Annotated in this window: 189 protein-coding genes and 1 pseudogene (2 of these 190 cut by a window edge); 133 read left to right on the forward strand and 57 right to left on the reverse strand. The window is 54.0% G+C overall.

The window, feature by feature from the left end; genetic code table 11:
* The 5 genes from IPH75_01800 to sthA form a co-directional block, all read left to right on the forward strand.
* A protein-coding gene (locus IPH75_01800) for a TonB-dependent receptor (GenBank protein ID MBK7140796.1) crosses the window boundary here: on the forward strand, positions 1 to 1,217 show its final stretch. The gene continues 1,456 nt to the left of window position 1, outside the view; the window shows 1,217 of its 2,673 coding nt (coding positions 1,457-2,673); its start codon lies beyond the left edge, outside the window; it ends in the stop codon at positions 1,215 to 1,217.
* Between the two features lie 15 nt (positions 1,218 to 1,232).
* The gene (locus IPH75_01805) at positions 1,233 to 3,980 is read left to right on the forward strand and encodes a hypothetical protein (GenBank protein ID MBK7140797.1); all 2,748 of its coding nucleotides are present in this window, start codon (positions 1,233 to 1,235) and stop codon (positions 3,978 to 3,980) included.
* A gap of 12 nt (positions 3,981 to 3,992) precedes the next feature.
* Entirely contained in the window at positions 3,993 to 4,991 is a 999-nt protein-coding gene (locus IPH75_01810) for a PorV/PorQ family protein (protein ID MBK7140798.1), read from the forward strand.
* Between the two features lie 120 nt (positions 4,992 to 5,111).
* A complete protein-coding gene (locus IPH75_01815; GenBank protein MBK7140799.1) occupies positions 5,112 to 6,701 on the forward strand; it encodes a hypothetical protein in 1,590 nt (529 codons plus the stop codon).
* A 77-nt stretch (positions 6,702 to 6,778) separates the two neighbouring features.
* Entirely contained in the window at positions 6,779 to 8,179 is a 1,401-nt protein-coding gene (sthA, locus tag IPH75_01820; protein ID MBK7140800.1) for a Si-specific NAD(P)(+) transhydrogenase, read from the forward strand.
* A 2-nt stretch (positions 8,180 to 8,181) separates the two neighbouring features.
* On the opposite strand, the gene IPH75_01825 is transcribed toward sthA, so the two are convergent.
* The 5 genes from IPH75_01825 to dnaX are packed head-to-tail and all read right to left on the reverse strand — an operon-like array spanning position 8,182 to position 12,891.
* The gene (locus tag IPH75_01825; GenBank protein MBK7140801.1) at positions 8,182 to 8,970 is read right to left on the reverse strand and encodes a hypothetical protein; all 789 of its coding nucleotides are present in this window, start codon (positions 8,968 to 8,970) and stop codon (positions 8,182 to 8,184) included.
* Positions 8,912 to 10,198, reverse strand: coding sequence for a hypothetical protein (locus IPH75_01830; protein ID MBK7140802.1), 1,287 nt, complete (start codon positions 10,196 to 10,198; stop codon positions 8,912 to 8,914). Before IPH75_01830 ends, IPH75_01825 begins: the two co-directional genes overlap by 59 nt.
* Before the next feature lie 18 nt (positions 10,199 to 10,216).
* Positions 10,217 to 10,816, reverse strand: a complete 600-nt coding sequence (gene recR / locus IPH75_01835; protein MBK7140803.1) for a recombination protein RecR — start codon at positions 10,814 to 10,816, stop codon at positions 10,217 to 10,219.
* Positions 10,817 to 10,829: 13 nt separating this feature from the next.
* Entirely contained in the window at positions 10,830 to 11,156 is a 327-nt protein-coding gene (locus IPH75_01840) for a YbaB/EbfC family nucleoid-associated protein (protein MBK7140804.1), read from the reverse strand.
* A 28-nt stretch (positions 11,157 to 11,184) separates the two neighbouring features.
* Positions 11,185 to 12,891, reverse strand: a complete 1,707-nt coding sequence (gene dnaX, locus IPH75_01845) for a DNA polymerase III subunit gamma/tau (GenBank protein ID MBK7140805.1) — start codon at positions 12,889 to 12,891, stop codon at positions 11,185 to 11,187.
* Between the two features lie 149 nt (positions 12,892 to 13,040).
* On the opposite strand from dnaX, the gene IPH75_01850 reads away from it, so the two are divergent.
* Complete coding sequence (locus IPH75_01850; protein MBK7140806.1) at positions 13,041 to 13,625, forward strand: hypothetical protein; 585 nt, start codon at positions 13,041 to 13,043, stop codon at positions 13,623 to 13,625.
* 186 nt (positions 13,626 to 13,811) lie between these two features.
* A complete protein-coding gene (locus tag IPH75_01855) occupies positions 13,812 to 15,497 on the forward strand; it encodes a T9SS type A sorting domain-containing protein (protein ID MBK7140807.1) in 1,686 nt (561 codons plus the stop codon).
* 78 nt (positions 15,498 to 15,575) lie between these two features.
* Here the strand turns inward: IPH75_01855 and IPH75_01860 are convergent, their stop codons facing one another.
* Positions 15,576 to 16,856 carry a S41 family peptidase gene (locus tag IPH75_01860; protein MBK7140808.1) on the reverse strand — a complete coding sequence of 427 codons (1,281 nt, stop codon included), beginning with the start codon at positions 16,854 to 16,856 and terminating at the stop codon, positions 15,576 to 15,578.
* Positions 16,857 to 18,475: 1,619 nt separating this feature from the next.
* Here IPH75_01860 and aspS point away from each other — a divergent pair.
* The 10 genes from aspS (at position 18,476) to IPH75_01910 (ending at position 36,775) form a co-directional block, all read left to right on the forward strand.
* Entirely contained in the window at positions 18,476 to 20,281 is a 1,806-nt protein-coding gene (gene aspS / locus IPH75_01865) for an aspartate--tRNA ligase (GenBank protein MBK7140809.1), read from the forward strand.
* 17 nt (positions 20,282 to 20,298) lie between these two features.
* Positions 20,299 to 21,288 carry a PhoH family protein gene (locus IPH75_01870; protein ID MBK7140810.1) on the forward strand — a complete coding sequence of 330 codons (990 nt, stop codon included), beginning with the start codon at positions 20,299 to 20,301 and terminating at the stop codon, positions 21,286 to 21,288.
* Positions 21,289 to 21,312: 24 nt separating this feature from the next.
* Positions 21,313 to 23,553 (forward strand): HDIG domain-containing protein, encoded by a 2,241-nt coding sequence (locus tag IPH75_01875; protein MBK7140811.1) that lies wholly within the window; start codon positions 21,313 to 21,315, stop codon positions 23,551 to 23,553.
* A gap of 10 nt (positions 23,554 to 23,563) precedes the next feature.
* The gene (gene ybeY / locus IPH75_01880; protein ID MBK7140812.1) at positions 23,564 to 24,001 is read left to right on the forward strand and encodes an rRNA maturation RNase YbeY; all 438 of its coding nucleotides are present in this window, start codon (positions 23,564 to 23,566) and stop codon (positions 23,999 to 24,001) included.
* Complete coding sequence (locus IPH75_01885; GenBank protein ID MBK7140813.1) at positions 24,001 to 25,284, forward strand: HlyC/CorC family transporter; 1,284 nt, start codon at positions 24,001 to 24,003, stop codon at positions 25,282 to 25,284. The genes ybeY and IPH75_01885 overlap by 1 nt, the downstream gene beginning before the upstream one ends.
* 737 nt (positions 25,285 to 26,021) lie before the next feature.
* Positions 26,022 to 28,976, forward strand: coding sequence for a sigma 54-interacting transcriptional regulator (locus IPH75_01890; protein ID MBK7140814.1), 2,955 nt, complete (start codon positions 26,022 to 26,024; stop codon positions 28,974 to 28,976).
* A 45-nt stretch (positions 28,977 to 29,021) separates the two neighbouring features.
* Positions 29,022 to 29,840 (forward strand): hypothetical protein, encoded by an 819-nt coding sequence (locus IPH75_01895; protein ID MBK7140815.1) that lies wholly within the window; start codon positions 29,022 to 29,024, stop codon positions 29,838 to 29,840.
* A 304-nt stretch (positions 29,841 to 30,144) separates the two neighbouring features.
* Positions 30,145 to 33,522 carry a TonB-dependent receptor gene (locus IPH75_01900; GenBank protein MBK7140816.1) on the forward strand — a complete coding sequence of 1,126 codons (3,378 nt, stop codon included), beginning with the start codon at positions 30,145 to 30,147 and terminating at the stop codon, positions 33,520 to 33,522.
* A gap of 27 nt (positions 33,523 to 33,549) precedes the next feature.
* A complete protein-coding gene (locus tag IPH75_01905) occupies positions 33,550 to 34,548 on the forward strand; it encodes a PorV/PorQ family protein (protein ID MBK7140817.1) in 999 nt (332 codons plus the stop codon).
* A gap of 19 nt (positions 34,549 to 34,567) precedes the next feature.
* Complete coding sequence (locus IPH75_01910) at positions 34,568 to 36,775, forward strand: hypothetical protein (GenBank protein MBK7140818.1); 2,208 nt, start codon at positions 34,568 to 34,570, stop codon at positions 36,773 to 36,775.
* An 80-nt stretch (positions 36,776 to 36,855) separates the two neighbouring features.
* Here IPH75_01910 and IPH75_01915 read toward each other — a convergent pair whose 3' ends face one another.
* Positions 36,856 to 39,033 carry a glycosyltransferase family 39 protein gene (locus IPH75_01915; GenBank protein MBK7140819.1) on the reverse strand — a complete coding sequence of 726 codons (2,178 nt, stop codon included), beginning with the start codon at positions 39,031 to 39,033 and terminating at the stop codon, positions 36,856 to 36,858.
* Positions 39,034 to 39,292: 259 nt separating this feature from the next.
* Here IPH75_01915 and IPH75_01920 point away from each other — a divergent pair, with 259 nt between their 5' ends.
* The 17 genes from IPH75_01920 (at position 39,293) to IPH75_02000 (ending at position 55,776) form a co-directional block, all read left to right on the forward strand.
* Complete coding sequence (locus tag IPH75_01920) at positions 39,293 to 42,193, forward strand: S8 family peptidase (protein ID MBK7140820.1); 2,901 nt, start codon at positions 39,293 to 39,295, stop codon at positions 42,191 to 42,193.
* 69 nt (positions 42,194 to 42,262) lie between these two features.
* Positions 42,263 to 45,058, forward strand: a complete 2,796-nt coding sequence (locus IPH75_01925; GenBank protein ID MBK7140821.1) for a M6 family metalloprotease domain-containing protein — start codon at positions 42,263 to 42,265, stop codon at positions 45,056 to 45,058.
* Positions 45,059 to 45,253: 195 nt separating this feature from the next.
* The gene (locus IPH75_01930) at positions 45,254 to 45,688 is read left to right on the forward strand and encodes a transcriptional repressor (GenBank protein ID MBK7140822.1); all 435 of its coding nucleotides are present in this window, start codon (positions 45,254 to 45,256) and stop codon (positions 45,686 to 45,688) included.
* Entirely contained in the window at positions 45,672 to 45,950 is a 279-nt protein-coding gene (locus IPH75_01935) for a hypothetical protein (GenBank protein MBK7140823.1), read from the forward strand. The genes IPH75_01930 and IPH75_01935 overlap by 17 nt, the downstream gene beginning before the upstream one ends.
* 12 nt (positions 45,951 to 45,962) lie before the next feature.
* Entirely contained in the window at positions 45,963 to 46,205 is a 243-nt protein-coding gene (locus IPH75_01940; GenBank protein ID MBK7140824.1) for a ferrous iron transport protein A, read from the forward strand.
* Between the two features lie 28 nt (positions 46,206 to 46,233).
* On the forward strand, positions 46,234 to 48,645 hold the full coding sequence (gene feoB, locus IPH75_01945) for a ferrous iron transport protein B (GenBank protein MBK7140825.1): 2,412 nt from the start codon (positions 46,234 to 46,236) through the stop codon (positions 48,643 to 48,645).
* A gap of 207 nt (positions 48,646 to 48,852) precedes the next feature.
* Positions 48,853 to 49,653: an energy-coupling factor transporter transmembrane protein EcfT gene (locus tag IPH75_01950; GenBank protein ID MBK7140826.1), complete on the forward strand. Its 801-nt coding sequence runs from the start codon at positions 48,853 to 48,855 to the stop codon at positions 49,651 to 49,653.
* Positions 49,650 to 50,420, forward strand: coding sequence for a tRNA pseudouridine(38-40) synthase TruA (gene truA, locus IPH75_01955; protein MBK7140827.1), 771 nt, complete (start codon positions 49,650 to 49,652; stop codon positions 50,418 to 50,420). Before IPH75_01950 ends, truA begins: the two co-directional genes overlap by 4 nt.
* A gap of 6 nt (positions 50,421 to 50,426) precedes the next feature.
* Positions 50,427 to 51,071 carry a fructose-6-phosphate aldolase gene (gene fsa / locus IPH75_01960; GenBank protein ID MBK7140828.1) on the forward strand — a complete coding sequence of 215 codons (645 nt, stop codon included), beginning with the start codon at positions 50,427 to 50,429 and terminating at the stop codon, positions 51,069 to 51,071.
* Positions 51,072 to 51,073: 2 nt separating this feature from the next.
* Positions 51,074 to 52,369, forward strand: a complete 1,296-nt coding sequence (locus tag IPH75_01965; GenBank protein ID MBK7140829.1) for an adenylosuccinate lyase — start codon at positions 51,074 to 51,076, stop codon at positions 52,367 to 52,369.
* The gene (locus IPH75_01970) at positions 52,366 to 53,061 is read left to right on the forward strand and encodes a phosphatidylserine decarboxylase family protein (protein MBK7140830.1); all 696 of its coding nucleotides are present in this window, start codon (positions 52,366 to 52,368) and stop codon (positions 53,059 to 53,061) included. The genes IPH75_01965 and IPH75_01970 overlap by 4 nt, the downstream gene beginning before the upstream one ends.
* Positions 53,048 to 53,815 carry a CDP-diacylglycerol--serine O-phosphatidyltransferase gene (gene pssA, locus IPH75_01975; protein MBK7140831.1) on the forward strand — a complete coding sequence of 256 codons (768 nt, stop codon included), beginning with the start codon at positions 53,048 to 53,050 and terminating at the stop codon, positions 53,813 to 53,815. The genes IPH75_01970 and pssA overlap by 14 nt, the downstream gene beginning before the upstream one ends.
* Positions 53,808 to 54,056, forward strand: coding sequence for a phosphoribosylformylglycinamidine synthase subunit PurS (gene purS / locus IPH75_01980; protein MBK7140832.1), 249 nt, complete (start codon positions 53,808 to 53,810; stop codon positions 54,054 to 54,056). The genes pssA and purS overlap by 8 nt, the downstream gene beginning before the upstream one ends.
* Positions 54,056 to 54,769: a phosphoribosylformylglycinamidine synthase subunit PurQ gene (gene purQ / locus IPH75_01985; GenBank protein MBK7140833.1), complete on the forward strand. Its 714-nt coding sequence runs from the start codon at positions 54,056 to 54,058 to the stop codon at positions 54,767 to 54,769. Before purS ends, purQ begins: the two co-directional genes overlap by 1 nt.
* On the forward strand, positions 54,766 to 55,032 hold the full coding sequence (locus IPH75_01990; protein ID MBK7140834.1) for a DUF4321 domain-containing protein: 267 nt from the start codon (positions 54,766 to 54,768) through the stop codon (positions 55,030 to 55,032). The genes purQ and IPH75_01990 overlap by 4 nt, the downstream gene beginning before the upstream one ends.
* Before the next feature lie 26 nt (positions 55,033 to 55,058).
* Positions 55,059 to 55,289 carry a twin-arginine translocase TatA/TatE family subunit gene (locus IPH75_01995; protein ID MBK7140835.1) on the forward strand — a complete coding sequence of 77 codons (231 nt, stop codon included), beginning with the start codon at positions 55,059 to 55,061 and terminating at the stop codon, positions 55,287 to 55,289.
* 31 nt (positions 55,290 to 55,320) lie between these two features.
* Positions 55,321 to 55,776 carry a hypothetical protein gene (locus tag IPH75_02000; protein MBK7140836.1) on the forward strand — a complete coding sequence of 152 codons (456 nt, stop codon included), beginning with the start codon at positions 55,321 to 55,323 and terminating at the stop codon, positions 55,774 to 55,776.
* A gap of 60 nt (positions 55,777 to 55,836) precedes the next feature.
* Here the strand turns inward: IPH75_02000 and IPH75_02005 are convergent, their stop codons facing one another.
* The 4 genes from IPH75_02005 to IPH75_02020 all read right to left on the reverse strand — a co-directional run bounded on the left by IPH75_02005 (position 55,837) and on the right by IPH75_02020 (position 59,649).
* Complete coding sequence (locus IPH75_02005; GenBank protein ID MBK7140837.1) at positions 55,837 to 56,220, reverse strand: VOC family protein; 384 nt, start codon at positions 56,218 to 56,220, stop codon at positions 55,837 to 55,839.
* 51 nt (positions 56,221 to 56,271) lie between these two features.
* Positions 56,272 to 57,348, reverse strand: coding sequence for a metallophosphoesterase (locus IPH75_02010; GenBank protein ID MBK7140838.1), 1,077 nt, complete (start codon positions 57,346 to 57,348; stop codon positions 56,272 to 56,274).
* Between the two features lie 127 nt (positions 57,349 to 57,475).
* Entirely contained in the window at positions 57,476 to 58,939 is a 1,464-nt protein-coding gene (locus IPH75_02015; protein ID MBK7140839.1) for an ABC transporter permease, read from the reverse strand.
* A complete protein-coding gene (locus IPH75_02020) occupies positions 58,936 to 59,649 on the reverse strand; it encodes an ABC transporter ATP-binding protein (GenBank protein MBK7140840.1) in 714 nt (237 codons plus the stop codon). Before IPH75_02020 ends, IPH75_02015 begins: the two co-directional genes overlap by 4 nt.
* Before the next feature lie 433 nt (positions 59,650 to 60,082).
* On the opposite strand from IPH75_02020, the gene IPH75_02025 reads away from it, so the two are divergent.
* Together IPH75_02025 and IPH75_02030 are read left to right on the forward strand one after the other, a co-directional pair.
* Positions 60,083 to 62,788 (forward strand): insulinase family protein, encoded by a 2,706-nt coding sequence (locus IPH75_02025; protein ID MBK7140841.1) that lies wholly within the window; start codon positions 60,083 to 60,085, stop codon positions 62,786 to 62,788.
* A 157-nt stretch (positions 62,789 to 62,945) separates the two neighbouring features.
* Entirely contained in the window at positions 62,946 to 63,794 is an 849-nt protein-coding gene (locus tag IPH75_02030; protein ID MBK7140842.1) for a DUF3298 domain-containing protein, read from the forward strand.
* Between the two features lie 94 nt (positions 63,795 to 63,888).
* Here the strand turns inward: IPH75_02030 and IPH75_02035 are convergent, their stop codons facing one another.
* From IPH75_02035 to IPH75_02045, 3 genes are read right to left on the reverse strand one after another with little or no spacing between them, the layout of a single operon-like run.
* Positions 63,889 to 66,315 (reverse strand): CHASE2 domain-containing protein, encoded by a 2,427-nt coding sequence (locus IPH75_02035; GenBank protein ID MBK7140843.1) that lies wholly within the window; start codon positions 66,313 to 66,315, stop codon positions 63,889 to 63,891.
* 12 nt (positions 66,316 to 66,327) lie between these two features.
* The gene (locus tag IPH75_02040) at positions 66,328 to 67,056 is read right to left on the reverse strand and encodes a metallophosphoesterase family protein (protein MBK7140844.1); all 729 of its coding nucleotides are present in this window, start codon (positions 67,054 to 67,056) and stop codon (positions 66,328 to 66,330) included.
* On the reverse strand, positions 67,053 to 67,748 hold the full coding sequence (locus IPH75_02045) for an FHA domain-containing protein (protein MBK7140845.1): 696 nt from the start codon (positions 67,746 to 67,748) through the stop codon (positions 67,053 to 67,055). The genes IPH75_02040 and IPH75_02045 overlap by 4 nt, the downstream gene beginning before the upstream one ends.
* A 261-nt stretch (positions 67,749 to 68,009) precedes the next feature.
* Here IPH75_02045 and IPH75_02050 point away from each other — a divergent pair, with 261 nt between their 5' ends.
* Entirely contained in the window at positions 68,010 to 68,966 is a 957-nt protein-coding gene (locus IPH75_02050; GenBank protein ID MBK7140846.1) for an electron transfer flavoprotein subunit alpha/FixB family protein, read from the forward strand.
* A gap of 77 nt (positions 68,967 to 69,043) precedes the next feature.
* Here IPH75_02050 and IPH75_02055 read toward each other — a convergent pair whose 3' ends face one another.
* On the reverse strand, positions 69,044 to 70,609 hold the full coding sequence (locus IPH75_02055) for a PKD domain-containing protein (GenBank protein MBK7140847.1): 1,566 nt from the start codon (positions 70,607 to 70,609) through the stop codon (positions 69,044 to 69,046).
* A gap of 314 nt (positions 70,610 to 70,923) precedes the next feature.
* Between IPH75_02055 and IPH75_02060 the strand changes: the two genes are divergently transcribed.
* The 40 genes from IPH75_02060 to IPH75_02255 all read left to right on the forward strand — a co-directional run bounded on the left by IPH75_02060 (position 70,924) and on the right by IPH75_02255 (position 115,245).
* Positions 70,924 to 73,545 (forward strand): hypothetical protein, encoded by a 2,622-nt coding sequence (locus IPH75_02060; GenBank protein MBK7140848.1) that lies wholly within the window; start codon positions 70,924 to 70,926, stop codon positions 73,543 to 73,545.
* 13 nt (positions 73,546 to 73,558) lie between these two features.
* Complete coding sequence (locus IPH75_02065) at positions 73,559 to 74,539, forward strand: PorV/PorQ family protein (protein ID MBK7140849.1); 981 nt, start codon at positions 73,559 to 73,561, stop codon at positions 74,537 to 74,539.
* A gap of 9 nt (positions 74,540 to 74,548) precedes the next feature.
* Positions 74,549 to 75,445: a PorV/PorQ family protein gene (locus IPH75_02070; protein MBK7140850.1), complete on the forward strand. Its 897-nt coding sequence runs from the start codon at positions 74,549 to 74,551 to the stop codon at positions 75,443 to 75,445.
* Between the two features lie 12 nt (positions 75,446 to 75,457).
* Positions 75,458 to 76,576, forward strand: a complete 1,119-nt coding sequence (locus tag IPH75_02075; GenBank protein ID MBK7140851.1) for an isocitrate/isopropylmalate dehydrogenase family protein — start codon at positions 75,458 to 75,460, stop codon at positions 76,574 to 76,576.
* Between the two features lie 200 nt (positions 76,577 to 76,776).
* Complete coding sequence (gene iorA / locus IPH75_02080) at positions 76,777 to 78,558, forward strand: indolepyruvate ferredoxin oxidoreductase subunit alpha (GenBank protein MBK7140852.1); 1,782 nt, start codon at positions 76,777 to 76,779, stop codon at positions 78,556 to 78,558.
* Positions 78,559 to 78,568: 10 nt separating this feature from the next.
* Positions 78,569 to 79,168 carry an indolepyruvate oxidoreductase subunit beta gene (locus IPH75_02085; protein ID MBK7140853.1) on the forward strand — a complete coding sequence of 200 codons (600 nt, stop codon included), beginning with the start codon at positions 78,569 to 78,571 and terminating at the stop codon, positions 79,166 to 79,168.
* Between the two features lie 10 nt (positions 79,169 to 79,178).
* Positions 79,179 to 80,246, forward strand: coding sequence for a butyrate kinase (gene buk, locus IPH75_02090; GenBank protein MBK7140854.1), 1,068 nt, complete (start codon positions 79,179 to 79,181; stop codon positions 80,244 to 80,246).
* A 40-nt stretch (positions 80,247 to 80,286) separates the two neighbouring features.
* Positions 80,287 to 80,784, forward strand: coding sequence for a DUF2059 domain-containing protein (locus tag IPH75_02095; GenBank protein MBK7140855.1), 498 nt, complete (start codon positions 80,287 to 80,289; stop codon positions 80,782 to 80,784).
* A gap of 76 nt (positions 80,785 to 80,860) precedes the next feature.
* Positions 80,861 to 81,820 (forward strand): phosphate butyryltransferase, encoded by a 960-nt coding sequence (locus IPH75_02100; protein MBK7140856.1) that lies wholly within the window; start codon positions 80,861 to 80,863, stop codon positions 81,818 to 81,820.
* A gap of 2 nt (positions 81,821 to 81,822) precedes the next feature.
* Positions 81,823 to 82,773 carry a phosphate butyryltransferase gene (locus tag IPH75_02105; GenBank protein MBK7140857.1) on the forward strand — a complete coding sequence of 317 codons (951 nt, stop codon included), beginning with the start codon at positions 81,823 to 81,825 and terminating at the stop codon, positions 82,771 to 82,773.
* A gap of 174 nt (positions 82,774 to 82,947) precedes the next feature.
* The gene (locus IPH75_02110; GenBank protein MBK7140858.1) at positions 82,948 to 84,009 is read left to right on the forward strand and encodes a mannose-1-phosphate guanylyltransferase; all 1,062 of its coding nucleotides are present in this window, start codon (positions 82,948 to 82,950) and stop codon (positions 84,007 to 84,009) included.
* Between the two features lie 43 nt (positions 84,010 to 84,052).
* Positions 84,053 to 84,571, forward strand: coding sequence for an SPOR domain-containing protein (locus IPH75_02115; GenBank protein ID MBK7140859.1), 519 nt, complete (start codon positions 84,053 to 84,055; stop codon positions 84,569 to 84,571).
* 5 nt (positions 84,572 to 84,576) lie between these two features.
* On the forward strand, positions 84,577 to 85,221 hold the full coding sequence (locus IPH75_02120; GenBank protein ID MBK7140860.1) for a threonylcarbamoyl-AMP synthase: 645 nt from the start codon (positions 84,577 to 84,579) through the stop codon (positions 85,219 to 85,221).
* Positions 85,218 to 85,709 (forward strand): low molecular weight protein arginine phosphatase, encoded by a 492-nt coding sequence (locus tag IPH75_02125; GenBank protein MBK7140861.1) that lies wholly within the window; start codon positions 85,218 to 85,220, stop codon positions 85,707 to 85,709. The genes IPH75_02120 and IPH75_02125 overlap by 4 nt, the downstream gene beginning before the upstream one ends.
* Positions 85,690 to 86,535 (forward strand): DUF3108 domain-containing protein, encoded by an 846-nt coding sequence (locus tag IPH75_02130; GenBank protein MBK7140862.1) that lies wholly within the window; start codon positions 85,690 to 85,692, stop codon positions 86,533 to 86,535. Before IPH75_02125 ends, IPH75_02130 begins: the two co-directional genes overlap by 20 nt.
* A 310-nt stretch (positions 86,536 to 86,845) precedes the next feature.
* Positions 86,846 to 88,387: a glutamate formimidoyltransferase gene (gene ftcD / locus IPH75_02135; GenBank protein ID MBK7140863.1), complete on the forward strand. Its 1,542-nt coding sequence runs from the start codon at positions 86,846 to 86,848 to the stop codon at positions 88,385 to 88,387.
* Positions 88,388 to 88,415: 28 nt separating this feature from the next.
* Positions 88,416 to 89,228 (forward strand): PHP domain-containing protein, encoded by an 813-nt coding sequence (locus IPH75_02140; GenBank protein ID MBK7140864.1) that lies wholly within the window; start codon positions 88,416 to 88,418, stop codon positions 89,226 to 89,228.
* Positions 89,229 to 89,236: 8 nt separating this feature from the next.
* Complete coding sequence (locus IPH75_02145) at positions 89,237 to 91,471, forward strand: hypothetical protein (protein ID MBK7140865.1); 2,235 nt, start codon at positions 89,237 to 89,239, stop codon at positions 91,469 to 91,471.
* On the forward strand, positions 91,468 to 91,986 hold the full coding sequence (locus IPH75_02150; GenBank protein ID MBK7140866.1) for a hypothetical protein: 519 nt from the start codon (positions 91,468 to 91,470) through the stop codon (positions 91,984 to 91,986). The genes IPH75_02145 and IPH75_02150 overlap by 4 nt, the downstream gene beginning before the upstream one ends.
* A complete protein-coding gene (locus IPH75_02155; GenBank protein ID MBK7140867.1) occupies positions 91,983 to 94,019 on the forward strand; it encodes a hypothetical protein in 2,037 nt (678 codons plus the stop codon). Before IPH75_02150 ends, IPH75_02155 begins: the two co-directional genes overlap by 4 nt.
* A gap of 164 nt (positions 94,020 to 94,183) precedes the next feature.
* Entirely contained in the window at positions 94,184 to 94,642 is a 459-nt protein-coding gene (locus IPH75_02160) for an HDIG domain-containing protein (protein ID MBK7140868.1), read from the forward strand.
* Positions 94,639 to 95,970 carry an MFS transporter gene (locus IPH75_02165; GenBank protein MBK7140869.1) on the forward strand — a complete coding sequence of 444 codons (1,332 nt, stop codon included), beginning with the start codon at positions 94,639 to 94,641 and terminating at the stop codon, positions 95,968 to 95,970. The genes IPH75_02160 and IPH75_02165 overlap by 4 nt, the downstream gene beginning before the upstream one ends.
* A complete protein-coding gene (locus tag IPH75_02170) occupies positions 95,963 to 97,012 on the forward strand; it encodes a histidinol-phosphatase (GenBank protein MBK7140870.1) in 1,050 nt (349 codons plus the stop codon). The genes IPH75_02165 and IPH75_02170 overlap by 8 nt, the downstream gene beginning before the upstream one ends.
* Positions 96,973 to 97,428 (forward strand): hypothetical protein, encoded by a 456-nt coding sequence (locus IPH75_02175; protein ID MBK7140871.1) that lies wholly within the window; start codon positions 96,973 to 96,975, stop codon positions 97,426 to 97,428. Before IPH75_02170 ends, IPH75_02175 begins: the two co-directional genes overlap by 40 nt.
* 244 nt (positions 97,429 to 97,672) lie before the next feature.
* Entirely contained in the window at positions 97,673 to 98,029 is a 357-nt protein-coding gene (locus IPH75_02180; protein MBK7140872.1) for an NADH-quinone oxidoreductase subunit A, read from the forward strand.
* Positions 98,020 to 98,520 carry an NADH-quinone oxidoreductase subunit B gene (locus tag IPH75_02185; protein ID MBK7140873.1) on the forward strand — a complete coding sequence of 167 codons (501 nt, stop codon included), beginning with the start codon at positions 98,020 to 98,022 and terminating at the stop codon, positions 98,518 to 98,520. The genes IPH75_02180 and IPH75_02185 overlap by 10 nt, the downstream gene beginning before the upstream one ends.
* Positions 98,521 to 98,587: 67 nt before the next feature.
* On the forward strand, positions 98,588 to 99,112 hold the full coding sequence (locus IPH75_02190) for an NADH-quinone oxidoreductase subunit C (GenBank protein ID MBK7140874.1): 525 nt from the start codon (positions 98,588 to 98,590) through the stop codon (positions 99,110 to 99,112).
* Positions 99,112 to 100,284 carry an NADH dehydrogenase (quinone) subunit D gene (gene nuoD / locus IPH75_02195; GenBank protein ID MBK7140875.1) on the forward strand — a complete coding sequence of 391 codons (1,173 nt, stop codon included), beginning with the start codon at positions 99,112 to 99,114 and terminating at the stop codon, positions 100,282 to 100,284. Before IPH75_02190 ends, nuoD begins: the two co-directional genes overlap by 1 nt.
* Entirely contained in the window at positions 100,281 to 100,757 is a 477-nt protein-coding gene (gene nuoE / locus IPH75_02200) for an NADH-quinone oxidoreductase subunit NuoE (GenBank protein MBK7140876.1), read from the forward strand. The genes nuoD and nuoE overlap by 4 nt, the downstream gene beginning before the upstream one ends.
* Positions 100,754 to 102,091 (forward strand): NADH-quinone oxidoreductase subunit NuoF, encoded by a 1,338-nt coding sequence (gene nuoF / locus IPH75_02205; protein ID MBK7140877.1) that lies wholly within the window; start codon positions 100,754 to 100,756, stop codon positions 102,089 to 102,091. The genes nuoE and nuoF overlap by 4 nt, the downstream gene beginning before the upstream one ends.
* A gap of 10 nt (positions 102,092 to 102,101) precedes the next feature.
* Positions 102,102 to 104,663, forward strand: a complete 2,562-nt coding sequence (nuoG, locus tag IPH75_02210; protein MBK7140878.1) for an NADH-quinone oxidoreductase subunit NuoG — start codon at positions 102,102 to 102,104, stop codon at positions 104,661 to 104,663.
* A 3-nt stretch (positions 104,664 to 104,666) separates the two neighbouring features.
* Complete coding sequence (gene nuoH, locus IPH75_02215) at positions 104,667 to 105,665, forward strand: NADH-quinone oxidoreductase subunit NuoH (protein MBK7140879.1); 999 nt, start codon at positions 104,667 to 104,669, stop codon at positions 105,663 to 105,665.
* A gap of 41 nt (positions 105,666 to 105,706) precedes the next feature.
* Complete coding sequence (nuoI, locus tag IPH75_02220; GenBank protein ID MBK7140880.1) at positions 105,707 to 106,213, forward strand: NADH-quinone oxidoreductase subunit NuoI; 507 nt, start codon at positions 105,707 to 105,709, stop codon at positions 106,211 to 106,213.
* Complete coding sequence (locus IPH75_02225; GenBank protein ID MBK7140881.1) at positions 106,210 to 106,806, forward strand: NADH-quinone oxidoreductase subunit J; 597 nt, start codon at positions 106,210 to 106,212, stop codon at positions 106,804 to 106,806. The genes nuoI and IPH75_02225 overlap by 4 nt, the downstream gene beginning before the upstream one ends.
* Entirely contained in the window at positions 106,803 to 107,108 is a 306-nt protein-coding gene (gene nuoK, locus IPH75_02230) for an NADH-quinone oxidoreductase subunit NuoK (GenBank protein ID MBK7140882.1), read from the forward strand. Before IPH75_02225 ends, nuoK begins: the two co-directional genes overlap by 4 nt.
* Positions 107,109 to 107,117: 9 nt before the next feature.
* On the forward strand, positions 107,118 to 109,064 hold the full coding sequence (nuoL, locus tag IPH75_02235) for an NADH-quinone oxidoreductase subunit L (GenBank protein ID MBK7140883.1): 1,947 nt from the start codon (positions 107,118 to 107,120) through the stop codon (positions 109,062 to 109,064).
* Positions 109,065 to 109,067: 3 nt separating this feature from the next.
* Positions 109,068 to 110,636, forward strand: coding sequence for an NADH-quinone oxidoreductase subunit M (locus IPH75_02240; protein MBK7140884.1), 1,569 nt, complete (start codon positions 109,068 to 109,070; stop codon positions 110,634 to 110,636).
* Complete coding sequence (locus IPH75_02245; protein MBK7140885.1) at positions 110,636 to 110,851, forward strand: glutaredoxin family protein; 216 nt, start codon at positions 110,636 to 110,638, stop codon at positions 110,849 to 110,851. Before IPH75_02240 ends, IPH75_02245 begins: the two co-directional genes overlap by 1 nt.
* Before the next feature lie 39 nt (positions 110,852 to 110,890).
* Positions 110,891 to 112,342, forward strand: coding sequence for an NADH-quinone oxidoreductase subunit N (locus IPH75_02250; GenBank protein MBK7140886.1), 1,452 nt, complete (start codon positions 110,891 to 110,893; stop codon positions 112,340 to 112,342).
* Between the two features lie 182 nt (positions 112,343 to 112,524).
* Positions 112,525 to 115,245: an insulinase family protein gene (locus IPH75_02255; protein ID MBK7140887.1), complete on the forward strand. Its 2,721-nt coding sequence runs from the start codon at positions 112,525 to 112,527 to the stop codon at positions 115,243 to 115,245.
* Positions 115,246 to 115,317: 72 nt separating this feature from the next.
* Here the strand turns inward: IPH75_02255 and IPH75_02260 are convergent, their stop codons facing one another.
* A complete protein-coding gene (locus IPH75_02260; GenBank protein ID MBK7140888.1) occupies positions 115,318 to 116,730 on the reverse strand; it encodes an amidophosphoribosyltransferase in 1,413 nt (470 codons plus the stop codon).
* A 291-nt stretch (positions 116,731 to 117,021) separates the two neighbouring features.
* On the opposite strand from IPH75_02260, the gene IPH75_02265 reads away from it, so the two are divergent.
* The gene (locus tag IPH75_02265) at positions 117,022 to 117,789 is read left to right on the forward strand and encodes a hypothetical protein (protein MBK7140889.1); all 768 of its coding nucleotides are present in this window, start codon (positions 117,022 to 117,024) and stop codon (positions 117,787 to 117,789) included.
* Position 117,790: 1 nt separating this feature from the next.
* Here the strand turns inward: IPH75_02265 and IPH75_02270 are convergent, their stop codons facing one another.
* From IPH75_02270 to IPH75_02285, 4 genes are all read right to left on the reverse strand, one after another.
* Positions 117,791 to 118,531, reverse strand: coding sequence for an alpha/beta hydrolase (locus IPH75_02270; GenBank protein ID MBK7140890.1), 741 nt, complete (start codon positions 118,529 to 118,531; stop codon positions 117,791 to 117,793).
* Between the two features lie 82 nt (positions 118,532 to 118,613).
* On the reverse strand, positions 118,614 to 119,207 hold the full coding sequence (locus tag IPH75_02275; protein ID MBK7140891.1) for a hypothetical protein: 594 nt from the start codon (positions 119,205 to 119,207) through the stop codon (positions 118,614 to 118,616).
* A 161-nt stretch (positions 119,208 to 119,368) separates the two neighbouring features.
* Positions 119,369 to 120,238, reverse strand: a complete 870-nt coding sequence (locus tag IPH75_02280) for an FAD-binding oxidoreductase (GenBank protein MBK7140892.1) — start codon at positions 120,236 to 120,238, stop codon at positions 119,369 to 119,371.
* Entirely contained in the window at positions 120,142 to 120,516 is a 375-nt protein-coding gene (locus tag IPH75_02285; GenBank protein MBK7140893.1) for an FAD-binding oxidoreductase, read from the reverse strand. The genes IPH75_02280 and IPH75_02285 overlap by 97 nt, the downstream gene beginning before the upstream one ends.
* A gap of 317 nt (positions 120,517 to 120,833) precedes the next feature.
* Between IPH75_02285 and IPH75_02290 the strand changes: the two genes are divergently transcribed.
* On the forward strand, positions 120,834 to 123,149 hold the full coding sequence (locus IPH75_02290) for an HlyD family efflux transporter periplasmic adaptor subunit (protein MBK7140894.1): 2,316 nt from the start codon (positions 120,834 to 120,836) through the stop codon (positions 123,147 to 123,149).
* Between the two features lie 421 nt (positions 123,150 to 123,570).
* Here IPH75_02290 and IPH75_02295 read toward each other — a convergent pair whose 3' ends face one another.
* The 17 genes and pseudogenes from IPH75_02295 to IPH75_02375 all read right to left on the reverse strand — a co-directional run bounded on the left by IPH75_02295 (position 123,571) and on the right by IPH75_02375 (position 142,398).
* A complete protein-coding gene (locus tag IPH75_02295) occupies positions 123,571 to 126,537 on the reverse strand; it encodes a tetratricopeptide repeat protein (protein MBK7140895.1) in 2,967 nt (988 codons plus the stop codon).
* A 6-nt stretch (positions 126,538 to 126,543) separates the two neighbouring features.
* Positions 126,544 to 128,376: a GAF domain-containing protein gene (locus IPH75_02300; GenBank protein MBK7140896.1), complete on the reverse strand. Its 1,833-nt coding sequence runs from the start codon at positions 128,374 to 128,376 to the stop codon at positions 126,544 to 126,546.
* Positions 128,377 to 128,637: 261 nt separating this feature from the next.
* Complete coding sequence (locus IPH75_02305) at positions 128,638 to 130,380, reverse strand: BamA/TamA family outer membrane protein (GenBank protein MBK7140897.1); 1,743 nt, start codon at positions 130,378 to 130,380, stop codon at positions 128,638 to 128,640.
* A 136-nt stretch (positions 130,381 to 130,516) separates the two neighbouring features.
* A complete protein-coding gene (locus IPH75_02310) occupies positions 130,517 to 131,083 on the reverse strand; it encodes an NUDIX hydrolase (protein ID MBK7140898.1) in 567 nt (188 codons plus the stop codon).
* A complete protein-coding gene (locus IPH75_02315) occupies positions 131,073 to 133,340 on the reverse strand; it encodes a SpoIIE family protein phosphatase (GenBank protein MBK7140899.1) in 2,268 nt (755 codons plus the stop codon). Before IPH75_02315 ends, IPH75_02310 begins: the two co-directional genes overlap by 11 nt.
* A 25-nt stretch (positions 133,341 to 133,365) precedes the next feature.
* Positions 133,366 to 133,785: an ATP-binding protein gene (locus tag IPH75_02320; protein ID MBK7140900.1), complete on the reverse strand. Its 420-nt coding sequence runs from the start codon at positions 133,783 to 133,785 to the stop codon at positions 133,366 to 133,368.
* An 84-nt stretch (positions 133,786 to 133,869) separates the two neighbouring features.
* Positions 133,870 to 134,208, reverse strand: coding sequence for an STAS domain-containing protein (locus IPH75_02325; GenBank protein MBK7140901.1), 339 nt, complete (start codon positions 134,206 to 134,208; stop codon positions 133,870 to 133,872).
* Between the two features lie 192 nt (positions 134,209 to 134,400).
* Positions 134,401 to 136,406: pseudogene (ligA, locus tag IPH75_02330) on the reverse strand (NAD-dependent DNA ligase LigA).
* A 63-nt stretch (positions 136,407 to 136,469) separates the two neighbouring features.
* The gene (locus IPH75_02335; protein MBK7140902.1) at positions 136,470 to 137,000 is read right to left on the reverse strand and encodes a hypothetical protein; all 531 of its coding nucleotides are present in this window, start codon (positions 136,998 to 137,000) and stop codon (positions 136,470 to 136,472) included.
* A 1-nt stretch (position 137,001) separates the two neighbouring features.
* A complete protein-coding gene (ybgF, locus tag IPH75_02340; protein ID MBK7140903.1) occupies positions 137,002 to 137,337 on the reverse strand; it encodes a tol-pal system protein YbgF in 336 nt (111 codons plus the stop codon).
* Positions 137,334 to 137,726, reverse strand: a complete 393-nt coding sequence (locus tag IPH75_02345) for a hypothetical protein (GenBank protein MBK7140904.1) — start codon at positions 137,724 to 137,726, stop codon at positions 137,334 to 137,336. The genes ybgF (IPH75_02340) and IPH75_02345 overlap by 4 nt, the downstream gene beginning before the upstream one ends.
* A 29-nt stretch (positions 137,727 to 137,755) precedes the next feature.
* The gene (gene ybgF / locus IPH75_02350; GenBank protein ID MBK7140905.1) at positions 137,756 to 138,502 is read right to left on the reverse strand and encodes a tol-pal system protein YbgF; all 747 of its coding nucleotides are present in this window, start codon (positions 138,500 to 138,502) and stop codon (positions 137,756 to 137,758) included.
* Between the two features lie 19 nt (positions 138,503 to 138,521).
* Positions 138,522 to 139,031, reverse strand: a complete 510-nt coding sequence (gene pal, locus IPH75_02355) for a peptidoglycan-associated lipoprotein Pal (protein MBK7140906.1) — start codon at positions 139,029 to 139,031, stop codon at positions 138,522 to 138,524.
* A gap of 212 nt (positions 139,032 to 139,243) precedes the next feature.
* Complete coding sequence (tolB, locus tag IPH75_02360) at positions 139,244 to 140,503, reverse strand: Tol-Pal system beta propeller repeat protein TolB (protein ID MBK7140907.1); 1,260 nt, start codon at positions 140,501 to 140,503, stop codon at positions 139,244 to 139,246.
* 61 nt (positions 140,504 to 140,564) lie between these two features.
* A complete protein-coding gene (locus IPH75_02365; protein ID MBK7140908.1) occupies positions 140,565 to 141,248 on the reverse strand; it encodes a TonB family protein in 684 nt (227 codons plus the stop codon).
* 2 nt (positions 141,249 to 141,250) lie between these two features.
* Complete coding sequence (locus IPH75_02370) at positions 141,251 to 141,685, reverse strand: biopolymer transporter ExbD (GenBank protein ID MBK7140909.1); 435 nt, start codon at positions 141,683 to 141,685, stop codon at positions 141,251 to 141,253.
* Complete coding sequence (locus IPH75_02375; GenBank protein MBK7140910.1) at positions 141,685 to 142,398, reverse strand: MotA/TolQ/ExbB proton channel family protein; 714 nt, start codon at positions 142,396 to 142,398, stop codon at positions 141,685 to 141,687. The genes IPH75_02370 and IPH75_02375 overlap by 1 nt, the downstream gene beginning before the upstream one ends.
* A 210-nt stretch (positions 142,399 to 142,608) precedes the next feature.
* Here IPH75_02375 and IPH75_02380 point away from each other — a divergent pair, with 210 nt between their 5' ends.
* A complete protein-coding gene (locus tag IPH75_02380) occupies positions 142,609 to 142,833 on the forward strand; it encodes a hypothetical protein (protein MBK7140911.1) in 225 nt (74 codons plus the stop codon).
* Between the two features lie 68 nt (positions 142,834 to 142,901).
* On the opposite strand, the gene IPH75_02385 is transcribed toward IPH75_02380, so the two are convergent.
* Genes IPH75_02385 through IPH75_02395 form a run of 3 tightly spaced genes read right to left on the reverse strand, consistent with a single transcriptional unit; the run spans position 142,902 to position 146,682 of the window.
* The gene (locus tag IPH75_02385) at positions 142,902 to 144,038 is read right to left on the reverse strand and encodes a hypothetical protein (GenBank protein MBK7140912.1); all 1,137 of its coding nucleotides are present in this window, start codon (positions 144,036 to 144,038) and stop codon (positions 142,902 to 142,904) included.
* Positions 144,039 to 144,053: 15 nt separating this feature from the next.
* Positions 144,054 to 144,809 (reverse strand): hypothetical protein, encoded by a 756-nt coding sequence (locus tag IPH75_02390; GenBank protein ID MBK7140913.1) that lies wholly within the window; start codon positions 144,807 to 144,809, stop codon positions 144,054 to 144,056.
* Between the two features lie 19 nt (positions 144,810 to 144,828).
* Positions 144,829 to 146,682 (reverse strand): glutamate mutase L, encoded by a 1,854-nt coding sequence (locus IPH75_02395; GenBank protein MBK7140914.1) that lies wholly within the window; start codon positions 146,680 to 146,682, stop codon positions 144,829 to 144,831.
* A gap of 557 nt (positions 146,683 to 147,239) precedes the next feature.
* Here IPH75_02395 and IPH75_02400 point away from each other — a divergent pair.
* The 27 genes from IPH75_02400 to IPH75_02530 all read left to right on the forward strand — a co-directional run bounded on the left by IPH75_02400 (position 147,240) and on the right by IPH75_02530 (position 175,681).
* Entirely contained in the window at positions 147,240 to 148,436 is a 1,197-nt protein-coding gene (locus IPH75_02400; protein ID MBK7140915.1) for a fibronectin type III domain-containing protein, read from the forward strand.
* Between the two features lie 2 nt (positions 148,437 to 148,438).
* Positions 148,439 to 149,086, forward strand: a complete 648-nt coding sequence (locus IPH75_02405) for a hypothetical protein (GenBank protein MBK7140916.1) — start codon at positions 148,439 to 148,441, stop codon at positions 149,084 to 149,086.
* 3 nt (positions 149,087 to 149,089) lie between these two features.
* Positions 149,090 to 150,091 (forward strand): hypothetical protein, encoded by a 1,002-nt coding sequence (locus IPH75_02410; GenBank protein ID MBK7140917.1) that lies wholly within the window; start codon positions 149,090 to 149,092, stop codon positions 150,089 to 150,091.
* Position 150,092: 1 nt separating this feature from the next.
* On the forward strand, positions 150,093 to 150,767 hold the full coding sequence (locus tag IPH75_02415; GenBank protein MBK7140918.1) for a hypothetical protein: 675 nt from the start codon (positions 150,093 to 150,095) through the stop codon (positions 150,765 to 150,767).
* Between the two features lie 11 nt (positions 150,768 to 150,778).
* Entirely contained in the window at positions 150,779 to 152,017 is a 1,239-nt protein-coding gene (locus IPH75_02420) for a fibronectin type III domain-containing protein (GenBank protein ID MBK7140919.1), read from the forward strand.
* Positions 152,018 to 152,024: 7 nt separating this feature from the next.
* Complete coding sequence (locus IPH75_02425; GenBank protein ID MBK7140920.1) at positions 152,025 to 152,702, forward strand: hypothetical protein; 678 nt, start codon at positions 152,025 to 152,027, stop codon at positions 152,700 to 152,702.
* Complete coding sequence (locus IPH75_02430; protein MBK7140921.1) at positions 152,699 to 153,643, forward strand: hypothetical protein; 945 nt, start codon at positions 152,699 to 152,701, stop codon at positions 153,641 to 153,643. The genes IPH75_02425 and IPH75_02430 overlap by 4 nt, the downstream gene beginning before the upstream one ends.
* A gap of 68 nt (positions 153,644 to 153,711) precedes the next feature.
* Positions 153,712 to 154,476, forward strand: a complete 765-nt coding sequence (locus tag IPH75_02435) for a hypothetical protein (protein MBK7140922.1) — start codon at positions 153,712 to 153,714, stop codon at positions 154,474 to 154,476.
* A 29-nt stretch (positions 154,477 to 154,505) separates the two neighbouring features.
* Complete coding sequence (locus IPH75_02440; GenBank protein ID MBK7140923.1) at positions 154,506 to 155,777, forward strand: hypothetical protein; 1,272 nt, start codon at positions 154,506 to 154,508, stop codon at positions 155,775 to 155,777.
* A gap of 16 nt (positions 155,778 to 155,793) precedes the next feature.
* The gene (locus tag IPH75_02445; GenBank protein MBK7140924.1) at positions 155,794 to 156,453 is read left to right on the forward strand and encodes a hypothetical protein; all 660 of its coding nucleotides are present in this window, start codon (positions 155,794 to 155,796) and stop codon (positions 156,451 to 156,453) included.
* Positions 156,454 to 156,465: 12 nt separating this feature from the next.
* Positions 156,466 to 157,341, forward strand: coding sequence for a hypothetical protein (locus IPH75_02450; GenBank protein MBK7140925.1), 876 nt, complete (start codon positions 156,466 to 156,468; stop codon positions 157,339 to 157,341).
* 1 nt (position 157,342) lies between these two features.
* A complete protein-coding gene (locus IPH75_02455) occupies positions 157,343 to 158,113 on the forward strand; it encodes a hypothetical protein (protein MBK7140926.1) in 771 nt (256 codons plus the stop codon).
* 445 nt (positions 158,114 to 158,558) lie between these two features.
* Positions 158,559 to 158,909, forward strand: coding sequence for a hypothetical protein (locus tag IPH75_02460; GenBank protein ID MBK7140927.1), 351 nt, complete (start codon positions 158,559 to 158,561; stop codon positions 158,907 to 158,909).
* A 135-nt stretch (positions 158,910 to 159,044) separates the two neighbouring features.
* Positions 159,045 to 161,831, forward strand: a complete 2,787-nt coding sequence (locus IPH75_02465; protein MBK7140928.1) for a pyruvate, phosphate dikinase — start codon at positions 159,045 to 159,047, stop codon at positions 161,829 to 161,831.
* Between the two features lie 282 nt (positions 161,832 to 162,113).
* On the forward strand, positions 162,114 to 164,717 hold the full coding sequence (locus tag IPH75_02470) for a response regulator (protein ID MBK7140929.1): 2,604 nt from the start codon (positions 162,114 to 162,116) through the stop codon (positions 164,715 to 164,717).
* Between the two features lie 177 nt (positions 164,718 to 164,894).
* Entirely contained in the window at positions 164,895 to 167,033 is a 2,139-nt protein-coding gene (locus IPH75_02475) for an acetate--CoA ligase family protein (GenBank protein MBK7140930.1), read from the forward strand.
* A 77-nt stretch (positions 167,034 to 167,110) separates the two neighbouring features.
* Entirely contained in the window at positions 167,111 to 167,725 is a 615-nt protein-coding gene (locus IPH75_02480; protein ID MBK7140931.1) for a DUF3566 domain-containing protein, read from the forward strand.
* Positions 167,726 to 167,929: 204 nt separating this feature from the next.
* Positions 167,930 to 168,649, forward strand: a complete 720-nt coding sequence (locus IPH75_02485; GenBank protein MBK7140932.1) for a hypothetical protein — start codon at positions 167,930 to 167,932, stop codon at positions 168,647 to 168,649.
* Between the two features lie 29 nt (positions 168,650 to 168,678).
* Positions 168,679 to 169,176, forward strand: coding sequence for a ferritin family protein (locus tag IPH75_02490; GenBank protein MBK7140933.1), 498 nt, complete (start codon positions 168,679 to 168,681; stop codon positions 169,174 to 169,176).
* A gap of 42 nt (positions 169,177 to 169,218) precedes the next feature.
* Positions 169,219 to 169,413, forward strand: coding sequence for a hypothetical protein (locus IPH75_02495; GenBank protein ID MBK7140934.1), 195 nt, complete (start codon positions 169,219 to 169,221; stop codon positions 169,411 to 169,413).
* Between the two features lie 42 nt (positions 169,414 to 169,455).
* Positions 169,456 to 169,929, forward strand: coding sequence for a redoxin domain-containing protein (locus IPH75_02500; GenBank protein MBK7140935.1), 474 nt, complete (start codon positions 169,456 to 169,458; stop codon positions 169,927 to 169,929).
* A gap of 114 nt (positions 169,930 to 170,043) precedes the next feature.
* Positions 170,044 to 171,129, forward strand: coding sequence for an NAD(P)/FAD-dependent oxidoreductase (locus tag IPH75_02505; protein ID MBK7140936.1), 1,086 nt, complete (start codon positions 170,044 to 170,046; stop codon positions 171,127 to 171,129).
* Positions 171,130 to 171,131: 2 nt separating this feature from the next.
* Entirely contained in the window at positions 171,132 to 172,211 is a 1,080-nt protein-coding gene (gene nadA, locus IPH75_02510; GenBank protein ID MBK7140937.1) for a quinolinate synthase NadA, read from the forward strand.
* Positions 172,212 to 172,307: 96 nt separating this feature from the next.
* Positions 172,308 to 173,663 (forward strand): 2-oxo acid dehydrogenase subunit E2, encoded by a 1,356-nt coding sequence (locus tag IPH75_02515; protein MBK7140938.1) that lies wholly within the window; start codon positions 172,308 to 172,310, stop codon positions 173,661 to 173,663.
* Complete coding sequence (gene lipB, locus IPH75_02520) at positions 173,663 to 174,367, forward strand: lipoyl(octanoyl) transferase LipB (protein ID MBK7140939.1); 705 nt, start codon at positions 173,663 to 173,665, stop codon at positions 174,365 to 174,367. Before IPH75_02515 ends, lipB begins: the two co-directional genes overlap by 1 nt.
* Positions 174,368 to 174,406: 39 nt before the next feature.
* On the forward strand, positions 174,407 to 175,153 hold the full coding sequence (locus IPH75_02525) for an SDR family oxidoreductase (protein MBK7140940.1): 747 nt from the start codon (positions 174,407 to 174,409) through the stop codon (positions 175,151 to 175,153).
* A gap of 18 nt (positions 175,154 to 175,171) precedes the next feature.
* Positions 175,172 to 175,681, forward strand: coding sequence for a CvpA family protein (locus IPH75_02530; GenBank protein ID MBK7140941.1), 510 nt, complete (start codon positions 175,172 to 175,174; stop codon positions 175,679 to 175,681).
* On the opposite strand, the gene IPH75_02535 is transcribed toward IPH75_02530, so the two are convergent.
* Together IPH75_02535 and uvrB are read right to left on the reverse strand one after the other, a co-directional pair.
* On the reverse strand, positions 175,682 to 176,560 hold the full coding sequence (locus IPH75_02535) for a hypothetical protein (protein ID MBK7140942.1): 879 nt from the start codon (positions 176,558 to 176,560) through the stop codon (positions 175,682 to 175,684). It abuts the gene before it with no gap.
* A gap of 3 nt (positions 176,561 to 176,563) precedes the next feature.
* On the reverse strand, positions 176,564 to 178,609 hold the full coding sequence (uvrB, locus tag IPH75_02540; protein ID MBK7140943.1) for an excinuclease ABC subunit UvrB: 2,046 nt from the start codon (positions 178,607 to 178,609) through the stop codon (positions 176,564 to 176,566).
* A gap of 253 nt (positions 178,610 to 178,862) precedes the next feature.
* Between uvrB and rplU the strand changes: the two genes are divergently transcribed.
* The 4 genes from rplU to lpxD are packed head-to-tail and all read left to right on the forward strand — an operon-like array spanning position 178,863 to position 183,287.
* A complete protein-coding gene (gene rplU / locus IPH75_02545) occupies positions 178,863 to 179,183 on the forward strand; it encodes a 50S ribosomal protein L21 (GenBank protein MBK7140944.1) in 321 nt (106 codons plus the stop codon).
* Positions 179,184 to 179,197: 14 nt separating this feature from the next.
* Entirely contained in the window at positions 179,198 to 181,687 is a 2,490-nt protein-coding gene (gene bamA, locus IPH75_02550) for an outer membrane protein assembly factor BamA (GenBank protein MBK7140945.1), read from the forward strand.
* Between the two features lie 33 nt (positions 181,688 to 181,720).
* Positions 181,721 to 182,260, forward strand: coding sequence for an OmpH family outer membrane protein (locus IPH75_02555; protein ID MBK7140946.1), 540 nt, complete (start codon positions 181,721 to 181,723; stop codon positions 182,258 to 182,260).
* Positions 182,241 to 183,287: a UDP-3-O-(3-hydroxymyristoyl)glucosamine N-acyltransferase gene (lpxD, locus tag IPH75_02560; protein ID MBK7140947.1), complete on the forward strand. Its 1,047-nt coding sequence runs from the start codon at positions 182,241 to 182,243 to the stop codon at positions 183,285 to 183,287. Before IPH75_02555 ends, lpxD begins: the two co-directional genes overlap by 20 nt.
* On the opposite strand, the gene IPH75_02565 is transcribed toward lpxD, so the two are convergent.
* Together IPH75_02565 and IPH75_02570 are read right to left on the reverse strand one after the other, a co-directional pair.
* Positions 183,276 to 183,854 carry a hypothetical protein gene (locus IPH75_02565; protein MBK7140948.1) on the reverse strand — a complete coding sequence of 193 codons (579 nt, stop codon included), beginning with the start codon at positions 183,852 to 183,854 and terminating at the stop codon, positions 183,276 to 183,278. The two genes, lpxD and IPH75_02565, sit on opposite strands and share 12 nt — an antisense overlap.
* 187 nt (positions 183,855 to 184,041) lie before the next feature.
* Complete coding sequence (locus IPH75_02570; protein MBK7140949.1) at positions 184,042 to 184,464, reverse strand: single-stranded DNA-binding protein; 423 nt, start codon at positions 184,462 to 184,464, stop codon at positions 184,042 to 184,044.
* Positions 184,465 to 184,850: 386 nt separating this feature from the next.
* On the opposite strand from IPH75_02570, the gene nadE reads away from it, so the two are divergent.
* From nadE to IPH75_02610, 8 genes are all read left to right on the forward strand, one after another.
* Positions 184,851 to 185,399, forward strand: coding sequence for an NAD(+) synthase (nadE, locus tag IPH75_02575; GenBank protein MBK7140950.1), 549 nt, complete (start codon positions 184,851 to 184,853; stop codon positions 185,397 to 185,399).
* Entirely contained in the window at positions 185,396 to 186,124 is a 729-nt protein-coding gene (gene rsmI / locus IPH75_02580; protein MBK7140951.1) for a 16S rRNA (cytidine(1402)-2'-O)-methyltransferase, read from the forward strand. Before nadE ends, rsmI begins: the two co-directional genes overlap by 4 nt.
* Complete coding sequence (locus tag IPH75_02585) at positions 186,117 to 187,037, forward strand: phosphatase PAP2 family protein (GenBank protein MBK7140952.1); 921 nt, start codon at positions 186,117 to 186,119, stop codon at positions 187,035 to 187,037. The genes rsmI and IPH75_02585 overlap by 8 nt, the downstream gene beginning before the upstream one ends.
* Positions 187,027 to 187,833 carry a prolipoprotein diacylglyceryl transferase gene (lgt, locus tag IPH75_02590; GenBank protein ID MBK7140953.1) on the forward strand — a complete coding sequence of 269 codons (807 nt, stop codon included), beginning with the start codon at positions 187,027 to 187,029 and terminating at the stop codon, positions 187,831 to 187,833. Before IPH75_02585 ends, lgt begins: the two co-directional genes overlap by 11 nt.
* 106 nt (positions 187,834 to 187,939) lie before the next feature.
* Entirely contained in the window at positions 187,940 to 189,100 is a 1,161-nt protein-coding gene (locus IPH75_02595; protein ID MBK7140954.1) for an acyl-CoA dehydrogenase family protein, read from the forward strand.
* Positions 189,101 to 189,112: 12 nt separating this feature from the next.
* Entirely contained in the window at positions 189,113 to 189,481 is a 369-nt protein-coding gene (locus tag IPH75_02600; GenBank protein MBK7140955.1) for a cupin domain-containing protein, read from the forward strand.
* 89 nt (positions 189,482 to 189,570) lie between these two features.
* Positions 189,571 to 190,029 carry a GNAT family N-acetyltransferase gene (locus tag IPH75_02605; protein MBK7140956.1) on the forward strand — a complete coding sequence of 153 codons (459 nt, stop codon included), beginning with the start codon at positions 189,571 to 189,573 and terminating at the stop codon, positions 190,027 to 190,029.
* A gap of 24 nt (positions 190,030 to 190,053) precedes the next feature.
* Complete coding sequence (locus tag IPH75_02610) at positions 190,054 to 190,308, forward strand: DUF4342 domain-containing protein (GenBank protein MBK7140957.1); 255 nt, start codon at positions 190,054 to 190,056, stop codon at positions 190,306 to 190,308.
* Positions 190,309 to 190,310: 2 nt separating this feature from the next.
* On the opposite strand, the gene IPH75_02615 is transcribed toward IPH75_02610, so the two are convergent.
* Together IPH75_02615 and acs are read right to left on the reverse strand one after the other, a co-directional pair.
* Positions 190,311 to 192,611, reverse strand: coding sequence for a protein kinase (locus IPH75_02615; protein ID MBK7140958.1), 2,301 nt, complete (start codon positions 192,609 to 192,611; stop codon positions 190,311 to 190,313).
* Between the two features lie 141 nt (positions 192,612 to 192,752).
* Positions 192,753 to 194,732 carry an acetate--CoA ligase gene (gene acs, locus IPH75_02620; GenBank protein ID MBK7140959.1) on the reverse strand — a complete coding sequence of 660 codons (1,980 nt, stop codon included), beginning with the start codon at positions 194,730 to 194,732 and terminating at the stop codon, positions 192,753 to 192,755.
* A gap of 668 nt (positions 194,733 to 195,400) precedes the next feature.
* Here acs and IPH75_02625 point away from each other — a divergent pair.
* Complete coding sequence (locus IPH75_02625; GenBank protein MBK7140960.1) at positions 195,401 to 203,980, forward strand: T9SS type A sorting domain-containing protein; 8,580 nt, start codon at positions 195,401 to 195,403, stop codon at positions 203,978 to 203,980.
* Between the two features lie 71 nt (positions 203,981 to 204,051).
* On the opposite strand, the gene IPH75_02630 is transcribed toward IPH75_02625, so the two are convergent.
* The 8 genes from IPH75_02630 to IPH75_02665 are packed head-to-tail and all read right to left on the reverse strand — an operon-like array spanning position 204,052 to position 212,235.
* Positions 204,052 to 204,522: a 23S rRNA (pseudouridine(1915)-N(3))-methyltransferase RlmH gene (locus tag IPH75_02630; GenBank protein ID MBK7140961.1), complete on the reverse strand. Its 471-nt coding sequence runs from the start codon at positions 204,520 to 204,522 to the stop codon at positions 204,052 to 204,054.
* Positions 204,515 to 204,916 (reverse strand): YjbQ family protein, encoded by a 402-nt coding sequence (locus IPH75_02635; protein ID MBK7140962.1) that lies wholly within the window; start codon positions 204,914 to 204,916, stop codon positions 204,515 to 204,517. The genes IPH75_02630 and IPH75_02635 overlap by 8 nt, the downstream gene beginning before the upstream one ends.
* The gene (ftsY, locus tag IPH75_02640) at positions 204,913 to 205,836 is read right to left on the reverse strand and encodes a signal recognition particle-docking protein FtsY (GenBank protein ID MBK7140963.1); all 924 of its coding nucleotides are present in this window, start codon (positions 205,834 to 205,836) and stop codon (positions 204,913 to 204,915) included. Before ftsY ends, IPH75_02635 begins: the two co-directional genes overlap by 4 nt.
* A 5-nt stretch (positions 205,837 to 205,841) precedes the next feature.
* Positions 205,842 to 209,639 carry a chromosome segregation protein SMC gene (smc, locus tag IPH75_02645; protein ID MBK7140964.1) on the reverse strand — a complete coding sequence of 1,266 codons (3,798 nt, stop codon included), beginning with the start codon at positions 209,637 to 209,639 and terminating at the stop codon, positions 205,842 to 205,844.
* Positions 209,639 to 210,232, reverse strand: coding sequence for a hypothetical protein (locus IPH75_02650; GenBank protein MBK7140965.1), 594 nt, complete (start codon positions 210,230 to 210,232; stop codon positions 209,639 to 209,641). Before IPH75_02650 ends, smc begins: the two co-directional genes overlap by 1 nt.
* Entirely contained in the window at positions 210,222 to 211,175 is a 954-nt protein-coding gene (locus IPH75_02655; protein MBK7140966.1) for a helix-turn-helix domain-containing protein, read from the reverse strand. The genes IPH75_02650 and IPH75_02655 overlap by 11 nt, the downstream gene beginning before the upstream one ends.
* Before the next feature lie 21 nt (positions 211,176 to 211,196).
* Positions 211,197 to 211,802, reverse strand: coding sequence for a septum formation protein Maf (gene maf, locus IPH75_02660; GenBank protein MBK7140967.1), 606 nt, complete (start codon positions 211,800 to 211,802; stop codon positions 211,197 to 211,199).
* A complete protein-coding gene (locus IPH75_02665; protein ID MBK7140968.1) occupies positions 211,789 to 212,235 on the reverse strand; it encodes a D-tyrosyl-tRNA(Tyr) deacylase in 447 nt (148 codons plus the stop codon). Before IPH75_02665 ends, maf begins: the two co-directional genes overlap by 14 nt.
* Before the next feature lie 117 nt (positions 212,236 to 212,352).
* Here IPH75_02665 and IPH75_02670 point away from each other — a divergent pair, with 117 nt between their 5' ends.
* From IPH75_02670 to IPH75_02700, 7 genes are all read left to right on the forward strand, one after another.
* Positions 212,353 to 216,552, forward strand: a complete 4,200-nt coding sequence (locus IPH75_02670; protein ID MBK7140969.1) for a CoA activase — start codon at positions 212,353 to 212,355, stop codon at positions 216,550 to 216,552.
* A gap of 175 nt (positions 216,553 to 216,727) precedes the next feature.
* On the forward strand, positions 216,728 to 217,057 hold the full coding sequence (gene trxA, locus IPH75_02675; protein ID MBK7140970.1) for a thioredoxin: 330 nt from the start codon (positions 216,728 to 216,730) through the stop codon (positions 217,055 to 217,057).
* A 409-nt stretch (positions 217,058 to 217,466) separates the two neighbouring features.
* Positions 217,467 to 218,324 (forward strand): rhomboid family intramembrane serine protease, encoded by an 858-nt coding sequence (locus IPH75_02680; GenBank protein MBK7140971.1) that lies wholly within the window; start codon positions 217,467 to 217,469, stop codon positions 218,322 to 218,324.
* An 8-nt stretch (positions 218,325 to 218,332) separates the two neighbouring features.
* Positions 218,333 to 219,559 carry a hypothetical protein gene (locus IPH75_02685; protein MBK7140972.1) on the forward strand — a complete coding sequence of 409 codons (1,227 nt, stop codon included), beginning with the start codon at positions 218,333 to 218,335 and terminating at the stop codon, positions 219,557 to 219,559.
* Positions 219,560 to 219,605: 46 nt separating this feature from the next.
* Complete coding sequence (locus tag IPH75_02690; protein MBK7140973.1) at positions 219,606 to 220,346, forward strand: cytochrome c biogenesis protein CcdA; 741 nt, start codon at positions 219,606 to 219,608, stop codon at positions 220,344 to 220,346.
* Positions 220,347 to 220,442: 96 nt separating this feature from the next.
* Positions 220,443 to 221,192 carry a DUF2064 domain-containing protein gene (locus IPH75_02695; GenBank protein MBK7140974.1) on the forward strand — a complete coding sequence of 250 codons (750 nt, stop codon included), beginning with the start codon at positions 220,443 to 220,445 and terminating at the stop codon, positions 221,190 to 221,192.
* Positions 221,192 to 221,926: a creatininase family protein gene (locus IPH75_02700; protein MBK7140975.1), complete on the forward strand. Its 735-nt coding sequence runs from the start codon at positions 221,192 to 221,194 to the stop codon at positions 221,924 to 221,926. The genes IPH75_02695 and IPH75_02700 overlap by 1 nt, the downstream gene beginning before the upstream one ends.
* 67 nt (positions 221,927 to 221,993) lie before the next feature.
* Here IPH75_02700 and IPH75_02705 read toward each other — a convergent pair whose 3' ends face one another.
* From IPH75_02705 to pabB, 3 genes are all read right to left on the reverse strand, one after another.
* A complete protein-coding gene (locus tag IPH75_02705; GenBank protein ID MBK7140976.1) occupies positions 221,994 to 222,827 on the reverse strand; it encodes a hypothetical protein in 834 nt (277 codons plus the stop codon).
* Positions 222,828 to 222,933: 106 nt separating this feature from the next.
* Positions 222,934 to 223,776: an aminotransferase class IV gene (locus tag IPH75_02710; GenBank protein MBK7140977.1), complete on the reverse strand. Its 843-nt coding sequence runs from the start codon at positions 223,774 to 223,776 to the stop codon at positions 222,934 to 222,936.
* Positions 223,761 to 225,104, reverse strand: a complete 1,344-nt coding sequence (gene pabB, locus IPH75_02715) for an aminodeoxychorismate synthase component I (GenBank protein ID MBK7140978.1) — start codon at positions 225,102 to 225,104, stop codon at positions 223,761 to 223,763. Before pabB ends, IPH75_02710 begins: the two co-directional genes overlap by 16 nt.
* Positions 225,105 to 225,151: 47 nt before the next feature.
* Between pabB and IPH75_02720 the strand changes: the two genes are divergently transcribed.
* The 6 genes from IPH75_02720 to IPH75_02745 form a co-directional block, all read left to right on the forward strand.
* Positions 225,152 to 226,414 carry a DUF401 family protein gene (locus IPH75_02720; protein MBK7140979.1) on the forward strand — a complete coding sequence of 421 codons (1,263 nt, stop codon included), beginning with the start codon at positions 225,152 to 225,154 and terminating at the stop codon, positions 226,412 to 226,414.
* 212 nt (positions 226,415 to 226,626) lie between these two features.
* Positions 226,627 to 227,229 carry a sigma-70 family RNA polymerase sigma factor gene (locus tag IPH75_02725; GenBank protein MBK7140980.1) on the forward strand — a complete coding sequence of 201 codons (603 nt, stop codon included), beginning with the start codon at positions 226,627 to 226,629 and terminating at the stop codon, positions 227,227 to 227,229.
* A complete protein-coding gene (locus tag IPH75_02730; protein MBK7140981.1) occupies positions 227,186 to 227,860 on the forward strand; it encodes a zf-HC2 domain-containing protein in 675 nt (224 codons plus the stop codon). Before IPH75_02725 ends, IPH75_02730 begins: the two co-directional genes overlap by 44 nt.
* A 1-nt stretch (position 227,861) precedes the next feature.
* Positions 227,862 to 229,031, forward strand: coding sequence for a PDZ domain-containing protein (locus tag IPH75_02735; GenBank protein MBK7140982.1), 1,170 nt, complete (start codon positions 227,862 to 227,864; stop codon positions 229,029 to 229,031).
* A 44-nt stretch (positions 229,032 to 229,075) separates the two neighbouring features.
* Positions 229,076 to 229,741 (forward strand): carboxymuconolactone decarboxylase family protein, encoded by a 666-nt coding sequence (locus tag IPH75_02740; GenBank protein MBK7140983.1) that lies wholly within the window; start codon positions 229,076 to 229,078, stop codon positions 229,739 to 229,741.
* Positions 229,741 to 230,686: the 5' portion of a translocation/assembly module TamB domain-containing protein gene (locus tag IPH75_02745; GenBank protein ID MBK7140984.1), read on the forward strand. The gene runs 2,588 nt beyond the window's last position; only the first 946 of its 3,534 coding nucleotides appear in the window; the start codon lies at positions 229,741 to 229,743; its stop codon lies beyond the right edge, outside the window. Before IPH75_02740 ends, IPH75_02745 begins: the two co-directional genes overlap by 1 nt.

Below are 230,686 nucleotides of genomic sequence, written 5' to 3' on the forward strand. Positions count from 1 at the left end.
AGTACGATATCGATTGGGATCAGAAGCAGTTCTACAATTCCAACCCATACGGCGAAACATACGCCTCCAAGCCGACTTATCTTTCGGCGTATTTCCAGGATAAACTGGAGTACGAGGACTTTGTCGTGAATATGGGTATTCGCTACGACTACCATAACGCGGACATTTCCTACAATTATACGCCTGATGAGCTGACGGCGAGTTATCGCGAAGCGAAGTCGGTCAGCCGGGTTTCTCCGCGACTGGGCGTTTCGTTCCCGATCAGCGATCGATCGGTGATGCACTTCAACTACGGAACCTATTTCCAGACGCCTCGCTATACCTATCTCTACACGAATTTGCAGGGTGATCTGTCGACCGGCTACCCGTTGTTGGGGAATCCTGACCTGGCTCCGGAACAGACCACAGCTTATGAATTGGGTCTGGATCATATGATCAATGACGGTCTCCGTGTTGACCTGACCGCCTATTATAAGGACATTAAGGATCTGGTGACGACGCGGGAAGCGCTGCAGTATGCGGGACGGACTGTCACCAAGTTCGACAACGATGACTATGGATCGGTGAAGGGGTTTGATGTCGCTCTGGAGAAGCTCTCGATGGGCGGCTATGTCAGCGGTTCGATCTCCTATTCCTACATGATCGCCATGGGGAATGGTTCGAGCGCGATGGACCCCTACTATACCTATCTGACCTCCAATGAAGATACGCTGGCGCCGATCAGCGAATATCGTCTCGATTTCGATCAGCGTCATACGCTGACAACGGTACTCGATTTCCGGGTGCCTGCTGATTGGAAAGGGAAGGTCTTCGGGTTGAGTATACCGGGGAATTGGGGAATCAATATGGTCGGCTACTATGGTTCCGGACTCCCTTATACCAAGACCGACTCGCTGGGTAACCGCTTTGGTGAGCGGAACGAGGGAAGTCTGCCGTCGAATTATAGTGTCGACATGCGTTTCAACAAGGACTTCGAAATCGGGTCCAAGAAGAACCTGTTGTCGTTCTTCATTGAGGTGGACAACCTGTTCAATAAGAAGAATATCCTCAATGTCTACGCGCATACGGGCCTGCCGGATGACGACAATCGCCGCTATACCGGCGGTTTGTCGACCAACCAGCAGGAACTGGCGCGTCTTGATCGCCTCTATGATAATGATCCACAGAATTACGGACCACCCCGGACTGTCCGTACCGGATTGGAGTTCGGCTTCTAGGCCGGAGAGTGAAGCATGAAAAAGCATGAAATGAACAGCCCCGTATTTCTGCTGACCGTTGCTCTGGTCCTGGTCTCCGTGAGCATCGCGAATGCGATCTCACCAGGTGCGGAACGCAAGTTAACCACCGGCCAGACGAACGCGCCGGTGGTCCTTTCGCCGGCACCGGCCACGATCGACCAGATACTCCATAATATGGGGAACATTGTTACGACCATTGACAACGCCGGCTATGTCGGCGGCTACAGTCATTATGGTCTCGCGTCGGGCGAATGGCCGCGCAATTCGGGCCATGACTACCTGGCGGAGATCAAGTACTGGATGGGCGGGATCGCCCCGAATGGGGATACCCTCGTCGCCAACACCTGGGATGAATTCCAGGCAGTGCAGATGATCGCTTCCGGCGCGGAAGATTATCGCATCCTGCTGTCGACCGATACCACGCGCTACTATCAGTATGACCCATCTGACACTGTTGGTCTGGGGAAGGGGAATCCGGCGTTTGGCTGGAGAGTGTTCGATCCGGAATCGGAGACGTACGAATACACCGACAATTTCAATCCGCTCGATTCGACATTTTATCCCGGCGGACCGCTCGCCTTGCAGCAGTCTCATTACGTCTTCAATGATGCCGCGGGCGGTACATCCCTGATGGGACTGAGCGTTACGCACACCATGTTGCAGTGGAACTACTGCTACAATGAAGATATCTCGTTCGTTATTCTCGAGATCACCAACAACTCGGCCATCGACTACAGCAATTTCACTTTCGGCCTTTATGCCGATTTTGATATTGGCGGTCCGGATGGTACGGGAGAAAATGGGCGTCTCGGAGATGTCGTCGAATATGACGTCGCCGAAAACCTCGCCTGGACATATGACCTGGACGGATTTGATCCGGGCTGGGGTCCGACCGTTACCACCGGTATGATGGGGACGAAGTTGCTGGAAACGCCGGACAATATCGGCATGACCGGACTTCGCACCGGCGAGTGGGAACAGATACCCAGTGATTTCCCGACCGACGACATTCCAAGATTCGAATTGATGAACGCAGCGGTCTTCGATGACCCGTTGCCGCCGACCGACCAGTACTATATCCAGTGCACACGAGGGATCGACCTGACAGCCGGCAAGACGGTGCGAGTTGTATACGCGCTGGTGGCTGGTCAGGATGAGGAAGCTCTGCGGGCCAATTCCGACCGTGCACAGGCACTGTACGACAAACATTTTGTCGGTCCGCAGCCGCCGGTCTCGCCGACCCTGATGGTTCGCGCCGGAGATCGCAAAGTATACCTCTCCTGGAATGATACTGCCGAGGTCAGCATTGACCCATTGTCGGGCGTGCAGGATTTCAGTGGCTACAAGTTGTATCGATCAGACAACCAGGGAAAAACCTGGGGACAGACGATCTATTCGACCGGCAACAGCTGTCTGACGACAGACTTCCGGGCGCTCACAACCTATCGTGTCGAGGAAGCCGGAGACCCGATCCCACACAGCTATGTGGATACCGGGCTTTATAATGGCATAGAATATTGGTATTGCCTGAGCGCATTCGATCTGGGTGACTCAACTGTCCCCGTCGATGTACTGCAGACCGGATTTGGTTCACCGGAAGTGGCTCCCAATGTTATTCGGGCGGTTCCTTCGAAAGATCCCGCCGGATATTATGAAGCCGCCGGCACGGTCGTACGAAACTATACGGGGACCGATGAGCCATCGGCAGGATCAGTCTATCCTCTGTTGTTCAACCGCGACTCGCTGAATGGTCCAGATTATCAGGTGGTGTTTGAGGATACGCCGCAGCGGACATATTGGCATTTGATCAATGTGACCACCGGCGACACGTTGTTAGGGCACCAGACGCGCGTTGACGATGATCCGGGTTACTACGAAGTGATCGAAGGTCTGCGCGTGGTGGTTCGTGACGGCGATCGTGAGCCGGAAGCAACGAGTCAAACCAGTTTTGCCGGCAGCGATACCACGCTGGCGATTCATCAGTTCTATGGGCCCTCGATCCCGAACTTCACCGGCAACCCGGCCAACGCCTATGGCGGGCAGCATTTCCGCTCGAACTATGAATTGCGTTACACCGGCAACAATACGGTGGCGCCATCGGTGATCGAGTACTGGACCGGCGACCCGCGCCGATATGATATCCCGTTCGAGGTTTGGAATACCTCCACCAATGAGCGGGTCTCGCTGGCGATCTATGACAATGATGATGACGGTGCGTATCAGCCGTACGATCTGCTGACAATCGTCAATTATCCGTACGATGAGTCCGGCGATCTGACCGGGGAAGCGTTCCCGTACTACTATAGCTGGATGTTTGACTTCGACGAGGGAAGCTATGCACCTTCAGTCGGGGATGTTTACACGATCGAAGGGGCACCGTTGAACAGCCCGCAGGACGTATTTGCATTCAAGATCGACGGGATCAGCAGCTCGAAAGCAACCCGCGATCTGGCCAAGATCAAGGTTGTCCCTGATCCGTATTTCGCCCAATACTCCGCTCGGGTGGAGACCGGGGAAGGGGAGTCGATCATCGAATTCCAGAATGTTCCGAGCAAGTGTACGATCCGGATCTATACGCTGTCGGGCGATCTGGTGCAAACGCTCGAACATGATTCAGAAACCGGCACGGCGCGATGGAACCTTCAGTCGACAAATCAGCAACTGATCGCGTCAGGCATATACATATTCCACGTTGATTCTCCGTATGGCGAGCGGCTTGGTCGATTCGCCATCATTAAGTAGAGGAGGCGGCACGTGAAAAGGATAGTTACCATTCTTCTCGTTGCGTCGCTGGTCAGCAGCGCCTCCGCCGAATTCTCGAAAGTCGGGTCAGCAGGTGCGCAGTTCCTGAAGATCGGGGTCGGCTCGCGGTATCAGGCGATGGGTGAAGCATCGGTGGCGACAGCCAATGATGTTTATTCCATGTTCTGGAATCCAGCGGGTCTGGCGGCGATCGAACGGAGCGAGATCGGTTTTACCAACGTCAACTGGGTGCTGGACATCAATCTCAATTACGTCGGCTTTGCCAAGTATTTCGAGGATATCGGGACCTTCGGCGTGGCGGCGACCGTGCTCTCCATGGGGAAACAGGAGATCACCACTTTTGAGAACCAGGACGGCACTGGGAATTTCTACAACGCTTCCTCGTACGCTATCGGCCTCTCGTATGCGCGGCAACTGACCACCAAGTTTGCGTTTGGCGGCACGGTGAAGTATGTCGGCGAGAAGATCCACCTGGAAAATGCCCAGGGGTTTGGCTTTGATTTCGGAACAATGCTCAATACCGGATTCCGTACATTACGGCTGGGGATGAGTATTACCAATATGGGACCTGAAATGCAGTTTGAGGGCCCCGACCTCAATTTCAGCTACGATCCTCAGCAAGGGGAAGGGAACAACTCATCGGTCGGCGCCAGCCTGAAGACCTCCGGCTACGATATGCCGCTGACCTTCCGGGTAGGCATGGCTTATGATCTACCGATGGGCCCGAAAGGGAATCTGCTGTTTGCGGCGGAAATGAAGCACCCGTCGGATAACGTCGAACAGGGCTCCCTGGGGGCCGAGTATGGCTTTAACGACCAGTTCTTCCTGCGTGGCGGCTACAAGCTGAACTACGAAGAGGAGGGTCTGTCGCTGGGTGGCGGTCTGAAGGCGAACGTGACAGAGGGGACTCGTCTGTTGATCGACTATTCCTGGCAGGATTTTGGCCGTCTGGACGCTACCCAGCGGTTCTCGGTCGGTTTCACCTTCTAAGAATGCTTTGTGTTGCTTTGAGATAAGCCCCGAAACCCGGGGCTTTTTTTTCGACCTGGCTGGACTTGACGGGTAAAAGCTGTATATTTACCCTCTTTCACAGCCAAACCAAGGAAAGCTATGAGGAACTCCTCCAAGAAGTGGATCATGATCGCGGTCAGTTGCCTGACCCTTGTGCAGTTCGGTAGTTCGGTCCGTGCCGAAGAGAGCGCGATCCAGGCACTGCAATATTACTTTGACCTGCTCGCTTCAGAGAACTTTGAGACGGCGTCAATGCTTTGGACGCCTGAGGCGCAGGAACGTTCCAGCCGGTTTGGCATTACCTATCCTTCGATATCGATCCGGGTCGATGCTACTTCGCCGGTAGTGCGCAATCTGCCGACTATGCGCTACCATGTTACTCCCGCGGCCAAACAGGCGATGAGCCTGACTGAAAATGGTCGCGTGATGCGGATGGAGTACAGCAGTATCGTCAACACTCAGTTGATCAAATGGCCGTATTACGCGATCAAATCCGGAGAGTACTATTCACTGACCTATCCGCAAGATTTTTATGCGGCCGATTGGAAAGTGACTGAAAGCAAGTACTTCCGTGTTCATGCGCATCCGGACAAAGAGGTTTACCTGAATGCGGCGGTCCTGGAAGAGGCGGATCGATTTGTCGAGCGGATGTGTGATTCGCTCAAAATCGAGAAGGGGATGCGGAGTACGATCGCGGAGTCGAAGATCGAGTTCTTTTTCTGCGACGGCGACTCGACGGTTCAAGTGATCACCGGACAACACACGAAGGGGTTGCTGGATCTCGCCTCAAACGATATCATTTCGGCGGATTTCCCGCACTTTCATGAAGTGATCCATCTGCTGGTCAATATTTCGCTTAAGGAGATCCCACTCCAGACTCTGCCGCTTCTGCGCGAAGGAGTCGCCGTGCAGTATGCCGGACGGTGGGGGAAACGGGCCACGGCCCTTCTGGACCTCGGTGTCTACCTCTACAAGGAAAATCTGGTTGAGATGGATTCCATCCTCACCTATGGAGGTTTTGAAGCGAGCGGTGGTGCAGATATTGCCTATCCAGTGGCCGGTCTCTTCACCGAGTATCTGATGCAGAAGGTCGGGCCGGTCGCGTTCTGGACATTGTACCGACAGGGCTCCTTTACAGACTACACGCTTGATACGCTGAGTTTGCTGGAGGTCCGCAGAATGCTGGTACAGGCGACCGGGATTGCCGATTGGGAAGCCTTGAAAGCAGATTTTGCGGCATTCATAGAGAAAGCGTCCGAGCAGATGGCAGTCGCGCGGGCAGGCGTACTGGAGGACGGGAAAAAGCTGCTCGAGGGAGACTATTTCACCGTGACCCAGACGAAAGAGTGGGTCTGCTTCGAGCTGTCCAAAGATACTGGCGCGGTACAGGGGAATCTGTTATTCTCTCCCGACTCCCGGCTGGTTGGAAAACGGTCGCACCTCTTTGAGGAACAATATGGCCTGACCCAGCCTTTTGAAGGGTATCGTTTCGGGGTCAGATTTGACCAGAACGAGGCGGGCTTATACGACTACGCAACCAATGAACTAGTGGCGAAATATATCTGGGGGATTTCCCCATCTGAGGAGTATTTTGACAAGCCAGCACGGACGGTCAGGATCAGATTCCGGGCCGATCTGCTGAAGGACGCGTTTTCCAAAAAGCAGGCGTGTCAGACTCTTCCTTTGTAGCGGAGGTGAAATTCGATTCATCTGGACGAATTTCCCAGTCGCCGATCGCAGACGGCTAACCATGAACCAGAGGGCATGTGCCACAATACGATTATGATGTTATAGTCATCGGATCCGGTCCCGCCGGAGAAAAGGCGGCGATCGAGGCCTCCAAGATGAACAAGAGTGCGGCGATCATTGAACGTCGCTCGGTTCAGGGAGGTGTCTGTATCCATACCGGGACGATCCCATCGAAGACCCTTCGCGAGACGGCAATGTATATTGCCGGGCTGCGTCAGCGGACTGCATATGGTCTCGTCGGTGGCGTTCGCGCCGATCTTTCCATCCGTGAACTGATGCATCGCAAGGATCAAGTTGTCCTCCAGGAACTGGATGTCATCCAGCAGAACATGGCACAGCACCGGATCTCGGTGATCCATGGGACCGGGATGATCACCGATCCGCATACCGTGATCGTCTCCACCGATGGCTCCTCCAATCGGATCGTCACTGCCGAAGTGATCATCATTTCGACGGGAACGCATTCCTATCATCCACCTCATGTTCCGTTCGACCACAAGTTCATTTACGACGTCGAGACGGTGATCGACCTGGACATTCTTCCGCGCACGATGACCATCGTCGGAGGAGGGGTGATCGGTTGCGAGTACGCATCCATCTTTACGCATCTTGGGGTGAAGGTGACGATCGTCGATCCCCGCAAAAAACTACTGTCATTTCTCGATCATGAAATAGCTGATGCCCTCGTCTACCTGATGCGAAAGTATGGCATCACGCTGATGCTCGGTGATTCCGCCGAAGCGATCTCCGTTCAAGGAGATCAGGTCGTGACCACCACCCGGTCTAATCGTCGGATAGTTGCCGACCGGCTGCTGTATGCCGCCGGAAGATCGGGCAACACCGAAGATCTTGGCCTCGAGGCGCTGGGGATCGAGACCGATGATCGCGGTCAGATCAAAGTTGATGAGCGCTATCGAACCAATGTCCCCTCGGTTTACGCGGTGGGGGATGTGATCGGGTTTCCATCATTGGCCTCGGTTTCGATGGACCAGGGGAGATTGGCAGCGATCCACGCATTCCGAAAAGACGATGTCTCCTGCTTGAATACATTGCTTCCGTTCGGAATTTACACGATCCCTGAGGTCTCGCTGGTTGGCGAAACAGAGGAGTCATTGACTGCAGGCGGGGAAGAGTACGAGATCGGTGTGGCACGATATTTCGAACTGGCCAGAGGACAGATAATCAACGATCACGATGGCATGCTGAAATTGATCTTCAATCCGAAATCGCACCGGATCCTCGGCGTACATATCATCGGCGAGCGGGCGACCGAACTGGTACATATCGGACAGGCAGTCATGACCCATGGCGGCACGTTGGATTATTTCGTCGATACGGTATTCAATTACCCGACTCTGGCGGAAGCATACAAAGTTGCGGCAATGGATGGATTTGCGCGGCTGCGCTATCGAACGTAAGTTTATTGGCTCGGCAGCGCTATCTTGAGCGAGTCGATCCGTTGCTGGATTTTCGGAACCTCTGGTTCTTTCGGCGCCAGTTCGACAAACCGTTGATAAAAGCCGATCGCTTTGGCTGGTGACTGACTTCGGTCAGCCAGCAATCCCTTAACCAGATACGGGAAGGGGAGCAACGAATCCTGCTCCAGCAATTCGTCGGCCATCGCTTGTGCGGCCATCTGATCGTTGGCCCGATAGAAGATCAGCATCCGGTCAGTCCTGATCTCAACATCCCCGGGATACAATTCTTCCGCCCGCGCAACCTCGCGAACCGCGCTTGACCAATCCTGAATGTCCCGGTAATAACTATACAGGTTCACCAGATTCTTTTTGTCATACGGCTGGAGCATCAGGCAGGTATCGATCTGCGGTTTTGCTTTGGCGTATTGCCCCAGAGTCATCAGGTTGACAGCGAACATGGCGCGCGGTTCTGTCCAATAGGGGAACTTGGTCACGATCTTGAGCTGTTCTTCGGCGGCGGCGGCGTAGCTGCCATTCAGTCGCAGAATCTCCGATCCGCGGAGCAGGAAATAGTCGGTGGATCTGACTGCGAGTTGATCTTCCCAATGGCGTGCCTGGTCGATCTCTTTGCGATGAAAGTGAGCATCGCGAAAAGACATCGTAGCCGCAGGGTAATAGGTGTCATGCGCATCGAGGTAGGTCACAACGTACTTGTCGGCGAGCTTGATCGAATTATAAACCGGCAGGATCGCCAACAGCACTGCCACTCCAGCGACTGCCAGGAGAGGCAAGAAGTCTGCTTTCGGCGGATGACTTACCGGAGCGGTCGGCAACCAGAAAAGCGAGCAGCAGAGCGGCGGGGGCGAGGTAGGCCATCAGCCGGGGAGCATCGAGAATCACCGAATGGTACGGATCGAGTACGAAGATGGCGACCAATCCTGACAATGCCACAACGCTAACCGCGCCGATCAGGTCGGCACGCTCGCGAGATGGCAGGTGAGTCCAGAGCAAATAGGCCGCGATGATGGCCGTTGGCGCACCAAGGAAGACTATCTGGAACCAGTCGAGCAGGTGCCTGATCGAAAAGAGACCGTAATCGCCCAAAGGGCGTTTTCCTGACAGCAACAAGATCACTGACTGCAGTTCAAGATTGCGTCCCGACTGGACATACAGGCCAACCACCAGAAATACTAACGTGAGTAACGCGCCGACCAACGGCACACGATTCGGCTTTTTGCCGCCAAAGTGTCGAAGAGTGAGAAACACGCACCCGGGGATCAGGATCAAGAGCGATATGTGGAAAAGCAGTCCCAGCGCGGCGAGTCCCCAACAAAGCAGAAGTGCCTGCGCGTTGCGTCTTGAGGAATAGTAGTTCGCGGCCAGACCAAACCAGATGACGAACATCGGAAGTGAACTCTCAACTCCGGTGTAGCCGAACAGCACCAGCGAGTGTCCGCCGATCAGCATGATCACGCTCAGCATGAATCGATGCATAAAGCTCTCTGCCAGTCGCTTTGCGAGCAGAGTCGCCCCGATTGCCGACACCAATCCAGAGACGAGCGACCAGATCACCCACCCATTGACCGCGGCCTCACGAGTGGGAATGCCAAACTCGCGCAAGGACTGATAGAGTTTGCCGGCAACCGCGACGGAGCCCATTTCAAACCATCGATAGATGATCTGCGATGATTGGGCAAAATCGGCGATGCGGAGATTACCGCCGCCATAGGCAAATGAGTCGAAGCGCAGGAGAGCGGCCATCAGCAAGAAAAGTATCGGCATCACCCAGATAAGCCGATCAGAACCGGCTATCACTGCATCAACCTTTTTGAAGAAAAGAAAACCGACCAGAGCAACCACCACTGCCCAGATAAGCAAGGCGACGAGGGGAGTAGCCGACCAATGGGCCAATGACCAGACTGAGGCTAACGGACCGAGGCCGAGAAGTCGCCCGGCCAGAAAGAGGCCCATTACGATGAATGTCAGTTGAAGAGCTTTATCGCGGTTGGATGCTGACATTGCAAAGGAGTATCTCGGTCAAATGTCCTGTCGCCCTTCGAGGGCGCGAGACAACGTTGCGGAGTCGGCATATTCCAGATCGGAGCCGACCGGAAGTCCACGGGCAATGCGCGTTACTCGAATGCCCATCGGGCGAAGGAGGCGCGAAAGATAGGTCGCGGTTGCCTCACCCTCGACATTTGGGTTGGTTGCCAGAATGACCTCGGCGACCGAACCATCGTTGAGGCGCGTCAGTAGTTCTTTGACATGCAGGTCATCCGGGCCGATCCCATCGAGCGGGGAGAGCCGTCCACCGAGTATGTGAAAGAGCCCACCGAAGCCCTCTGCTTTGTCGATAGCGGCGGCATCAGCGGCTTCTTCAACCACGCAGATGACGTCGCGTCGACGGCGCATATCCTGACAAACGGCGCACGGATCGGTCTCCGAGATGTTACAGCAGATCGAACATGAGCCGACCTTTTCTTTCACCTCGCGAATAGCTTCGGAGATCTCCGCCGCCTCTTCTTTGGAGAGCTTCAGAATATGAAAAGCGACACGGGCGGCCGACTTGCGACCGATCCCGGGAAGGCGCGAGAGACGATTGATAAGGCGTTCGACCGATTCGGACGAAGTGTACATCGTGTGCTTTCAGCTAAAACGGAAGATTCAACCCGGGGATCTTGAGACCGCCGGTCAGATTACCCATTTGTTCGGCCTGCAGTTCCTGGACCTTTTGGCGCGCCTGATTGACGGCGGCTACGACCAGATCCTGCAACATTTCGACATCATCTTTATTGACCACTTCCGGGTCGATCGTCAGCGACAGTATTTCGTTCTTACCGTTGGTGGTGACCTTCACCATTCCGCCGCCGGAAGAACCTTCAACGGTGGCAGATTCCAGTTGCGCCTGCAGTTCTTCCATCTTGGCCTGCATCTTCTGGACCTGTTTCATCATGTCGCCTAATCCGCCCATTCCCATGGTATACTCCTTCGTATGCGAAACGCTACTATTGTTCTACTTTTTTGATCCCAATGATCTCACCATCGACTTTTTCCAACAGTTTTTTCAATCGGGGTGAGTTTTCCACCAGCTTGACAGGGTCAACAGACTTTTGCGAGTTCTGTTCCACATATCCGGCCGGGAATTCCTTTGACAGGTCGACATCAAAGCGAACTGTCAGATTGGTTTTATAGTAATCGCGCAAGGCGTTGGTGATAGTCTGACTATTCTCCGGTTTTTGCACCAGTTGCCGCGAGGCTTCACCGGACGAGAAAAACATGAACTGAATCTGGTTATCCTTAACGGCGGTCATTTCGGCCATGCGAAGCTGAGAGGCCAACATCGGGAAACTTTGCCGGAAATTGGTCAGAAAGCCATCCCATCCGGCCTGGAGCTGCGGCAAATTGATCGGTTTGCTCGGCCAGCTCTGCTGCGATGGCATCGATGCTGCGGCAGTCGGCGCGGAGGGGAGCGGTGTTGGACGTGCCGGAGGAGCGATGGCTCGTTTCACAGATGGAGGATTAAACAACTCAGGCGTGCCTTTGCCGGTGCCGGCAGTCGGTACAGCCGTGGCGACCGGAAGACCGCTTCCCAGTTTCTCGAGGAGTTCGGTTAATTGAACGGTCGACTCCATGCTGGCCATCTTGATAGCGGCGACCTCGATCAGGAGGCGTTCATCCAGACCGGACTTGAGAGCGTTATTCAGCTCGACCACCATATTCATCAGACGCAGCAGATCACCGACCTGGAAGAATTCTGCCTGTTTGCGGAATTCAGTCAATTCGGCTTCGATAAGCGACAGGGCACCGGATGCATCCGGGTCGGATTGCAAAATCATCAATATGCGGAAATGTTCTAAGAGCTCTTCGGCGAAATCACCGACGTCGATGCCGTTCTCGATTACCTGACGAGTCAGGCGAAGCGCCTGTTTGCGGTCCGAGGCCGCGATCGCCGCAACGAAAGAAAAGAGAAACTCGCGGTCGATGAGGCCGAGCGCCTGCACCACATCGGGTTCGTCGACCTTGTCGCCAGCGAACGCCACGATCTGATCCATGAGTGATAGGGAATCGCGAACGGAACCATCCGCCTTCCGGGCGATCAGGTGCAGGGCAGCTTCGGTAATTGTGATCTTTTCGTTGGTGGCAATATTACCGAGATGTTTTGCCAGGTCCTCGACAGAAACGCGACGGAAATCAAACCGCTGGGTGCGAGAGAGGATAGTCTCCGGGACTTTGAGCGGCTCTGTGGTGGCAAAAACAAACAGGACGTGCGGCGGTGGTTCTTCGAGCGTTTTGAGCAGGGCATCAAATGCCGAGCCGGAGAGGCGGTGAACCTCGTCGATGATATAAATGCGCTTTTTGCCACCGGCCGGGAGATAGCGAATATTCTCGCGGAGGGTTCGGATATCATCAACACCCGTGTTTGAGGCAGCATCGATTTCGAGGACATCCATCGACGAGCCCCCGGCGATCTCAAGACATTGGGAGCAGACGCCGCAGGGATTGTCGGTCGGGCCATTGGCGCAGTTGACCGCTTTGGCGAGGATTCGAGCAACAGTCGTTTTGCCGGTTCCGCGCGGACCACAAAAAAGGTAGCCGGAGGCAATCCGGTCGTGGAGGACCGCATTACGCAACGTCCGTGTGACATGTTCTTGTGCCACAACGTGGTCGAAGGTTTGCGGTCGGTATTTGCGGGCGAATACGACGTAGCTCATTTATTCAGTATACCCAAAAGTCAACCAATCGGAAATCAGATTTTGCAGACTGCTACCCGGTTACCGGTACCAAATGACCGGTGCGATTTAACATTTTGTTACCTTGACCGTCTTACTCTATATTGGTACGTAACAAGTTGATACACCTAATGACCAGAATACTCCTCATTTGCCTGTTTTTGTTGTCCGCTGCTTCGGCATTCGGTCAGGAAGTTCTCATGCCGCGCGGGGATTTTTGGGACAAGCGGGGGTTCTTTCTCGTGCGAATCGGATTTGTCTCGACCGGGGACTTCCTGCTCGATGGAAGGAGAGAAGAGACGCAGACCGGATTCTCGTTTGGGTCGGCAATGGAGTTTCGGGTCGCCCGATGGTGGCATATGGGGTTTGGGGTGGATGTTCATCGCGTTCATCTGGCTGATTCAGGGCAATACTTTATAGACGTGACCGGAACAGTGAAACGGCTCTTTTTTAGCCAGACCAGTCGGATCGGTCTTCGGCCGGGGTTGGCGATCGGAATCGGGGTGATGGACTATTTTGCCCCCCTGAACCATGTCCGGATCGAACGTTCTCATTATATGACCTGGAAAACCTCGTTTGAGACGATCTTTTTCGGGCGGGGGAGAGTGGCGCCTTATCTTGAAGCGGGATTGATCGGGGCCGCCTTTGGGGGGAACAACGAGCACAATATCAATTTCGGACCATCGACCTACTTTCGGGCCGGAGTGATGTTCTAAGCGGTCGGTTTCAGAGTTCTTTCGCCCAACCGCATCGCTACCAAGACATCAGATTCCTCCCATTCGCAATCAAGTATCAGCCAAAGATCCGCCGGAACTTAATTGACATGAAGACTAATTAAGTCTATTATGTAATATCTTTACTATCCAAATCACCTGATACTTTCATCCCAGACGGAGGGATCTATGACATCTCTGTTCACGCAACAGGGTCTTTCGCGGATGTTTGGCCGATTCCTGCTGGCGGCAGCTCTCACAACGCTTTCCTCTGTTTCGGCGGTTGCCCAGATCCCATCGTGGGAATGGGTCGCCAATGGACGATTGACCGGAACGCCGATCGCCGGCGGCATCACCACCCACGGTATTGGGGTGGATAACAGCGGCAATGTTTTTTTCGGCGGCGCGGTGGCGGATCAATCGATCGTCGGAGCGACAACCCTGAATAGTGCCGGTGGGACGGACATCTTTCTCGCCAAGACCAACTCTTCCGGGGCGATCCAGTGGGCGAAGCGCTACGGCACGGCGAACGCGGATCAGATCATTGATATGATAACCGACACGGCTGGGAATATGTACGCGCAGGTGTATTTTGGGTCACCCAGTTTCAATCTAGATGGTCAGACCGTTACCTCGCTGATCTTTGGAGTCTGTATTGCGAAATTTGATGCCAACGGGATATGTACGATCGCCAAAACGACGCAGAATATCGCCATTTATATAGGTGGACTGGCTTACAGTCCGCTCGGTTTCATGGCAGCAGTAAATAGCACGGTTGTCGCCAAACTGAATATGAATTGTGACACGCTCTGGACCCGGACAGTTCCGACGGGGCTGGGAGCGCAATGTCTGTTCTATGATGTCGCCATCGACCCGAGCGGGAATATTGTCGCCTGCGGGACCTTTGGCGGGACAGTCAATTTTGGTGGTGTGACGCTGACCACGCCCAGCACTGCGGATCTGGATTGCTTTGTGGTGAAATACAACACCAGTGGGACAGTCCAGTGGGCCAAGCAGTTTGGCTATCGCGGATCACCTGATGAAATAGCCTACTCAATTGCGGCCGATCAAGGAGGACACGTATATGTGACCGGCCATTACCGCGAGAAGTTGGGATTCGTGACGAATGATACTATCGCCAGCGGCACGCCGTTGACCAATATCTATCTGGCGAAATACTCGCCGACCGGGACGTATGAATGGTCATTGAACGGAGTTTCGACCAACCAATGCTTTGCTCGTCAGGTAGTATGCGATCCAAACAACGATATCTGGGTGACCTTTAGCCCAGGCGGAACTGTCAATTTCGCAGGTCAGGATCACATTCCGTATTCGTCTATGAGCACCATGATCGTGGGGATCGATACCAGCGGGATTTTTATGGCACGGCTGAAGCCGGATGGTCTTGGATTGACCGACCCAAAGCGGATGGTCTTCAATCGGGCAGGGTCCGCGTTTTATGTCGGCGGCTATCATATAGCATCGAATCCGACCGTAGTTACGTTTGGTTCGACGACTCTGAATACGTCTGGGTGTTGGGTGACCAAGGGGATCCCCGGCGTGACGACCGATATTGATGATGCTGAAGTAGTCCCCTCGTCATTTGCGCTAGAGCAGAACTATCCGAATCCGTTCAATCCGAGCACGACGATCCAGTTCAGTCTGGAGTCGCGCGAGCAGGTGACGATCGAGATTTTCAATTCTCTCGGTCAAAAGGTTCGGACACTGCTCAACGAGAGCCGTGGCGCCGGAGCGCATACCGTCGAATGGAATGGGATGGATGACGGTGGAAATGAAGTTTCGACCGGGGTTTATCTGTATCGACTGGTGGCGGGAGAAATGGCCCAGACTAAAAAGATGGTGCTGGTTAAATAAGAGAACAAGAATCGGTATTACAATTGAGCGAGCAGGTCAGCAAGACCTGCTCGTTTTTTTGTGAGCACTACTGACAGGTCAGCGAGAGATTCTCTTCCGCAATGCGTCGACAGCGAGGGAGATGAAACTGTCGTTGGTGGGGGTAGCAAGCGGGATCGTCGTCCCGGCAAATTGCCACGAATCATCGGTATCCTGCACCCTGATATATTCCTTCCCCAGTCGATCGGATGGTCCCGTGATCGCCATCCCAGAATCAGGCGAAACGCCGCCGATAGTCGTGTCGCTTCCCGGCAGATGCCGTTCCATCGGCTGTCGGCTCGGTCGGAAGAATGCGGAAGTGGAAAGCTTGAGGCCGCGGATCGAATCGGGGAGGGCAAAAAGATCCTGCGCCAGACCTTTGCCGTACGTGCGACTGCCGATCGTGATCACCCGCCTATTGTCCTGGAGTGCCGCCGCTAAGATCTCACCCGAGGAAACCGTTCCGTCATTAATGAGCATCGCGACCGGATGTGTCCATCTTGTGCCGGGCTCAGCAGTGTATGAGGTATCGTCTTCGGCGCGACCATGCAGCGAGACGATCACGCCCGAGTCCAGAAACATATCGGCGACCTGCCGGGCAGCACGCATCAGCCCGCCGTAGTTATCGCGAAGATCAAGAATGAGCGCTTTGGCACCGGATGCGTTGATGCGGGTGAGCGCAGAGTCAACATCGGCTGCGGTAGTGGAACTGAAATGGGTGATCCGAAGGTAGGCGATCTCCGGAGCGGTGTCGACCCGGTAGTCCGGCGCTGAATCGGACTGACGGCCGGAGCCGCGAACAGAAGTGATTTCGATCTTCGCGCGCTGGATCTCAACAGCGAGCGGGGACGAGAGTGAGTCGCGCTGGACAGTGAGTCTGACCGTGGTGCCGACCTTGCCACGGAGCAGCCCAAACATTACATCCTGCGACATCCCGTGGGCGATCTGTGAATCGACAGTCACTATTCGATCGCCGGCCCGGAGTCCGGCTGCCAGCGCGGGGGAGCCGAGGAAGACCCCACGGAAAGAATGCTGTTGCAGGGCGCTATCGTACTTCATGAATACGCCGATGCCGCCGAATGAGCCGGCGAGATCGAGATGCATGTCGCTCCAGGCGATCGAGTCAAGAAGTTCGGAGTACGGGTCGAGTTTGGTCAGGTCGCCGGAGCGGATGATCTCGATCAGGCTGTCGCGGGAGATGTCGCGCCAGTAGTTTTTCTCGATGATCTCAACGACGGGAGCGAGGGAGTCGGGGAGGGTCGACGACTGCTCCGCCCGGGCAAACGGGAGAAGGAAAAGCAGGACGGCACACGCGGCGATCAGGCGTACAGATATCGACATCAGCGCTCCATGTTACAGGTGGTGCGGAAATATGTCGGATTGAGGGGTGGGAGGCAAGGGGAGAGTGGGGGGGGAATGGCGGGGGTATTACATGTGATTGCAGATCTGTGTGGCTATGCTAGTATTTGTAATTGGGGGGGTGACAAACGGTCATTTCGATGTAGTTGTGGTTTGGAGGCTTGAGGTTTTGGAGGGTGCATTCTTTTGTGTTTGGGGAGAGGGGTGAATATTACAGTTGTCAGCATTTCGGCAGAAGAGTGCCGGGCGAGGAGATATCTCTCATATATATGGGGGTGACGGGGGAAGCAGGTAGAAAGGTAATACGAGGGGGTAGCAGCGCGCGTGGGTCAATTCGGGCTTCGGTTTCAACTACATGGCTAGTCCATCAGTGGACCAAAACTGCTCCGCTCCGTGCGGATCATGGTGAATTTAGAAACATGGTTTAACCCTGGTAACAATGGGCCACCCGAGCAGAAGACGGACGCCATTACAGTGTCAACTTGCATAGGTATCAGGAGGGAGTCCGACAAAAACACAGTCGAATACCCTGAGCATGTGTAGCGGTCACGTTGCTGCCTCGATGACTTCATGGCGCGTGGCCGTTGCAATCCCTCGAATTGTATGACTGCACTGTCTACAATGAGCATGGAGTCAATTCGCGTATATGTCGAATCTTTCGCGACATCGCGATTCCATCCCACGCACACGCTGAAGTAAAAAGTAGTGTCTCGTTTCGGATCAGCCCTGGACGAACCCTGGTAGGCTTCCAGTATCGGCCAGAGGGATAGGTCCTCGACTGATGGGTCGCGCTCCGATGCCTCGAAGTAGCGCCAGTGGTATGTAGTACACCCAACCACGATCATCAAGACAAGTACTAACAGGATTGCGAAAAAGACGTACTTCAGGATGTCCAATCTCATTGGTTTTCGACATTTCTTTGAGACGATTGTCATGCTTTTTCCCTTAGAACAATAAAGGAGAGTGGTGAGGGAAAAGTCAAGGGCGGGTTGAATTGAAGATCGGTCTATCCACGTGTTGTATGGTTCTGTGGTCCATTAAGGGAGGAGTGAATAGGTTGCTTCGAAATCGCGGGCGGGGATTTGTATTCTTTCAAGGGAGCGAACCGCGATTTCTCGCAATGACATTGAATGAATATGTGCAATTGAGAAGCCCACAATAAATGGTTGGGTTCTGTTTGCATGAGGAAAAGTCAGAGAGGTTAGAAATGTCGAAAGCTGTCTGTGCGAACCAGCGGCGCGTGGTTGGTTTTCGTCCCACAAGCCTTGCTATAACGAGCGAGTTTGTATTACAAAGCATAGTACTCCATGATCCACCCCCATTAATAGGGGGTGGTCTGAATGCCGCGCACCAAATTTCTTCGACTCCCGAAAGTTCAACCCTCTCACTGCTAACAACCTGATGATTCCAACTTGTCACCGCCTTGCCTAGTTCATCGGCCCAGGCTTGCAAGAGGGGGCTCTTGACATCCCCCTCGCTACCCCCTACCTTTACCCCTCAAAATGACCCAATTCCCCCACTTGACCAATCGGCCTAATCTGCCGATATTCACTTGTATAACAACAGATTAGATAGAGGACTCCGTGCCCCACTTCTCGGAACTGAAACGAACCCATACCTGCGGCCAACTCCGCGCCGCCAATATCGGCCAATCCGTCCGTCTCAACGGATGGGTCAACGCCTACCGTAATCTCGGCGGTCTCCTCTTTTTGGACCTTCGCGATCGCTACGGCATCACCCAGGTGGTGATCAATCCGGAGACTTTCGACCCCGCAATGCTGACCGAAGCCCAACGGACCCGCTCCGAATTCGTCGTGGCGGTCAAAGGGGAAGTACGCGAACGGCCGGGGACTACCCATAATGCCAAAATTGCGACCGGCGATATCGAGGTCAACGCGACCGAATTCCATATTCTGGCCGAGTCGAAAACGCCGCCGTTTGAAATTACCGATACGACCAACGCCAACGAGCTGCTCCGGCTGGAATACCGATATTTGGACCTTCGACGCAAAGAGATGCAGGAGAAGATACGTATTCGTCATGAGACCACCATGGCGATCCGGAACTACCTGAGCGGGGTCGGTTTCTACGAGATCGAAACGCCGCTGTTGATGCGCTCGACCCCGGAAGGGGCTCGCGATTATGTCGTGCCGAGCCGCGTGCACCATGGAAAATTTTACGCGCTGCCGCAGTCGCCGCAGTTGCTCAAGCAGATCCTGATGATCTCCGGGTTCGACAAGTATTTCCAGTTGGCGCGCTGCCTTCGCGATGAGGATTTGCGGTCGGACCGTCAGCCGGAACATACGCAGATCGATATGGAGATGTCGTTTGTCACCCCCGAGGATGTCTGGAAAGTCATCGAAGGGATGATGCAGTATATCTTCAAGACGGTGCTGAATGTCGAAGTCCAGACGCCGTTCCTTCAGTTGGAATTCTCCGAGGTGATGAATCGCTGGGGGATCGACAAGCCCGACCTTCGGTTCGGCATGGAGATCGTCGACCTGAGCGAGACGGTGCGCGGCTCCGGATTCAAAGTGTTCAACGATACACTCGATGCTGGCGGCGTGGTGAAGGGGATCGTGCTGACCGGTGGCGCGACTTACAGCCGCAAGCAGATCGATGATCTGACGCAGAAGGCGAAAGATCTTGGCGCCGGCGGGCTGGCGTATCTGCTTCGGACGGACAGTGAAGTGAAATCGCCGATAACGAAATTCATCGGCGATGAGATGCGCGACAAACTGCTGGCCGCGGCGAAAGTGAATGTCGGCGACGCGCTGTTTATCGTTTCGGATAAAAAGTTGAAGTGTGAGACGATCCTCGGGCAGTTGCGCCTGCAATTGGGGCGCGAGCATAATCTGATGAAACCGAATGATTTCAAATTCCTTTGGGTGACGCATTTCCCGATGTTCCACTACGACGAGGAACATAACCGTTGGGAAGCGATGCATAATATCGTGTCTCATCCGGTGGAGGCAGATCTCAAGTTGGTCGAGGCAGGGTTCACGTCGACGTTACCCGGTTCCGATCTGAATCACCCGTGGCGTCAGGCGCGAGCCTTGCAGTACGATCTGGTGGTGAACGGTTCGGAAATAGCTTCAGGCGGCCAGCGGATCAACCGTCGCGACTTGCAGGAGAAGATTTTACAGATCCTTGGGATCAACAAAGAGCGCGCAGACCGGATGTTCGGATTCCTGCTCAAGGCGCTTGAATATGGCGCTCCGCCACATGCCGGGATCGCTCCCGGACTAGATAGATTGGTGACGTTGATGACCGGATCTGATTCGATCCGCGATGTGATCGCGTTCCCGAAGACCGCGCAGGCGCAGTCGCTGATGGATGGCGCTCCCTCTGAGATAGAGCCGGATCAACTGGAAGAACTTGGATTACAGATCGTCAAAGGAGAATAAGCTCTCGCTGAGAGATTATGAATCACGAAAATGACGATAAGCGCGGACGGAACCTCGTTACCGAGGGGATCGACCTGCGTTTGCTGTTCGGGCAGAATGACAGTTTTCTTCGCCAGATAGAGGCGCGTTTCCCGGTCAAGATCGTGGCGCGCGGAGACCGGATCAATATCGACGGTGAGCCGAAAGATGTTGACCAAGTGGTCGCGCTCTTCACCGACTTGATGACGCGCGTCCGCAAAGGGGCGTATATCACCGACCAGTACCTGACGTATGCGATGGCGATGGTGCGGGAGAATGGTCAGGGGCCGGCGGAATCAATCTCGACCGATGCGCTGTTGACCTCCGCGCTGAAGAAGGCGATCAAGCCGAAAACGATCGGTCAGTCACAGTATGTGGAAGCAGTAGCCAAAAATGATATGGTCTTTGCGATCGGTCCGGCCGGTACAGGCAAGACGTACTTGGCCGTCGCGATGGCAGTCGCAGAGTTAAAGGCGAATCGGGTCAATCGAATTGTCTTTACGCGTCCAGCAGTGGAAGCCGGCGAATCGCTCGGCTTTTTGCCGGGGGATATTCGGGCCAAAGTCGACCCGTATCTGAGACCGGTTTATGATGCTTTGTACGATATGCTCCAGCCGGACAAGATCCGGAAACTGCTGGAGATGGGGATAATTGAGATCGCGCCGCTGGCCTTCATGCGCGGTCGGACGCTGAATGAAGCGTTTGTCGTTTTGGATGAAGCGCAAAACACCACCAGCGCGCAGATGAAGATGTTTCTGACACGAATCGGTGAAAGTTCGAAGGCGATCATCACCGGTGATGTCACGCAGATCGACCTTCCGGATGCAAAGGCCTCCGGACTGGTCAAGGTACAGCGAATATTGAAAGGGATTCCAGGGCTGGAATTCATCTATTTGACGGAGCGGGATGTGATACGACATCCGCTGGTCCAGGCGATCATCAAAGCGTATGATCGTTACGAAAACCCAAAACAGGGTCCAAGGGAATAAAACAGGCGCACGGATAGCCGCCGTATGTTTGCGTTTTTACTGAGAATCAAGCGTCGGATCAAGAAGCTTCTCAAGGTCCAATCGGTGACCCGCCAGAAGCCTCAATTGACTCCGCGTGCCAAAGCGATCAAGCTGCTTATGCTGCTTGCCGTGACGGCGTTTATTGCGTTCACCTACCCGGCTGAAGACTTCTATGATCCGCTGGATACGCCGCGTCGCGGCGATATCGCCGACCGCGACATCATCGCGCCATTCCAGATCACCCTGTTCAAAGATTCCAAAGAGATAGAAGAAGAAAAGGAACGTCGCCGGCTGGTCATTCCCATGACGGTCCGCGAGGATACCGCGATCACACTGGCGATCTACCGGTCATTCGACCAGTACGTGGCGCTGATCGACTCGATCAAGCGGAGCCACTCCGATATAGGCACGCGTACCGCTCCCGATGTGATCACATCGGTTGCCCAGCGTTTCCCGCTTCTGAGCCAGGGGGCGATCTTTAAATCGCTGGTGAGCCAGGAAGATTCGGAACTGCTGCGGCGGAGACTTCAGCGAATATACAGCGAGCAGATCTACAAGGTCGGCGTCGTGGCTGACCTTACGTACCTTGGGGATGATGCCACCAGCATGATCTCGATCCGGCGCGGCAACTGGGAAGGTCTGTATCTCCGCGAGCAGATCCTCGATATCGCCACCGCCAACGCCACTTTATTGGCATCGATCAATCGTCTGGCGGCGGCTGACTCAGTCGATGTTGAGTTTTATTACCTGCTGGGGCGGAGTTTCGTTCAGCCGAACCTCTTTCCGGATCAGACGGAGTATACTCGTCGGGTAACCGAGCAATTGAGCGATGTCTCGTCCGCGCGAGAGGTGATCGAGCCGGGTGAGTTGATTGTGCGGCAGGGGAGACGGGTCAGCGAGCGGGAAGAGAGAATACTTGAGGAGATGGGACGGCTGCTTCGCGCCCAGGCGGCCGAACGGAATGTCCTGGCGCTCTATTTGCCGATCTTTTCGCGGATGGCGCTGATTTTCGTGATCTTCTGCACCCTCTACCTGTTCCTCTATTTCTTCCGACGCGATATCTATCGATCGAATACGCGGCTGTTGGCCCTGCTGATGGTTTTTGTACTCCAGATGATCCTGATTCTGGTCCTCAGACGACTGGGGTGGGATGAGTCGGTATACTACTATCCGATCGCGGTCCTTCCGATCATGGTGACAATCCTGTTCGATGCCGAAGTGGGCATGCTATCCACCGTGGTGCTGGCGGTGTTGTTGGGGGTGATGCACAGGTTTGATTTCACGCTGGTGCTCGTGACGGTTGTGGTCGGCACAGTGGCGGCGATCACTTCGCGCGAGGTCCGCAAGCGTTCGCATTATTACCGGATCGCGCTCTCGATCATACTGACCTATGTGCTTCTGCTCTTCCTGATCGAGCAACTGAAACTGAATCCGACACGAGACATGCTGCAGTTGATGCAGTTCGCAGTGCTGAATGCGCTGGTCTCATCGTTGCTGACGATCGGAATACTGCCGTTCTTTGAATCTATATTCTCGATCACCACCGATATTACTTTGCTTGAGCTGTCGGATCTGAATCATCCGTTATTGAAACGTTTGGCGCTGGAAGCACCGGGGACATATCACCATTCGATCTCGGTCGGCAATTTGAGTGAAGCGGCGGCCAAGGCAATTCATGCCAACCCTCTATTGGCGCGAGTCGGCACATATTATCATGATATCGGAAAGATCGAGATCCCCGAGTACTTCATTGAAAATCAGTTGGGGGTACGCTCAAAACATGAGGCGCTGACCCCCTCGATGTCCTCCCTGATCCTGGCTGCGCATGTCAAGCGAGGTCGCGTGCTGGGAGAAGAGAATGATATACCGGATGATGTGCTGAATTTTATCGAAGAGCACCACGGTACCATGGTGATGACCTACTTTTACAGCAAGGCGGTCGAGCAGGGGCTGGATCCGGCCCAGGTCGATAAGTTCCGCTATCCCGGTCCAAAACCCCAGGTGCGGGAGACAGGAATAGCGATGCTAGCGGATGCGGTTGAGGCGGCCAGCCGGACGCTGGATAATCCCAAACCGGCGCGGATCCATGAACTGATCCAGCGGATCATCACGGACCGTTTTCAGTCGGGCGAACTGGATGAATGCCCGCTGACATTGCGCGACCTGGCGCGAATTCGCGAAGCGTTTGCGCAGGTGCTGATCGGGGCTTTCCATCAACGGGTAGCTTACCCTAAAAAGGACTGACCACTAGGCAATGCGGCTGTTGATCCATAAAGAGATTGTCACGCGCGTTCCGCAAAGAGCAATGCGCGAGCTGTTTGCGGTTGTTTCCGGACACGAGGCGAAAAAAAACTGGCAGGCCGGGATAAATCTGATCTTCACGACAGATCGCCGGATCCAACAGCTCAACGATGAGTATCGCGGGAAAGACAAGCCGACCGACGTATTGTCTTTTAATATCGATGATCCGGCATCGAAGGATGCCACGTTTGGTGAAATATATATATCCGTGCCGACCGCGAGCCGTCAGGCCGCGTCATTGGGGCACTCGCTCGAACTGGAGTACCTTCGGCTGACCTGCCATGGCTTGATGCATCTGTTCGGCTATGATCATCAGGAATATCGCGAGGCCGAGCGAATGGAAGCACGGGAACGAAAGTATTTGCGGGCAATCGGGAGAATAGTCAAGTAATGGACATCTGGTTATATACGCTGTTTATCATCTGGTCGTACCTCTCGGCCTACGTGGTTTCACTCTACTCTCTGGCGGTCTATCTTGATCCGGAAGAGGTGGAGACGCTCTTGCCTCACATTTCGCGCCGCCGCCGTCAGTTTATTATCAAACTGGCCGGGGATCCGCGCGTGTTGATGCAGATAGCAACGATCTACAAATCGTTTGCGCTGATGTTACTGACCCTGATGTCGGCACTGTTGGCGCGAGTGGTCGCGACGAAGCTGGAGATATCAAGTGTCTATTTTTACGTCGTGGGACTGCTGATCGTCTGGGGTCTGTATATCACCTTTGTCGAGTATATGCCGCGAAAGGCGAGTCGTCGCGTTTTGGATACGACGCGCGCACCGAGGTATCTCTGGTTGGTCACCTCGATCTATGTCGTGTTTTATCCGGTGGTGGCCGCATATCGAGCAGCGCTCAAGCGGATCAAGTCCGAAGAGGCGACGGCGGAGGAGCAGAAGGAAGAGATCGTCGAGCGAGCAATCGAGACGCTGGCCGATCAGGCAGGGATCAGTGAGACGATCATCGAGGAAGATGAGAAGAAGATGATTGGGCAGATCTTCCTGCTGGACCAGACAGTGGTGCGGGAGATCATGATCCCGCGAATCGATATCGTCGGGATCGGCAAAGAGATGTCCTTCCGCGAGATCCAGCAGTTGATCCAGCGCGATGGTTATTCCCGCTATCCAGTGTATGATGGGACCATCGACCGAGTGATCGGCATCCTGTATGTGAAAGATCTTTTTGCCAGTCAACCGGAGCCGGGAGAGCGGTTCGATATCAATAAGTACCTGCGGCAGGCCTATTTTGTGCCCGAGTCTAAGGTGATCGGCGACCTGCTTCGCGAATTCAAGGCGACCAAGCTGCATATCGCAGTGGTAGTGGATGAATACGGCGGCGTCTCCGGTCTGGTGACGCTCGAAGATATCCTCGAGGAGATCGTCGGGGAGATCCAGGATGAACATGACATTGAGGAAGCGCAGTTCATCCCGCAGTCGGACGGCCGGTATCTGGTGGATGCGGCTATGCTGGTGGAGGAGCTACAGGAAGCGCTGGACACTGACCACGAACAGGGGGATTACGATACGGTGGGAGGCTTGCTCTATTTTCTGATCGGCGGGGTGCCCAAGCAGGGGTTGACGATCGGGTGGCATGACCTTGAGTTTGAGATACTCCGACTGGACGGTCAGAGAATCAAGAAAGTGCGAGTCTGGCGGAAGACTCAACGTGTGAATGGATAGCCGCACTGAAACAACACATCTATCCAATTGTGATTAAATAGGTTACTGTGCTCGTCGCGCAGTTATACATTCCCCCTAATATAACTTTCAGTTTCATCCCGTCTCGTCCGGAAAAGATTTCCAGACGAAATTCAAAATCGGCGTGTGCCTTGCTGAACCGCAGGTTCTGCGTCCTCCCAAATTATTGCTTGACAGAACACTAGCGGGAAGTTAGTATAAGGTGTGCAGAAAATGCGCTTTCAGGCATTTGCTGTAGAGAGGGACCAAGTGAGTTTTCGCTTGATTCAGTTGGTCATGGGCAATTTTTGGAGGTAAGTCTATGCGAGGCGCGATTCGTTCACGATTACCATTTCTCATCGCCCTACTTGCTGTGATCTTCATCTCCGTTCCTGGGTTCTCCGGTGAACATCCTTGGGACTCTGACGGAAGCAAGAACGGTTCGACTGGCGGCGGTTCGACGGGTGGGTCCGACGATCCGAGCAAAGGTTCAACTGCAATTGCGGCGTCAGCTGAATGTCCGGGCGGTTCAGGGGATAATCTCCTGATCTCGTCGCGGTCGACCATGTCACTGGTATTCCGAGTTTCGTACTACTTGACGGATCGGCTGTATGTCGGCCGGTATGAAACGGGAACGAAGGTAAGACAGGCGGCACGTAGTACTGGTCGCTAAGCGATCGAGGGCGGGGCTGTGTGGCAGCCCCTAACCAGCAACCGTCGTAACAAACGGTAGAATAAAGATGAGTCTTTCCTCACAACAGTTTGTCATTGATAACCGCCTACTGGCAATCGAGGAGTTACTTCGTCAGCGTAAGTACCCCGCGGCACTCCGCGAGTGTGAAGCGCTCGATGAAGCGATTTTCGCGGACAGCGATCTTGAGACAGGGCTTTTGCTTTCGCTCAAGGCAGATTGTCAGTTTTCTGCCGCTTCCTATCGGACCGCGATCGAGTATGGTCTTCGCGGCGCCAAACTTCTGGCTGATTTCCCGGTCAACAAGAGATTCGGACGAGTCCAATTGGTTTTGTCCAAGTCCTATGCTGCGTTGGGTGATCTCAAGAACGCGGAAATGCGTGCTCGAGATGCTCTGGCGTCGTATCGTCGCGGTGGCGACCGGGAAGGTCAGATCGATGCCTTGAACGAGTTGGCCAGAACATCGTTCATTCGGTGCGATTTCCATGCGGCGAGTGATTTCCTGGCCGATGCGATCAACATGATCGTCGATAATCCCCGCAAGCTCGCACAGTTGACCGGTAACCTGGGTCGTATTCGACTCCTGCTTGGTCAGTGGGCGCTGGCGGAAACCGATCTGAATACCGCGCTGTCCTACAATCAGCGTCATAATGAAGAGATCTCCGAGGCGCTGAATCTTTTGTCTCTGGGGTATCTGCAACTGCGTCGCCGGGAGTTTGTCGCTTCCGCCCGCTTACTGGAGAAAGCGAATGCGTTGATCGTGCGCCTTGAACTGAAGCGCGAGCGCGTTATTTATCTCGAGTATGCCGGCGAACTGGCGCTCGAACGGGGCGACACGGTCCGGGCCAAGCATCTGTTGCAGGAAGCGTATCAGGCCGGACGACTGCTTGCTCCCGAATCATCGCTGGTCACGCAGTGCGCCCGTCGTTTGGCAGAGGCCGAACTGGCGCTGGACAATCTGGACGAAGCGATGAAGTATGCCCAGAAGGGGCTGGAGCTTTCGTTGCAATTGGGTGAAAAGGGTGAGGTTGCCATGACCCGCCTGGTGATCGCCCGGATATTTACCGCGCGTCAGGAGTTTGGCGATGCGGTTGAGCATGTGCGAGCGGCAGTTGAATTGGCGCGACAGGTGGGGGATCCTATGGATCTCGCGAAGAGCCTGTTGGTGTACGCCGAAGTGAAAATGGCCGCCGGCTCCGATGAGCATGAGATCATCCGCTCGTCGCTGGATGAAGCGGCGCGTATTTTCCGGAAACTCAAATTGGAATTCTGGCAAGCCGAGACGGATTTCCGTTCGGGGATGTTTGCCTGTCAGCGCGGCGATCTGTCGCGCGGTTTCCGCAAGATCAGCCGGGCAGAGAAGCTCTTTATGGCGCTGGACGACCGTCCCAAAGTGCGCGCGGTGAGCCAGTTCCTGCATTCATTGACCGACCAGGCAGTGGCGCTGGCGGTTTCCGAAGAGAACGAATTTAAAGTATTCGGTAATCTGATCAGCAAGCCGGAGATGCGGGATCTCAAGACGATCCAGATCGACGACGTGCTGAAAGCCCTGATCCGGAAGACCAATGCAAATCGGTCGCTGATCTTCTCACCGGATTTTGAGGGGACTCAGGTGGTGGCGTCCTGGCAGTTGGCCCCGATGCAGGTCAAGAAGTTTATCGACAGTTTCCAGCCGTTATTGGGTCAGGAGATCTCGCAATTGCGACCGACCCTGTTGCTGGATTGCCGTCGCGATCCGTATATCAATGGATTATTCCCGGATACGCCGGAAGCGATCGCCAGCGTGATCGTCGTGCCATTCACCATGGCCGACCAATGTACGCGCTATCTGTATATCGATAAACTGTCGGTCGACAATATGCTGAATCCGTTCAGCCAGGCGGAACTGAATTTTGCGGTCGGATTCACCGACCTGATCGCCTTCAAATCAGCCGAACTCCAGAAGATGAAGCTGATGGAGGACAACCGTCGACTCAAAGCGCAGTTGATGGAGAAGGCGGCGTTTCCGAATATCATCACGCAGAATTCGAAGATGCTCGAGATGCTGGCGCAGCTTCGCCAGGTGATCGACTCACCGATCTCGATCACGATCGAAGGGGAGACGGGGACCGGCAAGGATCTGGTCGCTCGAGCGATCCACTATAATTCGGTTCGTCGCAATAAGCGGTTCATTTCGGTGAACTGTGCGGCGCTCCCGGAGACGTTGCTTGAGTCCGAGCTGTTCGGCTACAAGCGCGGCGCATTCACCGGTGCGGATCGGGACAAGTCCGGATTATTCGAAGAGGCCGATGGCGGTACCTTCTTCCTGGACGAAGTAGCGGATATGCCGCTATCCATTCAGGCGAAAGTGCTCCGCGTGCTGGAATCGAAAGAATTGGTCAGGCTGGGAGAGACGGTGCCACGGACGGTGGATGTCCGGATCATATCCGCGACCAACAAAGAACTGAAAGACCAGATGGCCAAGGGGCTTTTCCGGCAGGATCTCTATTATCGTCTGTCGGCGTTGTCGTATCATCTTTCGCCGCTTCGTGAGCGGAGAGAAGATATTCCGCTGCTGGTCGGACATTTCCTGGAAGAGAGCCGCAAGCGGGTCACTCCGGAAGCGTTGCGCGCCCTGATGGCGTATGACTGGCCGGGGAATATTCGCGAACTGGAGAACGAGATCAAAAAGCTGGTCCTGTTGTCCGGGGAGAACGAAGAGATCGTGCTGGAACTGCTTTCCGGAAAGATCTCCAGTCCGTTTGCCTCAGCCTCGACGGTGGCAGTTGCCATTCCGCAGGGGAATGGGACGGGGATGTCTGATGAGGATGTGAATTTCGGCGACACCTATTCGCTGTACGACTACCTCGCGTTCTGGGAGAAGAAGTTCATTGTCAAGGCGTTGCGCGAACAGCGTGGGATCAAAAAGCACGCGGCCGCAACCCTGAATATACCTGAATCGACCTTGCGTCTGAAGATCAAGCAGTACAATATCGACCTCGATCGTCTCGACGCAATTTCCTGATAGGCAACTTGCCTGGCGGAGCCATTTGGTTGTATCTTGGCCGCCATGCCAGTTGCCCTTTTTTATTCCCATTTTTCAACCTCCCCACAATTTAACATGGCGTTCGACGAGTGGATGCTCGAACAGGTGATGCAATCACCCGGCTCGGTATTTCTTCGCCTGTACACCTGGCAGCCAGAGGGGATCACCTTTGGGTTCAACCAGCGCCAGGAATCGGCCATCAACTGGCAGAAAGTGGGGGAGACCGCGGTGATTCGGCGAGTTACCGGCGGGAGGGCGCTTTTTCACGATCAGTCAGAATTAACCTACTCAATTGCAGTGAATATGCGGGATCAGGGCGCGGATCGGCTCGTCGGCTCCTTGTCTGCGGTCTCGGCGAATCTGTCCGAGGCGCTCGGTCAGTTCCTGGGAGAGGTCGGAATACAGGCAAGATATGAGCGGCAATCGGCTCCGGAGAACGCACATCCTGCGTTTTTTCACAAAGCTCCCTGCTTTGCCTCGGCCGCCAAGTACGAGTTGATGGCAGGGGGGCGGAAGGTAGTCGCTTCGGCCCAGAAACGATTGGGGGATGCACTGTTACAGCACGGCTCGATCAAGCTCGCGGGGTTGTGTCGTCATCCGGCACTGGATGCCGATGTGGAGCAAATTGACGATTTTTTACCGGCCATCGACGAAACGGACTTTGGACAACATGCAGAGCTGTTTCGTCTGGTGATGGGGAAGGGTCTGGGAGTAGAATTTGCGCCGGCACTGTGCGACTTCGCACAGATGGAGCGGATAGCTGAGCAGGTTGAGCGGGTTAACACAGCGCCGTGCGAGCGGCGTGAAATCATTAAACAAAGCAGAGGCGCAAGTAGTCTATAGCATACGAAGTTAGAGTGCGAAGGGGAGAAAAATAGCGCTTGACTTCCCCCGCGATTTGCGGCTACTTTTCCGGCTGCTGCCGGTCTGCAGATGTTGGTTTGGCCGGTTTGTGTAAGTGAATGATAGGGTTGGATATTAAGATTGCTGCTCTTGCCTACATCGTCTGGCGAAGCCCCCTCGCTTTCTTCTGATCCAACTAGTTGACACCGATGGTGAGACAACTGGCGTACCGAACGACACCGTTGTGGTAGCGCCGCTGGAATCGCGAATGTTCGAATGTGCTGATATGTCAGGAGGAAGAGAAATGCACGGCGTTGCTAAACGACTGCTTCTCGGTTTCGTAATCTGTGTCGGCGTGGTAGCGATCATGAGTGCATCGCTGTTTGCCGCTTCGACCGGTCAGATCAAAGGACGACTGGTCGACAAGGAGACCGGAGAGCCAGTCATTGGTGCATCGGTTCTGGTCGTCGGTACCAAGTTTGGTGCCATGTCGGATCCGGATGGCCGCTATATGATCGCCCGGCTTGATCCCGGTAAGTATAGCCTCAAGATCTCATCGGTTGATTACAGTACGGTTGACGTCACAGATGTCGAGGTCAAGTCGGACTTCACGACCGAAGTGAATCAGAAGCTGAACAAGAAAGTGACGGACCTGGATGATGTCATCTCGGTTATCGCCACCGCTGACCCGATCCAGAAGTACGAGACCTCAAACATCTCGTCGATCACTTCGGCCACGATTTCGAAGAAGCCGGTGCAAACGGTCGACGCCTTGTTGAAGAACGTTGCCGGTGTGCAGACCACGACCTCGGGTCAGGTTTTCATTCGCGGCGGTCGCGCTGGTGAAGTTGCGTATATCGTCGATGGTGTGCCGATCGGTGACCCGCTGGGCGGAACCGGTGGCGCTGGCGCGAACCTCTCGTTGGTGTCGGGTTCGATTCAGGAGATCCAGATCATTAAAGACGGATTTGACCCTGAATACGGAAACGCACTGTCCGGTATCGTCAAGCTGACCTCGCAGACGGGTAACAAAGACAACACCCGCATCAACATGCAGTTCATCACCGACGATCTGGGAACGCAGGACCTGAACAAGTATTCGCGTAACTACGATTATATTCGCGGTTCCATTTCCGGTCCGGACCAGTTCTTCACCAAGAAGATCCTCCCGGCGTTCGGCTTGAATTTCCTGGCCGACAAAGAGTTTACGTACTACATCTACGGCGAAACCGAGATGTCGAACGGCATCTATCAATATGATGATTACGATACCCGCATCACGACGCGTGAATTCGGGACGACTGACTTTTTCGGGCTGTTCAACATTCCATACAAGTCGGATAACCGGTATTTCTGGCAGGCGAACCTGAAGTTCCGTCCGCGTCAGAATCTGAACTTCATTCTCTCATATAAGTATTCGAAGCGTCGCTGGACGCCGTTTAGCTGGCAGTATCGCTACAGTTCATCGACCGCCCCGATCGCACAGGATCAGTGGCAGTCGGTCTCGCTGGAAATGTCCCAGGAGATCTCGAAGAATATGAGCTACGAAGCGGTCTTCTCATTCTATGAGAAGAATGTGCGCCAGCAGCCGGGTGACCCGGACAACCCGGGTAAGGGACTTAATCCTGATCAGTTCTACCTCGAGTCCGAGTGGGAATCATTCACCGATCGAAACGGCAACGGTATATATGACGCACCTGAGCCGCTGATCAACCTGTACCCTGACTCTGCCGTCTACGGCACCGACTTCTCCGGGCCGAACTATACTCGTGGTGATTACCCGATAGAGTTCAATATGCAGACGGGCGAAGCATATTTCGCGGATTTCCGCTTCAATGATAATGGATTGGCTGATGACCTCGAAGGCGAACCGTTTGTCGACCTGAATAACAATGGTGTTTGGGATCAGGGAGATTACCTGAACGACAAAAACGGTAACCATGTTCTTGATTCCGAACGGCTCAAACCGATCAACCAGCGCGAGCCGGAAACCTTTATCGATGGTGACTCGGTCCGCGGCGAACCGTATACCGACATTAATGGTAACGGCGTTTATGACAACGGTGTCGACGGATTTATCCGGTCCTCTGATAAGACCATCAACCAGGACCTCAATTATAATGGTCGTCACGACGGTCCCGAAAATACCTCCCCATTTCAGTGGGAGCCTTCGATCCCGTATTACGATCGCAACGGAAACGGGATATTCGATCTGCCCAACGGTCTGTATGACCCGGGAGAAAAGTTTGTCGATCGAAACGGGAATGGCGAGTACGATTACGGTGGTACCTCGAACTTCCTGAATCCGGGGAGTTTTGACGAGGATGTGGTCTGGCACCGTCGCAAAACGCGCACCTGGCGCGGCGAGGTGAAAGGGTTCCGCCAGTTGGGGAACCACCAGCTCAAGGCCGGCTTTGCAATGTCCAAAGAGCTCTTCTCGTATGAAGAGATCGAAATGTCCTACCTGCCGTTTACCGGTCGTGTGACCGATGTCAACAAGGATGGGATCCCGGACGAGCCATATCCGACGCGCGGTATCTTCCGCGACTTCTTCTCGTATGAGCCGATCACCGGAACGTTCTATTTCCGCGATAACCTCGAGTACGGCTCGATGATCGCGAACATCGGTATGCGCTGGGACTTCTTCCTTCAGGACACCGAGGCATTGGTGCCGGTGGTCAAGGGAGACGATCTTGGCTCGGGAACGATCCTGGGCGATCGCCAGAAGATCTCGCCGCGCATCGGTTTCTCGTACCCGATCTCGGACAAGGCCAAAGTCCACTTTAACTATGGACACTTCTTCCAGCTTCCTGAGTATCGCTACATGTACGCGCGAAACACGACCAGTGTTGACGCGAGTGACGTGGTTGGTAACTACAACCTGGATTACCAGAAGACGGTGCAGTATTCGTTCGGCGTGAAGTACGCAATGAACGAGAACTATGCGATCGACTTCTCCGGTTACTTCAAGGATGAGTGTGACAAGATCAACCAGCAGCGGGTGACGCTCAATCGGCGCACGGTGAACCAGTATCGCAACCGCGATTACGGTCGGAGCCGCGGTTTTGAGCTGACTCTGGAAAAGCGTGGTGGCGGATATGTGAACGGACAGCTCAGTTACACTTACGCCTTTGCGTACGGCAAAGCGTCGCAGGCTTCAGAGAACTACCTGTCCGATTTCGCGTTGTCGCGTGAGCCGCTGACCGAAGCCGCCCTGGACAACGACATCCGTCACTCGATCAAATCGTACGTCCAGTTCTACATTCCGAACAGCGTGAAGCCGCGCTTGTTTGGTGTGCCGATCCCGAACGGCTGGGCGTTGAGTATCGAGTCGATCATCGAATCAGGCAGACCGTTCACCCCGGATTCCAAGTATCCGAATTTGGATATCTCTTCGAGCGAAGAGATCGAGCGCAATTCGCTGCGCTATCCGACGACGGCCTATTTCGATATCCGGTTCAACAAGGAATTCAAATTCGTCGGTATGGACTATAGCTTCATTCTGTGGGTCGAGAACATATTCGACACGCGTAACGCTGATGCAGTTTACACGACCACGGGTCGTGCGGACACTCAACAGAACATCAGCGGCAACGTATTTGAAGGAACTTCTTACGATCAGAACCCGGGCAACTGGGGGTACGGTCGTCAGGTCCGCGTCGGTCTGGAGATGAACCTCTAACCGGGCAGTATGAGGCAACGAGTGACTATGAAGCGTAATGAGGATAATATGGCGACACACACACGCCGGCGCACCGGATGGGCGTTAGGAACGATCGGACTGCCGGTTCTGGCAGTGGTGATCGCCCTGATGTTGCCGTCAATGGCTGCGGCCCAGGCAAAAGTCGGCACCACCGGCGCCCAGTTCCTTGAGTTGGGTGTATCGGCGCGAGCCATGGGTATGGCCGAAGCATTTTCGGCGGTAGCCAATGACATCTCCGCCGTCTATTACAATCCGGCTGGTTTAACGGCCTTGCTCGGAAAAGAAGTGATGACCACGTACATTTCGCTCCCAGCCGATGTGAACTATGGATTCGTCGGGATGGGCGTACCGCTTGAGGCGGTGGGCGGCGTGGTCGGGATCGGTCTGTATGGACTGAGTTCCGGCAAGATGATCGAGCGGACTTACCAGCAGGGAACCTACGAAGGGACCGGCCGTGAGTTCTCCGCTCAGGACATGGCGATCTCGCTTGGCTACGGCCGCTATTTGACTGACCGATTCTCGATCGGTCTCAACGTCAAGTATGTGGGCGAGTATTTCCATGACTACACGGCGAACGGCTGGTCGGCAGATGTCGGAACCAACTACGATACGGGATTCCGCGGATTCAAGATCGCCATGGTGATCACCAATTTCGGACCCGATCTGAAGTTTATCGACAAAGCATATCCGCTTCCGATCAACTTCCGTTTTGGCGCCTCTATTAATGTTCTGGATAACCAGAACCACTTGATGACGTTTGCGGCCGAAGGCTCGCACCCGTCGGACAACCTCGAGAAATATAACGCCGGTTTAGAGTATACATTCAACGATCGATTCATCCTCCGCGCGGGCAGTCGCTTCAATTACGATGAAGACGGACTGACGTTCGGCGGCGGCGTACGTCTGCCGTTCGGCCAGGAGAGGGAACTGCGGGTCGATTACGCGTTCCAGGATTACGGAATTCTGACCGAGGTTCACCGGTTCAGCATGGCGCTGAGCTTCTGAGCGTGAGAGGGAATGAAAGATGAAGGGTACAATGACTTCTGCTGTTAAATCTCGACTCACGGTGATGGCCATCGCGTTTGCCCTGGTGGCATCGGCGATCCTCTTGTCGGGCTGCCCGGACAGGATCACCGGCGAGCAGACGGCCAATATGAAACCGGTAGTCTATTTTGTGAATATTCCTCCGGAGAATTACCAGACTTCGCGCAATCCGGTCATTTACTGGATCGGTTCCGATCCGGATGGTCAGGTGCGTCAGTTCCGGTACAAGGTGGTTCTTGAATCGGAGATGGGTCTGAATACACCGGCACAGTATATTTCGTCAGTACTGAATTCGCTGCCGGCTTCCGAGTGGACATATCTCAATGTCGATGACTCCTTGCCGGATCCGCAGACGCAGCAGGCGGTGCGGATGCAGGCGGATCTTTCCGATCCGGTGAACGTGTTTGTGCCGCAGTATGTTTTCCTGCAGGCATTTGACGAACAGGGGACCGGGTCTGATATCATCTATCGTCGTTTCAATCGCAATGACAACCCGCCGCAGACTTTCATCCGTCTGCCCGGGACGTACGACGAATTGACCTCGCCGTTCATTAATGCGGTGAACGCAGGTGGAGCGATCACCGGTGTCCGGATAGGCTGGTATGGCGAGGACAAGACCGACTATCCGTCCGATCCGCCACCATTCGAATTTGAGTGGAAATTGCTCGGTCCGTTCACGTATGATTCGACGAACAACAACGAATTCCGCAATATGATGCGTGACTATGTCAAGAAGGTCTTTCTGGCCAACGATGGTCGGCTGTACCGTCTGGGCGACCATGACACCATCCTCTACTATTGCGATTCACTGGATACGTCTGCCGACCCGGATACACTGGTTCACTACCTCTGTACCCGGCTATTGGTCGACACGATCTCTTCGACGAATCCGTTCGGAACCCTTGATAGTATGTTCATGATCGATGATCCGGGATTGATCAATGCCGGTCTCCGTCGTGTGGCGGACAGCTCCGGAGACGAGACCAGTCCGTGGGTCAGCAATCTGGCGGATACCAGTTTCGACGTGTATCGCCTGCGTCAGCCTGACACGACTACTGAAGAGAAATTCGTGTTGTGGGTGCGTAGCCGTGATGACGCGAATGTACCTGACCTGGTGCCGGCATTTAAGCCGATCAACGTCATTGAGCCGAAGTACGAGCGCGAAGTGCTGGTAATCGACTTTACGCGCAAATTCCGGCGATTGAACGGCCCGAAGCCGGTAGCAGCTTATAACTACTGGCGCGACATAGTAAATGCCTGGAAACCGAATACGTGGGATACAACCGACTACTATAACCTTGACGGACCAAACAAAATCCCGCTCAAGAAGATGCTTCAGTATAAGATAGCGGTTCTTTATAGTGACTCGAACGAAAAGCCGTTCCTCATAGACGGTAAGGGGCTGGCGCCGCCGGCTATTACCATCTTCAAGGCGATTGACGCCGGTGTGAACGTCGTTCAGTTTGCTCGTTCAGCGGGTCCGGAAGGTGTAGATAAGTTTAAGGACTTCACCGATCCGACGTTCCCAGTGGCGCCGCCGGCCGAGTACCAGAGATATTTCGGGATCACCGGATTCGTCTATCATGGGTGGTGGCACTATGCGTTGGATACCTCAGCAGTGAAACCGTCGGTTCGTATCGAGGACTTTATTGGAGCATACAGCCTTCGTCTGGAAGAGGACGATGCGGCCAGTTTCCCTGATCTGACCCTGGATACGGCTAATATGCATCAGCGGTATGAGTGGGGATTCTCGATCCCGCCGCTATTGCCCTTTGACCGGTCGAAAGTGCTCTGGATCGATACAGTGGCCTGTATGCCGGAGGTTGGCTGGGTATCCCGCCAATACGGAACCGAGCCGCTCTATCTGTATAAGTCGAAGTTTGGTCTGACGCATCCGCTTGGACCGCAGTTGAGCTACGACGGTTCGCCGGTGGCGATCCGTTACGAGACCAGCCTGTTCAAGACGGCGCACTTCTCCTTCACCCCACTTGGGATGGATGATGACCAGATGTATACGATGATCCATGCCATGTTCAATTGGCTGTATCCGACCAATCTGGGAGCGGCGCCGAATGAAACGATCAACCGCAATGTGAACGCCGCGACTTCGTTCTCGGTCGACCAGGTTCGACGGAATGAGGAAGCGCGAATGGCAGAGTACAAGCGGATGAACGGCATTCAGGATTAACGTCATTCGAATCGCTCGCTGAGTTGCGAGACTGAATATGCGGGGTCGACCACTGGTCGGCCCCGTTTTCTTTGATGTGTTTAGCGCTTGAGGCGGTCGATCAGTTGCCGGACCCGGGAGTCGTTGGGGAAGAGTCGGGCTGCCTGCGAAAGCACGGAATCGGCGGCGTGCATCTGGTTGGTCGAGAGATAACCAGAGAAGAGATTGATGTACGCCTCGGCAAAAGTGGAATCGAGTTCGATCGCCGTGCGACTGGCAGCGATGGATTCCTCAAAACGTCCGGTCTGCCCCAGGACAAATCCCCACTGATAACTGGCTTGTGCTCTAAGTCGACGCAAGCGATCAGGACGATAGGGGTATGCCTCATCGAAGGCGAGATCATCCGTCTCCACCGGCGGTGGAGGGAGTTCCAAAGAGCGACGGAGTAGCTGCTCAGCCAGCGGGTATAATTTTCGTGCTGAGGCGATCGTGGCGGCTTCGAGCATGACGGTCAGGTTGCTGTCGGTCTGCAGGAGTGCGCTGGAGATATATTCTGTAAGTTCCTGATCGGGCACATTGTCATCGGCTGAGGCGATCCGGATCAATAGCGTGTTGGCAGTGAGATCGTACGGGCGCAACAGGAGCGCACGGTTCAGCTTGTTGTAAGCTGAGTCGAGATCACGATTGACCAGATAGTAAGACGCAAGATTGTTGTAGGCCTTGGCTCGACCCGGGTAATTCCCTCGTTCCCGTTCGAAATAATACAACGCTGAATCTCCGACACCAAGGCGGAACCAGGCGGCGCCGATATTCAGGTTGGCTTCGGGGAATTTGGGGTCACGCTCTATGATCTTTTGTCCGATCTCGATCGCTTGCTGATAGTGCGCCTGGCGGTAGTGGAAGATCGCTTTGGAAGCAAGTCCGGTGAGGTCTTCGCCTTTCGGAAAGCCGACGATCGGTAAAGAGGAAAGGAGGTAGAGCAGGACAGCCGCGGCGAGAGCGTACTGCCCTGTCCGGCGTCGAATCCTGCTGCTTTCAAACATCCAGGCGAGTGCGCCGACTGAGAGGATGATCAGCAAGGGGATCTCCGGCAAGCGGAAGCGGCTGTTCACGAAGAAGAGCGCGTTGGCGGCGATGAACAGCAGCGTTGTGGAGGTTAACAAGCGGGTGGCAGGTCGTGCTTTCCAGGCGACACAAGCTCCGACTACGCCTAGTGCGAATATCAGTGCGAAAGAGAATGGATGGTAGCGCAGGAATGGAACTCGAGCGAAGAAGTCATCCATATCGCGGTTATTCGATATCTCGCGGTCGGAGATCGAATAATAGAGCTTTTTCAGGTAGAGGCTGGCCCAATCGAGCGAATGATGCAATATCCAGTTGTATGCCTGGCGACTCCAGTAATCTGAGATCTCTCCCGACGAGAGTGGTTTGCCTTCCTTGATCTCAGCAACGTATGAGATGTCTGATATCTGCCAATTGTGTCCGAATGGCTGAGGCATGACAGCCGAAATGCCATCGGCATGCGCGTTATTCCCGATGTACAGATTGATGCCCGCTTGTGAGGCGATCAACACCGGATCGCCGGCGATTATCAGATTGCGCAGGGTGATCGGGAGAATGCAGAGCAAGGCTCCGGCGGCGATGACTACTGCAAATCGATAGCGGATTCTCCCCATCTGTTTCCACACCAGAACAAACGCGATCAATGCAATCAGAAGGACCAGGGCGGTCGGGCGTGTGATGGCCGCCAGTCCGAAGAATAGTCCGCAGAGAAAAGCGGATCGCACGGTTTTTTGCTCCCACCAGATCAGCACACGCCAGAGTGCGAGCTGTGTCAGCAGTGTGAAGAGCGGATCGAGCAAAAGTTCGCCATCGAAATAGACGGCGGTCGGGTAAAGTGCGTGAATGACGGCGGCCAACAGGGCGGAGCGTTCATTGAGAACCCGTCGGGCGATCAGATAAGTCAGGATGACTGAGAGCAAGCCGATCAGAGTGCCGAAGAGGCGGAGTGTCCAGAGAGAATCTCCGAAAAACGCGATCACCAGCGATAGAGTATAGACATAAAAAGGGGCGCGGAAGTATGTCGTGGCACCAAGCAAGTCACCATCGGCGATCCGCTGCGCCCAGTGGAGATGGTAGTAGTTGTCAACTGTGAGCTGGGTCCACTCCGGAAGCGTGGAGTAATAATACAGGTAGCCGAGCCGCACGGCCAGCGCCGCGGCGGCGACCAAAATCAGCCAGCGATGACGTTCCCAGATACTGCCCAGAGTCGATGCCATAGGCCAATATATCCGCAAACAAATGCAGCTTCAACCAAAGATGCTACTGTCGCGAAGAGGTTTGCATAGGGTGAAAAGAACTTTCCAATTTGGTCAGATTTGGATGGGATTATGGAAATCCCCATAAGTGTAGGATTGGTATGTAGATAGGCCGGTTTCCTGGGTTACGAACGCACTGAAATGCAGTGCAATTTGTGAGCAGAATCATGGCACATCTGTTGCTCAACCCTTTTCGGTAATACGAAGGGAAAGAGGAACCATGATCAAACGCACGGCAGCATCTCTTCTTCTGATACTGACTCTGGCACTTACGGCGGGCGACAGCCTGGCGGGGCGGCTTGATCAGGATCTGAAGGCGGTGGTTGCGGCCGGTAGTGACAGCGTGGTTTCAGTTGTTGTTTTCCTGCAGAATCCCTCTACTCAGTACGCAATGCTTCAGGCCGCCAGCCGTGTTGATCTCAACCGCGCTGAGCGAATTCAGTCGGTGTCCGGTCGTTTACAGTCGGATGCGGAAAATCTGATGAAGCCGGTCAACTCCCAGATAAATAATCTCGCAGTCGGCCCGGTGAAGCGTCACTGGATCATTCCCGCATACAGCATGACGGTGAAGGTGAGCGACCTTGAAACGTTGGTCAATCTTCCGGGAGTCGACCAGGTAATATCTGACCTTCCGATCGAACTGACTGCGCCCGTGGAAATTCGCCCGGCGCCATCGGCGGTTACTTCGGCCAGTACAGAGCTGCAGATGCTCAATGTGCCGAATCTGTGGCAGTCCGGCATCACCGGCAAAGGACGTTTGGTCTGCAGTTTTGATACGGGCGTAGATAGACTTCACCCGGCGCTGTCTTCCAAGTGGCGCGGGAATCACGCGACACTGCGCGAGTCGTTCTTCTCGGCGGTTGCTCCCGACAGTTTGCCCTTCGACAAGACCGGCCATGGGACCCACACGATGGGTGTCATGGTTGGTGCTGTCGAAGCGGATAGTTTTGGGGTGGCGCCAGAAGCGGAATGGATCACGGCTGGTGTTATCGATCAGGGTCCGGACCTGAGCACGACGATCAGCCACATTCTTGGTGCGTTTCAGTGGGCGCTCAATCCGGATGGCGATGCTTCCACGACCGACGATGTACCGGACGTTATTCTAAACTCATGGGGCCTTCCGGCACTGGTCGGTTCTGCGATCGCTCCCTGTTCGACTCTTTTCTGGCAGGCGCTGGATAACGTCGAAGCGGCAGGGGTGGTGACGATCTTTGCGGCGGGGAACGAGGGGCGGTTTGGCGCGATGTCGATCCGCAATCCTGCGAATCGGGCCACGACACCGTACAATTCGTTCTGTGTTGGCGCGGTCAACAGTTCGAAAGTGATCGCTGATTTTTCGAGTCGCGGACCTTCGAGCTGTGATACTACCCAGATCAAGCCAGAAGTTGTTGCTCCGGGAGTAGGGATCAGATCATCGTCGAAAAACAACACGTACGTGTATATGAGTGGAACCTCGATGGCGGCGCCGTACATCGCGGGAATGGTGGCGCTCTGTCGTCAATATAATCCGGATGCGACGGTTGAACAGATCAAGTATGCGATCATCCAGTCTGCGGTCGATCTCGGCCCGGCCGGTGAGGATAACGCGTATGGTCATGGGCTGGTGGATGCTTCACGGCTGATCTCCTTCCTGCCGGTCCCGACCGGGGCAAACCTGCATCTGGCGAATGAATTTATCTCCGGCGACGGAATAGCGATGCCCGGTGAGACAGTTGGATTCCAGGCGTATGTGACCAATTCGGCGGCGAATCTTGACCAGATCAACGGCGAACTGATCAACCTGTCTCCTGAGATGCTGTCGATCACCGGCACTACTCAGAACTTTGTTTTCGGGACGGGTGGAACGATGGCAGTCAACAGCCAGCCGTTTACCCTGAATATCAACCCATCAGTAGTGCACGGGTCAGTTGCCTCAATGCGGCTCCGTTTCCGGTCGATGTCCGGACAATTGATCGACTCAGCGTCGATCGAGTTGACGCTGGGGATCCCAGTGCCGGGAAATATCGTCACGCATGTCGCCGGAAGCCTGGCGATGTCGGTATCAGAATTCGGCGAGTATGGACTCAGTGCCGGTTCGATCTACAACGCCGGGGGGAACGGATTCCGCTTAAACGGCGGCGACAACCTGTTGTTCGAGGCCGGTATCATGGTTGGCCGGAGCAGCGCGCAGTTATCAACGGCGACTCGAGATAGTCTCGGTCGGCTCAAGGATTCAGATTTCCGCCCTCCGACTCCGGGGTCAGCGTCATGGGTGAACGACGGATCCGCGAATCACAATATCAGCAGTTTCAGCGACAATAACTCGGCACTGCCGATCCCTATTGCGATCCGTCAGGAGTCGGTGAATTACACCGAAGCGGAAGATGACGGTTTTATTATCGTGAAATACCAGGTGACCAATTCAGCGCTTGAGCCGTTGACGGGTCTGCACTTTGGCCTCCTGACGGACTTTGATATTTCAGCAACAGATACGGTGGAAATAGTCAGTGGGCTCAATCTGGCCATTCACCGGTCCCAGGGGGCTGGGCCGATGACGGGTCTGGTTGCGCTTTCGGGTGGATGGTTCTCAGTCAAGGATAACGGTACCGCCAAGGCCGGTATGACACGCCAGCAGCAGTATGCGGTTCTGTCCACCCACGCTCATCAGCCTGATATGACCGCTCCCGGTGACAAAATGGTCATCTTGCACAGTGGATCGTTCACACTCGGACCGCAGGGAAGTACCGAAGTGGCGCTGGCTTTTGTCGCGGCTAACAGCCGGGAAGAACTGATCGAACGCGCTACTCGAGCCCGGATGCGGTATGATGTGACGACTTCGGTCGATAATGACGAATTGTTACCTAACCAGTTTGATTTACGCCAGAATTACCCTAACCCGTTCAATCCGTCGACTACCATATCTTTTGCTCTTTCGACCGCAACCGAGGTATCGCTCGATATCTACAATCTGCTTGGACAGCGGGTGGTCCAGTTGGTTAATGGCCCTATGACAGCCGGGGAGCACCGGATCATCTGGGAAGGGACCGATGGAGCGGGATCGTCCGTGGCCGCGGGTGTCTACTTTTATCGTTTGACTGCCGGCAATGCCTCAGAATCACGGAAAATGGTGCTTTTAAAGTAGTCCTGTCCGGTGTATATTTCCGCCGAATAAACAGCTCTCATCAATTGGCCTGTGTTAAAGGGTATGAACATGTCGTTCAGATGGTTACTACGATCTATCGCCGGGTTAGCAACCCTCAGCCTGCTGGGCTCATTCGCTTATGCAGTTGCGCCGTCTCCGGAAGCTTTGGAAAAGTGGAAAGCGGAAGGGACATTGGAGCAGCACCTGGCACCACTGCGCGCATTCAAAGCGGCCGGCGGGTGCAGTCCGGTTGAATATTCCGAAGAGACACGACGGCTGTATCGCGAGAAGTTTGCCGCGAGTGCCGATGCTATTGATACAGTACATGTGGTCGTGATCCTGGCGGAATTCTCGGACTGGCCCTACAGCGGTGGGCCGGTGACAGGGACTCGCGACAAGTTTGATTCGATACTCTTTTCTAATCGTGAAACCGATCCGATCTTCAATCCTACCGGGTCGATGACGGATTACTATTTAGAGAGTTCGTATGGTAAGTTGCTGATTCACGGGGAAGTATTCGGTCCATACATGATGCCGAACACATATGCCTACTATGTGGACGCGCCAAATAGTGGGTTGAGTGGATTGACAGCAGTACTTGCCAACCATGCGGTGACAGCGGCGGATCCGTTTGTCAATTATGCGTCATTCAATAATCCGGGAATGGGTGTGCCGATCATTGTAATCCATCCGGGAGCAGGGGCAGAGACGGGCGCATACGGGATATGGTCGCACAAGGCCGATATTTTTAATACGCCGATTTTGGACGGCGTACTACTTCAGACCTACAACGTCGTTCCGGAAGAATTCAACGGTGAGTTGCAGGCGATCGGCGTGATGTGTCATGAATTTGGCCATACGTTGAATCTTCCCGATCTGTACGATACCGACGGGACTTCAGAAGGTTTGGGGCGTTGGTCGCTGATGGCTTCGGGTAACTACAATGGCGACCAGAAACTTCCGGCGCATTTCGATCCCTGGTGTAAGCGTCGGATCGACCCGATCTCATTCATCGATCGCTATGACAGCTTGTTGACCAACCGAGCGAATGTGGCGATCCCGGCAGCTCAATTCAATCCAGTGGTCTATCAATTAAAGGATAATGTGGCGGGAGCTGGTGAATACTGGCTGGTTGAGAACAGACCAGCGCTTGGGTTTGACGCTGGACTGCCTTATGGCGGGCTGTGCATCTATCATATAGATCAGGCAGCGGGGAGTAATAATAACGAAGCGCGCTATATGGTCGCTTTGGAGCAGGCTGATGGATTAAACAGCCTGGCAACGCTGGGGAGTCGAGGAGATGCCGGCGATGTCTGGCCCGGGGCGACAGATAACCGGAATTTTCATAACCTGAGTGTGCCAAACAGCAAAACCAATATCGGGTCGGCCGTTAGTCAGGTCGGAGTCTGGGATATTTCCGATGCAGATTCGGTCATGTACGCCGATCTGGATGTGACCTATTCACGGCCTTATATCACATTAGCTGACTGGGACTCGCTGCTATTCTCTGAGTTGATCGGCGACGGTGATGGGTTGTTCGAAGAGGGAGAGACGATTGCATTCCATTGTCGGCTGGACAACCTGATGCGTCCGGCGTGGGACTGGGATATCAGCCTGCACAGCAACAATCCGGATATCGAGATGCTGGACAGCAATGTGCAACAGACAAACTATCTGAGTCCGACCATTCAGGATGACTTTTATGGAGCCAATCCGATCCGATTCCGATTAAAGGTGGGAGCGGAGCCACGGATCACAACATTTACTTTGACCGTGAGAGCGGATTCGACTACGGAAGTGCCACGTGATCGCGCTTTCACTCAGGAATTCGTTTTTGACAAGGCGATGGGGCCGGTCAGTGTGCTGATCGTGGATGACGATAATGGCGATATTGCCGGCGGGAATGAGTACGAGGAGTCATTCTATCGACTACAGATCCCGTATCATCTTTGGAACAAACAGATCCAGGGATCCCCGACGTACAATGACCTGAACAAGTACAGTCATATCTTCTGGGCGACCGGTTCGCGCAGTCTGGGCGGCGGATTGAACGCCACTGACATAACGGCGCTCAAGGCATTTATGGATGATGGCGGGAATTTCGCGCTAGGGAGCGCCAGCGCGGCCATACGACTGCACCTGAGCGACTCGGCGTTCATGCGAGACTATCTGCACACGCGATATACTGATTCTGTGACTACCACGAGCGGTCTTTACTACTGGGGTGTGACCGGTTCGCCGATGACCGATGGGATAAAATTCCGGGTAGCTTCGTCCGCACCGAACGAAGTGAAGCGGATGTATCGACTTGCACCGGCTAATGGCGGACAGGTCGCCTTGGAGTACACAACCTTATTCATTGGCAATCCGCCTCGCCAGGGAAATGTCGGGATCTTGTACAGCGGGACGCACAAGAGCGTGCTCACCAGCGTCGGATTTGAGTACCTCAGTATATCCGATACATTAAGCGGATGGGCACATCGCGATTCGATGTTTGCGCGGGTGATGGCGTTCTTTGGCGGGACATCGACGGGAATTGATGATCCGGTTCGTCCAACTCTGCCGAAGCAGTTCACGCTGCAGCAGAATTATCCGAATCCGTTTAACCCGACCACGACGATCAAATACTCGGTGACGCGAGGAGAAGCCGGAAAGTCATCGATGCAGCGCACTTCGCTGATCGTGTACAACCTGAACGGGCAGCGAGTCCGTACGCTGGTGGATGCCGAACAGGGGATAGGGGAGTATACGGTGGAGTGGGATGGGGCAGATGAACGGGGGAATAAGGTTGCATCGGGAGTCTACCTCTACCGTCTGCAACGAGAGGATAAGATGGAATCCCGCAAGATGGTGCTGTTAAAGTAGACCGATTGTGGATGTAATAATGCAAGGGGCCGCCTTTTAGGGGCGGCCTTTTTGTTGTCTGATAAGCGGTTACGCCAAGTGAAGAAAATCACAATTTTTCGCATAAAGGACTTGACAATCTTCGATTTTTCCTATAATTGCAATTGAAAATCGTTTTCATTTGACCGATAAGGTAGATGAAAGAGTGCAAGGAAGATGAAAGAGTTTCTTAAGACCAAAGGCTTCAAGATGACCCCGCAACGGGAGTTGATTTTCCGTTCCTTTTTCGAGATGGGGAAGCATGTGTCGGTCGAGGAGCTCTACGATAAGGTGCATCAGAAGGATCGGTCGATCGGATATTCGACCGTCTGGCGGAATCTCAAAGTGATCTGCAAGGTTGGGTTGGCCGAGGAGGTCAATCTGGGTGACGGCGTTACGCGCTACGATCGAGTGACGCGTGAGCCGCACGGACATCTGTTCTGTCAGAATTGCAAAGCGCTGATCGAATTCGATATGAATACCGTCCTGCCGTATCTGGTGCAGACCAGTGAGGAAATGAAATTCCGGGCGGAGAGTTTTAAGATCGAGATAGTTGGGTTGTGCGAGACGTGCAAGGGGGCGGAAGAGAGGAAACATGGGCACGTCCACTAATCTGACGATCGCCCTGGTAATGGGCGGGCTGGGAATGTCGGCCTGTAGCAGCGGACCATCGCTGTCGACCAACCAGAAACGTGGCAAGCAGATCTATGAGGCGCTCTGCGACAAGTGCCACGAGTTGATCAATCCTACAAAGTATAACGATCTGGCCTGGGCGGCCGCCGCGAAGAAGTATGGTGGTCAGCTTAAACTGACGAGCGCTGAGATAGAGACGCTGACGGATTATCTCACGCACGTTAACGATGTCAATAATTAAGGATTGCTATATATGACACACTTGAACAAAATGCTCCCCGGCCAGAAGGCCAAAGTCGTAGGTTATACTTCGGATTCCCCGGTCGCCCGTCGATTGACCGAGCTGGGACTGGTACCCGGACGCGTGGTGACGTATCTTCGCAATGCTCCATTACAGGACCCACTGGAAATTCAGGTTGGCCCCTGTTGTCTCTCGCTGCGCCATGCAGAAGCATCGCTGGTGGCAGTCGAGATAGAAGAGACAACTTCTTACTAGTCAGGAACAGACGTTCCGAGAGAGTGGTATGGAGCTGACTGTTCCCAAAGCGTCGAAAACCAAGACAATAACTGTCGCTGTTTGTGGAAATCCCAACTGCGGCAAAACGACGGTCTTCAATGCGATTACCGGCCTTCGCCAGAAGGTAGCCAACTATCCCGGTGTGACGGTTGAACGGACTAGCGGTGAGTTTCAGGTCAAAGATGATCCCCGCACATTTACCCTAATTGATATCCCCGGCTCTTATTCGCTGTCGGCATTTTCTCCGGACGAATATGTGGCGGTCCAGGCGCTGATGGGCGGGCTGGAGATGGCGCCATCGCCGGATGTGATAGTTAATATCATCGATGTCACCAATCTCGATCGCGCGTTGTATCTGCTCTTTCAGGTGATGGAGGTTGGGAAGCCGGTAGTGGTTGGTCTCAATATGATGGATCTCGCGGAGAAGCGCGGGATGGAGATCGATCTCGCCAAGCTGTCGAAGGAACTCGGGGGGATACCGGTCATACCGATGGTTGGTTCGCGCGGGAAGGGAATAATCCAATTACAGGAAGCGATTGCCAGAGCGGCAACGGAGCAGCGAGAGCCGGCGAAGCGGTTTTATCATGCATCGATCCTGAGTGCCGTTGAGCGGTTGGTGAATAATCAGCCGAGTGAACGTCGGACCAGGGCAGAGTATGTTCGGATACTGCTGGATCAGCATGGTCCGGCCGAGAAGGAGTTTGCCAAGGTTGCGACTCCGGATTCGATCGCGCTGCTGCAATTGCTTCGAGTCGATCTGGTGAAAGAGTTCGGCTCGATGACCGTGGCCGAAACGCAATCGCTGACTGACCATGCCACGGGGATATATGATCGGGTGGTCAAAGCGAAGCATGCGGTCTCAAAATCGCGATCTGAAAAGTTGGATCATTTTCTTTTGCACCCGATCCTCGGACCGATCGTGCTGGTGCTGATTATGGGGTTCATATTCCAGTCGATCTTCAGTTGGGCCGAGCCGGTGATGAATGTGATCGATTCGATATTTGGAGCGATAGGCGGATGGGCGGCGGGGGCGATTCCCGAGGGTCCGCTTCAATCGCTGGTGGTAGATGGAGTGGTTGGAGGCGTTGGCTCAGTGCTGATCTTCCTGCCACAGATCATCATACTCTTCCTGTTCATTGCGCTCATAGAAGATTCCGGCTATATGCCGCGGGTGGCGTTTTTGGTGGATCGGGCATTTAGTTGGTGCGGTTTGTCAGGGAAATCGTTCATCCCGCTGCTGTCATCGTTTGCCTGTGCGGTACCGGGGATCATGGCAACGCGAGTGATTGAAGACAGGAAATTGAGAATCATTACGATCCTGGTGGCGCCGTTAATGACTTGTTCGGCGCGCTTGCCGGTCTATGCCATTATGACGGCGGCATTCATTCCGTATGCGATGGTACTCGGCTTCCTGAATACGCACGGAATCGTGTTAGGGGCGTTGTACCTGCTTGGCCTGGTGGTGGCGGTATTGGTCTCACTGGTACTGAAGAAAACGATCCTGAAGACGCAGAGCGGCACGTTCATGATGGAGATGCCGAGCTACAAGATCCCGACGCTGCAGTCGGTGGTGGTACGTGTTTTGAATCGGGCGAAGTCGTTTGTGGTGCGTGCCGGGACAACGATCTTTGCGATCACGATCCTGATCTGGGCGCTAAGCTATTATCCGCGGTCGGAGCAGATCGCAACGCAGTTTGAGGCGGAGATAGCGGCCAATCAGGTTGCGGCCGAGCAACAAGTTTCGGTGTTGACCGCGGAACTTGATAAGCTGTCAGTCGATGCTGCGGCGAGAGAAGTGCTATTGTTTTCTCAGGCGCGACTGGCGATTACGGAGTCATCAGAGGAGCTCCCGGCGGTACGAGACGAATTGTTGGCCCTTTATCCGGCGCAGACGGCGGTCATTGATGGAGCCTATGCCAGGCAACTTGCGGTGACGCAGTCCAGCGAACGACAAGCGGAATTGCTCAACGACCAGGCAGGCGCTCAGTTAAGCAATTCCTATCTTGGAAGAGTGGGGCGGACAGTGGAACCGTTGTTTGCGCCACTGGGGTGGGATTGGAAGATCACGATGGCGACGCTGGCATCATTCCCGGCAAGGGAAGTGATCATCGCGACACTCGGAACAATCTACAATCTTGGTTCAGATGTGGACGAGGAGTCGAGTTCGCTGGTCGACAAGATGCGGGACGCGAAGTGGGAGGATGGCGCTAAGATGGGGCAGCCGGTATTCAGTCCGGCGGTGGCGCTTTCGGTGATGGTATTTTTCGCGTTGTGTTGTCAGTGTGGAGCTACGGTGGTAACAATCAAACAAGAAGCGGGTGGCTGGAAGTATGCGATCGGCGCGTTTGCATACATGACCACTTTTGCTTATGTGGCGGCGATGGTGGTCTACCAGGTAGCCAGCAGGTTTGGATATTAGGATGGATTGGCAGACGCTTACGGTTGCTGCAATACTGTTACTGGCAGTGGTTTATCTGGTCTGGCGGTATTTGCGACGGAAGGGGAGTCCGGAGGCATGCGCTAACTGTATGGCACATCAGCGCTTGTCCAATGCTAAGCGAATCGCTTCCAAAGATTGACAAGCGAGCTTTCGCCTCTATATTGCCGCTTTCGAGAGCGGTAAATCGTGCAGACAAGTCCTATCCTATTCGGGCAATATCGCCCAATCGATTCATTCCTGCATCATCTTGACACCCGTGCCAAGTTGCTGCCGGTCATTCTTGTACTTGGGCTCGGCCTGTTTACTCACTCCTTTATTTTTTATCTGGTGGTGATCGGCCTGTTACTGGCAAGTCTGCTTTTGTCCGGCATTTCAGTGGAGCAGCTCGCGCGTAATCTGCAGCCGATGCTACTCCTGGTTGGGATCACCTTTCTTTATCACCTGATCTTTTCGGGGAAAGGGAGTGTGGTGCTCCTGGCGCCATTGGGACTTCCGATCAGGGAGGAAGCGATACGAGCGGGGACGTTTTTCTCGCTGCGCCTGCTTTTGTTTGTGTCGATGGCATTTCTCGTCACATTGACCAGTTCACCCTCGCAGATGGCGGAAGCCGCCTCGAAACTACTTCGTCCGCTGGGAAAGCTCCGAGTGCCGGTCAACGATCTGTCTTTGATCCTGTTTATCGCGATGCGGTTCATTCCGATCCTGTTCGAGGAGTTCGTGATGATCCGAAATGCGCAGATCGTCCGAGGGGTGAATTTTGAAGGGAATATCTTCAGTCGCGCTCGCAAAACGCTTTATTTGCTGATACCCGTCTTTGTGGCGGCAGTGAACCGGGCGGATGACCTGGCGTTGGCCTTGCAAGCGAGAGGGTATGACAGGAAGGTCGACCGAAGTTACTACTCGCATGCCCGGATCCGAGTGACCGAGTATGTTTTCATGTCGGCGACGGCGGCAGTGCTGGTGCTACTTTTTGTGGTGACCGGATGAGCCAGGTGCGCAATATTCGTCTGCTGATAGAGTACAAGGGGAGCTCGTTTGCCGGTTGGCAGTTTCAGCCCAATCAGTGTACAGTGCAGGGGGAGATTGAGCATGCGATCTTCAGAGTGACGGGTCAAAAAACTACGCTGATCGGTGCCGGTAGGACGGATTCCGGAGTTCATGCACTGGGACAAGTGGCAAATTTTCAGACGGAACATCCGTTGGAGTCAATTCGGTTTCGGGACGCGCTCAATTTTCATCTCTCAGATGATATCAGGATTCGACACTCCGAAGAGGTCGCTCCAACATTTCATGCTCGTTTTGATGCTACATGGAGGCGGTATCGGTATGTCCTTGCGTCGGAACGGTCAGCGATCTACCGAGACCTGAGGTGGGAGAACGAGTCGGCGGTGCGCCGGGAATTGCTGGATCAGGCCGCCCAGATGATCTTGGGCGAGCACGACTTCTCCTCATTTTGTGTGACAGCGTCGCTCAAAGAGAGCAACCTCTGCACTATATCTCGTTCACGGTGGCAACAAATCGGGCCGGTTTTGGTATATGAAATACGCGGGAATCGGTTCCTCCATGGGATGGTTCGTTCGTTGGTGGGAGGGATGGTGAACCTTGCTGCCGAGCAACAAGATAGCAATGTGCTGAACTTGACATTGGCCGACTTCCAGAATACTTTGCAGGGCAACCGCCCGGATCGGGTGGTCTTTACCGCTCCGGCACACGGCCTCTATCTGGTCGCGGTCGGCTACCCGAAGGAGAAGTAGGAGAACATGAAGTTTTTCATCGACACAGCATCGATCAGTGAGATCAAGGAAGCGGCGGCGATGGGGGTACTCGACGGCGTGACGACCAATCCATCGCTGGCGGCGAAAGAGACAACGCCTTACCGCGAGCTGCTGGCGGAGATCTGTAAGATAGTGCCGGGACCGGTTTCGGCCGAAGTGATCTCGACCGATACGGAGGGGATGCTTCGCGAAGCGGATGAGTTGGTGAAGATCGCGGACAACATTGTCGTAAAGATACCAACCATACTGCCTGGACTTCGGGCGATCAAAACGTTGACGGACCGCGGCATCAAAACCAACGCGACATTGGTCTTTTCGCCGATGCAGGCACTTTTGGTGGCCAAAGCGGGTGCGACCTATGTTTCGCCGTTTATCGGCAGGCTTGACGATGTTTCGCAGGACGGGATGCAGTTGATCGCGGATATCGTCGAGATATACGAAAATTACGGTTATGCGACGGAAGTGCTGGTAGCATCGGTGAGACATCCGATGCATGTGGTGGAGGCGGCCAAGATCGGAGCTGATGTCTGTACCATGCCGCTGAAAGTGATCGAGGCTCTTATCAAACATCCGCTGACCGATATTGGATTGGCGAAATTCCTGGAAGACTACAAGAAGGCTAATAAGTAGAGATGATCAGTCGATATACCCTGCCGGAGATGGGTCGGCTCTGGACCGACGAAGCGAAGTATTCTGCGTGGCTTGAGGTGGAGGTCGAAGCGGCCAAGGCAATGGCGACGCTTGGGATCATACCCAAGGAGGTCATTCCGGCGATCGAAGCTCGGGCCGGGTTCGATGTTGAACGGATCAACGAGATCGAACGCGAAGTCAATCACGATGTGATCGCCTTTTTGACCTCTGTTTCAGAGAAGGTCGGACCAGAGGCAAAACATCTGCATTTCGGGATGACGTCATCGGATGTGTTGGATACGTCGTTGTCGCTGATCATGAAGCGCGCGGCGGCGATCATTGATATGAAGATCGAAGTGGCGCTGGGGAAAATCAAGGAACTGGCGCTGAGATATAAGATGACTCCGACGATCGGTCGGACACATGGCGTATATGCCGAACCGACGACCGCCGGGCTTAAGTTTGCGGTCTGGTACACAGAGATCAGCCGTGGAAGAGCTCGGTTTGCTGCCGCCACTGAGCGGATCGCGGTCGGAAAGATCAGCGGGGCGGTAGGGAATTTTGCCAATCTTGACCCCAAAGTGGAAGAGATGGTCTGTGCGAGACTCGGGCTGAAACCGGCCGAAGTATCAACGCAGGTGATTCAGCGGGACCGTCACGCCGAATTTATCACCGCGTTGGCGATACTGGCATCGTCGCTCGAAAAATGTGCGACTGAGATACGGCACCTTCAGCGGACCGAAGTCGGCGAGATGATGGAAGGATTCACCAAGGGGCAGAAGGGTTCCTCGGCGATGCCGCACAAGCGGAACCCGATCACGGCCGAGCGGATAACGGGGATCGCGCGTATGGTGCGCGGGTATGCGATCTCCGCGATGGAGAATATTCCTCTCTGGCACGAGCGGGATATCGCGCATTCTTCGGTTGAGCGCGTGATCATCCCGGATGCCTGCATCATTATGGATTATGGGTTGCAGAAGTTCATCGATCTGTTATCAGGGTTGGTGGTTAACGAGCAGAAAATGCATGACAATATCTTCCATGGCGGAGGGATAGTCTTCTCGCAGCGACTTCTGCTTAAACTTGCCGGACCGATCGGTTCGCGCGAAGAAGCATATCGGCTGGTGCAGCGGAATGCCATGGCGGCCTGGGAAGGAAAAGGGTCGTTCAGGGATCTGGTCAAGCAGGATGCTGAGATCAGCAAACACCTGAATGCGGCGCAAGTCGATGAGTGTTTCGACCTGACGTATTATATGAGAAATGTCGATGCGATCTTTAAAAGGGTATTTGAGTCATGATCGCACGTGAGGGGATCCCGTTTGTCCTGATCGGATTGTTATTGACCACGGTCGCGATCTGGGGAGCAAACCGGCTGGATAATAAGTGGTTGTTCGGGACGGCGTTGATCATCGGCATCCTGACGCTGTTTACGCTCTTCTTCTTTCGCGATCCGGATCGAACTTTTGAGAATGGAGCCGGAGTGCTGGTGTCACCGGCTGATGGGAAAGTGATCGGAATTTCAACCGGAAGTGGCCATCCGTATTTGCCGGGAGAGTACACCAAGGTGTCGATATTTCTGAACGTATTTGATGTCCATGTCAATCGAATCCCGGCGACAGGGGTTATTGACTATGTGAAGTATAATCCGGGGAAGTTTTTCGCGGCATTTGAGGATAAGGCATCAGAGTTGAATGAACAGACTGAGATCGGCATGACCACTGAAACAGGTCAGAAGATCATGTTTAAGCAGATAGCCGGGTTGATCGCGCGGCGGATAGTCTATCGCGTGCAGTCGGGTGATGCGGTGGAGGCAGGGAGCCGATTCGGGTTAATCCGATTTGGATCGCGGACTGAGCTGTTTGTGCCGACATCCACCGCACTTCAGGTCAAAGTGGGGGACCGGGTGGCAGGAGGGAAAACGATCATCGGCCGTATGCCGGTAGTCAGTGCCGCAACTCAATCAATGGAGCAGCCGCGTGAACAACTATAGAGGAATATTCCCCGGTGTGTTCACTATGGGGAATGTGGTCTGCGGTTTCATAGCCATTCTCTCGGTTTTTGAGGGGCATATCACGGCAGCCTGCTGGTTTGTGATCCTGGCGGCCTTTTTGGATGCACTTGACGGTAAAGTGGCGCGATTAAGCGGGGCGACCTCGCAGTTCGGGGTTGAACTGGATTCGCTGGCGGACTTTTTGTCTTTTGGGTGTGCACCGGCGGTAATCGTTTATGCGATCAAGCTGAATGACCTGGGTAAGTGGGGGTGGATCATTTCGATCGTGTTCATCATGGCCGCGGCGTATCGTCTGGCGCGATACAATGTCATGGCGGATACAGAAGAGAAGAAGGATTTCGTAGGGCTCCCGGTGCCGATGGCGGCGGGGCTGCTGGTCTCGGCGATCATTTTCTCATATCAGATCTGGGGGAAACTGGAGTACAGCGAATATCTGGTGTCGATGATCATACTTTGTTCGTTTTTGATGGTTTCGCAGGTGCAGTATGACGCGATCCCGGAGCGGTTCGACAATCGGCTTGCTCGTATGAAGTTGGGAATCATACTGATAGCGGCGATCCTGATTATTATCAGCCCGAGACATTTGTTGTTTCCCTTTCTGGCGTTGTATATATTGTTTGGCATGATACGGGAGCTGTATCGGCTCTTTACCGTCTCAGTCGGCAAAGTAACTGGCCGGCAGATGGTTAGGCGGAAGCTCCGAGACGAAAGAAAATTGGAAGAGCATGAGTAGCACCAAAAAAGCGGTCGTGTTTGTCCGCTTGAAAGATGGCGTTCTTGATCCGCAGGGCGTGACTATCCAAAAGGCCCTTGCGCAAATGGGGTTTCCCGATTTCCTGTCGGTCCGGAGCGGGAGATTCTTTGAACTGGAGATCGACGGCAACGCCACAGATATCGACCGAAAGATCAACGAGGTATCCTCGAAATTGCTGGCCAATCCGATCATCGAGAAATTTTCCGTGGAGAAAAGCTGATGAAGTTCGGGGTTGTCACATTCCCGGGTTCGAATTGCGATTACGACGCCTATGCCGCGGTGAAGCATGTGATGCATGGCGAGGTGGAGTTTCTCTGGCACAAGTCGGAGGATCTGGCGGGATCTGACGTGATCATTCTGCCGGGTGGATTCTCTTATGGAGATTACCTTCGGTCAGGGGCGATCGCGCGATTCTCTCCGATCATGCGGCAGGTGATCGCTTTTGCGAAGTCCGGCGGCATGGTGATGGGGATCTGCAATGGATTCCAGGTGCTGACCGAGGCCGGGTTGCTTCCCGGAGCGCTGATGCGCAACAGCCATCTGCGGTTCAGTTGTAAGCAGGTTTACTTGCGCACCGAACGGACCGGCACCGCGTTTACCTCGATCATTCCTAAGGGAACAGTCCTTAAAGTCCCGATCGCGCATGGCGATGGAAACTATTACCATTTCGACGGGGATATTCGGAGTCTCGAAGAGAATCAGCAGGTGCTGTTCCGCTATTGCGACGCGAATGGTGAGATCACGAAGGAGTCGAACCCAAACGGTTCGATCAACAATATCGCAGGGATAATCAGCGCCGAAGGGAATGTCCTGGGCATGATGCCGCATCCGGAGCGGGCGTGTGAATCGATCCTTGGCTCGGATGATGGGCTCCAGATTCTGGAATCAATACGGCAGTGGTGCGAATCGCCGCGACCGGTAGGGAGAGTGTGAAAGACAGGGAACTGACTTTTATCATCATTGCACTGCTGTTAGCGGCGGTGCTGGGGGGATTGGTGGGCGAGGTGATCGGCCACCTGTTGCCGCCGGGCGGCGCCAAGACATTGTTTGAGAAGTCGGTCGAGATCGGCTTTGCGCCGGTGAAGGTCGATCTGTATGCGATCTCGTTTACTATCGGATTGATGTTCAAGATCAATGCTGTATCGGTGTTGTTCGTATTATTAGTGATCATCTATTTCCGATACTGGTATATGTAGGCAATTGCTCGTTAGGAGGCATGTATATGTTCGGATTAGGCGCCCCGGAAATGATCCTGATCTTTCTGGCCATCTTGTTGCTGTTCGGAGCCAAGCGGCTTCCGGAACTGGCCAAGGGCTTGGGACAAGGGATCCGCGAATTCAAACGCGCGATGAAAGAGACCTCGGAAGAGGTGAAGGGATCGGTCGATGCACGACCGCAGGATCCGAATCGGATCGAGCCGCCGCGCGATGACAAAAACGCACCATCTCACTGAATAACCGCCAGACGTTCAGGACCGTACAACTATGCAGAGCGGATTCACACAGGCCGATGCAGATAAGATCGGCGCGCTGCTGGAAGCCGAAAAGGTTACCTTCGAAAAGGACCATTTCCGGATCAAAATCTCCAACCAGGAGGAGCGTCGGATCCTGGTGCTGGAAGTTTATCCCGAGACCAGCCTGGGGAAGCGTCGAGGTATGCTGGTGGTTGTCTACACTGGCACGTCTCACCTTCAGTTGCATAACTGCAACGGCTACGTGACGTCCGATGAACTGGGCGAGATCACGTTCGTGACCGAGAAGGGGGGATCGCTCTCCGGCCTGGTGGTGGAGAAGGGAGCTTCCTGTTCGCTGTATGCATCGATAGACCGCGAATTGATCTCCTCGGATTTCACTCAACTGGGAGTTGAAGTGATGTTGTCGGGAGTGGCGCTGTCGCTGGCCGAAGAATTGCTGGGAAAAGATAACGACAACACAGAGTAGCATACTCTCAGATTTAGATTGAAAGGGCGGATGATTCATCCGCCCTTTTTCTTTGGAAAACTACTTGGCTGAAGGATCCGGTTGCATGACACCAAAGATGTTGCCTTCAGTATCCTTGGCGTAGAAGAGCCATCCGACGCCGGGGATAGCGCATTTCGGGACGACAATCGTACCGCCGGCGGACTGGACCTTTGACTGCATATCATCGATCCTGTCGACCTGTATGGTGCAGGGGTAGGCGATCACCGCGTGGCCATCGATCGTCCCCATGCGTCGAGTCAAACCACCATCGATGCCCGGCGTCTTCGGGTCGCCGGTGATGATCATCCAATACTCCATAGGACCATCCCATTTCTGGAATTTCCATCCGAAACATCCGCTGTAAAAGGCGATGGCGCGATCCGGGTTTTCCGCGTGAATTTCAAAATGAACGACACGATACATGACGTAGTCTCCTCTTGTCGGGTGACAGTGCTTATTCTATGCGTACTGATCTTACGGGCACATTGGCAGGGAGTCAATCACACCTTGCAGATATGCGATGATGAATGAAAGATCCCGCAGGTCTATCTTGCCGGCTCGGTCGATATTGGCCTCGCCCGTACAGGCGAATTGATAACCTTCGCCGATGAACAGTTCGACCATGGCGCTGAGGTCAAGCAGGTCAACATCGCCGATACCATTTACATTACCGGTTGAGCCGAGGCAGCAATCCGGAGAGCGGGTCAGGCGAAGAGAGTCGATAGTGACGCCGTTTATGGCGATGAACTTGATCTCAAGAGTGCTATCGGTAGCCTCGATCAGATTGGCGCCATAGGTGGCATTAAAACGTACCTGGCTCCCCGTCACCAGATTGAGGGGAGGAAACGAGTAGATGGATCGTCCGCCGAGGCCGGTAACAATATAGGTGAGGGAGTCGCCATCATTGTTGTTGTCGCGAAGGATCCGTTCGTAGGTATGGTCGTGACCGGCCATGACCAGTGAAACTCCCCAATCCTCAAACGGCCACTGCATGAAGGGGGACGAACCATGCTGGGAAGAGGAGTAGGGGGGATGGTGCATGAAGACGATCTTCCAGGGGAGTGGGGAGGACGCCAATTGAGCCTGGAGCCAGAGTCCCTGGACTGAGTTCGGGGTGGTACCATCAGTCTCCTGGAAGTTGCTGTTCAGCGCAAAGAAGTGGATCGGGCCGCGAACGAAGTCATAGTAGCGGGGATTGCCCGAAGAGGCGGTGCTTGCGATCTGGGTGCCGGGCAAAGTGAAGTAGGAGAGATATGCGGCGAAACCGCCACCATCGGAATAGTCATGATTGCCCGCGGAGGGGAAAAAGCGATTCAAACGTGAACCGGGTCCATAGAAGCCGAAATACGAGCCGATGAAATCCGCATAGTATTGACCGATGTTGAAATCGATGCCGTTCGGGCCATAGCTGTTGTCGCCGGTCGTGATGATGAAATCCGGATCCCAGCTCTTGATCAGATCCGCAACCTGGCCCTCGGCGACGGTGGCCGCTCCGTAGTCTCCGAGAACGGCAAAGCGGGTAGCGCCAACTGCGGGCGTGAGCAACAACATGGTGAGAATGGCTGACCGCAATAGGGTCATGCTGGTCTCCTTATCGGAAAAGTTGAGGTGGCGGAGTATCGGTTGCGATACGCTCAAGATATGAAAATGGAGTGAATTGAGCAACCTTGAAGGCGGGTCACTCGTTGCGCAGGGCTTCGACAGGGTCGATTCGCGCGGCCCGGGAAGCTGGGTAGTAGCCGGCCAACAGGCTGACGATCAGACCGAGTGCCAGCGCGGCGCCAATGAGCCAGAGCGGTAGGGCAAATAGCTGGACCTCAGGGATCCCCTCGCGTTCCATGAATATCCGGGCAACTTTGGAGGCGACAAGGGTGATCACCCAACCCAGCAGGATGCCGAAGAGCGAACCGGCCAGACCGATCACCGCCGACTCAGTGAGGAAGAGGTAGCGGATATCGCGTTCATCGGCGCCGAGCGATTTGAGGACGCCGATCTCGCGGCGGCGTTCCAATACGGACATCACCATGGTGTTGATTATCCCGAGCGAGGCGGTGACCAAAGCGATCAGCCCGACCACCGCCAGCGCCATATCGAAATAAAAGAAGAATTTCTTGATCTCTTCAAACTGAGTGGCAAAACTGAATGGCTTAAAGCCGAGCGCTTTGACTGAATCCACGATCGAGGCAATCATCACTTTGGGGTCGAGATCGAGCGTGATATGCGAGAATGTCTTGCCGCTGCCATCGTTTTCCTCGAGAAAGAGTTTTCCGGTGGTGAGCGCGCCCATCATCTCCGAGGGGTCACCGTCAAGGACGCCGGCGGAGAGCCGCCGTCCCACTCGATCGCCAACAATGAGCGGAGCCATATTTCTCTGCTGAGGGCCGCCGGCATTGAGAACACCGACAACCGTAAGCGTTTCGGTGAGAATGTTCGGGCACTGAAGATAGCCATTGAGGAATTTCGACATCGCGGAATTGAGTTCTGTGCGAAGGATCCGCTCGACATAGGAACGTTGTCTGACCGAGTCAAAATTGATCTCACTAAATCGCTTCTGGATGTAGGCGCGATCAGGCGGAAGAATTTTGGCGATCCCGCTGTCGACAGTAAGCATCTTGACCAGGATGACGACTGGTTTGCCGATAGCCGAGTCGGGAACAGTCATACCGGCCTCGCGAATGAAGTGGTCTGTGACGACGACTTCTTTGGTGGAGTCGCTAGTCAGAAGATGTCCGGCGCGAAGTCCGGAGAAAAATCTGGTTTGCAACGCTTGCAGGGAGATCGCCTGAGCGCGGGTTTCGAATGTCGAATCGCCGAATGTGGCAGTGCCACTGAAGGCATCATACGGATAGGCCAAGCGGACGCCGGGGAGCTTGCCCAGCTCTTCCATGGCGGCACGGTCAAGCGGCCGGGGAGGAACGGAATCTTTTACGGCAGATGGCTCCTGCGGGTAGACCTGGATTGTATTAAAGAGTCCCAGTTTTTCGAACTGCTCTTCTATGTACTGCTGGTTGCCTGCGCCAAACGAGAGCATGGAGACAAATGTGCCGATAGCGATCACCACGCCGGCGATAGTAAGGGCAGTGCGCAATTTGAGTCGGATCAGATTTCCGGAGGAGATGGCGAGGGAGTCAAGCAGCTTCATGGTGTCGCTCCGTGGGCTTCATCAGCTCCAACGATCCGGCCGTAGTGCATTCTGACCGTACGACCGGCGAATGTTCGGGCCATCTCGAGGTCATGGGTAACCATAATGACAGTCAGGCCATCGGCGCTGAGTTGCTGCATGAGGGAGACGATCTGTCGAGAGTTTTCGAGGTCGAGGTTGCCAGTCGGTTCATCGGCACAGAGGATAGCAGGTTCTTTCACGAGAGCACGGGCAATTGCAACGCGCTGTTGTTCGCCGCCGGAGAGATCGGCCGGGCGGTGGGTCATACGGTCTGCCAGCCCCAGCCGTTCAAGCATGGCGGATGCTCGATCTCGACGTTCGGTTCTGGGGATCTCGCCGAAATACATGGCCAGCTCGACATTTTCCAGCGCTGTGCGATGGTGAATGAGGTTAAACGACTGAAAAACCATGCCGATGTGGGTGCCGCGGTAACCGGCAAGCTGTTGGCGGGAATAGGCACCGAGTGATTCGCCGCGGTATTGGATGGATCCTCCGGTCGGGGTGTCAAGACCGGCCAACAGATTGAGCAATGTGGATTTACCGGAGCCGGATGAACCGACAACCGCGAGGAATTCGCCGGGTGAAATGACAAGGTCGACTTCATCAACGGCCCGAATGGTTTGCGGGCCCCGAATGTAATGGCGGCATAGCTGGCTGGTTTGGAGGATACTGTGTGTCAAGTCAGTCATTTACGTCCAGCACCTGATAGGATAGACCGTATCATAGTTAGCACCGTTAGCCTTGACATATGCATCAGTACGGAAATAATCTGTTCAAGTTGCTGCTATGTGAAGATAACTCATTCCAGCGTTGGGGAATAGCGAATATATCTTAGGATAGGGGGACAATTTATGTTTTCGATTGCCGGTTATTGGAAGGGAGTGTTAATTCCGTGGGCGGGCGGAAACTTAGCCAGTGTGTGACCGTATGCTGAAGGGAATAGGTTGGTTGGCGGACAAGTCGCGTGATGAAGCAGTATTCAGATCCTCCCGTATTTTCTTCTGCACTATTTGATGGATGTCGCCGTCTTTGTTTGTCCGCGGTGGAATCACTATCGCGCACATCGAACAAGCACCAATGAATATAGACCACACAAGAACAGAGGCACAAAGGAGTTTACCAGTGAGAAGGACTTTACTCATGGTCGGGGCCATGCTGTTGTTGGCGACGGCGCTGATGGCACAGGGGCTACCGCAACTGAAGACAGAGAAGTATGTACTTCCCAACGGTCTTGAAGTGATCCTGCACGAAGACCACTCGGTCCCGATGGTCAGCGTGAATGTCTGGTATCATGTCGGTTCGAAGAATGAGAAGCCGGGTCGCACCGGATTCGCGCATTTATTCGAGCACATGATGTTCCAGGGGTCAAAGAATTTTGATGGGGATTATTTCGTCCCGCTCGACAAGATCGGCGCGGACTGCAACGGGTCGACCTCGGAAGACCGGACCAATTACTGGGAGAATGTACCGTCCGAGCATCTCGAGCTGGCGCTGGCGATGGAGTCGGACCGCATGGGGCATCTGCTCGATGTGTTTACCCAGGAGAAGCTGGATAATCAGCGCGATGTCGTGAAAAACGAACGTCGCCAGGGTGTCGATAACGCTCCATATGGTGTGCAGGAAGATGTACTGCCGTTGTTGATCTATCCGATGGGGCATCCGTATTCCTGGTCGGTGATCGGCAGTATGGAGGACCTGAGTGCGGCGTCGGCTGACGACGTGAAAGATTTCTTCCGGAAGTATTATTCACCGAGCAATGCATCGCTCTGTCTGGCCGGAGATTTCAATTCAGCCACGGCCAAGCAGTGGATTGAGAAGTATTTCGGGACGATCCCGGCCGGTCCGCCCGTAGAACGGTACACCTCGTGGATCCCGGAGATCACACATGAACATCGGGCGATAGCCGAAGATGAAGTTGAGCTGCCGATGGTGATCATGGCGTGGCATACGCCGGCTTATTATGCTCCGGGCGATGCGGAAGCCGATCTGCTTGCCGACATTCTGAGCAGTGGGATGAATTCACGGCTTAACGAAGCATTGGTCTATCGTCTGCAGATCGCCGACGAAGTGAATGCATACCAGGCTTCGCGTGAGATCTCGAGCCAGTATACGATCCAGGCGACGGCCAAGCCGGGGCATACAGCCGAAGAGATCGAAGCGGCTATCGATGCAGAAATGGCCAAGTTGCTTCGCGACGGCATCACCGCCCGCGAATTGGCTCGCGCCAAGACCAATTGGGAGGTGTCGTTCATTCGCCGGTTGCAGAATATCGGCGGATTTGGCGGCAAAGCGGATATTCTGAATCAATACAATGTGCATCTTGGCTCGCCCGACAAGCTGGAGTGGGATGTCAATCGCTATCGCAGTGCGACAGTTGAAGGGATCAACCAGTTTGCCCGGACGTTCCTCGCTCCGAACAAGCGCGGCGTATTGCATATCGTTCCGCAGGGGAACCTGACGGTTGCCAGCACGGCGGTCGATCGGGCGGTCAAGCCGACCCCGACTGCAGAAGCACCGTTCACTCCACCAACCGTGCAGAGTGCCGCACTGTCGAACGGGATCCAGGTTCTTCTGGTGGAAGACCACCGTCTGCCGCTGGTCGATCTATCAGTGATGATCGAACGGGGATGGACCTCCGACCCGCAGGGGAAATTTGGCCTGGCGGCATTGACTGCCGACATGCTGGATGAAGGGTTCAAGAAACTGAACGCGCTGCAGATCTCTGATACGATCCGGATGCTTGGCGCCAATGCCGGTTCGGGTTCCGGTTTCGATGAGACCCATGTCAATCTGAACGTGTTGAAACGAAATTTCACTCCGGCGCTTGGTCTGGTTGGCGATATGCTGTTGTCGCCGACTTTCCCGCAGAACGAACTGGATCGTCTGAAAAACGAACGGTTGTCTGCAATAGAGGCGATGAAGTCGCAACCGACCCAGCTCGGGTTCTCAGTCTTCCGCGAGAAGCTGTATGGCGCCAACAGTGCCTATGGTCAGCCGGTCAGCGGTACCGGTACCGAAGCATCGCTGGCGGCGATCACTCGCGCCGACCTGCTTGCCTTCTATCAGGCGAATTATTTCCCGAATATCACTACGGTGGCGATCACCGGTGACATCACTCTTGATGAAGCCAAAGCGCAATTGGAGAAGGTGTTCGGCGGCTGGAAGCAGGGTACTCCGGCCGAGGTTCCCGCACCGACACCGAATACCAGCAGTGCGCCGACAGTTTATATCGTGGACCGTCCGGGAGCACAGCAGTCGGTGATCTTCGCCGGCTATCCGTGCATACCGCCGACCGATCCGGATTATCTGCCGTTCATGGTATTCAATAGCCGACTGGGCGGCGATTTCACCAGCCGCATCAATATGAACCTCCGCGAGGACAAGGGATTCACCTATGGTTCCTATTCGACTCTGGGGAATGGCCTGGTGAGCGCGCCGTTTAATGTGGTAGCGCCGGTGCAGTCGCAGTCGACGAAGGAAGCGCTGGTGGAGATCCTCAAGGAACTGAAAGAGGTGATCTCGACGCGTCCACTGACGAATGAAGAACTGACGGATGCCAAGGTCTCCATGGTCAAATCCTGGGCGCAGGGATTCCAGAATTTCAGTGGGATCACCAGTCAGCTTCGTGGCCTGGCGCTGTATGACCGTCCGCTTGATTACTGGAAATCGCGCGTTGGTACGGTCAATGGACTGGATGACGCGAAGATCAAAGAGGTCTCAACCAAGTATGTTCGTCCGAATAACCTGACGATCGTTATCGTGGGAGATAAGGCGAAGATCGAGGAAGGGATCAAGGCGATGGGGATAGGGGAAGTATCCTCGCTGTAGTGTGAGTACAGATCGCTGATTATTGAGGCCCGGTGGCAAATGCTACCGGGTCTTTTTTTGTAGGGGGCCGTTTAGTACGAGGATAATTCGATCCTTGATTGCCGCTGATCGATGAACTAATTTAATGTAGAGTGGTCAAGCGGAATTGAGGGAATGTATGCGTGAACTTCTTGTCGCTGGTTTCTGTACTATTGCCTTCTTCATTTCAAATGGGGCAGTGCAGGCAGAGGAATGGTATGAGAGGCCCGAGGAACATCTCACGATCGCCATGGATTCAGCTACGCGAGTCTTTGAAGGGACAGTTGTGAGAGGGACTGATACAATTCTATGCGGCTTGGAGATCATGGCTAAGTGGCCGCAGGTCGCTTCAGGCCCCTCACGAGAAGTGGTGGATTCATTAAGTGCCTTCTTCTTGCGGTTTGCCAACAGTCAGTTTGATCTCGCGCCAGGCACGACGCTTCAAGAGCGAGTAGACGCAGAACTCGACACAATTGTCGGCAACGAGTGGTACGATAGGAGCATGTGGGGAGGCGCCCTCTGGATATTGGAGGTCGCATATCTTGATCATCGCATTTTATCGTTACGAGTTAGTCGAGATGTTTGTATCAGCTGCAATGGACATCCGTACCGAGAGAACTACTATCATTTCGCACTTCCGGAGTTGAGAGAGATTTCGCAAGATAGCATATTCATCGCTGATGCTCAGCCATACCTTGATTCTATCGGTGCCCTTGCCTTCCGACGAGACCAAAAGATACCTGACGATACTACATTTCGTCAGGCGGGATATGACATAGACGAGAATACACAAGGGAAGTATGCGTTCCCAAAGTTTGCTCTCTGCCCTAACTATCAGATCACCGACTCCGGGATAGTCTACGTGTACAATGCCTACGAAATTGCCTCGGGTGCCTATGGAATGTCCACTGCCTATCTCTCATGGCAACAACTCCAGCCTTTCATTCGGCCGGATGGGCCGCTGGGGTGGGTGCTGAAAGAAGAATAGACTTGTCTGAAGCAGTTCAGAAATACAAAGCCGCCGGTGTTGGCTTCCGGCGGCTTTGCTTCGTTAGAGACAAAAATGAAGCGAAGAAATGATCTTATCTCTGTGCAAATGACTCCACAAAATCGTGCAGGTCATTCGCGATATCCGACGCCTTCTGATATCGTTCGGCGGGGACCTTTTTCAGTGCCCGCATGATGACATGGTCAAAGAGGAGCGGGATCTGCGGATTGATGACCGACGGTTTTTCCGGCTCGCTGTGCAGGATCGAATAGATCAGCGACGTAATATTCTCACCCTTGAACGGCCGACGTCCCAGCAACATCTCATACATCACGACGCCAAGCGAGAAGAGGTCGGCGCGACGGTCGATCGGCACACCCTTGAGCTGCTCGGGGGATATGTAGTTCGGCGTGCCCATGGCTATGCCGGTTTTGGTCATGGAGTTTGAATCGATACGGGCGATACCGAAGTCCATCACCTTGACCTTGTAGTCGGCGAGGACCATGATATTGGCCGGCTTGATATCGCGGTGGACAATTCCTGCGCCATGGGCGTATTCCATGGCCTGACAGATCTGAGTGATCATCTGAGCAATGATCTTGTAATTGAATTTCACTTTCTTGCGAATCAAGTTTTCGAGCGTCTGCCCCTCGAGATACTCCATCGCGATATATTGCAGCGGGCCCTCTGAGCCGACATCGTAGATCGTCACGATATTCGGGTGGGAGAGCTTGCCAGCGGCCTGAGCCTCGCGATAAAGGCGCTCCTTCAATTCTTCCAGCTCAGCCGGATCATTGACGAAGTCCAGGCGGATCGTCTTGAGTGCCACAGGGCGGTTGATCGCGGGGTCGATACCGCGATAGACGGTACCCATGGCGCCTTTGCCGAGTACACCACTGATCTGATAGCGGCCGAGGCTCTTCGTCTCAATCTCACCGGAGATGGAGCGGGAGGAGTCGTTGAAGCCACCCTGCGAGACGCCGCTTGATTTGGGGCTATCGGATTCGAAGCCGGTAACGGCCTGTTCGCCTTGAGCAGGTGCAGGGGCGGTGCCGTGAGCTTCGGAGGCCATGGTGTGGCTGTTCTCCGAAGTATGATTGGCGTCGAGGTTTCGTTTTTCGTGTTCGTAGAAATCCTCCGACGAATCGAAGGCGGTGGTTTTCTGAACCGCCGGATCGTTGGCGGTAGTTTTCAGTTCGCGTACTGGAGCGGCGGCCAGTTGGGCTCTTTCTTCGCGTGCTCTCGCCTTGTCGGATTTCTGCGACTTTTTGTCGGCGGCCGGCTTGAAGGCATCGGCAGACAACATGCTGGTCTCAAGTAATGGGGAGGCGACAGCAAAGAGAATCAATTGCAGCGCAAGATACATGGTGTGCGGCAGGGTCTGGAACGAGGAGACCATAAAGTAGTTCACGTTGGCCAGAACCAGGAGAGATCCCGCGAGGACCACCAGACGGTACATCAACGGGATATGGGTCAGCACCAGCGCACCGACCGCGCCGAGCGCAAACAGGATTATCAAATAGGTGGAGTTCGGCCGGTCATGCACAGTCAGGAAGCGGTTGCTGATGATGTTGTCAGCGGCCATGGCGGTGATATGCAATTCCGGAGTTGCCGCGCTGACAGGTGTGACAAACTGGTCGGATTGGCCGGGGTCATCGATTCCGATGATCACCAGCTTCTCTTTGATGCGGCGGAAATCAAATTCTGTACCCAGAACATCTTTGGCCGAATAACGGGCAAACGGTAGTCCTTCGCTGTGCGAGATGAAGAGATCGCCCCGGTCGTTGACTGGGACGCGATGGGTGCCGATCTCGATGCTGCCATCAGAGCTCAGTCGTACGTCTTCGGACTTCACGCCGAAATAGGCTGTGGCCGCGGCGAGCGGCAGAGACGGATAGTAGTAGCCGTCGTAATATTGCATCATCGGCTGATGGCGCACGACCTGATCGTCATCGGGAACGATAAAGTCAAAGCCGAGGCGCGGATTGTTATCCAGCAGACGTTCAGCCGGGAGGAAAACCTTGCGTGCCCAGAGCCCACTCTGTTCCTCGACGCCGATCAACGACTTGTCGGCGTTCATGGAGTGGTTAAAGAGATGCTTGGGGTTGGAGGTTTTGGTGCTGGGGTAGGTCGCCAAGGCGATGTCGTATGGCAGAACGACATTGGGGACCCACGCCAGTTGGTCGGCCAGGACTTTGGTATACCCGGCTGAGTCTTCCTGAGCATTTTCATACAGATCGAGATTGAGGACGACAGCTTTGGGGTCGCCGTGACCGACTGCGGCGACGAGATCGCCAACGAGGTCATAGTGCCAGGGCCATTCGCCATACTCATTCTGGGAAGGGCGATCGATCGTGATCAAGACGACATTGGGGCGCATTTCATCGGACGCAGTCATGCGGCAGAGTGCGTCATTGACGGATTGCTGCAGCCTGCTGACCGGCCCGATATCATTGATGGCCAGGATGACCACAAAGATGCTTATCAGCAGAAAGAGGATATACGGTGAATACTTCGACATGGGGCCCTCGCTCTACCTTCCTGCCGCTAATCGGTTGATCAGCATGGCTGGAAGATTCGCTTGCTGCATTTTCTGTTGTGTTTTCTGTATGTCATATTCGACCCGGCGATACAGCACTTCCTGCATTTCCGTATCGAAGATAGCATAGCAGGAGCGCGGGTCATTGTCGCGCGGCTGTCCGACAGAACCGACATTTACAATGTATCGTGACTCGTCATCGGGTTCGAAATCATGGCCGACTTTGCGCCGATGTTCACCGGTCGCAACCTCGGTGAAGATCATCGGGAGGTGGGTATGTCCCACAAAGCAGAGCTGTTCGGCGAAGCTCCGGAAGGCGGCGTCCGCCTCGGTGTTGGTCAGGATATAATGCCACTCGCCGGGGAGATAGGGAGAGGCGTGGACCAACTGAAAATTGGCGAACGATCTGGTCATGACGAACTCAGCAATGATCGAGAAAGCTCGATCGTTCAACTGGCCCTGGGTCCAGGTCAGAGAGATCTGGGCCACGGGGTTCAGGTTCTCCTGATCCATATGGCCAAGGGCCGCGTGTTCATGATTCCCGAGTAACATTGTCTCGCAGTTGGCGCGCACCAGTTCCAGGCAGGCAAGCGGATCGGACCCGTATCCGACCACATCGCCGAGGCAGTGGATGGCGTCGATCCGTTGAGTCGAGACATCATTGAGGACCGCTTCCAATGCTTCCAGATTGGCATGGATGTCCGATATCAGCGCATGCCTCATTTATTCTGACCCTCAACAAACTTGAAGGAGGTCTTGCCGACTGAAACGATATCGCCGTTTTTGAGGACGGCGCGGGCGACGACTTCGCCATTCACTTTTGTTTTGCCGTTACGTCCGAGATTCACGATGCAGAAACATCCCGGTTCCTGAACGATCTTGGCCTGGATGCCGGAGAGCAGGAAGCCCTTGGCATGGACGTGAACGAATTTGGCTTTGCCGATGGTGGTGACATCGCGATCAAGACGGAACTCCGAGAAGTCGGCGTTGTCTTCGCCGAGCAGGACGGAGCCGCCGTACTTGGCGACGATCTCGCGCTCGACGCGATCGTTTTCGATCAGCTCTTTCTGCTTTTTGGTATTGAGCACCATGGTGCCATCCATATCCGCAGCTTCTTCCGCGGGAGCGGAGTCCCGGCGGTAGATGAGGGAGTACTTACCGATCATGATGATGTCCTGATCGCGGAGGACTTCCTCAGTCACCTTGCGGTTGTTGACGAAGGTGCCGTTGAGCGATTCGTTGTCGATGATCACGGCCGCGTTGTTGTTGAATTCGATCATCGCGTGTTTACGCGAGACGCCCCGGTTTTCGAGCACGATGTCATTATCGTTGGTTCGACCGATCGAGATCCGTTTCTTTTCGGTGACGATCCGTTCGATAACCTTGTCATCATATTTGACAATTATCTCCGGCATACGACATCCCTTTCCGTATCTGTTACAGAACTATTTACTATCACGTCAAACAACGGTGCTCGCCGGGTATACACATAGGTTAACCACGGCTGAACCGGGCTTAGTTCTATTGTCGGCAAGAGGATATGAAACTTAAACCTGTGGGCGGGCTCCAACATGTGGGGGAGTGGCTGCCGGATTGTGAAATGTACTGAATTTGTTTGCGCGGGAAGTCGGACGGTTCTATATTGGCCGCCGTATCCATTAGTCTATAGGTAGGTTATGAAAACTCTTGTTGTTGCGCTGCAAAAGGATGGAAAGCTCGTATCGGCCTCGCTAGAGGCGATAGAGGTTGCCAAGTCAGTGGGAGGCGAGCTATTCACCGCCATTTTGGCGGGGGATGCATCGACGTTAGCGGCCGATCTCGCGTCCAAAGGGGGCGGCAAGGTCCTCGCGGTTTCTGATCCGTCTCTGAAGTATTTCACCGATGATCTGTACGCCTCGGTCATTTCCGGCCTGGTCAAGAAGTATGCGGTTGAGCTGGTGATCTGCCCGGCGACGTTTTACGGGAAGGCACTGTTGGGGCGCCTGGCGGCAGTCCACTCTGGTAGTATGGCCTCGGATGTTACCCAAATTACCAACGATGGTGGTACGGTCAAAGTGACCCGACCGTCGTTTGGTGGCTCGGTTGTCTCACAGGTAGCGTCTTCGGGTGGGACTTTCTTCGTCTCTCTTCGTCCAAAGATCTACCCTGAATCAAAGGCTGGAGCGGGAGAAGTGGTGGTCGAGGCGATGGCTGCGGCCGTCTCCGGAAAAGCGACTGTCAAAGAGATGAAGCAGGAATCATCCGGCACCGCCAATTTGGCGGAAGCGGACGTGATTGTTTCTGCTGGCCGCGGCATCAAAGGTCCGGAGAATGTGCAGTTGGTGAAAGATCTGGCGGCGGCGTTGGGCGGAGCTTTTGGAGCTTCGCGAGCTATCGTGGATGCCGGCTGGGTGCCATATGCCACCCAGGTGGGACAGACCGGTCGAACGGTCAACCCGAAGCTGTATGTAGCAGTGGGGATTTCCGGAGCTATCCAGCATTTGGTCGGGATGCAGACCGCCAAAACGATAGTTGCTATTAATAAGGATAAGGATGCTCCCATTTTCAATATCGCCAGCTATGGCATAGTGGGGGATCTGTTTGAGCTGGTTCCGGCATTGACGGCCAGGTTCAAGCAGGAGTTACATAAGTAGGTTCTTAAGATAGAGATAGATAGGAAAAAGCCCCTGCCAAGCAGGGGCTTTTTTTATGTTCAGAAAAAGAGATATGATCAAGGAACGACAACATCGATTGAAACTGAGTCAGTAGCAGTCGAACAGGTGTTTGTCACGGTGAAGCGGACCACGAAAGTCCCGGCCACTGAATAACTTATTGAGGGGTTGGTGGAAGTGGAATCGAGCCGTCCATCGCCGAAATCCCACAGGAATCGTGATGCGTGGGTCGATGTCTGAGTGAAGTTGACAGGGACGCCGGCATCGACAGTCGAGTCCGAGGCGACGATATCGGTGGTCGGGATGGAATCAACAATGATTACCTGAGTATAGCTATCCTGACCAGCGATTCCGGTGATGGTCAGTTTCACCAGATAGGTGTCGGCCTTGACGAAGGTGAACGCTGCGTCGCGGGTTATCGCGCTATCCAGATTATCTGTTCCGAAATCCCATTTATACGAGTTGATCGCACCGGTCGACGTATTGGTGAAGTTGACGGCCAGCTGGACACAGCCCTGAGTGGTGTCCGCACTAAATGATGCCTGCGGGATGCTGTCCCAGCGATCGACGGACTCAGTGAGGAGCACCACGGCGTAGTTGGCATTGTGAATGCCGCGTGAGCCATCCTTCTTGACAAAGAGGTAGTTGTAGAGAATGCGTGCGGCATCAGCAGAGACGGTCGAGTCAATGTAGTATTCAGTTGAGTCTTCATCGGCACCGGTCAGGATATGAGCTGAGAGCAGATATCCGGCCAGGGTACTGCTGAGTGAGCGGATCGAATCCTGAATCTGTGTATCATCGAAATCGGCTATGGATGGTGGGGTGCTAATGTGGCAACCGGAGAGGTTGCAGTTCGCGACGTACTGCTCATTAGTCTGGTCATCTTCGAGGCGGAAGGTATGTTCGCCGAATTGGTAGCCGAGGCCGGTCCCGAAGTGACAGGAGAGGCATCCCTCTTTGGTCTCGACGGACGCATGCGAGTTGGTGACGGCATCCGAAGTGAAGCGGAAGCCCCCCTTGCCGATCAACATGTGGGCCTGTGCGCTATTGTGCGGACCGTCCATCCCAAGCGTGTCCAGTCGAACGGAGAGGGCATTGGTCGGGATAACGGGGACTGTCTCTGCCTGGTGGCAAGTGACACACATGTTTGAGTTCCCCATGTCATAGTCAAAGTCGCCGGCCAGTATGACCGGGACTTCGAATCCGCGCAAAGTGTCAATCTTCCAGCTACCGTAGTCGCCGGTATGGGGCATATGACAGGTGAAGCAATCAATCACCGAGGGGGTTTGTTGGGCCGAGGTAGAGCCGTTCGCGGTGAAGGCGATAAATCCTTCACTGGTATGGCATTGTGGGCCACAGACGTTGGTCTTGCGCTCTTCGGTATTGAGCATCACGGTGGCTTCGATCAGTTCAGGAGAGGCATGTTGCGAGATCGCCCATTGACCTTTGGGTTGTTTGATCGCGTTATCATCGTCGCTGTGACAGCGCAGGCAGTCCTCTCCGAGGGTGCTGTCAAAGTAGGTGTTGTTATTGACCTCAGTTGTCAGGTCATCGCAACCAACCGACAGAAGCATGGAGAGCATTGCAAAGATGATCAATAAACAGGAGAGGGCGACTAGGCGCATGTCAGGTATACCTCAGGTAGGAGTGCATTCATTGTTATATACGACAGGTGTCGCGAGACTGTCAATTGAATTGTTGTCGTTCGCGGGTCCACGAATGGGTGTGAACCTCGAGCGGAGAGGCCGGCCAGTCCGGCCTGTTGCAAATAGTTACGTCGATTCGGCATCAACTGAATCCCCTTGCGCCGGACTGGTGTATCACGTATGTTGACAGCCTCAATTGCGGGAGCCCGCGAGAATGGGGGACATCCGCAAGTACGATAAATGCAGATGATGCTGCTCGAGAAAACGCACACCCACTGGCTGCGAGGTATCTTTTGATCAAGCTGCTAATCGCCGCATTGGCGATCCTGGTTCCGGCCCTGGTGCTGGCTGGACCGGCCCACTTTTACGACCAACCCGACACCACTTATGCCACCAACGTTGTCATTGACATCATCGAACATGCCGGCGGGATCTGGTTTGCGACCGGCGATGGGGTCAATTTCAGTTTCGACAACGGCGAGACCTGGCTCTTATACAATACGAGCAATGGTTTGGTTGGGAATGATATCTCGGCCATGTACTCCGGCGGGGGGCGACTCTGGATCTCCTCCAACCATATTGGGACAGTGGCCGGAGGGGAAGAGGTCTTCTCGGATGGGATGTCGTACACTGATGATAACGGCCTGAACTGGGTCACGCCTGACTGGGACGATACGACACTTTATCCCAAGTACATGACAGGTCCTTTCCGAACGATCTACGATATTTCCGGGGCATCGGGATTCCGCGGCGAGAACTGGCTGTTTGCCACAGCTTTTGCCGGCGCGGTCTTGTGTTCGAATGATAACGGTGAAACCTGGAAGCGTTTGTTTGCGACCCGCGATGATTCACTAAATTTCGAGGATTCCTACCGTGGACTGGATACGCTCTGGTGGCGGAACCGGGCATTCTCGGTGGTGACGGATACGTCGCATGGCGACTCGCTGTATGTCTGGGTCGGGACGGCGGGCGGGATACTTCAATATGTTTACCTGGTGCCGCGCGACAAGTTTTATGCGCGTCGCGTACAGGAAGTGGCGATATGCGAGAGCTGCAGCGGCAGTGGAAACAATTACGCCTGGTTTGGCGGAGTCAATGGCATCAGCGGCGGGCATACCTCGGGCGGGACTTTCTGGACTCGTTTCTTCCTCGATGATTTCATTCCTGGAGGGGCCTGGCAGACGACGGCACTTCAGGAGTTTGGTGGGGTCTTGTTTGCGGGGCTGAGCGATTCGGCCTCTGATGAGTCTCAAGGATTGTGGGTTTCAACAGATCAGGGAGACACCTATTCACCGGTCAGCCTTGATTCTGTCACCGGGGCGAATAGAATAGTCCGAGATTTTGCCGCGGTGAATGACCGGCTCTATCTCGCCGCCGATCAGGCTGGTCTTTGGGTTTCCGAAGATACCGGCGCGACCTGGGCCAGGCTCTATCTTGATTCATCGGCGACCAGTCTTACCAATGTACGAAATATCACCCATTCGGTCGAGGCGCTGGGCGACACACTTTTTGTCGGGACCGACTCAGGTTTGACTACCCTGTTTTTCGATGCCAGCGGGAGTATCGACTCGGCCAGACACTATGTTCCGGACACGGACTCGTCATCGCTGGGCGTTTATCAGATCAAATTGCAGTTATTCACGGATTCCGTATCGCTGGTCAACGACTCATTCGCTGTCTGGACAATTAATCGACCGGTGAATGTAACCGACACTCCATCCGTCTCGGTCTCCTTTGATAGAGCTGAGACCTGGAGATATTATCGCAGAGGTGGTACTACCTATGACGTCACTCCGGTGAATGTCCCGAAGGATCGCGTGAAGAATGTGTTTTTCGTCGGACCAAACGGCGTGCAGTTTGTGTCGATGGGGATCGATCCAGACTATGTCGAGAATGCGATCATAGCGGATGCCAATGACACTACTCTGCTGCTGAGTACAGACACGGTATATTCGGTGGTGACGAAGGGGGATACGATCATCTTTGGCGGGAATCGCGGGGCGGCGATCTCGGTCAATCGAGGCACGACTTATCGCATTTATGGAGCCAATCTTGATCCGCTGAAGGCGGATCTGGCGATCGCGTATACAGTCAATTCGACCATAAATGTAGACTCAACTGGCGCCACGGCGGGGTTGATCGGTAATTTCATCCCGGCATTGGGAATCCGGTATCTGACGCCCGACAGCGCCCAGATCATAGCATCTTGCCGTCCGACAACATCGGGAGGAAATGGTGTCTCAATCGGTCGCGTGGTGGAAGTGAGAGACACACTGGATGTGCTGATCGGTTACAAGTATCGCTGGGATGTAGTTTACCTGAAGAATTTCGCCTGGAACGTCGAGTCGTTCGGTGATACGCTATTGATGGCGACCGATGACGGGTTGATCCTGGGATGGGATCTGCTGGACCCTGCAATGCGGCAGTTCGATACTCTGGCATTCCGCAATGCCGAAGGAAAGGACCTCATCCTACCAGGGACGCCGGTTTATGCCACGCGCATTGCCGGAGAGAATCTCTGGGTGGGAACGGACGATGGGACAGTGCGGATCGCGGTTGACGATCTGGAGGACCAGCGGTTGTTTATCCGAACGGATGTATCGGACGAGGTATACGCATTCCCGGTGCCGTTTAGTCCGAATCGCGATGATCCGGTCAGGTTCCATTTTGAGGTACCGACCAGTGGCAGTGTGACCTTAGAGATATTTGATTTTGCCATGAATCTGGTGGCGACTCCGATCAATGGAGTCGATTTTGAGGCGGGGACGTATCCGCCGGGGCCGAGCGGCGATCAGCGGCCGTACTGGAATGGAAGGAACGACCGGGGAGATGTGGTTGCGGTCGGTGTTTACTATTTTAAATTAACGTTTGCCAACGGAGACTATTCCTGGGGCAAACTTGCGGTGGTACCATAAGGAGAGCATGACCATGAAAAAGAATATACTGATCATCTGTTTCGTGTTGATGCTCGCCGTTGCCGCCGTGGCCCAGGATGGCAATGGTGGATATGCCGGCGCGTTTTTTCAGGTGCCGGTTGGCGCCCGCCCGACCGCTATGGGTGGCGCGTATATCGCCATTTCCAATGATGGTGCGGGGATACTGTTTAATCCGGCGGGACTGAGTATGCTTCAACGGCCGCTGTTTGCTACCTCGTATCGGTTCCTGCAGCTAGACCGCAAACTTGGTTACGCTACTGCACTCTTTCCGGTAAGAGGCAAGTCGGTATTGGGCGGGAGCTGGTTGTACTCGGGATCCGGCGCAGTGGCGACTCGTGATCGCGATGGTGACCTGATCGGCACGGAGATCGAACAGCAGAATCACCAGTTTTCGATCGTTTTTGCCAAGCGGTTCGAGAATTACTTTTCTGCAGGCGTGAAGCTGAACTACCTGCATTCCAATTTCGCAAGCATGGCGGCATATTCGATCGGTTTTGATATCGGCTTCATGTTGCATGTCGATCAATTGATAGACCGTGAGAAGCGGGACCTGATGAAGGTTCAGGATATTCAGATCGGTTTGTCTTTGCGTCAATTGGGGATGAAATATCGCTGGGATACGGAGAAGCTTCCGTCCGAATTGGGCGGCGATGCGTATGCGTACGAACAGGACGATGAGGTGCCATCGGATATCGGACTGGGAGCCTCGGCGCGGTTTTTCAAGCGCAAACTGCTTCTGGCTACAGACATCACCAAAAATCTCGAACAGGATATAGTCCCGCATGTCGGCGCGGAGTATAATCTGGCAAAATCGTTTGCATTACGTGCCGGATATGGCTCGAGTCGTGCGACGGCCGGGCTTGGGTATCTCTTCAAGATCGGCGACAATTTGCTGGCGATAGATTACGCTTTCTCCACCGACCGGGTAGAGGAAGGTGCGGAGCACATTTTCTCATTCGACCTCCTTTTCTAAGGATCTGACATGAAACGTCTGGCAGTACTGACATTGCTCTTAGTGACCATGGGAATTCCCGCGTCGGGCACGACGGTGGATGGACTGGCGATGATGAAGATCGAGACCGGGGCGCGGCCATCGGGGATGGGCGGCAGTTTTGTTGCGATCGATCGCGATCCATTCGCTCCGGCCTACAATCCGGCCAATGCAACCGGCGCCGACAAGTTTATGGTCAGTTTTGGGCATATTGAGTACTGGGAGAACGTGCGGTTGGAAACAGGGTACTTTGCGGCGCCACTCAAGGGACGTTGGTCCGTGCATGGCGGGATCAAGTATGCCTCGTTGGGGAATATCGAGATCCGCGAATTTCCGACGACCGACCCGGATGCATTTGCGGAGACAAACGATATATCATTGAAAGCGGGATTGTCCTATCGGTTCAGCGACAAGGTGTCGGCCGGATTTGGCACTGGCTGGTTTATCGAGAAGATCGAGGCCTGGCGCGGATCGGCCTGGAATACGGATATCGGAATATTGGTGGAGCCGAATGCGGTATGGAAAGTAGGGGCCTCGGCGACTAATCTTGGTGGGGACTTTTATCTGGAGAAGACCGGGAAACCGGGTTCGCGGGATATTTCGCTGCCGACGACCTATCGAGTGGGAACATCATACCGCTATCAGAAGTATCTCGGTGCGCTTGATCTGGTTGTTATTGATGACGAAATGCACGCCCATCTGGGGGGAGAAGCTAGATTGCAGGAGGCACTAGCGCTCCGTGCAGGATACATGACAAATTACGACAGCAAAGGGATCACGGCGGGAGCATCGTTTACGCACCGTAACCTGACGATCGACTATGCGTTTGTCCCGTATTCGAATGATCTGGGAACGACACATCTTTTCAATTTCACCATAGAACTGTGATCAGGAGAGAATATGTCTAAGTACAAAATTGCCTGGCTGCCGGGAGACGGAGTAGGCAATGATGTTATGGAAGCTGCAAAGATCGTGCTCGACAAGATGCACTTCGATGCCGAGTACATTCATGGCGATATCGGTTGGGAATTCTGGTCCAAGGAAGGGAATCCGCTTCCGGATCGGACGATCGAGTTGCTTCGGAATACGGACTGCGCACTGTTCGGCGCGATAACGTCGCTGCCGAAGGAAGAATCCGAGGGGGCGCTGATCCCGTCGTTACAGGGGAAAAATCTGGTCTATGCATCGCCGATCGTCCGGATGCGCCAGGAATTCAACCTTCGCACCAATCTCCGCCCGTGCAAAGGGTACCCGGGTAATCCGCTCAATTACAAAGAGGGTATCGATATCGTGGTTTTCCGTGAGAATACGGAAGATCTCTATGTCGGGATCGAGTTTTTCCCTCTACCCGACGAAGTGCGCGAAGCGGTCAAAAAGCATAACAAGAAAATGGGACGCTTCGACAAAACGCCGGGGAATGAGATCGCGGTGTCACTGCGTGTGAATACCAAAACCGGTTGCCGGAATATTATTGTCGATGCGTTTGAGTTCGCCAAGAAGGAAGGGCGGCCACACGTCACGATCGTCGAAAAACCGAACGTGATCCGCGAGACCTCGGGCCTGATGGTTCGGACGGCACGCGAAGTGGCAAAAAACTATCCGGGGATCGAACTGAAGGAAGCAAATATCGATGCCATGTGCATGTGGCTGCTGAAGAATCCGTTCGATTATTCGGTGATCGTTACTTCGAATATGTTCGGCGATATCATCTCCGATCTTTGCGCGCAGTTGGTCGGCGGACTTGGCTTTGCGGCATCGGGGAATATCGGCGACAAGTACGCGGTCTTTGAGCCGACGCACGGTTCGGCGCCGAAGTATGCCGGACGGTATAAGGTGAATCCGATCGCGATGCTGCTGACATTGAAGCTGATGTTCGACTGGCTTGGAGAGAAAGATAAAGGCGTGCAGCTCGAAGCGGCGATTGCGGCCGTTATCAAAGAGGGGAAAGTGCGGACATATGATATGGGTGGGAAAAACAGTTCGCTGGAGGTCGCGCAAGCGGTAGCGGCGAAGTTGTAAATCCTCATTCAGAATATTATCTCATGAACGGCTGTCGATTTGCGAATCGGCAGCCGTTTCTGTTTAACTGCTGTCGTGACTGTCAACTCACCGAAACATCTACTTTCAGGTAAACTATCGACAAAATCATCCTTGCCAGTTTCGGGGGGATTTCGTAGATTTTGTGAAAGAATTCACAGCAATGTAACGAGATAGAGTATATGAGAGAACTATTATCCGGAAACGAGGCAGTGGCGCGCGGAGCATACGAAGCCGGAGTCGCGCTGGCTGTTTCCTACCCCGGTACTCCTTCAACGGAAATACTTGAGACTCTGGCGGATGTTTTTCCGCAGGTCTATTCGCAATGGTCCCCAAATGAAAAGGTCGCATTCGAAGTTGCGATAGGAGCTTCGATCGGTGGCGGACGAGCGCTCTGTACGATGAAGCATGTCGGCCTCAATGTGGCGGCCGATCCATTCATGACGTTTGCATATACCGGCGTTAATGGCGGGTTTGTGATCGTGTCGTGCGATGATCCGGAGATGCATTCCTCGCAGAATGAGCAGGATAACCGGACCTATGCCAAGTTTGCGGCGATCCCGATGCTGAATCCATCGAGCAGCCAGGAATCCAAGGATATGCTGGTGACCGGATTTGAAATGTCGGAGATGTTCGACACTCCGGTGATGCTGCATATGACGACGCGTATATCGCACGCCAAGGGGATAGTTGAACTGAACGATGTGGTGGCAGGACCGAACAAAAAGTTCATCAAAGATCCCTCGAAGTACGTGATGATCCCGACCAATGCGCGGAAGCGGCATGTGGTGGTGGCTGAGCGGATGGAGAAACTTCGGCATTTCGCGGAAGAGACACCGTTCAATGTGGTGGAGAATAATGGCTCGAAGATCGGCGTTATCACGGGCGGGGTTTCTTATCAGTATACCAAAGAGGTCGCACCTGATCTCGATTATCTGAAATTGGGAATGGGGTTCCCGCTCCCGATGAAGAAGATAGAGCAGTTCATCAAGAGCCACGACCGGATCTTCATTGTCGAGGAGCTGGAGCCGTTCTGGGAAGAGATGATCAAGGCGGCGGGGTTCCTTCAGGTAGAAGGAAAGAAGTATTTCGGCGCGCTGGGTGAGTTGTCACCGATCCGCGTGGCGCATGGCCTGAAAGAGGCGGGAGTGATCTCATCGGTTACGGAGCCGGTCTATTCGGCGGGAGATATGTTCCCGCGTCCGCCGGTGCTTTGCCCTGGCTGTCCGCACCGTGGCGCGTTCATGGCGCTGAAGAAATTGGGTGTGGCGGTGACGGGGGATATCGGCTGCTACACGCTTGGCGTGATGGAGCCGTTGAATGCGCTGGATACCTGCATTTGCATGGGAGCCTCGATCGGCAATGCGATCGGCATGGAACGGGTGAAGGGATCGGAGAAGGGGACTGTCGCGGTGATCGGCGATTCGACTTTCGTTCATTCGGGAATCACCGGGCTTTTAGATGCAGTCTGGAATCAGAGCAATGTGACTATCATCATTCTTGATAATAGAGCGACTGCAATGACCGGCGGACAGCAGCATCCAGCGACGGGGAAGACGTTGATGGGGGCTGATTCGCCGAGTCTGAATCTGGTCGAGTTGGTCAAAGCACTGGGGGTCAAGAATGTGAAGGAGCTTGACCCGTACGATTTTGATCTGGTACTGAATACGATCAAGACGGAGATGGAAACGCCGGGACCATCGGTGATCATTACGAATCGCCCGTGTGTGCTGATGCCGGTGCGAATCATGAATGAGCCGTATGTGGTGGATTCCGAACTGTGCACGGCGTGCGGCGCCTGTTTCCGGATCTCATGCCCGGCGATCGCCGCCTCGCACGAGACCAACAAGCATGGACATCCGAAAGCGCTGATCGACGAGACACTTTGTACCGGCTGCACGCTTTGCACGCAGGTTTGCCCGCCCGAAGCGATCATGCTCAAAAGCCATTTCGTGAAAGCGTGAGGAAACGACAATGCAAGAGACTATGAATATATTGATCGTTGGTGTCGGGGGACAGGGAGTGCTGCTGGCCTCGGAGATTCTCTCCGAAGCGGCGATGAATGCCGGATTTGATGTCAAGAAGTCGGAGATCCACGGCATGTCGCAGCGTGGCGGCGTGGTATCATCGCATGTTCGGATCGGGCCGGTGGTTTATTCGCCGACTATCCAGGAGGGACAGGCGGATGTGTTGATGGCGTTCGAGCAGGCGGAGGGGTACCGCGCAATCAACTGGCTGAAGAAAGATGGAATCGCAATCGTCTCTCGCACAGCGCTGATCCCGGCAATCGTGACCGGCTCAAAGCAGTTTCACTATCCAGAAGACGCAATCGCCGATCTGCAAAAGATCGTGAAAAAAACGATTGGGGTAGAAGCAGACAAGATCGCGGCGGAGTTGGGGAATCCGAGGTTGGTGAATACGATTCTCCTGGGTGTGCTCTCTAACTATATGCCGCTGCCGACTGAGCTCTGGGTCGATACGATCAAGGCGCGAGTCAAACCGAAACTGGTGGATGTCAATTTGCTGGCGTTTAATCGTGGTCGCGGTGTGCGGCTGACCAAAACGACAGCTTAGGGATAGCAATATGTCGATGCTGATGCTGATCATCAATCCGGGGTCGACCTCGACCAAAGCGGCGCTGTTCGACGGTGACAAAAAGATCGCCGAGGACAATGTCCGCCATGACCCCAAAGAGCTGGCGAAATTCGCGAATGTCGCCGAGCAGTATGACCTTCGGATGGGGGAGATCGATCATTGGATCGCCGGGCTGGATTTCAAGGCGGGAGAACTTAAGGCGGTGGTCGGCAGAGGGGCGCCGGTCAAACCGCTCGAAGGGGGGTCGTATGAGATCTCCGATCAGATGATCGACGACCTGAAGACGATGAAGTATTCCAACCATGCGTCGAATCTGGGAGCGATCATCGCGAGGTGCCTGGCGAAGCGGTTTAGTGTACCTTCGCTGATCGCTGATCCAATCACTACGGATAATTTTACTGAGATCGCCAGGATATCTGGTGTGCCGGAGATACCACGCAAGTGCCGGGCGCACGCGCTGAATATCAAGGAAGTCTGTCGTCGAGAGGCGGCCAAACTGGGGAAGAAGCTGGAAGACGTGAACTATGTGGCCTGCCATATGGGGGGCGGAATCACGGTAGCGTCGCTTCAGGGTGCGAAGCTTATCGATGTAAATGATGCATTGCTGGGGATGGGGCCGTTTTCGCCGGACCGTTCCGGTGCATTGCCGATCGGTGGGTTGGTAAAACTTTGCTATTCCGGGAAGTTCACCGAGCAGGAGATGATTGACAAGTTGTCGAAAAAGTCCGGCCTCGTGGCATATATCGGCGTGGCGGATCTGATCGAGACAGAGAAGATGATCGATGCCGGCGACCAAAGAGCGTTGCTGCATTTCAATGCGATGGCGTATCAGATCGCCAAGGAGATAGGTTCCGCGGCGACAGTGTTATGCGGCAAATATGAAGCGATCGTCTTGACCGGCGGGATGGCGCACTCGAAGCGGCTGATCGATGAGATCTCGAAGCATGTCGCGTTCCTTGGAAAGGTGATTGCTGTGCCGGGGGAATTCGAGATGGAAGCATTGGCTGCGGCAGGGGTGCGGTATTTGACGGGGCAGGAAAAGCTGAAGACGTACTAAGACGGCCAGCAATACTGCCAAACAACAGTGCGAGGTGCAGATGAGATTCTGGTTGCTCGTCTTGTTTCTGTCGATGTTGGTTCTTTCGACAATGGCCGTCAGTCAATCAATGAAAGTGGTCACGCGGGCAGATGAACCCACAGATGCGGAGATAAGGGAGTTGATTCGAGCGTTGGATGATTTCAGCGCGTTTCAGAGCGTATTCGCACATCAGATTCCAAAGACGAAGAGGGCGTTTCCGGACTATCCGCAAGAATTCTGGGACAAATACTCACATTTCATGGATTCAGATTCGGCATTCCTGGAAATAGTCGTCCCATTATATCGCCACCACTTTACGTCCAAGGAAGTGAAAGAGATCACAAAATTCTATAAGACGAAAACGGGACAGAAGCTGGTGAAGGAAATCCCATCCTTAACGCAAGAAACTTCCAAAGCAATTGTCGAGATGCAGATGCGCAAGATGGAGGACCTGGTGCGAAGAATGGGCTTACCACCCATCGGGGCCTCTTATCGACCAGAAACCTTTGAAAAGTGATATCCCGAACGACAGTTCGTCAGAAGGACGAAGTGGAACGTGGAATCCTACCAGATAGCATAGCTGGAACCAAAATATGACCTCTGAACCAATTCATTCATCCGATGCGTTGATCGCGCGAGCGATAGAGATCGCTAAAGCAGGTCGCAAAGCACGAGTGGCGGTCGCTGCCGCGCAGGATGTCGATGTTATCGACGCCATGTCGCAATCTGAGGCCGAAGGATTTCTCGCGGGGATCCTGGTCGGTGACAAAGCGCTGATCGAACAGATGGCCACCGAACATAAGATCCCGATTGATAGACTCGAGATAATTGACGAAAAAAACGTCACCAAGGCGGCGCATATCGCGGTGAAGCTTGCCTCCGAGGGGAAGGCGGATGCGATCATGAAGGGGTTCATGCCGACCTCGGCGGTTCTCAAAGTCGTTCTCGACAAGCAGTATGGGCTTCGCGGCACCAATACCCTCTCGCATTGCGCGGTGCTCGATATCCCAGGCTATCACAAACTGCTGAATTTCACCGATGGCGGGATGGTGGTGAAGCCGGATGTTGAGCAGAAATTCCAGATATTGGAGAATGCGGTGCTGGTGGGTCGGGCGCTTGGACTGTCACCGGTGAAAGTGGCGCTTTCAGCGGCATCGGATAGGCTTTCCGAAAAAGTGCCGCATACGTTGTCGGATATGGATACTGTGCTTCCTATGGCGTTAGAGAAGTTGACGGATGTGGTGGTGCAGGGGCCGCTGTCATTGGATATGGCGACCTCACGCCGTGCGGTCGAATACCAGAAGGTCGGTGGGATAGTGGCGGGGGATGCAGATATTTATCTGGTCGATTCGATCGAGGAGGGGAATATCGTCTCCAAAGCGTTGATTCAGTTTGCCGATGCGATCTTCGCGGGGGTGATTGTCGGGGCCAAGGTACCGGTGTCACTGGTCTCGCGCACTGATACGGTGAAAAACAAGAAAGCATCGCTGGCGCTGGCCTGTGTGATCGCGGACTACTACAAGCAGAACAACATCTTTGGCGGGAGGAATTGACGATGCTTCCCGAAGTGACCATTCCCGAAGTACACACGTACGAGCAGATATTCAGTCGTGCCCGCGAACGCGCCGGAAAGATCAAGATCCGCGCCGCGCTGGTTACGCCGAGTGAACCGGACATGCTGCGGGCACTGGCCCGAATGGCGACCGAGAAGTTGATCGATCCGATCCTGGTCGGCGATGCGAAACTGTTCGAAGAGACCTGCAAAGAAAATGATATCGATTTTCCCGATGGGGAGTTCATCGAAGCAGCCGATCCGGTTCAGGCGGTCGCGAAAACAGCGGAGCTGATGAACAGCGGGCGGATCAACCTGATCGTCAAGGGGCGCATCCTGACCGGCGATCTGCTAAAGTTGCTCTTTTTGCCGGAGAGCGGGTTTGTCCAGAAGGAGAGAACGGTCTCGCATATCGCAGTACTGAGGCCGGAGAAATACCCGAAACTGCTATTGGTCACGGACGGCGCAGTGAATGTCGCGCCTGATCTGAAGACAAAGCTTGCTCTGGTAGACAATCTAATCCGGGTGGCCAATGCGATTGGGATCACCACTCCGCGTATCGCGCTTTTGGCGGCGGTGGAAGTTGTGTATCTGCAGATGCCGGTGACGATGGAGGCGGCGATCATTGCCAAGATGTCGGAGCGGGGTCAGATCAAGGGGGCTTTGGTGGATGGTCCGTTGTCGTTTGATGTGTCTGTCGATATGTTTGCAGCCCACTCCAAAGGGGTGAAGACATCGCCGGTGGCAGGTCAAGCGGACGGAATGGTGGCGCCGAATCTCGAGACAGCTAATGGAATCTACAAGGGGATGGCGCTGTATGGGAATTGCCGGATGGGGGGGCTGGTGATCGGTGGTAAGCTTCCGATAGCGCTTGGTTCGCGTTCGGATAGCTGGGAAGGGAAGTTCAACTCGTTGTTATTGGGGATTTTGACCGCACCGGAACTGGCGGGGTAGCGGGTTAGAATTCAATAAATCCCAGGTTCCGCATCGGTCCAAGTCCGGTCAAGGAACCTATGGGATGCTCAGAAAGCGGTCCGGCTCTTTACTTGACGGGACTGCTCAACTCCATTATTATCAGCTAATTAGGCAATCTCAAATGAGAGGATCGCAGTGATTCATGGTGTAATTATGGCCGGTGGTAAAGGGGAGCGGTTTTGGCCGCTGTCTCGCGCCAAACGACCCAAGCAGTTTCTGAAGTTGACCTCCGACAAGACAATGCTGGAGGAGACTATCGACCGGATCAAGCCGCTTATCCCGTTTGAGAATATCCGGATAGTGGCGGGCGAGTCGATGACCGAGCATATCATGACATCGCTCCCCGGAGTCACGAAACAGAACGTCCTGACCGAGCCGTTTGGCCGTGACACCTGCCTGGCGATCGGTTTTGCGGCGATCCATTTGGTTCAAGAGGATCCGGAAGCGGTCATGGTGGTTCTCTCGGCGGATCATCTGATTCGTCCACCGGAGAAGCTGGTGCAGATACTGAGGGATGGAGCCGCCCTGGCGACTCGTGAGGAGAGGTTGATCACGATTGGTATCACCCCGACTCGTCCTGAGACGGCGTATGGGTATATCAAACTGGGCGAGCCATTCGTCAAAACAGGGGAAACGACCATCTTTGCGGTTTCCCAGTTTGCGGAGAAGCCGAAAGCGGCAGTTGCGCAGGAGTATTATTTCAGCCGCCAGTACCTCTGGAATAGCGGGATGTTTATCTGGTCGGCCAAGGCAATTCTGAATGCGATCGCAACCTGTCTTCCCGATGCACACCGCCAGTTGATAGAATACAGTAAAGCAATCGGGACCCCGAACGAATTGAACGCTCGAAAGGTCCTATATGACAGTGCCTCGGCAATATCCATCGACTATGCCGTGCTGGAGAAAGCGAGCAATGTGCTGGTGATGAAAGGGGACATTATCTGGGATGATGTCGGGAGTTGGAATTCGCTCGAACGGTATAAGGATCGTGATTCGGAAAACAATGTCCTGATCGGGGACAGCGTGGTACTGGAGACATTCGAGACGACGGTTTATAACGATGCAGAAGGGATAATCGCCTGTATCGGGCTGTCAGATCTGGTGGTGGTCCGTTCTGAGAATATCACATTGGTTGCACACAAAACCAAAGCAAGCCAGGTAAAAGAGCTGTTGGCGGTGCTGGGTAAACGGAATGAGTGGAAGAAGTATCTATAAGCTGCCTTTCCTGGCATTAGTCCTGTTACTGTTGCTTGGTTGTATGGATGAACAACCGGTAGCAGGCGAGGAGCGTCCCGCTCAACCGGTCGTCCAGAAATCGACAAAGGCGAAAGCGGAGAGTGGCCCGAATCCGTTGTCGCTGGCGCAGGATACGATCCCGATCAGTCGCCAGATGGCGGGCAAAAAGAGCCATGGCGCCACTCGGCTGGTAGCCCCAACCAAGATATATGCGAGTGGAGATGAACTTGGAGCCGATACTCTGGCGGCGCAGGTATTTCGTGTGCAGTTAGGGATGATAGATACGTATTCCGATGCTCGTCGTGCGCTGGCGGTGGCGCTGGAGATTTTCGACCAGCCGGTAAGTCTGGATTATGAGGTTCCGTACTACAAACTTCGAGTCGGTGAGTTCCCGACGCGCAAGGAAGCGGAATTGTATCAGCAGCGTGCCCGGGGCGCTGGTTATGCCAATGCGTGGGTGATGGTGGCGACGGTCACGGCCAAGCAGATCGAGCCGGTTTATCCTGCGGTCGACTCGATCAGCCCGGACAGTACTCGGTAGGTGACATGGCGCAGGTTTGCATCGAGAAGATCTCGCCTGATTCCCCAGACATAGTTTTGCTTCGAGAAGCGGCCAGAATTCTGTCATCCGGCGGATTGGTGGTAGCGCCGACCGAGACACGGTACGGGCTGTTGGCTCGCGGGGAGAGCAAAGAGGCACTGGCCTGGTTGTTCGAGGCAAAGGGAAGACCGGAAGCGATGCCGACCTCGCTGTTTGTGCGGAACAGGAGCGAGATTGAGCGGTTTGGTGAGGTGACGCGGTTGGCTTCCCGGGTGATAGAGAGTTTTCTACCGGGTCCGCTCACATTGGTGATCAGGGCCAAAGGGGTGTGGGAGCCGCAAATTGTTGTGAATGAACGAATAGGACTCCGCTGGTCGTCTTCGAGTATAATAGCCGGGTTGTTAAATGAAACGGAATTCCCAATAACCGCAACCTCGGCAAATATCAGCGGGCGAGCCGATGCGGAGTCCATTACAGAGATTGCCTCGGCATTCGGGGAGAAGGTGAATCTTTACCTTGACGCCGGGCCGCTCAATGGGATAACATCGACAGTGGTTGACTGCACCGGGGAGGTACCGGCGATCCTCCGGGAAGGGGCGATCAGCAGTGAAAGATTACTTACAAGCGTGAAAGATATGCTACCGAAATGAACGATCTATTTACCATACTCTTTGTTTGCACGGGCAATACGTGTCGATCGCCTATGGCCGAGGCCGCAATGCGCATGTTGCTGGAAAAGAGGCGGCCCGGCAAGATTCGGGTCGTATCGGCTGGGACCGGCGCGGCCAGTGGTTTTCCGGCCACAATGTACGCCAATGAGGCAGTCAAAATTTGGTCATGTGACCTTTCCAAACATAAGTCGCGGCAGTTGACTCGTGGGCTGATCGAAGAGGCCGACTTGATCTTTGGGATGACACCGGATCATGTCAAGGAAGTGCTTCGGATGACCCCATCGGCATCCGAGCGGACCTTTCTGCTGAAGAATTTCCCGACCAATGGGACCAAAGGGGAGCCGGTCGAGGACCCGATCGGGCAGACCCTCGAACGATACAACGAAACATTTCTTGAGATCGGCGAGTATTTGGGCAAACATCTGGAAGAGATTGTAAAACGGATAGATGAAAAAATACCTGCCTAAAGGTCGCCGTGCCGTTTCCCGAACCATGGTCCTGCTCTCGTTTGCGGGGATGGTGGCGGTTGCGACCTATTTCCTGACAGCCTCAGTCGGCAGCGCGGATGCCTCGACGACCGACGCCGACAGCCTCAATACCACCGATCGATTCGTTGACAATGTTGCTTTTGGGATCGGGGAGAAGCTGTCATTTGACGTCAATTACGGGTTCATCAACGCCGGGACCGCCAGTATGGAAGTGGTCAAGATGATCGAGTACAAAGGGCGGCAGGCATACCAGATCCAGACGCGGGCCTTGTCCAATTCTTTCTTCTCGAGTATTTACCGGGTGGAAGATGAGGTTGAGTCGATAATTGACGCTGACGCGCTGTTCAGTTGGTTCTTCCAGAAGAAGCTTCGCGAGGGGAATTACCGAGCTGATAAGTCGTACGAGTTCGATCAGACGGGCCATGTGGTCTACTACGAAAAGGATACACTCCCGATCGCCCCGTTTGCGCAGGACGCGCTGTCGGCACTGTACTATGTCCGGACGCAGAATCTGGAGGTAGGGAAATCGGTTTGGGTCGATAGTTTTGTGGACGGCAAAAGCTACAAGATGGAAGTCAAGGTACTTCGCAAGGAGACGATCAAGGTCGAGGCGGGGAGTTTTGATTGCATTGTGGTGGAGCCATTGACCCAAACGGTCGGGGTGTTCAAGAATGAGGGGAGGTTAACTGTCTGGATGACAGACGATCGCCTCAAAATGCCGGTTCTGATGAAATCCAAAGTCCTGGTGGGTTCCATTTCTGCTGAACTGACTGATTTCATACTGGGTGAAATTCGGGAATTCTAGGTTTCAGCACGGTTGGTTTCGTTCGAAAGCTCTCTTCCGCTCCCACTCTTATCTCATTGACTTGGCATCGTTTGTCGGGCATATTGGCGCGGCGGACAAATGCCTGGAAAACTGTCTATTGGCAGTCCGAGAGGGTGGCGCGAGTGCGTTGTAATATCCTGTCGGATAACCGCTTATGTCGATGTGTTTGGATCGCCGGTTTGGTTGCTGATTGTTCGGGCGCTGGCGGTTCGACCTACCTAAGAATTCTTGACCGTGAGGGGCCCGGGCGGTTGCCGACCTCCGGCGATATCTGTGCGAGGCTGTTGCAATGGCGAAATTGATCGAGTGTGTCCCCAATTTTTCAGAGGGGAGACGCCCCGAAGTAATCAAAGCGATCTGCGATGCGATCACTTCCGTGCCTGGTGTTACACTCCTTGATTCTGAGATGGACGGCGACCACAACCGGGCGGTGGTGACGTTTGTCTGTCATCCCGACCAGGTTGTCGAAGCCGCGTTCCAGGGGTATGCCAAGGCGGCTGAGTTGATCGATATGACAACTCACCATGGAGAGCACCCGAGGATGGGGGCCTGCGATGTCTGTCCATTCATTCCGCTTTCGGATGTCTCCATTGAAGATGCGATCGAACTCGCCAATAAACTTGGCAAGCGGGTCGGCGAAGAGCTGAAGATACCGGTCTATCTTTATGAAGATGCAGCCACCAGCACGAAGCGGAAGAATCTGGCGAATATCCGGATCGGTGAGTACGAAGGGATCCGTGACTCCATAGAGACCGATGATACGCGTACTCCGGACTATGGGCCGCGGAAAATGAATCTGCGATCCGGTTCTACCGCGATCGGTGTTCGCTTTCCGCTGGTCGCCTTTAATGTCTATCTGGGGACAAACAACAAAGAGATCGCCGATAAGATCGCGGATGCTGTCAGATCGCTGACCGGGGGGTATCGATTTGTTAAGGCGCTTGGATTCAATATCAAAGAGCGAAACCAGGTTCAGATATCGATGAACCTGGTGAACTATACCAAGACACCGATCTTCCGCGTCTTTGAGACGATCAAGGCCGAGGCGGACCGGTATGGTGTGCCGGTGACTTCATCCGAAGTGATCGGGCTGGTGCCAAATGATGCGCTGGTTGCGGTTTCGGACTATTACCTGCGATTGGAGAAGTTCAGCAAAAATCAGATCCTCGAGGAGAAATTGAAGATGGCGGGGCCATCTGGCGTATCGGGAACTGCGACTGAACCGGTCGAGAGTTTTTATGACCAGGTGGCATCATCATCTCCTGCGCCTGGAGGTGGCTCGGTTTCGGCGGCACTTGGTTCGTTGGCCGCCTGTCTGGCGGCGATGGTTTGCCGTTTGACGGTAGGAAAAAAGAAATACGAAACGGTCAAAGCGGAGTTGACCGAAGTCCGCGATCAGGCGGATCTGCTGAGGAAGGAACTTGAGCAGTTGGTTGAAACCGACAAAGAAGCATTCAATTCGGTCATGGATGCATTTAAGCTGCCAAAGAGCACAGATGAACAGATAGCCGCTCGGGATAAGGCGATACAGGCAGCGACAGTGACAGCGACCACCGTGCCGCTCACGGTGATGAAAAAGTCGGTTCAGGCACTTGAGTTTGCTCTCGTGGTGGCAGAGAAGGGGAATGAAAACTCGATCTCTGATGCCGGTGTGGCAGGTCTGGCAGGACAGGCCGCGCTGAGAGGGGCATCGTACAATGTCCGGATCAACCTGAAGAACCTGTCCGATCAGACCTTTGTGACCAGGACCCGTGAAGAGATGACCAGTTTACGTCAGCGAGGGGATGATCTGGCGGCCCGGATCGCCACAGTGGTTGAGGGCAAACTGTAGCCAGATGACTGAATTTATCGACCTACACATGCACACAACCTGCTCGGACGGCTTGCTGTCGCCTGAGGCGCTCATGCAAAATGTCCGCAAGTCGGGGGTGGCCGCATTCTCGGTGACCGACCATGACGATATCAACGGCTACCTGGCGTGCAGGGAGATGCTTACGCCATCTGACCCGGAGTTGATCCCCGGGGTAGAGCTATCGGTATCGGTTGGGGAGGATGATGTGCATATGTTGGCCTACCTTTTCGACCCGGAGAATGAAGAATTTTCGGCCGCTTTGGCCAATTTCAAGGAAAAGCGGAATCTCCGTGGCCGGATGATTGTAGAAAAGCTGCAGCAAGCGGGCCTGGACGTCCCGTTCCATGCTGTGGAAGAGACCGCCGGGGGGGCGGTGATCGGACGACCCCACATCGCCGAGACGATGCACCGATTGAGAACAGTTTCCAGTTATCAAGAAGCATTCGACCGCTATATCAAGAAAGATGGACCAGCCTACGTGCCAAAAGCATTTTTCGAACCGGGTGAGGCGATCAGCATGGTTCACCGTGCGGGCGGCATTACGGTGCTGGCGCATCCGATGATCGACAATATGCTGAGACACCTGGAGACGCTCATTTCGCTTGGTCTTGACGGGATCGAGGTGCGGCACCCCAGTAATTCTCAGTCAGATGTTGACCGTTTGAGCAAGATCGCGGCCCGTGACGGCCTGCTGCGCAGCGGCGGTTCGGATTTTCATGGACGCGAGGGGCGGCATGGATATGTCGGATCGCAGCATGTACCGATCGAGTTCCTTGATATCATGAAACAGAAGCTCCGTAACTCCCGAGGTCAGAATTGAGATCAGCATTGCGCATCTTCACGTACCTGAGTTTCTGCCTATTCCTGTCGGCGAATATCCTTTTTGCGGCCGAATTGAGTCGCGAGGACCAGGCGAGGATCATCCAGGATTTCCTCTATGTGAACGGTCAGAGTGACCGGATGTCCGCCGCGACTGCTTTGTCGATCGAGGAAGCGGAGCACGGAGGGATGCCCCACAAATGCGGGATGTCTGCCGCCGCGGATTTTGCGATGAATCGCGGTCGATTGGATCGTGACTTGGTAGTCTCGCTTGGCATCGCTACTTTGAATGTCAGGCCGGAGACTCAGTTCAGCTATGTCTCGCCATCGGGACGATTCAAGATACACTATGACAAGACGGGCGAGCATGCGGTCTATCGGGCCGGCGATGATTCAGATGGAGACGGAGTTCCGAACTACGTGGAGGCTACGGCGCTCATCGCTGACTCTGTCTGGGAACATGAGATCACGGAATTGGGTTATCCTATTCCGCCGAGCGATTCATTTTACACCTCGGAATCGGATTCGGCGGCTTACGATGTTTTCCTTCAGAATCTGGCGGCAAACTTCTATGGATTGGCGTATCCCGATTCGATCTGGGCCGAGACTATCGGGCATTACAAGGCGACCTCGTTCATCAAGCTCGACAACGATTATTCGCAATTAACAGGATATGAAAACCGTCCTCTCGACGCGATTCGCGTTACCATGGCGCACGAGTTCTTTCACGCGATCCAGTTCGGGATCGATCCATACGAGGCCGAGGACTTCGATGAAGTGCTGTCTCGCCGCTACTGGATGGAGCTCTCGGCTGTCTGGATGGAGGAAGAGGTATACGACAATATCAACGACTACTACGGGTACCTTCCCTATTTCTTCCAGAATGTCAATGCGTCGATCCAGCAGTTTGACAGTTTCTCCGATCTGCATCCGTATGCGTCGGGGATATTCGGGATGTTTCTCTCTCAGCGATTTGGAGCGGATCTGGTCCGTGAGACCTGGTTCAAGTGCGGAGAGTATGGAGTTGGACCGCATTTGTTGATTGCGCTGGATGAAGTCATCGATTCGGCGACTAACGGGACCGAAAGCATGGCGAGTGCCTTCGCTGAATTCGCCCAGTGGAACTACTTCACCGGTTTTCGGGCGCACCTTGCGCCGGCCGGGATGTCGTATGAAGAGGCCGAAGAATACCCTGAGATACCAGACGGGTATTTGAATCGCAATTCGGATTTCCAGATACTACCCGCCAACGCCAGGACGGTGCTTCCGGAGCATATGGGGGCAGCGTATTTTCGGTTTGAGGGAGGTCTAGGGATCGAGGATCAGTTGATCGCCAGGAATTATGGAAACGCGTCAAGGCAGGTGGACCCGGATACTATTTGCAATCTAGTTATTGCAGACTCGCTTTTTGAGACTGGCGTTCCCCCGAATCTTCAAGGGACAACGAAGCTCCCTCTGGACTGGGCCGTCGGCGTCTGTCCCGACCTGCTACCGCCACATCCCGATACATGCGCGATTGGGACCGGGTGTACGAGTTACACACGAGCGATCTTCGATTCCACTTTCAGTCTTTCGATCTCACTCGATACGTTGCCATCGCCCTGGTATCTTTCAGCCATCTATCAATTGCGCAACATTCCGGATTCGCATGAGGTCGAGAAGTTTGCCGTTCCGGCCCCTGCGGGTGCCGGGCTTGTCACCCAGACACTCAATCCCGAGAAGTTTTGTTCGTATCTGGTAATAGTAACGCCCGTGACGAACAACTATCTGTTGTATCGCAATAATAGTCCGATGGTGGTGAAGTACTTCCTGGACGAGACTCCTGATCCGGAATTCCGCACCAACTGTTTCGGCGACACAACGCAAATCGAAGAATTGCCATCTGAACTGATTGCCTTCCCCAATCCATCGGTTACTGCGGAAATGACCAGAGAAGAGGTACATTTCCGGTTCAAATTGAGTACGAGCATCGGAACCCTGCAAGTATGCCATGCTCCCCTGATGACCGTGGATCTCTTTACAGTGGCCGGCGAACGGGTCGCCACATTGGAAGGAGAAGCCAGTCTGGTCTATGTCGACGAAACGTCGCAGGAGACGCGAGACGAGCCGTACTGGACAATGGTGAATCAGGCGGGTGCACGGGTGGCCTCCGGAGTCTATATAGCGGTCGCACGGCTCTATTGTGATTCTTCGCGGAAAACGCTGGTGGCAGAGAACAAGGCAAAAGTGGCATTGATTCGATGAACCTTCGGTTGCTGACACGCGTTGCGCTGTTCGCGGCGCTGATCTACGTGTTGTCCATGGCAACCGCGTTTCTCCCGAACGTGAAACTGATCTTTTTCCTGGTCTTTTCGGCCGGATTCCTCTGGGGGATCTGGGCCGGATTGCTGGTTGGCGGAATCGGCATGTCGCTTTGGACGATATTCAATCCATTCGGTCCTGCGGGAATTCCGGTGATGGTAGCCCAGATACTTGGAGCGGCCGCCGGCGGGCCTGTCGGGTATCTCTTTTCGCGACTACACTGGCGTGCGTTTCCACAAGTCCTCCTGTATCTTTCGCTTGGATTGTGCGGTCTGATCTGCACTCTGGTCTTTTATCTTCCTGTGACAGTTGTTGATGCCTGGCTGTATCAGCCATTCTGGCCGCGCATAATAGCAGGACTGCCGTGGGTCGGATTCTCACTTGTCAGCAATATTCTCGTTTTCCCTTTGCTTTTTGGAGCGACGAAATTCCTTTATGATCGAGAGAGACTGGCATGAGATTGTTCAGAGGACTTCTTCTCGTCTGCTCGGTCATCCTGCTATTCGGGTTGTGTGTCAACCTGGCTGCCCAGGAGGATTTGACCAAACCTGCTGTGCCGGCGGTTGATTCTCTGATGGTGGTTGATTCCAGTGATACGATTCCAACCGATTCGCTTACGCCTGCTGAACGTGCGGCCAGGAGCTTTGAGGAGCGAATGCGCAAAGCTCGCGAACAGGCTCCCAAGCGGACGCTTAAGCCGCGGTTATCGATCAATGATACACTGCAGGCAGAGTTTCTCCCCTCGCGAATGGACCAGCGCGATTGGATGACGCGTTCGTATTTCATGAATGCGTCTGACTATTTCAAATCGAGTCCGAGCTATCTGGTGCAGCGATGGCAATTGACCCCTGCACGATCCACTGTGCAACCATATGGGCTAGCGGGGGACCGGCTGGGGTACGTGCATGACGGCGTCAGTCAGTCGCCGTTCGAGCACAGTACGGAGCCGGATGGGAGTATGGATGTCGAGGATCTTTCGACCTCTCTGGATAATGGCATTTTCATTCTGCCGAGTGGAGCGGGGATGATCTTTGGGGCCGATCAGGCAATTGCGACTTTGGTGACGACACCATTACAACCTGCGAACGGCAAAACGGTGAGCAGTTTCCTTCTCGACAAAGGGAATTACGGTTTCTCGCATACGCGGGGACGATACGCAAATCAGTTTTCTGACGGGAGACTGATCCGCTTAGGGATCGGTTATCGGGTGGCCGAAGGTGCGCAGGTAGCGTCGGGGAATGTGCGCAACACCGAAGATACGTATGCATATGATGGATCCGGCTATTTCCCAGTCACGGAACTCAATGGAGTCACCGTCAGCGGACATCTGTACCACCGCCAGGGTCCCATGTTGATTCGTCCAGATCAGATCAGCTCATGGGTCAATCGCGATCGTTTCGATCGAAACCTTCGGCTGTACTATTCAATGAGCAATGACAGCCAGACGGTTCGCACGAATATCGGATACCGGCACCTTCGTCAGGGTTCCTACCTCAACTCTGCCTACAATGCGAAGTTCAATCTGACTGGGCACGGTTTGGAGGTGAACAGAGAATGGTATGCTTCCGGACGGATCAGCCGTTTCTCCGCCTCGGTTGACAGAGTGGAGTATGACAATCAGACAGAGAAGCACCCACGACACACATCGGAGTTGAGCTGGCTCTGGGCGCAGTTACATCGGTCCAGCCGACTGGCGGCTCGATTTGGAATCAAGTACGCTGAGGAATTCCGGATCATGCCGTACGGGGGAGTTCTCTGGATCAAGGAATCAGACAGGATGCTTCTGGTTGGTTCGATAGGGTACGCCGAAAAAGCACCTTCACTGCATGAGCTCTATCTTACGTACCACGAAAGCCAATTGTATGGGATCGACACCACGCGCTATGCTGATAAAGGGAATCCGGGACTATCGACTGAACGTCAGTTGACCGGGGCAATACGAATGGAGGTCGGTACGCCGGAGAATGGTCTGACAGTGGAGGCAGTTGGCGGGACTATCTATGATGGCATTGAATGGGATCGAACATTCATTTCAGTCACCTCCGCGGCGGCGTGGTATTTCACTCCGGTTAATACGGACATTTCATTTGCGACTGTTTCGGCGCAGAAGCGAATCCGGGTCGGTCAATTTGCCACTTTCCTGGGCGGGTGCGGTTATTTCTGGAGGGAGTTCGAGCGGTATACCGAGCGACCCTATCAGCCCGATTACCAAGTGTATGGTGGGCTGGAGTTGCATCATTATTGGCAGTCGAAGTTGATGCACTTCTGGGCATACGGCGAGATCCAGTATACGGGTGCGTATGAGGGATTTGACGGGGAGTTGTTGGGTGAGCAGGCGGTTCTAAACGGCAAGTTGTCGTTTTCGATGGGGAATTTCCGCTTTCGGATAGTCTATCAGAATGCACTGGACCAGTATTACTCAACGCGGGAACAATTTGAGATACCCGGGCGGGTCGTGACCTGGGGTTTTGACTGGAATTTCTTCGACTAACCTGCTTGGTATCAGTCAGTTCAAGGCTTGACATTCGGCTGTCGAGGACTTTTATTGTCCCTGTTGTGAATCTCACCCTTTCTCGCGAACAAGCGTATCAGTTGGTTGTCGCCAAGATCGGCGTCAACAATCTCCTCAAACATATCCTGTCAGTTGAGGCAGGGATGCGACGGGTGGCGGAGCATCTGGGAGAAGATCCAGCCTATTGGGGGTTGGTTGGGCTGCTGCACGACCTTGATTACAACGAAACCAAGAACGACGAACATTACCACACCTATCTGACGGCCGAATGGTTGTCGCCCTATAATCTGCCGGAAGAGATGTTGTATGCGATCCATGCGCATCCCGGCCATGTACCGTGCAAGTCGAAGCTCGACTGGGCTCTTTACGCGGTTGATCCGACGACCGGTTTTCTTGCGGCTTGTGCGATGATGCACCCGGAGAAAAAGCTGTCGGTGGTTGACTCGGATTTCATGGTTCGTCGATTCAAGGAAAAACGCTTTGCCGCCGGCGCGACGCGCGAGAACATTGCCGCCTGTTCAAATCTGGGGATAGAACTGGATCAATTTCTCCTGCTGGTCAGGGAGGGGATGCTGCGGATCTCGAACGAGCTGGGTCTGTGAGTCATTCTGAGTCAGTCTCCCTCTGGAAGAAAGATATCCTGGCCTGGTCGCTTTACGATTTCGCCAACACCATCTACTCAATGAATATCGTATCGCTTTACCTGAAGCGATATATCGTTCAGGATCTGGGACATCCGGATCACTATTTCGATCTGCCTTTTGCCGCCTCCATGCTGATTGCGGCCTGTGTCCTTCCGGCCCTGGGGGCAATGTCTGACCATACTACCAAGCGCAAGATATTCGTTTTTCTCTTCACGCTGACGTGCTGTATGTCCGTGGGCTTGATGGCGTTTGTGCCGGCCGAATTCATTCTTGGGATCGTGATTCTGTTTATTATCTCCAACTTTTCCTATGAGGCGGCTCAGCCATTTTATAATTCACTGCTCTATTCGGTGGCAGAGGGGAAACATGCGCGGGCAGTTTCAGGACTGGGTGTCTCGATCGGATATGTTGGTTCGATCGCGGGGATGATCCTGGTGCTTCCGTTTGTGAGTGGATCGATGTTCGGTATGGAGATCCCGTTTGTCTCGGGTTCGGGGAAGACAGGTTCATTTCTGCCGACCGCGGCGCTGTTTCTGCTATTTTCGCTCCCATTGTTCTTCTTCGTTCGCGAAAGGCGATCGCATACGCCCGAAAAAGTGACTTTTCGGCAGGCGTATCGAGATGTCTGGAGTGCGTTGCGGAATACTCGCAAATATCCCGGGGTACTTCGATTTTTGATAGCCGACTATTTTTTCGAGGATGCGGCATTCACGGTCATCCTGAATATAGGATTATATTGCTCGATCGTGTTGGGATTGCCGGAAGAGCAGATCACAACCTTCCTGATCATCTCGACCGTGTCGGCCGTGGTGGGAGCGTTTGTGGTGGGGAAGATCGCAGAGCGATGGTCGCTCAAGAATCTCATGACAATCATAATGTCTGGATGGGTAGTTGCGTTGGTGGCGTTTGCATCGACCGACTCGATGCCGGTAGTCTGGGTGCTTGGATCGGTCGTCGGCATTCTGCTAGGCGGGCTCTGGACGACATCGCGTCCGATGCTGGCGGAGTTGGTGCCAAAGGAAGAGCTGGGGCGCTTTTTTGGGATATTCGCGCTTTCCGGGAGGGCGGCGGCAGTGGTGGGGCCGGTCGTTTGGACCGCCATTATTTACCTGTTTCAGCCGGAGAACATGTTGGGGCGTTGGGCTGTTCAATCCTTCAACCTGAGTGAAGCCCAGGCGGAGAAGTTGCCGTATAAACTGGGGGTTTTGTCGCTGGCTGGTATGATCGTTATCGGGCTGGCCATATTTAGAAAGGTGCCGCATACGACTCGGATGATGCATGGGTAAGAAGATCGGAGACTGGTTTCATTATGCCGGTGCGATTCATGTTCACACGACTGAATCCGACGGCACCAAAAAGCTCGAAGAGGTCGCCGCGATCGGCGAGCGGGCCGATCTCGATTTTATCCTCTTTACCGACCATATGAATCTGCACAACCGCGAACAAGGGAAGGAAGGGTTTTACGGCAGACTCCTCGCCCTGGTTGGGTACGAGCACAACGATGTCGACGACAACAATCACTACATGATATTTGAATCTCCATCGGTTTATCCAAGCGAGATGACCTCCGCCGAATATGTGAGCGCGGGAGCGAAGGACAACGCTCTCGGAATAATCGCGCATCCAGATGAAATTCGTGACCGGATGGGACAGTACCCGCCATACCCCTGGACGGATTGGAATGTAGATGGCTACACAGGAATCGAACTCTGGAATCAGATGTCGGAGTGGATGGAGCGTCTGACGCCATCGAACAAGTTATTGATGGCATTTTCTCCTCGCAAGTCGATGGTTGGACCGACCGATCGCGTCTTCGCCAAGTGGGATGAAGTGAACAGGTCGCGCAAGATCGTCGGGGTAGCCTCAGTTGATGCACATGCTTTTCCGATCACAGTTGGACCACTGAAAGTTGAAATATTCCCTTACAAAGTGCATTTCCGGTCACTTCGGACCTATGTCATTTTGCCGGAGCCGATGTCCACTGACTTCGCGACAGCGAAAAATCAGGTGTACGGTGCACTTCGCGACTGCCGGGCGTTTGGAGCGCATATTCGCTGGGGAGACCCGATCGGATTTCAGTTCAGTGGACGGAACGGGTCCGAGCGAGTGATCGCGGGCGGGAGATTGAGCAGCCTGACCGACGCAAAACTCGAGGTGCGATTGCCCTCCAGCGCAGTGATCCGGCTGGTCGGGAATGGGAAGAGGTTAGTGGAGACGACAGGCGATTCGCTGGAGTTCTGTCCGACCGAGGCTGGAATATATCGCGTAGAAGCCTGGAAGAATGAGCGGTGCTGGATCTTCTCAAATCATATCAGGATCGGAGTCTGACTTTGCCGCTCAATGATGGAAATGCGACAACTGAGGTGGTCGAATTGAGCGCACCCGAATCGACTGGTGCGACTGGTGTCATTTCCTGCAAGTTTGTCGTCCTCGCGAATAGTAGTCACTACATCCTGATCTTTGGGGATGTACAGAAGTATCCATATCATGCGAATGTGCTAGATGCTTACAGTCAGCAAACTGGATTAGCCCGTCACTGGATCAAACAGCCCGATCAATTGCACCTGGATGATCCGCAATTCCGGTTGTTGGGGGGCGGGTATCTTGATCTGGACCGTCAGCGCCGCAAAGTTCGAATATCCGGTTCATCCAAAGCTTATGGGTTCTTTGATTCCGAGGCAGTCAGGCTGATTGTCAAGAATTCCAGTTTTTTCGCCGATTTTGCGGTTTCGGTCGAGTATTAAACAATACCCTACAATGTGATTTTCGGTACAAGCAGGGATTTAGAGGACTGGAACTATCCTCTATTCTTTGTGGTTATAACGCTTTGGAAGATAGCAAAATAAAGCGGACGAATGTAGCCCGTATTATGCTGTTGTCTGGAGCTAACTTGGGCTAAGTCGACCAAAATAGCTGTTGACTTTGAGCTGTGGTTTGGCTAAAGTAGACGGAATTTTGTAGGGATTCAAAGCGAAGGTCAAGGCAGTCATGGTTGAGACATACTACCCGATCCTGTTTTTGGTGCTTTTTGCCGCCATTTTGGCCGCAGTCATGGCTGGTGCCTCGATATTGCTAGGGAAGCGGACCAAGTTAGGGAAGAAGGGTCAGGCGTACGAGTGCGGTATCGATCCTGAAGGTACGACGAAAGACCCAGTCCCGGTTAAGTTCTTCCTGGTAGCAATCTCATTCATACTTTTCGATATCGAAGTGATCTTCCTGCTCCCGTGGGCGGTAGTTGCGCGCGACCTTGGGTCGTTCGGCTTCCTCGCCATTATCGTGTTTGTAAGCCTGGTGTTGATCGGGTACATTTATGAACTTGGACGAGGTGCCCTCAAATGGGATTAGAAGAGAGAATTCCTGATTCAATTATATTGACGTCATTGGACAAGATGGTCAACTGGGCGCACAAGCGCTCTATGTGGCCGCTTGGATTCGGGCTGGCTTGCTGTGCGATCGAAATGATCTCGACATTTGCGTCGCATTTCGACCTTTCCCGATTCGGGATGGAGGTGATGCGTCCATCACCACGGCAAGCGGACCTGATGATCGTCGCTGGCCGCGTTTCCATGAAGATGGCGCCGGTCGTCAAGACGCTGTACGAGCAGATGCCGAACCCGAAATGGGTGATCTCCATGGGGGCCTGCGCTTCCTGTGGCGGGGTATTCAACAACTACGCCATCCTGCAAGGGGTGGATCGCATAATTCCGGTCGATGTGTATGTCCCTGGCTGTCCGCCCCGACCGGAACAGCTCATGCAGGGAATTCTCAAGCTGTTTGAGAAAGTAGAAAAGGAATCCGTGAAGGACTCACGGGAAGAGTGGGGCCGGCGGGTGTAGTAAAAGGTCGCCGGGTGCCGCAGCCGATCGTTTCGGTTTGCCGCCTTGTGAATTTTGGAACTTGAATATGGATATCAGAGAGCAGCTCAGCCAGTTCATAGCCGCCCAGTGCGGAGACGCATTGCTCAGGGAGGAGACCTTCCGCGAGCAGCAGTCCTTTTACGTTCGCCCGGAAGTATTGCTTGATACCTGTCAGGCGCTTAAAGAGCATGAGTCGCTCAAGGTCAATTTCCTGGCGGATATTACCGTAGTCGATTGGCTAGGGGATGAGTACGAGTCAGCATACGGCCGCTATGAGGTTGTCTACAATCTCTATTCGCTCGAACATTCGTATCGCTTTTTCATCAAGGTGTTTCTGCCGTCAGACAAACCGGAGCTCGCCAGCCTCACCCCGATCTGGAATGGGGCAAATTGGATGGAGCGCGAGGTTTGGGATCTGTTCGGCGTGACATTTGTGGGTCACCCGGACCTGACCAAAATTCTGACTCCCGATGATCTCGAGGGGCATCCGCTTCGGAAGGATTTCCCGCTCACCTACGAACAGCCGCACTTCACCCACAACAAGGATCTTCCGCCAGAGGTGATTCGCTGATGGCTGAACAGAAGACTCTCCATATCAATATGGGACCCCAGCACCCGTCGACGCACGGCGTGCTTCGGGTGGAGTTGGATATCGATGGCGAAACGGTGGTCAAGGCACGTCCGGTGGTGGGGTACCTCCATACCGGTATCGAAAAGACGATGGAGTCCAAGCTGTATTACAAGGCGCTCCCGTGTACCGACCGAATGGACTATCTGGCTCCGATGTCCAACAATCTCGGCTTCTGTCTGGCTGTTGAAAAGCTGATGGAGATCGAGGTCCCGGAGAAGGTCAAGTATGCCCGCGTCTGCCTTGCCGAATTGACTCGAATTTCCTCGCACCTGGTTTGGCTCGGGACACATGCGCTTGACCTCGGTGCGATGTCGATGCTGTTATATGCATTCCGCGAGCGCGAGATGATCGTCGACATATATGAAGCGTGCGCGGGACAGCGGATGATGACCAGCTATATCCGAATCGGTGGGCTGGCCCATGAACTTCCGAAAGATTTTGAGAAATCAGTTCGCAATATCATCAAGGTGTTGCCCGATCGCCTGCGGGATTATGAGACACTCCTGACCGCCAATGAGATATTCATCAACAGGACAAGAGATGTCGCGGTGATCTCGGCCGAGGATGCGATCAATTGGTCACTTTCCGGTCCGATGTTGCGCGGCTCAGGTGTCAAGCATGACCTTCGCAAAGCTAATCCGTATTCCGGCTACGAGAAGTTTGATTTTGATATCGCCTATGGAACCAAGGGGGATGCATACGACCGGTATCTGCTTCGGCTCGAAGAGATCCGGCAATCGTTGCGGATCGTACAGCAGGCTATAGATGGGATGCCGGAGGGACCGTATCGGGCCCATGTTCCGGGAGTGGTGCTTCCGCCCAAAGAGGATGTGCTGCACAAGATGGAAGCGATGATCTTCCACTTCAAAATCATCACGGAAGGGTTCCATGCCCCCAAAGGAGAGGTATACCAGGGGATCGAGTCTCCCAAGGGAGAGCTTGGGTTTTATATAGCGGGAGATGGTTCACCGGTAGGTCGCCGTATCCGGGTGCGTCCGCCGTCATTCATCAATCTTGCCTGTCTTCCGGCGTTGGTCGAGGGACGGCTGTTGGCCGATGTCGTTGCGGCGATCGGGTCGATCGACATTGTACTCGGAGAGGTTGACCGATGATCCTGACCAAAGAGTCAGTTGCTCAGATAAAGGAGAAGGTGGCGCTGTATCCGAAGCGCAAATCGGCTATTTTGCCGGCGATCACGATCGCGTACCACCAGGTTGGGCATCTCAACGACGAGCTCTACAAAGAGATTGCGGATGTGATCAAAGTGCCGTTTGTCGAAGTTGCTGAAGCGGCGACGTTTTACACGCTGTTCGTCAAACAGCCACGAGGGAAGCATTTGATCCAGGTCTGTCATAATATATCCTGTGCGTTGATGGGGTCTGACAGCCTGACCGGTTATCTTGAGCAGAAGTTGGGGATCGCCAAAGGGGGAACTACGAAGGACAATCTGTTTACGCTCATCACGGTTGAATGTCTGGGGTCGTGTGCGACCGCACCGATGATGCAGATAAATGAAGACTTTTATGAGAATTTGACCCGCGAGAAGGTCGACAAGATCATCGAGGAGCTGCGAGCCAAGGGATGACCTTCTATTCACCTGTCATAACGAATGCGACCGAGGTCGCCAAATCGGAACGGCTCCACCTGTTCAGGTATGTCGAGGATCCGAATCAGCGGAGTATTGATACGTTTATCTCGCGCGGCGGATATGAGTCCTGGAAAAAGGTCGTCACCTCAATGAAGGCGGACGAAGTGATCGCCGAGGTGAAAGGTGCGGGATTGCGCGGTCGTGGCGGAGCAGGATTCCCGACCGGCATGAAGTGGAGTTTCGTCCCGAAAGACTCTCCCAAACCCCGATATTTGGTTTGCAACGCAGATGAGTCCGAACCGGGGACCTGCAAGGACCGAGTGATCATGGAGCGTGACCCGCATGCCATGATCGAAGGGATGGCGATCGCCGCGTTTGCGATCGGCAGCCATCTGATGTTCGTTTATATTCGTGGCGAATTCAATGAATCGATCCGCACGGTTGAGGCGGCGATGCGCGAAGCATACGCCAAGGGGTTCCTGGGAAAGAATGTCCTGGGTAGCGGCTATGATCTTGATATGGTGGTGCATACCGGTGGTGGCGCCTATATATGCGGCGAAGAGACCGCGCTGCTGAATTCGCTGGAAGGGGAGAAGGGGTTGTCGCGGATACGTCCGCCATTCCCGGCAGTCGAAGGCTTGTATGCCTGTCCGACAATCGTGAACAATGTAGAGACATTGTCGGCGGTGCCGCATATTATCAAGCATGGCGCAGCGTGGTTTAAGTCGATGGGGACTGAAAAGTCACCCGGCTCGAAGATCTTTTCGCTTTCCGGCCATGTGAAGCGTCCGGGCAACTATGAAGTCGAACTTGGCTTCAACCTCAAAAAACTGATTTATGATCCGGCCTATGGTGGCGGGATGCTGGGAGACAAAAAGCTCAAGGGCGTGATCCCGGGTGGAGCCTCGACACCGTTGCTGACTCCGGACATGATTGATGTCAGTCTGGATTTTGAATCGCTGCAATCAGTCGGTTCAATGCTCGGGTCCGGCGCGGTGATCGTCTTCCATGAGGATACGTGTATAGTTTGGGTGATCCTGAAGCTGATCCAGTTTTTCCGCCATGAATCCTGCGGAAAATGTACGCCCTGTCGGGACGGCACAGGCTGGCTGGAGCAAACGATTCGCAAAATAGAACGTGGCGAAGGGAAACCGGGCGATATCGAGAAGATCGAGGATATCTGCGGCAACATCCTGGGGCGGACGATCTGCCCGCTGGGCGATGCGGCGGTGATGCCGATCCAATCCGCGGTCAAGCACTGGCGGGATGAATGGCTTCATCATATTGAGCATAAGCAGTGCCTCGTGAAAACCAATTTTGAGTTCAAGTGAGCTGAGATAGATGGCAGACCAGACCAAAACCGACACACCACCTGTGGCAGTCAAGACCGTGACACTGACGATCGATGGACGTCAGGTGTCAGTCCCCAAAGGGACGACCGTTCTTGAGGCGGCGCTGGGTATGGGGATACATATCCCGTCATTTTGCTGGCATCCCAAGCTGAAGCCGGTTGGCGCTTGTCGCATGTGTTATGTGGAGATAGAGAAGTTTCCGAAACTTCAGGTCTCCTGCGCGACCGAGTGTTCGGACAATATGGTCGTCCACACAGATTCAAATCAGGTGAAGATGGGACGCAAGGCCGTCCTGGAGTTCCTGCTCACAAATCATCCGCTTGATTGCCCGACCTGCGACAAAGGCGGGGAATGTGATCTGCAGAACCTGACATTTGCCCATGGTTACGATGACAGCCGGTTCGAGTTCATGAAACGGCGTCACATTCCGGATAACAAAACGACGTTTGACGATCTGAAGATCGGCCCGGAGATCGTACTCAATCGGAATCGGTGCATCCTGTGCTACAAGTGCGTTCGCTCGAACAAGGAAGCGTTTGGCGAATACGACCTGGGGGCATATGAGCGCGGGAATCATACCGAGATCAATTCCGCACCGGGCGAACAGGTTGACAATCCGTTTTCAGGGAATCTGGTGGAGATCTGCCCGGTCGGAGCCTTGACCAATACTGACTGGCGCTATAAGATCCGTGTTTGGCTGACCAAAACGGCGCCGTCGATCGATCCGTTCGATGCATCGGGGACCAATACGCTTATTTACCGCGATCCCCACAAGGATCTAATGTACCGTACGACATCACGTCGCAATGATGCCATCGATGACGGTTGGCTGCCGGACGTGGTACGTTATGGATACCAGATCGCTCACTCGACGGACCGTCTGCAGACGCCGCTAATAAAGAAGAACGGCAAGCAGGTAGCAACTACCTGGGAAGAGGCGCTGGCATTTGTAGGCAAGCGACTCAAAGAAATCAACGAGACCAAGGGGTGCGTGTGTATCGGTGGGATCGCGGGACCGCAACTCGACAGCGCTACACAATACAGTTTTGCCAAGTTTATGCGTCTGGTAGTTGGATCGAATAATATCGACCACCGCACAGACTACCGAAATCTTCCGACCACTCCGGATGGTGCATATTCGGTGCTGGCTTCGCGAGCCTTCACGATCGCAGATATCGATAATTCCGATGTGATCCTTATACTTGGCTCCGATCTTGTGCGCGAGCATCCGAATGAGTACCTGCGGGTACGCAAGGCGTACAATTTCAGCGGGTCGAAGATCTACTCCGCCAATTCCTACGGCGTGAAATCATCGGATGTCGCCAATCTTGAATTACTCTATCTGCCGGGGACTGACGAAATTTTCCTGAACGGGCTCTGCCTGGCGGCGATAGAGGAGAAGGTGGCAGTAGCAGGCGATGCTTCAGCGCTGGTCTCCAAGCTGACTCCGTCGACTGTAAACGAGTGTGCCGTGGCCTGTGGTGTTACATCAGCAGACCTTCGATCGCTGGCCAAGTCACTCGCTTCCGGTAAAAAGATAACGATCCTGGTTGGCGAGCAGGTCAGTCAGTCGCGTGATCGAGAAGCGATCGCCGCTGCGATCTGCAATTTGAATCGCCTCGTGGGTATTGATCAGCGTGGACAGGTCGCGGTCCTGGCACGGTATGCCAATACCAAGGGTGCCGAACGCACCGGTCTGCTGCCGACGCCGCATCCATCGGTGAAAAAAGAGTTGGCCGCACTCTGGAACGAATTTCCGGAAACAGCTCCTCAGACGACCGAAGGGATGTTCGACCTGATCAAGAAGGGGGAGATGCACGGGATGTTCATTCTCGGGGCGAATCCGGTCATGATGTATCCTGATCGTCAGATAGCTGATGAGTCGCTCCAGAAGCTGGATTTCCTGGTGGTAGCCGATCTGTTTGAAACCGATACGACTGCACTGGCCGATGTCGTTTTACCGCTGGCGAGCTGGACAGAGTATTCAGGGGATTATGTCAATTTAGAAGGAAAAGTCCAGCGTGCCGAGCAGGTGATCAAGGCGCAGTTTACGTCACTTCCTGGTTACGAGATAGTCGCCCAGGTAGCCAAGGCAATGGGCCAGAAGTTATTCAATTCCGACAACCAGCGAGAATCTGAGCTTCGTCGACTGCTGACAATAGATACAACATTGCCGGTTCCTTCGAGCTGGCTCGAAGTAAAGGCAAATCCGGTTGCGGCGGAGAAAGATTATCCTTACGCGCTGGCGGTCGGCGACGACGCACATCACCGGAGCTATCTCACAGAGAAGTCGGTCTCGTTATTTAATTTCTGTTCAGAGGCATATGCCGAGGTGGGGTCGGAGCTGGCGGAAAAGCTGAATCTGACCGATGGCGACTCACTGCGTATTGAATCAAGATCCGGGAAGGTGATTTTGCCGGTGCGAGTGTCGCAGTGGATGGAAGGGGACGTGGTGTTTGTTCCGCGCAATTTTGCCTCCACGCACATCAACGGGCTCCTCGATCGCAAAGCAAGAGTGGATCGGGTAAGACTCCAGAAAGCGACGGATTAGGCCATGCTGGAAATGATCCTCCTTTCTTCGGTCAAAGTGATAATCGTCGTAGTGGCGGTACTGACTGGTTGCGCCTATGCTACCTACATGGAGCGCAAGGTGGTCGCGATCATGCAGCATCGAATCGGACCCTCTTACGCCGGACCCTACGGGCTGCTGCAGCCGCTGGCCGATGCCATCAAAATGGCGTTTAAGGAAGATATCGTCCCGGATAATGTCGAGAAAGTCACCTATGCTCTGGCGCCGTTGCTGGCGTTCATACCGTCGTTACTGTCGTTTGCGGTAGTGCCGTTTTCAGCAGACTTCTCACTGGTCGGACGCGAGATCACCGGAGTTATTTCAGATCTGAATATTGGCATTCTCTGGATCTTCGCGGTCACCTCGCTCGGCGTATACGGGATCATTCTGGCGGGCTGGTCGTCTGGTTCGAAGTATTCACTCCTGGGTGGAGTGCGCTCTTCGGCGCAGATGATCTCATACGAGATCAGCTACGGGCTATCAATCGTTGGCGTGATCCTCATCGCCAACACGCTTTCAATGCGCGAACTGGTGGAGCAGCAGGATAATATCTTCCACTGGTTTATCTGGAAGCAGCCGCTTGGCTTTTTGTTGTACATTGTCTGTGCGATAGCAGAGACCAACCGTGCGCCATTCGATCTGCCCGAGGCAGAATCTGAATTGGTGGCGGGGTATCATACCGAGTATTCATCGTTCCGCTTCGGGATGTTTTTCGTGGGTGAGTATGCCAATATGATCGCCGTATCGGCGGTCGGGGCGACGTTGTTTTTTGGCGGATGGCAGTGCCCCTGGCCGGGCTGGCCGGTGCAGTTGTCGATCGTCTGGTTTGTGGCCAAAGTGTTCCTGTTTATGTTCTTCTATATCTGGTTGCGGGCAACGCTGCCGCGCTTCCGGTACGATCAATTGATGAATTTCGGCTGGAAAGTGCTTTTCCCGCTGGCGGTGTTGAATGTGCTGGTGACCGGAGCGATCGTCCTGTTCTGATGAACGGCACAGTGTGACTGAAGAGTGTAGAGGATTGTGATATGAGAGAAGTACTCAAAGCGCTCGGCAATGTGTTCCTGAAGATGCCCTGGGGATTCTGGGTCACCTTCAAGCACATATTCAAGAAGCCGGTGACTCTGGACTATCCGCGGAAGAAAAAGCCGATGGCGCCGCGGTACCGTGGATTGCATTATCTGGAGCGCTACGATGACGGCACTGAGCGGTGCGTCTGTTGTGGGCTGTGTGCCGCCGCCTGTCCCGCCGATGCGATATATATGGAGCCCGAGGAGACCGAGAACGGCGAACGCAAAGCCAAAGTGTATGAGATCAACTTGATACGCTGCATTTTCTGCGGATTCTGCGAAGAGGCCTGTCCGGAGGAAGCGATCTTCCTGGGGCAGGAGTATGAATTCTCCAATTTCGATCGGAATTCATTTATCTGGAGGAAGCAGGACATGCTGGTGCCGTTCCCGCGCAAAGATAACCCGTTCAAACGGATGATCCGCCGAGTGCGGAAAGTCTATGGAGTGCCCAACGCGGTCCGATGAATATTGATACCATCATATTCTTCATCTCCGCTGTAGTTGCGGTGTTTGGTGCGACCATGATGATCTCGCAGCGCAACCCGGTAGCATCGGTGTTGTACATGATCCTCTCGCTGGTCGCTCAGGCAGTGGTGTATATCCAGCTCAGCGCGCTGTTTGTCGGCGCGATGCTGGTGATCGTGTATGCCGGCGCCATCTTGGTGCTATTCCTCTTTGTGATCATGTTGCTGAACCTGCGTGGCCGGGAGGATCTTGGCGCGCATTCTTCTCCGATCAGCAAGGCGACCAAGTACGTTGTTTCGCTGCTGTTGTTCGTTGAACTGATTTTTATCATCAAGAGTGTGGCGCTGGGCGGTCCGGTGGCCGGCTTGATGGGGACTACTCCGCCGACGGATGACTTCGGGTCGGTGAAGTCGGTGTCAATGCTCTTATTCACCAAGTATCTATATCCGTTCGAACTGACCGGTATCCTGCTACTGATCGCCGTCGTAGGCGCAGTGGTGATCGCCCGACGCGATCGCGCTGAGGATGCCGAGGAGTCGAAGGAAGCACCAGAAACGACATCCGAGCAGACGGATGAGGCGGTGACGAAATGACGCTTCCAATCTCGGCGTATTTGACTCTCGCCGCGGTGCTGTTTGGGATAGGGACAGTGGGTGTCCTGATCTCCAGAAACATGATCGTCATGTTCATGTCGATCGAGTTGATGCTCAATTCGGCGAATCTTGCTTTGATCGCGTTTTCGCGAGCGCTCAACCTGATGGACGGACATGTTATGGTCTTTTTGGTCCTGACGGTCGCTGCTGCTGAGGCCGCGGTCGGGCTGGCAATGATCATCACCATTTTCCGCAACCGGGAGACGATAAATATCGACCGGTACAGCATGCTGAAATGGTAGGACGAAAGAATGGTTGATTACCTTTTTCTGATACCCCTATTGCCGCTGATCGGCTTTCTGATCAACGGGCTTCTGATCGGACGACTTCCCAAGCCGGTGATCTCGATCGTTGGCTGTGCCTCGATCGGTGCATCGTTCATTCTTTCGCTCGTTTCGTTTTTCGAGTTGAGGTCGATGGCTGAAGGGGCGCGGGCTATGGAACAGGTGCTGTTTACCTGGATCCCGTCGGGAAGTTTCCATGTCGATATCGCCTATTTGCTCGATCCACTGTCGGCAGTGATGATCCTGGTCGTGACCGGGGTTGGGTTCCTGATCCATGTCTATTCAGTCGGCTATATGAGCCACGATCCGGGGTATGGACGTTATTTCGCATATCTGAATCTCTTTACTTTCTCGATGCTCACGCTGGTGTTGGCCAACAATTACCTGCTGATGTTCGTCGGGTGGGAAGGGGTCGGGCTCTGCTCGTATCTGTTGATCGGTTTCTGGTTTGAAAAGAAGTCGGCCTCGGATGCGGGAAAGAAAGCATTTATTGTCAACCGTATTGGTGACTTTGGATTTTTGCTGGGGATGTTCATCATCTTCTGGCAGGTCGGTTCGCTTGATTATTCAAAGGTGATGGCAGCCGCCCCGACGGTATTTGTCGCTGGCGGCGGACTGATCACCGCGGCCTGCTTGCTGATGTTTGTCGGCGCTACGGGCAAGTCTGCCCAGTTGCCGTTGTATGTTTGGCTACCGGATGCGATGGAAGGCCCGACTCCAGTCTCCGCGCTTATCCATGCAGCTACCATGGTCACGGCTGGCGTTTACATGATAGCGCGTTCCAGTGCTTTGTTTGTGCTGGCGCCGGATGCCTTGATGGTGGTAGCGATCATCGGCGCGCTGACAGCGCTGTTTGCAGCGACAATCGGTCTGGTTCAAAATGACATCAAGCGGGTGCTGGCGTATTCAACCGTTAGTCAGCTCGGCTATATGTTCCTGGCGTGCGGTGTGGCCGCATTTTCGGCCGGCGTATTTCACTTGATGACCCACGCGTTCTTCAAGGCATTGTTGTTCCTTGGCGCAGGTTCGGTGATTCACGCCATGTCAAGTGAACAGGATATACGGAAGATGGGAGGACTGAAAAAGCATCTTCCGATCACCTATTGGACTTTCCTGCTCGCCTGTCTGGCGATAGCCGGAATTCCAGGCTTCTCCGGATTTTTCTCCAAGGATGAGATTCTTTGGAAAGCGTATTCTTCGAGCCACGGGCACTTGATGTTGTATGTGATCGGTCTGGTGACGGCCATCATGACTGCCTTCTACATGTTCCGTCTGCTTTACCTGACGTTCTGGGGCTCGGAACGTATGGACAAGCATACCAAAGAGCATATCCATGAATCACCCAAGATGATGACAGTGCCGTTGATGGTGCTGGCAGTGCTTTCGGTGATTGGCGGATATGTGGGCATGCCACATGTTTTAGGAGCAACGAACTATTTCGAGGAGTGGCTGGCGCCGGTCTTGGCTAGTTCGGCCGGGCACGGAGCAGAGGTGTCGACTGAGATGCATATGTCCGGGGCAGGGAATGCCGGACTTGAATTGACGCTCATGTTTGTCACGGTCATACTCGCGGTGGGGGCGATTCTCCTGGCGCACCGGATGTATCTCCGTAAACCGGAGATGGCGACCAATATTCGGGAGAAATTCAGCGGGCTTCATAAGCTGCTTCTGAACAAGTATTTTGTCGACGAGATTTACGGTGCACTGGTTGTGCGACCGCTGGTTTATTTCTCTGTTTTCCTCTGGAAAGTCGTTGATGTGCTGATAATCGACGGTCTGGCGAACGGCATTGCCGTGGTCGGCCAGGATGCTTCTGAACTGCTTAAATATGCACAGTCGGGACGAGTACGCGGCTATGCGACCGTCTTCGTGACCGGTGTAGTGGTCATAGTCGGATACCTGGTGCTGAGATAAGTTATGGACTGGTTATCATTAGTCACATTCCTTCCGATTTTGGGCGTGGTGCTGCTAACGCTGGTGCCGGCGAACCAGCATTCGACCATTAAGATGGTCAGTCTCGGTATAGCAGTCGTCACCATGCTGGTGTCATTTTATATCGGCTATTTCTTTGACCCGCTCGCGACCGGTATGCAGTTCAATGTCAATATCCCCTGGGTGAAATCGCTCGGGATCGGTTACCATATGGGGATCGACGGTATCTCGTTGTTGTTGATCCTGCTGACGACCATTTTGACAGTTCTCTGTATACTTGCTTCATGGAAATCAGTGACGACCGGCGTGAAGGGGTACTTCATGTCGATGCTGCTGTTGACCACCGGTATGATCGGTGTTTTCTGCGCGCTCGACCTGTTCCTCTTCTATGTCTTCTGGGAAGTGATGCTGATCCCGATGTATTTTATCATCGGTATCTGGGGTGGCCCACGGCGTGTTTATGCGGCGATCAAGTTTGTGCTCTTCACGATGTTCGGCTCGCTGTTGATGCTGGTCGGCATCTTGTATCTCTATTTCGCGTATCATACGGCGACCGGGGAATATACTTTCGACCTGCTGAAGATAACCTCGATGCAGATCGGCTATCAGCCGCAGCTCTGGCTGTTTGGCGCGTTTGCGCTGGCATTTGCGATCAAGGTTCCGCTGTTCCCGTTCCACACCTGGTTGCCCGATGCTCACGTTCAGGCACCAACTGCCGGTTCGGTTATTCTGGCTGGTGTATTGCTGAAGATGGGAACGTACGGCTTCCTGCGCTTCTGCTTGCCGATGTTCCCTGATGCGACGATCGTATACGCTCCTTATATACTGTTACTTTCGGTGATCGCGATCATCTACGGCGCGCTGGTGGCGATGGTCCAAAAGGATGTCAAGTCGCTGGTGGCGTTTTCATCTGTCTCGCATATGGGATTTGTGATGCTCGGGATGTTTGCGCTTAATATCGAAGGGATGTCCGGCGCTGTGCTCCAGATGCTGAATCACGGTGTCTCGACGGGCGCACTCTTCTTAATTGTCGGGATGATCTATGAACGACGGCATACGCGGATGATCGAGGATTTCGGCGGCATCGCCAAGGTGATGCCCGTCTTTGCGACATTCTTCATGATAGTGACACTGTCATCGATCGGCCTGCCGTTTACGAACGGCTTTGTCGGCGAATATCTGATCCTGCTTGGGACATTCCAGTCGAATATGTGGTATGCGGTTTTTGCAGCATCGGGAGTGATTTTGGCGGCTGCCTATATGCTGTGGATGTACCAGCGAGTCATTTTCGGCAAGGTGACCAATCCAGAGAATGAACGGTTAACCGATCTCACTATGCGTGAGCGGTTCATCCTGATACCATTGGTCATTTTCGTTTTCTGGATAGGAATATATCCGAAACCGTTGTTTGATCGGATAGAACCGGCGGTGAAGCAGGTTTTGACGCAGGTCGGGCGGGCGCAGAATGCCAGCCTGAATGAGAAGTTCCAGATCCAGGCAGAACCAACCGCGACACCCACGGCTACCGTGACACCAACCAGTGGAGGCCACTGATGAGTCACGAGGTGATCTTGTTCACGAAACCGGGTTGTCCTTACTGTGCGGCGGCGAAAAAGCACTACACCGACAACGGTATACCGTTTGACGAGATAAATGTGAAGGAGTCCGCGGCTAATATGGAAAAGGCGCTCAAAGTGAGCGGTGGGCAGCGGATCGTGCCGGTGATAGTTGATCATGGGAAGGTCACGCTTGGCTTCGGCGGAGGCTGAGGATTCTGATAAAGGCGCGACGGTCGTCGCGAGAAAAGTATGACAGATTACGCTTCAACATTGTCGATTGATTTCAGCCTGATCGCTCCCGAACTGGCTCTGCTGGTCGCGGCGGCCATCATCATGGTCTTTTCGGCTGTTCGGTCTCTCCCTAAGTGGGCGCCGATCGTTGCAGTGGCGGGATTCGCCGCATCGTTGGCCTTGACCATCATGCAGTGGGGCGTTACGCAAACCGGATTTGCGGCCATGGTGACAGTGGATCATTTTGGCGTCCTGTTCAAGTTGATCTTTTTGGTGGCGTCGACCTTGTCTCTTTTTATGGCCTACCGATATCTACATGTGAAGCGGATCAACAAGCCTGAGTTCTACGCCATGCTCTTAGTCTCCACGTTGGGGATGATGGTTATGGCGAATACGACCGACCTGATCGTGCTGTTCCTCGGACTTGAGATCATGTCGGTCCCACTCTATGTGATGGCCGGATTCAACCGTCGGAGCCTCGAATCAAACGAGGCAGGGATCAAGTATTTCATTATGGGGTCGTTTGCGACTGGATTCCTGCTGATGGGAATCGCGTTTGTATACGGCGCGGCTCAGACAACCAGCCTGACTCGAATTGTAACTGATTTCGCTCATATCGCAAATACTTCGGGACTTTATCTTTATGCAGGCGCGGCATTGCTGCTAATCGGATTCGGGTTTAAGGTTTCCGCGGTGCCATTCCATAGTTGGGTACCCGATGTCTATCAGGGGTCGCCGACGCCGGTCACGGCCTTTTTCTCTGTAGCTCCGAAAGCAGCCGGGTTTGCCGCTTTGCTTCGGATATTCAGCTACGGATTTGCCGATATGGCGGTTCTTCAGGAGATATTCTGGGTGCTGGCTATCCTGACGATGACGGTCGGTAATATCCTGGCGCTCAGGCAGGACAATGTCAAGCGGATGCTGGCCTACTCATCGATCTCGCACGCTGGCTATATTCTGGTAGCATTGACGGTTGGGGGAGCGGTATCGGTATCGGCCGCGATCTTCTACCTGGTCGCATATAGCATGTTCAATTTGGGCGGGTTCGCAGTGGTGACGCTCCTGGAGAGCCGTTCCGGGATGAAGGCGGATTTCTCCGAATTGGCCGGACTGTCGCGCTCAAACCCGTATCTGGCGGCAACATTGGCTCTGTTCATGTTTGCGCTGAGCGGTTTTCCGCCGACGGTGGGATTCCTCGGCAAATTCTATATTTTCTCCGCGGCTGTGGAGAAAGGGTTCATTACACTGACGGTGATCGGTGTGATGAATTCATTCGTGTCGGTTTACTACTATCTGCGCGTGATCAAGGTTTCCTATTTCGATACGTTTGATGAACGACCGATCCCGGTAACGGTCAATTTCGCCATTCTGCTTGTCCTGGTGGTCACGGCCATAGGCACGCTGGGCCTTGGATTCTTCCCGGACACGATCATTAATATGACCCGGCAGGCGATCTTCGCGTCAATGTAAGCGGATTGGCGGGCCATTTGGGCTAGTCTCTCGCTCACCTTTAGAATCATTGACTTTAAACCTCCATATTTAGTATGTTGCTACGAGTTCGGCTGCTGCCGGACTGGGGAAACGGTCTCGATACGTAGCAGACATGCTGTCTGAAATCACAAGTCCCGGAAATAGTAACTCGGAGGTTGGTCTTGCGGTCACAGTTCCCAACGGTTTGTGCCTGTCTGGCATTGGTCATTCTCTTTTCAGGTGCAGCGATCGCGCAGTCCGCACCGAAACTCAATGTCGAACATTATGAATTGCCGAACGGGCTGGATGTGATCCTCTGTGAGGATCACACTATTCCGGCGGTGGCAGTCAATATCTGGTACCATGTCGGTTCGAAGAATGAAAGGAATGGGCGGACCGGGTTTGCTCATCTGTTTGAGCACATGATGTTTCAGGGGAGCGAGCACTACAATTTCGATGTGTTCAACTTTGTCGAGCAGATGGGCGGAGAGTGCAACGGCAGCACCAATGTGGACCGAACGAATTATTTCGAAGTCGTCCCGAAAAACTACCTCGAGCAGGTACTGGCACTCGATGCCGACCGAATGGGGAATCTTTTGCCAACAATGGACCAGGCGAAACTGGATAACCAGCGCGATGTGGTCAAGAATGAGCGCCGCCAGAGATATGAGAACGAGCCGTACGCCATCAGTTGGGAACTAGTACCACACCTTCTGTATCCTTCAGACCATGGTTACTCCTGGCCGACAATCGGGAGTATGGAAGACCTATCGGCGGCCTCGCTGGACGATGTCAAAGAGTTTTTCGTGAAGTTTTACTCGCCGAACAACGCGTCTCTATGTATTACCGGGGACTTCGATCCGGCGCAGGCAAAAGGATGGGTGGAGAAGTATTTCGGCCCGATTGCGCCGGGGCGACCGATCGAACGAGTGGCCGAGTATGTGCCGTCGCTTGACGGCGTGAAACGGGCGGTAGCGGAAGATCGCGTCAGATATCCCCGCCTTTACATGACCTGGCCGACCCCCGGATTCTACAAACCTGGAGATGCCGATCTGGATATTCTGGCAACCATCCTGACTTATGGGTCGAACTCACGCTTGTACAAATCGCTAGTACATGAAAAGCAGATAGCCCAGAGCATTGTTGCCGCGCAGTATTCGAGCGAAATAGGCAGCCGGTTTGAGATCAATGCGATCGTACGTGAGGGGCACACGCTGGAAGAAGTGGAAGGGGCCATCGATGCCGAATTGCAGAAGGTCCTTTCAGACGGGGTGACCGCATCCGAGGTCGCGGCAGCACAGAACATTTATGAAATGGATTTCTTCCTGCGGCTCGAAAATATCCGTGACAAAGCAGACATTATAAACAGCTACAATGTTTTTCTCGGAGATCCGAACAATTTGGAGTGGGATCTTGGTCGCTATCGCAATGTAACTCCTGCATCAGTCATTGATGCCGCAAAGAAATATCTGCACCTAGACAAGAGGTTGATTCTGTCAGTTGTTCCTCAAAAGAATCTGGCAGCAAAGGGAGAGATCGACCGCGCGGTGAAGCCGACAGCCGGCAGCGATCCGAAATTTGTGCCTCCAGTGCCGGAGATGGATAAGCTGGAGAACGGACTGGAGATCTATGTGATCAGCCGACCGGACCTTCCTCTGGTGCAGGTCAATTTGCTTGTCAAGAGCGGATGGGCAGCAGAACCGGCCGAAAAGCCGGGACTGGGCAGTCTGACGGTAGGCCTTCTCAAGAACGGAACGACTAGCCGGACTTTGATGCAGATATCCGAGGAGATGAAGCAGTTTGGAGCAATCCTAACGACGAGCAGTAGTTTCGACTATTCAAAGGTCGACCTCAGTGTCCTGAAGCGGAACCTGGACAAGGCACTACCAGTGATGGCGGATGTAGTGCTTAACCCCTTGTTCGCGCAAGATGAACTGGATCGGCAGCGATCGCTACGTATCGAAAGGTCGAAACAGGAGAATGATCACCCAGTCGATGCCGCCTTTAAGACTCTCTACCAACTGCTGTATGGCGATCATCATCCGTATGGTCAGTCATATACCGGGACAGGAACAGTGAATTTTCTGGAGGGAATGACCCGAGAGAATGTAATCGCGTTCTATCAGTCGACCTTTAAACCGAATAATGCGGCGCTTCTCTTTGTCGGAGACATTACGATGTCGGAAGCAAAGGAGAAGGCGAAACGGTACTTTGGGAGCTGGCAGCAGGGGACTTCGGTGTCGACTGTCATTCCCGAGCCGTCGCTGCCTGACGAAACAATAATCTATCTGATAGATATGCCGGGTGCGGTACAGAGCATTGTGGTGGCTGGCCACCCCGGAATGTCGCGGTTGTCGCCTGACTATGCGGCCGCTCAAGTTATTAATACGGCCCTTGGCGACCATTTCTCCAGCCGTCTGAATATGAACCTTCGGGAAGACAAGGGGTATACCTACGGCGCTTACACATTCTTCACCAGTCGAAGAGGAACCGGTGCGTTTGTTGCCTATTCGGCGGTACAAACCCAATCGACCAAGGAATCAGTGGCAGAAATGGTAAGAGAATTCCGGGATATTGTCGGCAGTCGCCCGGTAAGCGATGTTGAGATGCAAACCAATAGAGAGTTTTTGATCCGAAGTTTGCCTCAAGAATTTCAGTCTGTTGCAGCTATTGCGTCCCATCTGGACACGCTTGTCCAGAACGGTCTGCCAATCGACTACTGGAACAAATATATGGACCAGTTGGCTTCGGTCGATGTCCCGATGGTCAATGCTAAGGCGAAAGAATATCTTCACCCGGATAACCTGATCATCGTGATTTCGGGTGATCGGGCAAAGATCGAGGAGGGACTGCGCGGACTGGGGATTGGGGAAGTCGTCATTGTGCCTAAAGCACTGCACTGACCAGAAACGAATGAGATTGAAAAAGGCGAGTGGTTACCCACTCGCCTTTGTTATTTGCACAGAATTGCGCTCTTACACTTTGACCTTTTGCAGTTCCAAACGGTGCTTGCCGTTGATCTCCGGGACTTTCATTGGGTACTGACTGGAGAAGCAGCCGTGGCAGAAGCCTGCTTTGGGGAGTGACGGCATCGCCAGCATGCCATCCAGTGACAAGTAACGAAGCGAATCGACTCCGAGGTACTTTTCAATCTCTTCAAGCGACTTATTGGCCGCGATCAGTTCCGCACGAGTCGGCATGTCGATCCCAAAAAAGCAGGGGGAGATGATAGGCGGGGAAGAGACCCGGAAATGTACTTCCTTGGCACCGGCATCACGAATCATCTGAACCATCTTTTTGGAGGTCGTGCCGCGAACGATAGAGTCATCGACAACAATGACCCGTTTCCCATTGAGTACACCGCGAACCGGGTTGAATTTGACGCGGACATCGAGATCGCGAATGTGTTGCTCCGGATCGATAAAGGTGCGCCCCACGTAATGGTTGCGAATCAATCCGATCTCAAACGGGATACCGGATTCTTCGGCATAGCCGAGGGTCGCGGTGTTGGCCGAATCGGGGATACCGATAACGATATCTGCTTCGACCGGGTGTTCGCGAGCCAGTTGGCGACCAAGGCGACGGCGGATCTTATCGACATTCTCGCCGAAGACTTTTGAATCGGGACGCGAGAAGTAGATGTATTCAAAAATGCAGTGGGCCGGTTTGGCTGCCTTCATAGGGTAATGCGATTTCATGCCGTCGCGGGTGATCTCCAGCACTTCGCCAGGCTCGATGTCCCGGATATATTCGCCACCGATGATGTCAAACGCGCAGGTTTCGGAGGCGACCACCATTGCACCGTTGAACTTGCCAAGCGCCAACGGGCGGAAGCCGTGCGGGTCACGTGCGGCAATGAGCGAATTTTCGGTCATGAAGAGAAGCGAGAAGGCCCCCTTGATGATCGACAACGCGTCGCAGATGCGAGCGAGCGTATTTGCCTTCTTCGACGTGGCCGTAAGATGAAGGATGATCTCAGTGTCCGAGGTGGTCTGGAAAATCGAGCCCTTGGCATCGAGCTTAGAGCGAAGCTCCAGCGAATTGGTCAGGTTGCCATTGTGGGCGACCGCGAGATACTTGTTCCTGTTAGTGATCAGGAAAGGCTGAATATTGATGAGTGAGGACGCACCGGTCGTGCTGTAACGGACATGGCCGAGCGCAATATCCCCGGTCAGTTTCTTGAGATTGGCTTTTTCGGCGAAGACTTCGGCGACCTGCCCCATACCTTTGTGCAGGTGTACCTTGCCGCTATCGACCGTAATGATTCCGGCGGATTCCTGGCCGCGATGTTGAAGGGCATAGAGTCCGAGGTAGGCGAGTTCGGCCGCATCGGCATTGCCGACGATTCCGAAGATACCGCATTGGTCGTGAATTACATCTTCCAGCATATCGACAGAAGTCCTCCGTCCGAAAAAAGGAAACCGCTAAGCTATTGCCGGTCAGTTCAAATGTCAACCGAATTCGCCGGCTTACCCAGCCAGGGCGGGAATATGTGAAAAACGCTGCAGGAACGACTTTGTGCCCACCCGGGTGTGCATTTCCTGAACAGCGAAAAGACTGGATAAGTCACTGCAAATACGATATGTTTCGCCTGTACTTCAGATTTACTGCGTAATAGAGATTTCGGGAGAAATCGAGCATTCCGTTTGCTCAACAGGGTGTTGGGCAGATACCAAACTATGGAAGACCGCGCACAACACAGATTCGACATCCTCAGGCAACTGGCTATTGCCGGTTACCGGGGGGAAGATTTCCGTCCGACCGCCGAAATGGCGCTTCGTCAGGCGGCCGATCTGGTTGGGCTTCAGGCGGCGGCGCTTTATCTCTGGAACGACTCCCGGGCGATCACTCTGGCGGTTTCTCATGCCGATTCTATCCAGGCACAGGAGACACTGACCTCCCTCGAAGAGAGCTTATTTGCCGGCCTCCGTAAGGACCGTCAGCTTCTGGCGGCCTACATGAGTTTTGGAGGGAATCCACCGTTTCAGACATTTACGCTTCCGATCCGGTTTGGGGAATCGATGTTGGGAGCGGTGATCGGGATACAAGAGGGGGACCATCGGCTGGTCTCTGAGGATATGTTTCTTGAGGCGGTTTGTGCGGCATTGTCGCTATACGTGGTGGCAGGTCAGGCCGGACTGGCGAAAGCCGCGACAAATGACCTGATCGCCAAAGAGCGGTTAGGAGCAGTGCTCCAGACCGCGGTGACAGTCAATCATGAGATCAACAACCCGCTCACCGCTATTCTGGGCAATATCCAACTGTTGCTGATGAAGCGGAAAGATCTGGATGAAGAGCTGGTCAGCAAACTAAAGACGGTTGAAGAAGCCGCACTTAAGATCAAGGATGTAACCCAGCGACTCCTCCGCATCACCTCGGCACGTTCTGTAGACTATGCCGAGGGGACCTCGATGCTTGATATCTCCGACGATCCCGATTCCAAATAGCCTAATTCTTCAGTATCCAGTCCACCAGCGCCTGCATCGCGGCCGGATTATCGTTGATGATATCGGTGCCGTGGGCATCACCATCAAAGATCATCAGGGTGCAGTGATCCGGATTTAATGACGCCATCTCCCGAACAGATTTGTACGAGTATTCGTCGCTGGAAGAGGCGACCAGCAGGATCTTTCCTTTGAATGCCATGATCGCATCAGCCGGTTCCAGGCCACGGTAGTTGAGTCCGGGGGAGAGGAGGATCATGCGCTGAATTTCGGGCATTTCCTCAGTCAGCAGAGCCGCGGTGTTGGCGCCAATGGATGCGCCGATGAGGATGAGGTTGGAGGTACCTTTCAGGGCGTCTGCAATGTCAGCTGGATACTTGGCGAATTCGGTCTCCGTCATAGATTCCCAGCTCAGTGTAGCTTCTCCACGCTTGACCGAGCATCCATGGCCGCGCATGTCGAAGATCCGCCAGGTAGGGAGACTGAAATTTACCGAGTCTGTTCGTTTGCTCAACTCGGTTAGGCTGTCTTTCAGCGGGAAAAAACTATCACGCGTATGCCCCATCATCGGCAGGCAGACAAACGTACTGGCGGCTTTTCCGGAACGACCGAAGGTGGTGGAGCAGATGACGAGCGAATCTCGGGCGACCGATTTCATCTCAGTCTGTGTGACCTTCATCACGGGCGTCTGGGAAAAGCCAACACTGCATGCGATTATGAGAATGATCGCCAAGTACGCTTTCATGTTTCCACCTCAGTCCTTTGTGGTCACCAAAGAGAAAGCGGCGATCACCAGATCACCGCTTGATTTCAGAACAGATACTCGCTTAGAGGTAGGTCTCGGAGACCTCTTTCAGTTTTGCTGACAATTCGGTCGCATGAATCTTGTAGTTCTCCATGTCCTTCTTGTCACAACAGTCTTTCATCAGGGCAGCGAGCTTGTACACCCGGGCCAATTCTTTGACCATGGCTTCCTGCTGTCCCTTCACTTCTGCTGGAATAGTAGATTCGTTCAATGCCGTGACCTTGGTCACCAGCGTTTCGGTCGAGCCGATGATCCCATCCATGTTCTTGTTTGGGATATGCTGTTCGACGATGATCCCGGCGGTCATGATGGCACCCTCCAGTTCAGGGTAGGAGAAGGGAGAGAGCATATGGGCGGTATTTTCAAATTCTTCGTGAACTGACGGCATGAGCACGTAGCAGGAATCCTTGAGGCCAGCTTTGGCTGCTCCGGCGAAGTCCTTGACCAATTGGGCGAATTTCTCGCGATGGTTCAGAAAGGCTGCCTTGCGAGCAACGCTCTTCATAGTCGGTTGGATATCGGCGATTCCTTTGAAGAGCGAGTCAAATTTCGGACCGGCGGCAACCAGTGCATCGAGATCCTTGGCCGGGTAGGCGGAATGCCAGGTAGGAGCCATCACCTCGTGAAACGCACCAAACGCCTCAAATCCTTGTTTGGCGGCCTGATCGGATGGGCAGACATGGGCCAGGTTCTTCGGCCAAGGCCAGAGTTGTGAGCATCAGGAGAAGAACGAGTGAGGAGAAAAGTCGCATTGTGTGTGCTCCTGGTACGATATGGTTAAATAACATTTGTTTCATGAGTTACGTCGGCTCCGGTGAACCGAGTCGGGCTCAATGGCGAGATATCGATGGTCGGCTTTTCGCCGCACAGGATCTCGGCCGTCACCAGACCGGCCGCCGGGGCGTGCATGAACCCGTGCCCGGAGAACCCGGTGACATGGAACATACCGCCAACCTCGGCATCGTGGCCGATGATCGCCTGGTGATCCGGAGTAGTCTCATAGAGACCGGCCCACTGATTAGCGATCTCCGCGGTTTCGAGTTGCGGGATCCGATCGAGTGCTTTTTCGATGATCGTGTCGACATAGTCTGGGTCAGTGGAGACATCAAATCCCGGCTTTACTGATTTGTCTGCCCAGCCAAGAAGCAGGCCCTTCGATTCCTTGTGGAAATAGAGCCCGGACTTGACATCGACGACCATCGGGAAGAACGGTTGTACAAAATCAAGTTCGCCGGTGGTGACGCACATCCGTTTGTACGGTTCGACTTTGACATCAGCTCCTGCAAGCTTTCCGATCTCGCCGGCCCATGCGCCTGCACAGTTGATAACCCAGGGAGTCTGAATTTCGCCTTTGGACGTGCGAACGGAAGTCAGCTTGTCGCCCGATTTACCAAAACCGGTTACATCGCATTCCAGTTCAACGTCGACCCCCATCTTCCGGATTGCCGACTCATAGCCGCGCAGAAATTCAGACGGGTCACCAAGACCATCATCATGGCAGAACGTGCCAAGTTGGATATCATCGAGCCGGACATGAGGAGCGTATTGCACTATCTCGCTGGGCTTGAGCAACTGGACATTGAGGCCGAGGGAACGTTGTAGTTCATAATGCTTGGTATAGGTTTTGACATCAGCATCATCCGACAAGAGGAAGAGGTAGCCGACCTGGTCAAAGAGAGCTTGGAACCGGTCTCTTCCTTGAAATTGGCAAACATCTTCTCGGAGAGCATCGACATTTCTATATTGGTCTTTGTTGAGAACTGGGCGCGAATTCCTCCGGCCGCTTTGGTGGTTGAACCAGCGCCAGTGAATGGCTCCTTTTCGACCAAGACGACCTGACCGAATTTCTTCCTGGCAAGATAGAATGCAACGGCGACTCCGATGATCCCTCCGCCTATTACAACCGCATCTGCTTTAGTCCGCATGTCACTACCTCAAACAACAATCGTCGTACGTGAAGATTTTCACTAAGGTAGGAAATAGGCGACTATTGTCAAGGGGATTCACCGAGCTTTCGGTGAAGGGGAAAACACAGCTCTCGGAGTTACGGCGTCATGTTGGTTGTCAGGTTGTCGTTCCAACTTATAGAAAGACAACGAGGTAGTGGGGGTCTGCGAAATACCAAAAGAAGAGAACATGGTAGATTGCAGTCGCTGATAGCCGAAATGTTGACTTATCTGGCTGGCTATAAGTGTCGAGGTCGACCGTTGCCCATTTTCCAACAATTCTCTACCTTGGCGACATGTCGACCTACCCCCGACTGCGAACCGATCTGGTCGCCGTTCCATCGGAAGTGGACGGCAGTACCGTCTATACGGTCAGAGACCCGATCACGGGGCGTTACTTCCGACTTCGCGAGCCGGAGTACTGGCTGATTCAACAACTTGATGGGGAAACCTCACCCTCGACGATTTCCACCCGCTTTCAAGAGAAGTTCCAGATGAATATTGGCGCCGAGGCGGTTGAGCAGTTCGTCAAAGCACTCGAGCAGCTCTATTTTCTGGATGACGGTCGCAGTGAAGTTGAGGTCGCCAAGGCGGCACGAGAATCGAAGCGCAAGCAATCGCTGGCGGCACGTTTGCTGTTTATCAAAGTGAAGGGGTATGATCCTTCCCAATTCATTGAGCGGTTGTTTCAGTATTATCGGCCTTTCCATCGACCACTCTGGTTCTTGCTGCAGTTTGCTGTGATCATGCTGGGCATGTACCTGTTGCGCGCACACTTTTCCAATTTCGCGCTCCGTCTCCCCGAGCTATTTAATATTGGCTCGATCGTTACCATCGTGGCCGCCCTGTTTCTGATGATCACGTTGCATGAGTTCGCCCATGCGCTGGTCTGTCGGTATCATGGCGGCAAAGTGCGGGAGATGGGCCTTTTGCTGATGTACTTTCAGCCCTGTTTTTATTGTGACGTGTCCGATGCCTGGCTTTTCAAAGAGAAGTCGCAGCGACTGGCGGTCACCTGGGCAGGCCCGTACTTTCAGTTCTTTTTTCTCGCGGTAGCAGTGATCGTCTGGCGAGTGACGGTCCCCGGAACGGGGATCAGCGAGTTTGCCCGGATCTGTGCGATCGTTTCCTGGGTCAATTTCCTGTTCAATTTTAATCCGCTGATCAAGCTGGATGGGTACTATCTCCTTTCAGACTGGCTCGAGATTCCCAACCTTCGCCAGCGGTCCTTTGGCTATTTAGGGAATGTGCTGAAACGTCATCTGCTCGGCTGGCCGATAGAGCGTGTGACCGTCACACCGCGACAGCGGAAAATCTTTCTCATTTACGCGCTGTTGGCGTTTGTTTATTCGGCCGGTCTGATTGTCTACGTCATTTGGCTGGTGGGCGAATTCCTGATCGCAAAATGGGGTGGTACCGGATTCCTGTTGTTGGTGGCAGTGCTGGCAGTTATCTTCAAACAGCCGGCGGCCGAGGCCGCCAGAGGGACACGGCAACATCTCATCTATATGAAACGACTACTGCACCAACCGATTCGACTGACCATCTACAGCCTACTTCTACTGGCGGTAATATTCGTGGGTGGGTTCGTCAACTTCCCACACCGGGTAGTGGGAGATGTGGTGGTCCAGCCAATGTCCGAATTCAGCCTTTCCACAAGCAGCGATGGTCTGCTGGAGACATTTCTCCGGCATGGCGGTGCCAATCCAGAGAAAAAGACCTCGATTCTGAAACTGATCACCCAGGATGTCGGCGCGTTTCCGGTCACCCCCAGAGTGAAAGAGGGGCAGACGGTCAAGATCGGTGACACGCTGGCGGTCATTGCCTCCAATACGGTGGATAAGGACCTCCAGGGTGCCCGTAGTGACCTGCAGAGGCTCCAGGACCAGTTGACGGTCCTTCGCACACAGCCGAAGCGGGAGGAGATCGCTGCCGCCCAGGCGGACGTTCGGGCGGCTCAGGCGACCTATGATCAGTCGCTCCGAGATCTCAACCGGATCAAAGAGCTGGCAGAGCGTGACTTGGTGGCGGCCAACCAGCTTGAGTCAGTCAGATCATCTGCAGATGTCGCCAAGGCCTCGCTGGAGAATAAGAAGTCATATCTGGCGTTGCTCAAGTCACCGCCGCGCCCGCAGGATGAGGCGATCATCCAGCGGGATATTGAGAAGCAAATGAGCCGGATCGCATTTTTCGAGGCCCAATTGGGAGCCCAGGTGATCCTGAGCCCGATTGATGGCTTGGTATCAGTCACTCGCCATTCAGATGCTCTTCTGACGGTTGCTGATAACAATGTGGTCGAGCTTTTGGTGCCGGTGTCCGATTTCGATCTCAACCTCGTCCAAACGGGTCAACCAGTGCGGGTCAAGGTGCGGTCCTTTCCGGACAGGCTCTTTTACGGGACGGTCGTGCGAGTGCCCAAGATCTCCAACGAGGAGGGAGTGGCTATGCAATTCCCGGTCGCGGTGGCGGTTTTTAACGCGGCGGGGAGCCTGAATCCCGGCATGACCGGCTATGCGAAGATCGAAGTGGGGGAACGTACTCTACTGGAACGTGCGATTCGGAAGGCAATGTCGGTCGTGCGTGTGGAATTCTGGTCCTGGTGGCTTTGGTAAGCGCTTTCGGACTGAACTAAGTCGGGGTGTTTCTCGTCCGTGTGATAATCGGAGTTTTTAGGGCGACGATTGGCGTGCGAAACGACTGTGTGTGAAGGGATTATCTTTCCCGGATGCGGAAAAGATTTCCAACCGGCTGACAGGTTTTGACAGTGGGGACGGGCAATGTGGAGTGTATCACACTCTATTCCCCTTGACGGAATGCGGCATTCGATTATATTAAATTCAAAGGCAACTAAAAAAACAGCTGATTTGCACGCATGAAAAACCTCCAACTAGTGGAGGGCTCTTAATAACATGTTAAAGGAGGTGATTCAATGGTGAATTACAAACTGAACGTTGAAGTCCTCGAGACTCGTATCGCTCCGGCTGGCATCAGCCTCGGCGGCCAGTAATCGTATTGGTTCGTGAGCATTCGAGCTTACCGAAGGGCAGGGTGACCTGCCCTTTGCTTTTGTCCCAAAACTTGTCCCAGCCGCCGAATTTCTGATACCAAGAATCTCACCATTCGTTTTTCCTGAAACAACGACCGATCCCGGTCGCATGTAGTACCATCGGCAATCCCCTTTACGATCTGAAGGGCTTGCCGGTAATTCGCATATGCCTGTTCAATATTCCCATTGCTGGATTCGATCATCCCAAGTAGCGTGATAGCATGGGTATGTTCCGGCATCAGGCCGAATGTGCGGGATTCGTCACGGTTTTGGATCGCCAAGTTTCGAGCTTTAGCCAAATCACCGCGCTGGAGCATTAGTTCTATAAGGACGTTGATCAGTCGCGGCCGCTCGATGTAGTGGGGGATCTGTTCGCTCAATTCGGCGAGTCGAGGGAGTAGCTGTTGTGCGTCGTCCAACTGTCCGGCTTCGAGTAGCGCTTCAGCGCGATTGTAAAGGGCGACAAGTAGATCAGTCGATTTGCCACATTCTTTTGCCAACGCAGTAGTTTGCTCGTATCTCTGAGGGTCTGGATCGATCCTGCTGCGCAACATCTCCGCGGCGAGTTGCAGCGGCTTGACATTCTGTGCAATGGCGACACTGAGAGCCGCATGTGTCAGCTCCAGCGCTTGCTCGCGATCATTAAGCATCAAACGATACATCGCTTTGGTCAACGGGATCTGAACGTTCCACTGCAGGTCCTCGACATGCTGCATAAGAGACTCGATCTTCTCCAGGCACTCCACGAATTCCCTGGGCTTGCCCAGGCGCATTTGCACCTGGGAAAGCGAGTGCTGGAAAGCGATCTGATGCGGCCGATGGTTCAGTTCGACCGCGAGAGCGAGACCCTGATTCAGAAACTTAAGGGCGTCGCGCAAATGTCCAGCCTCGAGCAGAACCATAGTTAGGTTCTCAAGATTGTAGAGAATCTCCTTTTGGCTGCCTATTCGCTGATTGATCTCCAGCGATTCCTGCAATTGCTCGATGCCGCGGTCGTACATGCCACGAAGGTAACTGAGATAGCCGAGATTGTTGAGAGTACGAGCGATCTCGCCGGCATCGCCAAGTTCCTTCTTGAGTTCGAGAGATTTCTCCAGGAGAAATGTGCCACGTGTAAGGTTGCCGACCAGACAGTAGACTGAGCCCATGTTTGAAAGGGTTGAAGCAACCTCGGTCGGGGCATTCAGGCGACGCTGTATACGCAAGGCGGAGCGATAGTAGCGAAGGGTGTTCCCCAGGTCTCCGGCGTAGAAGTAGGCGTTACCGATGTTGTTATAGGTCCTGGAGAGTTCAAACTCCTCGCCCATCTGCTGGTAGATTGTCACTGCCTGGTTGAGGGCGTCGAGGCCGGATTTGGAATCCTGTTTCATTTTGTAGAGGTCACCAAGATCGCGATATGTCTCGGCTAGAAGCTTGTCAGGGGAGAGATCGCGATAGAGTGCGACCAGACTCTGATAGGTCGCCAGAGCATCGTCAACTTCGCCGGTCTCTTTCTGGATGTCTCCGCGGAGCATCAGCAATTCCCTTACCTGTGCGATTTTGCCGGTAAGGGCGGCAAAGTCCAAAACCGAGTTGAGGCAGAAGATCGCTTCTTTGGCCCGATGTTCTCCGCGTAAGAGTGAAGCGGCCTGATAGGCACAACGGTCCGCGGATTCAAGGTCTCCTGCCCGCAAGTAAAGTTGCGTGGCAGAAGCGTGGCGATTTTCGCGCTCAGCCAATGGAGCGGCCCGCAAGGCAAACCTCTTGATGGTTGACGGGCGCAGCAGGGGGAGAAGCAAGCTGGTGAGCGCATTGGTAGAGTCCGTGTTGGTTGCGGCATCACACACAGCGGTTCGCTTTTCTCGCAGACTTCTCCGGCTGAATTGTTCGAGTTCAAGTCTCCTGAGGCGGTTAGGCCAATAGACATTTCCGGAAAGTGCCGGACCATTTTCGGTGATCGAGACAATCCCCTTGCGGAAATTCGACTCGAGAGTCAGTCTCAGGCGAGACGGTGACTTTGCCGTGATCATCTCAAGTTGCCTGGTCTGTTTCGTCGAAAGACCGGGGAGAGAATTCATCATCACCTGATATTCTGATGCCGCTTCAAGCAGGTATTTCGGCCGCAATAGCTTCTCAAATGGATAAGTGGCGCCTGCTGCACGCAGCGAGCGGCAGACCGCTAATGCCGTCTGTGGACGCTGATCGGCTGATTTGCTGAGGAGCGAAGTGACCAGATCGGCCAGCGGTTTCGAGACTGACGGCGCCAATTGATCGAGAGGGAGTGGTTCTTCCTCGCGGACGCGCGCATTGATCAGCATCGGGTCGGTCTCGGACCCAATGAACGGGTGCTTGCCGGTCAACATCTGGTAGGCGATAACACCGAGCGCAAACAGGTCGGAGAGATGACTCGCCCGACTGTCGATGATCGTTTCTGGCGCCATGTAGCCGACTGTCCCGAGGCCAACCCTGACGGTGTCAGGTTCATATTCATAACGACCAAGAGAGAAATCCGAGAGCTTGGCAAAAAACAGCTTGTCGGATTTGCATCGGTCAAGTTCGACGGGAAGGAAGATATTCTGCGGTTTCAGGTCGCCATGGATAATCTTGAGCTGACGCAGATACTCGAGGTCGGCTGCGACTGCGGAAAGCAGATTGAGGGCTAGGGCGAGGTCGGTTATCCGTCCGAGTTGATCGAGGGTTTTGCCTTCGCAGATCTCGAGTAACAAGTAGTCGGTGGAATCGTCAGGTCCGTTCAGGATACGAACGAGGCCGGGAAACCGTCGTGTGCCGATAAGGGAAAGCTCGCGCGAGGCGAGCAGGTGGAAGTCGATCCCGGGCTCAGGGACCGGGAGCGGGCGTTTCAGGGCGGCTTCGCGTCCGGACGTGCCGACGCGAACGCGGAAGACTTCGGCAGTCCCCCCACGGCCGAGCCGCTCCATCAAGTGGAAGCGTGACTCGTCACCGGACTGCTTCATTGCCCCTTATTTGGCTTTCCTGGGCTGGACTCGCGGAAGGACCAGCTTGAAGATCGTTCCTTCGCCTTCTTTCGAACTGACGAGCAATTCGCCGCCATGTTGTTCGACGATCTTGCGGCAGTTGTAGAGGCCGAGTCCATGACCATGCTTTTTGGTCGTGAAATGCAGGTTGAACAGCTTGCCGAGCGTTTCTTCGGTCATCCCGACGCCGTTGTCGGAGATCTCGATAGAGAGGCGCTCCTGCACGCGGTCATAGCCGGCGCAGATGCTGATCTGACGCTTGAATTCCTTGCCGTCCGACTGATTGCGCACAGCATGTTCTTCAATGGCATCCGCGGCGTTGTTTAGCAGGTTCATTAGTACCTGCTGTACCTGACCGACATCGATCTCCACCGACGGGATCTCGGTGGCGAGATCGAGCGTGAAGTGGATGAGTTTGAAGCGCGGTTGCACGCGGAGCGAGAAGAGCAGGTCGTCCACCAGGTGGCGGATATCGTAACTGATATATTCCGGCTCCGGCTTGGAGAAGTCCATCAGGCTGTCGACAAATCGCTTGATCTTAAAAATGTTCTCGGTGATCGACTTGGAGTTGAACTTCACCTTGTCGAACTTCTCGCGATCGATATTGAGCGAAAGCAGTTCGGCGTTGTTCGAGATGATGGAGAGGTAGTTGTTCAACTCGTGGGCGACCGAGGCGGCCATTTCGCCGCGCGCGACCAGCTTCTCAGAGAGAATCACATATTTCTCCATCAGGACTTTCTCGGTGACATCTTCGATCGCCATGTTGATACCATCGGTACCATCTGGCAGCTCGGAGACCGGCGAGATCTTGATGGAAAGGACTTTCTCCATGTAGCCGGTATTGTGGAAATAGCGCGGGTCGGCGTATTCCTGCTTGGCGGCCAGGGAATCGGTGATCATCTTCTTCCAGCGAAGTTGCTCACCCTCGGGGAGACGGTCGACAAAGACCGTCGGGAGGCTGCCTTCGCCTACTACCACCACGCTGTCGCGATTGAGGTCGAAGATCTCAAGGGCAACCGGGTTGATGGTGGCAATACATCCTTTGGCGTTCAGTACCACGATTCCGGTCGGTGTATTTTTGACCACGGATTCGTGGTATCTTTTCATCGTGTAAAGGGAGTGGTACATCGCGGCGTTGTGCAACGCGTTGGAGACCAACTGGCCATAGAATTCAAAGAGATAGAGGTCCGACTTGAGAAACATGCCGGCCTGATTGGTATTATCCACGTAGATGACGCCGATCACCTTGCCCTTGACGGTCAAGGGAACGCACATGATCGAGCGGAGGTGCAACTCAACGACCGACTGCTGCTGAGCATAGCGGTCATCCTGCAAAGCGTCGGAAGTATAGACCGACTTACCGGTCCGGGCGACCTGGTTGGTGATCGAGGAGGAGATACGGAAGTCTTCCTCCATCATCTGTTCGCGGCAGAGATTGTAAGCGGACTTGACCTGGAGTTCGCCCTTGTCGTCGAGCAACATGATCAATCCGCGCTCGGCATGCATCAACTCGATCGCCTGCTGCATAACCATCTGCAGGACGTCATCAAGGTTGAGGGATGCATTGATGGCGAGCGAGACCTGGAGCAGCGCCTTGAGGTCGGTCATGCGAACGGAGGCGCCATCCGCATCCTGTTCCGCGGAAAGCCGAGGATTATTCTCGGCGACCCGATCCAGCGTTTGTTCCAGTTCATCGAACAGGTCGACAACAACTTTGCCACTGTCACTCTGGGCAGGAGTCGTCATAGTCATCGTGTTCGAAACCTTGGACGTGACGTACTTGTACGTCTTTTCGTCTTCATTCTGTTTCATAGTCATAGCGTTGCAGGCTCCTGTAACTCTCACTTAATATCGGACAAAACCGGAGACTGCTTAATGGGTGGACAGTGACAAATTCTGTCCTAAACTATCGTTTCACTTGAACTTTGAGCTATTACGGCCCAGCAGTTTGAATCAGGCTGTACCGGAAAAGCACTTACGCAATCGGAGGATTGTTGAGGGACGAAACAGAGGGAATACGTCGGGTCGTCGACTTTCAGTTAACTGGCTGTTTTGTATGCGATTAGGGTCGGCCTGCGACTAAAAAACGTGTTCAAGACGGACGAAAATACGGGGGTTTCTGTCGGTAACACTATCCAGCCGACGGGCGACCGAAACCCGAACATCATCGCCAAAGTAGAGGGCGCCGCCGATCGAGTGGCGCACCTCAATATTTTCGTCATTTGGTCCATGATAGCCGATTTGTCCCATATCCCAAAGTACGCTCACGGCGACATCGGTGCGGGGGAAGGTGTACCTTAGCTCCGAATTGATCATCCAGAACCTGCTCCCCATCAACTCTTTATGGCGGTAACCGTGGAGCGTACCTAGTCCGCCGAGGTAGAAGGTCCGATGGATCGGGATATCGCCCTCGCTCCCACCGATCATCCCCCGAAGCAGGAGAATGCTATAATGAGAGATCATTTGGTAACGTCGAAGGGAGGCGACAAACCGCGAGAAGTCGTAGTCCGAGGAGAAATCAGGAGATGATATCTCTCCGGAGAGAGTAAATGCCCAAGCCGAGGCGGAGAACGGATCGTTGTTTCGATTGTCGAATCCTAGCGAACCATAAACTGACGCGATCTTCCCGGTATCGATCGCCGCCGCTCCCTCTGTAAGGAGTTCGGTGGGAACGGTGGTGAAGTTCTCGGAGAAGCGTTTGTCACCGCCGAAAACGGACCAGAGGTTTCGATTGGCAGGGAGCCAGTTGGTTTCTCCGGAACGGAACCCAAGTGTTACCATCGTGTTTTTGATCGGCCGAGCCTTGGCATAGATAGAGCCACCGATCTCTTCATAGTAGTCTTTGAAGTCTTCAGTGACGGTCAGCGCATAGACGGTGTTTTCGCGATCGGAGAGGAGCCAGTCATCATCGGAGAGAAGATCGCGGTGTCCTTCAAGACCGATCGTAATGCCGTGTTTCTTTTCGATGGTCTGCTCGATCCCTCCTTTTACGCGCCAACTTGACGAGGCAAAGGCATAGCCCGCAGAGGCCCAGATCGAGGGGAGCATGGAGTCTGTGTCCTGGAAGCGGGCCGAGAGATTCGGATTGGCACCATCGACCCGATTAAAGACGAAGAACGGCTGGTAACTGAATTCGGTTAACCCACGGTTTAGGCGATGGCGGCGAAAGACCTTTTCTTCGGTGCCATTATAGGTATTGCCGTAGACTGAGGCTTTTCGTTCGACCGAAATACCACCACCAATGGTGGCGACATCGCCGCGAATCACCGCGGCCTGACCGATCGTGACTGTTCCAAACAGCGATACGACATCTTTGTTCACTTCGCCATCGACCCTGATATCACCAGTGACGGAGAAGACCATACCGCGAACAAATTCACCGCCGGCAATAGTGATCACTTCGGCGGCGGAGAAGCGATTTCCCCTCCGCTTCTGAGCGACTGGGTCTGTGGAGGAGGCGGATGTCATGAACTGAATGATCACCGCTTCGGACGAGTCGATGATCTGGAGGTCCGTAATGCGATCGTAGGAGAGAATTGAGTCGCCAATATGTACACCGCTATTATCGAACAGGGGTTTCCCCTTGATGGCCACATTCCCTGAGGTCACGGTAAGGTCGCGGCGGTCAAACTTCTGGCTTTGGGCGGACTCAGGAAGACGCACAGCGATATGGTCTTTGGTATAAAGGACTGAGAAGTACGGCTGACGATGGGGAGTGACGCTGACCTCCTTATATTCCTTGGCCTCGGCCGCCACTGAAGCAGTAGCAAGGAGAAGGGTCGAGAGCAGAATGTACAGGCCAGTCAGAAGCGGTCGCCGCATGTATCCTCCGGGTTTGCCAGACATTGAATGATGTCGGTAAGGGCAAGTCAAGCTTAAGTTATTCGCGGTAATATCGTGAACCTGGGACATACCTGTTGTACACATGCCGAGGAGGCGGCGACCGATAGTGTCTTGTCTATCGGCGGAATCTGGCCTGATAGTCGGCCAGTGCCCGGATATGGGATTCGAAGGCTATTTCAGAGGGGAGCGCGGAAAATGGGAAAAAGCGGACATCGAGTGCATCGTCATTGGCCTGCATGGTTCCGCCAAGAATGTCTGCCAGATAGAGGATCAAAACGGCATTGGAGCGGGGGTCATCGGTACCGGTATAGATCTCGAAGAGCGAAGTGAGTTTGATCGTCAGTCCGGTCTCTTCGCCAACTTCGCGGACAGCGGTAGCGCTGGGGTGTTCGTTCCATTCCATAAACCCGGCGGGGAGGCACCACCAACCAATGCGGGGTGGATGGGCGCGCTTGACCAGAAGAACCTGGTCATTCTGCACTATCACAGCGCCGGCGGCCGGAACCGGATTCTGATAGAACACGTAGCCGCACAGATCATCAGGACAATAGAGACGGACACGCCCTTCTTTGTCACCCTTTTCTAGAGTCTTTCCGCAGAGGGGGCAGAAGCGAAAGCCACAGAACTGGTTTTTGCGGGCAAAGAGCTTTTCGGGGTCAAACTGATCGTGCTTACTGGACATTGGCAATAGCACCATTGGCGCGCATTTTGAGTGCGATGATCGTGGTGTCATCCTGCGGTGGCGAGGATGGGTCAAACGCGCGAACATCAGACATCAGCATTTCGACCAGTTTTGACGGTTCATGATGTCGATTGTCGCGGACGAAATTGCGGATCCGTTCTTCACCGTATTCCACACCGTCAGCGTCCATAGCCTCAGAAAGTCCGTCGGTGAAGAAGAACAACAGGTCGCCTTCCTTCAGCGGTACCGATGCTGAGGTGAACTCCAGGAATGGAAAAGCGCCGACAATCGGGCCGCCGGTCTGGAGCAATTCCATGCCGCCATCCTTGCGAACGAGAATGGGATAGTTATGCCCGGCATTAGCGTAAGTGAAAGTTCCACAGGTGGTGTCAAGTTCGCCGTAAAAGAGAGTAACATACTTCTCGGATGACGTCGAAAGAGCTACCTGTTTGTTGACGTTCTTGAGCATCATCGGGATCGGGTTGCCGTTGTTGATCTCACTGCGGATCATCGCCTGGATCTGCGCAATCATCAGGGCGGCAGGCATCCCTTTACCGGAGGCATCGGCAATGACCATACCCCAGCGAGTGTCCCCTTTTATCGGGATAAAGTCGTAGAAGTCCCCTCCGACCGTCCGCGAAGGGATAGACTGGGCATGGATGATGGAGCACTCCAATTGCGGCGGACTGGCTGGCAGCAGGTCGAGCTGAATCTGCCGCGCCATGGTGACTTCTTCCTGCAAACGCATCCGTTCCAGCGATTCGACATACAGGCGGGCGTTGGTCAGTGCAGATACCATTTGGTTGGAGAGCACACCCAATAAGTTGAAGTCTTCTGAGGAGTAGCGATAGCCCGCCGCCTTGTTGGTCAGAGCCAGGAAGCCGAGCAGGTGCTTTGCGTCCTTCATCGGCAAGATCAGTTTGACCTTCCGCTCTTTGAGGAAGTCCGCCAATTGTGAGTCGGTCTCATACTGCGAAAGTGAGCCGAAGTGGGTTGGTGCGTCAAGCAGGTTGATACCGCGGAGCATCAGGTCTTCTCGCTGTATAACCACTCGATTGGCGTTGTCCTCGCTCGGCAGAATCGCGTATTCGCCGATCGAGTCGTCATACAGAATGAAGTAGACATTTTCCACCAGCAGCGCGGTCTTGAGCGTTTCATCGATCGTCTGGCGCAGTTGCCTCGGGTCGAACATCGAGATCACCTGGCGGGAGAAACGCTCGATGACATTTCGGTAGTCCGAACGAGTGCGCATGAACATCGAACGAATGACATTATCCACCCAGCTTGCGATCGGCTGAAAGAGGAGCAGGATCAAAGCGAGAAAAACATAGCTGATGACCTGTGCCCTATCACCAAAGAGGGGGACCAGCATCGTCTGCGATTTAACTCCGATAACGATATACCCACCGACTAGCAGTGCCGAGGCAAGCGTGTAAATGAACGATTGCCGGAAGATGAGTTGAACATCGAGGAACTGGTATCGAATAATGGCAAAGGCGAGGACACCCGCGGCCAGCACCAATCCGATCACCAGGATGGCCGAGTTGAACTGGGCTGGGACATAGCGATCGAAAAAGAGGTGGGAGAGAGTGGCGGCAAGGAAAAATCCCAGGCCGAGTCGCAAAGACCAGAGGACTATGCGCGTCTGGCTGACCAGGCGCGGTTCCTTGAGGAAACGGTGCCCGGTTTCCATGAAGTAGATCGCGGCAACCACATACAGCAGGTTGATGGAGTCGAAGATCACCTGCTCGTATGAGCGTATGACGTTCACCATCTGCAGAACGGAGGTGAACAGGTAACTGAATGGTGACAGGACGATGGTGGTGAAGCCTTCGCGAGTCGGATCAAGCTTGACCATCTCCATCAACTTATTGATGTCACCAAAGAAAAGCATGATGATGAGATGCATCGCCTGGGGGACGAAAATCAGCGTGCGGAGTCGGGTGCTGCGGAACTCCCGCATCCGATCGACCGGAAATAGCCAGGCAAAGATCAGCAGGGTCGGGAAAAACATCTCCCAGAGAGTGTGGACCTGATAGAGGGCTCGCCGGTTGAAGTCCGGGTCGGCATCGGGGCCAGTTGTGATGATGGAGCCAAGGGCGAGGAAGACGGGTCCCAGTCCGGCAAAAAAGAGCATCGCTCCGGTCGCCCGATTTATCCGGTTGACAAAGTTGTCCCGGGTAATGGTGATCGCCAGAAAGATGAGGAATCCACCAGCCGCAAAGTTGGCCAGGGTTATGAGCGTTTCACTACTCATCGTTGCCGTACGGAATCAGTTCTGCCTATATGGCCTTCGTTATCACAATGGTGGTGCCGGTTTTTTCGGCGGAGATCTCCACCTTATCCATGAGTGCCCGGACAATGAAGATGCCGCGCCCTACCTCTTTGAGCAGGTTGTCATCTTCGATCGGGTTTTCGATGACTTCAGGGTTGAATCCGTCCCCCTGATCGGCCACCGAGATCCGGACGCTGGAGTTTTCGCGCGAAATTCTGACTGTGACCTGCTTGTCGGGAGCGGATCGATTGCCATGTAACATGGCATTGTTGACCAGCTCCGAGACCGAGATGGCAATATCGGCGATCACCGATTCCGGTGCGCCATAGCCGCGGAGCGTCCCTTCGATGAACAGGTCAACATCAGCGAGGTGCTCGGTGTTGGACGGTACGATGATGGTGTCGCCTGTGATGATTGGTTTTTGCATGCTCTGCCGACTCCAAAAAAACAGGCAGACATCTGCACGCCTACCTGTCTCGTATGATGAATGGTTACTTTTTCCTGCGGTTGATCACTTAAACGTCTTGATCGCTTCGTCGACGGTGTCGTAGGCTTCAAAGACCGACACCAGCTTGGTGATGGTCAGAAGCGATTGGATCTTGTCGGTCACGTTGGCAAGCTTGAGCATGCCATCGTTGTTGCGAAGCGTGGTATACCCGGAGATGAGGATACCCAGACCGGTGGAGTTCATCCAGTCGACCTGGGAGAGATCAACGACGACTCGTTTCATATCCTGTTTGATGTACTCGTAGAGCTTATCATGGAGCAGGCTGGCGTCCGGCCCCCCCATGATCTTCCCTTTAGGTTCGAGAACGACAACGCCGTCCTGGACACGGTCGGTCAATTTCATGGTAACAGTCTCCGATGCTGAATCATCATCATTTACGATCTGCCGGGGGAGGAGTTGCCGCCCATCGGCGTCCGAACTCGCCTGTGCGAGCTAAGTCTTTAATTAGCTTGTCATTGTGGGGGAAGTCAAGGGGAAAGATGGACCGAGTTAAGATGAAGCTGATAATGGAGGTATGGCAATCGGCAAAGGACGCTAAAGCAAAGCCAGGAACTGCTCTTCGTCCAGTATCGCAACCCCCAGCGATTTAGCATTCTCCAGCTTCGAACCGGCATCAGCACCACACAGCAGGTAGTCGGTCTTCTTGGAGACTGAACCGCTGACTTTGCCGCCGTTTTCTTCGATCATCTTCTTGAAGTCATCGCGCGGGCGAGAAAGCGTACCGGTAATAACGAATGTTTTCCCGGCAAAGGTCGTTGAGCGAACGGCAGTTTTGTGAGTGGGGAACCTAACCCCCCCCTCGGCCATCCGGCGAAGCATTTCGCGATTGTGCGCGCTCTGGAAGAACTGGAAGATGTTCTGGGCGATTATCGGGCCGATCCCTTCGATCTGCTGAAGTTGCTCCAGGCTCGCGGAGGTCAGAGTGTCCATTGAGCCGAGGGCCGAGGCGAGGAGTTTGGCAACTGTTTCGCCGACTCCAATGATTCCAAGCGAATAGATGATGCGGGGAAGGTCGGTTGTGCGTGAACGGTTTATAGCCTCCAACAAATTGTCAGCTTTTTTGTCGCCAAAGAGGTCAAGCGTCAGGAGCTGCTCTTTGGTCAGGAAGAAGATATCGGCCGGGTTCTTCACGAGATTGTTAGCGATAAGCTGGCGAGCCAGTTTTTCTCCGAGCCCTTCGATATCAAAGCCGCCTTTGGAGGCAAAGTGGGTGATATGCCCCTCGAGTTGGGCAGGGCAGCCGGCATTAAGGCAGCGCCAGGCGGCTTCGCCCTCGGGACGGACAATCGGATCGCCGCAGGATGGGCAATTTGTCGGGAAAACGATCGGTTTAGTCGATTTCGGACGCTTCTCGGGGATGACTTCGATAACTTCAGGGATAACATCGCCTGCCCGACGGATGCGGACTGTGTCGCCGATACGGGCATCGAGCCGCTGGAGTTCGTCCTCGTTATGGAGGGAGGCATTGGAGACAACCACGCCGGAGACACGGACTGGCTTTAGTTGGGCGACTGGGGTGACCACACCGGTACGACCGACCGAAAAGAGAACGCCCTCTAATGTGGTTTCGGCTATTTCGGCTGTGAATTTCCAGGCAACCGCCCACCGCGGGGCACGGGAGACCTGACCGAGAGTGGCCTGTTGGGCAAAGCTGTCGACCTTGACGACCATGCCGTCTATGTCATAGTCGAGCTTTGGGCGAATCTGGTCAATGTGGGAGAATTGTTGTTCAACTCCGTCGACTCCGGAAACCAGGCTGATATGCTCGTTGACGAGGAAGCCCTCGGCCTTGAGCAGTCTCATCACTTCTGACTGACGGGTGATGCGGGGAGAGAGCTATCGGCAATACCATAGGCGTAAAAGAGAAGTGGCCGGGAGGCGGTGATTTTCGGATCAAGCTGTCGAAGCGAACCGGCCGCGCCATTGCGCGTGTTAGCGAGAGGGGCGATCCCCTGTTCTTCGAGGCGGGCATTGAGTTTCACCCAGGCAGAACGTCGCATTATCACTTCACCGCGAATTTCCAAAAGCGGGTACTTCTTTGCAGTCGCCGATGAAAGGCGGAGCGGGATATTGCGAATAGTGCGAAGATTGGCAGTGATCCCCTCGCCGGTCATGCCATCGCCGCGAGTAGAGCCAAGGGTGAAGAGGCCATCCTCATAGATCAATTCAACTGCGAGACCGTCAAGTTTTGGCTCGGTGACATACGAAATATCCGCCTCAGTGCCGAGCCCTTCATGTACACGGCGGTCAAAATCGCGGAACTCATCTGGTGTCGTCACTTTCTGAAGTGACAACATCTGGATACGGTGCGGAACTGATTGAAACTTCTTGGATGGTGTGGCACCAACCCGTTGAGAAGGAGAGTCGAGTGTCACCAGCTCAGGGTACTGCTTTTCGATTTCTACCAAGCGGTCAAAAAGCTTGTCGAAAGCGGCGTCGGAAATTGAGGGAGCATCGAGGACGTAATAGCGATGATTGTGTTCCTCAATCTCCTGCTTGAGTTTTGCGTATTCGGTGAGAGTTGATTTGGGCGCGGCCATGGGACAAATAACAGCTCAACATCGGGGCTTGTCAATCACAAGAGTGAGTGCGATAGGGACAGGTCAGCCAGTGGGTTTCCCTTTGGCGGCCAGTTCGTTGCGGAATGCGGCGATCTCCTGACCGGCGAGGTCATCAACAATGTCTGTGATAGTGATTGAACGAAGGCAATCTTCAGCGGTTGTCTGGATGATCACTGAGTTGGAGAGGCGGAAAGCACGCGCGACCGGGGACGATTCAAAAGTGATGGTGAGTGACGAGCGATCGGAGGTAGTGGAAAGGAATGGGTCTGGTATTTGACGGCGGAAATCGAGGCAGTGGATATCGGCGAAACCGATGCTGGTGGGGAGATCAAGGTTGTCGATGACATGCCATGTATGGCGCGCAGCATTGATCTCGAGGAAAAGGAGACGGCCGGCGATATCAAAATCGAGCCGGCAGTTCGGAGCTTCAAGATAGGAGAAAAAGTGCCCCTTCTCGGTGACGGTTTCGAGCTGGAGATAGAGTGAGTCTTCCTCTAGTTGATAAAAGCCCCGGCCTTGCAGAAATAGATCGGTCGGGGCTGAGATACGGAGTCGGATGCCGGGGTCGGCCATGTTACTTGAGCTCCTTCAGGCGCTCTTTTGACTGCTTCGCCTCGAGGGTGGCCGGGAATTTATCAATGACCTCCTGAAAACGCTTTTTTGCCTCCGACTTCTTGTCCATCTCCTGGAAGCACCGTCCAATCTTGTAGATTGCGCGGGAAGTGAAGTCTGATTTGGGATACGCACTCAGGAATGTCTCGAATTGGGGGACGGCCTCGGAGAATTTCGATTGTGAAAAGAGTCCCTCGCCAATCCAATACTGGGCATCGCCAATCGAAACATGAGTGGAGCAGGAGGTGATGTAAGCCCTGAGAGCAAGTATGGCATCGTCATACTTCCGTTCTCTCAACAGGCGACGGCAGACTCGAATGACTGGGTACAGGCATGATCTGCAGCGGCAACATCGGCGGCTTGATTCTGGGTCCGCTGTGTCCGAAGGCGATTGATCTCGGTCAGAAGCGTGTTGTAGTTTTCCAAAAGGTACGATAACTGCACTTGCAGTTCATCGTTCAGGTTATTGATGCTGGAGACTATCTGCTGGTCGGATTGGATGTTCAATTGAGCCAGTGAATCGAGATGCCTCAGAGCGATGTTCGCAGAGTCGTTCTGAGCCTTCAGTATGGCGATATCTGCGCGGATATCGGAGACATCGCGCTTGGTGGCGACACATCCGGCAAGGGAGATAAGCAAAACCGCCATCACGAGGACGGCGGTCACCATGTTTTGCCGAGCTTGCATGAAAAGCTCCTTTCACACAGGGAGATTGGTTACTTGATCTCCTTGATACGATCCTTTGACTGCTCGGCCTCAAGCGTATTCGGGAACTGGTCGACGATCTGTTGGAAGATCTTCTTGGCATCGGCCTTCTGTCCCAATTCCTGCTTGGAGCGAGCTAATTTGTACATTGCCCGGCCGGCGTTAACCGATTTGGGATAATTTTTTAGCATACCCTCAAACTCGGTAATTGCGTCCTGATACCGTTCGAGCGAGTATTGACACTCACCGATCCAGTAGTGTGCGTTGGCCACCGACTGATGGCGAGGACACTTGGTCAGGTAGTCGCGGAACCCGCTGATAGCCTTTTCATACTCACCCTTGCGAACGAGAATGAAAGCATCATCGTACGACTGGTCGCAGGCGGCCGAATTCGGTTCGGTTGTTGCGCCAGGTGAACTGGACGGTTGCTCCTGGACTACCGGTTTCTGACGGAGACGGGAGATCTCACGCATCAAGTCGTTGTAGTTCTGGAGCAAGGAGGCGAGCTGCTCGCGCAGGTCATCCACCGAGGTCGAAACCTCGTTGCGCAACCGCGTGTCAGCTTCGGTGCTCTGGGCGATAAGCGAATCCATGCGTGCCACAGAGCGCTGGGTCGATGCGGTCTGCTGTTCGATCCGTTCCAGGCGAACATCGAGATCTTCGATATCACGCTTGGTGACGCAGCCAGAGCCGATCAGCCCGATGAAGAGAACCGCCATCACAAGGATGGCGGCTCCAATTCGACTGGTATTGGTCATACCGGGTAATTCCATGTAGTTACTTCGAAATGATCTTAAATTCGCAGCGACGGTTCTGCGACCAGGCGGATTCATCCGAACCCGACACTGCCGGTCGTTCTTCACCATAGCTGATCACCGAGACACGATTGGCCGCGATGCCGAGACCATTCAAATACTCCATGCAGGCGCGGGCGCGTTTTTCGCCAAGCGACAAGTTGTATTCGACAGTGCCGCGTTCATCGCAATGACCTTCGATGCGGACGATGACATCCGGGAACTGCTTCAGCAGACCGGCGTTGGCATCGAGAGCAGACTTGCCGTCAGAGCGAAGGTTGTACTTGTCGAAATCGAAGTAGACGGTCTGGAATTGTGATTCCGAGATCATCGGCTTGTCGTCGACAACGGGCGGCTTGATGTCTTCCTTAGGCTGTTCGGTCGGCGGCTGAACCGGCGGAGTTTCTGTGTTCGTCGGCTTGGGTTTTGGGGGACAGCCGAAGAGCATAAAAGCGGCCGCGAGAATCATGAGGACAAGAGAGATGCGCTTCATATTTCTATTTCCCTCCGAGGTGGAAAGTTAATGTTTCAGTCCAAAATCGTAGTGTCTATGAAAGTAACCGGGACAGATTGGGCGGTCAATAAAAAAACGGGAAAATAATGACTATTATTTCGTTGCACTGATTGCACTTGCGCATTTTTTGCGCCCGGCTGACCTGCGAGTCCTGCCCGGACTACACTTCTTCGAAAGCTTATACTCCAAAACTAGCGCATTGGTCCCCAAGTGGGGTTTGTACAGTCGCCCGTGCGGGTCAGACGTCGCTGATTGCGACCGCTGATATCCGCCGTAAAGAGATCTCCGGTCCCGAGACGGGTGGACGAGAAGATGATATGCTTCCCATCCGGAGAGAAGTGGGGGTTCTCATTGGTGCCGAGGTCGGTCAGAATGCGATAGCCCTCGCCGGAAGTATCTATTGAGGCGAGGTCAAATCGCCCACGGGGAGTACGACTTACGAAAGTCACTCGGTTCCCCTTGGCGGACCAGATCGGCGAATCATTGTAGTCCCCCTCCGGGGTCAACCGACGAACATTCGCCCCAAAGATGTCCATCATATAGACCTGCGGCGAGCCGGAACGATCCGAAGTGAAGGCGATCATCTTGCCATCGGGTGACCAGGTTGGGGAAGTGTCAATTGAGCGGTGATTGGTCAGCCGTCGCACGACATTTCCCTGACGGTCCAGCAGGTAGATCTCCGAGTTACCGTCTTTGGAGAGAACGCAGGCAATCAAGCTCCCATCGGGCGAGATGGCGGGGGCGGCGACGATGCCGGGAAACCCGGCAACTTTGGTCGGTTTGCCACCATCGACAGACGTGCGATAAAGGTGTGGTTCACCCCCTAAGTAGCTGGTGAAATAGACCTCGGAGCCATCGGGAGAGAAAGTCGGCGACAGGTTGATCGTACCGGTCTTGGTTATCTGGCGTTCGTTGGCCCCATCGTAATCGGCAACAAATATCTCTTTGGCTTTCCCTATTTTTCGAATGTAGGCGATTTGTGTCAGAAAAGGACCCTGATCGCCGGTAAGCGTGCGGACGATCTCGTTTGAAGCGAGGTGTGCGACCGTTCGCCAGGCGAAGCGGTCGTTTTCGATAGTCCCTTTGGAGATCTCCTGTTCCGGAGAAGTGTCATACAGGCGCCAGATGAGGCGGAATTTGGATCCCAAGAATTCGGCTTCGAGTCGCACCAGATAATCCGCTCCGAGGCGTGCCCATCCGAGCATATCGAGCTCAGTGATCTCGTAGGTGCGAAGGTAAAAGCTGTCGATCATCACGATATCAAGTTCGCCATAGAAGTCGATATCTCGCTGTATCACGCCAGTCGCATATTGCATGATGGTTGAATCGGCGGCGGAGATATAGGTGGTGCCGACATATTTCATCTCCTCAACACCGACTTGTCGGGGCTTGACGTTGCTTGTGGAGATTGTGTCAAAGCGGCGCTGATTGAAATCTTCTTGGGCAAACACTCCGCTAGACAGGATTACGAGTAACGAAGCAACAAGAAATGTAATTAAACGAACTGACATATTACCTCGGTTCATACTTGAAGGGGACAGTAAAGCCGACTATCTCATCGGCGAATTCGCGGGGGAGTGGTGGAAACGGATTGGATCGTTCGACCGCGTTCACACAGGCCTCATCAAAGAGATCAGAGCCGGACGATTGTTCGACACTGACTTCCATCACTCGACCGGAGCGGAGGACCTGGAAGGAGAGGAGACAAACCAACGTCCCCTCAGCATCGACGGGGTTACGCCAGTTGGATGCGATCTTGTTGAAGGCTTGGTCAAACCAATAGGGATAATCGAAATTGCTGTTGTCGACCGTCGCTCCGGCAAAGGGGGAGCCGGCGGAAGTAGCGTCTGTCTCGATCTCTTTTTCCTGATAATCTTTGGCGAGGGCGGCGGCTTCTTCTTCGGGGCGGACACCGCGCTTTTTCGGCTTTGGTTTTTCAGTCTTCTTCTTCGCGGTTTTGGTCGGTATTGCCTTGGAATTAGCGGCGGGTTTGGCGACTGGCTGTGGTTGCGTTATTGCCTGACTGGGAGCGGTAGCGGCCGGTTTTTGCGCAGGCATTCCCAGGGTAGTGGATCGGACGGAGATCTTGATGACATCATCCGGGTCGATCTTCCCCTGTCCAAATGGCATAGAGATGACCGTGGCGGCGATCACCAATACGTGGAGAAGGACTGAGAGGATGATGTCGCGCTTCACGATTACCTCTTGGTGGTCGCTTTGCGCTGGCGTTCGGACTGACCGGTCACCAGACCGATATCTTCGACTCCGGCAGCTTTCACCCGACCGATCACGTCAATAGCGAATCCGTAGGCGACAGATGAATCACCGCGAATGAAAACGGACTTGGTACCTTTGGCAGCCATCTCTTTCTTGAGTGCTTCTTCGAAGCTTTCGAGTTTCGACCAGACGTCATTGATATAAATGCCGCCTTTGCGATCAATGGAGATGACCACGCCATCGGCATCCTGATCCACCGGTGCGGCATTGGTCTTGGGGAGATTAACATCGATCCCCGACTGAAGTAACGGGGCGGAGATCATGAAGATGATCAACAACACCAGGACAACATCAACCAGATTGGCGATATTGATGTCTGCCATTTGGTGGTATCCACGCTTGGGGGGGCGACGCATCAGAGCGCTTCCTTCTTGGCACGGGCGAGGAATTCGAGAATGAATCCGGAAGCGGCGTCATGCAGGAACTTGGTTTTGCTGTTGGCCCAGTTGAATCCGATTACCGCCGGAATAGCGGCGCCGAGTCCGACGATGGTGGCAAGGAGCGCTTCGGCAATGCCGGGAGCGACAACCGCGAGTGAGGCGGAGCCTCGCTCACCGATAGACCAGAAAGAATCCATGATCCCAACGACGGTTCCCAACAGACCCAGGAATGGCGCCGAGCTTGATGTAGTGGCGAGGTAAACGACCAGACGTTCGAGTTTACCCATTTCCTCGGTCATGGTTTTTTCCATGGTCATTTCGAGGATGTCGAATTCTTTGTCGGTCAGGTTTTTCGCCTGGTGATTGGGGTTCCCCGAACCGCTCAGGGCGATCAGGGATGCGAGTTCATCGGTGCCGGCGCGGTAGATACCGGCCAGGGGAGAGCGGTGATGATTTTTGGCGGCGGCCATCACCTCGTCCAAACGTCGCGCATGCCGGAAGAATTGAAGGAATTTCTCGGTATCGCGGTCGACCGACTTGAATTGTCGCCACTTGTGAAAAATGACTATCCAGGAGATGATAGACATGGTCAGGAGGATGGCCAGAATGACTAAACCAAAGGTGGATGAGTCCTGGACGATCTTCCAGACGGAGCCTTGCAGGATGATTGGGCCAAGAGTGTGAATCATAGCGATTTATACACAATTCTGCGGTAAAAGTTTGCATTTTAGTGGCTTAGCGCTAGCGCCGCCCTGTTCGCGGAGCAAGCTACGCCCCATTATATGAGAGGTCAACTAAAACCAAGCAAATGCCCGATCTGCTCCTGATTGTTTACACTTGACCGGGGACAAACTTCCCGGCTTTTTCACTGCCGGACTTACTTGTACCGAGGAGAGCAGATGAAACGGATCAGCCTGGCCGCCCTGTTATTGATGCTTGCGCTGGGAGCGGGATGCGGAACCAAAGAGGATAAAGAAGTGGATACCCCTGCGGGACATCCCGATGAACTGCGGGATTCGACACGTCTTGACCCAGCAGTTGACAGCACCAAACCTGTTGATAGCACTAATGCGACGGGTGGGGAAGCTGCGCGACCAAAGAAGAAATACCGCTTCAGCAGTTGATATATGGACTGCCTCTAAATGAAAAAGGGATCTCGTGTGAGATCCCTTTGTGATATTCGCAGAAGCGATCACCCCTCGATCATTTCGACATTGGCGCGCGGAACAATGGCCCGTTTGCCGTCATCGAATTCAACCTCAAGAATACGTGCCTTTGACTCTGATTCCAGAATCTGGAGCGGAGCGGGGAGATCGGTTACTTTGCCGAGTTGGCCGAAATACGGGTGGCGAATAACACGTATCGGCGAACCGATCTTGAGTCCTTCGACCGGAATTTCGCTTTTCGCCTGCTTTGGGTCGATCTGAGATGCCGCCGGGATCACTACTTCGGGGCGAATCACGCCGGCGCGGATCTGAGTTGCGCCGTTGATGCAGGCCATCTGCCCCTCGTGGCGCTTGAGAAGCTCAAACGTCTTCAGAGCCATGTTAATCTGACCAAACCCCTCGGTCACGACCAAAGTTGTGATAGTATCTTCGGAGCCGGTGATAGCGACGCCAATGTCGTAGCCGAGGAAGTCGCGAAGATCCTTGTCATCAAAGCCCCCGACAACAATGCCGCGAACGCCGATCTGGATCGCTTTGCGTAAGGCGGCGGCCGTCACCAGAGAGCCACCGACAATGATGTGACCTTTGTGGGCTTCGTTAATCAGATTGTCGGAAAGGACAGTTTTGTTGTCAGCAGTGACCACTTTGAGCGGACCATGGGTTTCGCCGCCGATGCCAAAGATTCCCTGCACAAACCCGGCGATGCAAGTGACCACGACACCTTCACGGGGAAGAACCTCGGTCACTTCACCCATAACATACGCTTTCACCTCGACAGGTGTGGGCAAACCCCTCTGCAGAACCTGGCCGGTGATGTGCGAGACGGACTCGATAGTGCCCTCGATGGTAGCTTCACACTTGTTTCCACCCAGAAACTTGAGACCAAAAAGCGGCTTCGACTGAGCGACCGGTTCACCAGCCTTGATCTGGTCACCGGGCTTTTTCAGCATGACGGTTTCCAGGTCTTCTGGCGGGATCCCCATCTTGTTGGCGACGTTAAGCGGCACAACCGCACCGGGAAGCAGGGTCCTGGCCACCACCGTATCCGGGGTGACTTTGTCTCCGAGTTTGACCAGCACATCTCCCTTGAGCGGAAGGATGCGGTGCTTACGGATGACCAGTTGGTCGGTTACTTTGAGTCCGGGTGTATACGCGTGGCCCATTGGGGTCCTTTCATCTCACGATTGCCGTTGTCTTTTTTTGCGTCGGGCGGCCAGGGCAATGATCAATATGACGACTACCGCGCCAGAGGTAGGCGCCCAAATAGCGGTCTTACTGCCCTTAGACTCCGTTGCTTTACTGATCTTGTCTGGGTCAGCGATCTTACTGGTCTCACGCGGAATGACCGACTGCACGTTTTCCGTCGTAAATGACGCCACTACTGAACTGAGGACCGGCAGGTTGAGGGAGAAAGCGGAGTCGGTTGCGTAGTAGAAGTAGTTCGCAATCCCGCCCTCATAGAAATGCATGACGAGCAAGGTAGCTTTCCCGCCGGATGCCGAGTCGGCTTCTTCGGACAGCACAGCGGCAGTCTTAGAACTCGGGTCCCATGCGATCTTGCCGTACGAGAGATTGTTCAGCAGAGTGGCGGAAGGTTTGATCTCGCGGGGTTTCTCGAAAGTATCTTCGAACCCGACGATGATCGAGTCGATCTGCTTGTCGGTCAGCCCCGGAAGAGTGTCGACTGTCAGGATGAAGTAGCTGTCGTGATACCACGGTTCAGAGGCAGTAGGCGCGAAAACAGCTTCGTAATCAAGCGTGCGCCGACGAGCTCCTGCCTGGCGAAGGTACGCATCGACAGTCAGGTAATCTATCTGTTTCCACTCGGCCGGATACGAGATGTAGAACTTGCCGCGAAAACTGACGAAATTTTCGGCCAGCAGGGAACCAGACAGAAGCAGGATCGAGAGACTGAGTAGGACTCTTCGAATCATTGATTCTCCCACTTTCCCGTTACTTCCCCGGGATCTCGGGGTAAATGTTAAGGTCGGTCATCCAGGTACGGAGATATTTAACGCGTTCATCCTCGGTCAATGACGAGAGGTCGAACGGCCGACCGCGGCCATCGAGAATGATCCCGACCACACCGCCGTGCAGTTCGCGTTCGACTTTGGCGCCTTTGCCTGCGCCGAGGTCGTAGTTGCGTTCCGGTTCGAAGGTTGCTTTGACAACTTTCGGGAGGCCGTTTTCCTGTATGCCGAGCGGGATCAGTTTCATTTCGAGATGGTTGAGCGTGCCGGAGACAGTGCCTTCGGGAAGCTCGATACTATATTTCATCACCGGGCCGGGTTTCTTGACTGTGCCGACGGGGGCAACACAGGTGCCGAGGTGAATGAGGCAGTCTTTTTCGAATACTTCAGTCGCGGCTTTCGGCTGGACTTCAGTCAAGACACCAAGCTGCGGCATCATGAAGATCGAGTCGACCGCGAGGCGGGTGACACCTTCGGGAAGGAAGGAGTCGATCATCATGAGGGCCGACTGCGAACGGCGCGGGGCATGCGAAAGTACACCGCCGGAGCCGATGAGCATATTCAGCGACATCATATTGACGATTGTCGCACCGGAGGCTGACTGCTCAAATGCGTCGGCGATCGTCCGCTGCTGCTGGACGCCTTTGAGGACGGTCGCGAAATTCTTGTGTTGGACGAACGCCAATCGGAGCGCTTCGCGCGCGATCGCCTGTTCGAAGATCAGTTCCTCGAGCGACTGCGGGATAGTGGTCGGGCGGATCATCTTGTTTTTGACGCGATTGCGCAGGTCGCGTTCATCCATCTTAAACGGCACCCAGCGCATCACCATCGGCAAGGTAGCCTCGGCAAAGACGTTGGAGATGGAATAGGACATACCGAGGTTAGCCGAGACGGTTCGGTTGAAGACCGGAGTTTTTGAGTCCGGGCGGAATACGGAGAAAACGTCCGTGGTCGCGCCGCCGATATCAACGCCGACCGCCTCTATATTGTAAATGTCAGCAATGGTCTGAATAATGAGTCCGACAGCGCCGGGGGTTGGCATGATCGGGGCATCAGCCCAGGACATCAGCTTCTTGTATCCCGGGGCCTGCGCCATCACGTGCTCCATGAATAACTCATGAATCTCTTCGCGGGCCGGGCCGAGGTTCTCTCGTTCAAGAACCGGGCGGAGATTGTCGACTACGCGAAGATCTACTTTGTCGGAGAGCGCTTCTTTGACTGCTTCGCGTGCGTCTTTGTTGCCTGCGTAGATGATCGGCAATTTGTAGCCAGTACCGAGGCGAGGGCGCGGGTCGGCTGCGGAGACCAATTCGGCGATCTCTACCACGTGTGTGGTTGTGCCGCCGTCAATACCACCGGAGAGCAGGATCATATCAGGGCGAAGGTGTCGAATACGTTCGATCTGTTGGTGGGGGAGGCGCCTGTCGTTGGAAGCGATCACATCCATCACAATTGCCCCGGCGCCAAGGGCGGCACGTTCCGCGGATTCCGCGGTCATTGAACGAACCACGCCAGCCACCATCATCTGCAAGCCGCCGCCGGCCGAGGAAGTCGAGATGTAGACGTCGGTTCCCACATTTCCCTTAGCGGGTGAGATGAATCGTCCCTGTTCATCGAGGATTTTGCGGCCGGACAGTTCTTCGAGTTCGTTCACGGCGTTGAGGACACCCATGGTGACGTCCTCGAATGGGGCTTCGACCGTAGTGGGTGCTTCGCCTCGGCTCAAAAGGCGATACTCGCCATTCACGAATTCGATAAGAATGGCTTTGGTGGTGGTGGAGCCGCAGTCGGTCGCGACAATGACTTTGATATCTTCAGGTTTTGCGAACTTAGCCATGAAATGGTCCGTCACCCTTTCGTAATTCCCTGCTATATGCTTAGGCTGCAATGCGATATCTGGCCCGTGTGGCAGTGCAGGCGGTGCTTTAGGCGGCCATTATAATACGAAGCACCCATGATGTAAAGCGATTTTCCCTTTCCGCCAATGGCTTAGAGGGGAGGCCCGAGGATTTTGCATTCACACAGCGGGAGTGAATCATGTGAGCACCGACAGGGTCATGTGACTGATGTAACATATTGCCAGTAAACCACTAGGCAATATGTGAAATCGATTTTCTCCTTGACTTGGAGCTCCGTGAAAAATAGATTCAGACCCAAGCCGCCGGTTGCGGCTCTTTCCGACATCGTTCGCCCAAGTACTGGTTTCTACCGGGAATTGACTTGATACGAAGCGGCTTACGAACGTCCTAGACAGCAGAGGATCGATACACACGGCGTAGGACCGATTACACAGAGCTTGGGACTAGACCATTGACTTTGCCGAAGACTCATTTCGACCACCTGTCTTATATTGTGGTCGTTTTTGTTGCCGCATTTTGCTTAAACCAGACTATCGTGAGTCCGGTTTTTGCCCAGTCTGCTGCGGTGACGGATACAGCCCAGATCATCGCTGAAATAGCCGCTCCTCCGTCAGAATTCATCCCCCCTGCACCACAGAACGTCATAGTCTCAGACAATCCCAATGACGATGGTCATGCGATTTTGATCAGGTGGGATTCGGTGGCGACCGACCAGGCTGGGTTGGTTGACCGGTACGAGATCTGGCGTGCGGCGGCAAGTAACGGCACAGCCGGCGAGTTCACGAATTTAGGCGATGTCGCCATGGGGACATACGTTTTCCGTGATGGTCAGGCCAACGAGGGTCAGTCCTACTATTACAAAGTGTATGCGGTCAATGATTCGGCCGCGAATGGTTCACCCGTCTGGGCATTGACGGCGGAATCCGAGATCGCCGGACCGGGAACGCCAGTCGCTCAGTGGTTTGACATGCAACGGATTAACGTGTTTGTCGGCGTGTTGCTGCTCTGCGCATTTATCATATTCTACATTATGCAGGCCCGTTCGGGGAAAACGCTGTTCATCCGCAAGATCGCCGGACTTGAGGCGGTTGATGAAGCCGTGGGCCGTGCGACTGAGATGGGGAGGAAGATCTACTTCATTCCCGGATCGCAGGATATGGATCAAGTTCAGACAATTGCCGGTATCACTATACTTGGTCGCGTCGCTGAAATGGCGGCGCAATACGAGACGAAATTGGATGTGCCGGTTTCGCGTTCACTGGTGATGGTGACCGCGCGCGAAGTGGTCAAAGAGGCGTATGCCAAAGCCGGACGGCCCGACTCGTTTCAGGAAGATCAGGTCCATTACCTGACTGACGATCAGTTTGGCTATGCCGCGGCGATCGACGGCATGGTGGTGCGTGAGAAGCCGGCCACTATCTTTATGATGGGGCTGTTTTATGCCGAGTCGCTGATCTTAGCGGAGACGGGGAATTCGGTCGGGGCGATCCAGATCGCCGGAACGGGTGAGCCATCCCAATTGCCGTTCTTTGTAGCCGCCTGCGATTACACTTTGATCGGTGAAGAACTGTTTGCGGCCTCGGCCTACTTGTCGCGAGAGCCGCGACAACTGGGGTCGTTAAAGGGGCAGGATGTCGGAAAGGGGCTGATCCTGGTGGCGATCATCATAGGGATACTGCTCGAGACCTTTGAAATCTGGGATTTCTCCAGTCTATTCACGGTGATACAATAGTTATGCGCAGAGAGATCCCCCTCCTCATTACAGGTATCGCCGGAGTTGTTTTCGTCATTCAGTATTTCATTCCTCACTTTCCATTCAATCGTCTCAGCAACTGGTTCTCGGACTGGTTTTCGATCGTATCCGCCTGCGCTATCTGGCTTGGCGCGCTAAACCTGATCAAGATCTCGGTGGAGAAGATCGCATACAAGCGGCACGACTGGGGATATTCGATCATTGTAGTCGGCTGTTTCCTGCTCATGCTATTTTTTGGATTCATCCATTGGCAGGACTCGCGTGAACCGGGTCTGCCGTTCATCTGGATGTATGATTACGTCTACACACCGCTGTCGGCGACGATGTTTGCTATCCTGGCATTTTTTGTCGGTTCGGCATCCTATCGTGCATTTAGGGCGCGCAATCTGGAGGCGACCTTGCTGTTGTTGGCGGCCTTTTTTGTGATGCTTGGGCGCGTACCTGTGGGGGACGTATTGACCGGGTTCCTTCCCGAGCAATTCCAACTCTCGCAGGTGGCGGCCTGGATCATGAATTTCCCGAACTCCGCGGGTCAGCGCGCCATCATCATAGGGATCGCACTGGGGATCGTTTCGGCATCGTTGCGCATCATCCTTGGGATCGAGCGGTCTCATTTGGGAGGGGAGTAGCAGATGAGCCGGCGGATTATTGAGATTCTGGTGATGGCATCGATCCTGGCAGTTACGCTGATGATCTATATTGGCCGACGTAACGACTGGTTTGGGATCATTGAACTATCGACCGGAGCCTCAATTGTCGTAATACTGCTGTTGACGGCTGGACTTGGTTGGGTGATGGTAAGAACGATCCAGGGACATCCGGCCGAACGAAGAATGGTCTTCCTGTTTATCGGCATCGCGATCACGGTTCCGTTCTTTATGTCACTTACGCAGAAGATGTCGGTTTCGCCTGAGACCACGGAGCTAATGAACGGGCTTGAAGCGCTCCCTCCGGGTTCGCGAGTGCTGGTGACGTTCGACTACGATCCGGCATCGGCGCCGGAACTTCAGCCGATGGCGGAGTCATTCTTCCGTTACGCATTCGATCATCGGTTCAAGGTGATCATCATGGGGCTCTGGCCGCAGGGACCGACTCAGGCAAATCAGGCATTGGCAGTCGTGCTGGCGGATGAGAAATACAAGGCGATGAATCTTCAGTATGGGATCGACTATGTGAATCTCGGATTTCAGTCAGGGAACGAATTCGTTATTCAGCGGATCGGGTCCGATTTTCAGTCGATGTTCCGCGTGGATTTCAGCGGCACGCCATATGATCAGATCCCGTTAGTTAAAAATATCAAGAATTTCTCCAATATCGATTATTCGTTCAATCTGTCGGCGGGGTATCCGGGGACTCGCGAGTGGGTCCTGATCGCGGTCGACCGGTACGGCCTAAAGATGGGGGCGGGGAATACAGCGGTGCAGACGACCGGAATGTACCCATATGTACGCTCGGGGCAGTTGATCGGGATTCTGGGCGGGATGAACGGGGCGGCTGAATTCGAAGAAGCCACGGGGTATCTGGGGAAAGGGACGCGCTTCATGCTGTCTCAGTCCTTTGCTCATATGATCATCATCGTTTTCATCCTGATAGGGAATGTGGCGTACTTCATGCACGAGCGGAAGCGGAAGTAATATGCAGACTGTGGCACCAACCTTCATCGAACATCTGGCGCTCTGGGTGGCCGCGTTCCTTACGCTCGGGATCATCTCGTTTCTTTATCGTGACAATCTTTGGTACAAAGTATGTGAGTCTATCTTTGTCGGCATCTCGGCCGGCTACTGGTTTGTCATGCTGTTCTGGGATAACCTGTATGGCAAGTTCTGGCTGGGTGTTTTCCCGAATCCTGGGACGGAGCGAGCAGATGACTGGTATATGCTGTACGTTGGCGTCATTCTTGGGATCATGATGCTACTGCGACTGGTGCCGAAGATCGGCTGGTTATCGCGGTGGCCGCTGGCGTTCATTGTCGGCGCGACTGCAGGGCTGAACCTGATCATCTATTTTGCGTCGAACGTCATGGTGCAGGTCGAGGATACGGTGCGACCGTTGTTTGGGATGGGGATGTCTGCCTCATTATATGACATTGTGGGAAATATAGTCGTCGCGGTCGGGACTTTCACCTGCCTTATCTATTTTTTCTTTTCAAAAGAGCATAAAGGGGCTTTCGGAGCGACGGCCAAAGTTGGTATATTCTTTTTGATGGTGACCTTCGGGGCATCGTTCGGCTATACGGTGATGAGCCGTATGTCGCTGCTGATCGGAAGAATTGATTTCCTGCTGACCGACTGGTTGAGAATCATAGGATAGGGTTGGAACGAATGAAGATAACCGGCTGGAAGACCACTGTCATAGGAGCGCTGTTGCTGGCGCTGGCGTGGTCGTATGAGCTTTCTGCTCAGCCGCCGGTCCCCGACAGTGTACAGCTAGCCGATAGTGTGGCAATTCCCCCGCCTGCCCCAGCGACCTCTCTGGTTGCCTCCGATCATAAGTATGACGATGCATCAGCGATCGAACTGAGCTGGGTACCCTCGATTGATGACCAGCTCATGGAGGGTCGGGTTACTGGGTACAAGCTGTACCGAACATCGTCAGGTGGTCAACCGAGGATGATCGCGGAGCTTCCCGCCGGATCGAATTTCTTCCAGGATGAGTCAGTCGATGGTGACTCCAGCTATAATTACTATATCGAAGCAATTTCTGCGGGATCAGTCTCCCGATCGATCGTGACGGCCTCAATCTCTCCCGAGGCTGAATGGTTCAATTTCAATCGAAAATATCTATTCTTGATAGCCCTACTTGTTTCGGTGTCGGTTATCTATTTCATCGAAACGGCACGGCGGGGGAAAGCGCTGTTTATCCGGAAGATCGCCGGCCTCGAGGCAGTGGATGACGCTATCGGGCGTGCAACCGAGATGGGACGGCCGATCCTGTTCATTCCCGGGATCCAGGATATGGACAATCCACAGACAATCGCGGGGTTGACAATTCTCGGCCATGTTTCCCGTACGATAGCAGAGTACGACACCAAGATCACCATGCCGGTATCTCGATCGCTGGTCATGACCGCTGCGCGCGAGACGATCAAAACCTCATATATGACGGCCGGACGTCCGGATGCTTATAATGATGACATGGTCAACTACATCACGGACGAGCAGTTTGGTTATGTTGCAGCAGTTGATGGGATCATGGTACGTCAGAAACCTGCAGCCTGCTTTTATCTGGGGGCGTTTTTCGCAGAGTCATTGATCATGGCGGAGACGGGGAATTCTATCGGCGCAATTCAGATCGCCGGTACGGCGATGCCAGCCCAGTTGCCGTTTTTTGTGGCGGCCTGCGATTTCACCTTGATCGGTGAAGAGCTGTTTGCAGCATCCGCGTACCTGTCCAATGAACCTAAGCAGTTGGGTTCATTGAAAGGGCAGGATGTCGGCAAAGGGGTGGCGATGGCGGTGATTCTGATCGGAGCGGTCGCGGCGACTGCCTCGGTTGCCTGGAACAGCGAATTGGCGACCTCAGTTTTTAACTTCTTAACCTCAGTCTTCCAGACGAATTAGGCAGTCCATGAAACGACAGATCCCGCTGCTTATAACGTTTATTGTCGGTGCACTGCTGATCGTGTCGGTATTCGTACCTCCGCTTGAAGGGATGCAGGAAAACTCGACCCTATTTTTTGACATTATTGCGGTCTTTGCCTTTTTCCTGGGCGGTGGTAACCTGATCCGGATACATATGACGAAAGTTGCCCGCAAAAAAGGTGACTGGCAATATTCGATCGTCACGCTCTTCGGATTCCTGTTGATGCTTTCAAGCGGTCTGTTCAAGATCGGGAATCCGGGTGATATCGCCGCACAGGTGGACGCCGCCGGCTCCTGGTTCCAGACGATCTTCTTCTATCTGATGTCTCCGCTCAATTCAACGATGTACGCTTTGCTGGCGTTTTTTGTGGCCTCAGCATCGTACCGTGCATTCAGAGCCAAAAATCGCGAAGCAACGATTCTGCTGGTTTCAGCTTTTATCATCCTTCTGGGGCAAACGCCATTCGGCACGATGTTGACCAGTTGGATGCCGGAGAAGTTTTCGGTCCTCGAGATCCCGAATATGGCCGTCTGGGTGATGAGTTCGCCCAACCTGGCGGGACAGCGAGCGATCCTGATCGGGATTGGTCTTGGTGTGGTCGGTATGGCGCTCCGCATTATTCTTGGGATCGAACGAACCTATCTTGGGGAGGATAAGGGATGATGGCACCAATACTCCCTCTGTCGCTCTTCCAGCCAGGCGTGATCATCTCGCTGGCGGTTATCGGTCTTGGTCTTGCATACCTGCTCCGACGGACATTGCTCGGGAAAGAGGTCGACCGCAAAGTCATCTTCGCTTTCATCTTTGTCGCAGTGGCGACACCGATCCTGTTCCCGATCACGTTTGAGGTCAAGGCGACCCCCATTGCGAAAGCTCTGTTTGACAAGATCGAGAGCCTGCCGGAAGGGACCAAGATCATGATCTCATATGATTTTGATCCCGCCATGGCCCCCGAAGTCTTGCCGGCGGCAAACGCGGTGGTGCGGCACTGCATGCAGAAGAATCTTCGAGTGACGTTCATCGCGATCTGGGCGACCGGTCAGTCCCTGTTGAATCAGACCCTGCAACAAGTAGTGCGAGTGGAATTCCCCGAAAAACGGGAGGGAATCGACTGGTGTAATATTGGCTACAAGGCCGGGAACGAAGGAGTCATGAACGTGATCGTGACCAATCTTCGCAAGATGTTCCCGACCGATGTCAACAGTCGTCCGCTCGACAGCCTCGATATCCTTAATGGCATTCTGAGTTGCCGTGATTTCAAGTTGATAGTCTCATTCGGCGGTGGACAGCCAGGACCGAAAGAGTGGATTCTCTATGTCGGAGACCCGGGGAATGTGCCGATCGGTGCGGGAACCGCGGCGGTCTCCGCGCCGCAGTTATATGCCTATTATCCAAAGCAGTTGATCGGACTGTTGGGCGGAGTCAAAGGGGCTGCCGAATACGAATTTGAACTGCTCACCAAGTACCCTCGCTTCAAAGAAGTTGATGCACCAGGCATCAGGATGATGGGGCCGCAGACATTGGCGCATGTGGTGATCATTGCGTTTATCGTGCTCGGAAATATCGCGTTCATGCGCGGGCGGCGGAAAGAGGGGGACAAGTGAGCAGATTGGCCTTGATCGTGACCGCCTGCATTCTCGTGCTGTTTGCGGTAAGTTGGATAGTCAAAGGGATGCAGGCCAGTGATGCCGAGGTAGACAACTATATCCTTCGCGGATTCCTTGTCACCTGTTCGGCATTCCTGACTCTGGCGATCTTGTCGTTCCTCTATAAAGACAATCCGTTTTACAAATTCGCTGAACATCTGTATGTGGGGATATCGGCAGGGTACTGGATGTCGCAGGGGTTCTGGTCGACTATCGTCGGCAACCTGATCCCGCGACTGTCCGAGTCACTCTCCGGATTTTTCAAGCAGCCCTACAATGCAGGGGAGTGGGTCGGCGGATTCTTCTATACGAACTGGATGTATTTCATTCCGGTGATCTTCGGCATCTTATTGCTGATGCGGCTCTCATCCAAATATGGGTACATCTCGCGCTGGGCGCTAGCGTTCATTATCGGGACGACTGCTGGATTGCAGTTCATTCGATATCTGCGCTCGGATTTCATAGAGCAGATATCGTCCACGTTTGTCCCGTTGCTGGTAGACTGGCAGGGGATAGGGCATTTCTTCTCGAACTTCTCACTGTCCGCGACGGGTCAATTTGTGATGATGGTCAGTAATTGGATCATCTTCCTTGGCGTGCTCTGCGGATTGGTTTATTTCTTTTTCTCAAAAGAGCACACAGGGCTCTTTGGGAAAGCGTCACGCTTCGGCATCTGGATACTGATGGTGACGTTTGGCGCTTCATTTGGCTATACGGTGATGGGACGTGTCTCACTATTAGTGGGTCGGATCACGTTCCTGTTCCGAGATTGGTTGGGAATTACAAGCTAATGATATTGCAACCGGGAAACGGAGGAAGAATGACCTTCACACTCCGACTTGCTTTGCTTTTTCTGCTTCTGACGTGCGCCGTCGCGGCGCAAACAGACGCACCGGTGGACACTGCGACGATGGCGGATACAGCCGCTATGGCTTCGCCAGTGCCGACCTTCCCCCCACCTGCTCCAGTAACTGGGCTAACGGCAGCCGACTCGCCGGATGATCATGGTCACTCGATCATGTTGTCCTGGCAGCCATCGGCTGATGATGGTCAGGGTTCTGGTTCGGTGGTGATGTATGTGATCTATTCCAGTCTCTCACTGGATGGACCGTTCGACAGCGTGGGAAATGCGGTTTCCGGAGCCAGGTCATTTGTCCATTCAAGTGCAAAGGACAAAGAAGCGCCTGGATTCATTGCCGATCATGTCGACCGCTATTATCGCGTCGAAGCGGTTACTGCGGATCCGACTGTTCGGACAACGTCGACGACTTTTGGCCCAGTGCAATCGAGCGGCCAATGGTACAACAGTGGACGTACACCGGTGTTGTTCGCGGTGCTGATCTTTGGTGCATTGGCGCTTTATTTCCTGAATCAGGCAAAACGCGGTACGGACCTGTATGTTCGCCCACTGGGCGGCATTGAGGCGGTCGATGAAGCGATCGGACGTGCCACTGAAATGGGGAAACCGATCCTGTATGTGCTTGGATTGGGAACGGCGTCAGACATTTCGACGATCGCGTCATTTACGATTCTCGGTCGTGTGGCCAAACGCGTTGCCGAATACCAGACCCACCTGATCGTGCCGTGTTATGACCCGATCGTGATGGCGGTGGCACAGGAGACGGTCAAGGCGGCCTACATGGATGCTGGCCGACCGGACGATTACAAAGAAGACATGGTCTACTTCCTGACCAATTCGCAGTTTGGCTATGTTGGTGCGGTCAATGGGATCATGCTCCGGCAGCTCCCCGCCACTAACGTTTATATGGGCAAGTTCTACGCGGAGTCGCTGCTTCTGGCAGAGACCGGCGCGCTGGCTGGTTCGATTCAGATCGCTGGAACGGATGAGGTAGCGCAGATTCCGTTCTTTGTAGTGGCGTGCGATTACACGCTGATCGGCGAGGAGCTGTATGCGGCCTCGGCCTATCTCGGTCGTGAACCGCTTTTGCTTGGTTCGCTGAAAGCGCAGGACTACGCCAAAGCCGCTGTCATTATATTGGCCCTCGTCGGTGCAATCCTGTTGAATTTCTCCGATGGGTCAACGGGAAGCTGGCTAACGGGATTCAAGGACCTCTTTAAGGTGGCCAACTGAAGAGGAGACGGATGAGATGAAACGACAAATACCCTTATTGTTAGTGCTGGTATTCGGCCTCTTCATGGTCTTTCAATACTTTGTTCCCCATGAATCGTCTGAATTCCTCTACGAATACTTGCTCGACTGGATCACCATCATTGGTATTTTTGCCCTGGTGCTGGGGATCTGGTCTTTGTTCAAAGTGAACATGGAAAAGATCACGCAAAAGAAACCAGACCGCGGATTCTCGATAGTCCTGCTGGTCAGCTTGTTTGCGACCATGTTTTTCGGATTTTTCGCCAAGGTTGACGGGTCATGGGGACTGCACTTCAGTACCGCTGAAGGACTGCAGAGCTACATGTACCGTCACGCGTACGAGTACATCATTCGACCTATCCAATCGACGATCTTCTCGCTGCTGGCCTTCTTTATTGCGTCAGCGGCGTACCGGGCCTTCCGCGCTCGCAACGTTCTGGCAAGCCTGCTGCTGGTCGCCGCATTGATAGTGATGCTTCGCTTTAATCCATACCTCGGGTTCTTCGGTGACTATATCAGCGACGCGGCCAACTGGCTGCTGAATGTGCCAAACCTTGCCGCAAAACGAGCGATCGTTATCGGAATCGGGCTTGGCATGGTGGCGACGGCGCTGAAGGTAATTCTGGGGATTGAACGAAGCTACATGGGGAAGGGATAAGGAGGTCGAACGATGAATATATTCGAAAAAATGATGTCGATCGACCGCCGCTGGGTTTTTCTGCTGCTGGCTGTGGTAGTGATCGGAACATATGCGGTCTCATTCGAGATCCCGATCCGGGTGAACAGTGAAGTGCGAAACATTTACGAGTTCATTGACAAACTTCAACCCGGTGAGATCGTGTATTTGGGGGTCGATTACGACCCTTCAAATCAGGCAGAATTGCATCCGATGGCCTATGCGGTCATGGAGCATTGTTTCCGCAAGAAACTCAAGATCATCTTCTGCACCCTTTCGCAGTATGGTCCGGGGATGGTTGATGGCGCGATCAAGGATATCACCGATTCCATGCGAGTCGAGAAGACCTACCATGGCGTCACATATCCGGGTCGAGAACTGGTGAACGGCGAAGACTATGTCTTCCTTGGTTACAAGGCGTATTTCGCGCTGCAGATCCTGGCGATGGGCCAGAATTTCAGACTTCCATTCCCAGTGGACTATTACGGCAGACCGCTGGATGAGCGTCCGATGATGAAGGGGGTCATGAATTACAAACAGGTTGCGTGTGTGGTCGCACTTTCCGGCGGCAATATCACGGAGGCCTGGATCTCATACGGGCAGGGGAGATTCAATTTCCCGCTCGCTTTGGGGACGACCGGCGTTATGGCAGCGGATTACTATCCCTACCTCAACTCCGGACAGGTGTTTGGTTTGATGGGAGGACTGCTGGGCGCCGCGCAGTATGAGAAGCTGTCGGATAACCCTGGTCCGGCGATCGACGGGATGCGGGTGCAGGTGTTCGCTCACATCGTGATCATCGTGTTCATCATCATTGGCAATATCGGCTACTTCACTGAGCGCCGACGCAGAGCGAAGGAAGGCAGGTAATATGGATTTCGAAACATTCCTTTGGACCACCTTTGCGGCGTTTGTCACGCTGGCTATTTTCAGCTTCCTGTATAAGGACAATCCGTTCTATAAGTTTGCCGAGCATTTGATGGTCGGGACAGCAACGGGGTACTTTTCGGTGCTGCTCTGGCACAATAACCTCTATCCGAATTTGTTCCAGAAGCTGGCAGATGGAGTGTGGTGGTATCTGGTACCTGGTTTTCTGGGGCTGTTGATGTGGACTCGATTCTCAAAGAAGTACTCCTGGGTGTCGCGTTGGCCAATGGCGCTGTACATTGGTATCTCCGCTGGGCTGGCGATCCCGCTCGAAATGTCCAACCGCGTGATCAAGCAGATGCATGCAATGATGAGCGATGTCTCCTGGGGCAGTTTTTTCGGCAGCGGGATATTCGACTCTCAGTCCGGGCTGTCAGATCTGATAATCCTGATCGGTGCTTTGGCCGCGTTAGCGTATTTCTTCTTCTCTAAAGCACACACTGGTGCCTTCGGGGGATTTGCGAAATTCGGCATCTGGGTTCTGATGATCGGATTTGGAGCGTCGTTCGGGTATACCGTGATGGCGCGTATTTCACTGTTCATCGATCGCGTGCAGTTCCTGCAGAAGACCTGGATCTACAACGCCTTTGACAGCAGTGCCGCAGGTTACCACAGCGGTTATCAGGTTGCCTTCTTCGTCGTGGTATTGGCGATCTTAGCCTACATCGCGAGGGAGATTTGGGTACATTTGAGAAAACCTGAAAACATTAGTTGACAGATGTATTGAACTATCTTAGCAAGCCCATTGGCGAACTACGCCGATGGGCTTGTTTGTTTGGGGGCAGAATATTGTACTTCCTCGCTCTATTTTTGGCGGGTGGTCAACGTACTTCAGATAGTGACGTTCAACGGGATCGCAGCGGCGGCAGGATCGTACAATGAAGAGGTTTAGTTGTTGCAGGACAAGAGCCTGCTATGTAGTGGCGTCACACACGTATCAGCTTGCAGGACATGGTGTTACGCGAGTACAGTTTTTGATGGACAGCATAAGTCGAGATTTGGGTTGAAGTTATAGGAGGAAAAAATCAAGAAAACGCAAGAATTCGCTTGACATACAGGCAAATTTTTCCGTAGCTTTTCCTGTGAGAGGAACCAGGGTAGTTGCGCATTTCTAAGTGAAAGGGTAGCAACAGTAACACACAGGGAAAGTGAGGTGGGGAATGGCTCGGACTGAACGCACCGTTCAAGCCAACACCAACACCGAGTCTGGCAGCGTGCAGGGGTCGGCCATGGAAACAGACAGGCCGAAACTCTCTTCCGCTGAGGCGCGCCGTGAATATCAACGGCGTTATTATCAAATGCACAAGGAAAAGGCGAAAGAGTATCAGCGCCAGTACAACTTGACGCACAAGAAGAAACTTCGGGGAGGGCGGGGGAAATCAAATTTCTCTGCGCCGCGCGAGGTGGTCCGTTCGACCTTTAATACAGCGGACATCATGCATTCCCCGGTGGAGAAGACTGTGCGGATGCTCGAAAAGATCATTCGGGGAGAGCGGTTATTTACGATGTAGGCGCTTACGGTATTCAGGATTTGAGGCGGTCAGCATGACCAGACGCGTGCAGACCGCCTTTTCTATTGCCCCGGAGTGAGTTTTTACCTAGATTCTCCAGCACTATTTTCGGGTAACTTATTTAAGGAGCGCGTAATGGCGGTTAAGAAGGCTACTACACCGAAGAAAACGACCGGGCAGAAAGCAGCACCTAAAGCTGCACCGTCCAAGGCTAAGGGCGCCCCGATCAAAACCTATGCTGACGAGAAACATTATTACTTCTTTGGCAGCGGTCGCGCCGACGGCAATGCCACGATGAAGGATCTGTTAGGTGGTAAGGGCGCCAACCTGGCAGAGATGGCCAGTATCGGCATTCCTGTTCCACCTGGGTTTACCATCACCACCTCAGTCTGCAAGATCTATTACGAAAACGGCATGGAGATCCCTAAGCCGATCGACAAAGAGATGGAAAAGCAGATCGGCTTGATCGAACAGGCGAGCGGGATGAAGTTCGGTGATCCGAGCAATCCTCTGCTGGTGTCGGTTCGGTCCGGCGCGAAGTTCTCAATGCCGGGAATGATGGATACGATCCTGAATCTCGGGTTGAATGAAGAGACGATCGAAGGATTGTCGAAGAAAACGAACAATCCGCGATTTGCCCTGGACAACTACCGGCGCTTCATCTCGATGTTCGGCAATGTTGTGCTGGGGATCGACAAAGAATTGTTCGAAGAAGTCATCACTGAGAAAAAACATGAGCGGCGGGTCAAACAGGACAGCTCGCTTCAGGTCAATGACCTGAAAGATATCATCAAACGCTACAAGCAGATCGTCAAGCGGAAAACGGGTGAAGGATTTCCGGACGATGCCTGGCAGCAACTTCGCATGGCGAGGGATGCCGTATTCCGTTCCTGGAATAATCCGCGAGCGATCACCTATCGCCGCCTGAACAATATCCCGGCCGATCTCGGCACGGCGGTGAATATCCAGGCGATGGTCTTTGGAAATATGGGGAACAACTCCGGCACCGGAGTCGGGTTCACCCGCAATCCTTCGACTGGAACGAAAGAGTTCTACGGCGAATTCCTGATTAATGCGCAGGGCGAGGATGTGGTGGCCGGGATCCGGACTCCACAGCCGATCACTGAGCTGCATTCGGAACTCCCGGAGGTCTTCAAGCAGCTCAAGGATATCACCACGCGACTGGAGAAGCACTACCGCGACATTCAGGATTTCGAGTTTACCATCCAGGAAGGGAAGCTGTACATGTTGCAGACCCGTAATGGTAAACGGACTGTGCAAGCGGCGGTGAAGATCGCTGTCGACATGGTGAAAGAAAAGCTGATTACCAAGGAAGAGGCGCTGATGCGGATCGAGCCAGCGCAGATCGACCACCTGCTGCATCCGATGATCGATCCAAAGGCGAAATTCGACGTGGTCGCCAAAGGATTGGCGGCATCTCCGGGCGCGGCTTCCGGGCATGTCTACTTCACCGCCGAGGATGCGGTGAAGCACTCCAACAAAGGGACCACTATTCTCGTTCGCGAAGAGACCAACCCTGATGATATCGAAGGGATGAACGTTGCTGCTGGTATCTTGACGGCTCGCGGCGGCATGACCTCGCATGCGGCAGTTGTGGCACGCGGCATGGGGAAATGTTGTGTCACCGGAGCAGAAGCAGTTCGTGTTAACCTGCAGAAAAAGCAATTTTCTGTCGGTAAGCTGACGATCAAAGAGGGTGAGGTTATCACTCTGAACGGTTCGACCGGCGAGATCATCTTGGGTGAAGTACCGACTATCGAGCCGGAGCTGTCAGGCGAATTCTCCGAGTTGATGAAATGGGCGGATGAATTCCGTCGCATGAAAGTCCGCGCCAATGCGGATATCCCTCGTGACGCCGCTCAAGCGATCAAGTTTGGCGCAGAAGGGATCGGCCTTTGCCGCACCGAACATATGTTTTTTGCCGAGGACCGTATTCCGATCGTACAGCAGATGATCCTTGCGGATACGCCGGAAGCGCGTCAGGCCGCTCTCGACAAGCTGCTGCCGTTCCAGAAAAAGGACTTCAAGGGGTTGCTGGATACGATGAAGGGGCTGCCGGTCACGATCCGGACGCTTGATCCGCCGCTCCATGAGTTCCTGCCTAAGAAGGAAGAGGTAGAAGCGAGATTGAAAGCGCTTGACCCGAAAAGCGATGATTATGAAGAGGATCTTATCGAGTTGCAGAAAACGCTCAAGCGGATCGATGAACTTCACGAATTGAATCCGATGTTGGGACATCGCGGCTGCCGTCTTGGGATCACCTATCCGGAGATCACTGAGATGCAGGTGCGCGCGATCATGGAAGCGGCCTGCGAACTGCACCGCAACAAGGTCGAGGTGCATCCGGAGATCATGATTCCGCTGGTGGGACATATCAATGAGTTCCGCAACCAGAAGGAACTGGTGGTGCGGGTGGCCAATGAGGTCATGGCTCGCTATAAAGTCAAAGGGCTGACCTACTCGGTCGGGACAATGATCGAGATTCCGCGTGCGGCCGTGACCGCAGATGAGATCGCCGTCGAAGCGGAGTTCTTTAGTTTCGGCACCAATGATCTGACGCAGATGACGATGGGATTTTCGCGGGATGACTCGGGGAAATTCCTGAAGTATTACACCGAACATGGTGTCCTGACCAAGGACCCGTTTGTGTCTATCGATCAGGCGGGAGTCGGGCAATTGGTGAAGATGGGGAAGGAAAAGGGTCGCGAGGCTCGCGCCGATCTCAAGGTTGGCGTTTGTGGAGAGCATGGTGGCGATCCGGACTCCATCGAGTTCTTCAATTCCATTGGACTTGATTATGTCTCCTGTTCGCCGTATCGCGTGCCGATCGCCCGAATGGCGGCGGCGCAGGCGGCAATTCGTCAATCCGGCAAAGGGAAGACCGGGTCAAGTACCAAGTAATGAGCTGAGACAATCCGTTTCAGCCAGGTTGATAGCAGAAATGCAAGGCGAGCCGATGTCGGCTCGCCTTTTTCTTGTGTAAGATACACCAAAGGCAGGCTAAGTCGGCCAAACCCAATTTTTTGCTCTTTACAGGCAAAAAGCATCCAAATTTCTCCATTTTCAGCCCCAGTCTCATGTAGCCAGATTTGGACTTGCCGATACATGAGGTATGCAAAGTTACGGAATCCGGGTGCCATCCCTTTGCTTCGAGGGATTCTGGCGGAACGGTGCAGGGGAAGAGTGAAGACGATCAAGGGAAAGCTCCTGTTATTGCAGGGAGTATTGGTTACCGTCTTTGTCGTCGTAGTGGTTCTGATGCACCTGCAGGAGACCTCGCCGGTCAGTTTACTTCAATCAGACAGTATTCTGCGATCCTCCAATCTGGTCAAACGAGTCATGGCCCAACACAGCTATGCCCAGAATGCGTTCGTTTATGATTACTCGTATTGGGATGAAATGGTCGAAGCGGTTCGCGATCGGGATACAGTTTGGTGCAGAAATTATCTGCCTCAGGGGATGAAGACATTTACGACTGATGTCGCCTGGCTCTGCGACTCGTCGTTTCGGGTTATCTACTCACATGATCTGCGTAATCAGTCGGCAGCCACATCGCCCTTACCGGTACCAATTGAAGAAAAACAGCGATTGTTTGCGTCGCATCAGTTTCCTCACTTTTTCGCATTCGCGAATGACCAATTGTACGAAATCTCAATTGGCGGCGTGCAACCGATCGGCGACAGCCTGCGAACCAGTCCGCCGCAAGGATATTTTGTGGTCGGCCATGCCTGGAACGAGCAGTTGCTGATGGACTACTCGATCGATGCTGAGTCGGAGCTAACCGTCGCTGCAATGGGAGCGGTCGAAGGCGAGTGGGAATCCGATCCTTCACACGGGATAATCCGATTTGTCGACACCCTGCGAGACTGGCAGGGGCATCCGATCGCATTGCTGCGCGCCGAGTCATTTTCCCGTTCAATGATGGAGATGACCAATGCCGGCTCGACACGTTTGATCGTTCTCGTTTGTCTGGCGGCAGTGTTATTTGGAGTCTGGTGGTTGGGACTCCGGCGACTGATCTTAATTCCGCTCAGGCAGATCGCAGATGCGCTGCAGAGCGAATCGACCGACCCGATCGCGAAGTTGCGAGATGGACGGGATGAATTCGGAGTCGTGGCACGGTTGGTCAAATGGTTCTTCGACCAACGCGAAGAGCTCAAAAAGTCTATCAGCGACCACCTGGTCACTGAGGGGACATTACACTCTTCACTCGATCACCTCAAGTCGATCAGCCAGGAACTTAACCTGGTACTGTCCAACGCCACCGATTTCATCTACCGTCAGGATATTTATGGGAAGCTAACATACTTATCTCCGTCCGTGACCGAGATCACCGGATACTCACAGGATGAATTCAAGAAGCACTACGCACTGCTGCTTACCGATCACGAGATGAACCAGGACGTGATCAGAAACACGGAACTGGCGCTGTCCACCGGTAAACCGGTCCCGCCGTATCGCGCAGAGATCTTTCACAAAGACCGCCACAAACTGGTAATCGAGATCAGCGAGCGACCATATTTCGAAGACGGCAAGGTGGTCGGTTTGATCGGCGTGGCGCGTGACATTTCAAGTGTGGTGGCTCATGAAGCGGAGAAGGACCGACTGATGCTCCAGGTACAACGAGCAGAGCGGATGGAGACGCTTGCGATGTTGGCTGGTGGGGTGGCGCACGATCTGAATAATACGCTTGCTCCGCTGGTTGCATATCCGGATCTGATTCTCAGTTCGCTCGAGGAGAACTCCGAAATTCGCGGCGAGGTGATCGAAATGCAGACGGCCGCCAAGCAGGCGGCTGGAATTGTCCAGGACCTGCTGTCCATGGCGCGCCGCGGGCGATACCAGATGTCTCCTCTGGGGCTGAACGGAATGATCGAAAAGTATCTGCAGTCTGCCAGCTTTCGGGAGCAGATCCAGTTGCATCCTCAAGTCAAAGTGAAAGTCGAACTTGATCCACACGCAGTAAATGTCAAGGGCTCCTCGCATCACCTCTACACGGTGCTGATGAATCTCGTCGTCAATGCCTTCGACGCTATGGACACTTGCGGCACACTGACGATCACAACGGACGCAAGCGGTTCGATCCCTCCGCAAACTCTGATGCCATCGCCGCAACGGACGTTGGTCAGGATGAGCATCTCGGATAGTGGAAGCGGGATACCTAACGATGTGCTGAACCGCATTTTTGAACCATACTTCTCAACCAAACAGGTCGGAAGAAGCGGAAGCGGACTAGGGTTGGCTGTCGTCCACGGTATAGTGACGGACCATGGTGGCGTGATCGAGGTCCAGTCTACGCCAGGGCAGGGGACCAGATTTAATGTCTTCCTGCCGGTCACTGATCAGGTGGAGAGAGAGTCAAGAAGTCATGCCTGGACCGACCGTGGGACTGAGTCTGTGCTCGTATTCGATGATATGGCCGACCAACGCAGGGTGGCTGCTGCTTTGCTCAAGAGTCTGGGGTATCTGGTCGCAGAAGCCGGCTCAATGCAACAAGCGCTGGAAATGGTCGGAACTAATCGGTTTGACGTGCTGGTTCTCGACATGCTCTTGGATGATTCTTATGATGGTCTGGATGCGCATTGCGAGATCAAGAGAGTACAGCCACACATAGTTACGGTTGTGGTCAGCGGGTTTGTCCCCACGCAGCGAGTGCAAGCGATCATCGACAGTGGAAATGCCGTTTTCCTGCCCAAACCATTCACGGGTCCCGCCCTGGGCAGTGCCATCAGAGGCTTGATGGCGGAAGTACGTATATCGGACCCTGCCTTTTCCGCCGTGCGCTGAACGTACACCTTTCGAACAATCAATGATCACGGGAATGTATTGGTCCAAGTTTCGCTTGACTTTGGGCGGAAAAATAGTTCTTTTTTTCACATGAATAAACAGGGAAAAACAACTGTCCGGACCTCCCAAGGGTCAAAACAATCTCGCGGAGGCTCGACGCTTTCGGAGTATTTACCTATGAGACAATCGCTTATGCGTCACGAACTTGATTCCATCTTTCGACCAAGCTCGGTTGCCGTGATTGGGGCTTCCACCCAAAAGGGAACGATTGGTCGCGAAACTTTGCATAATATCCTTTCTGCGGAGTTCAATGGAAAAGTCTTTCCGGTCAACCCAAAGGCTGGAGTAATTCACTCAATTAAGTCCTATTCGACCGTGCTGGATGTACCCGATGCTTTGGATCTGGCCATTGTGATTGTTCCAAAACCGGGAGTCAAGGATGTGGTGCGTCAGTGCGGCGAGAAGGGAGTAAAGGGATTAGTTGTTATTTCGGCTGGATTTTCTGAGACCGGTCCGGAAGGACGGGTCGCCGAGATGGAACTGGTCGATATCTGCCACGAATACGGAATGCGGATGATTGGGCCAAATTGCTTTGGAGTGGTGAATACCGATCCGGAGATCAATCTGAATGCGACCTTCGGCAAGACCTTCCCTAAGATAGGCAACGTTGGGCATATCACCCAGTCAGGGGCGATGGGTGAAGCGATCATGAGCCAGGCAAAAGAACTGGGGATCGGTTTTTCGATGATCGCGTCGATCGGCAATAAGGCGGACATCTCAGTGAATGACATCCTGCTGTATATGAAAGATGATCCGCGGACAGATGTCATATTGCTCTACGTGGAGAATTTTGGTAATCCGCGCCACTTTACACAGATAGCACGCGAGATCTCGCGCATCAAACCGATCGTCGCGGTGAAGTCCGGGCGGACGAAATTGGGAGCCAAGGCGGCCTCGTCGCACACCGGTGCACTGGCGGATGTAGATGTGGGCGTGGATGCATTGTTCGAGCAGACCGGCGTAATGCGTGTCGATACGGTAGAAGAGTTGTTTGATGTTGCGGTGGCGCTGTCATCTCAGCCGATTCCGCGAGGGAATCGGGTGGTGGTGGTAACGAACGCCGGCGGGCCGGGGATCCTGGCGACTGACGCACTGGTCAACAACGGCCTGGATATGCCCCAATTCTCAACGTCGACGATCAAAGAGTTGAAGAAGTTCAGTGCGGCGAATGCATCGTATGCAAATCCGATGGATATGGTAGCCGGCGCGCGAGGAAGAGAATTCCGTCTGACCTTAGAAGCGGTAGCCAAAGACGAGCGGTACGATACTATCGTGCCGATCTTTGTCCCGCCGGTCACGATCGACCAGATGGATGTAGCGGTCAATATCCATGCGGCGCTCGAGAAATCCAAGCGAACCGTGTTAAGTTGTTTTTTTGGAGCAGGTGAAGGTTCGCTGGCGATGCAGTACCTAAAGGAACACGGTATTCCGGTTTATATTTTCCCAGAGGCGATCGCCAAAACGCTTGGGACAATAGCTGGCTATCGCAAATGGCTTGACAAGCCGGTCGGCAAGGTCAAGTCATTCAAGGTTGACAGGGAGAAAGTCCAGAAGATCCTGGACAAGTCCCTCAAGGGCGAGGATGGAGCGATAGTTGGCGAGCAAGCAATCGAAATGCTTCACGCTTACGGAATACCTGCTGCGGGATACCGATTCGCCGGAAGTGCCAAAGAGGCTGCCGATGTCGCCGGGGAGATCGGGTATCCGGTCGTCATGAAAGTCAACACTCCGGCAATTCTGCACAAAACCGAATTGGGAGCAGTGATCGTTGATCTTCGGTCCGACAAAGAAGTGCGAAACGCCTTCCAGGAGTTACAACGTCGAGTCGGAAAACTGAAGAAAGGGGAGAAGTTCACTGTCGCGATGCAGAAGATGCTGCAAGGAGGCGTGGAAGTCGTGATCGGCATGACAACGGTACCGTCTTTCGGTCCGTTGATGATGTTTGGTCTTGGTGGCATTTATGTCGAAGTGATGAAGGATGTCGCATTCCGGGTCCATCCGTTGACCGATGAGAACGCAAAGGAGATGATCCAGTCACTCAAGTCCTACCCGTTGCTGACCGGATTCCGCGGGGCAGAGCCGGTTGATATTGGCCTGATCGAGGAAACATTGCTTCGGCTGTCCCAACTGGTCAAGGATTTTGACGTCATTTCCGAAATTGACATCAACCCATTCATCTGCTCGTCCGAGCGCAATAGCTGTAAGGCGGTGGATGCACGGTTCATCATTAAGCAGGCTCCCCTTCGACACAAATAGCTTGAGCCGATAGACGCCTGAGTATATCTTTCAGAGCCGGTCCAGCAGACCGGCTCTGACTGTTTCTGGAGGTTTCGGTGAGATACGAAATTCGGTCGATTGGGATCTGGGGACTGATCAAGGTTGGATTCTTTCTCAACCTTTTGATCGGTTTTCTCTTTGGAATCTTTTCGTCGCTTATCTTCATACCCATCGCCCGGGCAATCCTGGCCATGTCCGGAGCCGGCGACATGGGAGCCGACGAAGGCTCGTCTGTCGGCATGTTATTACTCCTACCGATCCTGCTGGCAATCCTCGGGGCTTTTTTCAATACGCTGTTCATGGTGCTGATCGCGGCCTGCTACAACCTGGTAGCGCGAGTTGTCGGCGGTTTGGAGTTTGAATTCAATGCGATGCCGTCGGATTCATTCCTGAAAGTGTCACCGGTGACCTCCGCTGGTCCGGTTGTCGATCAGGTATCCGGGATCGCGCCGGTCAGCATGGTGGCAGTGCCACCCCCGCCACCATTCCGACCAGAACCGGTTGTTCCGACCGAAGAACCGATCGAGGTGATCCAGTCGCAAGAGTTTGTTCTGCCGGATGAGTTGCCGGTGAAGATCAGTCAGGCCGATCAGGTTGCACCAGATACCTCGCCGGTCATCGAACCGCATACCGAACCTGACGAGGATGGCCCTCGCCGGGATAATCCGTAGCCTGTACTGCTGAGATGTCCGCGAATTCAGTCGTTACCCGCTCAGCTCTTTCAACTACCTGTTTTTCCGAAAGCAGGGCGGAAAATTGTGCGTCGATGGCCCAGTGACCATTTTGTACGAACCGACTCACATGCACAAGGCAAAACATGGGGAAGTTTCGCGATTCAACACACGACTTTATTCCCGGAGTAAACCAGGCATACAATGACGCAAGCATTTGGTGACTGTGATCTGGCGGCTTTCCAGAGTGAGGGGATACTTCCGGAAGCGATGTTCGATTATCTCTGCTCTTTGGGTGGGGCACATGCTAACGATCAGGAGCCATTCACCAGGCAGGGATTGATAGATAAGTTTGATGAAGCGAGACACGATCCTGCCTTCGCGGTGATGGATGAAGAGAAACTGCTTTCACTCAACAGGGCGCATATTCTGCAAAAGTCTGATCATGACCTGGCAGTGTTGGTAGCGCCGTTGCTGGTAGATTCCGGACTAACGTCCAAGTACTGGCTGGAAACGAGGTGGGAGTATCTTCGGGCTGTGATGCGGTTATTGCGCGGGGAGGTAAGCCGATTGACTGATTTTGTAGAGATGGGGGGCTACTTCTTCTTTTTTGCCTGCAAGTATGACCAGAAAGCGGAAGCGGAGCTCTTCACTCCCGAGGCGGCTGGTCTTTTGGCAGCCGTGGCAGAGCGACTAGCTGTACTACCCCAATTCACGGATGAATCGGTCGAACAGACTGTTGTCGTCCTGGCAGGAGAGCGGGGGGTGCAGATGGCGGAGATGGCCGAATTGACCCGGCTGGCTGTTTCGGGGAGCCTCAAAGGTCCGGGGTTCTCCAGTTTACTGGTTACGCTGTCGCAACCCATTGTGGTTGAACGGGTGAAAAAAGCTGTTGACTATATACGGACTAAGCACAAACTTTAGCCGAGTTAACGATTTAGCACCGGGAAGTTATGACGACAAAAAGCCACATCGCAGAGATTCTCAAAAAAGCCATCAAAGGCGAAGAAGACGGCTACTATTTCTATAACCTGTTGGCCGAGAAGGCGAAGAACGCCGATGCCCGTCGCAAGCTCGAAGGGCTGCGCGATGACGAAATACGCCACAAAGAGACACTCGTCGAGATCTTTGCCAAGTATGTTGGTGGTGAAATTGGACCACTTCCCGACAAAGGAATAAATGCCCTGGCAGAGGTGTTCCGCAAAGGGCATGTTCTTGAGCGCCACTCCGAGATGGAGTTCATTTCCCTGGCGATCGAGGCGGAACTTGCAGCCACCAAGTATTATCGGGAAGAGCGGGATCTGGTGGATGATCCGGCTTTCCGAAAGATATTCGATGATCTGGCAGAAGAAGAGCACCATCATTTTGAGTTACTCCAGGCGGAGAAAGATGCGTTGGCCGGCAACTACAGTTGGTTTGGCTACGACGACGGCGCTCCGCTCGAAGACTGATCGATAAACGTGACAACTGACGATAGCAGGAGTTGAGCAACGATGCAGTGGGTGTGCGATATCTGCGGTTACGTACACGATGAGGAAGAACCACCGGAAGGCTGCCCGGTCTGCGGTGCGCCGAAAAGTAAGTTCTCCGAATGGTCCGAAGAAGACGAGTTGATGGGCGACGGAGAAGACTTCCTCGAAGAGGATGACGACGATATCATGGGGAACAACGACGACGACCGATACTGACGGTCGACCGGCCCAGGAGCGAAAACGACGAAGCAATCGGACGTGGCAACAGACAAACTGAAGGTTGGAGATCTCGCGCCTGACTTCACTCTGCCGACTCACAATGAGGGAGAGTTAAATCTCGCATGGTATCGTGGCCGGAAGAATGTGGTGCTTGCTTTTTATCCGGGCGATTGGACTCCGGTCTGCGCGGCCCAGATCCCATCGTATCAGATCATTCAGGACGAGTTCGAAAGGTACAACACGCAGCTTTTGGCGATATCGGTCGATTCGATCCCCTCACACATCGCCTGGGCAAAAGAGCACGGCGGATTCTCGTTTCCGCTGATGTCTGACTACTTCCCGCATGGGAGAGTAGCTGAGCTTTATGGCGTCCTGAGCCGTCGCGGGTACGCGGAACGGTCAATTTTCCTTATCGACAAACAGGGGATCATACGATTCATCGAGCAGGTCCCGCCTGCCGAGATCCCGGACAATAACGAGCTCTTCAAAGCGATTGCCGGTCTTGAACGATAAGCGGTCATTCCTTTCGGCCGCCAGAGCGACACTTCCGCCGGTCCGTTCGGGAAGCGGCATTTCCCGCCTAACTTTCGGGCACTCAACAGCCTGTTACGCGTTACAGAGTTTCGTATGACGAATTTCAGTACAGATCCCTGCGACCGTCCTGATCTCCATGACATCACTTTCATCGGGGCGGGCCCGGTTGCGCTCTACGGCATGTACTACGCCGGACTTCGGATGACCAAGTTCAAGGCGATCGATATGCTTGAAGAGATCGGTGGAGGGCTTATGGCGCTCTATCCCGAGAAGTATATTTTTGATGTTGCCGGTTTCCCCAAAGTGATGGCGAAGGATCTCAACAGGCAACTAAAAGAGCAGGCATTCCAATACCCGCACACGCTCTGTCTGGGAGAGAAAGTAATCGGACTGGAGCGGGATGCTCACGGGATCATTCATTTGATCACCGATAAGGGAGAGCACTTCTCCCGCTCGGTCGTGATCTGTGCCGGATTGGGGGCGTATGTACCGAAGAAGCTGGATATCCCCGATGTCGAGCGACTCGAAGGATCGGGTATCTACTATTTCGTGCGACGAATCAACGACTTTAGAGACAAGAATGTATTGATCGTCGGGGGCGGCGACTCGGCTTTTGATTATTCCATGATGCTTGAGCCGGTGGCTCGATCGATCACGCATATCCATCGAAATGATTTTTTTGCCGCGCACGAGGATTCAGTCCGCAAGGTTATGAATTCAACTGTCCGCATGAAATTCCCTTTCTGGGAAGTGCAGAAGATAGAGGGCGAAGACTGGGTCCGGCGAGTGACTCTGGTGCAATCGCGCACGGGCGAGGAAGAGGTTCTGGATATTGACGCGATCGTGTTTAATATCGGCTTCCTGACCAACCTTGGGCCGATCGAGGACTGGGGACTCGAACTGGAGCACAATGCCATCAAGGTTGACAGCCGGATGCGTACCAATATTGAGGGAATATTCGCGGCCGGCGATATCGTTACCTACGAGGGGAAGTTGAAGCTGATCTCGACCGGGTGCGGCGAAGTGGCAATTGCGGTCAATAACGCCAAAAACTATATCGATCCGAAGGCGAAAGTCAGTCCGGGTCACTCGACCGACAAGCATGAACTTGCCCAGAAGAAGTGGGCACGGTTGCAGTCTCAGGAACGGGCCAAAGAGCAAGCGGAGAAGAACGAGTAGTCATGTTTTTCGCATTGCCAAAAGAATATCGCGAAGCAACGGCCGACGACCTGCGCGGACGGATCAGAGAGGCGCGTGTGCGCCTGGGCAAAAAGCTCGTGATCCTGGTACATCATTACCAGCGGCTCGAGGTGGTCGAGTTCGCCGATCATATCGGCGATAGCTACGGTCTTTCCAAGATAGCCGCGCGCCAGCAGGATGCAGACACGATCGTTTTCTGTGGCGTGCACTTCATGGCAGAGTCCGCTGATATCCTGACCGGCGACAATCAGAATGTTTACCTGCCAAACCCACTCGCTGGATGCCCGATGGCTGATATGGCTGAGATGGCGGATGTGCTGGCGGCGTGGGAATACTTGAAGCCGTTTGGCGGTGAACAAAAGATCATGCCGATTTCCTATATGAATACCGCGGCTGGGCTGAAAGCCTTTACCGGTCGTAATGGCGGGCTGATCTGTACTTCGTCGAACGCCAAAGCGGCCCTTCAGTACGCCCTTGATAAGAGGGAGAAGGTGTTCTTTTTCCCCGATGAACATCTCGGCCACAACACCGGTGTGGCCTATGGCTTGAAACCCGAAGAGATGGTGATCTGGGATTTCTCGCGTGACGATGGTGGCTTGGCGGCCGAGCAGATTGAAAGGGCCAAGATCATTCTCTGGAAAGGGCACTGCCATGTCCACACCAATTTCAAACCAGAGCATGTTTACGACATACGGACCCGCTATCCTGAAGCGAAGGTGATTGTGCACCCTGAGTGCCCGAATGAGGTGGTGCGACTGGCCGATGCTTCGGGATCGACGAGCTTCATCGTCGATTTCTGTGAGAAAGCGCCAAGTGGGTCTGTCATTGCGATCGGGACGGAGATCAATCTGGTTAATCGGATGGCGCATACCTATCCTGACAAAAAGATCTTTGAGCTTTCAGGGAATACTTGCCCGGTCTGTGCCAATATGTACCGGACGACCCTGAATGACCTGGCATATACGCTCGAGCACTATTCTGATATTAAGCCGATAACTGTCCCTGAGCCGACCAAGGGCGAGGCCAGGCTGGCACTGGAAAAAATGCTTGAAATTAGCTGACATGGCCGTATTTTGCCACCCAGAGCGACCAAACTGGTCGCTGTTTTCACATGCTACGGTTCGAATTTTAGTTTAACGCGATAGAGGAAACGCTATATGGCACAAGATGTTCTGGTCCCACAGATGGGAGAGTCGGTTCTCGAAGGGACCATCCTGCAGTGGAAAGTCAAGATCGGCGACCGGGTGGAAATCAACCAGCCGCTCGTGGAATTGATGACTGACAAGGTCAATGTTGAGATTCCTGCCGAAACGGCCGGCATCCTGACCGCGCAGTTTGTGAAGGAAGGGGATGTAGTCCCGGTCGGCTCCAGAATTGCCACTATTGATGATGGTAAAGGCGCCGCGGTCTCCACAGGACGTCCTGCCCAGGCTGATACACCAGTGCCGGCAGCCTCTGTCGCTATGGCCGCTGCTCCGGTTGCGGCTCCTCCTGTCAAAGCTACTGGCGAGGTTGGCAAAGGGATGATGTCCCCCAAAGTTCGGATGCTTATCCGTGAATACGGCGTTGACCCGTTGACGATCATTCCGACGGGGAAAGAGGGGCGTGTGACGGTCGAAGATGTCATGCGTGCCGTCGAGCAGCGCTCCGGTTCACAGGGATTTACCGCCGCTCCGATACCGTCGCCGGTTCAACCGGTTCAGGCAGTGAGCTATGCCGCGCCGACTGCCGCCGCCGCATCCGCTCCGGCCGCATCGAAAGAGCCGAAAGTCAAAGTGCAGATCCCGGTCTTTGCTCCGCTTCCCGAAGCGCAGCGGACCACCCGTACACCACTGATCGGCGCGCGCAAGTTGATAGCCGAGCATATGGTGAAGTCGAAGCAGACATCTCCCCATGTGACGACCTTTGAAGATATCGACATGACCGAACTGGTCAAATTCCGCAATGCGATCAAGAAGGATTTTCGCGAGACCTACGGCGCTAATATCACGTTCATGCCGTTTATCGTGAAGGCCTGCTGTATCGGATTGAAGGAGTTCCCGACGATCAATGCGTCGCTCACCGAAAAAGAGATCATCGTCAAGAACTACTTCAATATCGGGATCGCAGTCGCTCGTGACGAGGGGTTGATCGTACCGGTCATCAAGGATGCCGACAAGAAGTCAATCGTTGAGATCGCCGTCGAGATAAACTCTCTGGGTGAAAAGGCACGGACCAACCGTCTGAAACCGGATGATGTTGCCGATGGCACCTTCTCAGTCACCAATGCCGGAATGTTCGGAGCGACGGCTTCGACACCGATCATTGCCCAGCCGCAGGTCGCGATCCTGGGGATCCATATGATCAGCAAGCGTCCATGGGTGGTGAACGATCAGATCGTGATCCGCGACATTTCGTCCTTCGGCATGTCGTTCGATCACCGATTGATCGATGGCCACACCGCGGTGCAGTTCCTGCATCGAGTCCATGGATTCCTGGCTGATCCGACCTCATTGCTGGTACATTTGCGTTGATGGTCACAGTCGCACAGGATAAAATGCTCGGCTGGGTATTACAGGCCGGGACGATCGACTATGAACGTGCGCTGGAATGGCAGCATGGATTGGTGAAAATGCGCCAGCAAGGGCTGGCGCGCGACACCCTGATGCTGCTTGAGCATCCTCCGGTCATAACGGTCGGGCGAGATGGTCACGATGCGAATTTCAAGGATTCCAATATTACGCCCTATTTCATCGAACGTGGCGGCGATGTCACTTTCCACGGTCCGGGACAACTCGTGGTTTATTTCGTTTTCAACCTGACCCGGCGGGGGAGAGACCTGCATAAGTTCATGGATGATGTCCAGGAGGGGATCATTCGGGCGTTGGCGGAATACGGGATCAAGGCCGAACGCGGAGTAGAGAATACCGGTGTTTGGGTCGGCAAAAAGAAAATAGCATCAATCGGGATCGCGGTCAAACACTGGATCACGTACCATGGGGCCGCGATCAATCTCAATACCAAGCTGACAGAATTCAACAAGATCAATCCGTGTGGGCTGAATGCCAAAGTGATGACATCGGCCAAGCGGCTTCTCAAGAAGCCGGTGGAGATGGAGCAGTTTCGTCGTGTCCTGCTGGACAAGTACGGCGAAGTGTTCGGCACCGATTTCTCTCCCATCGATCTGGAATCGTTGGCCGAGGAACTGGAAAGCCAATCCGGCGGATACGAGATCTAGGCTGCTCAGGTTGAGCGGCTCCTGACCAGGAGGGATTCCATGGAACTCAAAGGAAAAGTTGCGTTTGTTACCGGGGGGACACGCGGTATCGGACTTGCGGTGGCCGAACGTCTGGCCAAACGGGGTGCCGATGTCATCATTAGTTACTTCCGCAGTCGTCAATCGGCCAATGAAGCAGTCGAAAAGATCAAAGCGTATGGTGTAGAGTGTTATGCGCACCGCGCCAATATGGGGAATCATGATCAGATCCCGGCGATCTTCGACGGCATCAAGTCAAAGTTTGGTAAGCTCGATATTCTGATCTCCAACGCCGCCCTGGGCTTGTATACTTCCATGCTTGAGATCGACGACAAGGCATGGGACCTTTCCATGCATACCAATGCCCGCGCATTTCTCAACTGCGTGCAGTTGGCGTCGCCGATTATGCCGAATCACAGCCGGATAGTCACGCTATCATCGCTCGGATCCATTCGCTATATCCCAGGGTACGCTGCGATCGGCGTCTCTAAAGCCGCGATTGAAAATATGGTGAAGTATATGGCGATAGAATTGGCGGCTCGCCATATCACCGTCAACTGTGTCTCGGGCGGGTTCATTGATACCAGCGCTCTGAAGGTGTTTCCGAACTACGAACAGATGAAGCGCGAGGTCTCTGACCGGACGCCGTTCAAACGGATCGGAACTCCCGAGGAAGTGGCGGATGTGGTGGTCTTTATGGCCAGCCCACAGGCCTCATGGATAACCGGTCAGACGGTGATAGTCGATGGCGGCTATTCGCTGATGTAGAGCCTGGTCAAACCCAATATGAGTCCATTGCTTCTCGATCTGATCTTCGTCGTTTGCGCAATCGCTGCGATCTATGCCGGATACAAGCGCGGGTTTCTGGGTCAGGTGGTCTGGTTGGTTTCATCGTTTATTGGATTCGGTCTTGCCGCTCGATTTTCGGCTGATCTTGCGGAATTGTTCGGGTACGGGATAGTCAGCAAGCCGATCACGATTGCAGTCTCGTTTCTACTCATCTTTGTTCTCGCGATCTGGCTGGCACGCATGATCGGAAAATGGGTTACCGGGATGATCAAAGAGTCTCCCGTAGGAATGGTTAATTCCATAATCGGCGCGATTTGCAGTCTTGGAATCTTCTTGGTGATCGCGTCCTTGATCATGGTTGTTGCGATGGTGATCGTACCGGGCGCACGGACTACCGTCGAACAGACCTATGTCGTGCAGGGGATACTAACGCCGGTTTCAGCAATATTGGATGAACGGCTGTTGCATCGCGGGGACGAACAGCCTGGTGCGACTCAGGAACCATAACTAGGGTAGGCGGTAGGGAAGAAACACCCCGGTCCGTCCAGTTCGACTTGTCGAATCTCCCAACATGTGCAAGGTGATCAGATTATACAGACGATTGGCCGTTGTCGGTATCTGCACTGTGTCTCGGTAGAGGTTGGCCGTAGTCGTGGTCGACATCGCCGAGTTCTCCCACGAGTTGTTTGGACCCTCATTCGTCAGAACCAACCTGAATCGATTTCTCACTTCCGACGAGATGTTAAATCCCTTGGTGGAAGATCGCATATCCGTCAATTTGATATATCCCGGACCCAACAACTTGAGCAAACTATCTTTGAGCGTATTGGTGTAAAGGCGATGATCGAAATAGGTTAGAGACATACCGCTCCAGGCAAGTCTGATCGATAATTCGTCGCCCGAAGCTGATCCAAATCCGTTAAAGCCATACAACACCCATCCGACGTACTCCTGTGCGTCGTTGCCCAGCTTGAGGAAATGGCCGTATCTCACGAAGCCGCGTCTGTTGTCGGTGATGAGCGTATCAATCCCCTTAACGCGGCGGGTCCGTACCAAGAAAGTATCTATGACCTTGGCGAGTCCTTCGCGAATAATCCCCAAATTCTCATACTCCCAGAGACCGTCGGAGAGTGTAATATTTATTAGCCGCGTGTGGGAGATTGCGGAATCAACGTAGGTGGCACTGTCCGCAGGAAGTGTATATGGATCGGTGGAGATGATCCCTTCGGTGCGGAAGAGCTCCTGTCCTTGCTCAGTCTCAAGAAGGTACCGTTCAACCTCGTTTTCGTCGACCACATAGGGAACTTCTTTCTCTTTGCAGCCACCGAGCAGGGTGATCAGCAACAGTGCGAGAAACGAAGTGCGGAGTAGGGAATGCCTGGTCATAAGTCAGCGCCGTTTCCGTTTGATACCATGTTTATGCTCTTTGCGGAGCTGGTTGATCTCGTCGCGAATGGCGATGGCGGTCTCAAATTCGAGATTTTCGGCGGCCTGTTTCATCGCTTTCGCCATAAAGCCCAGTTGATCCTCCTGGGACATGAGTGAGAAGTGATCCGGCTTCTCGAACTTCTTCTCTTCCTCAGCGGTCTTGCTGTCGGCAAAAAGGGTAGTCCGAAGGATCTCGTCGCGAGTCTTGAAGATCGTCTCCGGGTTGATCCCATGCTCCTGGTTGTAGGCGAGCTGTTTGGCGCGGCGTCGGTTGGTTTCATCCATGGCTTTTCGCATCGAATCAGTGATCTTGTCCGCGTAGAAGATCACTTCGCCATCCTTGTTACGAGCCGCTCGCCCGGCCGTTTGCACCAAAGATCGCTCGGACCGCAGGAAACCCTCCTTGTCAGCATCCAATATAGCGACGAGCGAGACCTCCGGAAGGTCCAATCCTTCTCGCAATAAATTGACGCCGACCAGGACATCAAACTCGGCAAGCCGGAGGTCCCGGATGATACTGGTCCGTTCTATCGAATCGATTTCAGAGTGCAAGTACCGTACGCGTATCCCCATTTTGTCGAGATAATCGGTCAGGTCTTCAGACATCCGCTTGGTCAGAGTGGTTACCAGCACCCGCTCATTCCGTGCAACTCGTTGGCGGACCTGCTCAAGCAGGTCATCGACCTGGCTGCGCAGCGGCTTAACGGTGATGATCGGGTCAAGCAATCCGGTCGGGCGAATCACCTGGTCGACAACCAGACCTTCGCACTTGTTAAGTTCATAATCCGAGGGAGTGGCAGATACATAAATGGTATGCTTCTGCAGGCTCTCAAATTCTTCAAAGAAAAGGGGGCGATTGTCCAAAGCAGAGGGTAGGCGGAAGCCATGCTCAACAAGGACATCCTTGCGTGATCGGTCGCCGGCAAACATGCCGCGAATTTGAGGGATCGACTGGTGCGATTCGTCAATGACCGTCAAGAAATCCCCCTCAAAAAAGTCGATCAAACATTGCGGCCGGTCTCCGGCTTTGCGCCCGGTCAAATACCTTGAGTAGTTTTCAACGCCCGTGCAGTAGCCTACCTCGCGGAGCATTTCAAGGTCATAGCGAGTCCGCTGGTCAAGGCGCTGAAGTTCCAGCAGTTTATCGAGCGAACGGTAGGTGGCGAGGCGTTCCTTGAGCTCGGCCTCGATCCCGGCGATGGCTTCGGCCAATTGCGGCTTGGATGTTACAAAGTGTTTCGCCGGGTAGATGGCGATCTTCTGCCGTTCATTGATGATCTCTCCGGTCAACGGGTCGACCTCGGTGATCCGCTCGATCTCATCGCCAAAAAACTCGATGCGGATGGCTGTTTCGTAGTAGGCGGGGATCAGCTCGACAGTGTCTCCACGTACACGAAAATTGCCCCGGGAGAAGTCGAGTTCATTCCGATTGTAGTGAATATCTATCAGCTTGCGGATCACTTCGTCACGGTCGTTTTCGACACCACGCTCAAGGAAAAGCAGCTGATTTTTGTACTCCTGTGGCGATCCCAAACCGTAAATGCAGGAGACAGAGGCAACGATGATGACATCGCTTCGATCGAGAAGGGAGGCGGTGGCGCGAAGGCGGAGGCGATCGATATCCTCGTTCATCGCGGTATCCTTCTCGATATAAGTATCCGTGGTGGGAAGGTACGCCTCTGGCTGGTAGTAGTCGTAATAGCTGATAAAGAACTCGACAGCGTTCTTCGGGAAAAATGCCTTTAACTCGCCATATAACTGCGCTGCCAAAGTCTTGTTATGCGAAATGACCAGCGCCGGTTTGCCGTACTGGGCGATCACGTTGGCAATGGTGAAAGTCTTTCCGGAACCGGTCACCCCCAAAAGGGTCTGGTGTTTGCGGCCCGAACGGAGTCCTTCCAAAAGCTCCGCAATTGCCTGGGGCTGGTCCCCCTTTGGCTCAAAATTGGCATGCAATTGGAATGGCGCAGGGGGGGGGATGGAAGGCTTTGAGTACTTGGTATTCATATTTCTTTCTTAAACGTCAACTGGTTCCAATATAGCGGAAAGGGGAGGAGGGCGGAACTCACATTCTGAGCGACCGGCTGGGGCGGCTAAGTTGTTGGGAACCAAATCCTCTCCGCCGGGTGTAACCGGGAGAGACGGACACCCGCTTATGGGTTGTCCCAGAAAAAAGACCTTGACTTGGCTTGGGAAACAGTTACTTTGCGAGGCTTAAGTCCAAACGGAGTAACATTTTCAATCACCTGTGGAGGATTTGATGTACGCTATTTTTCAGCTCGCCGGCTTTCAGTATCGCGCCGAAGAGGGTGCGGTAATACAGGTTCCTCGCCAGGCGGCCAAGCAGGGTGAAAAGCTGAATATCAGTGATGTGCTGCTCGTGAATGCGAACGGTGCATCGGTGATCGGTACCCCGTTTGTCTCCGGCGCAAAGATCGAGGCCGAAGTGCTTGACCATACCCGCGGCGAAAAACTGGTCGGATTCAAGTACAAACGCCGGACGAAATACCGTCGCACTTTGGGACATCGTCAGGATTACACCGAGATCAAGGTTAATAAGATCGTTAGTCCAAAGAGCTAAACGACTTGTGTGATTTGAGGCGCGTACGAGCATGGATAGCTCTCCTGACGCTGCTACTGGTGGCGGGAGTCTTCTCCCCGGTAGTTGCACAGGAAGGGCCCAGGGTTGTTGATGTCGAGGTTGTCGGCAACCGGATAACCGCACCATCCCTTATTCTTGGGGTCTCCAAGATCGATAAGGGTTCCCCGATCAATGCCACTATCATCCAGGAGACGATGCGTCGTCTCTACGGCCTAGGTATTTTCTCTGACGTAAAATTAGAGGCAGAGGAAGTCACTGGTGGCTTGAAGCTGTTTATCATCGTCAAAGAACTACCCAAACTGTCTGGCTTGACCTTCTCCGGCAACGACAAATTCAGCTCCAAAGAGCTAACCGAAAAATTGAAATTGGGTGTTGGCGGCTACATCTCCCCATTTCTCGTGCACGAGAAGGCTGAGCAGATCCGAAAGCTGTATGCCGACAAAGGATATTTCCAGGCGACAGTCGGTCACACGCTTACGTACAGCGCCGATTCCAGCGAGGCAGTGCTTGTTTACCAGGTAAATGAGCGTTCCAAGGTCAAGGTTGAGAATGTCGTGATGACCGGCAACAAGGAAGTCCCAGCCGGTGACCTGATCGGCAAGATGCGCAATCGGAAGCGGGGATTCCTCAAAAGCTCCGACTATGCCGAAGAAAAATACGAAGAAGACCTGACTAAGATCGTCGAAGAATACCACAAACGCGGGTTCATTGACGCATATGTCGTTTCGGATTCACAGACCATAGATACCTCCATCAGCCGCATGACCATTTACCTCGAAGTTTACGAGGGGCCGCGCTATTATTTCGGAGAGTCGATCTTCAAAGGGAACAGCATCCTGAAGACGAAAACACTGGAAAGAGCGCTCAAGCATATCCCGGGGGAAGTATTCGATGCGGAGAAGTATGATAAGTCATTGATGGAGATCTACACGACTTATCAGGAGATCGGTCACCTGCACATTCGAGTCAACGACGAACGAACCACTCGCTCCGATTCGCTTCTCGATATCACGTATGACATTACCGAAGGGCTTCCATCGCATATCAATCTGGTGCGTATCGTTGGTAATAACAAAACCAAAGACAAGGTGATTCGCCGAGAGCTTTCCACCCTGCCCGGGCAGACATTCAGCCGGTCGTTGTTGATTCGGTCGGTTCGCGATGCCATGGCATTGAACTATTTTGCGAATGTCGAGCCGACGCCCATAGATCTGGCGAATGGTGATGTTGATATCGAATACAAGGTCACCGAAAAGCAGACCGGTCAGGTCTCGGCCGGAGCAGGTTACAACAGCCAGGACAAGCTGGTTGGCTCAGTTGGACTGGGGATTCCGAACCTGATGGGGAATGGTCAGAGCGTCTCTTTCCAGGTAGAGAAGGGAAACCGCCGAAACTCGTTTTCGCTCTCCTTCACCGAGCCCTGGTTATTCGGCCGCCCGACATTGCTGAGTACTGACATCTATACGACAAACCGTCGATGGTACGAGGACTACACCGAGGGGAGGCAGGGTGCATCGATCCGGGTGGGCCGTCGCTTGCGCTGGCCGGACAACTATTTCCGGATCTACGGGGCCTACAGGCTTGAGAGTAACCGGATCTATGATTTCAGTGATGCGTTCGTCTTCAGTAATTCGATCAAGGATATATATTATCAGGATCGAGAAGCAAATGATTCCCTCGATTTGCCACCTGCGGGCGATACGCTGTCGGGCGATAAGTATGCCGGGTATGTGCGGAGAAGCTACCTTCCCGGATCGATCTTGGAAGAAGATGGCAATTGGCGCACAGCATCGCGATTTTCGTTTACTCTGACGCGTGACTCGCGCAACCTGCCAGAATTTGCTACCAGCGGCTCACAGTTTTCGTACACCTTTGAGTCCACCGGTGGTTTTCTGGGTGGATACTATCGGTATCAGCACCACCAAATTGAGTATGCCAAGTTCATACCTCTTTTCTGGGGAATGGCTATAGCCGCGAAAGTCGAATGGGGGGCAGTTACCTCGCCCTTTGATGACGATCACATTCTGCTCTCTGACCGGTTCACACCCGGCGGTACATCGTATGACGGCATAGTGCGGGGTTATGATGACGGTGTGCTGACGCCTGATTCAACAGTGTACGATCAAGATCGGTATTTTCTTATCGACTCCTTGCTCGATACAACTGACGTCACCGACCAGGTGCGGGATTCAAATACTGTGCGTATCCGCGGCAACTATATGTTCGTCACCAATATGGAACTGCAGATCCCGATCGCCAATCAGCAATTGTATGGATTGATCTTCTTCGACGCTGGTAATTCCTGGCGCGAGTTGAACGATGTTAAGGTGAATAGTCTGTATCGGGGAGTCGGCTTTGGGTTCCGAATTGCGGTCCCCGGAATTGGAACTATCGGCTTTGACTTTGCGTATCCCTTGGACAAATATCGAGATGAGTCGCAGAAATGGAAACCACACTTCCAGATCGGCACGACGTTTAAGTAGTCATTAATCGTTATCACAGGAGATAGAGAACGCATGCGTAATCTGAAACGGCTTGTCCTCTTAATGGTTGCCGGCCTGGTGCTGGCGACCGGTTTTGTCGCGTCAGCATCCGCCCAGTCAATGAAGATCGGCTTCATCAAAGATGACGAGATCCGCGCCACATACAAAGCCTGGGTGCGTGCTCAGGAACAGTGGGATATTGAAAAGAAGGCATGGGATACCGAAGCCCAGACCAAGTCTGATGAGTATTTCGCCATGCTCGAGGAATACGAGAAGCAGCGGCTGATCCTGTCGGACGACAAAAAGAAAGAACGCGAAGCCGCGATTCGGGCCAAGAAAGATGCCCTGGATGCATATACCAAGCTGATCTATGGTCCGGACGGTACCGCCGAGCGGAAGCAGGATGAACTGATGCGTCCCTTGCTGGCCAATCTGAACAAAGCGATCGAGCAGGTGGCGCTGGATGACGGGTATGATGTGATCTTCACCATGGCAAGCGGACTCGGCTATATCAAGCCGACCTACGATGTGACCGCCAAAGTGCTGGAGTATCTTGACAAGCTCGACCAATAAATCGCCTTTAACGCTGGCAGAGCTGGCGGCATTAGTCGGCGGAACGATTGAAGGGGATGGCCGCACGTTTATTACCGGTGCGGCCCCCATCGAGTCGGCCCGCGCGGGGGAGATCTCGTTTGTCGCCAATCCGAATTATTTGCAGTATATCGAAACCACCGGTGCCTCAGCACTGGTGCTCGATCCCAAAACGGAATGCGCCCACAAGCCGACCATTCGTCACCAGAATCCATATTTGGTTTTCGCCAAGATTGTTGATCGCCTGTATGCCGACCCGGTTCTGGTGGAGCCGGGGATCAGTCCTCATGCGGTGATTGAAGCTGGCGCGGTAATAGGCGCCGACTGCGCGATTGGACCGTTCTGCCATATTCGTTCGACCGCCAAGATCGGCGACCGTTGTCAATTAGTCTCATCTGTCTACGTGGGCGACCGTGCCGAAATAGGTCCGAACAGCCTGGTTCACCCGGGGGTAAAGATCCTGCACGGTGTCAAGGTTGGCGCCCGTGCGATCATACATGCCGGGACCGTTATCGGCTCGGACGGTTTTGGGTTTGCACCAACGCCGACCGGGATGATGAAGATCAAACAAGTTGGGTGGGTGGAGATCTCCGACGATGTTGAGATCGGGGCGAATGTGGCGATCGATCGCGGGGCACTTGGCCCGACGAGAATTGGCCGCGGCACCAAGATCGATAATCTGGTTCATCTCGCCCACAATGTACAGGTTGGCGAAGATTGCCTGATTATCGCGCAGGTCGGTATCTCTGGTTCGACCAAACTCGGCAATCGTGTGATCCTGGCCGGTCAGGTTGGTCTTGTCGGCCATATCGAATTGGGGGATGATGTTAGAGTGGGAGCCCAGTCGGGAGTGAAAGATTCCGTCCCCGCGGGCAAGACAATGTTTGGCTATCCTGCCCGCGAGATCATGGCAACGAAACGGATCGAAGCATCGTTGTCGCGCCTCCCCGATCTTTTCAAGCGGGTGCGACGACTCGAAGACGAATCTTCAAAGAAATCAGGTCAGTAACTTCTTCTCGATCTCCGCGGTCTTCTGCCAGGTTTTTTCCATCTGTTCGATATAACTCATCGCCATATCGAGATTCCCTCGCTCCACGGCATCGCGAATATTGCACAGGGTTGACCATTGTTGGCGGTTGACGATTTTCATGGCCGTCATCTGGTGCCGGAGCATCCCGATACTCTGATTCAGTTCCATTGAGATCTCACGCATCGGACCCGAGCTTGCCACCTTCTCACTGGTTGTCAAGTCTCCGGAAGAGAGTTGTCTCAGACGGTGCAGGATCGCCTCCTGCGGCTCGATCGAACGGGCTGTCGGCAGGATGGTCGTGATCGCCATTGCCGTCATACCAGCAATGGCGGCGGCGAAGAGGTAGGGTAGAATTGAGGCAACGGCAATATCCGCGAGTGTCGCTACACCGGCGGCAAGGGTATCTACCATTTGATTGCCGAAGTAGAAGATCAATGTTGAGCAGACCAGCATGGTTGTCACCAGCATAGCGCCGATCCGGAAATAGACCTGGAGCTTGAGCGGCGAACCAAGACTGTTAAGGGCGAGTGCAATTACGCGAGACATACTGTCTCCTCCTGAAGGCTGTCAGTTCCAATTCACTGTTCCACGGTTCCTTCCCACTGTTTCGGAGGTGGAACAGTCAAAGCTGAGAGGAGAAATTGCACTGATGGTAATCAGAAAAGAAACAGGCCTAACGCGTTGAGGCGTCGGCCTGTCCTGGGTATCCTGTATGAGTTCTGCTCAGCGAGGGCTAGAACGGAAGATCATCATCCTCAGCGCCGGTCGAGGCGGCAGGGGCTGGTGAGGTGTCGGCTTCTTCGGCAGCACCGCCCGGTTCGCCTTGCTGACGGGATCCGATGAAGCGCATATTCTGGACGACGACCTCGGAGATATATCTCTTGTTGCCGTCCTTGTCATCGTAGCTCCGGTTGGAGATACGTCCCTCAAGATAGACCTCGCGCCCCTTGCGAAGGTACTCTTTGGCCAGTTCTGCGGTTTTCCCCCAACAGACTATGTTATGCCAGGTAGTCGCTTCCTGGCGCTGACCTTCCTGATTCTGATAGACTTCGCTGGTCGCTAACGAAAAGGTCGCCACTGCGCGGCCACCGGGGGTATAGCGAAGTTCAGGGTCTTTGCCAAGCCGTCCGATCAGGATAGCTTTGTTCACACTCATAATAACCTCCGTTGAAAGTACTGCATAATAAGGGGGGTGGTTTCGGGTGTCAAGTGGGATGGGATGTTTTCCCTTGTTAGGCTGCTGGTTATAGGGTATAGTCTTGTCCAAAAGTGATATTAAGACAGCGGCTAAGATGGACCTGGAGAACGCAGCCACCACTATTCGTCGGTTTATAACCGGAAAATTGCTTGAATCCGGCTTATCAGGCTACATCATAGGGCTCTCCGGTGGGGTCGACTCTGCCCTGGTGGCGTCCCTTGCGGTGTCAGCGGTCGGGAAAGAGAAGATTTTCGGGTTGACGCTCCCCTACAAAACTTCGTCTCCGGATTCATCAACCCATGCAGAACGGCTTGCAACGCAAACTCGGCATCACAACACGGAGTGTGGATATCTCCCCAATGGTGGACGCTTATTTCGGCTCACCAGCAACAGAGGATCGAATCCGGGTTGGAAACTTTGCGGCGCGAATCCGGATGGCAATCCTCTTCGACATGTCACGGGAAAGCGGCTGCATGGTGCTGGGGACCTCTAATCGTACCGAGTTCTGTTTGGGGTATACGACCTGGTTTGGGGATTCGGCAGCATCGATAAATCCGATCGCGGAGTTGTATAAGACCGAAGTGCTGGCGATGGCCCGACAAGTTGGGCTCCCTGGCGAGATAATCGACAAGCCACCTTCCGCCGATCTCTGGCCGGGCCAGACGGACGAGGAAGAGATAGGCGTCAGGTATGAGCAGATCGATGGCATACTCAGGCGAGTGATCGACGATGGCGAGACTTCGATGGAGCAGTTAGTAAAAGACGGCTTTGAAATGGTAGATATCAGCCGGGTGGTTTCGCTGGTGAACCGGCATAGTTATAAACGAAACATGCCGGTAATTGCGCCGTTGGGACGAGTCGCGGTGCCGCAACGCTTGCAGGTGCAGGTATGACCGAAGGCAACGCCCCGAAAGGAACGCTCTATCTGGTGCCGACCCCGATCGGGAACCTGTCGGACATAACCTCGCGAGCACTTGAAGTGCTGAAGGAAGTGGAGATCGTTGCCTGCGAGGATACCCGGACCAGCGGGAACCTGTTAAGCAAATTCGGCATTAAAAAGCGACTGGTATCATACCACGAGTTTAATGAAAGAAGTCGAGCACTGCAGTTGATAGAAGCGTTGAAGCAAGGGGAGTCAGTGGCGGTGATAACCGATGCCGGCACGCCCGGCATATCCGATCCCGCCTACCGCGTCGTTCGAGCCGCGTTGGCAGAACAGATCGAGATCATACCGCTTCCCGGGCCGAGTGCGCTTCTGCCTGCCCTGACCGCCTCAGGCTTGCCGACCGACCGCTTTATGTTCGAGGGATTCCTTTCACACAAGTCAGGTGCGAGAACTCGACGGCTGGAGAAGTTGAAGGACTTTGAACATACGATAATCTTCTATGAATCACCTCATCGGGTGCGCCAGACGCTAACCGCCATGTTGCAGGTTTTTGGCGATCGACAGGTATGCCTCGCCCGCGAAATCAGCAAGAAGTTCGAGCAGTTCATCCGCGGCTCGATCAGCGAGATACTCTCCCGGATAGGGGAAAGCGTCAAAGGGGAAGTGGTCTTAGTAGTGGCCGGGTCTTCCGGGTCGGAAAAGCCGGAGAGTGAGAGCAGCGACGATGAATAGGCTGTTTCGCAATCCCGTCTATCCGATGGATTGGATCATTATCGGCTATTGCCTGGTGATGGTGGCGATCCTGCTTTCAGTCGGCAGACCCTTGGAGCAGTACACGGATGAATTGACATTCTACGCATTGACAGCCGTACTGGTGGTCCTCATTGTCCGAATCTTTGGGGAACGGCAATCGGGTCTGTTTCGATTTGTCAGGCTTCTCTATCCGGCGATCCTCTTTACGGCGTTTTATCGGATGACCGGTGGCATGATGTTCCTGTTGCATGATAAGTTCATGGATGCTCAGTTGAGCGGATTCGAGCAGGGAATACTCGGGTTTGAACCGTCGCTGTATATAGATAGATACTTACTCAACCCCTGGATCACCGAAATACTCATGGGGAGCTATTTCAGTTACTACCTGATGCTCCCGGCGTTGTTCATTCCGCTCTTCATATGGAAGAAATATGACATGATTCGTCAGTCGCTGGCGGCGATCAGCCTGACATTTTTCATCGGTTACATGCTGTTTTTTGTGTATCCGGTGGAGGGACCTCGCTGGCATTACATGGATCAGTATGTGCATGCAGTCGAGGGACCTTTTTTCAGACAGATAGTGGAGTTCGTTCAAGCCAACGGATCCGTGCGCGGCGGATGTGTCCCTTCGACTCATGTCGCGGTGGCGCTTATCATCATGGTTTATTTCTTCAGGATCTCCAAGCCGATCGGCTGGTTGATGGCTGCACTCAATCTGGGAATGGCTGTCGGAACGGTTTGGGGACGGTACCATTACATGACGGATGTCCTTGTCGGGACAGCGATCGCGTGTGGCGCGATCTGGGTGGTAGACAAATATCACCCGAACTACACAACAACTTCGGCCGGCTCGGCCGCAAATCTTCAGGTGAGAGTACAGAATGTATCCTGAACTGTTTCATGTCGGTCCGATTCCGATCCGCTCCTACGGGTTGATGCTGGCGCTGTCGTTTCTGTTTGGTGTGCTGTATGTCAAGAAGATGGCGGACCGCGACGGCAAGCCGTTTGATCCGTACCTGACTGTGGCATCATATCTGATCTTTTTCGGGGTGGTGGGTGCGCGGCTGTTTTATGTGCTTTTCCATCTTGAGGAATTTGCGGGGAATTGGTCGGCGGTCTTCAATCCATTCTCGGATGCCGGGTATGTTGGCATTGCCGGGTTGAACCTCTACGGTGGAGTCTTGTTTGCGGTCGGTTCGGCGGCACTGTACTGCTATCGCAAGAAGATGAGCATATTGGATACTTTCGATTACTTTGCCCCGACCCTGGGGCTGGGCCTCGGGATAACGCGCATCGGCTGTTTTCTCAATGGCTGCTGTTTTGGTGTGCCAACTGACCTCCCTTGGGGAGTTACATTTCCGGAGGGGTCAATACCACACTACGTGTTTGGCGATGCGCATTTGCATCCGACGCAGATCTACAGCTCGCTGTATGGGATCGGGCTGTTCATCCTGCTGCACTATGTGATCAAACACCGGAGTTTTGTAGGCCAGGCAGTCGCGCTGGTTTTCATGATTGAGGCACTTTTCCGGTATCTGATAGAGAATCTGCGCTGGTATGAGTCGGAGATGACGTTTAATCTGGGCGGTTCGGAGATAACCTATAATCAGGTTATCTCGTTAGGATTGTTCCTACTGGGACTGTCAATCTACCTGATCCAGCGGAGGCGAGCCTCGATAAGGGCCTGACGCGACCTTCTGCTCCAAAGTTGGGCAAAAAAATCCGTTTTCTTTCCATACTATTTCTGACTACTTTATCACGCAGAAAAGCTAATACGCATGTGAGGATTCAGGAATGGACTTCAATTTTTCCGAAGAACAGAACTACGTTCGCGATGTCGCTCGGCGCTTTGCCGACGAAAAGCTCTTCCCGCGCGCCGGTGAATTTGACCACACCGAAAAGCTTGACCGGGCGTTAGTTAAGGAGATGGCTGACCTCGGATTGATGGGGGTAAAGGTCCCTGAGGAATATGGCGGGGCCGGATTGGACAACCTTGCCTATACAATATCAATCGAAGAACTTGCCCGTGGGTGCGCCTCGCACGCTCTTGTCGCGGCGGTGCATGGGTCACTGTTTGCCATGCCAATACTTGAGGCGGGCACGGAAGAACAAAAGAAGAAGTATCTCCCGCCTGTCTGTGCAGGGGAGAAGTTTGCGGCCTATTCGCTATCTGAGTCCGGGGCCGGTTCGGATGCGGCATCGCTGACGCTTCAGGCGACCGACGATGGTGACTCGTATGTCCTGAACGGTACCAAGCTGTGGGTGACGCACGGATCGATCGCTGATTTCGTGATCGTTTTTGCCACTGTCGATAAATCGCTGAAAACCAAAGGGATAGCCGCGTTTGTTGTCGAGGCCGACAAGCAGGGGTTTGCTGTGGGAAAAAACGAAGTCAAAATGGGATACAAGGCCTCGCCAACTGCGGAGCTGATCTTCACGGACTATCGGGTGCCCAAGGCAAATCGGATCGGCGATGTCGGGCGTGGGTTCAACATTGCCATGGAGACGCTCAATCATGGGCGTATTTCGGTTGGTGCGCAGTCGGTTGGGATGGCCCAGCGGGCGTTTGAGATCGCCGCACGATACGCGCAGGAACGGAAGCAATTCGGAAAGCCGCTCGCCGATTTCCAGGGGATCCAGTTCAAATTGGCCGAAATGCAGGCCAAACTGCATGCTGCACGACTGGTGACCTACGAAGCGGCATGGAAGAAAGACTCTGGCCTGCCGGTGGCAAAAGATGCCGCCATTGCCAAGATGTACGCCTCGGAAGTAGGGACTGAGATAGCCCACCAGGCGATCCAGATCCTCGGCGGTTATGGATACACCCACGAGTACAATGTTGAGCGGATCTATCGCGACGTACGTCTCTGCGAGATTTTCGAAGGGACCAATGAGGTGCAACGGATCGTGATCGCCCGTGAAGTGTTAAAAGAGTACGCAGCGACGATCTCATAAGAGGAGCAAACCGTGCTCGCCAAAGTCAGTATCGCCGAAAAACTGGCATCGTTCGACGAACTCTGGTCGCCCAAAGTGATCGGGGAGTTAAATGGGCAATTGGTCAAAGTGGTCAAATTCGAAGGAGAGTATGTTTGGCACTTTCATGCGAACGAGGACGAGCTTTTCCTGGTGATCGAAGGAGAGATGGAGATACACCTCAGGGATGGGGTAGTCACGCTCAAACCGGGTGAGTATTGCATTGTCCCGAAGGGGATCGAGCATAAGCCAGCCGCGAAAAAGCTCTGCAAGGTGCTGCTTTTCGAGCCGGCGGCGACTCGAAATACCGGGAATGTGGACCACCAGTATACGATCGAGCCTGAAGATCTGGAGAAGATATAGCCTCGATAGGTTTTCGATCGTTTGCTCAGAACGAAGTTGGCGACTATCTTTCGCGTCTGGAATCCCTCTGTCACGGTGAACCGAACTTTATGCAAACAAGCACTATAGAAATCCTCGAATTCAAGCCGAAATACGCGCGGCATTTTCAGGAGATCAATCAGTCCTGGCTGGAAGAGTTTTTCACAGTTGAACCATATGACCGGATAGTACTTGATGACCCCCTTGGTGAGATCATTGCACGCGGTGGCGCCATTCTGTTTGCTTCGATTGAAGGAGAGATAGTAGGGACCTGTGCCCTGATCAAGCATACCGATACCAAGTACGAACTGGCCAAGATGGGAGTGGTGCGGTCACACCGTGGCAAGGGGATCGGCAGGAAGCTGGCCCTGGCCGCGATCGCAAAGGCAAAAAAGCTCGGAGCTGCTTCACTCGTTCTGGCGACCAGCCCAAACCTCGAGGCGGCCAACGCACTCTACCACAGTATGGGGTTCCAGGAAGTTGGCCTGGAGGAGATCGGTCCTCTGCCATACAAAGAAAATCAATCGTGATGCGATTGAGATTGGATGATTAAGATGAACGAAGAAAAGACATTCACCGAAGAGATCAAGGTCAGCGGCGAACAACTGGTCGACACCGTTAAGAAGTTGATCCATGAAGCCAATGTCCGGCGCGTGATCATCAAAAACGAAGAAGGGAAGACGCTGATCGAGATGCCGGTATCCATCGCGGGTGTCGGAGTGATCCTTGCCCCGATCGTGGCGGCCGTCGGAGCGATCGCGGCAGTGGTCACCAACTGTACGATCGTCGTGGTCAAGGAAAAGGAATAGAGTTAGGACTGTGGCCGACGTCGGATACCAAAACTTTCAAGGAGTGTTTGCGCGTGGGGATCTGACGCGGCTTCATTGAAGGTCGGCAATAAAATAAAGAGCAGTTCGACATCCCGGGTCTCGCGCGCTCGTTCAAGCCATGAATAGGCTCTGTCGCGGTCTCCGAAGTAATAGTGCAAGAGATATATGTAAGAGGGCGGGAGATACTCCGTCATTGCGGCAGCCTCGAGTTTATCGATAACTTCCCTGGCCGATGCAGTATCGCCAGTTCGTCCGGCGATAAAGGCATCGACCATCAGCGGATAGGAACTTCGGCCAGCCAGTTCACGCGCTCGCTGATTATGCAGGCGGGCAGCTTCAATCCGTCCCAACTCCAGCAAATTCAACGCATACCAGCTGTACAGATTATAGTTTTGAGAACCAAGGTCAATGGCGCGCAGGTAGTTTTCGTTGCTCCGTTTCAGGTCTCCCATCACCGCGAACATATATCCAAACATAGTAGGATGGATGTGAGAGAGCGGGTCAAGGTCGATGGCCGTTTCGAAATTCCGTCTTGCTTCCTCGTACCGTGCCTGGAACGTCAGCATCTCAGCATACCACTGGTAAGTAGTGCTGTAGCCGCTGTTCAACTGAATGGCGCGCAGAAATTCCGCTTCACCTCGTTTCCAATCGAAGTGGAAGAAGACCAGCAGGCCCGCATACGCCGTGTGTGCTTCAGCGAGGGAATCATCCAGTTCAAGAGCTTTGAGCGCCGCCTGACGGGCGGCAGGAACCGCAACCTTGGGATCAAGAAAATCGTACGCCCCCAGCATAAAGTAGGCGTCTGATAATCCAACATATGCCAGCGCATAGACGGGGTCGAGATCGAGGGCCTTACGGAAATATTCCAGAGATTTGATAACTGACTGGCGATCGCGTGCGTTCCAGTGGAACCGACCCTGGAGATAATAGTGGTAAGCCTCAACATTGGCAGAATGGCGACGCGCCGGTTCCTTCACTGTCTCGGACGTCGTTTTACCAAGCAAACGGTCCTTGAGCGTTTCGACAATCGCTTGGGCGATCTCGTCCTGAACGGCAAAGATATCCTCGGCGGCCCGGTCGTATTTTCCGGCCCAGAGATTAAACCCATCAGCAACACTTATCAATTTGGCGGTGACGCGCAAGCGTCCCTCTACTTTGCGAAGCGAACCCTCGAGCAATGTTCCCACATTGAGTTGTGCTCCGATTCGCCGGATATCCTGGCCCTTCCCTTTGAATTGGAACGATGAGGTTCGCGAGACTACTCGAAGGCCGTCAATATGGCTGAGAGAACTGATGATCTCCTCAGTGATCCCGTCGCAGAAGTACTCCTGGTCTCGGGATGAAGACAGGTCCTCAAATGGCAGGACGGCGATCGATGGTGCCTGTTGACCGCTTTCAACTGGCGCGGCGGCAGCTGCATTTCTTGACGAAGAACCTTGCTTCAGGTCGGCGATAACGGCATTCACTGATTGGTAGCGAAGGGTGGGAGATTTGGAAAGCATTTGCTCAACCACCAAAGAGAGCGTGACGGGCACATCAGATCGCAATTCGGGCAGTGGCACAGGTTGGTGATGCAACAGGGAGTAAAGGGTGGCGGCATCATCGTCACGGCGGAACGGGTTTTTGCCTGCCAACAGTTCATACGCGACCACGCCCAGAGCGAAAATGTCGGAGCGTACATCCGCTGTCGCGCCTTCGATTTGCTCGGGAGACATGTAGCCGATCGTACCGACTCGAGCACCGTCAACAGTTAGCCTATCAGAAGAGGCTATTGAAGCGAGCCCGAAGTCGACCAGTTTCACGCGCCCTTGTTTGCTCAAAAGAATATTCGAAGGCTTGATATCGCGATGTATCACCCCTTTGTCATGCGCCTCCGCTATCCCTTCACATATCTGCAAGAGGATCTGTCCGGCCTCTTCTGTCGAGAATTGGGTTGAGCGGAGTAGTTCCGAGAGGGGGGAGCCATCAACATGCTCGAGGGCGATAAATAGCCGACCGTCAGATTCTCCAACCTCGTACACGGTCATGATATTGGGGTGATTCAGCATTGCGGCGGCCTGTGCCTCACGGAGTAACCGTGCTTTCAGATCAGCCTGAGTAGAGAAAGCCAGAGGAAGCAGTTTGAGTGCGACTTTGCGTCCCAACTTGGTGTCGTCGGCCAGATAGACCTCGCCCATCCCACCCGCACCGAGCAGTCGCTCGATCCGGTAGTGGTTGACAATGGCGCCGCTGGCTTGCATAGGCACCGATCTGGTCTTATCCTGTTCGAAACCGTCGCTCACCCGAGATCCTCTTTTACAATGCCGGTCAGGTTAAACATAGACGAAAATAGGTCATCTTGAATGTCTACGCAAGACTGCACATGAATTAGGGGCAAGTCCATGCTGAACCTGCCCCTTGAGCAAAAGTTGCTGCTGCCCGCCTTAATCTTCTTCGTAGTGGCGCTTGATCTTCTTCATGACATCGGGGTCAGAAAGTGTAGTCGTGTCGCCCATCACTTTCCCTTGTGCAACATCGCGCAACAGCCGACGCATGATCTTCCCCGAACGGGTCTTGGGAAGGTCCGCGGTGAAAATGATCTTTTCCGGCTTAGCCAACGCGCCGATTTTGCGTACGACATGGTCCTTGAGCTGACCAAGCAGCCGTTCATCCTGGTTCATCCCCGAGCGCAAGGTTACGAAGGCAACCAGACATTCTCCCTTGAGTTCGTGCGGAATACCAACCACAGCGGACTCAGCGACCATCTGGTGTTCCACCAGCGCGGATTCAACTTCCATGGTGGAAATGCGGTGTCCGGCCGTGTTAATGACATCATCGACGCGCCCGAGTATCCAATAGTATTTGTCTTTGTCCACCTTGGAACCATCGCCGGGGAAATAGATGCCAGGCCATTTCGACCAGTAGGTATCAATCATCCTCTGACGGTCTCCCCAGATGCCGCGAAGCATGCCGGGCCAGGGGTGCGTGATCGCAAGGTATCCGCCACCCTCTTTTACTTCTTTGCCGCTCTCGTCCAGAATAGCGGCGGAAATACCGGGGAACGGACGCGTGGCCGAGCCCGGCTTGGTGGTGGTGACCCCCGGCAAGGGAGTGATCATGATATGGCCGGTCTCCGTCTGCCACCAAGTGTCGACTATTGGGCACCGTCCACGGCCGATGACATCGTTGTACCAGATCCAAGCTTCGGGATTGATCGGTTCTCCGACTGAACCAAGCAGACGGAGTGAGGTCAGATCGTGCTTATCCGGCCACTGGCGTCCCCATTTCATGAAGGCGCGGATAGCTGTTGGTGCCGTGTAGAAGACCGAAACCGCGTTATCTTCGACGATCTGCCAGAAGCGATCCTGATCCGGCCAATCGGGAGCCCCTTCATAGATAACCTGAGTGGCTCCATTGGAGAGCGGGCCATAAACCACGTAGCTGTGTCCGGTAACCCAGCCGACATCGGCGGTACACCAAAAGACATCAGTATCTTTCAAATCAAAAACCAGCTTGGTGGTGGCGTGGACACCGGTCATGTAGCCGCCGCAAGTGTGCATGATCCCTTTTGGTTTGCCGGTGGTACCCGAAGTGTAGAGGATAAAAAGCGGATCCTCGGCATCCATATATTCCGGCTCGCACCATGGGTCCGCATCCTGCATATGGCGGTGGTACCAGTGATCACGACCTTCCTTAACACGCAGGAGGAACTCCCCGCGCTTGACGATGATCACGTTTTCTATCGACGGGCAATCCATCAGGGCGACATCGGCATCATGCTTGAGCGGGATGATCTGACCACGGCGATAGCCGCCGTCAGCAGTGATCAAGAGTTTCGCCTCAGCATCGTTGATACGGTCGCGCAACGATTCAGGAGAGAATCCGCCAAAAACAACTGAGTGAATGGCGCCAATCCTGGCACAAGCGAGGACGGAGATGATCAGTTCAGGGATCATGGGGAGATAGATTGCGACTCGATCTCCTTTGACGACTCCGAACTTCTTCAGCACATTGGCGAACTTGTTCACCTGGCGGAAAAGATCATAATAGGTCAGGACTCGCCGGTCACCCGGCTCTCCTTCCCAGATCAAGGCTGCCTTATTTCTGCGGGTGGTTCCATTAACCAAGACATGACGGTCCAGGCATGATTCGGTGACATTTAGTTTTCCGCCAACAAACCATTTGGCATCTGGTGCCTTGAATTCCAGCCCTTTGGTCCATTTCTTTTTCCAGACCAGATCCTCGGCCATCTGTTCCCAGAATTTGACCGGATCGGCTTCCGCCTGCTTGTAGATCGCCGCGCTGCCGGCGTTGGCCTGCTTGGTGAATGCCGCAGACGGTTTGAAGAGGCGGGATTCATGCAGCAGCGAATCGATCGGAGTTTTCGAGACTGCCTGGCGCGAGGCGGTTTTTTTAGTCGCCATGAACGGGACTCCTTCGGGTGAGAGAGAATGGACCGGCTATCAGGACAATATTCGCTTACGGTGTCTATTTTGTCAAGTATCGCTGAGGATCGAGAAGAAACTAACCAAACATAGGGTGATGGAACTGGCGCAGGTTCTGCCCTTTTTTATCACCAATGCTTTAGTTAAAGGGATCAAGTAATTGGCTGCGCAAGTCCATGATTGACCGATTTAAGGTGATCCGAAAATGGGGCGGGAAAGGGAGTCCCGCCGGACGGAGAATCTGGATAACTTTGGCCGTTAGGTAAGGCATGTCACAATATGTCACGTGGTTTGCATAGTCAGGGGGCACTTGGGGGCGTCCCGATCCGGGAGTACCATGTAAGGCAGCGAATTACAATCAGTTACCAGTTGGCCCGATTCTTGCAGCGTAGGGGGCAGAAGAGGATTGGCCTATTGACAATTTGGGCAAAGGACGTATCTTGCGATGGTTACTAACAGCAACATAGTTACTACCTTTGTCTACTGCCCTTTGGCCCTTTCGGGCTTGATGGTAGCTGGGAAGTTAATACAATATTCAGCGTCAAAAGGGGGGGTGGTATGTTCATCAGTCCCCACTTTCGCGAACCTGAAGTCGCAAGCGTAACAGCACTCTACTGCTTGCGATTGCATTTTTGTCTGGAGGAAAGATGAAGCGGTTGACATCTTTGTTCACCCTACTCATATGCAGCTTCGCGGCATTCCTGCTCGCTGCCCCGATGGCAGTGGCCCAGGAGGAGCCGGATCCGCTGACGGATCCCGCGTGGACTCCTGAGATTACGCTGCAGCCGGACACCAGTTACAATCTTTGTACTGGTGATTCTGCCTGTTTCTGGGTAAGCGGGTATGACTTTGACGCCTCGGATTCGCTGACTCTGACCCTGCTTGATGGGCCGATCAGCTATGCGCCGAAGAAGCTCGGTCGCGAATTTACCGAGCATATCTGCTTCGCGCCTTCAGAATCCGGTACCTATCGTTTTATCTGGCAGCTCTCCGACAAATCCAACCGCAAAGATACGGACACTGCCTTTTATACGATCGTGTACAATCAGCGCCCGACCGCTCTCGACAAGTATTCCTCTGCTAAGTTCTGCTACGGACCGGAGACACGTAAGATCCAGGTCCATGCTACGGACCCCGATGGCGATATCCTGACCTACACGCTTTTGTCCGGTTCCGGATCAATGAACTCCAGTACCGGTCTCCTGCAGTATCTGCCTGCAGGCGAGGGGATTTTCAATTTCACCTATGAAGTGCGCGATCGCTGCTCTGCCGACACAGGCACTGTGGTTGATACGATCACGCTCAATCAAAAGCCGTATTTCGCCTGGACGGACTCGACTTTCTATCTCTGCGCGCCCGACGAGATCTGCGCCATTCTCACCGGGATCGATCCCGAGGGATTGGATATGGAGATCCGACTTGAGGCCGGAGATGGCACCCTGACTCGTTTGTCGGACTCGACTGCGAAACTTTGCTTTAACCCGATGGATGTTGATTCGGCGACTTACACCTTTATCGTCTGTGTGGCCGACCGCTGTCCCGCGGGTTCCCTGACCGAAGAGACCACGGCCTGGCCGGTCTGCTACAAAGACACTCTGCATGTGACCGTGATCATCAATCGCCCCCCGCAGCTTGCCTGCCCGGAATCAATCGATCTTGGCAATTGCCACTCCGAAGGTTGTTTCGAGATCAGCGCGATCGACCCTGAGGGTGGGGCCTTGACCTATGAAATACTCTCGGACAACGCCACAATCGATGGCACCACCATTTGCGTCACCGGCGAAGGCGACAGCCTGATGGTGATGGTCCGGGTCATTGACGACTGTGATAACGCCGACACGTGCACCATCCCCGTGAAACGGGGTATCGGTCACCCGCCGTATGTCACTTTGCCGAACGACTTCTCGATGACCGTCTGTCAGCCCGAGGAGATCTGCTTTGACGCGTTTGCCGATGATCAGGATTTCGATATCGCCACCGTCGTCACTAATTTTGGCACTTACGACCCGAACGCAAATCGAATTTGCTTCACCGCCGATACCACCGGCACCTATGCGATTATCTTGACCGCCACGGATCAGTGCGGTTCGATGGACAGCGATACCATTTTCGTCCAGGTCCAGGTCAATCGGTTACCGATCGTGCAGTTCAGCGAAACGCTTGATTCGGCGATCTGTTTTACCGGTGAGCTTTGTTATGACCTGTCGATATTTGATGATAATCTCAAGTCCGTTTGGACCAGCTATGGCACATACAACCCCGAAACCGGCAAGCTCTGCTTCACGCCTTTAAATTCGGGGACATTCACTGTCATCGCGCGCGCCACGGATGACTGCAATAAGATTGCGGAAGATACCTTGACCGTGGTGGTCACCATTGGATCAGCGCCGGTGATTTCGCCGATGCTGGACACGACAGTAACGCTCTGTCAGCCTACGTATGTCTGTTTGCCGGTCACCATCACCGACCCCGAAAACGATATCGCTTCGATTGCCGTGAATCGCGGCCAGTTGAAGAATGGCACCGTCTGCTTTGTGCCCTATTCGCAGGGAGCTTATCCGGTTATCGTGACGGTAACCGATGGTTGCGGGTTCACTGTCGCCGATACGGCCATCGTGACTGTCAAGACCGACCAGGCAGTGGTTCTGAGCTGTCCCCGTGACACTACCATTTTCCTTTGTGAGCCCGAGACGCTTTGCTTCCCGGTTGGCGGGGTGCCTGCCGATGCGCGAGTAAGAGTCATCGGAACTGCGGCATATTGGAACGTCGAAACGCAGTCGATCTGTTTTTACAGCGAATGCTGTCTTGAGAATACGATCAAGTTTGAAGTGACGACCGCGTGTGGCACTGTCCGCTTCTGTGAATTCACCGTGAAGGTGAAGACAAACACGGCGCCGATCGTCCTGCTACCGCGTGACACGACGCTCGGTTCCTGCGCCAATGGCGAGATCTGCCTGCCAGTAGGGATCAGCGATCAGGATAACAATATCGTTTCTGTACAGGCGACTGGCGGCACCTATGACCAGAGCCGCGGCATTGTCTGCGTGAACACTGCCAATGGTGGCACGTTTGTGGTCACCGTCGCAGCCACCGATGCGTGCGGAGCGACTTCCAGCGATAATATCACCATCACGACAGTCAACAACCTGCCGCCGATGGTTGACTTTGGTCCAACCGATACCCTTTTCGAACAGTGCGCCCCGACGCAGATCTGTCTGCCGATAGCGATTGCGGACGGGAATAACAATCTACAATCGATTACCACCGCTCTTGGTCGTTATGACGCGGAACTTCGGGCTATCTGCTTTGTGCCTGAGGGTGCCGGTCAGTACTGCGCCGAAGTAGTGGTGATGGATAGCTGCGGTGTCTCTGATACCGCGAACCTCTGTGTGACGGTGATCGCCAGCGAGTATGTCGGATTGACCTGTCCTCCGGCGACCGACCCGATCACGATCTGTGGCCCGGATACGCTCTGCTATCAGATCGGCGTGACGGGGCCGTACTCCAGCCTTTCCACCAGCTACGGCACTCTGGACGGGACCACGCTCTGTATTCCGATCGACACTACCGGGACATATACGGTCCTGGTTATTGCCACTGGAAGCTGCAATGCCGACACCTGCGCCGTGATCGTGCCGGTCCAAGCGTCCACTCCTGTTGATGTTGCCTGCCCGGGCACTGACACTAGTCTCTTTGTTTGTGCTCTGCCTATCAATCTGCAGTTCCCCGTAACGATCACCGGAACTGTTGATCAGATGACTGTCTTCCCGGCCGGAGCGTTCTACGAAGCTGGGTTCATCAAGATGGCGGTGACAGAGCCCGGTACCTATGAAGTTGGTATCGTTGTCGAAAATGGCTGCAGTAAGGACTCGTGTTCGTTCGGGTTGACCGTGAATGTTAACCAGCCGCCTATGGTGGTGGCGTCACCTGATACGACCATCCTGCTCTGCGGTGATACCGGCTATGTCGCGTTCACCTATACAGTGAGCGACCCGGATGGAAACATCAGCGAGATAACCAGCTCGCTTGGGATCATCGAAGACGACCTTGTCATCTTCCGCCCGACGGCGGCAGGAAGTTATCCAGTTGTTCTGACGGTCAAAGACGCCTGCGGCAAGGTTGACCAAGATACCACCGTGGTGACTGTCGTAACAGTGCCACGTGTCGATATAAACTGTCCGCCCAGCCCGATCACCCGCCTCGTCACGTTGCCTGACACGGTTCGTGTAGCGGTCGGCATTACGCCGGCGAACATACCTGTTCAGGTACTCCCCGATGGCTATTATGACTGGGCGACCGGCGAGGTAGTGGTGTATGCACCGACCTCCGGAAATTACACCTATACCCTGATAGTCAACGGTGACTGCAATACGGATACCTGCACCCTTAAGTTGGAGTTGGGTCAGTATTTCCCGCCGTTTGTCGAGTGCATTGGGTCGGTCGATACTCTTCTCTGCTTGACCGGGATAGACACCATCTGTCTGCCGGTGAGCGTTTCCGGTACCGGAATCTCTGTTTCAGTCTCCCCGTACGGAACCTACGAGAATGGCAATCTTTGCCTGCCGGTTTCAGAGTCTGGCACGTATACGATGCAGATCATTGCGAGCAACGCTCAGGAAGCAGACACCTGCTACTCGACCATAGTAGTTCGGTCAAATTCGGCCCCGTCTGTGTCGCTCTCTGAGCCGTTCTCGGCCAGTATCTGCGACCAGACCGACGTAGTCTGCTATGACCTAACCTCGACCGACCTCGACGAGAATATTGCGTCTGTTGTGACCAATCTTGGTGCTCCGGTCTTCCAGAGCGGACGTGTTCAGTACTGCTTCAGCCCGGATACAGCGGGCGTTTATCGAGTGATCGCCGAAGTGGTCGATTCCTGCGGTTTGACTGCATTCGATACAACCTTTATCACGGTTGAGATTAATGTTCCGCCGCTCGTGACACTCGGACTGGATCAGTCGGGGACATTCTGCGCCGGCCAGACGATCTGTCTGCCGTTGACGATCACTGACGACAATATCGAAAATGTCCAGGTCACCGGTGGTGTGTACAATGCTGAGACCGGCGAAGTCTGTGTCGAAAGCGTTGAGCCCGGTACGTACACGATCATTGCGACCGCCACCGATAGCTGCGGCGCCATGGATGCTGATACCGCAGTCGTGACTGTCAATCCGAATACCGCCCCGACAGCCATGCTTGGCGCGGATACGACGGTTTATCTCTGCAAGCCAGTGAATGTCTGCCTGCCGCTTACTTATAGTGATCTGGATGGCAATATTGCCAGCGTCACTGTCAATCGCGGACAGATCAGCAACGGCACCGTCTGTTTTGTGCCGTACTCGCAGGGGACCTATCCGATCATCGTGACTGTGACCGACTCCTGTGGCCTGCAGGACGTCGACACCGCGCTGGTGACGGTGCAGACCGATCAGGCGATCAGCCTGACCTGTCCGACTGATACGACGATCTTCTTGTGTGAGCCGGATACGCTTTGCTTCCCGCTGGGTGGCGTGCCCGCCGGTGCGACAGTTGTCGTGCGCGGAACTGCGGCCTATTGGGATGCGCAGAAACAGTCAGTCTGCTTCTACAGCGAGTGCTGTCTGCAGAATACGATCAGTGTCGATGTCTTCTCCGCCTGCGGTTCGACCTTCACTTGCGAGTTCACGGTTAACGTAAAGACCAACACAGCTCCGATCGTGCTGCTGCCGCATGACACCACGATTGTCCAGTGCGATCTCACTCAGATCTGCATTCCAGTTGGGATCACTGATAACGACCACAACCTGACGGGAGTCTCGGCGACCGGTGGAACCTATGATGCCTCCCGCGGCGTTGTCTGCTTCACACCGACCGCCTCCGGCCGCTACACTATCTCAGTGACGGCGACGGATGCTTGCGGCAAGATTGGCACCGATCAGATCCAGGTCACGGTTCGTTTGAATACCAAGCCGTTTGTCCTCTATACGCCAGGCGACACGCTCTATACGCAGTGCGAATTTGAGACGATCTGCTTGCCGATCCAGATCGTCGATGTCGACAACAATGTCACGTCGATCAATGTGATTGGCGGTACCTACGATGCGGCAAACAATCAGGTCTGTTTCCTGCCGACTGCGGCCGGCCGAGTGTATGTCTCGATCGTCGCGACCGATGCGTGCGGACTGAAAGATTCGATCCGGATCTGGGTCCATGTCAACGCTGGTGGAGTCGCGGAAATAGCGTGCAACACCGTTCCGACCCAGACGCTTTGCGCTCCGCAGCAGGTCTGCGTGCCGCTGGCGATCACCGGGCATGATTACACGGTTTCGACTACTCTCGGAATCTGGTCAGCCGGTACTCTCTGTTTTGATGCTGATACCAGCGGGCTCTACACGATTCGAGTGATCGCGTCGGGTAGCTGCACTTCTGATACCTGTGTGGTGAACGTGCCGGTCACCATTCAGCCTGCAGTAGAATTCACCTCGTGTCCGGGGAATCAGACGGCCTTCCTTTGCGGCCCTGACACCCTCTGTTACACGTTTGCTGTCTCTTCGTCAGCGACCAATGTTCGCGTAAGCACCGGCGGCTTTATTAACGGCAACCAGATCTGTGTGCCGATCACGTTGGCCGGAACCAAGACGGTTCGGTTGATCGCCGAAGGGCAGTGTGGAGTGGATACCTGTCTCTTCACGGTGACCTCGACTTTCAACAGTTCGCCGAACGTCACGGCTCGCGATAGTGCGCTGACGATCTGTACCTTGACAGAGATTTGCATTCCGTTTGTCGCAACCGACCCGAATAATAACATTCAGACGATCACCAGTTCGCTGGGTCAGGTTGTCGGTAGTTCCGTCTGCTTCACGCCTCCGTCGTTCGGAGTACACACGATCACCATTACGGCAACCGACTCTTGCGGTATGGCGTACCAGAAGCAGGTGCGCGTCACCGTTAATCTGGGACCGAGCGCCGTGATCGTTTGCCCTGAAGGTGACCAATTCGTGTCGCTCTGCAAGCCCGACTCGGTGCATATCATTGTCCCGATCTCGCCGAGCGGCGCTACCGTGACTGTACTTCCGGCGGGACGCTACAATCCAACGACAGGACGAGTCTCGGTCTATGTGACAACGGGGGGGACGTATCCGATCACGGTGATCGCGGCCTCACAGTGCGGCGCGGATACCTGTACGTTTAATCTGAAAGTTGACATGGGACAGGCTCCGGCGGTTACCTGCCCAGGCACTGTCGATACGACAATGTGTCTCGTGACACCTCAGCAGCTCTGCTTCCCGGTGACTGTGACTGGCACGGGAGTCCAGGTGACAGTTACTCCGGCCGGCGCGACTTACCAGGCAGGATTTGTCTGCGTGCCGGTGACAACGGCTGGCCAGTTCTACGTGAAGGTCAGCGCGACGGGCACCTGTGGCACGGCCGTTTGCTCGACCCTGGTGGATCTGACAGCGAATCAGCGTCCATCGCTTACGCTGCCGGTTGGTCTGAGCTACGAACGTTGCCCGGATGACACGAACACTATATGTGTTTCCGGTATCTCGGCCACCGATGCTGAGAGCGCGGTGACTGTGACCAAGCTCTGTGGACCGGGAACGCTTTCCGCTGATGTTAACGGCTACAAGATTTGCTTCAAGCCGGAATCGGTGACTCCCCAGAAGTTCTGCATTCAGGTTACCGATGGTTGCCATACGCTCGTCGATACTCTGGATATCAATATCACGCTGAAACCGGATTGCGATGTCTGCGCCCGGGTTGAGATCGATGGCGGCACCTGCACGCCGGTCGGCCTCCGCAAGGCGGCTGATCTGCGGATCAAAACCAACGATCCGATCGGCGGATTCGACCTTTTGATCACCTACGATCCATCGGCACTCTCATTCCAGACCGCCTTGATCTCCGGCACCGATATTCAGGGATGGGAGTATTTCACGTACAATCTGAACAGTGCGTCCTGCGGTTCAGCCTGTCCGCCCGGATTGGTTCGACTGATCGGTATAGCCGAAGTCAATAATGGCTCGAACCATCCGCCGGATTCTACCTTCCTCCCGGATGGCATGCTGGTCAGGATGGAGTACCAGGTTTCTAACAACCAGAACCTGGGTGACCAGTTCGTCCCGATCTCCTTCGTCTGGTATGATTGCGGCGACAACTCGTTCTCAGACAAAACTGGTAACGTTCTGTATATCGATAAGCGGATCTACAATGCAGAAGGTATCCTGATCTGGGACGAAGAGAACAATACGCTTTATCCGGAGAGCAGCCGCCAGTTCGGTATGGGTGCTCCTGATAACTGCCTCAGTTCCGGGGCAAAGGGTATGCCGCTCCGCTGTGTGGACTTCGTCAACGGTGGTATCTGCATCATCCATCCGGATTCGATCGATGACCGTGGTGATATCAACCTGAATGACCAGGCGTATGAGATCGCCGATGCGGTCTTGTTCAGCCGCTATTTCATCTATGGCTTGTCTGTCTTTGTCATCAATCAGGCTGGACAGATCGCTGCCACCGATGTCAATGCCGATGGACTGACCCTGACCGTGGCCGATCTGACCACCCTGATCCGAGTGGTGGTTGGCGATATCCCGCCGATCCCCAAACTCTCACCGTATCAGGAATACCTGACGGTCTCTACGGAGCCGAGTGATGGTGCGATAAGGATCAACACGAATGCCGTCAGTACAATCGGTGCGGCGTACCTGGTTTGCAAGGTGCCAAGTGGCACAACGTTGGGCGAACCACGCCTGCTCGGTTCTGCCTCAGGTATGGAACTGATCAGTTCGGTTGAGAACGGCGAGCTTCGCCTGCTGATCTTCAACATCGGTAAGAACCGGATCGAAGCCGGCAAACAGTCGCTGGTAGAGATTCCAGTGGTTGGGGATGGCGGACTCAGCATCCTGAAAGCCGACTTCTGCGACTATGAGGGACGTCCTTACGTAACGGCATCGAAGAACAGTTCAATGCCGGGCAGTTTCACGCTGGCGCAGAACTATCCGAATCCGTTCAACCCGAGCACGACCATCAGTTTCGCGCTCCCTAACGCCGCGGCCTGGCAACTGACGATCTACAATGTCAATGGTGGTGTTGTACGCGAATTTGCCGGTGATAGCGAAGCGGGAGTGAACGAACTGGTCTGGGATGGCACGGCGGACAACGGCACGACGGTGGCCTCTGGCGTCTACTTCTACCGCCTGCAGGCAGGCTCTCTCAGCCAGACCAAGAAGATGATGCTCTTGAAATAGACAGAGAATCCCCTTTTATCTTTCCTCAGGAAGCGCCCTGGAGCTGTTAGCAGGGCGCTTTCTTTTTGGTGCTATTTGTGGTAGCCGGTATTGTGAAGGATGGTGAAGCCGCGATAGAGCTGCTCCAGCAGCACCAGGCGAACCAGTTGATGCGAATACGTGAGCGGGGAGAGGGAGAGGATCAGGTTGGCCGCGCCAGTGATCTGTGCGTCCAGTCCGAATGGCCCGCCGATGACAAAGGTCACCACTCCGCCGCTGCTCACCTGCCACCGTTCGAGCTGCTTGGCCAATTCACGCGAATCATATCCGGATCCCGAGTCGGCCAATGCAATGATCATCCCTTTGCCAAGCTTCTCCTTGAGAATAGATGCTTCCTGCCGCTTGATTTCGTCCGGGCTCAATGAGGATGAGGTTTTGGGTGAGGGGAGAGGGACGATTTCGAGAGTGGCGTACTTGGATAGGAGCTTGGCGTAATGATTGATCCCCTCGGTGACCCAGCGATCCTTGTCCTCACCGATAGTGACCAGCCGTACCTTAAGCATCAGGAATCACCTTCACCAGTAGCTTGCGACTCCGCGGGCCATCAAACTCGCAAAAGTATACCCCCTGCCAGGTTCCCAGGACAAGTCGACCCCGTTCGAACAGCAGGGTCTGCGAGAAGCCCATCAACGATGCTTTGAGATGAGAGTCGGAGTTCCCTTCGGCGTGGTGGTAACCATCAGATTGGGGAATTTCCTGACGCAGCTTGTGAAGAAGGTCGCGACGCACATCCGGATCGGCATTTTCATTGATAGTGATCCCGGCAGTGGTATGCGGTACAAAACAGATCAGCTGGCCGCTTGGATACCCTGACGAATTGATGATCTCCTGAATGCGGGAGGTGATGTCGATGAATTCGTCCCGCGACTTGCTTTGAATGGAAAGTTCGTGGATCACGATGCAAACAGTGCTTCCGCAAATTGCTTAGAGTCAAACCGTTGCAGGTCTTCGATTCCCTCGCCCACGCCAATGAAATCGACTGGCACTCCAAGTTCCTCAGCAATCGCAATGATCACGCCACCTTTGGCAGTGCCATCCAGCTTGGTGATGACCAGGCCATCGCAACCGACAGCGTCGGTGAAGACCTTGACCTGCGAGAGGGCGTTTTGGCCGGTGGTGCCATCCAGGATCAGCTTGGCATAGATCGGGGAGTTCGGCACGGCTTTTTGCACGACCCGGCGGATCTTGCTCAACTCTTCCATCAGGTTGCTCTTGGTATGTAACCTTCCAGCAGTATCGACGAGCAGGATGTCTGTCCCACGTGCACGAGCGGCTGAGGCTGCGTCATAGGCCACGGCCGCAGGGTCGGCCCCGTTGTCGGAGCGGATGATCTCCACACCACTACGTTCGGCCCAGATCGCCACCTGTTCGATGGCGGCCGCGCGGAATGTATCGCACGCACCGATCATCACCTTCTTGCCGGTTCCGGAGAAGTAGTTGGCAAGCTTGCCGATCGTGGTCGTCTTACCGACGCCATTCACACCGACAATTAGCCAGACTACCGGCTTGTGGGGGGTGTCGAGGGATATCTGCTCATCTTCTTTGGAGAGAATGAGGGAGATCTCTTCCTTGAGCAATGCCATGACCTCGTCACCTTCGGTGAGGCGACGTTCTCTTGCCTTGCTCTTGATAGCTTCGATCAAGCGCATCGTGGCACGGACACCGACATCAGCTTCGATCAGTATCTGCTCGATCTCTTCCAGTAGTTCATCGTCGATCTTTCGACGAATCACCACCTGGGCGATCTTGTTGATGATGGTGTCCTTGGTTTTGGCCAGGGACTGCTTCAGCTTTTCGAACGGATTAAAGAACCCCATGCGGATCAGTTCTGCTCGTCTTCGCTGATCGTGACGATCGATTCCATGCGCTCAGCGATCGCCGGAGGGAGCTCGATATCTTCAGTGTCCGGAGAGGCTACTTCGCCTGTTGGCTCTGCAGTTTCTACCTGTTCGGATTCGGTCTTCTGCTTGCGGGTACGTCGCACAACCGGCGGTTTGTCATGATGACCGTTGCCGCCTTCGCTCTCCGCAGGCTCAAGTTCAGGTTGAGCGATATCCATGGCTGCGGAGGCGTCATCGCTGCTGGTTTCGGAAAACTTCACGGAAACCAGCTTGGAGACACCGGGCTGTTCCATGGTGACACCGTAGAGATTGTCCGCCGCCTCCATCGTGATCTTGTTGTGCGTGATCGTTATGAACTGCGTCTGGCTGGAGAACTTGCGGATTATCTTCAGGAAGCGATGGCAGTTGGCATCATCAAGCGGTGCGTCGATCTCGTCCAGAATACAGAACGGCGACGGTTTCACCAGGTAAAGGGCAAAGAGGAGTGAGATCGCCGTCAGGGCGCGTTCTCCGCCCGACATCATGGTAATAGAAAGAAGCTTTTTGCCGCGAGGACGGGCAATGATATCGATATTGGATTCGAGCGGATCATTCGGATCCTCAAGCATGATATCCGACTCGCCGCCGTTGAACAATTCCTGGAAAAGATTCTTGAAATTGACTCGAGCCTTCTCGAACGTCTCCATGAAAAGTTCGCGAGCAGTGATATTGATCTTCTGGATGGTCTGCTGGAGGTCGGTCCTTGCAGTCGTTAGGTCGTTCAGTTGTTCAGCGAGGAATTTCTCGCGCTCCGAGGCGGTCCGATACTCCTCCAGGGCCAGCAGGTTGACCGCGCCGAATTTGCGCAGTTGCTCTTTCTGCTCGTGCAAGTACTGCCGGGCGGCATCGTCTGAGAGGTTTTCGTCCGGGCGCGACGCCTCGACTGATTCGATCTCCATCCCATATTCTTCGCGGATCCGCTCGGAAAGCGTGCGCGTTTCGGAATCGATCGTATTGAGTCGGATCTCGCGCTCGTGCATCTGCTCATTCAGCGCATCGCGACCGTCACTGATCTCCTTGACCTGCTGTTCTTTGCCGGTGATCCGGCCGAGGATCTCTCCCTGTGAGCCGCGCAGGGACTCTTGCGAGTGCTGCATCTGTTCGCGACGCTCAAAGGTCTCTTTGAGCTCGAGTTCGAGTACTACACTGCGTTCGTCGGCGAGGGCTATGTCGGCTGTGGCGCGGACGATCTCTTCAGACTTGGTATCGCGAGTTTGATCCAGTTCATGCTTGATATCTTTAAGGTGTCCGATCCTGCTCTCGGTCTGTTGCAGACGGCTGCGAGACTCGACCACTCGGATCTGGCACTTGGCCGAGCGCTCCAGTGATTCGGAGACCAGTCGTTCGTATTCACCCAACCGTCCGGCATGCTGGCTGATCTGGTTGACCAATTCAGTTTTGATCCCGGCTAGTTGGTTGAAATCCAGCCCGAGCGAGTATTGGCGTCCCTGGATCGCTTCCAGCTTCGCGCGCGCCTGATTGCGTTCCCGCTCCCATCGCTCGAATTCGGCAGTCAAAGTACGACGCTGGAATTCGATCTCAGCAGACGCCTTCTGTTCGCCGTCCAGCTCCTCGGCCAATGCTTCCAGTGCAGAAACCAATGTGCTGGATTCCGCCCGGGAGGCGGCAATTCTGGCGGTTGTCTGAGCGCGGCGCTCTTTGAGGTGCTCAAGCTTGTGCGAATGCTCGCGAATGAGGTTTTCCTGTTCCTCGACCTTCTCTTTCCGTCGGAAGAGCGGGAAGCGGTCATCGGAACCGCCCACGATCTGATTCTTGCCATAGAGAATTCCGTCGGTTGAGACGGCACTGAACCCGTAGGGGAGACGCTCCAGAATATCCGATGGATTCGTTCCGGCCTTGAAAACCGCGACGCGGGACAAAACAGCCTCGACAAGCGGACGGAGCTCTGCATCGGTTGATACATACCCTTCAAGCCAGCCGACGAAATTTTCGCTCGGTACCTCCGGACGTTTGATCGCCGGAGCGAATATGCCTGAATCCGGAACCAGAATACCGACCCGTCCTTTATTCTCGGACTTGAGGAAGGCAATGATCTCTTCGGCAGTCGAGCGATCGCGGCAGATCATGAATCCGGCAAGGTTGCCGAGTGCGGCTTCGAGCGCCAACTCGAGTCCCTCGACAGGTACCAGTTTTTCTGCAACCGTGCCGACAATGCCGGGCCAGCGGCCACGAAGATTCATGGCGGCGACCAATCCTGACTCATGGCCTTCGTAATGGACCATCATCTCGGTCAGGAGATGCTTGCGGGCCTCGCACGCCTCGATTGTCGCCTGAGTATTGGAGATCTCCAGAGCGAGTTCTTCACTCTGCTCTATTAGCCCTTCGATCTCCAGGGTCAGCGTTGTCTGGCGCTGTTCGATCTCTGATTTGCGGGCATAGAGAGCTGCAATGGTCTGTTGTTGGCGTTCGAAAGAGGCCAGCAGCTCCTGCTGACGCGGGGACGCATCGGCGATAAGCTTCTCGACCTGTTCGATCTGCTGAGCCAGCTCCGTTTCCTGCTCGCGAAGATTATGTTCTTCGGTCTTGCCGGAGGAGAGGCGTGATTCAATCTCGATCAACTTTCGATTTTCATCTTCACGCGATGAACGCGCGAAGATCAATTGCTGATCGGCCTCTGACTGTGCTTTTTCGGCATCGGCTAATTCAGCCGTCACCCGCTCGTATTCCAGTTGGAGTTCAGCCAGTTCTTTGGCGCCGGCTACCAACTGATCGTCCATGGATTGAACGCGAGTCTGAAGTGCTTCGATCTCCACTGTATTCCGCTCGATAAGGGCGGTGGCGGATGAACGTTTTTCGCGAAGGACCGAGATCTCACGTTCTTTGGTATGGGCTTCTTCGGAAAGCGAATAGACCTGGCCGGCCAGTTCATTCAACTGCCGCTCAATGTCCAACTGCTCCTTGCGGTCAGTCTCCAACTGGAGCGTTATCTGGTCGAGTTCAGTCGAACGCTGGAGTCGCTGATCGGTGAGAGAATCCAGTTCTCCTCGGAGCTGCCGCTTTTCCTGGTCGAGCAGTCTAACTCGAGATGAACTGAGGAAGAGCTCCCAGCCTTTGACATCATCGAGGATCTTCTGGTAGCGCTCCGCCTTTTTCTGCTGTCGATAGAGCGAATTGACCTGGGTCTTAACTTCGGCGTAGATATCCTTCAGGCGAAGGAAATCGTTTTCTGTCTGCTCCAGCTTGCGCAGAGCGGCCTTCTTGCGCTGCTTATACTTGGTGATCCCGGCTGCTTCCTCGAAAAGAAAACGTCGCTCCTCGGCCTTGTCGGAGATCACGGAATCGATCATGTCCTGCTGAATAACCGAGTAGGAGTGTGCCCCCATACCGGTGTCGGCGAACAGGTCCTGGATGTCGCGCAAGCGGCAGGGGACCTTGTTCATCAGGTACTCGGATTCACCACTGCGGAACAGGCGGCGGGTGATCTGCACTTCGTGATATTCAGTCGGCAGAACGCCGCGATCGTTGATGACCGTTAGGGTGACTTCAGACATTCCAAGCGGCTTCAGGTCGCGCGTGCCGTTAAAAATCACCTCTTCCATCTTGCCGCCGCGTAGCATGGTCGGGCGCTGTTCGCCCAACACCCAGCGCAGCGAATCGAGGATGTTCGTTTTGCCGCAGCCGTTCGGACCGACGATGGCGGTGACACCGGTGGCAAATCGTACTGTCGTTTTATTGGCGAAGGATTTGAATCCTATGATATCAAGTCTGCGAAGATACACTATTCCTCCAGAAGGCCGCTGCCCGGTACCTCGCTGCCGACCTGCACTTTCTTGTGCATCAGGTCGCCGAGCGTTTCAAGCAGGGAACGATAAATGTTCCGCTCGTCACGAAGGTACTTGGTCTTGATCTCGACGTTGTAGTATGGCCCGCCCAGCGAATTGCCTCTGCCGATGCGGATGGATTTGGGAAAACTGAGAAGTACGGACGAAGTAAAGCTGGATTCCTCGAGGTTTAGGTCGAGGATCATATCAAAATTGTATCCCTGCAAAACCGACATGAACGACTTTTTCGGAAGGCCGGTCCAGCCGAGTTGGTCTACCGATGGGGTAATGATCTGGAAGCCTTTGCGAGGGTAGATGTCGGTCACCTGGATCCCGGGCATGGCCAGCAGGGTGATGTCGGCATGCTTGAATAACTGACTGATGGTCGGCAGGAATCCCTTAACTAACGTCAGCTCACGCAGTCCGGATGGAAGCAGAACAAGCATTTGGCGCACCCGGAGAAGATCGCCGGGAATGTTGAATGGCCTCAACTCTGCTTTGCGTTTCACCCGGGCAATCTGGAACTTGGCCAGATACTGCCTAAAGCCCATCTGTACTACCTCTTTGTGTCGAGGCCGTGTCCTTGCCGGCTGGCTTGGTTGAGGAACTTCCTGTTCCTGTTTTGGGCAATGAATCCTGCTTCGGGCGAGTAGAATCCTGCAGGAGACTGTCTCTGATCGTATCTAATGCTCGCGCACTATCTTCGACAGCGCGCTGAATGAACATTGCCAGATTCTCCGGAGTGATGACCACCGATGAGATGGTCCCATGCTCCGGGTCGGTCAGGTTGGCGGTGGTGCCGTTTAGCATCAGCTCGACAGCGAGAGGTGTCCCGATCGATACGATCAGGGAATCCCTGGCTCCGATGTAATACTCGCGCCACGGCTTGAGATTTGTCTGCAGTGCCGTGTCACCGTCGGCGATCACCACTGCCCAGGTCCGGTCGCGCGCGACCAGATCAAGACTCAGTGCCATGCTCTCGCGATTAGTGCGTGTTGCGACTGGCTCGCTATCCTGTTGCGGTTCGTCCATCTCGACAGTCGTGCTGTCACTGCCGCTGGTGTCGAGAACGAATGTGTCCTTGTTCGATAACACCAGCCAGACAATTGCGGCGATGACGATAGCGCCGATCGCAACAAAGATCAGTATGCTCCCTTTACCTTTGCCCGCTGAACTGTCACTCCGCGAAAGGGAAGGACGGGGCATAGTTGGGCGCTCATCTGTCGCGATCTGCGAGGCGGGTTCCCGCTCATGCACATCCTCGCGGATGGCTTCGATCGCTTTGGCGTAATCGATGCCGAGCGCTTCGCAATATGAGCGCGCGAACAGCTTGAAATAGAGTTCGGATGGCACGCCGCCGATATCGCCGGCCTCGATAGCCAGCAAGTGACCCTCGGCAATTTTCAGCTCTTGCGCGAGTTCGGCAAGGGTCCGATTTTGACGTTCACGTTCGGTTTTGAGTAACCGTCCCAGAATAGTATGTAATTCACCCATTGTTTCTTCTGTAAGTGCCTGTCAGACAATAAATAAAATCTCCCCGGCCAAGCGCTCTATTAGTGCCCGCGGGAGACCCACGACAGTATCAAGGTTTCCGTCTATCCTGTCAACTAAAAAGGCCCCCATCCCTTGAATACCATACGCTCCCGCTTTGTCCATCGGTTCGCCGGTATCTATATACTCCTGAATCTGTTGGGTTGTGATCGGATTGAAATAGACTTTGGTCAGTTCATAGTCTGACGCGAGCAGCCCGGAATGTCGGGCAAACGCGACTGCGGAGCAAACAACATGTTGTTGCCCGGAGAGCAGAGTGAGAATTTGAAGTGCATTGTGCGGATCAGTCGGTTTTTCCAGAACGCGATTCCCCAAAACAACAATGGTGTCGCATCCAAGGGATATCTCATTCACTTCCCCGGAAATCGCCGTCACCAGCGCCTTTTCCTCAGCCAGTCGAAGTGCGTAGTCATAGGGCGCTTCACCCTGGCGAATCGACTCATGAATGTCGGGGATTCGTTGGGTGAATGGAATTCCGATCTCGCCCAGCAATTGCAGTCGGCGAGGTGATCCAGAACCGAGAACAAGTGGATGTCGTGTCGCGAGTGCCGTGAGGTTAGGGTAGGTCATGGTCGAGAATGATCGTCACAGGTCCATCGTTTATCAGTCGCACATCCATTTTAGCTCCGAATGATCCCGTCCGCACTGTCAGGCCCGATGCCTCCAGCGCAAACAGATAGCGCTGGTACAACCGCTCAGCTTCGACCGGCTCCATGGCATCGGTGAAGGCTGGACGTCTTCCTTTGCGGGCATCAGCATACAGAGTGAACTGCGATACCACCAGAATCTCCGCGGAGATATCCAGTGCTGAAAGGTTCATCTTATGCTCCGCATCCTCAAAGATGCGCAGATTAACGGTTTTCTCAGCAAGCCATTGGGTGGATTCTTCCGTGTCGCCCGTGCGACTACCAAAAAGCACCAGTAATCCCCGATTGATCTGACTGAATGCACTTCCGTCAATCCAGACCGAGGCTTCCGAGACCCGTTGTATCACTAATCGCATACCAGTAGTCTCCCAGCCAGCCAATATAGGGAATTCAGCGGGAGCGGCAATAGAAAGTCAGACCAATGTTGTCATAAATCGCTTGCAACTCCATGACCCGGACAATAGCTTTCGATTATGGAGAACTCAGTCCCATCTCTGGGCATCGACATTGGCTCAGTCGCCGTCAAGCTGGTCCTGGTGGAAAAGGGCGAGGTGACTCGCACTGTCTATCGAAGATTTGGCGAGGGTCCATTCGAGACCCTGATCGAAATACTCGGTGAGTCGTTCAGCGACCTGACCGAGAAGTCGGTTCACCTTGGGATGACCGGTATCGGCGGGAAAACACTGCAATCTATTCTCGGCGGCAAGCAGTTCGGCGAGATCGCTGCCCTGGCGGCGGGGAATTTCCGCCTTCTGCCACAAGTGCGCACCGTGATCGAAATGGGGGGAGAGGACTCCAAACTGCTGATACTGGATCCCGACACACAGACAGTTCGGGACTTCGCCATGAATGCCCAATGTGCCGCCGGGACAGGATCATTTCTTGATCAACAGGCGAGTCGACTGAAGATCTCAATTGAAGGTGAATTTGGCGCCCTGGCGCTCAAATCAAAACACCCACCGCGGATCGCTGGTCGCTGCTCTGTCTTTGCCAAGTCCGATATGATCCATCTGCAGCAGATCGCTACTCCTGACTATGATATTGTCGCCGGACTCTGTTTCGCTGTGGCAAGAAACTTCAAATCGGCCATTGCTCGCGGAAAGCGATTTGACCGTCCTATCGCCTTCGAAGGAGGCGTGGCCGCCAACCCTGGTATGATCAGGGCTTTCACCGAAATACTCGATTTGGCACCTGGCGAATTGATAGTCCCCGATCGCTTCAACGTCATGTCCGCACTTGGGGCCGCGTATTTGGCGGCTACCACCCGAATCTCCGAAGTGCTCTTTCGGCCGGACCGTATCCCCGCGTATCTGGCATACCGCGAACAAGTCAGTTCAGGTCGGGAAGCACTCACTTTCGAATTTCCTGACTCCAAGTATTATGCAGTCACCAATGCACCACGGGTCCCACTCGAGTCGACAATCGAAGTATTTCTCGGTATCGATATCGGATCACTCTCAACCAATGTCGTCCTGATCGACAAAGATCATCGGGTGATCGCTCGGCGCTATTTGATGACTGAGGGGAGACCAATTGAAGCCGTCAGAAACGGGCTGCGCGAAATAGCCAAAGAGGTGGGCGACCATGTGACTGTCCGGGCCGTCGGAACGACTGGTTCCGGAAGATACCTGATCGCTGATTATGTCGGCGCGGATATTGTCCGCAACGAGATCACCGCCCAGGCGACTGCGGCTGTCGCCATCGACCCTACAGTCGATACGATCTTTGAGATAGGCGGTCAGGATTCCAAGTATATATCGCTGCGAGACAAGGCGGTGGTTGATTTCGAGATGAACAAAGCCTGTGCCGCAGGGACCGGATCATTCCTGCAGGAGCAGGCCGAACGGCTCAATATCAACATCGAGCGAGAATTTGGTGAACGGGCGCTGGCATCGCACTGTCCCGTTGGGTGCGGCGAACGGTGCACTGTATTTATGGAGTCGGATCTCGTCGCACATCAGCGGTCCGGGACCTCCAAAGATGACCTGATCGCCGGGTTGGCCTATTCGATTGCCTCAAATTACCTGACAAAAGTCGTGAACGACCGGCGTATCGGTGAGAATATCTTCTTCCAGGGGGGGGTCGCATGGAATAAGGGAGTAGTGGCGGCCTTTGAAAACCTCACTGGCAAAAGAGTGACAGTCCCGCCCCATCACGATGTTACCGGAGCCACGGGCGCGGCGATCCTGGCGATCGAGTGCACAGTGGACAGCGCTTTCCAGACTCGCTTCAAGGGGTTTGAAATCTGCAATCGGGAATATCAACTCTCCAGCTTCCCCTGTGAAGACTGCTCCAATCAGTGTGAGATCCGCAAAGTGGAGATCGATGGCGAGGCACCGCTCTACTACGGATCACGGTGTGAAAAGTACGAGGTTGCCGTCGCCGACAAGCGGAAACTGCCGCCGGACCTCTTTAATCTCCGCCAGAAGCTGCTGCTAAAACGATATGTCGACTTCCCCAAACGGCCGGTTTCGCGCGGGCGTGTCGGCATACCGCGCGCTCTTCATATGTTCGATTACTATCCGTTCTGGCGGACGTTCTTTGAATCGCTCGGTTTTGAAGTCGTCAACTCCGATAAGTCCGACCAATCAATAGTCGAACAATCGCTGGAGCTATTCAGCGCGGAGACCTGCTATCCCATCAAGATGGTCTACGGACATGTCGCCAATCTGATGGGAAAGAAGGTAGACTGGATCTTCCTCCCATCGATCATCAAAGTGGCAGATGAACACCAGGAACATGATGACGGCAGCTACATCTGCCCCTATGTGCAGAGCATTGGTTCGGCGCTTTCGGCACGATTTGATTTTGATCACACCGGAACTCAGTTCCTGCACCCCCCGATGCAATTCAGTCATGATGCCAGGAGACTCTGCCGTGACCTCTCGGCGACAGCCGAGTCGCTCGGAATCACCGACAGAGAACTCAAGCGAGCGGTCGAATTAGCGCTCAAGGCATTCCAGGAGTTCCGTCGCCAGATCACCGAAGAAGGGCGACGGATCCTTGCGTCGATCTCTCCCGACGAAAAGGTGATGGTGGTCATCAGTCGGCCATATAACGGATTCGACCAGCGACTATCGCTCAATATTCCGGAAAAGATCCGCGATCTTGGATACCGGGTGATCCCGATGGACTTTCTTCCGCTAGAAGAAAGTCAGTTGATCATGGATGATATGTACTGGCGGTACGGTCGCCGGATCCTGCGGGCGGCTGAATATATCCGAACCCAGCCGAATCTTTTTGCGATCTACCTCAGCTCGTTTGGTTGTGGACCAGACTCATTCATTCTGCACTTCTTCCGCAAACAGATGGCGGGAAAGCCATATCTGCAGCTTGAGATCGATGAGCATTCCGCCGATGCCGGTATGGTAACGCGGTGCGAAGCGTTTATTGATTCGCTTCGCTTTCACCAGTACGAGCCGCCGGTCACCAGCTTTACACTGTCGAGCGAAAACTTCAAGCCATTCGAGCGGACTATCTACATTCCCAACATGTGCGACCACGCATTTGTGATGAAAGCAGCCTTCCGTCGCTTCGGCCTCCATGCGGAGGTCCTCGATGAGCCGGATCAGGTAACCCTCGAGTGCGGCAAAAAGTTTACCTCAGGCAAAGAATGTTTCCCCTGCATCATCACCACGGGCGAGATTGTCAAGAAAGTGCGGGAGAAGGGGTTTGACCGATCTAAGGCAGTCTTTATGATGCCGGGCGCAACGGGACCTTGCCGGTTTGGTCTCTATCGACAATTGCATCGCATTGTGCTTGATGACCTCGGCTTTCACGATATACCGCTTTACTCTCCGAACTCGCGGAACGGCTATTCTGATTTTGGACTTGAGAAGACAGATTTTCGTCAGGTGGCTTGGCAGGGAATGGTCCATGTCGACTGTCTGCAAAAGATGCTCCATGCGACCCGGCCATACGAAATGAACCCGGGTGAAGCTGAAAGGCTTTACTATACAAAGCTTGCCGAACTCCAGAAGGCTATCATTGACAATCAGCCGCTGGATAAGTTGGCAGCTGAAGCGGCTGGTGCATTTGCGCGACTTGCGCGACGGCCAGAGAAGTTGCCCGTAGTCGGGTTGGTTGGCGAGATATACCTGCGCAATAATCGTTTTTCCAATAATCACCTGATCTCCAAATTGGAATCGCTCGGACTCGAAGTGAGATTGGCTACCTTTACTGAGTGGCCCCTGTATACGGGCTGGACCTACAAACGGGACGCCTGGCGGCGACGGTCACTGCGGGACACCATCCACGGAAAATTGCAGTATCTGGTACAGGAAAATCAGGAGCACCGGATCGTCAGACATTTCTCGCGGGTCTTTCCGATCATCGAAGACCAGTCAGTTGATTCCGTGCTCAAACGAGCCTCGCGCTATCTTTCGGTCGACTTCAAGGGAGAAGCGATCCTTTCGATCGGCAAAGCGATGGAGATGGTGGAGAGCGGCGCCTCCGGGATCATCAACGCAATGCCCTTCAATTGTATGCCGGGGACAGTGGTTAGTTCGTTGTCGCGAACTGTTGCCGAGGATCTCGGCAAAGTCCCGTGGCTGAATATAAGTTATGAGGGGTTACGAGATTCCGGCGAGGAGACGCGGCTGGAGGCATTCGCCGAGCAGGTCCGCTCATTTTCGGTTGGACTATCTGTACCGGAGGTCAGACCGGTTAAGTGAGTCTTCTTATCCGTACCCGTCGCACCAGTTTACCGATTGATTTTCCGGCCGGTTCCAGCATATATTTACCGCGCAGTCGGTTCCGGTCAGGTTTCTGGTGCGGAACTGTTTGGTGTTCCAGTTGTTTGAAAGGCAGCAATAATTCAGCCCCCGAGTGGGAATTGGAGGATAATTGATGAGCAAACCGATGGATATCACCGACGCCACTTTCGAGAATGAAGTTCTCCAGGCAGATCGTCCGGTAGTCGTTGATTTTTGGGCGACCTGGTGCGGCCCCTGCAAAATGATCGCCCCGATCCTTGAAGAGGTCGCTGGCGAAATGGGTGACCGGATAAAGGTTACTAAACTGGATGTTGACTCTAACAGCAAGACGGCTGGAAAATACAATATCATGTCGATCCCGTCGCTGCTGTTCTTCCGCAATGGTCAAGTGGTCGACCAGGTTATTGGAGCCATCCCGAAAGCACAACTGGTGGCCCGTCTCGAGAAGGTGCTTGCCAAGTAAGCAAACAGCCTTTCCGAAAGTCCGGACATATTCGACAGCACAGGGAGTTTCGCCTGTGCTGTCGTTTTTGAGGCTGATACAAATGGGGAAGAGGGCGACCGTTCTCCACACGTGGAGTTTGACACCGGCAGTCAACGAAAACGCTATTTACCGGGTACAACCTTATGGATTGGATTGACATCGTCTTACTGGCGCTTTTTGCCCTGTTCTACATCTTCCTGACCAGGAAGATCTTACCTCGAATGGGCGTGCCTACCTGAATGCCGACTCGGTGTTCTCTTCCGGAGGAAGAGCAGTCGGTGAAGCCCGCCAAAGCCGATCGTCGACCAGACGAGCAATCTTAAGTCGCCAAGACCGTTACGGTTAGGGCGTTAACCCGATTGGCTTTCCAGCCGATACAGTAGTTAATATGAGATCGACCTACTCCGACGGCTCAATGGGAAGAGTTAGCATTGGTCCCGGCATTCCAAGCCCCGTGATCAAGATATTGTTGCTGGTCACCACCGGCATTTACTTTCTGCAGTTGTTGATTCCACAACTGACCGGCTACCTGGCGTTCACGCCGCTAGTCACATTTCAGAGCTTCCCTCTCTATCTGTACCAGATAGTGACCTACATGTTTCTCCATGGTGGGTTCTTCCACCTGCTGTTTAATATGTTGATGCTCTGGATGTTCGGTACGGAGATCGAGCGAGCCTGGGGCTCCCGGTCATTCTTCCGTTTCTACCTGATCGGCGGCATCTGTGGTGCGCTCTTGACTCTTGGAGTTTTTCTGGCTACTGGCGGATCGGCCATGCTTGGCGCAACCGGTGGACCGGTGGTAGGTGCCTCCGGCGCGATCTACGCGATCCTGATCGCCTATTGGCTGATGTTCCCTGATAGAATTCTCTACCTCTATTTCTTTTTCCCAGTGCCGGTGAAGTTTGCGGTTCCGATCATGATGTTGATCGGATTTTTCGCCGGAGGAGCAAATGGCGGCACAGCTCATATGGCTCATCTGGGCGGAGCGCTCTTCGGTTTGGCCCACCTGAAGCTGGACTGGCGCTGGTTGGCGATCGGCCGAAAGCTAAAGAACTTGCGTTATAAACGTCAGGAAGCTAAACTGCACAAACGGCGGCAGGAAGCCGAAGATATAATGAGAAAGGTTGATGCCATTCTCGATAAGATCAATGAGGTCGGAATGGAAAATCTGACCAAAGCTGAACGCAAGTTTCTCGAAGACGCTTCTTCGCAGTTGTCCAAACAGAAACAGCACCGCGAAAGATAGGCGACCCTATGCGCAAACGAGTCCTCGTCGCAGAAGCTTCCGATACGAACCGCCGGGTTGCCGAAACCCTGTTGCGCCAGAATGGCTTCGAAGTCATTTCTGTGGCGGCGGTCGACAAGGCTCGCGAAGTATTGCAATTTTCTCGCCCCGATCTCCTGATCATCGGCGGCGACCTCATGACTTCCAATAATCAGCCGTTCTACGATGAGGTAACCGCGAATCCCAAGCTGGCCACCATTCCGTTGATGATATTCGAACCGCTGACTCCGGTGGATCTCCCATTTCCGCCCGAGGTTGTCATACATTTGCCGTTCGAGCCGCTCGAATTCGTCCAGCGAGTGACCACGTTCACCGGAATGGCCAATGGACCGGCGTCGCCGAATCCGCTGAGCGGACTGGCCGGTGATGACGCTTTTCTTGATGCAGCCCTTGGATTGGATCGGATCGATGTAACCAATTCTGAGGTGATGGATCGCACTACACTCGCCAACGGGACCACTCAGGTCAAAGTAACGACCGACAAGTTGGTCGGGTTTGACCATGTCGAGGAAGAGAAGCATTCTGATTCTGCCCGTGTCGAATCGGTCATGATCCGTGACGACAAGACCGGACAGATCAAGCAGCCGGCGCCGACTCCGACGACGTCCAACAAACTTGAGATCATGAAGGATCAGTATGGTCTGGTCGATCCGGCCAGTTTCCAGCCCGATCCTGCCACCCAGCAGCACGACTACGATTGGTTTATTAATTCGATGCGTGAGGAGATAGGTGGCGCTCCCAAACCGCTGGCTCCGCAACCGCCTTCTGTAGCCGTGAATGAGTCGGGTCAATTGCGAATCCAGGCTCGGCCACTCCCGAATGAGGATATTCGTGCAGCAGACACCACAGCCGCAGGAAGAATGCCTTCAACCAGCGGTGTGGGGAGTCGCCCGAAGACGGCCGGTGTCGAGAAATTCATCGATGAGTTCAAGAAGGAGATCGAGCGGATCCGATCGAATGAGCCGGACTCGATCTTTGTCGAAGAACAGAAACAGTCTGTAGATCAAGACTCACTGGCCTGGGAAGAGTCACTCGAAAAAGTCACCCCCCAGCAAGTTGAGCTGTTCACCCGTCAGTTTGCCGCGGAACTTGCTGAGAAGATCGCCGAGAAGATCGTCGGCAAGATCGACCCGGACAAGCTGTTACAACTGATCAAGGCTGAGATTCTCGCTCATCACCAGGCGAAAAAACAATAGATCGCTCGACTGAATCGTCGCTCACCATAGGAAGGGAGAGACCACTTTGCAAGGTTCCGCCACCGTTGAGATCCCAACCGCCATTCTTGCCGGATTGCTGTCATTCCTGTCCCCCTGCGTACTACCGCTGATTCCAGGATACCTGTCATTCATTTCAGGTGTCTCAATCGAGGATCTGACTTCACGTGAGAAGGCTGGCGCGCATTATCGGAAATTGGTACTCAATACAGTCCTCTTTGTGGTCGGTTTCTCTTTGGTCTTCATCTTTTTTGGTGCGATTGCCCCACAAGTCGGCAATATCTTCAAATACAAAGATATCTTCAGCAAAGTGGCCGGGGTGGTCATCTTCATCTTTGGCCTCCATGTTGCGGGGGTATTCCGTATCGGCTTCCTCAACTATGAGAAGCGCTTCCACGCCGGGCAGAAGAAATTCGGCGTCGTTGGTTCTATCTTGATCGGTATGGCCTTTGCCTTTGGCTGGACTCCATGCATCGGTCCGATCCTTGCGGCTATTCTGACACTGGCTACACAACAAGAGAATGTATCGCAGGGCGTTATTCTGTTGGCTTTCTATTCTGCCGGACTCGGCATTCCATTCATATTGACTGCTGTTTTGTTCAACTACCTGATCGGCGCATTCGGCTTCATAAAACGTCATTTCCGAGCGGTGGAGATCATCTCCGGGTCGTTGCTGATGCTGGTCGGCGTTATGATCTTCTTTGACCTGTTGCAGCGACTGTCTATCTACCTGATGGATTGGTTTCCGGCGCTGCAGGAGATCGGCTAATTTTTCGCAAATCTCCCGGGCGTGGCTTGACTGCCATTTCGCCCGGACATATATTTCCGGCATGGAAACAGTCACCATTGTCGAGTGTGGATATATATGCCTGAAAAGAAGAAGATAGATTCCGTCGTTGCCATTTGCATCCAGGAGCCGACCGAAGAAGGGTCGTCGATGGATTTCGGCATCATCAAAGGTGATAATCTTCGCTTTCTCCATCAGGCTTTTATCACCGATACGATCACCAACGCCTTCGATGTCGGCAATGCCGACGTTCGGCTGTACCATGTCGATCAGACCGATCGCAAGCGCCTGATCAAAATCGTTACTGAATATCTGACCAATAAACTCGATGGGAAACGCGCTGAGGCGCTCAAGAACCGTTTCACGGTCATAGAGCAGTCGGGCGGTGCCTGGGCCGAGCGAATGGATGCAGTCTTTCACGACTGTTTCGACCAGGGATATAAGCATGTTCTTTTGCTGGGAAGTCGCACGCCGACCATCACCAGCAAAATGATGAAGACCGCGCTGAAGATGCTCAATGAATCCGATGCCGTCTTCGGACCGACGCCGGAAGGTCGCTACTATTCGCTTGGGATGTCCGGCAGCCTGCAGATACAATTGCGGGATTTTGACTGGAAGGCCCCAACCATCTATCATGACGTCGCAAACGCCTTTACGTCGGCGCACCTCTCCTGGGCCGAACTTGAGATCTGGTATGCGGTCGAGAACCCGGATTATCTTGAGACGATGGCGCGCGATATCAATCAGTTCCGCTTCGAAGGAGACGAGTTTACCGCCCGGGAGACCGAAGTGGTGATCGAGCGCATTCTCACCCGATTGGAGCCGTAATGGAACGGCATCTGCAAAAACTCTCCTGGCTGACAGTCCGTCAGCTTGTCCCGTCACAAATTGATACCATCGTATTCCCGGCCGGGACGGTTGAGGGGCACGGTTCCTCTGCTATCGGCACTGATAATTTCATCCCGGAGATCATTGCCGATGGTATCGCCGAACGGATAAACGCGCTGGTTGCTCCAACGCTCAACTACGGCATCACCCGTTCGCTGATCCGCTATAACGGCGGTTCGACTATTGCCGAGGATAATTACCGGCGGTTCGTTCGAGACATCCTCGACTCGTATGCCGATTCAGGTTTCAAGAATATCATTCTGATGAACGGGCATGGCGGTAACAATAACGCGCTCAAGTCGGTCGCTTTCGAGTTTCACCATGAGCGAAAGTGCAATATCGCGGTGCTTCACTGGTGGGAGCTGTGCGGAAAGATGACGGAACAGTTCTTTGGTCATACCGGCGGTCATTCCGGGACCGATGAAACCGCGATGGTAATGTCAATTGACCCGAAACTGGGCGGCAAAGAACAATACGATCCTGACCTCGCATGGTATTTTCGGCCCGGCGCGGATATCTACCCGGTTCCAGGTACGATTTTGCTCTACAAAGAGGGAGAGGGGTATCCTGAGTTCGACAATAAACGAATACAGGAGTACCGTCAGAAGGTGATTGAGACAGTCGGTGATTTTACCGAACTGGTCCTCTCCCGCTGGCGAAAGTGGGGAATGTAACAAATCAGAAGGGCCTCACCGGTGTGAGGCCCTTTTCATTTCAGCTATCAATAATCTCAGAACAAAATCAGAAGTGCTCTATATACGTCAACCGCAGCTCACGCGTGATGGTCGAGGCTTCGCGACGGTTCAACAGCAGGTCTTTGAGCATCACCTCGATCTGGAGATTCTGCGCAAACAACCACTTGATCGATGAATTCAGATATCCCCGCCCCTGGCCTGAGAAATTAGCGGGCGAGCCGTCCGGATAGGTTGAGCGGTCGTCATTCAACGCCAGATCGTACTCCAAAAGCAGGGCCAGGTTGTAATTGAAGGTCGCATCAAAACCGAAAAATCCATTCAGCGTTTTGTCTTCGTCTTTCTTCTTTTCCATTGAATAGTTGATCCCGGCATGCCATCCCGAGGTCCACTTGTAGAAATAGAACGAACGGCTGGCAACGGCATAAAATCCTCTCGACTTAAACTCATACCGTTGTAAGTCCTTATTCCAGCGGCCATCCCCCTGCGACGAGTACCCCACCACGATGCCGGGGAAATACTGCATCTCATCGATTATGCGGAACTTGAGATTGAATTCAATGTCCGGGTTCCAGTTCGGCTCGTCGTTTGAGATCGCCCCTTCCGCGCCATAGGCGATACCCAGCGTCAGGCGATTAGACAGACCGATATTACACGTACCGAGCGCCCCACCACCTGAATAAACGCGGAGTCCAATATCAAAGTAGCTGCGCGGTAGAGTACCCGCAGTCGGCATATCAATGAGATCGCGTGGGGGAATATCGTACAGAGTCCCGCTGACATCGCGGGCCTGCTCGTTGTCTGCCGGGGGCTGTGCGATCGCCATATTCGCAGTAGCGAACGTGGTTACAATCAGGAGTATGGTGAAAAGTCGTCTGGTCATGCCTGGTTATCCTGCAGTAGCTGTTTTTTTACTACCAGTTATATGCCCGGGCTGGCGGAACAAGTCAAATTAAAACAGGCGAACCGGTTTGGCCGAAATCGCACACTCACTCGTTCAGGCCGACCATTCGTAGAAAATGTTGCCGTATCATCTCGGTGACCGGCCCCGGCTCGAAGAAATGACGTTTCTTGTCGGCTATCTCCTGCACGGAGATCACCAGGCGGGTGGAACTTGAGATAAATACCTCATCGGCACTCACTAACTGCTTGACCGTCGCATCTTTCTCGACAAGACGGAGTTTCAGTTTCCGCGTCTGGCGCAACATAACTTCGCGCGTTGTCCCTTCAAGACAGCCGGCATTGACCGGGGGAGTATAAACGATCCCTCGCTTTACCCAAAAGATATTGGCCGAGGAGACCTCCGCCACATACCCCCGCTCGTTGAGCATGATGGCATCGTCATACTTTTTCCGTTTGGCAATCTTCAGCGCGGCCGCATGAATGGCATAGGAGATCGTCTTAATCCGTCGGAAAACAGATTCTTCATCCACTCGAAATGGTGAGACGATCAACCGGGTTGGTCTGGTCGGCAGTTGATGGGGCCCGACCAGGATGATTACCTGCGGGTCGCTCGCTTTGCCGCGCCAGCGTGGTGAGTCACCGGCGGTGACCGTCAGGCGAAGTTGCTTGACTCTTGCGGGATACGCCTTCAAAGCCCGTTTCATCCAGGTCTCAATTTGAGTGCGGGAAGCCGGGAGTTGCAGGCCGATCACTTTGGCCCCGCGCTCAAGGCGATCGAGGTGCTCTTTGGCAAAGACTACTTGATCTTCGACTCCCAGAAATGTCTCAAAGAGCCCCTCGGCGTAGAGTAGAGAATTGTCGAAGACAGAGATCTTAGCCTGGTCAGGCTTGAACAGTTTCCCATTTATCGAAGCTATCGGTGTAAACATGCGATCTTATCCTCGGTTAGCCCAACCGCCCGAAACATATTGGTCGCTTTGAGCAGCATTTCTTCATATTCCGCATCAGGGGAGCTGTCGGCCACAACACCGCCCCCGGCATGGATCTGGTATATCCCATTTTGGTGAACCATGGTCCGTATTGCAATATTGAAATCAGCCCGCCCACTCATGATGTAGCCAATGCACCCGGTGTATACTCCGCGTGGCACCGGCTCAAGCTGCTGCAGTATCTCAATCGCACGCAGTTTTGGCGCCCCGGTGATCGAACCGCCGGGGAGAAGTGCCTGCAGGACATCTGCAATTGATGTCTCAGCTCCGACTGTCGCGGAAATGTCGCTGACCAAGTGAATGAGCGATCGATATTGCTCCGTACGAAATAGAGAGTCGACTGTCACGCTACCGACTTCGGCGATCCTGCCGAGGTCATTTCGCTCCAGGTCAACGATCATCAACAATTCGGCACGATCTTTCTCCGAAGCGATCAGGCTTCTCCGATTCGCTTCGGTCTCCAACTCCGAGTCTCCGGCGGCAATGGTTCCTTTGATCGGACTGGTGGTTATCCGGTCACCGCTACGCAGGAGCATCCGTTCGGGAGAAGATGAGAGTATCTGCATCGCTCCGCAATCGAGAAAGGCGGCATAAGGAGCAGGGGAGAGCGAGCGCAATCGCAAATATACTTCGAACGGTGATTCAGGCGACCGGACATCAAAGCGGGTGGTGAAATTCGCCTGATAGATATCACCCTCGTGGATATGCTCCTTGATCCGTGCCACGGCCCGCAAGTATTCACTTCGCTTGAGCGCCGACGAGATTGTCGGCCCAGTAGCTGGTCTTTTCGGCGGGGTGCGAGACTCTTCTCGTGCACTATCCAGCAAGTTTGCTGGATGCCCGACCTGACGAATCATTTGCTGGGCATGGTCGTACTCAAGAACCGATTCATACAGGCGAAACTCGAAAGTCGGGCAGGGAAGGGAATAGACAGCCTCTATCTCCTGCATCTCCAGCGTTCCCTCGTACGAGATACAGCCGACAGCTATCAGTTCATCTTCATTGACCAGAGTATCGATCAGTCTTAGTGCCTCCATAGGAGAACAAGACACTTCTCGACGGCCGTGCTTGGTCTCTGTGGTCAACTGTCCGCCCGAATAGCCCATCGTAAGGACCGGATGATAAGCAAGCAAGGAGAGCTGCCCACGGTCCGGCAATTGCATGGCCGAATCAAGCCAGGCAAACCCGGGCTGATTGGCGCACTGCTGGACGTGACTCAGAAATTCCCGCTGAGAGAGGGAAGCGGATTGTGCAGTAAAGTGACTCATGGGTTGCAGTAAGGTATCCGAGGGCGACCGACTGTCAAGTCGGAAGCGTGTTTGACATTGCCGTCACAACCTGCTTTCTTGGCCCGATGGAACTCGCCAAACTGCTTGCGATACTTGCCTTGATCGTCTTTGCACTTCGCAAAAAACTGTCGGTTGGATTGACCTTGTTCATCGCCGGGCTGTTAGCGGCTATCCTGTATCAGGTTCCGGTTTCGGCGCTGTTGGACGGCTACTGGGAATTGATCAAGTCCGAGCGATTTCTTTCTCTCACTGCGGTCATTATCCTGATCACTACGCTTGGTTCGTTGTTGGCGGAGTTGGGGTACCTGCACCGCCTTGCCGAGGCCTGCCGTCTCCTGCCGGGCGGAAATCGAACAGCCGTTGCGGTTCTCCCTTTCTTGATCGGTTTAATGCCGATGCCAGGTGGAGCTCTCCTTTCCGCGCCCTTGGTCGGCAATGTTCTTCAGGAGAAGCGATACTCGCCTGAATTCAAGACGGTCACCAATTACTGGTTCCGCCATATGGTCGAGTTTTTCTGGCCGGTTTATCCCGGGATCATACTTACCGAAGCAATCACCGGGATGCCGATGTTCCAGGTGGCGATGATGCAACTGCCTATGACGATCATGATGGCAGTCATCGGGGGGCTGTTTTACTCGCGCCACATCGAAATCGGCACTGAACATCAGGTGAGCAGTGGGCTGGCGGTGAAAGGTATACTGAGTTCGCTCTGGCCGATCGCCGGTGCGATAGCCGTCTATGCCGTTTTCAAGGTCAATATGGCCTGGGCGGTTCTGGCCGCCATGCTTGCGCTCATTATTGCCACCCGGCCATCTACCAAGATTCTCTGGCCATCGCTGAAGCATGGGCTTTCGTACAAACTCGTATTCCTCGTGTTTGGCATTCTCTCGTTCCAAACTGTGCTAGAGCTTTCCGGTGCAATTTCGCAGATCACGTTGCTGGCACAGCAGTATCATTTCCCTCCAGCGCTGTTGATTTTCCTGATCTGCTTTATCATTGGGTTGCTGACTGGAATGGTGGCAGCCTATGTCGGGATGGGGTATGCCCTTCTGGCAGGCTTCCTGTACCAACCCGTCATTATCCCCGGAAACATTCAGTTGGCCTACCTGGCCGGTTATGTCGGGATGTTACTGGCCCCAACCCACCTTTGCTTGGTACTGACCAATGAGTACTTTAAGAGTAACCTGATGTCTGTCTATAAGTTAGTCATTGTGCCGCTACTCATTTTGGCTGTACTTGGGTTTCTCTTGAGTCAATCGGCCTGGCCCACCCTGTTTGCAATTAACTGATTGACAAGTAATCGGTTACGTAGTATATTCTGACTGTCTTCAACTTTATCTGCTCGAATTCGTTCTAATGGGGGAGATCTGGACGGTTCTCCGATTGCACCTGACCGGCCCCATAAGACGTTAAAAAACGTAGTTTTTTGGCCTGCCGGTGGAAAGAAATCCCGTTTCGCGGGTATTACCTTAAGAACCATAAAGACAAGGGCATCGCAACTATGGCCAAAGAGACCGAAAAGGACATTGACTTCGCGTTAATGCGCTCGATCCAAAAGGGTGACATGGTAGCATTTAATACCATGGTCGACCGATACAAGGATCGGCTCATGAATGTGATAAGCCGAATGTTGTCGTCGGCTGAGGAGGCGGAAGACATAGTCCAGGAGACCTTTGTCCGAGTGTATCAACATCGGCAATCGTTTAATTTCCAGCACTGTTTTTCAACCTGGATCTATACCATCTGCCTGAATCTTGCGAGAAACGAACTTCGCAAACGGAAGAAATTCAAATTTTACGAGATCACGGATATGCAGGGGCACGAAGCGGAATTTGCGGTCGAAGCCAAGATCCCGAGCCGTCTGCCCCAGGCGATCGATGCCGCCATCAAGGAATTGCCTGAAAAGTATCGTACCGCTTTCATGCTGCGCGATGTTCAGGAGATGCCTTACGAAGAAGTTGCCGAAGTACTCGGTGTGCCGCTGGGGACAGTCAAGTCCCGCGTCAACCGGGCGCGTCTGATTCTGCGTGACAAGCTACAGCCAAGACTGGAGGAATATAATGCGTTGTCAAAAAGTACGCTCTTGCCTGTCGGCTTACTGTAAAGATGAGCTGACAGGTCGGGAAGTACTCGCCGTGCGAGAACATCTCTCTACCTGTGCCGCTTGCCGACAGGAAGAAGTGATGGTGCGCGGTATGGATACTGCCACGCGCGAGATGCCGAAGGTTGCGTTGTCGGGTGATTTTAATACCCGGCTGTTGAACCGGATCGCTGAAGAGCGATTTGCGGAGACCCGCACCAAAGCATACTTGCCCCAGCGAGCCCCGCGTTTTGCCTGGCGGACGCTTGCGCCGGTTCTGTCAAGCGCCTTGGTGTTGACGGTCGTTGCCATTGCGGTCCTTACCTCCCCTCAGCAAGTACCGTTGATTGGCTCTGAGCCGGTCGCCCAGTCCGATGATTATCAGACTGTCCAACCGACCAACAACCCGAACATGTCGCCAAGACTCAAGGCTAACTGGTCGTTACGCTCTGAATTGGCGCAGACAGAACGGATGAACAGACTTTCCGGTATGCTGACCAGCTCGTCGAGTTTCTCGAATGTCGCCGCGCAATCGTCGCACGGCTGGGCTGGCCACAACCAGTATTTCCAGGAGATGCTGAAGATGCGTCCGGTGATTCGCGTCTATCAGCCGGCTAATTCCACCCAGGTTTCGGAGGCACGGGCCATATACTAAAATGCTAACGTGTTACCTTAATACCGCCCGGATACTGACGTTTGCCGTCATCTGGGCGGTTCTTTCTCCCACTCATTCTGAAGCCGCTGAACGACCGCTGACATCTCTCGAAAGCGGCATGAATGACTTGGTTTATAGTCTCTCCCGGTCAATTGTCACTGTTGAGAATTACCGACCGGGGAGTTCCTCAGTGTATGGCGGGAACGACCTGATGGAGAACCTTGTCTCGTCAGGAGTGATTTGCGATACCTTCGGTCATGTTCTGGTCTCCGCTTCATCCGTCGTGCAGCATGAGCGGCTTTTCATCAATTACGAGAATCATCGTTATCCAGCTACACTGATAGCTGTGGACTACCTGACCGATTTGGCTCTTTTATTGCCCAGTCAGCCGATTGGTACTCCGGCCAAAATGTGTGATCGACGCGTCTGCGCCGGCCAAATGGTCGTGGCGATGGGGCATGCGTTCGGTCTTCGTGCCACTCCGACGATCGGCTTTTGTGCCGGCTTGCGTCCAGATGGAAATCTCCAATTCTCCGCCTCAGTGAGCCCGTCGGCAGTGGGTGGAGGAGTTTTTGACCTACAAGGGAGACTACTTGGGATAGTCGTTGGTTCGATGGGCCAGACCCCGGATGTCACCGTCGCCGTTCCTGCCTACCAGCTCAATAGTACGATCAGCCATTTGTTGGTTCATGGTGACCGTCAGGCCGGTTACATCGGCGTGTCGACCGCCGATATCGAGATCACTCCCGGGATAGAACTCGATGCGTCAATTTCATCAGTTGCCTCCGCGTCTCAGAGCGGATTTGGCAACCTGATCGACAAGGGGGTCGTGATCACCTACATCTCACCAAGTTCACCTGCTGAGCGGGCCGGGCTGATCCGTGGCGACCTGATTGTCGGATTCCGCGGACAACGGATCACCACAGCGGCTGACCTTGCCAAAATCGTCCGATTGGCCAAGCCTGGGGCAATTGCCGAAATCAATTATATCCGCTCCAATCAGGTCCTCACCGCTCGCGTCCAGATCGGACAAAAAACACTCAGTGGCCCTACGGCGGAAACTGAGGAATGGAACCCGTACGAGCCGACCCCGGATTCTCTGGCCAAAGTGCTTCAGTATTTGAAACAGGAAATCTCCCGCCTCGAGCAACGATTACGTCGCGCCCGCTAATTTCAACATTGCCCTAACTTATCATTCCTGCATACCTTAGAGGTATGTTACCAGACGCCCAGTTGGAGGCTTTCCGCAGTCGGACCGAACGGTTTGCTCCCGAAAAACATCTGGTCTCCCGTTGGCTCGCGCTTTTTGCTGCATCCCTTGCCACAAATGATCCAGCAACCATTGAACTCCTGCTTCAAGGGGGGAAGCGACACTCCATTGAACGTCACCCGTTTTATGAGCTCATCCTGCAGTCGTATCTCTTTCTTGGCTTTCCACGAATGTTGACCGCCGCTGAGGCGCTGGATAAGGTCTACCCATTGTCGGGTAAGCCAGGCTCCCTCGAACCGCTGACCGGAAACGAGGCCGCAAGCTGGTTCGTCAACGGTATGTCTCTGTGTAAAAAGGTATATGGAGAGAATTTCGAGCCATTGCGCACCCGAGTCGAGGCAATGGCCCCCGAAGTCTTTCGCTGGATGATCATGGAAGGATACGGCAAAGTCCTGTCTCGCCCCGGACTTGGGCTGGTTGATCGTGAACTGGCCAATGTGGCTATGTTGATTGCCGATGACCGGGAGCAACAGCTCCATTCGCATATGCGGGGCGCTCTCAATGTCGGAGCCACTCCTGAGTTGCTGCGGCTGGTGATCGAGGACCTGGCGGATTTCGCCGACGGATATGCGACGGCCGGGAAGTTGTTGATTCGAATGAAGGTGAGTTGATGCGTCTCTGGCTGAAAATACTGCTTCTCAGTATCGCCGGCATTCTGTTGCTCGGCGCCGGGGTTGCCTATTATCTGTTTGAGATGCATGGATTGGAACGGATCGTCACAGCGCGCCTGAACAAGTTAATGCCGTCATCGCTCCCGTTTCAGGTAAGTATCGGCGATATCGACGGTAGCTTGTTGGATGACCTGACTATCCGCGAACTGCGTGTCCGTTTCGATGATTCACTCGGCGGCCAGGAGATATTTTATACCGAAAATCTCAGCGCCAGCTATTCGTGGCGAAATCTGATCGATAACCGAATCAACTTCTCATCCGTACGACTTGATTCGACTCGCATAACACTGGTGCAGGATTCGGTCGGCCGATTTGGCCTGCCGACCCGCCCCGGACCAAAAGCGACCGACTCTGCCGGCGCGATCCCGGAGTTCGTGATCGACAAGCTTTCAATCGAAAATCTGGCGGTAACAGTGTTCAAGCCGAATGACACGCTCCAGTTTTTCGACATCAACCTTCACGCATCCATCGCCAGCGCCGACCAGACGGTGGCCCTCGAGATCACGCAGGCAAATATCAATTCGAATCAGTCGCGCTACCTGCTGTCGTCACTCACCGGCCAGATAACCTACTCGCATCAGTTAGTGGCATTCCGAGATCTGACGATCAGCCGTGACAGTACGCACATAAAACTGAATGGGGCAGGGGGGATCCGTCAAAAGGCAGGGCATATTACCTTCAACGCCGACAACCTCGATCTCCGAGATATCGGGCCCTGGACCGGCGCCAAACTAAATGGCATGCTGGATCTCTACGGTTCCATCACGTTCAGCGATTCGATGTTGAACGGTACGCTTGGGATGGGTGGACGGTTCATGATCGCCGACATCAACAATCTCTTCATGAATTTTCACTTCCACCTCCCGCAGAAGCATTTGGTCTTTG

Source organism: bacterium, assembly GCA_016708025.1.
Classification (GTDB): domain Bacteria; phylum Zixibacteria; class MSB-5A5; order GN15; family FEB-12; genus FEB-12.

What these genes read in the sequence shown, in the direction of transcription:
- IPH75_01805 (MBK7140797.1), top strand. Translation starts at nt 1,233, where the DNA reads ATGAAAAAGCATGAAATGAACAGCCCCGTATTTCTGCTGACCGTTGCT.
- IPH75_01815 (MBK7140799.1), top strand. Translation starts at nt 5,112, where the DNA reads ATGAGGAACTCCTCCAAGAAGTGGATCATGATCGCGGTCAGTTGCCTG.
- IPH75_01830 (MBK7140802.1), bottom strand. Translation starts at nt 10,198, where the DNA reads ATGTCAGCATCCAACCGCGATAAAGCTCTTCAACTGACATTCATCGTA.
- recR (MBK7140803.1), bottom strand. Translation starts at nt 10,816, where the DNA reads ATGTACACTTCGTCCGAATCGGTCGAACGCCTTATCAATCGTCTCTCG.
- IPH75_01840 (MBK7140804.1), bottom strand. Translation starts at nt 11,156, where the DNA reads ATGGGAATGGGCGGATTAGGCGACATGATGAAACAGGTCCAGAAGATG.
- dnaX (MBK7140805.1), bottom strand. Translation starts at nt 12,891, where the DNA reads ATGAGCTACGTCGTATTCGCCCGCAAATACCGACCGCAAACCTTCGAC.
- IPH75_01850 (MBK7140806.1), top strand. Translation starts at nt 13,041, where the DNA reads ATGACCAGAATACTCCTCATTTGCCTGTTTTTGTTGTCCGCTGCTTCG.
- IPH75_01855 (MBK7140807.1), top strand. Translation starts at nt 13,812, where the DNA reads ATGACATCTCTGTTCACGCAACAGGGTCTTTCGCGGATGTTTGGCCGA.
- IPH75_01860 (MBK7140808.1), bottom strand. Translation starts at nt 16,856, where the DNA reads ATGTCGATATCTGTACGCCTGATCGCCGCGTGTGCCGTCCTGCTTTTC.
- IPH75_01870 (MBK7140810.1), top strand. Translation starts at nt 20,299, where the DNA reads ATGAATCACGAAAATGACGATAAGCGCGGACGGAACCTCGTTACCGAG.
- IPH75_01875 (MBK7140811.1), top strand. Translation starts at nt 21,313, where the DNA reads ATGTTTGCGTTTTTACTGAGAATCAAGCGTCGGATCAAGAAGCTTCTC.
- ybeY (MBK7140812.1), top strand. Translation starts at nt 23,564, where the DNA reads ATGCGGCTGTTGATCCATAAAGAGATTGTCACGCGCGTTCCGCAAAGA.
- IPH75_01885 (MBK7140813.1), top strand. Translation starts at nt 24,001, where the DNA reads ATGGACATCTGGTTATATACGCTGTTTATCATCTGGTCGTACCTCTCG.
- IPH75_01890 (MBK7140814.1), top strand. Translation starts at nt 26,022, where the DNA reads ATGAGTCTTTCCTCACAACAGTTTGTCATTGATAACCGCCTACTGGCA.
- IPH75_01895 (MBK7140815.1), top strand. Translation starts at nt 29,022, where the DNA reads ATGCCAGTTGCCCTTTTTTATTCCCATTTTTCAACCTCCCCACAATTT.
- IPH75_01900 (MBK7140816.1), top strand. Translation starts at nt 30,145, where the DNA reads ATGCACGGCGTTGCTAAACGACTGCTTCTCGGTTTCGTAATCTGTGTC.
- IPH75_01905 (MBK7140817.1), top strand. Translation starts at nt 33,550, where the DNA reads ATGAAGCGTAATGAGGATAATATGGCGACACACACACGCCGGCGCACC.
- IPH75_01910 (MBK7140818.1), top strand. Translation starts at nt 34,568, where the DNA reads ATGAAGGGTACAATGACTTCTGCTGTTAAATCTCGACTCACGGTGATG.
- IPH75_01915 (MBK7140819.1), bottom strand. Translation starts at nt 39,033, where the DNA reads ATGGCATCGACTCTGGGCAGTATCTGGGAACGTCATCGCTGGCTGATT.
- IPH75_01920 (MBK7140820.1), top strand. Translation starts at nt 39,293, where the DNA reads ATGATCAAACGCACGGCAGCATCTCTTCTTCTGATACTGACTCTGGCA.
- IPH75_01925 (MBK7140821.1), top strand. Translation starts at nt 42,263, where the DNA reads ATGTCGTTCAGATGGTTACTACGATCTATCGCCGGGTTAGCAACCCTC.
- IPH75_01930 (MBK7140822.1), top strand. Translation starts at nt 45,254, where the DNA reads ATGAAAGAGTTTCTTAAGACCAAAGGCTTCAAGATGACCCCGCAACGG.
- IPH75_01935 (MBK7140823.1), top strand. Translation starts at nt 45,672, where the DNA reads ATGGGCACGTCCACTAATCTGACGATCGCCCTGGTAATGGGCGGGCTG.
- IPH75_01940 (MBK7140824.1), top strand. Translation starts at nt 45,963, where the DNA reads ATGACACACTTGAACAAAATGCTCCCCGGCCAGAAGGCCAAAGTCGTA.
- feoB (MBK7140825.1), top strand. Translation starts at nt 46,234, where the DNA reads ATGGAGCTGACTGTTCCCAAAGCGTCGAAAACCAAGACAATAACTGTC.
- truA (MBK7140827.1), top strand. Translation starts at nt 49,650, where the DNA reads ATGAGCCAGGTGCGCAATATTCGTCTGCTGATAGAGTACAAGGGGAGC.
- fsa (MBK7140828.1), top strand. Translation starts at nt 50,427, where the DNA reads ATGAAGTTTTTCATCGACACAGCATCGATCAGTGAGATCAAGGAAGCG.
- IPH75_01965 (MBK7140829.1), top strand. Translation starts at nt 51,074, where the DNA reads ATGATCAGTCGATATACCCTGCCGGAGATGGGTCGGCTCTGGACCGAC.
- IPH75_01970 (MBK7140830.1), top strand. Translation starts at nt 52,366, where the DNA reads ATGATCGCACGTGAGGGGATCCCGTTTGTCCTGATCGGATTGTTATTG.
- purS (MBK7140832.1), top strand. Translation starts at nt 53,808, where the DNA reads ATGAGTAGCACCAAAAAAGCGGTCGTGTTTGTCCGCTTGAAAGATGGC.
- purQ (MBK7140833.1), top strand. Translation starts at nt 54,056, where the DNA reads ATGAAGTTCGGGGTTGTCACATTCCCGGGTTCGAATTGCGATTACGAC.
- IPH75_01995 (MBK7140835.1), top strand. Translation starts at nt 55,059, where the DNA reads ATGTTCGGATTAGGCGCCCCGGAAATGATCCTGATCTTTCTGGCCATC.
- IPH75_02000 (MBK7140836.1), top strand. Translation starts at nt 55,321, where the DNA reads ATGCAGAGCGGATTCACACAGGCCGATGCAGATAAGATCGGCGCGCTG.
- IPH75_02005 (MBK7140837.1), bottom strand. Translation starts at nt 56,220, where the DNA reads ATGTATCGTGTCGTTCATTTTGAAATTCACGCGGAAAACCCGGATCGC.
- IPH75_02010 (MBK7140838.1), bottom strand. Translation starts at nt 57,348, where the DNA reads ATGTTGTTGCTCACGCCCGCAGTTGGCGCTACCCGCTTTGCCGTTCTC.
- IPH75_02015 (MBK7140839.1), bottom strand. Translation starts at nt 58,939, where the DNA reads ATGAAGCTGCTTGACTCCCTCGCCATCTCCTCCGGAAATCTGATCCGA.
- IPH75_02020 (MBK7140840.1), bottom strand. Translation starts at nt 59,649, where the DNA reads ATGACTGACTTGACACACAGTATCCTCCAAACCAGCCAGCTATGCCGC.
- IPH75_02030 (MBK7140842.1), top strand. Translation starts at nt 62,946, where the DNA reads ATGCGTGAACTTCTTGTCGCTGGTTTCTGTACTATTGCCTTCTTCATT.
- IPH75_02035 (MBK7140843.1), bottom strand. Translation starts at nt 66,315, where the DNA reads ATGTCGAAGTATTCACCGTATATCCTCTTTCTGCTGATAAGCATCTTT.
- IPH75_02040 (MBK7140844.1), bottom strand. Translation starts at nt 67,056, where the DNA reads ATGAGGCATGCGCTGATATCGGACATCCATGCCAATCTGGAAGCATTG.
- IPH75_02045 (MBK7140845.1), bottom strand. Translation starts at nt 67,748, where the DNA reads ATGCCGGAGATAATTGTCAAATATGATGACAAGGTTATCGAACGGATC.
- IPH75_02050 (MBK7140846.1), top strand. Translation starts at nt 68,010, where the DNA reads ATGAAAACTCTTGTTGTTGCGCTGCAAAAGGATGGAAAGCTCGTATCG.
- IPH75_02055 (MBK7140847.1), bottom strand. Translation starts at nt 70,609, where the DNA reads ATGCGCCTAGTCGCCCTCTCCTGTTTATTGATCATCTTTGCAATGCTC.
- IPH75_02065 (MBK7140849.1), top strand. Translation starts at nt 73,559, where the DNA reads ATGAAAAAGAATATACTGATCATCTGTTTCGTGTTGATGCTCGCCGTT.
- IPH75_02070 (MBK7140850.1), top strand. Translation starts at nt 74,549, where the DNA reads ATGAAACGTCTGGCAGTACTGACATTGCTCTTAGTGACCATGGGAATT.
- IPH75_02075 (MBK7140851.1), top strand. Translation starts at nt 75,458, where the DNA reads ATGTCTAAGTACAAAATTGCCTGGCTGCCGGGAGACGGAGTAGGCAAT.
- iorA (MBK7140852.1), top strand. Translation starts at nt 76,777, where the DNA reads ATGAGAGAACTATTATCCGGAAACGAGGCAGTGGCGCGCGGAGCATAC.
- IPH75_02085 (MBK7140853.1), top strand. Translation starts at nt 78,569, where the DNA reads ATGCAAGAGACTATGAATATATTGATCGTTGGTGTCGGGGGACAGGGA.
- buk (MBK7140854.1), top strand. Translation starts at nt 79,179, where the DNA reads ATGTCGATGCTGATGCTGATCATCAATCCGGGGTCGACCTCGACCAAA.
- IPH75_02095 (MBK7140855.1), top strand. Translation starts at nt 80,287, where the DNA reads ATGAGATTCTGGTTGCTCGTCTTGTTTCTGTCGATGTTGGTTCTTTCG.
- IPH75_02100 (MBK7140856.1), top strand. Translation starts at nt 80,861, where the DNA reads ATGACCTCTGAACCAATTCATTCATCCGATGCGTTGATCGCGCGAGCG.
- IPH75_02105 (MBK7140857.1), top strand. Translation starts at nt 81,823, where the DNA reads ATGCTTCCCGAAGTGACCATTCCCGAAGTACACACGTACGAGCAGATA.
- IPH75_02110 (MBK7140858.1), top strand. Translation starts at nt 82,948, where the DNA reads ATGGCCGGTGGTAAAGGGGAGCGGTTTTGGCCGCTGTCTCGCGCCAAA.
- IPH75_02115 (MBK7140859.1), top strand. Translation starts at nt 84,053, where the DNA reads ATGGATGAACAACCGGTAGCAGGCGAGGAGCGTCCCGCTCAACCGGTC.
- IPH75_02120 (MBK7140860.1), top strand. Translation starts at nt 84,577, where the DNA reads ATGGCGCAGGTTTGCATCGAGAAGATCTCGCCTGATTCCCCAGACATA.
- IPH75_02125 (MBK7140861.1), top strand. Translation starts at nt 85,218, where the DNA reads ATGAACGATCTATTTACCATACTCTTTGTTTGCACGGGCAATACGTGT.
- IPH75_02130 (MBK7140862.1), top strand. Translation starts at nt 85,690, where the DNA reads ATGAAAAAATACCTGCCTAAAGGTCGCCGTGCCGTTTCCCGAACCATG.
- ftcD (MBK7140863.1), top strand. Translation starts at nt 86,846, where the DNA reads ATGGCGAAATTGATCGAGTGTGTCCCCAATTTTTCAGAGGGGAGACGC.
- IPH75_02140 (MBK7140864.1), top strand. Translation starts at nt 88,416, where the DNA reads ATGCACACAACCTGCTCGGACGGCTTGCTGTCGCCTGAGGCGCTCATG.
- IPH75_02150 (MBK7140866.1), top strand. Translation starts at nt 91,468, where the DNA reads ATGAACCTTCGGTTGCTGACACGCGTTGCGCTGTTCGCGGCGCTGATC.
- IPH75_02155 (MBK7140867.1), top strand. Translation starts at nt 91,983, where the DNA reads ATGAGATTGTTCAGAGGACTTCTTCTCGTCTGCTCGGTCATCCTGCTA.
- IPH75_02160 (MBK7140868.1), top strand. Translation starts at nt 94,184, where the DNA reads ATGCGACGGGTGGCGGAGCATCTGGGAGAAGATCCAGCCTATTGGGGG.
- IPH75_02170 (MBK7140870.1), top strand. Translation starts at nt 95,963, where the DNA reads ATGGGTAAGAAGATCGGAGACTGGTTTCATTATGCCGGTGCGATTCAT.
- IPH75_02180 (MBK7140872.1), top strand. Translation starts at nt 97,673, where the DNA reads ATGGTTGAGACATACTACCCGATCCTGTTTTTGGTGCTTTTTGCCGCC.
- IPH75_02185 (MBK7140873.1), top strand. Translation starts at nt 98,020, where the DNA reads ATGGGATTAGAAGAGAGAATTCCTGATTCAATTATATTGACGTCATTG.
- IPH75_02190 (MBK7140874.1), top strand. Translation starts at nt 98,588, where the DNA reads ATGGATATCAGAGAGCAGCTCAGCCAGTTCATAGCCGCCCAGTGCGGA.
- nuoD (MBK7140875.1), top strand. Translation starts at nt 99,112, where the DNA reads ATGGCTGAACAGAAGACTCTCCATATCAATATGGGACCCCAGCACCCG.
- nuoE (MBK7140876.1), top strand. Translation starts at nt 100,281, where the DNA reads ATGATCCTGACCAAAGAGTCAGTTGCTCAGATAAAGGAGAAGGTGGCG.
- nuoF (MBK7140877.1), top strand. Translation starts at nt 100,754, where the DNA reads ATGACCTTCTATTCACCTGTCATAACGAATGCGACCGAGGTCGCCAAA.
- nuoG (MBK7140878.1), top strand. Translation starts at nt 102,102, where the DNA reads ATGGCAGACCAGACCAAAACCGACACACCACCTGTGGCAGTCAAGACC.
- nuoH (MBK7140879.1), top strand. Translation starts at nt 104,667, where the DNA reads ATGCTGGAAATGATCCTCCTTTCTTCGGTCAAAGTGATAATCGTCGTA.
- nuoI (MBK7140880.1), top strand. Translation starts at nt 105,707, where the DNA reads ATGAGAGAAGTACTCAAAGCGCTCGGCAATGTGTTCCTGAAGATGCCC.
- IPH75_02225 (MBK7140881.1), top strand. Translation starts at nt 106,210, where the DNA reads ATGAATATTGATACCATCATATTCTTCATCTCCGCTGTAGTTGCGGTG.
- nuoK (MBK7140882.1), top strand. Translation starts at nt 106,803, where the DNA reads ATGACGCTTCCAATCTCGGCGTATTTGACTCTCGCCGCGGTGCTGTTT.
- nuoL (MBK7140883.1), top strand. Translation starts at nt 107,118, where the DNA reads ATGGTTGATTACCTTTTTCTGATACCCCTATTGCCGCTGATCGGCTTT.
- IPH75_02240 (MBK7140884.1), top strand. Translation starts at nt 109,068, where the DNA reads ATGGACTGGTTATCATTAGTCACATTCCTTCCGATTTTGGGCGTGGTG.
- IPH75_02245 (MBK7140885.1), top strand. Translation starts at nt 110,636, where the DNA reads ATGAGTCACGAGGTGATCTTGTTCACGAAACCGGGTTGTCCTTACTGT.
- IPH75_02250 (MBK7140886.1), top strand. Translation starts at nt 110,891, where the DNA reads ATGACAGATTACGCTTCAACATTGTCGATTGATTTCAGCCTGATCGCT.
- IPH75_02260 (MBK7140888.1), bottom strand. Translation starts at nt 116,730, where the DNA reads ATGCTGGAAGATGTAATTCACGACCAATGCGGTATCTTCGGAATCGTC.
- IPH75_02265 (MBK7140889.1), top strand. Translation starts at nt 117,022, where the DNA reads ATGGAAGACCGCGCACAACACAGATTCGACATCCTCAGGCAACTGGCT.
- IPH75_02270 (MBK7140890.1), bottom strand. Translation starts at nt 118,531, where the DNA reads ATGAAAGCGTACTTGGCGATCATTCTCATAATCGCATGCAGTGTTGGC.
- IPH75_02275 (MBK7140891.1), bottom strand. Translation starts at nt 119,207, where the DNA reads ATGGCTCCTACCTGGCATTCCGCCTACCCGGCCAAGGATCTCGATGCA.
- IPH75_02285 (MBK7140893.1), bottom strand. Translation starts at nt 120,516, where the DNA reads ATGCGGACTAAAGCAGATGCGGTTGTAATAGGCGGAGGGATCATCGGA.
- IPH75_02290 (MBK7140894.1), top strand. Translation starts at nt 120,834, where the DNA reads ATGTCGACCTACCCCCGACTGCGAACCGATCTGGTCGCCGTTCCATCG.
- IPH75_02295 (MBK7140895.1), bottom strand. Translation starts at nt 126,537, where the DNA reads ATGAAGCAGTCCGGTGACGAGTCACGCTTCCACTTGATGGAGCGGCTC.
- IPH75_02300 (MBK7140896.1), bottom strand. Translation starts at nt 128,376, where the DNA reads ATGACTATGAAACAGAATGAAGACGAAAAGACGTACAAGTACGTCACG.
- IPH75_02305 (MBK7140897.1), bottom strand. Translation starts at nt 130,380, where the DNA reads ATGCGGCGACCGCTTCTGACTGGCCTGTACATTCTGCTCTCGACCCTT.
- IPH75_02310 (MBK7140898.1), bottom strand. Translation starts at nt 131,083, where the DNA reads ATGTCCAGTAAGCACGATCAGTTTGACCCCGAAAAGCTCTTTGCCCGC.
- IPH75_02315 (MBK7140899.1), bottom strand. Translation starts at nt 133,340, where the DNA reads ATGAGTAGTGAAACGCTCATAACCCTGGCCAACTTTGCGGCTGGTGGA.
- IPH75_02320 (MBK7140900.1), bottom strand. Translation starts at nt 133,785, where the DNA reads ATGCAAAAACCAATCATCACAGGCGACACCATCATCGTACCGTCCAAC.
- IPH75_02325 (MBK7140901.1), bottom strand. Translation starts at nt 134,208, where the DNA reads ATGAAATTGACCGACCGTGTCCAGGACGGCGTTGTCGTTCTCGAACCT.
- IPH75_02335 (MBK7140902.1), bottom strand. Translation starts at nt 137,000, where the DNA reads ATGGCCGACCCCGGCATCCGACTCCGTATCTCAGCCCCGACCGATCTA.
- IPH75_02345 (MBK7140904.1), bottom strand. Translation starts at nt 137,726, where the DNA reads ATGCAAGCTCGGCAAAACATGGTGACCGCCGTCCTCGTGATGGCGGTT.
- ybgF (MBK7140905.1), bottom strand. Translation starts at nt 138,502, where the DNA reads ATGACCAATACCAGTCGAATTGGAGCCGCCATCCTTGTGATGGCGGTT.
- pal (MBK7140906.1), bottom strand. Translation starts at nt 139,031, where the DNA reads ATGAAGCGCATCTCTCTTGTCCTCATGATTCTCGCGGCCGCTTTTATG.
- IPH75_02370 (MBK7140909.1), bottom strand. Translation starts at nt 141,685, where the DNA reads ATGCGTCGCCCCCCCAAGCGTGGATACCACCAAATGGCAGACATCAAT.
- IPH75_02375 (MBK7140910.1), bottom strand. Translation starts at nt 142,398, where the DNA reads ATGATTCACACTCTTGGCCCAATCATCCTGCAAGGCTCCGTCTGGAAG.
- IPH75_02380 (MBK7140911.1), top strand. Translation starts at nt 142,609, where the DNA reads ATGAAACGGATCAGCCTGGCCGCCCTGTTATTGATGCTTGCGCTGGGA.
- IPH75_02385 (MBK7140912.1), bottom strand. Translation starts at nt 144,038, where the DNA reads ATGGGCCACGCGTATACACCCGGACTCAAAGTAACCGACCAACTGGTC.
- IPH75_02390 (MBK7140913.1), bottom strand. Translation starts at nt 144,809, where the DNA reads ATGATTCGAAGAGTCCTACTCAGTCTCTCGATCCTGCTTCTGTCTGGT.
- IPH75_02395 (MBK7140914.1), bottom strand. Translation starts at nt 146,682, where the DNA reads ATGGCTAAGTTCGCAAAACCTGAAGATATCAAAGTCATTGTCGCGACC.
- IPH75_02405 (MBK7140916.1), top strand. Translation starts at nt 148,439, where the DNA reads ATGCGCAGAGAGATCCCCCTCCTCATTACAGGTATCGCCGGAGTTGTT.
- IPH75_02410 (MBK7140917.1), top strand. Translation starts at nt 149,090, where the DNA reads ATGAGCCGGCGGATTATTGAGATTCTGGTGATGGCATCGATCCTGGCA.
- IPH75_02415 (MBK7140918.1), top strand. Translation starts at nt 150,093, where the DNA reads ATGCAGACTGTGGCACCAACCTTCATCGAACATCTGGCGCTCTGGGTG.
- IPH75_02420 (MBK7140919.1), top strand. Translation starts at nt 150,779, where the DNA reads ATGAAGATAACCGGCTGGAAGACCACTGTCATAGGAGCGCTGTTGCTG.
- IPH75_02425 (MBK7140920.1), top strand. Translation starts at nt 152,025, where the DNA reads ATGAAACGACAGATCCCGCTGCTTATAACGTTTATTGTCGGTGCACTG.
- IPH75_02430 (MBK7140921.1), top strand. Translation starts at nt 152,699, where the DNA reads ATGATGGCACCAATACTCCCTCTGTCGCTCTTCCAGCCAGGCGTGATC.
- IPH75_02435 (MBK7140922.1), top strand. Translation starts at nt 153,712, where the DNA reads ATGCAGGCCAGTGATGCCGAGGTAGACAACTATATCCTTCGCGGATTC.
- IPH75_02440 (MBK7140923.1), top strand. Translation starts at nt 154,506, where the DNA reads ATGACCTTCACACTCCGACTTGCTTTGCTTTTTCTGCTTCTGACGTGC.
- IPH75_02445 (MBK7140924.1), top strand. Translation starts at nt 155,794, where the DNA reads ATGAAACGACAAATACCCTTATTGTTAGTGCTGGTATTCGGCCTCTTC.
- IPH75_02450 (MBK7140925.1), top strand. Translation starts at nt 156,466, where the DNA reads ATGAATATATTCGAAAAAATGATGTCGATCGACCGCCGCTGGGTTTTT.
- IPH75_02455 (MBK7140926.1), top strand. Translation starts at nt 157,343, where the DNA reads ATGGATTTCGAAACATTCCTTTGGACCACCTTTGCGGCGTTTGTCACG.
- IPH75_02460 (MBK7140927.1), top strand. Translation starts at nt 158,559, where the DNA reads ATGGCTCGGACTGAACGCACCGTTCAAGCCAACACCAACACCGAGTCT.
- IPH75_02465 (MBK7140928.1), top strand. Translation starts at nt 159,045, where the DNA reads ATGGCGGTTAAGAAGGCTACTACACCGAAGAAAACGACCGGGCAGAAA.
- IPH75_02475 (MBK7140930.1), top strand. Translation starts at nt 164,895, where the DNA reads ATGAGACAATCGCTTATGCGTCACGAACTTGATTCCATCTTTCGACCA.
- IPH75_02485 (MBK7140932.1), top strand. Translation starts at nt 167,930, where the DNA reads ATGACGCAAGCATTTGGTGACTGTGATCTGGCGGCTTTCCAGAGTGAG.
- IPH75_02490 (MBK7140933.1), top strand. Translation starts at nt 168,679, where the DNA reads ATGACGACAAAAAGCCACATCGCAGAGATTCTCAAAAAAGCCATCAAA.
- IPH75_02495 (MBK7140934.1), top strand. Translation starts at nt 169,219, where the DNA reads ATGCAGTGGGTGTGCGATATCTGCGGTTACGTACACGATGAGGAAGAA.
- IPH75_02505 (MBK7140936.1), top strand. Translation starts at nt 170,044, where the DNA reads ATGACGAATTTCAGTACAGATCCCTGCGACCGTCCTGATCTCCATGAC.
- nadA (MBK7140937.1), top strand. Translation starts at nt 171,132, where the DNA reads ATGTTTTTCGCATTGCCAAAAGAATATCGCGAAGCAACGGCCGACGAC.
- IPH75_02515 (MBK7140938.1), top strand. Translation starts at nt 172,308, where the DNA reads ATGGCACAAGATGTTCTGGTCCCACAGATGGGAGAGTCGGTTCTCGAA.
- lipB (MBK7140939.1), top strand. Translation starts at nt 173,663, where the DNA reads ATGGTCACAGTCGCACAGGATAAAATGCTCGGCTGGGTATTACAGGCC.
- IPH75_02525 (MBK7140940.1), top strand. Translation starts at nt 174,407, where the DNA reads ATGGAACTCAAAGGAAAAGTTGCGTTTGTTACCGGGGGGACACGCGGT.
- IPH75_02530 (MBK7140941.1), top strand. Translation starts at nt 175,172, where the DNA reads ATGAGTCCATTGCTTCTCGATCTGATCTTCGTCGTTTGCGCAATCGCT.
- IPH75_02535 (MBK7140942.1), bottom strand. Translation starts at nt 176,560, where the DNA reads ATGACCAGGCATTCCCTACTCCGCACTTCGTTTCTCGCACTGTTGCTG.
- uvrB (MBK7140943.1), bottom strand. Translation starts at nt 178,609, where the DNA reads ATGAATACCAAGTACTCAAAGCCTTCCATCCCCCCCCCTGCGCCATTC.
- rplU (MBK7140944.1), top strand. Translation starts at nt 178,863, where the DNA reads ATGTACGCTATTTTTCAGCTCGCCGGCTTTCAGTATCGCGCCGAAGAG.
- IPH75_02555 (MBK7140946.1), top strand. Translation starts at nt 181,721, where the DNA reads ATGCGTAATCTGAAACGGCTTGTCCTCTTAATGGTTGCCGGCCTGGTG.
- IPH75_02565 (MBK7140948.1), bottom strand. Translation starts at nt 183,854, where the DNA reads ATGTCTCGCGTAATTGCACTCGCCCTTAACAGTCTTGGTTCGCCGCTC.
- IPH75_02570 (MBK7140949.1), bottom strand. Translation starts at nt 184,464, where the DNA reads ATGAGTGTGAACAAAGCTATCCTGATCGGACGGCTTGGCAAAGACCCT.
- rsmI (MBK7140951.1), top strand. Translation starts at nt 185,396, where the DNA reads ATGACCGAAGGCAACGCCCCGAAAGGAACGCTCTATCTGGTGCCGACC.
- IPH75_02585 (MBK7140952.1), top strand. Translation starts at nt 186,117, where the DNA reads ATGAATAGGCTGTTTCGCAATCCCGTCTATCCGATGGATTGGATCATT.
- lgt (MBK7140953.1), top strand. Translation starts at nt 187,027, where the DNA reads ATGTATCCTGAACTGTTTCATGTCGGTCCGATTCCGATCCGCTCCTAC.
- IPH75_02595 (MBK7140954.1), top strand. Translation starts at nt 187,940, where the DNA reads ATGGACTTCAATTTTTCCGAAGAACAGAACTACGTTCGCGATGTCGCT.
- IPH75_02605 (MBK7140956.1), top strand. Translation starts at nt 189,571, where the DNA reads ATGCAAACAAGCACTATAGAAATCCTCGAATTCAAGCCGAAATACGCG.
- IPH75_02610 (MBK7140957.1), top strand. Translation starts at nt 190,054, where the DNA reads ATGAACGAAGAAAAGACATTCACCGAAGAGATCAAGGTCAGCGGCGAA.
- acs (MBK7140959.1), bottom strand. Translation starts at nt 194,732, where the DNA reads ATGGCGACTAAAAAAACCGCCTCGCGCCAGGCAGTCTCGAAAACTCCG.
- IPH75_02625 (MBK7140960.1), top strand. Translation starts at nt 195,401, where the DNA reads ATGAAGCGGTTGACATCTTTGTTCACCCTACTCATATGCAGCTTCGCG.
- IPH75_02630 (MBK7140961.1), bottom strand. Translation starts at nt 204,522, where the DNA reads ATGCTTAAGGTACGGCTGGTCACTATCGGTGAGGACAAGGATCGCTGG.
- ftsY (MBK7140963.1), bottom strand. Translation starts at nt 205,836, where the DNA reads ATGGGGTTCTTTAATCCGTTCGAAAAGCTGAAGCAGTCCCTGGCCAAA.
- IPH75_02650 (MBK7140965.1), bottom strand. Translation starts at nt 210,232, where the DNA reads ATGGGCTTTAGGCAGTATCTGGCCAAGTTCCAGATTGCCCGGGTGAAA.
- IPH75_02655 (MBK7140966.1), bottom strand. Translation starts at nt 211,175, where the DNA reads ATGGGTGAATTACATACTATTCTGGGACGGTTACTCAAAACCGAACGT.
- maf (MBK7140967.1), bottom strand. Translation starts at nt 211,802, where the DNA reads ATGACCTACCCTAACCTCACGGCACTCGCGACACGACATCCACTTGTT.
- IPH75_02665 (MBK7140968.1), bottom strand. Translation starts at nt 212,235, where the DNA reads ATGCGATTAGTGATACAACGGGTCTCGGAAGCCTCGGTCTGGATTGAC.
- IPH75_02670 (MBK7140969.1), top strand. Translation starts at nt 212,353, where the DNA reads ATGGAGAACTCAGTCCCATCTCTGGGCATCGACATTGGCTCAGTCGCC.
- trxA (MBK7140970.1), top strand. Translation starts at nt 216,728, where the DNA reads ATGAGCAAACCGATGGATATCACCGACGCCACTTTCGAGAATGAAGTT.
- IPH75_02680 (MBK7140971.1), top strand. Translation starts at nt 217,467, where the DNA reads ATGAGATCGACCTACTCCGACGGCTCAATGGGAAGAGTTAGCATTGGT.
- IPH75_02685 (MBK7140972.1), top strand. Translation starts at nt 218,333, where the DNA reads ATGCGCAAACGAGTCCTCGTCGCAGAAGCTTCCGATACGAACCGCCGG.
- IPH75_02695 (MBK7140974.1), top strand. Translation starts at nt 220,443, where the DNA reads ATGCCTGAAAAGAAGAAGATAGATTCCGTCGTTGCCATTTGCATCCAG.
- IPH75_02700 (MBK7140975.1), top strand. Translation starts at nt 221,192, where the DNA reads ATGGAACGGCATCTGCAAAAACTCTCCTGGCTGACAGTCCGTCAGCTT.
- IPH75_02705 (MBK7140976.1), bottom strand. Translation starts at nt 222,827, where the DNA reads ATGACCAGACGACTTTTCACCATACTCCTGATTGTAACCACGTTCGCT.
- IPH75_02710 (MBK7140977.1), bottom strand. Translation starts at nt 223,776, where the DNA reads ATGTTTACACCGATAGCTTCGATAAATGGGAAACTGTTCAAGCCTGAC.
- pabB (MBK7140978.1), bottom strand. Translation starts at nt 225,104, where the DNA reads ATGAGTCACTTTACTGCACAATCCGCTTCCCTCTCTCAGCGGGAATTT.
- IPH75_02725 (MBK7140980.1), top strand. Translation starts at nt 226,627, where the DNA reads ATGGCCAAAGAGACCGAAAAGGACATTGACTTCGCGTTAATGCGCTCG.
- IPH75_02730 (MBK7140981.1), top strand. Translation starts at nt 227,186, where the DNA reads ATGCGTTGTCAAAAAGTACGCTCTTGCCTGTCGGCTTACTGTAAAGAT.
- IPH75_02735 (MBK7140982.1), top strand. Translation starts at nt 227,862, where the DNA reads ATGCTAACGTGTTACCTTAATACCGCCCGGATACTGACGTTTGCCGTC.
- IPH75_02740 (MBK7140983.1), top strand. Translation starts at nt 229,076, where the DNA reads ATGTTACCAGACGCCCAGTTGGAGGCTTTCCGCAGTCGGACCGAACGG.